Source organism: Dyadobacter bucti (assembly GCF_005869225.1).
GTDB lineage: Bacteria > Bacteroidota > Bacteroidia > Cytophagales > Spirosomataceae > Dyadobacter > Dyadobacter bucti.
The window spans coordinates 746,200-976,885 of sequence record NZ_SWFP01000002.1 but is presented as its reverse complement, the minus strand read 5'-3'; the positions used below and the strand labels follow the sequence as shown (position 1 = coordinate 976,885).

170 protein-coding genes and 2 riboswitches (2 of these 172 running past the window's edge) are annotated in these 230,686 nt (G+C 47.9%); of the genes, 105 read left to right on the top strand and 65 right to left on the bottom strand.

All coding sequences use genetic code 11. From position 1 onward, the window contains the following. Window positions 1-237, top strand: partial view of a DUF4199 domain-containing protein gene (locus tag FBF61_RS08955; protein ID WP_138476855.1) — the 3' end only. 297 nt of this gene lie to the left of the window's left edge; 237 of the gene's 534 nt are visible here — the last part of the coding sequence; its start codon lies beyond the left edge, outside the window; its stop codon occupies window positions 235-237. Here FBF61_RS08955 and FBF61_RS08950 read toward each other — a convergent pair. From FBF61_RS08950 to FBF61_RS08925, 6 genes are all read right to left on the bottom strand, one after another. Then, the gene (locus tag FBF61_RS08950) at window positions 227-2,680 is read right to left on the bottom strand and encodes a chitobiase/beta-hexosaminidase C-terminal domain-containing protein (protein WP_138476854.1); all 2,454 of its coding nucleotides are present in this window, start codon (window positions 2,678-2,680) and stop codon (window positions 227-229) included. The genes FBF61_RS08955 and FBF61_RS08950 overlap by 11 nt on opposite strands. 5 nt (window positions 2,681-2,685) lie before the next feature. Beyond that, on the bottom strand, window positions 2,686-5,253 hold the full coding sequence (locus tag FBF61_RS08945; RefSeq protein WP_138476853.1) for a T9SS type A sorting domain-containing protein: 2,568 nt from the start codon (window positions 5,251-5,253) through the stop codon (window positions 2,686-2,688). 21 nt (window positions 5,254-5,274) lie between these two features. Further along, window positions 5,275-7,035 (bottom strand): RagB/SusD family nutrient uptake outer membrane protein, encoded by a 1,761-nt coding sequence (locus tag FBF61_RS08940; protein WP_138476852.1) that lies wholly within the window; start codon window positions 7,033-7,035, stop codon window positions 5,275-5,277. 18 nt (window positions 7,036-7,053) lie between these two features. Beyond that, the gene (locus FBF61_RS08935) at window positions 7,054-10,491 is read right to left on the bottom strand and encodes a SusC/RagA family TonB-linked outer membrane protein (RefSeq protein ID WP_138476851.1); all 3,438 of its coding nucleotides are present in this window, start codon (window positions 10,489-10,491) and stop codon (window positions 7,054-7,056) included. A gap of 45 nt (window positions 10,492-10,536) precedes the next feature. Continuing rightward, window positions 10,537-11,547: a FecR family protein gene (locus tag FBF61_RS08930; protein ID WP_138476850.1), complete on the bottom strand. Its 1,011-nt coding sequence runs from the start codon at window positions 11,545-11,547 to the stop codon at window positions 10,537-10,539. 61 nt (window positions 11,548-11,608) lie between these two features. Then, complete coding sequence (locus FBF61_RS08925) at window positions 11,609-12,280, bottom strand: RNA polymerase sigma factor (protein WP_138476849.1); 672 nt, start codon at window positions 12,278-12,280, stop codon at window positions 11,609-11,611. A 259-nt stretch (window positions 12,281-12,539) separates the two neighbouring features. On the opposite strand from FBF61_RS08925, the gene FBF61_RS08920 reads away from it, so the two are divergent. The 6 genes from FBF61_RS08920 to FBF61_RS08895 all read left to right on the top strand — a co-directional run bounded on the left by FBF61_RS08920 (window position 12,540) and on the right by FBF61_RS08895 (window position 23,786). Next, entirely contained in the window at window positions 12,540-13,142 is a 603-nt protein-coding gene (locus FBF61_RS08920; RefSeq protein ID WP_138476848.1) for an RNA polymerase sigma factor, read from the top strand. 114 nt (window positions 13,143-13,256) lie between these two features. Further along, complete coding sequence (locus tag FBF61_RS08915) at window positions 13,257-14,288, top strand: FecR family protein (protein ID WP_138476847.1); 1,032 nt, start codon at window positions 13,257-13,259, stop codon at window positions 14,286-14,288. A 97-nt stretch (window positions 14,289-14,385) separates the two neighbouring features. After that, complete coding sequence (locus FBF61_RS08910; protein ID WP_138476846.1) at window positions 14,386-17,817, top strand: TonB-dependent receptor; 3,432 nt, start codon at window positions 14,386-14,388, stop codon at window positions 17,815-17,817. Between the two features lie 10 nt (window positions 17,818-17,827). Beyond that, window positions 17,828-19,300, top strand: coding sequence for a RagB/SusD family nutrient uptake outer membrane protein (locus FBF61_RS08905; RefSeq protein ID WP_138476845.1), 1,473 nt, complete (start codon window positions 17,828-17,830; stop codon window positions 19,298-19,300). Between the two features lie 168 nt (window positions 19,301-19,468). Next, window positions 19,469-22,681 (top strand): PAS domain-containing sensor histidine kinase, encoded by a 3,213-nt coding sequence (locus FBF61_RS08900; protein WP_138476844.1) that lies wholly within the window; start codon window positions 19,469-19,471, stop codon window positions 22,679-22,681. A 322-nt stretch (window positions 22,682-23,003) separates the two neighbouring features. After that, a complete protein-coding gene (locus tag FBF61_RS08895) occupies window positions 23,004-23,786 on the top strand; it encodes a phytanoyl-CoA dioxygenase family protein (protein ID WP_138476843.1) in 783 nt (260 codons plus the stop codon). Between the two features lie 17 nt (window positions 23,787-23,803). Here FBF61_RS08895 and FBF61_RS08890 read toward each other — a convergent pair whose 3' ends face one another. Further along, window positions 23,804-24,412 (bottom strand): DNA alkylation repair protein, encoded by a 609-nt coding sequence (locus FBF61_RS08890; RefSeq protein WP_138476842.1) that lies wholly within the window; start codon window positions 24,410-24,412, stop codon window positions 23,804-23,806. 246 nt (window positions 24,413-24,658) lie between these two features. Between FBF61_RS08890 and FBF61_RS08885 the strand changes: the two genes are divergently transcribed. After that, window positions 24,659-25,348 carry a porin family protein gene (locus FBF61_RS08885; protein ID WP_138476841.1) on the top strand — a complete coding sequence of 230 codons (690 nt, stop codon included), beginning with the start codon at window positions 24,659-24,661 and terminating at the stop codon, window positions 25,346-25,348. 24 nt (window positions 25,349-25,372) lie between these two features. Here FBF61_RS08885 and FBF61_RS08880 read toward each other — a convergent pair whose 3' ends face one another. Continuing rightward, window positions 25,373-25,807, bottom strand: coding sequence for a hypothetical protein (locus FBF61_RS08880; protein ID WP_138476840.1), 435 nt, complete (start codon window positions 25,805-25,807; stop codon window positions 25,373-25,375). A gap of 252 nt (window positions 25,808-26,059) precedes the next feature. Here FBF61_RS08880 and FBF61_RS08875 point away from each other — a divergent pair, with 252 nt between their 5' ends. The 3 genes from FBF61_RS08875 to FBF61_RS08865 all read left to right on the top strand — a co-directional run bounded on the left by FBF61_RS08875 (window position 26,060) and on the right by FBF61_RS08865 (window position 29,130). Beyond that, complete coding sequence (locus tag FBF61_RS08875; protein ID WP_138476839.1) at window positions 26,060-26,605, top strand: hypothetical protein; 546 nt, start codon at window positions 26,060-26,062, stop codon at window positions 26,603-26,605. A 106-nt stretch (window positions 26,606-26,711) separates the two neighbouring features. After that, window positions 26,712-28,232: an FAD/NAD(P)-binding protein gene (locus FBF61_RS08870; protein WP_138476838.1), complete on the top strand. Its 1,521-nt coding sequence runs from the start codon at window positions 26,712-26,714 to the stop codon at window positions 28,230-28,232. Then, the gene (locus FBF61_RS08865; RefSeq protein WP_138476837.1) at window positions 28,216-29,130 is read left to right on the top strand and encodes an AEC family transporter; all 915 of its coding nucleotides are present in this window, start codon (window positions 28,216-28,218) and stop codon (window positions 29,128-29,130) included. Before FBF61_RS08870 ends, FBF61_RS08865 begins: the two co-directional genes overlap by 17 nt. A 2-nt stretch (window positions 29,131-29,132) precedes the next feature. On the opposite strand, the gene FBF61_RS35500 is transcribed toward FBF61_RS08865, so the two are convergent. The 3 genes from FBF61_RS35500 to FBF61_RS08850 all read right to left on the bottom strand — a co-directional run bounded on the left by FBF61_RS35500 (window position 29,133) and on the right by FBF61_RS08850 (window position 30,603). Then, window positions 29,133-29,384: a type II toxin-antitoxin system YoeB family toxin gene (locus tag FBF61_RS35500; RefSeq protein WP_138476836.1), complete on the bottom strand. Its 252-nt coding sequence runs from the start codon at window positions 29,382-29,384 to the stop codon at window positions 29,133-29,135. Continuing rightward, on the bottom strand, window positions 29,353-29,613 hold the full coding sequence (locus FBF61_RS08855) for a hypothetical protein (RefSeq protein ID WP_138476835.1): 261 nt from the start codon (window positions 29,611-29,613) through the stop codon (window positions 29,353-29,355). The genes FBF61_RS35500 and FBF61_RS08855 overlap by 32 nt, the downstream gene beginning before the upstream one ends. A 78-nt stretch (window positions 29,614-29,691) precedes the next feature. Next, on the bottom strand, window positions 29,692-30,603 hold the full coding sequence (locus FBF61_RS08850; protein ID WP_166444473.1) for a GntR family transcriptional regulator: 912 nt from the start codon (window positions 30,601-30,603) through the stop codon (window positions 29,692-29,694). Between the two features lie 189 nt (window positions 30,604-30,792). Between FBF61_RS08850 and FBF61_RS08845 the strand changes: the two genes are divergently transcribed. The 7 genes from FBF61_RS08845 (at window position 30,793) to FBF61_RS08815 (ending at window position 37,408) form a co-directional block, all read left to right on the top strand. Next, entirely contained in the window at window positions 30,793-31,545 is a 753-nt protein-coding gene (locus FBF61_RS08845) for an SDR family NAD(P)-dependent oxidoreductase (protein WP_138476833.1), read from the top strand. Between the two features lie 957 nt (window positions 31,546-32,502). Continuing rightward, window positions 32,503-32,811 (top strand): DUF4974 domain-containing protein, encoded by a 309-nt coding sequence (locus FBF61_RS08840; RefSeq protein WP_138476832.1) that lies wholly within the window; start codon window positions 32,503-32,505, stop codon window positions 32,809-32,811. A 154-nt stretch (window positions 32,812-32,965) separates the two neighbouring features. Next, window positions 32,966-33,754, top strand: coding sequence for a 3-hydroxybutyrate dehydrogenase (locus FBF61_RS08835; RefSeq protein WP_138476831.1), 789 nt, complete (start codon window positions 32,966-32,968; stop codon window positions 33,752-33,754). Between the two features lie 38 nt (window positions 33,755-33,792). After that, entirely contained in the window at window positions 33,793-34,677 is an 885-nt protein-coding gene (gene bla, locus FBF61_RS08830) for a subclass B3 metallo-beta-lactamase (RefSeq protein WP_138476830.1), read from the top strand. A gap of 209 nt (window positions 34,678-34,886) precedes the next feature. Next, the gene (locus tag FBF61_RS08825) at window positions 34,887-35,756 is read left to right on the top strand and encodes a tetratricopeptide repeat protein (protein WP_138476829.1); all 870 of its coding nucleotides are present in this window, start codon (window positions 34,887-34,889) and stop codon (window positions 35,754-35,756) included. 77 nt (window positions 35,757-35,833) lie between these two features. Further along, window positions 35,834-36,208: a hypothetical protein gene (locus FBF61_RS08820; protein WP_138476828.1), complete on the top strand. Its 375-nt coding sequence runs from the start codon at window positions 35,834-35,836 to the stop codon at window positions 36,206-36,208. A 21-nt stretch (window positions 36,209-36,229) separates the two neighbouring features. Beyond that, window positions 36,230-37,408: an acyltransferase family protein gene (locus FBF61_RS08815; protein WP_138476827.1), complete on the top strand. Its 1,179-nt coding sequence runs from the start codon at window positions 36,230-36,232 to the stop codon at window positions 37,406-37,408. A 34-nt stretch (window positions 37,409-37,442) separates the two neighbouring features. Here FBF61_RS08815 and FBF61_RS08810 read toward each other — a convergent pair whose 3' ends face one another. Further along, a complete protein-coding gene (locus FBF61_RS08810; RefSeq protein WP_138476826.1) occupies window positions 37,443-38,444 on the bottom strand; it encodes a virulence RhuM family protein in 1,002 nt (333 codons plus the stop codon). Between the two features lie 163 nt (window positions 38,445-38,607). Between FBF61_RS08810 and FBF61_RS08805 the strand changes: the two genes are divergently transcribed. Continuing rightward, a complete protein-coding gene (locus FBF61_RS08805) occupies window positions 38,608-39,264 on the top strand; it encodes a DNA-3-methyladenine glycosylase family protein (RefSeq protein WP_138476825.1) in 657 nt (218 codons plus the stop codon). Here the strand turns inward: FBF61_RS08805 and FBF61_RS08800 are convergent. Further along, window positions 39,225-39,413 carry a hypothetical protein gene (locus FBF61_RS08800; RefSeq protein ID WP_138476824.1) on the bottom strand — a complete coding sequence of 63 codons (189 nt, stop codon included), beginning with the start codon at window positions 39,411-39,413 and terminating at the stop codon, window positions 39,225-39,227. The genes FBF61_RS08805 and FBF61_RS08800 overlap by 40 nt on opposite strands. Here FBF61_RS08800 and FBF61_RS08795 point away from each other — a divergent pair. Continuing rightward, window positions 39,403-40,068, top strand: coding sequence for an FAD-binding oxidoreductase (locus FBF61_RS08795; RefSeq protein ID WP_138476823.1), 666 nt, complete (start codon window positions 39,403-39,405; stop codon window positions 40,066-40,068). The two genes, FBF61_RS08800 and FBF61_RS08795, sit on opposite strands and share 11 nt — an antisense overlap. A gap of 3 nt (window positions 40,069-40,071) precedes the next feature. Here the strand turns inward: FBF61_RS08795 and FBF61_RS08790 are convergent, their stop codons facing one another. From FBF61_RS08790 to FBF61_RS08770, 5 genes are all read right to left on the bottom strand, one after another. Continuing rightward, window positions 40,072-40,971 carry an oxidoreductase gene (locus tag FBF61_RS08790; protein WP_138476822.1) on the bottom strand — a complete coding sequence of 300 codons (900 nt, stop codon included), beginning with the start codon at window positions 40,969-40,971 and terminating at the stop codon, window positions 40,072-40,074. Between the two features lie 81 nt (window positions 40,972-41,052). Continuing rightward, window positions 41,053-41,958 carry a helix-turn-helix domain-containing protein gene (locus FBF61_RS08785; RefSeq protein WP_138476821.1) on the bottom strand — a complete coding sequence of 302 codons (906 nt, stop codon included), beginning with the start codon at window positions 41,956-41,958 and terminating at the stop codon, window positions 41,053-41,055. Window positions 41,959-41,976: 18 nt separating this feature from the next. Further along, the gene (locus FBF61_RS08780; RefSeq protein WP_138476820.1) at window positions 41,977-42,327 is read right to left on the bottom strand and encodes a cysteine-rich CWC family protein; all 351 of its coding nucleotides are present in this window, start codon (window positions 42,325-42,327) and stop codon (window positions 41,977-41,979) included. Between the two features lie 29 nt (window positions 42,328-42,356). Next, window positions 42,357-44,573 carry a TonB-dependent receptor gene (locus tag FBF61_RS08775; protein ID WP_310590264.1) on the bottom strand — a complete coding sequence of 739 codons (2,217 nt, stop codon included), beginning with the start codon at window positions 44,571-44,573 and terminating at the stop codon, window positions 42,357-42,359. Window positions 44,574-44,607: 34 nt separating this feature from the next. Continuing rightward, window positions 44,608-45,243: a hypothetical protein gene (locus FBF61_RS08770; protein WP_138476819.1), complete on the bottom strand. Its 636-nt coding sequence runs from the start codon at window positions 45,241-45,243 to the stop codon at window positions 44,608-44,610. 134 nt (window positions 45,244-45,377) lie between these two features. Next, a riboswitch (cobalamin riboswitch) is annotated at window positions 45,378-45,660 on the bottom strand. An 84-nt stretch (window positions 45,661-45,744) separates the two neighbouring features. Between FBF61_RS08770 and FBF61_RS08765 the strand changes: the two genes are divergently transcribed. The 20 genes from FBF61_RS08765 to FBF61_RS08670 all read left to right on the top strand — a co-directional run bounded on the left by FBF61_RS08765 (window position 45,745) and on the right by FBF61_RS08670 (window position 71,636). Next, window positions 45,745-46,212 (top strand): Xre family toxin-antitoxin system antitoxin, encoded by a 468-nt coding sequence (locus FBF61_RS08765; RefSeq protein ID WP_138476818.1) that lies wholly within the window; start codon window positions 45,745-45,747, stop codon window positions 46,210-46,212. Window positions 46,213-46,217: 5 nt separating this feature from the next. Continuing rightward, entirely contained in the window at window positions 46,218-46,673 is a 456-nt protein-coding gene (locus FBF61_RS08760) for an RES family NAD+ phosphorylase (RefSeq protein ID WP_166444472.1), read from the top strand. 70 nt (window positions 46,674-46,743) lie between these two features. Then, a riboswitch (cobalamin riboswitch) is annotated at window positions 46,744-47,005 on the top strand. A gap of 172 nt (window positions 47,006-47,177) precedes the next feature. Further along, entirely contained in the window at window positions 47,178-49,574 is a 2,397-nt protein-coding gene (locus FBF61_RS08755; RefSeq protein ID WP_138476816.1) for a TonB-dependent receptor, read from the top strand. A 217-nt stretch (window positions 49,575-49,791) separates the two neighbouring features. Continuing rightward, the gene (locus FBF61_RS08750) at window positions 49,792-51,108 is read left to right on the top strand and encodes a cobyrinic acid a,c-diamide synthase CobB (RefSeq protein WP_229214970.1); all 1,317 of its coding nucleotides are present in this window, start codon (window positions 49,792-49,794) and stop codon (window positions 51,106-51,108) included. A 134-nt stretch (window positions 51,109-51,242) separates the two neighbouring features. Then, window positions 51,243-55,538, top strand: coding sequence for a cobaltochelatase subunit CobN (gene cobN, locus FBF61_RS08745; RefSeq protein ID WP_138476814.1), 4,296 nt, complete (start codon window positions 51,243-51,245; stop codon window positions 55,536-55,538). Window positions 55,539-56,172: 634 nt separating this feature from the next. Then, window positions 56,173-58,215 carry a magnesium chelatase subunit D family protein gene (locus tag FBF61_RS08740; RefSeq protein WP_229214969.1) on the top strand — a complete coding sequence of 681 codons (2,043 nt, stop codon included), beginning with the start codon at window positions 56,173-56,175 and terminating at the stop codon, window positions 58,213-58,215. A 78-nt stretch (window positions 58,216-58,293) separates the two neighbouring features. Beyond that, window positions 58,294-59,760: a cobyric acid synthase gene (locus FBF61_RS08735; protein WP_229214968.1), complete on the top strand. Its 1,467-nt coding sequence runs from the start codon at window positions 58,294-58,296 to the stop codon at window positions 59,758-59,760. A 9-nt stretch (window positions 59,761-59,769) separates the two neighbouring features. Next, window positions 59,770-60,792, top strand: coding sequence for a pyridoxal phosphate-dependent aminotransferase (locus tag FBF61_RS08730; protein ID WP_138476812.1), 1,023 nt, complete (start codon window positions 59,770-59,772; stop codon window positions 60,790-60,792). Beyond that, window positions 60,771-61,709, top strand: coding sequence for an adenosylcobinamide-phosphate synthase CbiB (gene cbiB / locus FBF61_RS08725; RefSeq protein ID WP_138476811.1), 939 nt, complete (start codon window positions 60,771-60,773; stop codon window positions 61,707-61,709). Before FBF61_RS08730 ends, cbiB begins: the two co-directional genes overlap by 22 nt. Then, on the top strand, window positions 61,710-62,240 hold the full coding sequence (locus FBF61_RS08720; protein WP_138476810.1) for an AAA family ATPase: 531 nt from the start codon (window positions 61,710-61,712) through the stop codon (window positions 62,238-62,240). Further along, window positions 62,237-63,424 (top strand): ABC transporter substrate-binding protein, encoded by a 1,188-nt coding sequence (locus FBF61_RS08715; protein ID WP_138476809.1) that lies wholly within the window; start codon window positions 62,237-62,239, stop codon window positions 63,422-63,424. The genes FBF61_RS08720 and FBF61_RS08715 overlap by 4 nt, the downstream gene beginning before the upstream one ends. 187 nt (window positions 63,425-63,611) lie before the next feature. After that, a complete protein-coding gene (locus tag FBF61_RS08710; RefSeq protein ID WP_138476808.1) occupies window positions 63,612-64,190 on the top strand; it encodes a cob(I)yrinic acid a,c-diamide adenosyltransferase in 579 nt (192 codons plus the stop codon). After that, the gene (locus FBF61_RS08705; protein ID WP_138476807.1) at window positions 64,191-64,694 is read left to right on the top strand and encodes a bifunctional adenosylcobinamide kinase/adenosylcobinamide-phosphate guanylyltransferase; all 504 of its coding nucleotides are present in this window, start codon (window positions 64,191-64,193) and stop codon (window positions 64,692-64,694) included. Window positions 64,695-64,721: 27 nt separating this feature from the next. Further along, window positions 64,722-65,741 (top strand): nicotinate-nucleotide--dimethylbenzimidazole phosphoribosyltransferase, encoded by a 1,020-nt coding sequence (gene cobT, locus FBF61_RS08700; RefSeq protein WP_138476806.1) that lies wholly within the window; start codon window positions 64,722-64,724, stop codon window positions 65,739-65,741. Next, window positions 65,738-66,529, top strand: coding sequence for an adenosylcobinamide-GDP ribazoletransferase (locus FBF61_RS08695; RefSeq protein ID WP_138476805.1), 792 nt, complete (start codon window positions 65,738-65,740; stop codon window positions 66,527-66,529). The genes cobT and FBF61_RS08695 overlap by 4 nt, the downstream gene beginning before the upstream one ends. Then, a complete protein-coding gene (gene cobC, locus FBF61_RS08690; RefSeq protein WP_138476804.1) occupies window positions 66,514-67,035 on the top strand; it encodes an alpha-ribazole phosphatase in 522 nt (173 codons plus the stop codon). The genes FBF61_RS08695 and cobC overlap by 16 nt, the downstream gene beginning before the upstream one ends. Before the next feature lie 87 nt (window positions 67,036-67,122). Beyond that, window positions 67,123-68,103: a metallophosphoesterase family protein gene (locus FBF61_RS08685; protein ID WP_138476803.1), complete on the top strand. Its 981-nt coding sequence runs from the start codon at window positions 67,123-67,125 to the stop codon at window positions 68,101-68,103. A gap of 11 nt (window positions 68,104-68,114) precedes the next feature. Continuing rightward, entirely contained in the window at window positions 68,115-69,344 is a 1,230-nt protein-coding gene (locus tag FBF61_RS08680; protein WP_138476802.1) for a Tm-1-like ATP-binding domain-containing protein, read from the top strand. 114 nt (window positions 69,345-69,458) lie between these two features. Continuing rightward, window positions 69,459-70,319 carry a phosphoenolpyruvate hydrolase family protein gene (locus tag FBF61_RS08675; protein ID WP_138476801.1) on the top strand — a complete coding sequence of 287 codons (861 nt, stop codon included), beginning with the start codon at window positions 69,459-69,461 and terminating at the stop codon, window positions 70,317-70,319. Window positions 70,320-70,397: 78 nt separating this feature from the next. Further along, window positions 70,398-71,636 carry an MFS transporter gene (locus tag FBF61_RS08670; protein ID WP_138476800.1) on the top strand — a complete coding sequence of 413 codons (1,239 nt, stop codon included), beginning with the start codon at window positions 70,398-70,400 and terminating at the stop codon, window positions 71,634-71,636. A 29-nt stretch (window positions 71,637-71,665) separates the two neighbouring features. On the opposite strand, the gene FBF61_RS08665 is transcribed toward FBF61_RS08670, so the two are convergent. After that, the gene (locus tag FBF61_RS08665) at window positions 71,666-72,055 is read right to left on the bottom strand and encodes a type II toxin-antitoxin system VapC family toxin (RefSeq protein WP_205748245.1); all 390 of its coding nucleotides are present in this window, start codon (window positions 72,053-72,055) and stop codon (window positions 71,666-71,668) included. Next, window positions 72,055-72,270 (bottom strand): type II toxin-antitoxin system VapB family antitoxin, encoded by a 216-nt coding sequence (gene vapB / locus FBF61_RS08660; protein WP_229214967.1) that lies wholly within the window; start codon window positions 72,268-72,270, stop codon window positions 72,055-72,057. The genes FBF61_RS08665 and vapB overlap by 1 nt, the downstream gene beginning before the upstream one ends. Before the next feature lie 271 nt (window positions 72,271-72,541). Here vapB and FBF61_RS08655 point away from each other — a divergent pair, with 271 nt between their 5' ends. Beyond that, complete coding sequence (locus FBF61_RS08655) at window positions 72,542-73,522, top strand: GlxA family transcriptional regulator (protein ID WP_138476798.1); 981 nt, start codon at window positions 72,542-72,544, stop codon at window positions 73,520-73,522. Window positions 73,523-73,526: 4 nt separating this feature from the next. Here the strand turns inward: FBF61_RS08655 and FBF61_RS08650 are convergent, their stop codons facing one another. Continuing rightward, window positions 73,527-75,371, bottom strand: coding sequence for a heparinase II/III domain-containing protein (locus FBF61_RS08650; RefSeq protein WP_138476797.1), 1,845 nt, complete (start codon window positions 75,369-75,371; stop codon window positions 73,527-73,529). Between the two features lie 178 nt (window positions 75,372-75,549). On the opposite strand from FBF61_RS08650, the gene FBF61_RS08645 reads away from it, so the two are divergent. The 10 genes from FBF61_RS08645 (at window position 75,550) to FBF61_RS08600 (ending at window position 101,275) form a co-directional block, all read left to right on the top strand. Further along, the gene (locus tag FBF61_RS08645) at window positions 75,550-79,746 is read left to right on the top strand and encodes a hybrid sensor histidine kinase/response regulator (protein ID WP_138476796.1); all 4,197 of its coding nucleotides are present in this window, start codon (window positions 75,550-75,552) and stop codon (window positions 79,744-79,746) included. Window positions 79,747-79,790: 44 nt separating this feature from the next. Then, the gene (locus FBF61_RS08640) at window positions 79,791-80,396 is read left to right on the top strand and encodes an RNA polymerase sigma factor (protein ID WP_229214966.1); all 606 of its coding nucleotides are present in this window, start codon (window positions 79,791-79,793) and stop codon (window positions 80,394-80,396) included. 76 nt (window positions 80,397-80,472) lie between these two features. After that, the gene (locus tag FBF61_RS08635) at window positions 80,473-81,639 is read left to right on the top strand and encodes a FecR family protein (RefSeq protein WP_138476795.1); all 1,167 of its coding nucleotides are present in this window, start codon (window positions 80,473-80,475) and stop codon (window positions 81,637-81,639) included. A gap of 210 nt (window positions 81,640-81,849) precedes the next feature. Next, complete coding sequence (locus tag FBF61_RS08630; protein ID WP_138476794.1) at window positions 81,850-85,386, top strand: TonB-dependent receptor; 3,537 nt, start codon at window positions 81,850-81,852, stop codon at window positions 85,384-85,386. 33 nt (window positions 85,387-85,419) lie between these two features. Next, entirely contained in the window at window positions 85,420-87,183 is a 1,764-nt protein-coding gene (locus tag FBF61_RS08625) for a RagB/SusD family nutrient uptake outer membrane protein (RefSeq protein WP_166444471.1), read from the top strand. Window positions 87,184-89,075: 1,892 nt separating this feature from the next. After that, window positions 89,076-90,149, top strand: a complete 1,074-nt coding sequence (locus tag FBF61_RS08620; protein WP_138476792.1) for an alpha-L-fucosidase — start codon at window positions 89,076-89,078, stop codon at window positions 90,147-90,149. Between the two features lie 47 nt (window positions 90,150-90,196). Beyond that, entirely contained in the window at window positions 90,197-92,821 is a 2,625-nt protein-coding gene (locus tag FBF61_RS08615; protein WP_138476791.1) for a glycoside hydrolase domain-containing protein, read from the top strand. Between the two features lie 76 nt (window positions 92,822-92,897). Then, the gene (locus FBF61_RS08610; protein WP_138476790.1) at window positions 92,898-95,387 is read left to right on the top strand and encodes a hypothetical protein; all 2,490 of its coding nucleotides are present in this window, start codon (window positions 92,898-92,900) and stop codon (window positions 95,385-95,387) included. Window positions 95,388-95,454: 67 nt separating this feature from the next. After that, on the top strand, window positions 95,455-98,295 hold the full coding sequence (locus FBF61_RS08605; RefSeq protein ID WP_138476789.1) for a hypothetical protein: 2,841 nt from the start codon (window positions 95,455-95,457) through the stop codon (window positions 98,293-98,295). Between the two features lie 19 nt (window positions 98,296-98,314). After that, window positions 98,315-101,275 (top strand): LamG-like jellyroll fold domain-containing protein, encoded by a 2,961-nt coding sequence (locus tag FBF61_RS08600; protein WP_138476788.1) that lies wholly within the window; start codon window positions 98,315-98,317, stop codon window positions 101,273-101,275. Between the two features lie 428 nt (window positions 101,276-101,703). Here the strand turns inward: FBF61_RS08600 and FBF61_RS08595 are convergent, their stop codons facing one another. Then, window positions 101,704-101,943 carry a hypothetical protein gene (locus FBF61_RS08595; protein ID WP_138476787.1) on the bottom strand — a complete coding sequence of 80 codons (240 nt, stop codon included), beginning with the start codon at window positions 101,941-101,943 and terminating at the stop codon, window positions 101,704-101,706. Between the two features lie 372 nt (window positions 101,944-102,315). Between FBF61_RS08595 and FBF61_RS08590 the strand changes: the two genes are divergently transcribed. Beyond that, window positions 102,316-103,761: an ATP-binding protein gene (locus FBF61_RS08590; RefSeq protein ID WP_138476786.1), complete on the top strand. Its 1,446-nt coding sequence runs from the start codon at window positions 102,316-102,318 to the stop codon at window positions 103,759-103,761. 105 nt (window positions 103,762-103,866) lie between these two features. Here the strand turns inward: FBF61_RS08590 and FBF61_RS08585 are convergent, their stop codons facing one another. The 11 genes from FBF61_RS08585 to FBF61_RS08535 form a co-directional block, all read right to left on the bottom strand. Continuing rightward, window positions 103,867-104,751: a DUF4595 domain-containing protein gene (locus FBF61_RS08585; RefSeq protein ID WP_138476785.1), complete on the bottom strand. Its 885-nt coding sequence runs from the start codon at window positions 104,749-104,751 to the stop codon at window positions 103,867-103,869. A gap of 164 nt (window positions 104,752-104,915) precedes the next feature. After that, window positions 104,916-105,416, bottom strand: a complete 501-nt coding sequence (locus FBF61_RS08580) for an SRPBCC family protein (protein ID WP_138476784.1) — start codon at window positions 105,414-105,416, stop codon at window positions 104,916-104,918. Further along, window positions 105,406-105,747, bottom strand: coding sequence for an ArsR/SmtB family transcription factor (locus tag FBF61_RS08575; protein WP_138476783.1), 342 nt, complete (start codon window positions 105,745-105,747; stop codon window positions 105,406-105,408). Before FBF61_RS08575 ends, FBF61_RS08580 begins: the two co-directional genes overlap by 11 nt. A 117-nt stretch (window positions 105,748-105,864) precedes the next feature. Further along, a complete protein-coding gene (locus FBF61_RS08570) occupies window positions 105,865-106,536 on the bottom strand; it encodes a hypothetical protein (RefSeq protein ID WP_229214965.1) in 672 nt (223 codons plus the stop codon). 217 nt (window positions 106,537-106,753) lie between these two features. Continuing rightward, on the bottom strand, window positions 106,754-107,584 hold the full coding sequence (locus FBF61_RS08565; RefSeq protein WP_138476782.1) for an SGBP N-terminal domain-containing protein: 831 nt from the start codon (window positions 107,582-107,584) through the stop codon (window positions 106,754-106,756). A gap of 102 nt (window positions 107,585-107,686) precedes the next feature. Further along, the gene (locus tag FBF61_RS08560; protein WP_138476781.1) at window positions 107,687-108,142 is read right to left on the bottom strand and encodes a hypothetical protein; all 456 of its coding nucleotides are present in this window, start codon (window positions 108,140-108,142) and stop codon (window positions 107,687-107,689) included. Window positions 108,143-108,198: 56 nt separating this feature from the next. Further along, a complete protein-coding gene (locus FBF61_RS08555) occupies window positions 108,199-108,597 on the bottom strand; it encodes a hypothetical protein (RefSeq protein ID WP_138476780.1) in 399 nt (132 codons plus the stop codon). Window positions 108,598-108,702: 105 nt separating this feature from the next. Next, window positions 108,703-111,285 (bottom strand): CHAT domain-containing protein, encoded by a 2,583-nt coding sequence (locus tag FBF61_RS08550; RefSeq protein WP_166444470.1) that lies wholly within the window; start codon window positions 111,283-111,285, stop codon window positions 108,703-108,705. Between the two features lie 207 nt (window positions 111,286-111,492). Beyond that, window positions 111,493-112,935, bottom strand: coding sequence for a S8 family serine peptidase (locus FBF61_RS08545; RefSeq protein WP_138476778.1), 1,443 nt, complete (start codon window positions 112,933-112,935; stop codon window positions 111,493-111,495). A 63-nt stretch (window positions 112,936-112,998) separates the two neighbouring features. After that, a complete protein-coding gene (locus FBF61_RS08540) occupies window positions 112,999-113,718 on the bottom strand; it encodes a tetratricopeptide repeat protein (protein ID WP_138476777.1) in 720 nt (239 codons plus the stop codon). Window positions 113,719-113,720: 2 nt separating this feature from the next. Beyond that, window positions 113,721-114,311 carry an RNA polymerase sigma factor gene (locus FBF61_RS08535; RefSeq protein WP_138476776.1) on the bottom strand — a complete coding sequence of 197 codons (591 nt, stop codon included), beginning with the start codon at window positions 114,309-114,311 and terminating at the stop codon, window positions 113,721-113,723. A 509-nt stretch (window positions 114,312-114,820) separates the two neighbouring features. On the opposite strand from FBF61_RS08535, the gene FBF61_RS08530 reads away from it, so the two are divergent. The 10 genes from FBF61_RS08530 (at window position 114,821) to FBF61_RS08485 (ending at window position 132,874) form a co-directional block, all read left to right on the top strand. After that, window positions 114,821-116,242 carry a malectin domain-containing carbohydrate-binding protein gene (locus FBF61_RS08530; RefSeq protein ID WP_166444469.1) on the top strand — a complete coding sequence of 474 codons (1,422 nt, stop codon included), beginning with the start codon at window positions 114,821-114,823 and terminating at the stop codon, window positions 116,240-116,242. 57 nt (window positions 116,243-116,299) lie between these two features. Next, entirely contained in the window at window positions 116,300-116,716 is a 417-nt protein-coding gene (locus FBF61_RS08525) for a hypothetical protein (RefSeq protein WP_138476774.1), read from the top strand. Window positions 116,717-116,828: 112 nt separating this feature from the next. Continuing rightward, the gene (locus FBF61_RS08520) at window positions 116,829-117,893 is read left to right on the top strand and encodes a cobalamin-independent methionine synthase II family protein (RefSeq protein WP_138476773.1); all 1,065 of its coding nucleotides are present in this window, start codon (window positions 116,829-116,831) and stop codon (window positions 117,891-117,893) included. Window positions 117,894-117,918: 25 nt separating this feature from the next. Next, the gene (locus FBF61_RS08515) at window positions 117,919-118,476 is read left to right on the top strand and encodes a carboxymuconolactone decarboxylase family protein (RefSeq protein WP_138476772.1); all 558 of its coding nucleotides are present in this window, start codon (window positions 117,919-117,921) and stop codon (window positions 118,474-118,476) included. Between the two features lie 221 nt (window positions 118,477-118,697). After that, window positions 118,698-122,897 carry a hybrid sensor histidine kinase/response regulator transcription factor gene (locus tag FBF61_RS08510; RefSeq protein ID WP_138476771.1) on the top strand — a complete coding sequence of 1,400 codons (4,200 nt, stop codon included), beginning with the start codon at window positions 118,698-118,700 and terminating at the stop codon, window positions 122,895-122,897. A 247-nt stretch (window positions 122,898-123,144) separates the two neighbouring features. After that, on the top strand, window positions 123,145-126,285 hold the full coding sequence (locus FBF61_RS08505; RefSeq protein ID WP_229214964.1) for a SusC/RagA family TonB-linked outer membrane protein: 3,141 nt from the start codon (window positions 123,145-123,147) through the stop codon (window positions 126,283-126,285). Between the two features lie 11 nt (window positions 126,286-126,296). Beyond that, entirely contained in the window at window positions 126,297-127,982 is a 1,686-nt protein-coding gene (locus FBF61_RS08500) for a RagB/SusD family nutrient uptake outer membrane protein (RefSeq protein WP_138476770.1), read from the top strand. 208 nt (window positions 127,983-128,190) lie between these two features. Next, entirely contained in the window at window positions 128,191-129,750 is a 1,560-nt protein-coding gene (locus tag FBF61_RS08495; RefSeq protein WP_229214963.1) for a glycoside hydrolase, read from the top strand. A gap of 515 nt (window positions 129,751-130,265) precedes the next feature. Then, a complete protein-coding gene (locus tag FBF61_RS08490; RefSeq protein WP_138476769.1) occupies window positions 130,266-130,823 on the top strand; it encodes a hypothetical protein in 558 nt (185 codons plus the stop codon). Then, a complete protein-coding gene (locus FBF61_RS08485; protein WP_138476768.1) occupies window positions 130,814-132,874 on the top strand; it encodes a hypothetical protein in 2,061 nt (686 codons plus the stop codon). The genes FBF61_RS08490 and FBF61_RS08485 overlap by 10 nt, the downstream gene beginning before the upstream one ends. A gap of 19 nt (window positions 132,875-132,893) precedes the next feature. Here FBF61_RS08485 and FBF61_RS08480 read toward each other — a convergent pair whose 3' ends face one another. From FBF61_RS08480 to nhaA, 5 genes are all read right to left on the bottom strand, one after another. After that, entirely contained in the window at window positions 132,894-133,799 is a 906-nt protein-coding gene (locus tag FBF61_RS08480) for an RpnC/YadD family protein (RefSeq protein WP_138476767.1), read from the bottom strand. Window positions 133,800-134,008: 209 nt separating this feature from the next. Continuing rightward, on the bottom strand, window positions 134,009-134,842 hold the full coding sequence (locus FBF61_RS08475; protein ID WP_138476766.1) for a universal stress protein: 834 nt from the start codon (window positions 134,840-134,842) through the stop codon (window positions 134,009-134,011). Between the two features lie 137 nt (window positions 134,843-134,979). Next, complete coding sequence (locus FBF61_RS08470) at window positions 134,980-135,795, bottom strand: universal stress protein (RefSeq protein ID WP_138476765.1); 816 nt, start codon at window positions 135,793-135,795, stop codon at window positions 134,980-134,982. Window positions 135,796-135,839: 44 nt separating this feature from the next. Then, window positions 135,840-136,688, bottom strand: coding sequence for a universal stress protein (locus FBF61_RS08465; RefSeq protein ID WP_138476764.1), 849 nt, complete (start codon window positions 136,686-136,688; stop codon window positions 135,840-135,842). Between the two features lie 108 nt (window positions 136,689-136,796). Continuing rightward, window positions 136,797-137,993, bottom strand: a complete 1,197-nt coding sequence (nhaA, locus tag FBF61_RS08460; protein WP_138476763.1) for a Na+/H+ antiporter NhaA — start codon at window positions 137,991-137,993, stop codon at window positions 136,797-136,799. 341 nt (window positions 137,994-138,334) lie between these two features. Here nhaA and FBF61_RS08450 point away from each other — a divergent pair, with 341 nt between their 5' ends. Continuing rightward, window positions 138,335-138,733, top strand: a complete 399-nt coding sequence (locus FBF61_RS08450) for a type II toxin-antitoxin system HicB family antitoxin (RefSeq protein ID WP_138476762.1) — start codon at window positions 138,335-138,337, stop codon at window positions 138,731-138,733. Between the two features lie 8 nt (window positions 138,734-138,741). Here the strand turns inward: FBF61_RS08450 and FBF61_RS08445 are convergent, their stop codons facing one another. From FBF61_RS08445 to FBF61_RS08425, 6 genes are all read right to left on the bottom strand, one after another. After that, window positions 138,742-140,268 (bottom strand): sulfatase family protein, encoded by a 1,527-nt coding sequence (locus tag FBF61_RS08445; RefSeq protein ID WP_138476761.1) that lies wholly within the window; start codon window positions 140,266-140,268, stop codon window positions 138,742-138,744. Further along, window positions 140,265-142,091: a sulfatase-like hydrolase/transferase gene (locus tag FBF61_RS08440; RefSeq protein WP_138476760.1), complete on the bottom strand. Its 1,827-nt coding sequence runs from the start codon at window positions 142,089-142,091 to the stop codon at window positions 140,265-140,267. The genes FBF61_RS08445 and FBF61_RS08440 overlap by 4 nt, the downstream gene beginning before the upstream one ends. A gap of 16 nt (window positions 142,092-142,107) precedes the next feature. Next, the gene (locus FBF61_RS08435; RefSeq protein WP_138476759.1) at window positions 142,108-143,553 is read right to left on the bottom strand and encodes a sulfatase family protein; all 1,446 of its coding nucleotides are present in this window, start codon (window positions 143,551-143,553) and stop codon (window positions 142,108-142,110) included. A gap of 72 nt (window positions 143,554-143,625) precedes the next feature. Further along, window positions 143,626-143,823, bottom strand: a complete 198-nt coding sequence (locus FBF61_RS35035) for a RagB/SusD family nutrient uptake outer membrane protein (RefSeq protein WP_229214962.1) — start codon at window positions 143,821-143,823, stop codon at window positions 143,626-143,628. 30 nt (window positions 143,824-143,853) lie between these two features. Beyond that, a complete protein-coding gene (locus FBF61_RS08430) occupies window positions 143,854-145,083 on the bottom strand; it encodes a RagB/SusD family nutrient uptake outer membrane protein (RefSeq protein WP_229214961.1) in 1,230 nt (409 codons plus the stop codon). Between the two features lie 18 nt (window positions 145,084-145,101). Next, a complete protein-coding gene (locus tag FBF61_RS08425) occupies window positions 145,102-148,221 on the bottom strand; it encodes a SusC/RagA family TonB-linked outer membrane protein (RefSeq protein ID WP_138476758.1) in 3,120 nt (1,039 codons plus the stop codon). A 211-nt stretch (window positions 148,222-148,432) separates the two neighbouring features. Here FBF61_RS08425 and FBF61_RS08420 point away from each other — a divergent pair, with 211 nt between their 5' ends. Then, entirely contained in the window at window positions 148,433-150,367 is a 1,935-nt protein-coding gene (locus FBF61_RS08420; protein ID WP_138476757.1) for a sulfatase-like hydrolase/transferase, read from the top strand. A 15-nt stretch (window positions 150,368-150,382) separates the two neighbouring features. Here FBF61_RS08420 and FBF61_RS08415 read toward each other — a convergent pair whose 3' ends face one another. Beyond that, entirely contained in the window at window positions 150,383-151,030 is a 648-nt protein-coding gene (locus FBF61_RS08415) for a cysteine hydrolase family protein (protein ID WP_138476756.1), read from the bottom strand. Between the two features lie 157 nt (window positions 151,031-151,187). Between FBF61_RS08415 and FBF61_RS08410 the strand changes: the two genes are divergently transcribed. Genes FBF61_RS08410 through FBF61_RS08400 form a run of 3 tightly spaced genes read left to right on the top strand, consistent with a single transcriptional unit; the run spans window position 151,188 to window position 155,080 of the window. Next, window positions 151,188-151,844 carry a (2Fe-2S)-binding protein gene (locus FBF61_RS08410; RefSeq protein WP_138476755.1) on the top strand — a complete coding sequence of 219 codons (657 nt, stop codon included), beginning with the start codon at window positions 151,188-151,190 and terminating at the stop codon, window positions 151,842-151,844. After that, window positions 151,841-152,839 (top strand): FAD binding domain-containing protein, encoded by a 999-nt coding sequence (locus FBF61_RS08405; RefSeq protein WP_138476754.1) that lies wholly within the window; start codon window positions 151,841-151,843, stop codon window positions 152,837-152,839. Before FBF61_RS08410 ends, FBF61_RS08405 begins: the two co-directional genes overlap by 4 nt. Window positions 152,840-152,845: 6 nt before the next feature. Further along, window positions 152,846-155,080 (top strand): xanthine dehydrogenase family protein molybdopterin-binding subunit, encoded by a 2,235-nt coding sequence (locus FBF61_RS08400; RefSeq protein ID WP_138476753.1) that lies wholly within the window; start codon window positions 152,846-152,848, stop codon window positions 155,078-155,080. A 16-nt stretch (window positions 155,081-155,096) separates the two neighbouring features. On the opposite strand, the gene FBF61_RS08395 is transcribed toward FBF61_RS08400, so the two are convergent. After that, window positions 155,097-156,017: a GNAT family N-acetyltransferase gene (locus FBF61_RS08395; protein ID WP_138476752.1), complete on the bottom strand. Its 921-nt coding sequence runs from the start codon at window positions 156,015-156,017 to the stop codon at window positions 155,097-155,099. 21 nt (window positions 156,018-156,038) lie between these two features. Further along, window positions 156,039-156,437 (bottom strand): type II toxin-antitoxin system HicB family antitoxin, encoded by a 399-nt coding sequence (locus FBF61_RS08390; protein WP_138476751.1) that lies wholly within the window; start codon window positions 156,435-156,437, stop codon window positions 156,039-156,041. Window positions 156,438-156,850: 413 nt separating this feature from the next. On the opposite strand from FBF61_RS08390, the gene FBF61_RS08380 reads away from it, so the two are divergent. The 3 genes from FBF61_RS08380 (at window position 156,851) to FBF61_RS08370 (ending at window position 160,330) form a co-directional block, all read left to right on the top strand. Continuing rightward, a complete protein-coding gene (locus tag FBF61_RS08380) occupies window positions 156,851-157,546 on the top strand; it encodes a DUF2461 domain-containing protein (protein WP_138476750.1) in 696 nt (231 codons plus the stop codon). A gap of 149 nt (window positions 157,547-157,695) precedes the next feature. Further along, window positions 157,696-158,106 carry a hypothetical protein gene (locus tag FBF61_RS08375; RefSeq protein ID WP_138476749.1) on the top strand — a complete coding sequence of 137 codons (411 nt, stop codon included), beginning with the start codon at window positions 157,696-157,698 and terminating at the stop codon, window positions 158,104-158,106. Window positions 158,107-158,209: 103 nt separating this feature from the next. After that, window positions 158,210-160,330, top strand: a complete 2,121-nt coding sequence (locus tag FBF61_RS08370) for a hypothetical protein (protein ID WP_138476748.1) — start codon at window positions 158,210-158,212, stop codon at window positions 160,328-160,330. Window positions 160,331-160,341: 11 nt separating this feature from the next. Here FBF61_RS08370 and FBF61_RS08365 read toward each other — a convergent pair whose 3' ends face one another. Genes FBF61_RS08365 through FBF61_RS08350 form a run of 4 tightly spaced genes read right to left on the bottom strand, consistent with a single transcriptional unit; the run spans window position 160,342 to window position 165,969 of the window. After that, window positions 160,342-163,131 carry a CHAT domain-containing protein gene (locus FBF61_RS08365; RefSeq protein WP_138476747.1) on the bottom strand — a complete coding sequence of 930 codons (2,790 nt, stop codon included), beginning with the start codon at window positions 163,129-163,131 and terminating at the stop codon, window positions 160,342-160,344. Window positions 163,132-163,152: 21 nt separating this feature from the next. After that, complete coding sequence (locus tag FBF61_RS08360) at window positions 163,153-164,574, bottom strand: S8 family serine peptidase (RefSeq protein ID WP_138476746.1); 1,422 nt, start codon at window positions 164,572-164,574, stop codon at window positions 163,153-163,155. Between the two features lie 38 nt (window positions 164,575-164,612). Next, on the bottom strand, window positions 164,613-165,392 hold the full coding sequence (locus FBF61_RS08355) for a tetratricopeptide repeat protein (RefSeq protein ID WP_138476745.1): 780 nt from the start codon (window positions 165,390-165,392) through the stop codon (window positions 164,613-164,615). 4 nt (window positions 165,393-165,396) lie between these two features. Next, window positions 165,397-165,969: an RNA polymerase sigma factor gene (locus tag FBF61_RS08350; RefSeq protein ID WP_138476744.1), complete on the bottom strand. Its 573-nt coding sequence runs from the start codon at window positions 165,967-165,969 to the stop codon at window positions 165,397-165,399. A 343-nt stretch (window positions 165,970-166,312) separates the two neighbouring features. Here FBF61_RS08350 and FBF61_RS08345 point away from each other — a divergent pair, with 343 nt between their 5' ends. The 13 genes from FBF61_RS08345 to FBF61_RS08305 all read left to right on the top strand — a co-directional run bounded on the left by FBF61_RS08345 (window position 166,313) and on the right by FBF61_RS08305 (window position 174,535). Further along, window positions 166,313-166,450 (top strand): class IIb bacteriocin, lactobin A/cerein 7B family, encoded by a 138-nt coding sequence (locus FBF61_RS08345; RefSeq protein ID WP_138476743.1) that lies wholly within the window; start codon window positions 166,313-166,315, stop codon window positions 166,448-166,450. 58 nt (window positions 166,451-166,508) lie between these two features. Continuing rightward, window positions 166,509-166,634, top strand: a complete 126-nt coding sequence (locus FBF61_RS35260) for a hypothetical protein (protein ID WP_262712796.1) — start codon at window positions 166,509-166,511, stop codon at window positions 166,632-166,634. 30 nt (window positions 166,635-166,664) lie between these two features. Beyond that, entirely contained in the window at window positions 166,665-166,817 is a 153-nt protein-coding gene (locus FBF61_RS34550; RefSeq protein ID WP_166444468.1) for a hypothetical protein, read from the top strand. 41 nt (window positions 166,818-166,858) lie between these two features. Further along, window positions 166,859-167,032 (top strand): hypothetical protein, encoded by a 174-nt coding sequence (locus FBF61_RS34545; RefSeq protein WP_166444467.1) that lies wholly within the window; start codon window positions 166,859-166,861, stop codon window positions 167,030-167,032. 129 nt (window positions 167,033-167,161) lie between these two features. Then, window positions 167,162-167,539, top strand: a complete 378-nt coding sequence (locus FBF61_RS08340; protein ID WP_229214960.1) for a helix-turn-helix domain-containing protein — start codon at window positions 167,162-167,164, stop codon at window positions 167,537-167,539. Between the two features lie 138 nt (window positions 167,540-167,677). After that, window positions 167,678-168,112, top strand: coding sequence for a hypothetical protein (locus FBF61_RS08335; RefSeq protein WP_138476742.1), 435 nt, complete (start codon window positions 167,678-167,680; stop codon window positions 168,110-168,112). Between the two features lie 230 nt (window positions 168,113-168,342). Then, window positions 168,343-168,573 (top strand): hypothetical protein, encoded by a 231-nt coding sequence (locus tag FBF61_RS08330; protein WP_138476741.1) that lies wholly within the window; start codon window positions 168,343-168,345, stop codon window positions 168,571-168,573. 200 nt (window positions 168,574-168,773) lie between these two features. Next, window positions 168,774-168,980, top strand: a complete 207-nt coding sequence (locus tag FBF61_RS08325; RefSeq protein WP_138476740.1) for a class IIb bacteriocin, lactobin A/cerein 7B family — start codon at window positions 168,774-168,776, stop codon at window positions 168,978-168,980. 46 nt (window positions 168,981-169,026) lie between these two features. Beyond that, window positions 169,027-169,179, top strand: a complete 153-nt coding sequence (locus FBF61_RS08320; protein WP_138476739.1) for a class IIb bacteriocin, lactobin A/cerein 7B family — start codon at window positions 169,027-169,029, stop codon at window positions 169,177-169,179. A gap of 171 nt (window positions 169,180-169,350) precedes the next feature. After that, window positions 169,351-169,515 carry a hypothetical protein gene (locus FBF61_RS34540; protein ID WP_166444466.1) on the top strand — a complete coding sequence of 55 codons (165 nt, stop codon included), beginning with the start codon at window positions 169,351-169,353 and terminating at the stop codon, window positions 169,513-169,515. 110 nt (window positions 169,516-169,625) lie between these two features. Next, window positions 169,626-170,792, top strand: coding sequence for an HlyD family secretion protein (locus tag FBF61_RS08315; protein ID WP_138476738.1), 1,167 nt, complete (start codon window positions 169,626-169,628; stop codon window positions 170,790-170,792). 42 nt (window positions 170,793-170,834) lie between these two features. Continuing rightward, the gene (locus FBF61_RS08310; RefSeq protein WP_138476737.1) at window positions 170,835-173,087 is read left to right on the top strand and encodes a peptidase domain-containing ABC transporter; all 2,253 of its coding nucleotides are present in this window, start codon (window positions 170,835-170,837) and stop codon (window positions 173,085-173,087) included. A gap of 29 nt (window positions 173,088-173,116) precedes the next feature. Continuing rightward, the gene (locus FBF61_RS08305; RefSeq protein ID WP_166444465.1) at window positions 173,117-174,535 is read left to right on the top strand and encodes a TolC family protein; all 1,419 of its coding nucleotides are present in this window, start codon (window positions 173,117-173,119) and stop codon (window positions 174,533-174,535) included. A gap of 336 nt (window positions 174,536-174,871) precedes the next feature. On the opposite strand, the gene FBF61_RS08300 is transcribed toward FBF61_RS08305, so the two are convergent. Beyond that, complete coding sequence (locus tag FBF61_RS08300; RefSeq protein ID WP_138476735.1) at window positions 174,872-176,425, bottom strand: SusD/RagB family nutrient-binding outer membrane lipoprotein; 1,554 nt, start codon at window positions 176,423-176,425, stop codon at window positions 174,872-174,874. Between the two features lie 30 nt (window positions 176,426-176,455). Continuing rightward, on the bottom strand, window positions 176,456-179,632 hold the full coding sequence (locus FBF61_RS08295; protein WP_138476734.1) for a SusC/RagA family TonB-linked outer membrane protein: 3,177 nt from the start codon (window positions 179,630-179,632) through the stop codon (window positions 176,456-176,458). Window positions 179,633-180,282: 650 nt separating this feature from the next. Here FBF61_RS08295 and FBF61_RS34535 point away from each other — a divergent pair. Continuing rightward, a complete protein-coding gene (locus FBF61_RS34535) occupies window positions 180,283-180,477 on the top strand; it encodes a hypothetical protein (protein WP_166444464.1) in 195 nt (64 codons plus the stop codon). On the opposite strand, the gene FBF61_RS08290 is transcribed toward FBF61_RS34535, so the two are convergent. From FBF61_RS08290 to FBF61_RS08280, 3 genes are read right to left on the bottom strand one after another with little or no spacing between them, the layout of a single operon-like run. Beyond that, complete coding sequence (locus FBF61_RS08290) at window positions 180,474-182,711, bottom strand: xanthine dehydrogenase family protein molybdopterin-binding subunit (protein ID WP_138476733.1); 2,238 nt, start codon at window positions 182,709-182,711, stop codon at window positions 180,474-180,476. The genes FBF61_RS34535 and FBF61_RS08290 overlap by 4 nt on opposite strands. 12 nt (window positions 182,712-182,723) lie before the next feature. After that, window positions 182,724-183,737: an FAD binding domain-containing protein gene (locus FBF61_RS08285; RefSeq protein ID WP_138476732.1), complete on the bottom strand. Its 1,014-nt coding sequence runs from the start codon at window positions 183,735-183,737 to the stop codon at window positions 182,724-182,726. After that, on the bottom strand, window positions 183,730-184,248 hold the full coding sequence (locus FBF61_RS08280) for a (2Fe-2S)-binding protein (protein WP_138477090.1): 519 nt from the start codon (window positions 184,246-184,248) through the stop codon (window positions 183,730-183,732). The genes FBF61_RS08285 and FBF61_RS08280 overlap by 8 nt, the downstream gene beginning before the upstream one ends. Window positions 184,249-184,401: 153 nt before the next feature. Here FBF61_RS08280 and FBF61_RS08275 point away from each other — a divergent pair, with 153 nt between their 5' ends. The 16 genes from FBF61_RS08275 (at window position 184,402) to FBF61_RS08200 (ending at window position 210,462) form a co-directional block, all read left to right on the top strand. Beyond that, window positions 184,402-185,811, top strand: a complete 1,410-nt coding sequence (locus tag FBF61_RS08275; RefSeq protein ID WP_138476731.1) for a mandelate racemase/muconate lactonizing enzyme family protein — start codon at window positions 184,402-184,404, stop codon at window positions 185,809-185,811. Between the two features lie 95 nt (window positions 185,812-185,906). Beyond that, complete coding sequence (locus tag FBF61_RS08270) at window positions 185,907-186,587, top strand: response regulator transcription factor (RefSeq protein ID WP_138476730.1); 681 nt, start codon at window positions 185,907-185,909, stop codon at window positions 186,585-186,587. Next, entirely contained in the window at window positions 186,584-187,936 is a 1,353-nt protein-coding gene (locus tag FBF61_RS08265; RefSeq protein WP_138476729.1) for a sensor histidine kinase, read from the top strand. Before FBF61_RS08270 ends, FBF61_RS08265 begins: the two co-directional genes overlap by 4 nt. A 110-nt stretch (window positions 187,937-188,046) precedes the next feature. After that, window positions 188,047-189,345, top strand: a complete 1,299-nt coding sequence (locus FBF61_RS08260; RefSeq protein WP_138476728.1) for a TolC family protein — start codon at window positions 188,047-188,049, stop codon at window positions 189,343-189,345. A 24-nt stretch (window positions 189,346-189,369) separates the two neighbouring features. Further along, entirely contained in the window at window positions 189,370-190,467 is a 1,098-nt protein-coding gene (locus tag FBF61_RS08255; RefSeq protein ID WP_138476727.1) for an efflux RND transporter periplasmic adaptor subunit, read from the top strand. Window positions 190,468-190,473: 6 nt separating this feature from the next. Continuing rightward, entirely contained in the window at window positions 190,474-193,572 is a 3,099-nt protein-coding gene (locus FBF61_RS08250; protein WP_138476726.1) for an efflux RND transporter permease subunit, read from the top strand. 158 nt (window positions 193,573-193,730) lie between these two features. Next, complete coding sequence (locus tag FBF61_RS08245; protein ID WP_166444463.1) at window positions 193,731-195,269, top strand: tectonin domain-containing protein; 1,539 nt, start codon at window positions 193,731-193,733, stop codon at window positions 195,267-195,269. A 159-nt stretch (window positions 195,270-195,428) separates the two neighbouring features. Next, window positions 195,429-197,333: a T9SS type B sorting domain-containing protein gene (locus FBF61_RS08240; RefSeq protein WP_138476724.1), complete on the top strand. Its 1,905-nt coding sequence runs from the start codon at window positions 195,429-195,431 to the stop codon at window positions 197,331-197,333. A 170-nt stretch (window positions 197,334-197,503) separates the two neighbouring features. Next, window positions 197,504-198,970, top strand: coding sequence for a Gfo/Idh/MocA family protein (locus FBF61_RS08235; protein WP_138476723.1), 1,467 nt, complete (start codon window positions 197,504-197,506; stop codon window positions 198,968-198,970). Between the two features lie 165 nt (window positions 198,971-199,135). Continuing rightward, window positions 199,136-199,735 (top strand): RNA polymerase sigma factor, encoded by a 600-nt coding sequence (locus FBF61_RS08230; RefSeq protein ID WP_138476722.1) that lies wholly within the window; start codon window positions 199,136-199,138, stop codon window positions 199,733-199,735. A gap of 82 nt (window positions 199,736-199,817) precedes the next feature. Further along, window positions 199,818-200,930: a FecR family protein gene (locus FBF61_RS08225; RefSeq protein ID WP_138476721.1), complete on the top strand. Its 1,113-nt coding sequence runs from the start codon at window positions 199,818-199,820 to the stop codon at window positions 200,928-200,930. A 250-nt stretch (window positions 200,931-201,180) separates the two neighbouring features. Then, entirely contained in the window at window positions 201,181-204,498 is a 3,318-nt protein-coding gene (locus tag FBF61_RS08220; RefSeq protein ID WP_166444462.1) for a TonB-dependent receptor, read from the top strand. An 18-nt stretch (window positions 204,499-204,516) separates the two neighbouring features. After that, entirely contained in the window at window positions 204,517-206,037 is a 1,521-nt protein-coding gene (locus FBF61_RS08215) for a RagB/SusD family nutrient uptake outer membrane protein (protein ID WP_166444461.1), read from the top strand. Window positions 206,038-206,082: 45 nt separating this feature from the next. Next, entirely contained in the window at window positions 206,083-208,026 is a 1,944-nt protein-coding gene (locus FBF61_RS08210; RefSeq protein ID WP_138476718.1) for an FG-GAP repeat domain-containing protein, read from the top strand. Then, the gene (locus FBF61_RS08205; protein WP_229214959.1) at window positions 208,023-209,198 is read left to right on the top strand and encodes a sialidase family protein; all 1,176 of its coding nucleotides are present in this window, start codon (window positions 208,023-208,025) and stop codon (window positions 209,196-209,198) included. The genes FBF61_RS08210 and FBF61_RS08205 overlap by 4 nt, the downstream gene beginning before the upstream one ends. Before the next feature lie 184 nt (window positions 209,199-209,382). Beyond that, complete coding sequence (locus tag FBF61_RS08200) at window positions 209,383-210,462, top strand: type I restriction endonuclease (protein WP_138476717.1); 1,080 nt, start codon at window positions 209,383-209,385, stop codon at window positions 210,460-210,462. A 50-nt stretch (window positions 210,463-210,512) separates the two neighbouring features. Here FBF61_RS08200 and FBF61_RS08195 read toward each other — a convergent pair whose 3' ends face one another. The 6 genes from FBF61_RS08195 to FBF61_RS08170 all read right to left on the bottom strand — a co-directional run bounded on the left by FBF61_RS08195 (window position 210,513) and on the right by FBF61_RS08170 (window position 219,670). Then, entirely contained in the window at window positions 210,513-212,228 is a 1,716-nt protein-coding gene (locus FBF61_RS08195) for a GMC oxidoreductase (protein WP_138476716.1), read from the bottom strand. 10 nt (window positions 212,229-212,238) lie between these two features. After that, window positions 212,239-212,847 (bottom strand): gluconate 2-dehydrogenase subunit 3 family protein, encoded by a 609-nt coding sequence (locus FBF61_RS08190; RefSeq protein WP_138476715.1) that lies wholly within the window; start codon window positions 212,845-212,847, stop codon window positions 212,239-212,241. A gap of 95 nt (window positions 212,848-212,942) precedes the next feature. After that, entirely contained in the window at window positions 212,943-214,391 is a 1,449-nt protein-coding gene (locus FBF61_RS08185; protein ID WP_138476714.1) for a RagB/SusD family nutrient uptake outer membrane protein, read from the bottom strand. An 18-nt stretch (window positions 214,392-214,409) separates the two neighbouring features. Next, window positions 214,410-217,748, bottom strand: a complete 3,339-nt coding sequence (locus FBF61_RS08180) for a TonB-dependent receptor (protein WP_138476713.1) — start codon at window positions 217,746-217,748, stop codon at window positions 214,410-214,412. 156 nt (window positions 217,749-217,904) lie between these two features. Next, window positions 217,905-218,996: a FecR family protein gene (locus FBF61_RS08175; protein WP_138476712.1), complete on the bottom strand. Its 1,092-nt coding sequence runs from the start codon at window positions 218,994-218,996 to the stop codon at window positions 217,905-217,907. Between the two features lie 80 nt (window positions 218,997-219,076). Next, the gene (locus FBF61_RS08170; protein WP_166444460.1) at window positions 219,077-219,670 is read right to left on the bottom strand and encodes an RNA polymerase sigma factor; all 594 of its coding nucleotides are present in this window, start codon (window positions 219,668-219,670) and stop codon (window positions 219,077-219,079) included. 219 nt (window positions 219,671-219,889) lie between these two features. Between FBF61_RS08170 and FBF61_RS08165 the strand changes: the two genes are divergently transcribed. The 5 genes from FBF61_RS08165 to FBF61_RS08145 all read left to right on the top strand — a co-directional run bounded on the left by FBF61_RS08165 (window position 219,890) and on the right by FBF61_RS08145 (window position 228,168). Next, complete coding sequence (locus FBF61_RS08165; protein ID WP_138476710.1) at window positions 219,890-220,453, top strand: RNA polymerase sigma-70 factor; 564 nt, start codon at window positions 219,890-219,892, stop codon at window positions 220,451-220,453. 146 nt (window positions 220,454-220,599) lie between these two features. Continuing rightward, a complete protein-coding gene (locus FBF61_RS08160) occupies window positions 220,600-221,787 on the top strand; it encodes a FecR family protein (protein ID WP_138476709.1) in 1,188 nt (395 codons plus the stop codon). A gap of 113 nt (window positions 221,788-221,900) precedes the next feature. Next, complete coding sequence (locus tag FBF61_RS08155) at window positions 221,901-225,221, top strand: TonB-dependent receptor (protein WP_229214958.1); 3,321 nt, start codon at window positions 221,901-221,903, stop codon at window positions 225,219-225,221. Between the two features lie 22 nt (window positions 225,222-225,243). Next, on the top strand, window positions 225,244-226,686 hold the full coding sequence (locus tag FBF61_RS08150) for a RagB/SusD family nutrient uptake outer membrane protein (protein WP_138476708.1): 1,443 nt from the start codon (window positions 225,244-225,246) through the stop codon (window positions 226,684-226,686). A gap of 27 nt (window positions 226,687-226,713) precedes the next feature. After that, window positions 226,714-228,168, top strand: a complete 1,455-nt coding sequence (locus FBF61_RS08145) for an FAD-dependent oxidoreductase (protein WP_138476707.1) — start codon at window positions 226,714-226,716, stop codon at window positions 228,166-228,168. A 116-nt stretch (window positions 228,169-228,284) separates the two neighbouring features. Here FBF61_RS08145 and FBF61_RS08140 read toward each other — a convergent pair whose 3' ends face one another. The 3 genes from FBF61_RS08140 to FBF61_RS08130 all read right to left on the bottom strand — a co-directional run. Further along, window positions 228,285-229,532: a Na+/H+ antiporter gene (locus FBF61_RS08140; RefSeq protein ID WP_138476706.1), complete on the bottom strand. Its 1,248-nt coding sequence runs from the start codon at window positions 229,530-229,532 to the stop codon at window positions 228,285-228,287. 82 nt (window positions 229,533-229,614) lie between these two features. Beyond that, a complete protein-coding gene (locus FBF61_RS08135; protein WP_138476705.1) occupies window positions 229,615-230,601 on the bottom strand; it encodes an alpha/beta hydrolase family protein in 987 nt (328 codons plus the stop codon). A gap of 25 nt (window positions 230,602-230,626) precedes the next feature. Beyond that, on the bottom strand, window positions 230,627-230,686 hold the end of the coding sequence (locus FBF61_RS08130; protein ID WP_138476704.1) for a PQQ-dependent sugar dehydrogenase. The gene runs 1,119 nt beyond the window's last position; 60 of the gene's 1,179 nt are visible here — the last part of the coding sequence; the start codon falls outside the window, past its right edge — the gene reads right to left on this strand; its stop codon occupies window positions 230,627-230,629.

Below are 230,686 nucleotides of genomic sequence, written 5' to 3'. Positions count from 1 at the left end.
CCAGATTTTATTGATCAATATTCGCTTCACGTTCTGAGAGAAGCTACGCGGGAAGGCGCCACGGCTGCTGAAATCGCGGATAAGACGAAAGAAATGGCGGATTTCAAAGAGATGTACAAGAACCCTTTATTCGTCGTGCTTATCACGTATGCAGAGGTACTTCCCGTCGGACTTATTGTAGCTTTGGTCAGTTCATTTATTCTGAAACGTAACTCGGGACTGGCGGTTAAAAACTGATACCGGGAGAAAAATAATCCGAAGCTCCGTAAAGATCGGAGTATCCTTCACTGAAAGATCTGGCACGGATAAAAACGGATTTGTCAAATTCCAGCGGGTTTTTGTAAATCTCGGAAGATGATGAAGGTTCGCTCCCGTCCGTAGTAAACCGCACTATAGCTCCCGGTGTATCGCAGCTCAGCGAGACAATGATTGTCGAAGATTGCCCCGAGCTTTTCGAAGCTATATTTGTGCCCAGCAATTTGTCGCCAATTACTTTCTTCCGCCATAAGAGCTGAATCCCGATTTTACGCATGTCAATTTCCCTGAATCCGGTTTTCACGGCGGGCGAGCTAGGCAGCAGGCTGAAATCGTGTTTTCGGATATTGAGGAATAACGGGTCCGAGATCAGGCTATGCCGGTCGAGGCCGGAGGCTTGCAGGGCTGAGATTTGCTTTTGTGCGTTTTTAGGGGATTTTCTGGAAAAATACAGATTGTTATCAATCAAGGCATCGGTCAGAGGCGAGTTTTTCCGGGCATAATAAAACCTGAAATCCGTACTGATGTCATCGTAAAAGATATTATTCTGAACCCTTGTGCCGGTATTGGGCCCCCTGCCGAAAATAACATAAGCCCATTCATCCCAGGATTCGCCGTTGCGGTTGAGTGGATAAATGTTGGCAAAAATGTTATTGATGTAACTGTTGTCGTGCTTGTGCTCAACTGCCCCGTAAACACATTTGTAAACGATGTTTTCCGAAAATAATGTTTGCTCCTGCAAATCGTCGGGACGCAGCGCCGTTTGCACGCCGGCACTGAAAATATCGTGGATAAAATTGCGTCTGATCACATTCCCCGTTCCTGCTCCCGACAAGTAAACAGCGTTTCCGTCGCCCATGGTTTCAACCACGCTGAAAATTTCATTGTCGCGGATCACATTGTTGCGGGCGTGCAGATATGGGTAAAATAAAGCCGTCAGTTCTGTTCCTTTGGCATAACCCGCCGCGATCTGTTCCTTATGGTTTTCACTGATTTCATTCCATCGCACAGCCCGGTAACCTTCCCCGTCCCGGGGCGAGCCATATTTGAAATCCCGGCTCCCGCTGACGGTCACGCCTATAAACGGAGTATGGTGGATCAGGTTGTTGGCAATGGTGTTTTCTCCGCTTTGCGCAATGTAAATCCCGAAACCAAACCAGTACTGCTGTCCGGTATGATGGATATTGTTGTTTTTGATCTCATTGAATTTGTTCACATCCTTTGTGCCCGGCCCATATCCGCATAACGCAATGCCGTGTTCGCCCACATAGCCGATGTTGTTTCCTTCGATGCGGTTGTTGCGGCAGTGCAAATCCAGCCGGATGCCTGCGGTTCCACCGTTTTTAAAATCACATCCTTCAACCACACAATTTTCGGCCCCGCGCACACGCACCATCGCATTCGCCTGGTCCACAGCCGACCAGTCGTGCTGAAAGCTCGGTTCGCTGTCGCGCCAGGTGTAACGGTCGTTGTTTTCAAAAACAAGATCTTTGAATATCAACCCTTTAACAGGATTGTCGGCAGACATTTCATCTGAAATAGTACCGGCTACGAGAAAGAGTTCTGTGCACAGCGGAGCTGATACGTTTTCCGGAGACTGGTCGTTTTCGGGCCAAATCCACAACCTTCCGGTCGAAGTGTCCAAAGCCCATTCACCGGGCGCATCAATGAAGCTCACGCTGTTTTCCAGCCAGCAGGTTTCGGTGATATGGTGCGCATCCAGCGACCATTTTGGCTGCGGGTCCAGGGGATAAGTCCCGCCGATGGTGGTTTTGACGGTGCGGGTACTGGTATCCACGCTTTCAACCGGCAATATGTTCATCGTCCAGGCAAAAGTGGGCCTGATCAGCACTTCGACGCCACCGTTTCCCGGCCAACAATACGTGGGAAAGCTTTCAGGTAAAATCAGTGTCTTGTTGCCGGAACCGGGTTTGTTCTGCACCGGCATAAATCCTTTCGAGCGGGCCCTGGGAAGTGCAATTCCATTTTGATATAACATTTTGAAATCCATACCTTTTCCTAATTCGGCATACCATAAATGGCCCGCAGCTTCTGCCGGTAAATGTTCCGGATCAGCAGAAGCTCTTTTCCAGCCGGTAATGGTTTTTGCTGCGGTTACCACGGGCTTTTCACCGGGATAAGAGGCATAGGTTATTTTGAAGCCGTTTTTGGCTCCGTCCTCCGGGCCGAATATGACTGTTTTACTCAAACGATATGTCCCAGCACGCAGGAACACGGTAATATCTTCCTGCTGACCGTTTGTGATTTCGCGGCGTACAGCCAGTTTTGCTTTTTCAATGGTAGCAAAAGGCTGCGATTTCGTGCCGGGGTGATTGTCGTTTCCGGAAGGTGAAACGTAAAATTCCGCGGCAGTCAGATCGAAGGTTATGGAAAGCAAAATCAACAGAATTGCAAAAACTCTCATCAGGGTTATTCTTTAATGAATTTATAAGTGGCAGTACCGGCGCCGTTTTTGTGCAACAGCATATAAATGCCGGGCTTCAAACCGGAAATGCCAAACTCGTAGGTATTTTGACCTTCCTTGTCGCTGACAGCCTTTTTTGAAACAGGTATGCCGTTTTTATTAAAAAGAATGATTTCGGCTGGATTGTTTTGGGTCGATTTGTATGCAAAATGAATGCTGCTCTTGGCCGGATTCGGATAAATGCTGGCTTCCCTGATGGTATGGAAACCTGCCGCGACAATATTTGTGAACGTTGTTTCACCCGCTTTGTCCACTCCCTTGATCCGGTAATAATTGTTGCCGCCCGGCGGATTTGAATCTGTAAAATCGTAAAAGGTCTCGTCCGCGGCGAAATCCTTGGCGTATACTTTTCCAATGGATTCAAGTTTTTTGGGATTGTTGCCGCGCATAACCTCAAAATAATCGTCGGTAGGCCCGGTAACTGTACCCCAGCTCAGTTTGGCATCTGTTTCTGATTTGCTGATTTTGAGCGGCAGAAATTTTACAGGCAGCGTAGCGGAGGAGGTCGTCAGTTCCAGTTTCACCAAAGCCCCGCCCCAGCCGTCTGTCGGAGAAGCGTCGCCAAACCTGATATAAATTTCATGGTTGTCATTCAGATAAGGTGTCAGGTCAAAGGTATGTGTGGCGAGGTTGGTACCGTCGTGCACGTCGGCGGGAGAGCGGGTTACCTCCGTCCAGTTGAAAGGGTCCTGCCCGGCCTGTACCAGGTAATTGTTATACATCGTCAGGTCCACGCTCACGCTTGTAACATTCGGGTCCAGGGAGAGTTTGTAGACAAAAAAGTTGTTCAGATCCGCAAACCTTGCGTGATTGGGAAAATCAAAAGATGAAAATCCATAGTCGTACAAATGCAGGGCCTCTCCCGCGGCGTCTTCGGTAGGCTCAATGGTGATCTCTGTAAAATCCTTGTATTGAATCCCTTCATCGTCTTTGTATTGTAAATAAAGATCGACCAGTTCCTCCGGCGTTACCACTTCAAAATGGGAAGGCAGGGTATTGAGCTGCGTAACAATGTCGTTGACGGCCATGCTTGACACGCTGACATTGAAAAATGCAGGTGTTGTACCTGAGTAATTTTTGATGTTGGAAAGCTCGGAAATATCATAGGTTTTCATAAAAGCTTTGCCGCAGGCGATCATATTGGCACTGGCATTATTGGCAACAGAAACATCGCCCACATTGTAACCCACAAGTATTCCCTTTGTATTTTTGAGATAACTATAAGGCAAAGCCTGCTTGAAATCCTGCCATAAAGTCCTCACTACCCGGCAGTCGGTATCGAGCATATACTGATCGCTTTGTTCCATGAAAGTTTGCCTGAATTCCTGGGGAAGCAGCGGAGCCGTGTAACCGACGCCGGAAACGGGTGTCACAAAATTGGAATTTTCAATATTATCGTAATAGTAGGCTGCTACGGTCGGGTTGAGCTCGTTGACCGTGCTCAGCATTTCCCAGCCCGTGGGATAGTCGGTACGCGAGGCATGATCGAAGTTTCCGGGGAATACCCTGTCGAGGAACGACATATTGTCTCCGTCCGTCCGGGTTATTGAAAGGTATACTTTCGCCGGGTCGAAAGTAAGGCTGCGGCGGGGCTGGACGGGAAGAGTTGCTAACGGCAAACCGGTACTCCAGCTCAGATTGAATGATTCATAAGTCACTGTCATGAATTTCCCGTTTTCCGTAATTTTCTGTACAAAACTTCCCTCATCCGATTGCAGATACCACACACCGATCACCGGTGAATTGGGCGGGGAGATGTCCAGAAAGGCCTGTTCCATCGCTTCGATAGCAGACGTTTTTGTACCACGGTAATTGTTATACGTAAATATTTTTTGTGAAATAATATAATCCAGCGTGCCCAGGCAAAAGTGAGAAAGATGATTGGTAATGTCGGTCCGCAGGTCGGGTGCCAGGTTGGTCATGGCCCAGGTATACAACCCCAGCCAGTCGGAGGCGAGGTTTCGGGAATCGGCAAGTATGGGCAAAGTAAGACCGTAATTGGTGATCAGTTCGTTTCGCTGGGCTTCGGTAAGGATCACGGCATTGTGCTTTGCGGCCAGCATGGTAGTAACATTGATCTTGGCCAGGTTATCATCGCTTACCTGAAAACCCGGCGGGTAAAATCCGCCAACAGGATATGTAAACACGGCAGGGTGATACAATACGCAGCCGCTGATATCCGCTGAGAAGTCGTCGATCAGACTGTAAATATTGATGTATTCGGTTTTGGTATAACCGGTCAGCTTATCTAGCCAGTATTGGGTAGAGGTGTAATTCACCGCCTCGACGATTCCGTTGCCAACCACGAAAATCCTCGGCTTGGTACGGTTCACATTTCCCTGCAACGACATTACCGTGAAAATTTCATGAAAGGTTTTTCCATTGATATTAATGTGGGAAATGGCGGAGTCCGGCGTGGCAGCTGCCCTGGGGAAAATAGTCTGGGCAGAGAGCTTCTGGTTGATCACGGCCAGCATTGCAGCCATGATCAACGATCGAAAAGGAAATTTCATGTTGGTATGTTTTAGGTGATATCAATACCCCGGGTTTTCCGGGCCGAGATTCGGGTTGTTGGCGATGCGGCCTGGGGTAATGGGCAGGTAGTAATGCTTGGCCTGGAAGCTGGACGGCGTGCCGGCCATGGCGTCAGGGTTTAGCTCAATTTTGAATTTGCCTGAGGTTACGTCATAAAAGGTGTAAATTCCTGTGAATTTGCGGGTTATAGCTTCTTCGGCAATTCTCCACCTGCGCAGGTCCCACCAGCGGTGGTTTTCAAAAGCCAGCTCGACTTTCCTTTCGTGGCGGATATTTTCGCGGGTGGCTGCGGCCAGGGCTTTAATTCCCGCCCGGCTGCGGAGCTGGTTGATCGCATCCAGGGCTTCGGCAGGTTTGTTCAGTTCGAAAGCCGCTTCCGCAAAATTCAGCAGGATTTCTCCGTAACGGAAAACGATGAAGTCAACCGATGTTTTGCCCTGGTCGACCGGTATCAGTTTGTCGTCCAGGTATTTTTTTACATTAAAACCTGTCATTTGCCCGCCTGCATATCCGCCTGCCGAAAACGACCTGCCCTGTGCGGAACGTCCTTCATAAAATCCGCTGGTGATTTTGGCTCCCGCCGGGGTAATGATGCCTCCCCAGTTTTCAATGGCTTCCCCTTTCCACATATCTCCTTCAAAGTAAATGGTCGCGAAAAAGCGCGGATCTTTTTTTGCAAAAAGTTCTGTGAGGTTCCAGGGTTTGCTGGTGGCCAGCGCTTTGTCCAATGTCCCCGGAGTACCGTCCACATTTTCAAAAGACTCCACCATTTCCAGATAAACAGAGGTATTGGAACCTCCCCAGCCCGGACAGAACTGGAATGGCGACATGAAAAGATCATAATTGCTACCGACATTCACGCCGGTGAGCTGTTTGGAAAAAATCACTTCACTATTGTTTTCATCCAAAAAAAGCTGGCGGAAGTTTTCAGATTTATTGTCGGGTAATTTATTGTAAAGAGAAAAAGCCTTCGATTCTATGATCTGTTTGGAAGCATCATAGGATGCCTGCCAGAAACGTTGCGCGTCTGCCGCTGGCACGCCTACCAGCCCGTCGATTTCCACTTTACCCCAGCTTGCAATACTGGCTGCAAACATGGCTGCACGGCTTTTCAGGGCCAGGGCCGCGTATTTGGTAGGATAACCGATTTCTGCGGCGGGGTAGGAGGCGGGGAGGTCTGCCACGATGCCATCCATTTCCGAAAGAATGAAGTCGTAGACTTCGGCTTCTTTGTTCCTTTTTACAAATAATTCTTCGTAACTGTCATCGATCTGCTGCGCCCGCGTGATCACGGGAATTCCTCCATACCTTTTTACCATATTAAAATAGATCAGTGCCCGTGCATAGCGGATCCTGGCAGAAAGCTGCTTTTTCGTCTGTTCCGGGACAGCGTTGGTACTGACGATCTTTTCCAGAAATTCATTGGTTTTGCGGATGGTTTCATAAGGCCAGAGTTCGAGCAGGCCGCCGTCTTTATCCAACAATCCGGCTTTCCATCTAAAAAACAGGGGATGCCAGTTTCTTCCCTGCCGGCCTTCATCCGCCAGGCCCGAAGTAGGGTCCACCTCTTCAAAACCCGATCCGTCGCGGACCAGAAAATCCATTTCCCCGTAAACCCGGTCGATGTATGCGTTAATGAGCACGGCGTCGTTCCAGACTTTATCTTCCGAAATGATATTGAGGGGGGCTTTGTCCAGGACCTGATCGCAGGATAATGCGAGGAAGGCTGCTGCAAGAATAAATACATGTCTGAACTTCATGATGTTGCGATTTTGAAATTACAATGTGAGGTTAATGCCAACGGAAACTGTTTTCTGGATCGGGTAGCTCCATCCTCTTGTCGCGTCCGGCGATTCGGGGTCGAGACCATATTTTTGCAATGGATTGATGGAGAATAAATTGGCGCCTGTCAACAATAGTCTGGCTTGTTCCACACCGATTTTTTTGATAAAACGCTGGTTCAAAGTATAGCCGAGCTGGACGTTTTTCAACCTTACATAAGACGCATTTTTATACCAGAAATCAGAGTTCCAGTTGTTGGTCACCTGACCCAGCGTCTGGCGCGGGATGATGGCGTTCCGGTCGTTGTTTTCCGGCGTCCATCTTTCTTCCCATATCACTTTATAAGGCGTTCTTACCCCGTCCAGGTTGATATTCCCGGCTTGCAGCTGCACATAATAATCAGCAGAACCCTGCGCCAGCGCGCTGAAATCGAAGTTTTTGTAACGCAAATTCAAATTGATCCCGTACATGATATGGGGCGTACCGCCGCTGCCAATGGTGGTTACATCACGCCAGTCGATGATGACGTCGTTGTTCAGGTCGCGGATCTTGATGTCGCCGGGGTGCAGGGTGGTATTGTCTTTTCCGTCCATATTGTAACCGAGGGAATTGATCTCTTCCGCTGACGTAAAAAGCCCGTCGGATTGGTAGGCATTGTACACGTCTGTCCATTGACCGGAGCGCTTTCTGAGCCTGATATCGTCGGGATCGGTATATTCCACCTCATCGAAATGCACCCAGCGTGAGCGGGAATAAGAGACATTTCCACTGATATCGTATTTGAACTCGCCGGCATTGCCTCTGTGTCCCAGCAGGATCTCGAACCCGCGTGCCCGCTGGCTGTTGATATTTTCACTCGGCAACGAAGCTCCGAAAGTATTTGGAAGTGAAGCTACACGCGTTCCCAGCATATTCTCACGCAGACGGCTGAAAAGGTCGATTTCTGTATAAATTTTTCCGTTAAATACAGATGCTTCCAGGCCGATATTGGAAAGCGTCATCGTTTCCCAGGTAATATTGGTATTGGCCAGTCCGGTGGTGGTGAGGCCGGGTACTTCCTTGCCACCTACTACATTAAATCCTGCAAACTGGAAGCCCGTAAGATATTGAAATGCACCGATATCGTCGAAGCCGGTCCGGCTCACGCCCCCGCGCAGTTTGAGGTTATCCATCCAGGTCACGTTATTCCTGAAAAATGCTTCTTCCGATATCCTCCATCCTGCCGATACACTCGGAAACAGGCCCCATCTTTTGCTTTTCGGAAAGTTGGGGGAGCCGTCGTAACGCATCGTTACTTCGGCCAGGTATTTGTCTTTGAAACCATAATTGAGCCTGCCCACAAAACTCGCCCTGCCGCTCACAGCCGCACTTCCGTTGGCCTGCTGGTTGAGGGTACCGCCCGCAAAAAGCTGATCGATGGAGCTGGTAATGTAGTTTTCCCGGTAGGCGGAGAAGTTTTTGGTATTGTAATCAATGGCTTCAAAAAGCAGTAAGCCGCTGAAAGTATGCGCATTCCGGAATGTACGTTCATAGTTCGCCGAAAGCTGGCCGGTAAAAATCTGATTAGTATAGTACGACTGGTTCAGTGAAGTCGGGGATGACTTTCCGTACAACGAATATTTGTCAGCAGTGTAATCATAGTCCCATATATCGTTTTGTTTTGTCCATCTTTTTTGTTCCTCCTGGATCTGGAAGTAATTCATTCTCAGTCTAAAACTTAGTCCCTGTACCGCTTTTACATCGTAGTTCAGCCTGGCCGAGCCATTGATAGTGGTTTTGAAAACCTTATGGTATCCGCCCAGATCTTCATGTGTATTGATGATCGCGTTGAACGGGCCCGGGCTGATATGCGGTACCTTGGTTGGATCAGGGAAAGAAGAGGGGGAAGTGGGGGTACTGTCGAAGAAATCCATCCAGAACCATTCCTCGGAAGCCGGGCGGTTGGATTGTCTGGTGTTTTCGCGTATGCCGGAAAGGTCAAGAGAAAGTGTGAGTTGCTTGGTAAGGTTTACATCCACATTGGAACGCACATTGAAGCGTTTGTACCCGGTATTGTCACCTTTGAACATTCCGTCCTGGTTCACAAAACCCAGAAAAGTATAGTATTTCACTTTTTCATTGCCGCCGCTGACGGTCATATTGTATTGTTGCTGGGGCGCCTGCTTGCGCATGATCTCGTTAAACCAATTGGTATTAGGGTACTGCGGATCGTTGCCTGCATAAAACTTGGCAATATCGGCCTCGGAGTACTTGGTTGCATTTTCCGGAATTCCCGAATTGAGCTGAATTTCCCGGTACAAGGTTGCATACTGGCCTGCGTTCACGGGCTCTGGAAAATTGGTATAGGATTGGTTGGTGAGCGTAGTGTTCAATGAAATCTTTGGTTTCCCGGTCGTCCCTCTTTTGGTGGTGACCAGGACTACGCCATTTCCTGCCCGGGCTCCGTAGATCGCTGCCGAAGCATCTTTGAGAATGGAAATCGATTCAACTTCATTGGGGTCGATATTATTGAAAGGCTGCTCGGTACCATCAACGATGATGAGTGCACGTCCAAAATTCCGGATATTGATATTGGCCTGGTCATAACCCGGCTGCCCGCTGGTTTGCTTGGACACGAGGCCTGGCAGACGGCCAGCCAGAGCATTGGCAAGGCTTGCGGCCGGCGATTTTACCAGATCCTGATTTTTAACCGTCGCAATCGACCCTGTGACGCTGGCTTTTTTCTGGCTTCCGTAGCCTACCACTACTACTTCTTCCAGCGCTTTGTTGTCGGCGAGCAATGTAATGTTCAGGACACTCTGGCTTTTCGGACCGATTTCCTGGTGCAGATAACCTACATAAGAGAATACAAGAATACTGTACTCATCTGGGATTTCCAGGCTGTATTTCCCTTCCGAATCGGTAATGGTACCGGTCTGGGTTCCCTTTACTACCACGCTTACTCCCGGCAGCGGTTCGTTTTTTTCATCGTTTACAGTTCCGGAAACGGTTTGCACGGCAGCTCCCTGTTTTGTTTCCCTTACAGGCAGTACCTTGCTTTCTTCATTCGAAGGCAAAGAGGTATTGTCTTTTTTAGAATCTTCTTTCGGCTTTGTCTCCGGTGTTTTATGCTCAGCGACAATTACATAAGACCCGCTTTTTTGCTGGGAAAATTGCAAACCGGCACCGGGCAGGATGCGGGTAAGGTTGGCTTCCAGCTTGTCGTCCCATTTAATCGCCGAGGCCGCAACCGTTCTGTTTTTTACGGCCCGGTCGGCAAACATGATATCTACTTTGTAATGGTCTTTGAACTTCCTGAGAACGTCGGAGAGTTTCATCACAGCCGACGGGTTCTCTTTTCTTACTTCGGGCACCGGTTGCATGGCCAGTGTCTGGGCGGGACAACCGGGCATAAAAAGGACGACCGATAAAAGTGTAAACAGAATTTTTTTCATTTGAAAGCAGGTTTAGGAATATGCTTGATGCGTTTATGGCGGGGGTTATTCGGGTTTTGTTTCTGCTGAAAAGATCACCTTTTTGCCTTTGATTTTGTACCGGATATCCAGTATCCGGCATATTGAATTGATAAGTTCATATTGGTCCTGGGCCTTGAAAGAGCCCGAAATGGTCAGTGCTGCTATTTCCGGGGAAGCGATTTCGACGCTGAGACTGTAGTTGTTTTCAAGCAGGCGGGCAATGTCGGTCAGTGAAGTTTCGTCAAAAACGAAGCGGGATTCTTTCCAGGCAGCATACTGGGCAGGCTCTTTCAAACGGTTATGTTCTACATGGCCTTTTTTACTGAGGGTAACCATATCACCCGGTGCCATGATGAGGTCCTCCCTTTTTAACCCGGTCTGATGCTGTACCTGCACTTTGCCTTTATTCAGGGAAATTTCCGTTTTATCAGGCCGGCTGTACACCGTAAACTGGGTCCCCAGCACGATCACATCTACATGGTCGCGTGTTTTCACAATGAAACTTTCACCATTGGTTTTGTGGGTTACCGAAAATTCAGCTTCTCCTGTCAGATATACCTCCCTCGCGGCATTGCTTCCAAACCCCCACCTCGGCACCGTCAGTTCAGAATTGGCATTCAGGCTAACGCTGCTTCCGTCTTCAAGCGTCCAGGTTTGGATCTCGCCGGGTCCGGTCGACAGGTTTTTGTACAGCAATTGATTTTGAAAAAACCATCCGAGAAAGCCCAAAACAGCAACAACCCAAGCCGCGGCGAGCCAGAGCTGCCGTTTGTTGTTTACAAATGCGCGGGTAACTAATACAGTTTCCGGGTTTCCGGTTTGTGCTTTTTTATCCCGTTCCCTGAACGCTTCGATGCCTTTCTGTAAATCGACATGATATTGCGGGCGGGACAATTCCCATTCCATCAGGTATTTGTAAAACAATTCTGCATTTTCCGGTTTTTTGACCCACTCATCAATGAGCCGTCGCTGTCGTGCCGACACGCTCCCGTTAAAGTGGTCAAACAATAGTTCTCTTGTGATATTGGTATTCATATATAAGTTGTTGGGAAAACAGACAAGTTTTTGGTGAAGACTTATGCTGTTAGTCAGTATTTTACAGGATCGTCAGAGCTATCAGAATTGAAATAAACCATTTGTTGCGGATCAGCGCCCGGACGGTATTGCGGGCACGGTACACCTGTACCTCTGCGGTACGGGCGGATATGGACAATTCGAGCGCGATTTCCTTTACCGATTTTCCTTCAAAATGAAAGAGCAGGTAAATACTCCTCTGCCTGAGCGGCAGCGTAGCGATCGCCTTTTCTACATCCTGGTACAGTTCTTCATATTGGGTAATGTTGTCCGGTTGCTGGGATTCGCTGCTCGTCAGGTCGAAACTGTCCTCCATCGGTATTTTCTTCGCCGATTCCCATTTGAGGTAATTGTATCCCTGGTTGCGGACGGTCCGGAAAAGGTAGGCGCGATAGGAAGTGGTTACGCGCTCGAATATCCGGCCGGAATAGAACCGGTAGAAAATATCGGAAACGATATCTTCCGCAATTTCCCGGGACCCGACGAACTTGATCGCGTGTGTGCACAATGCGGAGTAGTAGCGGCTGTACAACAACTCAACGCCAACCTTGGGATCGCTTCGAAGCGCAGACCGGATGAAAAACTCGTCATCCTGAAATTCTGCCATCCCGGAGCCCCCGCTATCCTCTACAGGTTCCATCGGACGGGACAAAATGGGGTCTTCTTGCCGGGAAGTAATCGCCTTTGAATTCATGCATCAAATAAGGACAATAATTTATTGGTATTGTTATTTAACAATCTTGCCAACAAGACAAGTGGGCAGGGGTATACTACTTACTCGCAAATTCAAATTTTTGAAATATTTCCCGAAAACTTTGCAATGAATGTTAATTGAGTGACTAGGTCTGCCGGACAAGGACGACTGAATACATTCCCGGAACTTCAGAAAATTGAATTTTGCTTGGCTATTTTTATATTTACAGAGAAATTTGAAAAACACACACTACTGTCTTATGAAAAGGAAGCTACTGCATGACAGCGTGCTGGCCGAGCATATCAGACTGAGCGATATGGCTTCTTTCACGGAGGTTTACAACTCCTGCCACACCTACCTTTATTATTTTTCGCTGCGTTTTCTGAAATCACCCGAACTGGCGGAGGAGGCAGTGCATGATGTATTTTTGAAATTGTGGGAGAACCGGGGCCAGCTCAATGTAGAATTGTCTCTGAAGGGGTATCTGATCAAAATCTGTAGAAATCACATCCTGAATATGCTCAGTCGTGCAACACGGGAAAGAGCTGTGATGGCGGAGATTTTCCGGGCTTCTTCGGCCGGGCACAATGAAACCGAAGATGCAATTCTATCGGCCGACTATGAGGCGCAGGCCGATGCGGTAATTTCCATGCTGGCTCCCCAGCGGCAGAAAATCTTCCGAATGTACCGGTTTAATGAAATGGACCTGGATGAGATTGCCCATGCACTGGGTATTTCCAAGGGTACTGTCAAAGACCATATTCTTAAAGCCAACCGTTTTATCCGAAAATACCTGCAGGCACACACTGGCATTCCTATGGATGTCTATCTCGTGCTGACGCTTTTCTCGATTGATATTTGAATTAAGGCTGATTTTTAGTCAAAAACTCTTCGTTCCGATTTCCTGTAAAAATATTTTCAGTGTGAGCATGCCTGTTCGCAGGTGTGTTTGTATTAGCAATATAATCCTGGAACGATGAATAACAACGAAGACTACATTCGCCAGCTGCTCTCGAAGTATATTTCGGGTCAATGCGTTGAAAATGAGCTGGAAACACTATTTGTACATCTGGCAGTACCGACTGGTAAAGTGGTTCTGGCCGATGTGCTCGAACATGAATCCGAGTCGGTATTTGAGACGGAGGGCGTACTTGATCCGGCTCAGTCTGACCGGATTTTGGCGAAAATACGTGAAAGTATAGAAGCAGGGGACAGATTTGAGACCAGAATTGTACCGTTGCTGAAAAGGGCATTTTTGTGGAAAGTGGCAGTGTCTGTGGTGTTATTTCTGTTTGCTGGATTCGGCTACAGGTATTTCAGGCAAAGCGAGCGGATTGTCGTTAAAACCGGCGAAAGCCAGAAAAGGAGCCTTTTCCTGCCGGACGGGTCAAGAGTAATCCTGAACTTTAATTCTACACTTACTTATGACAAAAGCTGGTCTGTCCGGGAGGACAGGGAGGTTACGCTCGAAGGAGAGGCATTTTTCGACGTCGTTCATGACAAAAATCATCCGTTTTATGTAAAGACAGGAAGGATGGAAATTAAAGTACTCGGAACTGCTTTCAATGTGAAGTCGGATAAAATGAACAACATTTTTGAGGCGACGCTCATCCGTGGCAAGGTTGCGATCAAGGACCTCGAAGCTCCCGGTGCCGCAGCCACGGTACTGACACCTAACGAACAGGCGGTTTTTAGCAAGGAGCACAAAAAAATACAAACCGCCAGCGTTGCGCCCGATGAAAGCAGCTACTGGAAAAAAGGGAAATTGGTATTTGAAGATGAGCCGGTTGGAGTTATCGTAAGGGAACTGGAAAAGTGGTACAGGGTAAAAATCGAGCTTGAAGAAGCCTCTGAGAATTGCCTTTTCAATCTTAATGTGGACCAAGAAACATTGCCCGAAGTACTGGCATTGTTTGAATCAGTTACAGGCGTAGCGTCTATAGTAACCGGGAAAAATGTGCTGATCAAAGGAAAATTATGCGATGAAATACACACTAAACTACCATAGCCTATCGAAAACAACCTCCATATCTACCAGCGTAAAGGGTGCGGGACCGCATACCGGAGCCAGTCAAAATTGTCGTATCATTTAACCTTCAGAAAGTATGCAAAGTGCTTTAACACTATTCAGTAGCATCTTTATATTGCTGCTCCACCTGATGCCTTTTCAGGCTCACGCTTCCGTTGACGAGATAAAGATTTCGCTGCATCTCAAAGAAAAGAACCTCAGGCAGGTGCTGCACGAAATCGAGCATCAGAGTAACCTCAGCTTTTTTTACAGTTCCAATCAGGTAGATACGCGCCGGAAAGTCAGCATAGACCTCAATGGCTCGCTGGACGATGCGCTCAATCAGCTTTTCAAGGGAACCAGTATTACGTGGCAGATTAATGGAAAACATATTCTGCTAAAAAAGAAGACCGAGTCAAAAATACAGACGTATAACACCGATCGTTTGTTTTCAGATATTGTCCTGGCCGGACAGGGATCTTTGGTATCCCAGGGAATAGCCCGCCGGGTGCTGGAAGTAAAAGGTCTCATCCGCGATACCGGCAATGAACCGCTGGCAGGTGTGAGCGTGATTGTCAAAGGCTCGCAAAGTGGTGTTATCTCTGATCAGGAAGGCAGGTTTTCCATCGAAGTGCCGGATGCCTCTGCTGTTTTGATTTTCTCTTTTGTTGGGTATGTGCCGCAGGAAATCCAAGTGGGTAATTTGAGCAGCATCAACGTTACGATGCAGGCCGACACCAGGATGCTCGGGGAGGTTATCGTGGTGGGTTATGGAACTGTTAAAAAAGAAAACCTGACGAGCTCGGTGTCTAAAATCGGTGCTGAATCCATTCAGGGAAGGCCTATCCCGACTTTAAGTGACGCATTCGCCGGGCAGCTTGCCGGGGTAAGGGCACAAAGCGTGTCGGGTATTCCGGGACAGGAACTTCAGATCAGAATAAGAGGTGTGAATACGATCAACGGAAACAGCAATCCATTGTATGTCATTGACGGTGTTCCGAGAGAAGATATGGGTGATATCAATCCTGCCGATGTAGCCTCGGTTCAGATCCTGAAAGATGCCTCCGCGACCGCGATTTATGGAGCCAGGGGAGCAAACGGCGTAGTACTCATTGAAACAAAGCAGGGAACGGGAAAGCCTGCTGTTACTTTCGACGCATTTTACGGCATCCAGGATCCGGAAAAGTTTGTAGGTATGATGAATAAGAATGAGTGGCTGGCATACAATATCTGGGACAGGAATGAAACCTGGCTGCGGCAAGGCGGGTCTATGAAAGACCCGATGTCCTCGCGTCCGGCCAATTTGCAGATCCCCGACGCCTGGCTCGATCCAAACATCAAAGGCACTGACTGGCAGCGCGCGATCATGGAAAAAGCCCCGATCCAGAGCTATCAGGTGTCTGTTTCGGCGAAGAACGATATCGGCAGTATCTATATGTCCGGTGGCTATTTTGATCAGGACGGGATTATTTTGAATACATATTACCGGCGAATGAACTACCGCTTCAACGGAACATTGAATGTGACCAACCGCTTCAAAATCGGTATGAACCTGTCGCCATCTTTTTCGGTGCAGGACGACCGGGATACGCAGGGTAAAGAAACGGTGATCCACCACGCATTGGCTCAGTCGCCGCTTGTAGGATTAAATCAGGCCACGCGTGACTGGGGTTACCCGGTAGGAATAGGGCAGGCATTTCCGAACCCGGTCGAACGTTTGAAACACACGACGGACAAAACCAATAAAGCCAAATTTACATCCGTGGTATATGGCCAATATGAGATCATTCCCGGTCTGACGTTCAAATCACAGTTTGGCTACAATTTCAACCAGAACCAGTACGAATATTTTCAGCCGGGTAATCTTGGCTTTAATAACGGCTACTTGCCGCTGGGAAACAGTTATTCGCAAACCACCAAAGATTGGTCGATACAGAACACATTATCCTATGATAAAACAGCCGGAGACCATTCTTTTAATTTGCTCGCCGGGCAGAGTGCGGAAAGCCGGGAGTATTTTCAGATCCAGGCCACAGCAAGCGGTTGGCCTAATGATATCATCGAAACGCTGAATGTTGCCACCACAGCTACGAAGGCCTCGACAGATAAAAATGCTTCGCGCATCGCTTCTATATTTGGCCGGGTTGGTTACAGTTTCCGCGACCGGTATCTGCTGAATGCCACCATTCGCCGCGATGGTTCTTCACGCTTCGGAAAAAATCATAAATGGGGCGTGTTCCCTGCTGTATCAGCGGGTTGGAAGGTTAATGAAGAAAGCTTCCTGAAAGGTGCCACCTGGCTTTCGTTGCTCAAAATCCGTGCGGCGTGGGGTGTTTCCGGTAACGACAGGATCGGTAATTATGATTACATAGCCAAAATGGGCATCAACAACACCAGTTGGGGTGATGCTGTCGTGCCGGGATTGGTACCTTCCAACATTCAGAATCCTGATCTGAGATGGGAGTCTACCACAACCAAAGATTTTGGGTTGGATTTTTCAGCGTTCAATAACCGCTTGCAGGTTAATCTTGACTACTATATCAATAAAACGGATAATCTGCTTTTCAGTCTCCCCATCCCCAATACGTCCGGTTTCGGAAGCAGGAGAAGTAACATTGGATCTATTCAGAACAAGGGCTGGGAGGTGGATCTGACGACGGTAAACACAGCCGGGGCCGTACGCTGGACGTCTTCCCTTAATTTATCCGCCAATAAAAATAAGGTACTCGACATGGGTAGCATCAAACAAACCATCAGCAGTAACTGGGATGCGCAGTTTATCACCAAGGTGGGCGGGCCGGTTTCGCAGTTCTACGCTTACCGGACCAATGGATTGCTCATGGCCGGCGATTTTGCCGACGGAAAGGCTACTGTGCCTACGCTGGCGGGCCAGGAGATCGGTAATGTTAAATATATAGATCAGAATGGGGATGGAAAGATCAACACCCAGGATCTTGTTCCGTACGGCAATAATCTTCCGGACCTTATTTATGGTATTACGAATCGTGTGAAATGGAAAAATTTTGAACTGAGCATATTGCTTCAGGGCCAGCTTGGCGGGGATGTACTTTTCCTCGGGCAGCGTTCACTTGACAACGGCGGTACCAATGTCAATGTATTTTCGAAATGGGTACACGCCTGGAAACCGAATTATGAGGAAAAATACGGCCCCGGTGAAAACCCGATTCCCGAATATCTGGGGGTGGACATGTCGTGGGACGGAACGACTCCGTACACGAAAGGGACCAAATCAGATGTAAACAGCGATTTCAGGATATTCGATGCAACATTTTTCCGTGTCCGGAATATTGCATTAGGTTATAGCCTGCCCGGCAAAGCCGGAGGACGCAGTTTGTTCAGAGGAGCGCGGCTTTATGTTTCAGTCGATAATCTCAAAACATTCGATAACTATCCCGGTGTGACACCGGAGACGAACAGTTTCGGGAATTCGAATACGCAGGTGGGCGTCGATTACAGCACTTATCCGCTGTCCAAAAAATACACTTTCGGGATCAATCTTACATTCTAAGCCATCAGATATGAAAAAGACCATATATACTTTGTTGCTGTTCGGAACTTTAATTCTGTCTGGCTGTGACCAATTCCTGGAGGTACAGCCCGACTCTGAATATAGTGTTGACGCAGCCTACAAAACACAAAATGATTTTAATCAGGCCATTGCAGGTACTTATGCTGTTCAGCAAGGCTTGTTTGCATCCAATACGAGCTGGTTTCGCGGAACGCTCGGGCGCGGCGATGAAGTGAGCCTCGGCAGCAACTATTTCGAAGGCCTGGACCAGTTCACCGATAACGCCTCCAATAGCTGGACGACCCAATCCTGGAACGATCATTTCAAGATCATCCATTACAGCAACCTGATCCTTGACAAGATCGATGCCGGAGAATTCTCAGACTCCAAAATGAGAGATAATATCAAAGGCGAAGCATACATGTTCCGCGCATACGCATACTGGACGCTTGGCTGGATCTTTGGCGGAGTGCCGATCCTGGAAAAACCGCTGAGTGTTGCCGAAGTGAAAAAGGTCAAACGCAGCAGCCAGGAGCAGACTTTTGCGTTTGCTGAAACCAACTACAAAGAAGCGATCAAACTGTTGCCGGCCGAGTGGACGGGCGCAAACAGAGGCCGGATTACGAAATATGCGGCGGAAGGTATGCTGGCCCGCCTGTACATGTTCCAGTCCAAGTTTTCAATGGCCAAACCTCTGTTGGCCGACATCATTGGTTCGGGAAAGTACAGTCTGGAAGATAGCTATAAGAAGGCTTTCGACGACGGTTTTGATAACGGAAAAGAGCGGGTGTGGGAGGTACAATTTGTCGGCGGCCAGACTGGCGAGGGCCAGAATTTTGCCACGGGGCTGCTTCCCGAAGGATTTAATGACAAAAGCGTCATGCCGTTTTCGGGTTATTCCAGTTTTCTGAAGGTAGCACCCGGCATGTATGATAGCTACGAAAAGGGCGATTTGCGTAAGGGAATGTCTACTTTGAAAGGCTGGGTAAGTGCCACAGGTGTGGTAGATACCGTTACGGTGTTCATCCGGAAATACAACCATTATACTTACGTGCCTAAAAGTCAGCAGGACTGGGCGAATAACATTCCGGTGCTGCGTTATGCTGATGTCAAAATGATGTATGCAGAAGTTTTGAATGAGGAAGGGTATGTTGCCGAGGGTGAGTCGTTAGCGATTTTGAACGAAATCAGAAGCCGCGCTGGGCTTCCAGCCAAAATGGCGAAGGATATCACCACTCAGCAGGCAATGCGCGAAGCTATCCGGAAGGAGCGGCGGGTAGAGTTCGCATTTGAAGGATTGCGCTGGCTGGATCTGCTCCGATGGAATATTGCTGAAGAAACAGTCAATAAATTCCTGGCTACGAAATTGGAAGGAGGGGGCATATATTCGATGAAAGCACATCAGAAAGTTTTTGCGGTGCCGTTCGAAGAAATATCAAGATATGCGGATGAGACGATGCTCTGGCAGAACCCCGGCTATTGAGACTGCATTTGTAACCGGCCGTTTCCCGGTATTTACATATAAAGTGTGAAAATGTACCCTGAAGAAGGGTACATTTCTTGTTTTACAGCTATCTGGTACAGTTTTAATAATTTATTTGCAAATATTTCTGGCCAGCCGTCGATCTGATTGCTCAAACCTTTTTATTAAATGACCGGTGTTTACCAACCCTTCAACCCAGATAGTGATAGTGAGATTAAAAGACTTCGGGCTGCGCTGTCTGCAGCGATGGTCGGGACTTGGGAGCTTGATCCTTCGGGAAACAGGTTTCTGAGCTGCGAGCGTTTCAATTCTATATTTGGACATCATTTCGAGCATATAACCCCTTTTGAAAAAATACTGGCGCAGATCAACCCGGATGACCGCGCGCGCGTGGACGAGGAGTTTACTTCCGCCATTAATGCCGACTCCGGCAAGTCGCTGGATGTAGTTTTCAGGACCGTCAACAGTGAAGGTTCTGCGGTTCGCTGGATTAATTTCAAAGGCCAGAACAGTGTTCATGAAGGCGAAAATATCAAAAGGCTTTCCGGGGTTGTGATGGATTTTACCAGCCATATCGAAAGCCAGAAAAGCCTCGCAGCCAGTGAGGAAAGGTTCCGTAGCCTTATCGAAGAGGCACCTGTGGCAACAGGTTTGTTTGTCGGGGAAGACATGAGAATTGAGGTGGCGAACGACGTGATGATTTCCTATTGGGGAAAAGACGGGGGAGTGATGGGCAAAACGTTGCTGGAGGCTATGCCTGAGCTCACAGGCCAGCCTTTTCTAAAGATACTGAAAGAGGTTTACACCCACGGCCGTCTTTATGAAGCGAAAGGTGTAGCGGCCCGGCTTGAAACCGGGGGGCAGCTGAACACATATTACTTTGATTTTACATATAAGCCCCTTTTTAATACAAAAGGCGAAGTATACGCTATTTTGAATACCGCCGTCGACGTTACTGCACAAGTTAACGCGATACAGAATCTGAAGGCGAGCGAAGCAAAGTTCCGCTCGCTGATCGAGGAGGCGCCGGTGGCAATCTGCCTTTTTACAGGTGAGGATATGATTGTCGAGATGGCCAACCAGCCGATGGTTACCTACTGGGGGAAAGATATGTCGGTAATCGGAAAACCGCTCAGGCTGGCCATGCCTGAACTGGACGGCCAACCGTTCCATGGGTTACTGGCTGATATTTATGCAACCGGCAAAACGCACGTCGCCCACAATGCCAGGGTTGATATTGAAGTAGATGGAGTATTGGGTATTTACTATTTTGATTTTACTTACAAGCCGCTGTTTGACAAGGACGGGAAGGTATATACGATTATTAATATCTCCATTGACGTAACGGCCAGAGTGCTGAGCCAGAAAGCACTGGAGGAAAGTGAAGGCAAACTGCGTTCGGTAATTGCCAACGCCCCGGCTGCAATAGGTGTTTTCACTGGCCGAGACTTGGTTGTGGAAATGCCTAACCAATCCTTTATCGACATAGTGGGTAAAGGCCCGGACATTGCCGGCAAGCCGCTCAGGGAAGTTATGCCGGAGCTGGAAAATCAGCCGTTTCTTCAGATTCTTGACAATGTGTACACGTCAGGCACTATGTACCAGGGATTTGGTACGCAGGTAGATATTGTAAAACAGGGAATAATGACCCGGAACTTTTATGATATCACTTATTCTCCGTTATTTAATGAGCAGGGCGAAGTATATGCTATTCTTGACATTGCTACTGATGTGACGGAGAAAGTTATGGAGCACAAGCGGATCGAGCAAAGCCAGATGGAGCTTCTTGCCCTGTTTGAGCAATCACCGGTCGCAATCGCCATGATTAGTGAAAAAGACCTCATTTTTACCATGGCCAATCCATTCTACGGAGATCTGGTAGGGCGTCCCGCAGACCAGATCATCGGGAAATCATTATTGGAGGCTTTGCCGGAACTGCAGGGACAAGGGTTTCAGGAGTTATTAAGGAGTGTAATTGAAACCGGCATTCCGTTCACAGCGAGCGAACGACCGGTGCAAATAATCCGTAACGATGAACTGGTCACCATTTACGTGGATATGACCTATCAGCCCAGAAAGGAAAGGAATGATACTGTATCAGGCGTTTTGGTAATCGCTACTGATGTTACGGGGCAGGTACGGGCAAGAAAAAACATTGAGCAGGCGGAAAGAAGGCTTCGTGATGCTGTGGAACTGGCAGGGTTGGGAACATGGCAGATTGATCTGCCGAGCGGTGCAATAGAGTTTTCAGGCCGTTTAAGAGATTGGTTTTCTATTACCGGGGATGACGCGGTGACTCTCGACAAAATATATGCTGCTGTAAAGCATCAGGACCTGCCTCTGATCCAGCGTGCTGCGGAAGAGGCACGTGCAAGTGGCGTGAGGGACACTTATGATCTGGAATTCACCCTGAATGCAACTGCTGACCATACCGAACGCATCCTGCATGCGGCGGGTACAGCGATCTATAACAATAACGGTGAGATCTCCGGCATCAATGGCAATATACAGGATGTGACTGTCGAGAGGGAATTGCAGCGAACGCTCGAAAAATTGGTAATGCTCCGAACAGAGGAGCTCGAAGCCGTGAATGAAGAGTTGGCCGCAATCAACGAAGAATACATGGCTACAAATGAAGAGCTGACTCACCTGAATGAGAAGCTCAGCCGATCCAACGACAACCTTCAGCATTTTGCATACGTCGCGTCTCACGATTTACAGGAACCGTTAAGGAAGATCCAGGCATTTGGTGGGCTTTTAAAAAGCAGGTTTGCAGCCGAGTTAGGTTCCGGTTCGGAATATCTCGACAGGATGCAGGCAGCAGCAAGCAGGATGTCGATGCTGATCGAAGATTTATTGACTTTTTCCCGCGTATCGCAAAAAGAGTCATTTGCAATAACATCGCTGAATGAAGTGGTTCAAACCGTACTTGCGGACGTGGATCTTACCATACATCAAAGTCATGCGGTCGTGAATGTCGGGGAGCTGCCCGTTGTGGTCGGTGACAGGCTGCAGTTGGGGCAGTTATTTTTGAACCTGATCAGCAACGCGCTGAAATTCCACGACGCGGGTGCTACCCCGGAAATTACAATTACGGCTACCAAAGTTGGAGGTTCGGAAATGGATGAAAATATAAAACCCGGCCATATTTCCAATGTCTACCACCGTATCGATGTTTCAGACAATGGGATAGGCTTTGACGAAAAATATACTGCCCGTATTTTTCAGATCTTCCAGCGGCTCCATGGCAAGGCAGAATATCCCGGTACGGGCATTGGGCTGGCTATCTGCGAGAGAGTGGTCGGCAACCATGGCGGGGCAATTTCTGCCAGAAGCAGGATCGGTCAAGGTTCTGTATTCAGCGTTTATTTGCCGGCCTAGGGAAAGTCCGCAGTCTCTGAAACCGCCCTATATGCCCTGCTCAAAGCGGATTTCATGGAGGGATTCGGATATCTGCCAAAAGATATTTAAAATTGAGTTGTAACGGTTTTTTGTCTGTTTGCATGAAAATTTTATTTTTGTAAACATGAGAATGACCGTGATGTTATAAAACCCCTTTTGCTCCTTACTCTCCGGGGCGAAGCACTGGCCATCAGTTCAGTGCCTGATATCTTTTTATACAAATCTTAAATTTTGCTACCAACTCAAAATTGCCGTGCGACACATTGCTGTTGTGCTGCCGTTTTGTCAAAATATAAACATCATGTCGGAAATATTGAGCGAAAAACAAATAGAGCAATTTATTAATGATGGTTTTATCCGGATCGATCATGCATTTGCTACCGATACAGCAGAAGCGGCCCTGGAAATCCTGTGGGGTGATCTTCCCTGTAAAAAATCTGACCCGGAGACCTGGACGGAGCCTGTCATCCGTTTGGGGATGTATTCGCAGCAGCCGTTCATAGATTCGGTCAACAGTTCCGGACTACACAGTATTTTTGATCAGTTAATCGGTGAAGGCAAATGGTTGCCGTGCATGAGCGTAGGGACGTTTCCTGTGAGGTTTCCTTCTGATAAAGACGCAAATGATACCGGCAAACACGTTGATGCCAGTTTTCCGGGAGAAGACCCGTCCAACTATATGGAATGGCGCATTAATGTAAAATCCAAAGGCAGGGCGCTACTCATGCTCGTACTCTATTCAGATGTGAGCGAACTGGACGCGCCGACCATCATCTATAAGGGTTCGCATCTGGATGTGGCAAGACTGCTCGAGGGAGAGGGAGAGCAGGGGCTTGCATTCATGGAGCTTGCAGGCAGGCTGGCGAGTTTGCCGCGGAGAGATGAAATGCTTGCGACGGGAAAAGCGGGATGCATTTATTTATGTCATCCATTCCTTGTCCACGCCGCCCAGGCCCACCATGGGCGTACCCCTAAGTTTATGGCGCAGCCACCCTTGCGTCTGCGCAGCGAGTTAACGATTTCGGGTTCGGGAACCGGGTATGCACCAGTCGAAAGCGCTATACGTCTGGCACTGGGCGAGTAATTCACCAGTCAGTTTTGTTATTTCTCAACCAACTTTCGCGTAAATGCCGATTTCTTGTCTGACACATCCCAGTGGCGGAGCTCGGAGGCGATGAGCTCTTTGTGCTGGCGGCTGATGTCGCGGAGCGCATTGCCCACAGATTTGCGGAGGTATTCGCTGTCATCACTTTTATGAACGCTGATCAGGGCAACGGCTTCTGTGGGATGCTCTTTGAAATAGGCCCGGCTGGTCCAGATCCGGAGTCCTTCCACCACGGCACGTTTGACATTGGCATTGCTGTCGCTGAGCCATTCCCTGATCAGCGGCAGCGATTTTTCATAGCCTTTTGCTGAGCAGCAATAATCAAAAGCCTTTGCCAGCATTTCCTGTACCCGCCAGTTTTCATCCGCAGCTACTGTCGTCCTGAGCACTTTTAATGCTTTGGGATTAGCGGGCGAAAGCTGCCCCAGTAAGTAAGTGCCGAGCATTCTCGACTGATAATGGCTATCTTCCAGCAGGTTCAGTGCATTGGTAAAATGATCGCCGCTACCCTCTTCTAAAAGTTCGTCACCAGCCTGCATAATGTGTTTGAAACCATGCTCGGTTGCCAGCAAAGCTTCTGTTACTTTTTTCAATTTCTCTGTCATCTGGTTTTGCGTTTAAGTTGAGAAGGGCGTGATAAATCGAGGGGACTCATTTAAAAGCCAAAACATTTACTGATATATCCGGCCGGGGGGGCATTTTCGAAAAATTTTAATGTTTTGCGATTACGGCTTATAGTTTACTTAGAATTTGATTTGAACTCTTCCTTAGAACTTTATCACGTCAGGAATATCAGGTAACCGTTAGTGTACGTTTCTGCATTAATCCGTTCCAACCAAATTTCTTAATTTATGAAAAAGTCTCCCTATCTGTGGTTGCCGCTAGCCGCCGTTTTTTTGTTTTCCTACCTGGATGCTCAGGCCCAGCTGAACGTCGGTATCCGCGGCGGTGTAAACTTTGCTAATTTTGGCCCCGAGAATGTAATTTCTTTTAAAGCCAGGACCCGCGCCAATTTTGCGGTCATGTTCAATGTTCCGGTAAGCCCGCTTTTAAGCATTCAAATCGAACCTGGTTTTTCCCAGCGGGGCGCCAAATACGATATTTCAAGTGTTTTGATGTCAACCGGAATATCCATGAAAAGTGAGTCTAATGGAAAAATATCCGCAAACTATATTGAGCTTCCGCTTTTATTTCAGTACAGACCTAAGATTGGTAAATTGGAAGGCATTCTGTCCCTGGGACCTGAATTGCGTTTCCGTGCTGGCGAAGCTACAGTGGACTTCGTTGACCGACAATATCAGGAAGGTGTGTTGATCGCTGAGAGATCCGAGAAACTGTCTTTGAGTGCTAACGACAATTTTCACGACTTCGACTATGGACTGGCTGGCGGGGCTGGAATTGCATATCCAATGCGGACCTTTAAGATATTCACCGAAGCCCGTTATCACCTGGGACTCAGAAAACTATATGTCGAAGGGGTCGACATGTACAACAGGGGCGCGTCCGTACACATTGGTGTGACAGTACCGGTTCGAAGATAAGCTTATAAGGCTTACTGCGGAATGTCAGCCTGACTTGATGAATTTCCGAACTCCCATGCAGATTACCAATATCCCTATTCCCGTAATCCATACGAGTAAGAAAGCCAGATGCCTGACACGTCCTGATCCGGGGAGAGCTGCTTCCCCGCGGGCCACATCGAGATGGGCTGCGATACTGTCTGCCGCCATCGTTTTACGGAAAAACTTTCTGCCACAGGTGAAATCGTATTTTTTGCCCTGGTGCTCCGCGTATATGTGGTCGGGAAATTTGAGTGTCCCCGCACCTCGTTCCCTGCCTGTAACCTTCATATATACCTGCGGATGATTTGCCGCGATTTCATCATCCCGGGCTGCGTCTATATAAATCATAAACATTACAAAAAACAACAACACTCCCAAGCCAAGCGATAGAAGAAGTGGAGGCCATTTGTTTTTCCTGATTCTTGTTGTCGGATTCATGATTTGTTTGTTTTGAACAAAACAGTAACCGATGCTGGCTAACAAGCTAAGCGTTGTAACCGGTGTTGAATAACAGAGAAGAAGCATTGAGCTGAAAACTAATCTTTAGTTGCCTGGTAATCTTGTTTCCTTCGGGCTTGCCAGCTCTTGTTTTAAAGTTTGGTAAGCCTGGCGCGGGAATAGTTTTTTTATACAAACCATTAAAAATAGACCGTCAATTCCGGCGTCTATTCCTCAAAAAAACTTTTATAAATGGAAAACACTGGTTTCACATCAAGATCCGTGGGAACTGTTTCCGGGGTGTTTTTTTCCAAGGAAGATGCCGACCGGGCTTATCACAACCTGCTCGAACGCGGCCATACGCCGGACGATATTTCGATATTGATGTCGGACGAAACGCTGAACAAATATCAGAATCCGGATCCGTCCACAGCCGAGGAAGCACCGGAATATGAGTCCGCGCTGAGCCGGGCCGCAAACGCTTTTTCAGGTGTGATTATCTCGATCACTTCCATGATATCCCTGCCTGAGCTCGGTATCGCTATTTCCAATACCCTGCAAAAAAGGCTTTCGGGGTACGCGTCAGGTTCATTGCCAGCGGCAAGCAGTGAAGCTATATCAAGCTCAGGCGTTCCTGAAACGCATGTGGATTCCTATGGCGGGCACATGAAAGAGGGCGGCATCATCATTAGTGTGGACCCGCGCAACAAAGCCGAAAAAAGAGCGATTATAAAAGATTTTCGGGATAATAACGGTCATGATATCCTCGGCGACGACGGTTACACTGAGTTCGACTGAGGAACAGGAAGCGAACTTAACCCTCATAACCGGATAGCACGATTGTTTTAACTGTAAACCGGCATCCGAAGTGAAAGCCCCGGAAATTTACACGAAAAACAATAGCATGAGTTCAGTTAATATTACAATCATTGGCGGAGGCGCCTGCGGAATATCTGCCTTCACCGAGCTTTTTCTACAGTTACGCATTGCCGGTCAGCACCATAAAGTCAGCATCACGATCATCGAGGAAAACGACGAGGTAGGGAAGGGACTTGCCTTTGGGACCAAACAGCCCGGACATATTCTCAATACTCAGGCGGACCTGATGGGCATACACCTGGCCGAACCTCAGCATTTCAGCGACTGGCTAATCACGCATGAAGCCAAAGTCGATGAGGAAGTGGTTGATAATCAAGGTAAGGACGAAGCTTTCACGACCCGCAGGCTGTATGGCGACTACCTGAAAGAACAGTTCGAACATTATTTTGCGCTGGCAAAACAGGAAGGAATGGAGGTGGAAGTGATCCGTGCCAGCGCGACGGATGTTACACTTCTGAAATCCGGATTTAAAGTGCATTTGTCCGGTGATGGGACACATTTTTGTCATTATCTGATCCTCGCGCCGGGAACCCCTGTCGCCAATAACTATCCCGATCTGGATGGTCAAAAAAACTATTTCGGTTCTCCCTGGCCATCTTCTGACATACTGGAAAACGTGCCCCGTGAAGCCGACGTGGGGATTCTGGGATCAAGCCTGAGTGCGATCGATGCGCTGATGACGCTGGCGGATAATGATCACAAAGGCAAAATCACATTTTACTCCCTCGACGGGCTTCTTCCACGGGTCCAGGTAGAAAAACCGGAGCCTTATTCCTGCCGGTACCTCACGATCAGAAATCTGCACCGCATTCAGCGAGAAATGCTCAGAAATCCGTCCATTACCGAAGTTTTCAGGTTGTTTATGCAGGAAGCGGAAAGTTATGCGGGCAGAAAGATTGACTGGGAAAAAACCAAAAGAGTAGGAAAACCGGCTGGGAAGCTGCTGAAAGAGGACATCGCAATTGCCAGAAACGGAGGCGACGCCCTGATGAATGTTCCATACGCACTCCGGTATGAGAGTTCTGAAATGTGGAAAATGCTGGATGAATCCGAAAAGATAAAGTTTAAAAAGTGGCTGGGCGGCTATTGGGCGGTAAACCGTCACGGTATGCCTCTGGTGAACGCGGAGCGGGTGATTAAGATGTTTGAAAGCGGTCAGTTAAGTGTTTTGTCTGACTTGAAAAAGGTGGTCTTTCAAAAAAATAAAAAACATTTTCTGCTCAGTTACGGCGATGAAAGCAAAACAGAAAAGTACCTGATCAACGCCACAGGCCCGGCTTCCGCGGTAAAGGACATGAAGTCCGGGCTCATCAAAAATCTTGCGAAAGGAGGATTAATTGAACCCGAACAGGCCGGTGGGATCAGCATTGACACTGAAAACATGCAGATCATGCTGAAAGGCAGGCCCGTTCCCCGGTTTTACGCGCTGGGGCACATTACCAACGGTCTGCTGCTGGATGTCAACGCGGTGTGGTTCAATGTGAAAACGATTGGCGGTCTGAGCCAGCACCTTATCAAACATTTTATCAGTGAAAATCCTTCTTAAACTATATTCGGAGTTGTTGCCGGTGATGGCATTCATACCCATCGGGTACTGGATCAAAAAGAAATTCAACATCAAAGCCGAATATGTCAGCGGGCCGCTGATCAAGGTGTTTCTGCCCCTGATCGTGTTCTTTAACATACTGGACGCCGAGGCGCAGAAGCTTTCTATTTTACCCGTTATGACCTTTATTCTCGCACTGGCCATGAATCCTGTCGCGATTTTTGCACACCGAAGGTTTTCGTCCGAGACCAATCCGTTATTGCTCCGAAGTTCTTTTTCTTTTTTTAACATCGCATTTTTCGGGATACCCACTATTACCGCACTGTTCGGAGAAAAAGAAGTGAGCACGTTGATCTGCATTTACCTTGGCTCAGCGTTGTATGGCGATACGATCGGGTATTATCAGGTTGCCAAAACCAAGCTCAGCAAGAGTGAAGCCATAAAGAAAGTATTGAGCATCCCGTTCCTGTATGTTTTTGTGGCGGCGGTGATCTGTAAAATTTCAGGAGTGGAGACGCCTGATTTCATGAAATCTGTTCTCAACGTCGTTGGTTTTGCGGTTTCGGCAGCCGGGATGATGATCGTGGGCTTTCAGCTGACAGATGTAAATTTTAAAGATCTCAAACCGGGCTATTATGCAAAGCTGGTCGGATTCAGAAGTTTGGCCGCTGCGGTGATTGTCGGATTGGTGATTCTGGCCGAATACCTGATTTTCCAAAAACTAGAAAAAACGGATTACCTCATGCTTGCGTTGGTGCCGCTTTTTCCGGTAGCTGCCAATGTAACTGTATTTGCATCGTTTCTGAAGTCGGAAGAAGAGCAGTCGTCCCTGCTGGTTTTCCTTTCCACTATTTTTTCTCTGGTACTGGTTTCGCTGGCCGTTTTATTTTTGTTTTAAAGTCAGTCATTTACATAATAAACCAGTCTGTGCTTATCTGTAATTTTTCTGGCATATAATCCTTCCAGGTCGTGCCGTTTTAGCATGGGTTTACCTCTGCCTGTTCTCGGGTGCTGCTCAATCTCTTTTAATAACAGAATTGCTTTTTTATAGACCTTTGGCTCTGATTTCAGGAGGCTGTATAAATCCTGCTCAGCCTTTTCGATAAAACAATTCTGTACATTACAGCGACTGAAAGTATTTATCCATTTCATCAACACTGTCGAAAGATATAGATTTACCTTCTTTAATCTCTTGCTGAGCCTCTTTAATCCGTTGAATCACTTCAGGGGTGAAATACAGGTCATCCTCAGATATAGGCGTAAGCACATACGTTTGTTTACTTCCTCGCCTGATCACCACTTTTTCCCCTTTGTCAGCTAACTCAAAGAAATCTTTTTGCCGCTCTCTAAATTGTCTGCTTGTTGTCTCTATGATTGCCATTGCGCACATTTTTTGGTACACCAATATACGTGTTCTATTTGATATGCTTCATTAAAAATTAGATGAGTAGCAGCGCCGTTACGCCGGCTGGGTCAGCAACTCGTTCACGCTTTTCATGCTATCTTTTGCATGATCGAGATGGAGCTTCATGTCTGTTCCGGCCTTATCGAAGTCCCTGGCGATCAGGGCGTCGAGAATACTGAGGTGATGCCGTAGTACCCGCTCAATCTTGACCCGGTCATAACCGATTTGCCAGAGGTGAAACACGATCAGCGTAAACACCGAATTGTAGGACGATTCAATAAACCTGTTGTGTGCGGCCTCGATGATCGTTGTATGAAAATCCTTCTCAATGCTCCGCATATCCTGAATGCTGATATCAGGCTGTTTTAACAGTTTCTGGTGCCTTTTTTTCAGAGAAAACAGTTTCTCCCAGACTGGGTCGCCATCAGGAAGTACGTGCATCGACTGGATCGCGTATCCCTCAAAAAGTATCCGTATCGCTGCAATTTCGTCGATCAGGGCGGGTGAAAATTCAATGACTTCCCATTTCTGGTGCGGATGCTTCTTGATGATTCCGCTTTGCGCGATTTTCAGTAAAGCCTCTCTCGTCACTACGGTATTGGTATTGAACTCCCTCGCCAGTTCCAGTTCCGAAAAACGGTCGCCCGGCCTCAGCTGGTAGGCAGAGAGTTTTTCAAGGATCAGTTTTTCCACCTGATCAGACTTCGATTTGCCGCGCTCTTCGGCTGAAAAATAATCGGCGTCAACAGGCCTGCGCAGTAAAATCTTGTTGGTTCCGTCTTGCCTGGCAATTCCTTTTTTGCAAAGGATCTCGAAAAGTTTCTGAGCAGTAGTGCGGCTTATATCCAGGGATTTGCATATCGTAGAAATGGACGGTAACCCACATGGAACTTCCGGCAAGCTGCCGAGCATATCAAGTAGTTTGTTGTTGGAGGCCAAAATGAGCTTGCTGTGTTCTTCTGACATTGGAATGGGCATGGTGTAATCCCTTTTTTTAAGTTACAAAGTTATTTTTATTTATAAAAAAGTGAAGGTCCGGCGTCCTCTGAGCTACATTGTTTTGTTTTTTTATAATTAATATCAATATAATGTATTTTTATTTATAAATAATCATTACAATTGTTGTATAAAAAATATTAGTGTAAAACAATCACAATGAAAAGATTTGAAGATCAGGTAGCCGTCATCACGGGCGGGGCGGACGGATTGGGCAAGGCAATTGCGAGCCGCATTGCATCAGAAGGCGGCCACGTCATTTTGTTTGATCGCAATGCAGCGTTACTGGAAAACACAGTCCGGGAATTTGAGAAAACCGGGCTGGCGGCAACAGGTTACGTAGTAAACGTATCCCGGGAGGAAGATATCAAAACAGCGATGCAGAAAGTCGAAGCAATGCACGGAAAGCTCGATATCATGGTCAACGCAGCGGGGATCGTAGGTCCTACCAGTACAAAAATCACCGACTATGCTGTGGAAGATTACGATCAGATATATGGAATAAACCTGCGCGGCACCTTTCTGATGACCAAATATGCTGTTCAGATTATGGAAAAGCACAATTACGGCCGGATCGTGCTGATCGCCTCCATTGCCGGAAAAGAAGGTAATCCCGGAATGGTGGGCTATTCGTCTACGAAAGCCGGTGTGATAGGTCTCGTGAAAGGGGTAGGTAAGGAGTATGCGCAAACCGGTATTACGGTAAACGGAGTGGCTCCGGCTGTGATCCGCACGGCAATGAACGAAAATACGGATCCTGCGCAGCTGGCTTACATGACCGCCAAAATACCAATGAACCGACTCGGAACGGTTGAGGAAGTAGCCTCTTTGACTTCCTGGATTGTATCAAAAGAAGCCAGCTTTACCACAGGCTTTATATTTGATCTTTCGGGAGGGCGGGCGACCTACTAGCATTTCCAGGTGCATGAATAGTAGTAAGTTGAGACTTTGAGGCTCACGCTAAATGCCCTTTCCTTTCTGCTGGTTTCGTCCCCGTTTGATGACATAGAGGGCTTTTTATGAAAAAAGCTATCGGAAATAGCCGATAGCTTTTACAATTTGATGATCAGGTTTGATCTTATTTTTCTGATTTCTTTATTGATAGTTCCAATTTCTTCTTCAATGTCTTTTTTCTCTTTAACGGAACAAGTTGATTCGCTTTGTCTTTGCCGGAGGTCAGATATATTCTCGTTTAATATCCATTTGGAATATCTAAACTTAAAGTAAGCGTAAACAAAGCTTCCTAAAACATTGATAGTAAGCCCCAAAACCGGACTCAACGTCAGCGTCCAATCTTTCAGGACTGGGTCTGGGATTTTATTAGCAAAGCCTGATATTACAATCGATACGCCTGTTACTTTAGTTGCTTTGCTCTTGAAGGGTGATAGTGTGTGGTTTGTATCTAAAGTGTCAATTAAGAACTTCGCTTAATTTTCGAATTTGATTTTTGTCGTATCTACGCGTTATCTGGGCTGATTTGCCGGTTTTCTTATTGGTAATTGTCACCGCTTTGTCAGTGGCAATATTGTACAGAAGCTTAATAATACTGACAACACAGACCATGCAGGCTATACCTATGATGAGGGATGAAAATTGATCTATTGCTTCCATTTAGAAACTGCTACAGTGTTCACCAATGTAATAATTGTTACACGAACTTATCAAATAGATCTCGGAGTTCCAAATCCAGAATCCATTTTTCAGTAGGTTTTCATCTGCAAATTAGCAAGAAGCCCTTACAGCGAGATTTGAGAAGCATTTGTCTTATGCGTAGTATAAATGTAATTTTTACATGTTGAAGTGAAAATTGGTTACCAAAAATTTTTTTTGAAATATTTTGTCCTTTTATGTTAATCCAATGAAAAGGGCGTGTTCGACCGTAAAAATGAAAGCCTGTTAAAACATCTTTCTGGCGAACCTATGCCACTGCTGGCGGAGGCCGGTGATGTGAAAAAGCTCTTTGAAGATGTTCTGGTTTCAGAGGTTTTTCAGGAACTGGAGACATTGTACGGTATCCGGATCATTTACAACAAGGAAATCTTGGCGAATTGCATTATCAGCACCAGGTTTGGGCATGACTCACTGAATGACAAGCTTGACGTGGTCTGCCAGACGATCGGCGCCACCCACAAGGAAATTGACGCACAGATTATTATTGAATCCGCCGGCTGTCAGTAGCAGCGGGTCCGGATCCTGGTGGAAATAGAAATCAAGGTGAAAAATGAGGCGGTATATCAGAAACCGGATTTGGAAGAATAACGGAAAAATCTGTCTTGCTTCACGTAAAAATGCATTGCCGGTCGCTTTTGTGATCGGTAAATAATTTGTAAAAATGGGAGAAGATAGCTTAAAAGGAAAAGTAGTCCTGATCACGGGGGCCGCCAGCGGTATCGGCTTTGAAATAGCCATGCAGTTTGCGGCCCTTGGGGCTTATGTGATGCTAACGGATCTGAACGACAATCAAGCCCGTGAAAAAGCAGCCGGTTTGGTGGCGAAGGGATACAAAGTAACGGGCGTCGGCTGTGATGTAACAAAAGAAGATGATCTGAAATCGGTCATTGATCTTACATTAAAAGAACATGGACGGCTGGACGTTCTGATCAACAATGCAGGCCTGCAATATGTGTCGCTCATTGAAGACTTCCCGACGGAGCGTTTTGAGCAAATGATCAGGATAATGCTGACAGCTCCTTTTATTGCCATCAAACATGTGATGCCAGTCATGAAAAAACAACTTTCCGGACGCATTATCAACATGGCTTCCATCAACGGGCTCATCGGCTTTGCCGGTAAAGTTGCATATAACAGCGCCAAGCACGGTCTGATCGGACTTACCAAAGTCGCTGCGCTGGAAGGAGCGGAATGGGGGATTACAGTCAATGCGATTTGCCCGGGATATGTGGATACTGCGCTGGTAAGAGGTCAATTTGCAGATTTGGCAAAGATCAGAAATACAACACCGGAGAAAATTATAGAAGAGGTGATATTCCCCCTCGTGCCTCAGAAAAGGCTTATCAGCACTGAAGAGATCGCCCAATGTGCCGTTTTTCTGACCAGCGATGCAGCCCGTGGAATTACCGGACAATCTATCATTATTGACGGCGGGTATACGGCTCAGTAATGACGTTTGATTTATCTTTGCGGCATACCATCATTTTTATGCCAACAATAGTACGAGCCCTCAAAATTTCCCTGATCGCGGGATGTTGTTTAACTCCCATGTTATCCACTGCACAGAAAAAAACGTGGAACCTGCCTCACAGCCAGGAAGCCTGGTCAAGGGATTATCAGCCGTTCCGGATTGCAGGGAATCTGTACTACGTCGGGACTTACGATCTGTCCTGTTATCTGATCACTACGCCTCAGGGGCACATCCTGATCAACACCGGGCTTGAAGCATCTGCGCCGATGATCCGGAAACACGTGGAAGCGCTTGGTTTTAAATTTTCGGATATCAAAATCCTGCTGGCCACCCATGCACATTATGATCACGTGGGAGGCATGGCCGCAGTGAAAAGGGCAACCGGTGCCAAGATGATGATCCAGCAGAAAGATGCAAAGGCCCTGGGCGACGGCGGTGCTTCTGATTACGTATTAGGCGGAGGCGGAAGCACATTTGAACCCGTAAAAGCAGACAAATTGCTGAATGATCAGGAGATTGTCAGCCTGGGAGGTATGCAGATCAGACTTTTGCACCATCCAGGGCATACGCCCGGCGCGTCCAGTTTTTCATTCACGGTTAAAGATGACAAACGCTCGTACAAAGTATTGATCGCGAACATGCCGAGTATTCTCGACGAAACAAAGCTCTCGGGGATGCCGGGTTATCCGGAAGTAGGGAAGGACTATGCGAAAACGCTGGTAGCGATGCAAAAGGAGACATTTGACATCTGGCTTTCTTCTCATGCGAGCCAGTTTGATCTGCATAAAAAACACAAGCCCGGAGATCCTTACCGTCCCGAAGCTTTCTTTGACAAAAAAGGGTACGACCAGGCAGTTATCGATCTGAAAAAGAATTATGACGAGAAGCTGAAACAGGGATAAGGGTGTTTACGATTTTCTGCCATTCAAAACTTACACATTTTGTAAGGCTGCTGAAACGGTTAACTACTTCAGCAGCATGCAAATCATTTCCTTTGCTATTGAGCCGGTGCCCGGACTTCGGCTGGTTTTTAATTTTAAATAACTTGGGGCTGTCGTACCTTCGCGGGTGTTTTAAAGCAACCTCCCACGGACCCAATTAAAATTCAGACATGCTGGAGTTACTTGTTGTAGTTACATTTTTTGGCTATATATTTTATTTACGCAATTATGCAGACCTCCGCTCGAAATCTGAAAAGGAAGAAGCTGCATTTTCGAAGGGGATCGAACTTTATAAAAATGGTCAGTTCGATGAGTCGTATGCCTATTTCGATTTAAAAATCAGCGAGAAACCCAAGTCAGGTGTTGCTTATCTTTACCGTGGATTGAGCCGGAAAGGCAAAGGCAAGCGGACCGAAGGATTTCAGGATGTGCAGACTGCGGCCAGTATCGATGATGATATTTTCCGTGCTCACATGGAACTGGGTAGGTTTTATCTCGAAGATCAGGATTATAATGCTGCGCTGCAATCGTTGAACAAGGCGGTAATCAAAGCGCAGGAAACTTCACCGGAACCTTATTACTGGAGAGCGCAGGTATATCTTCAGCTAGGGCAACGCACGGAGGCCGGAGCAGATTTTGCCAGCGAAAAACGGATCAATGAGCAAGGGAAAAATGAAAAACAGGCTCCCCGACTAAAAGCACCTTTTTTTAATAAAAAACTGGTCGCAAGCATGGTCATGGCTGCGTTTACCAGTACTATCGTGGTAATGTCGATTAAAAACGCGGAGACCGTCCATCTTCCGTATCTGATCACTGTGCTGGCTGCCATCGCGATTGGTTTTGTTGAACCCACCAAAGGCTGGGTGATTGCGTTGCTGCAATGTGTGCTGGTTTTTAGCGGGTACCTTTTGTTTACTACCCAACCTGAAACATCCGGGAGGCGTGAGCTGGAAAATTTTGGTCTCTACGGTTCGCTGGTTCTTACCATGGCCGCAAGTTTCCTGGGCGGTTTTATGAAACGGGCGTTGGTTATGAAATAAAACAATTCATAAGCTACTGCGAGATAATTCGTTCAAAGTACTGTATATTGCATGGTACCTTGTAAACATTAGTAGCTATGGAAAATTTATTCAAAACGAAAATTTGTTTGTTTCTGATCCTGGGCTTGTTTTTGTCCTGTTCCAGCGGAGAAGACCTTAAAATTTCTGTTACCGATTCTGATGATACGTTTGAGTTTTTTGCAAAATTCAATGAGCGTAAAACCAGGCAAATAAAGCGTTTTGTGCATACGCAGATAGCGCCTGCCGGATCTGTGACCGGCGACTATGTGCATATAGAGGAACTGATCCTGGACGATCATACGAAGATTGAACTGGAAGAATCGCCCGGCAAAATTCTGATCAGACTGGACAAGGAACAAAACTCCGAAGCTTCCTATCACCGCATAAAAAGTATGTGTGAAAAGTTGAAAAAAGTGATTGAAGGGAAATAGACTTTGGAAATTAACTGAAAAATGAAAAAAGAAGCCGGCAGGACTTTATGGGTCGATTATCTGCGTTCGTTTATTACAGTCCTTGTTGTAGCACATCATTCATCCCTGGCTTATACCACTTTCGCTAAATTTGACAGTACGGCTTATATCAATTCCACGCACCCGATTGTGGACTCCGAGCGGTCAGTCGGGCTGGATATTTTTGAAAATTTCAACGATGTGTTTTTTATGACGCTGATGTTTTTTATTGCCGGGCTGTTCCTGATCAGAAGCATTGAGAAGAAAAGCATAGCAGTTTTTGTCCAAGACCGGATTTACAGGTTGTTTATTCCCTTTATCATCGGGGGGACGCTGCTGAATCTGCTAGCGCATTTTCCGTCATTTTATATCGCCACGGGCAACACGGAAGTCTCAGCTCACATCCTGGATTTCTTTACAGTTGAGCGCTGGCCCGTCGGTCCGCCCTGGTTTATCTGGGTTTTGTTTTTGTTCAATATCCTGTTTGCTGTTACCTATCCTTCTATGAAAAGGGTATTTGGCAGGCTATCCGGCATGATTAACCGGATATCAAATAGCCCTTTTCGCTTTTTTGTGTTTTGGTTTTCGCTCACATTTCTCCTGTATGTTCCGGTCGTATTTCTCATCGGCGCCGGTACCTGGACAGGTTTCGGGCCCTTTGACTTTCAGCTCGACCGCATATTGCTGTATTTTGGCTATTTTATGTTCGGGGTGACGGTGGGTAATACCACTTTCAGTGAAGGTATTTTTTCTACCAGATCAATTGTCGTGAAATACTGGTGGCTATGGATGATTGTATGTGTGTCAGTTTACGCAATTCTCACAGTGATTTCCGGTTATCTTACCGATCTTGTTAAGGCAGGTACATTGTCCGGGTTTTACGGGTATCTTATTTATTTTTCAGTTTACGTAGCGTCCTGCACATGCAGCTGCATCGCATTCCTGACTACATTTCGCGCGCTCGTCAATTCGGAAAATAGCTGGTGGAACTCACTTTCCCGCAATGCGTATCTGATTTATCTTTTACATTATCCCTTTGTGATATGGTGCCAGTTTTTGTTAATGGATGCTGATTTTCATGCAGTTGTAAAATTCGCTATTGTATTTCTGGTGGCTCTTTCGGGAAGCTGGACTGCTAGTATTCTGATCAGAAAAAGCAAAATCGCGCGGAAGTACCTGTAGCTCTACTTGCGGACCGGCAACGCCTTGAAGATTTTTAGTCTTTCATCGACTTTAAAAGTTTATCAAAATCACTCTCAAAATTCCTGTCCTGTTCAATCCGAAACTTTTCATATTCTTTTTCTGCGAGCGAAAGAGCAATGTCATGGCTGACCTTTCCGCCGTCTTTCAGGATCTGATATTCGTTGAATTGCAGGAAAGCGTCTAATCTGGTAACCCAGTCTTCCATTTTCATGGGAATTTGCCTCGCCGCCTGATTTTCAGCATAATCCAGGTACATAGACACAATGCGTTCCAGTTCCTTGATTTCTTTTTCGATGAGATAATTTTTGGCAACACCGATGTCACTTTTTAGCACTTTGCCATGCGGCGCATTTTTGAATGTTTGTAAACCCATATTTGGCTTGCCGGCATCGGCCCGTTCAGCGATGATCGTAGCTGCTGTTTTACCGGAAATGGCATAGTGGAGCTTGTTTTGTACGGTTTTGAAAAATCTAACCGTGATATCTGCACCTTTCACATAGTCGATACTGCACTGCTCGTAGATGTCCGTGATTTTCAGATAAAACCTTCGCTCACTGGCGCGTATCTCGCGAATCCTTTCGAGTAATTCATCGAAATAATCTTTTCCGAAACGCTTTCCCTGTTTAATCCTTTCATCGTCCAATACAAATCCTTTGATGATAAATTCCCTCAAAGTTTTCGTCGCCCAGATACGGAATTGCGTAGCCTGAAAGCTGTTTACGCGGTAACCTACTGCAATAATGGCGTCGAGATTATAGAAATCAACATCTCTGGAAACATGCCTGTTTCCTTCTTTTTGAACTATTCGAATTTTTCGAATAGTTGCCTCTTCGGCCAGCTCGCCAGATTTATAAATTTCTTTTAAGTGATAGTTGATTGTGTTTACCTCAACACCAAACAATTCCGCTAACCTTTTCTGGTTCAGCCAGAATGTTTCATCATTAAAGATCACTTCGACTTTTACGTGGCCTGCGGGGGAGGTGTAAAAGATAATATCTGCCTGCTGATCGCTCATAAAAATAAGATATATAGTGTGTTTTTGTTAAGCAAATGTGCTACTGACTTTGTCCCAAGATAATATGTTTTTTTGAAAATCATCGAATCACTTATATCCGAAACAGTAACAGTGTGATTTCGGCTCCACCGTTTATATTTGTCCAAAACGATGAGCGAATTAAATGACAAAGCCAGCCAGCATTCCTAAGTTTGGTTTACACGATTTCCATCAACTCTGCGATGAACTGGCGGCTTCGGATCCTGATCTGGCGCGGGTGATTGAAACACATGGTTATCCTCCGATGTGGAACCGTCCCAACAGTTTTGAAACCCTCGTCCATATCATTCTCGAACAGCGAGTGTCGCTGGCTTCGGCATTGGCGGCGATCAACAAGCTGCGGGAAAAGGTGGGCAGCATTACCCCGGAAAATGTACTGCAGCTCACCGATGGGGAACTCCGCGATTGTTATTTCAGCCGGCAAAAAACAGCTTATGTAAGATACCTGGCGGAGGCAATATCCGCCCGCCAAATAGATCTTCCTGCCATGGAAAACCTCCCCGATGAAGTCATCCGTGCTAGACTTACCTCACTCAAAGGGATAGGAAACTGGACGACGGATATTTACCTGATCTTTGCCTTGCAGCATGCGGACATATTTCCCGTGGGCGATCTCGCCGCAGTGAACGCCCTGAAAAGGTTGAAGGGGTTACCCAAAGAAACCTCAAGGGAAGAGGTTTTGGAGTTTGCGGCAAGCTGGCAGCCGTACCGCACCGTTGCTACGATGCTGCTTTGGCATTATTACCTTTCATCTCCGGCAAGATCGGAACGGAAAAGGTAGCGAACGAGGGGTGAAGGACCGTCGCAGATCTGGCGGTTTGCGTTAAAACTTTGTACGATATCCTTGTAGGAAATATTGGTGATCACGATATTTTCGCGGAAATTGATATGCATATCATACCAATCAAAAAGTAGTAAAATGGAAACCATTGTAAAGGTCATTTCAACGGAATATGTTACCCACGATGTCAAACGGCTCAGGCTGGAAAAGCCTGAGGGTTATGTATTTGAGCCGGGCCAGGCTACCGAGCTTTCCGTAAACAAAGCAGGATGGGAAGATAAAAGAAGCCCGTTTACATTTACCAGCCTGACCGACGCGCCTTATCTGGAATTTACGATCAAGATTTATGCTGAACATCAGGGGGTTACCAATGAACTGGGTAAGCTGGTTGCGGGTGACGAGCTGGTTTTGCGGGAGTCCTGGGGAGCGATCGAATACAAAGGGCCGGGATATTTTATCGCGGGCGGCGCAGGCATCACGCCTTTTCTGGCCATTTTTCGCCAGCTCAGCAGGGAAGGCAAAATAGCCGAAAACAAGCTTTTCTACTCCAACAAAACGGATGAAGACATCATTCTGGCCGATGAGCTAAGAAGTATGCTGGGAGAAAATGCCCATTTCACGACCAGTCGCCAGAAAGACAGCCTGCACGACCAGCGCAGGATCGACGAAACGTTTTTGAAAGCAGAAGTCGATGATTTCAAAAAACACTTCTATATATGTGGCCCCGACCCAATGGTACTGGCTATTGCCGAAACACTGGAAAAGCTGGGTGCGCATGCTGACTCTCTGGTGTTTGAAAAATAATTATCATCCCGGAAACGAAATCCCGGTTGCTTTTTCAGCGTATGCCCACAGCTTTTTAGCTACGTCTTCGTCCAATCTGTGTGGCTGGATGGTGTCTTTGGCGGGGTACCCCGATATTCCCTGGTTGTCAGGACTGTAGAGCGCGGCTGCTTCGGCGTCCGGCGAGGTGGCTGCGTATAAAGAGGGTAGTGCGCCTTGCCAGGGTTCCATCAGCGTACCGAACCTTTCAAGCGCAGCTCTGTATGCTTCCTCAGACATGTGACGGGCAAGGTCGGTGTTGTTGGCGCCGGGCTGGGCTGCAATTGAAATCACTTTGTCTCCCTTTTTGGAAATGCGCCTTTGCAATTCCAGGGTCAGTAATATGTTCGCCAGTTTGCTCTGCGCATATTCCCGGACAGGATCATAGGATTGTTCGGATTTCAGGTTGTCGAAATTGATGCTTCCCCTGAGATAGGCCAGGCTGCTTACCGTCACGATCCGGGCGCCGGGTGTTTGTTTAAGGATTGGATAAAGTAAGCCCGTCAAGGCAAAATGGCCGATAAAATTCACACCAAACTGAAGTTCATAACCTTCTTCGGTTTTGGCGGAAGGCGGCATCATCACCCCTGCATTATTGATCAGAAGATCCAGTTTGCCGTGCTTTTCTGTAAATTTTTTTGAAAAAGAACGTACCGACCGAAGGCTTGCCAGATCCAGTAAGCCAATTTCCAGTGAGCCTTTTCCGCCCGAAACGGCTATTCGATTGAGTGCTTCTTCTGCCCTGGAATGGTCGCGGCACGCGATGATCACGTGTGCACCTGCTTTATAAAGTGCGAGCGCGGTTTCAAATCCTATGCCGGTGTTCGCTCCGGTCACGATGGCTGTTTTTCCCGACTGACCGGGCATGTTGTCTGTTGTCCACATAATTTAAAATATTTAACGGGACAAAATTCGGGCTTTACCGGCCTCGCCTACATACCTGATGCAATCAAAAAACTACGGAATTCAATCAATGGAGTTCAGTCTGAAATGCTTGGGCGTAACCTTTGATCTCGATTTGAAAAAAGCCGAAAAATGGTTTGCTTCCTCGAAACCCAGGCTCCACGCAATTTCATTGATAGTCCATTGCGTACTTTTCAAAAGCACTCTGGCTTCTTTGAGAATTCTTTCCTGGATAAGCTGGGAAGTAGTGTAGCCGGTTACTTCTTTCAGAGCTTTGTTGAGATGATTTACATGCACATTAAGCTGAATCGAAAAGTCTGTCGGCGTTTTTAGTTTGATGGTCTGGTTGCTCATTTCGATGGGAAACTGTCTGTCCAGCAATTCCATAAATAGAGAGGTGATGCGCTCGGAAGCGTTGGAGGCGGTGGTAGGTGTACCCAATGCGGGCTGCAACTTCTGGGCTTCGTGTACAATTTCCAGCAACCGGCCGCGCAGCAGGTCGTATTTGTAGGCATAATTACCAGCCAGCTCAGTATAGGCCTTTTCAAACAGCTGCTTGAAACGCGCGTAATGGTCTGCATTCAGCGGAACAATAGCAGCATCGGGACGCTGAAAGACAGGGTAACCCGCTATGTTTCCGAATTGGTTGAAAAAGTCCTCCGTGAAAATACAGACCAGGCCTTCCTGTTCCTGCCCGATGATTTCCCAATGGAAAGGGATCAGCGGATTGGTAAATACGAGGGCGTAGTCTGTAATTTCAAAAAACTGATCGGCGTAGTGGATATTGCTGCGGCCGCGGATAATGCTCACTTTGAAAAAGCTCCGCCTGCTGTACTTCACTGTCACATTCCGGTGGAGTAAAGTATCCTCCACACGGATGATGTTAAAATGCCGGATCTCGGCTTCGTCTGCCGGTGCGTCGGCGGAGAGACTTTTGTAAAATGTATTGAGCCTGACAATTTTATCCATACAGCAAATGTACGAAAATCAAATGTTTCCGCCGTAGGGACAATGCCGGCAGCCGCTTTTACAGCAATTTCCTCTCAGCATGTGGTATAACTCTGTAAATACGAAATAGCCTCCCTCTTTGTAATAATGCAGGCCTTCGATCAGCATTACTTTTTGCGTCGGGAACTGATGTTTTCTGGCCATCTGTACATGCTGTTCTGTTGTTTCAAGACAGTTTTTGCACAGACAGTTGAAATGTGTTTTGGTTAGAAAGGCCTTCGTTTCCTCGCTTAGCGGCACTGCGTAGCATTGGCAATTGGTAATGTCGCCAGCCTTGCAGGTGAATTTTGCATTGCATTTTGCACAATATGTCTCTTCATGTTTCTCCATTCCGGCTTATTTTGTCAGAGCGCTTTTTATTAGAAATTAATGCTGTAGCGTATAGAAACCGCCCTGCCCGGCATGTTGTAGCCGCGTTTTTCGTAGTAATTTTCGTCAGTAATATTGTTGATTTTCAACGCCAGTGCATGCGTCGAATTGATTTTAAAAGAGGCGATGAAATCAAAAACCATATATTGAGGATATTCAATTTCCGGGTTCAACGGGTCGGTATAGTCAATATCCTTTCTTGTACCGACAGACCTGCCCGACAATCGCACCCTGAGCCAGTCCAGGTTATCGTATTCCAGACCGTAATTGAAAGTATTCTTGGCAACATTCTGAATATCCCGGGTGGTAGCGGAAGCATCAGTCCCGATGATCAGCTCTCTTGCCCTAAAAATTGACGAACCGTTCCAGTAGGCTTTCAGCGAGTAACGGAAATTTTCCAGTGCGCCAAAATCATAGGAAATCTCCGTTTCCAGACCGCTGATATTTGCGTCGGCGGCATTTACAAAACTTGCCCTGGATACAATCACATCATTGTTAGCAAGTGGTTCATGCACAGTTCTGATGATTTTGGCTATACGGTTGTCCACTTTGGTCGAGAAATAAGTCGCCCCGAAAGATATTCCTGATTTTGGCTTATGATAAGTCAGGCCCAGGTCCCAGCTCAGGCTGCTCTCGTTTTTAAGATCAGGGTTACCGGCAGTAACTGCAATCCTGCCTTTGGAATCCCTGATTTCATTATAACCCGCCACACTGTATGCGTCGGTTGTTACAAATGCCCGGCCTGCTGCCACCTTCAGTTGTAAAAACGGGACCAGCTGATAAGTTATCCCCAGGCTGGGGCTGGTAAAGGGGTTTGTTTTCTTACCAGCTTTATAGGTTGGCAAAAGTGCGGTTTCGCGCACATCGAATGTGATATTATCGTAGCGAATACCCGGCTGGATCGTCAGACGGTTGAAATTGAGCAGTGCCTGGGCGTAAAAGGCGGACGAAATGATCGCATAAGCAGGTTGGGTAGGGCCGCGTTCGGTGGTATCATTGGTCCATCTTCTGCTGTTGGTGGAAGCGTTGAGGTAATCATATCCCAGTATCAATGCATGGTTGCGTATTTTCCAGACATCCTTGACCTGAATACCCTTCCAGGCATTGTGCAATTCTGCCGAGCGAAAAGGAATCACCGGTTTGCCGGACGTGTTGAGTGTGTAATTCTTGGTATTCTCCTCTGATCCAAACACTTTGATCCCCGGGCTGTGATTTCCGATCTTGCCTGTCAGCGAAAAATCCAGGGCGGCGCGGTCCACATCCTTGGTACTGGCTTCGGTGCTGCCCGAAGAGATTTCTCCGGGTGATTCCACATCTTTCGCCTGGAAACTTTCGCCGCCAATGTCCGCACGCCAGTTTTTGGTCAGCTGATAACCCACCCGCAGCCTTCCGGAATAATAGTGCAGCTTTGTAAAAGGCCTTCTCTCGCCGTCAGTCACAGTTTCATCTACGTTTTCAACGGGTAGGGTCGTATAGTTTTTTTGAGCCGATTCAAAACCGAAAGCATGACGAAGCCAGTTGTTTTTTCCGATCTTGTAGTCTTTGACTCTTTCGAAATAGTTGAATGAAAGATCATAATCCAGCTTTTTAGTCAGATTTCCGCCTGAATTGATCCCAGCCTGAACGGTTTGAAAGCTGCCGTATTCCACAAACCCATTTCCTTTCACATCTCCTTTTGAATGCGCCGTAATCACGTTGATCACCCCACCCATGGCCTGCGAACCATACAATGAAGATGCAGGCCCTTTCAATACCTCAATCCGTTCGACGCCGTTCAGGTTGATTTGCGACAGATTGGTAGCGCCGGCAGGCCTGCCATCGATCAGCAGCAGCGTACGCTGGTTAAGCCCCGAAAACTGAGGCCGGAAACCCCTGATCCCGATTCCTGACGATAAATTTGGATATTGAATCACGTCGACCGCAGCCGTTTTTCTTACGATGTCGGTCAGGTCCGTGGCCGGTGTCATCTGAATATCTTCTTTCGATATCAGTACCAGTTTCAGTGCAATAGTCTCTTTTTTTGTTTCAAAACGCGTGGCAGTCACGACCACGGGGTTCAGGAGGTTTTGGTGCGTAGAATCGGCCGTCTGGGCCGCGGAGGCATGACAAATAAATTGAAAAGCAAACAGGGCGATGACCGGGTGACAATAAAAAAAATCAAAAAACCGTCGCATCGCGACAAAATATGTGTAGAAGAAATGTTTCATTATGAATGTTTAAAAAAATAAATGTCGCACGGTTTTAAAATATCGATTGCATCCCATACAATGTAATCCCTCCGATTACAATGGAAAACACCCCGACGACATAGTTCACGATTTGCAGGAATTTTTCCCGTTTAGACACGAATTTGCCGATAGAAAAAGCGAAGAAATATCCGTATGCCGACATAGAGATGATGATCCCAAGGCTTTGGATCACAATGATCCAGACAGCCGTTTTGGCGTCGCTGGCTGCCAGGGTCAAAGCCACCGCGCACGCCCCGCCTGTACCTGCCAATCCATGTATCATGCCTACCCAAAACGACCTGCTGAACTTTTGAGGGGCATTTGAGACGGTAACAGACGGTGTTTTTCTGAAATTCCTGCGTATAGCCACGATGCCCAGCCAGATCATCAGCGGCCCCACGAGCAGCTCCACTTTGCCGGAGACCTCCAGCGAAAAGGTCGATTTGAGAAGGAGTACCAGTACCGCGAAAAGGATCAGTGTAAACGAATGTCCCAGTGCCCAGTGCGACGACCGCCAGATGAGTTTCCACCGCCGGGACGGATTTTGTTTTTCATCGGTCGCGAGTACGGAAACAGCGGCCATGTGATCGGGTTCAAAAGAATGTTGGACGCCTAGCAGCAGGGAATCAACGAGCAGATAATTGATCATAACAATCGAATAAAAGTTTCACCCGCCGAGCGGGATTAAGTGACTTTATCCGGATTGAAATAGGGAAAACAGGGGAGAAGGCAAAGCAAAAAGTTGCCCGCCAAATTCCTCTTTACCTTTCTTCCCGAAAGCAAAACGGATATTCTCAGCTGGCAGGTCTTCTGGCTCGTTCAGTCATTGACGCCTTCCCGGGGGTTTATTTTTGAATGATTGAATGATTGAATGATTGAATAAAAATTAAATATTCAGTCATTCAATCATTCGGTCATTCAAAATTGACCCATTCAAAATTGAATTCCCAGTGGCATTTATCAAGACCCTTGTATTTGAACTTACAGCAGCGGGTACTGCTCCGGATTTTCACCGGATTCCCTTTTAATCACGCCACAGGCGCGAACCAAATGAAGCTGCAAAGCTAGGTTATTTTGGGGTTTGGAAAAGAGAAAATATGAAGTAGACAAAAATTCTTATATTTAGATAAAATGTCCACTTTCGAAAATTATGTCCACTTTAAGCAAAGGAATTGATGTAAAAGGATCGGCAAATGAAATTGTATGGAAGATCCTGGGCGGTACGAAATTCATGGATAAGGAGCCTGTTTCTGGTCTGGATTTCCTGGTAGTCAGCGCAAAAGGCATTTCAAAGTCTTCGGTAGAAAACCTGGCCCATGTGATGGATATCCCCATGAAAGACATGGCCGCGCTGCTGAATTTATCATACAAAACCCTGGCGCGAAAAAAGAAGGCTGATGTTTTGAATACCCTTGTGTCGTCTTTATCCATTGAAATTGCCAATACAATGGCGAAAGGCGTTTCGGTTTTTGAAGATTTTGACAAATTGAACCGCTGGCTGCATAAAGAGAACAAGGCGCTCAATGGGCAAAAGCCTTTTGATCTGCTTAATACACCCACCGGAATTAAGCTCGTTAACCAGGTGCTTGGCCGGATCGAAGATGGCGTTTATTCCTGATGCACATGATATTATACAGAATTGCCAAACGTCAACAACGCGCGAATGATCTGAGCGGACAGGGAGCAGCGAACGAAGGTGGTCGCTGGAACAGTGAAGGCGTTTTCGCATTGTATACCAGCGAAAGCAGGGCGCTGGCGATGCTCGAACTCCTGGTTCATGTTGACGAAACGGAGCTGCCTCCCAACCTGTTCCTCATGACTATCGAGGTCGACGACAGTGCTTCGTTTTTTGAAATAATGGACGAAGAATTACGGGACGACTGGCGCCAGCCCGAGAATCTGGTATTAAAACTTAAAGGGGATAAAATTTTCCAGGAGCAAAATTTTATCGGATTAAAGGCAAGAAGTGCGGTTATGCCTCCCGAATACAACTATGTCCTCAATCCGCTGTTTCCCAGGTTTTACGATTTGGTAAAAGTGATCCATATCGAGGATTACGTACTGGACAACCGGTTATAAATTGAAAAATGCCTCCCCGTATTTTTAATTTATTCCTATACCTTTACGTCCAAAACAAGTTCTTTACTTTATTTTTCCAACAGGAAAGGGTTTTACTAACCAGTGAATTAATAGGGAATCGTGTGCAAATCACGAACTGTCGCGCAACTGTAAGTAACACCAGAAGTTTATATCGGAGTCATATCCACTAGGAGGCCAATGAGTGAATGAGAGAATGACTGAATAATAAAAAAATTAAACATTCGATCATTCAATCATTCAAAATTAAAACTCCCGGGAAGGATGATATAAATGTTACAAGTCAGGAGACCTGCCTTTTCTTTGTTGACAATGCTTTCGCGGAATGAAGCTAGTCTGGTCTGGATATTTTTGTTCAGGAGTTGATACACTCGTGGACCATCGTGACTTTTGTCGCGCAACCAATCCTTCTTTTTTTTATCCCTTCCGATTGCCTTGTAAAATGCAGCAAGGAGCTTTTAACTCATCTGAACATTTGTTAAAAGTATGCAAACGATTAAAAACTGCCGTCCGCGAACTGACAGCAGCAACATCACAAAACAGTCGAAATTTTACTTTTCAATTGCTTTTTTTCTCCAATTCATCCTCTATCCGGACCATGTTCTGGCCGATCAGTCCGGGCGGGTCAAGGGTGCCATTTTAAATGATGCCGGCGATCCGGTCGCAGGGATACACGTGCGGCTGGAAGGTACGGGCTATGCTGCGGTGACCGACGAAGAAGGCCGTTTTGAGATCAGAAATGTAGAAACCGGAAGCTACACATTTCTGGCGGGCGGCGTGGGTTATGAGGCTAAAAAAGAGAACATTCTGGTAAAAGCCGGTGAAGTCACTGTTTTGAATTACAAGCTTAACGGCATCACCAACGAGCTTTCGGAAGTGGTGATCAGCACGAGCAGGAGGCCTGCATTTTCGGCAGTCAATAAAATCAACGTTCCGCTGCGTGATATGCCTGTAACAACCTCAACGGTTTCGGTCAAAACCATTGAACAGCGTGGTGCAGATGATCTGGGAGAAGCCATGAAAAACACGACGGGTGTTCGTGCCAACAATACTTACGGTGGTTTTCAGCATTTTACGATCCGGGGATTTTCCAATTTTGTATTGCTAGTAGACGGTGTCCGCGACGAGCGGCATACTATTTCAACCAGTGCGCCAAACACCAATCTGGCGAACGTGGAAACCATTGAGGTACTGAAAGGGCCGGCATCGGTTTTATTCGGGCATTCGGCTTTGGGCGGAGTTATCAATATCGTCAGAAAGCGGCCTACTGCTGATTTTAAGGCAGATTTTTCAGCGGCTTACGGCAGTTTCAATACCAGGAGAATCCGTGCAGGAGCAGGTGGTTCGATCAGCGACCAGCTGCGTTACCGGGTGGATTTTGGTATGTCGGACACCGACGGATACCGTCATTCCGGCTCCAATACCAACAATGGTTACCTGGCTTTGGAATATACGCCGACCGACAAAGACCAGTTTTATCTCACCATCGGTGCCAATAAAGACATTTACGATACCGACGCAGGGATTCCAATGCTCGAAGGCAGCAAAGTAGCACCGGGCATGAACGTGAACACACGTTACAACGATCCGCAGGATTTCCTGAAACATACCCGCTACGATTTCCAGCTGAAATATGTTCATCAGTTTTCAAATCATTTACGTTTGTCCAACCAGCTTTCTTACTACGATGACAACATCAATTACTTTTCTACGGAGGAACTGAGTTTTAATCCTACGCTGGATTCGCTCACGCGCTCGTACCCATTTTATTTTAACCACCTTACCAAACCCTGGCAAAACCAGCTTGAACTAACCTATGAATTCAGCACAGGGAGCATCGGGCATAAACTGCTGGCGGGATATTCGGTAAGTATGCTGGACAGAAAAACCTACAACGGAGAAGTTTTCGGGCCGGGTCTGAATGCGACGATTCCGTTCAATAGTCCTGTTCTGAACCAGGGCTATCTTGGTATTGAAGATTATGATTACCGTGCCACCATGGAAAATGTCCATGGAATTTACGTGCAGGATTTTATACGTTTTTCTGACAAAGTGAAAGGTCTGGCCGGCTTGCGTTATGATATTTTTGACGGTACTTATTATACCAATAAAGTGGATGCGAGCCGGAACATCACGGAGCGCGGCGCAAAAAGCACCATATCTAAATCGGCGCTTACATACAGGCTGGGCATTGTTTATCAGCCTGTTGAACCTGTTTCCTTCTATGGTTCTTATTCAACTTATTTCAAACCATCCCGTCGCGTAGCGCCCAATGGTGAAACTTTCGATCCGGAAACCGGGTACCAGGGCGAAGTGGGCAGCCGGCTGGAAATTTCGCTCAGATGGGCGGGTAATGTCTCGCTGTATTATATGCGGAAAAACAATCAGGTCGAAGCTCTGCCGGGCGGGGTTTATCGCCGGATCGGTTCGGCGGAATCAAAAGGTTTTGAAATTGAGCTGAACGGAAACCCTGCTCCTGGTCTGGACATCAACGCGGGCTATACTTTTTCCAAAGCGAAATATCTGAAGCATGCGGGCGGTGAAATCAATCCGGTTGCCGGTAAAGTGGCTTCATTCTCTCCCGAAAACATGCTGAACGCCTGGGTTAACTACGAAATTCAGAACGGCGCGATCAAAGGGGTGAGCATCGGCGCCGGGGCCAATTACATGGATGAAACATTTACCAATAGTACCAATAGCTATGTGCTGCCGGCTTACACTTTGTTCGATGCAGCCATTGGTTACCGGGTCGGAAGGGTAGGGCTGCGGCTGAACACGAATAACATTTTTAACGAAAAGTACTTCGCCAACGCCATATTCGCCAACCAGTTTTCACCCGGCGCCACGAGAAATTTTCTGGTGAGTTTGAAGTATAATTTGTAAAAATTTAATAGCCACGGATTCACAAATGGACACGAATCCGCATTCGTGAAAATCCGTGAATCCGTGGCAAAATCAAAAATGAAGACATTCACCAAAATATTCCTGCTAATCCACCGCTATCTTGGTGGCCCGGAATCGCAAAATTGGTTTTGGAGATTTTAAGTCTTCCCATAATCAGAAATAGCAATGATTTTAACGACTAAAACAACGACTGATTTTGGCTAGTTCGCATTTCCTCATTTCCGCTCCGTCCAGCAACTCGGGTAAGACCACACTTACGCTGGGCTTGCTGCGTGCATTGAAAAAGCGGAATCTGACCGTGCAGCCCTTCAAATGCGGGCCGGATTATATTGATCCCATCCACCATACCCAGGCGGCTGGTCATCAAAGCATCAACCTGGATACATTTATGTCTTCGGATTCGCATGTGGAGGAAATATATGCAAAGTATTCCGGTATCGCCGATGCTGCCGTAACCGAAGGCGTGATGGGATTGTTTGACGGGGCGGACAAAATGCAGGGCAGTAGCGCGGCCATTGCCGAACTGCTGGGAATCCCGGTCATCCTGGTGGTGGATGCGCGATCAATGGCCTATTCGGCGGCGCCTTTGCTGTATGGTTTCAAGAATTTTTATCCGGGTATCAACGTTGCCGGCGTTATTTTCAACTTTGTGAATACAGCTTCGCACTACCGGTTTTTGCAGGGTGCCTGTGCTGATGTGGGCGTTGAAGCGTTAGGTTATTTGCCTAAAAACAATGATCTGGCGATACCGTCCCGCCATCTTGGATTACATATATCAGGCGAAACAAATTATGAAAAAGTCATTGAGAATGTAGCAGCGGCAGTTTCGCAGACAGTGGATCTGGACCGTTTACTTGCCATTACAAAACGCGATCAGCCGATATCAAGATTTCGATCAACATCGTCAAAAGCCATTCAGCAGCTTAAAATCGCAGTCGCGCATGATGAGGCATTTACATTTTTATACCAACAGAACATTGATGTTCTCGCTGAATTCGGGGAAATCACCCGATTCAGTCCCGTGCATGACCACCAATTACCGAAAACCGACTTTTTATACCTGCCTGGCGGCTATCCTGAATTGTTCGCGAAAGAACTGAGTGCCAATAAAACCATGCGCGAAAGCGTCGGCGAATACTGCCGGAACGGTGGATTGACTTACGCAGAATGCGGCGGCCTGATGTATCTGGGAAAAACCCTGACCAATAATCAAGGGAATACATTTGATATGGTCGGTGCTCTTGATTGCAATACCAGCATGCTGCATTCAAAAATGACGTTGGGTTATCGCGTCGGAAACTGGGACGGACTGGAATTCCGGGGTCACGAATTTCACTATTCGGGTTTTACAAACAACGAACTAGCAGAAGCAAAAGCAAAAATCACTAACGCCAAAGGCATTGAAACAGAAACCAAACTGTATCGAAAATACAACACTTTTGCCTCCTATATGCATGTGTACTGGGGGGACAACAGGGGGTTCCTGGAAAAACTGCTGGAACTCGTCACTTGATCGTCATTCTTGGTCATGGATTGTTACTGACAGAAAAAAATGCCACCTCAATAACTAACATTTGACTAGCAATGACTACAAATGACCATCTATGACCAAAAGTGACAATAAATGACCACCATTTAATATAAAAAATGAATAACCCTAAACGCCAACGAGTTACCCGATCAGACGGCAAATCGATCAACCTGGTGCAGCGCAGGGGGCATTTGTCCTACTGTTACAATGCTTGCTGCTGCGGCCGGGTGGACAGGGGCTACGCGGCCATTCCGGTTGAGCTTTACAAAAGCGAGTGGCTCAGGCGTAAGCTTCGTAATACCGTACACATGACCAAAGGCGGTTGCCTGGGCCCGTGCACGCTTGCTAATGTGGTTACTTTGTTGTTTGACGGGCATTCGGTCTGGTTTCATTCGATCAACAACGATTGGCAGATCATCGCAATTTTTGATTATATCGAAAGCATGGTCAAGGCCGACAGGTACCTGGTGCCGCCCGCCGATCTGGCCGAATATGTATTTCAATTTTATACCTGGAAAGGTTCAGAAAATGCCACGGTTTCGGGGCAAACTGCATTGCCGACAGAAGGCATCGTCTTCATGACCCACGCCGACACCGATCTGCTGGCGCTTAACAGGGCTATGGAAATATTGCCGGAGGATTTTCCAAAGACATTGGGCATGAGTCTGACGGGAATCAAAAGCGAGGAGCAGATGGCGCAATTGCTGGAACGGGAGATTGCGGAAGCCAAAATTGTCGTCGTGAGGATCCACGGCCGGCTAAGCAGTATACCCGGCTTTAATGAACTGGTGAATCTGGCAAAACAGCGGGGACAGCATCTTATTGTGGTAAGCGGTACCGGTGAGCTCAATCCTGAATTTGCCGCTGTTTCAACAGTACCTCCAAATATTTTACAGGAAACGCTGAACTATCTGCAGGCTGGGGGCTACAATAACCTGACATCTATGTTATTTTATTTGTCGGATCATTTGCTGATGACGGGATTTGGAGCGGAACCGGCCGTTGCACTTCCTGAGCACGGAATTTATCACCCGGATCTGCCCGAAAATGCAGAAGTTACCGACTGGCTGAAATACCATAACCCGCGCCGCCCAACTATTGGTATTACCTTCTATCGTGCCCACTGGATTAGCGGCAATACTGGTTTTGTAGACGCAATGATCCGCTCGCTGGAAGAACAGGAATTGAATGTGTTGCCTGTTTTTACATCCTCTCTCAAATCCGTCGACCCGGAAACCGGTAAGCCATTTTCCTTTCAGTTTTTTAAGGCTCCTGTGCGTGTGGATGTTTTGATCAATACCATTTCGTTTGCTATGACCGACTTACAGCCCACATATACAGCGGTCGGGTCAGTCAGCAAATCCGTGCAGTCGCTCACCGGTTTGGATGTTCCGATCTTGCAGGCGATCACCAGCGGTATGAGCCGAGGGCCGTGGGAATCGTCGGCGAGGGGGCTGAACCCGCTGGACACAGCAATGAATGTGGCTATCCCGGAGTTTGACGGAAGAATTATTACTGTTCCGATATCTTTTAAAGAAAAAGGCAGGGAAACAAAGGGTTATGAACCACTCGGAAACCGGATTGAAAGGGTAACCGGACTTGCGCTCCGTCTTGCGAGATTGAAGCACTTAACAAACTCAGAAAAGAAAATCGCGTTCATTTTTACCAATTCCAACACCAAAGCTTCTCAGGTAGGTAATGCGGTGGGACTTGACGCGCCTGCTTCGCTGATGAATATTCTTCATGCCATGCAGGCCGAAGGTTACCGGATCAAAAACCTTCCTGTGTCAGGCAATGAATTGATCCATAGTCTGATAGACAGATGTTCTTATGACGAGAATTATCTCACGCCCGCTCAGCTTGCCAATGCGGCGGGACGTGTATCGGCGGATCAGTACAAAAGCTGGTTTGAAGAATTGCCTCAGCAGATCCAGCACAAAATCACAAAACAATGGGGACCGCCACCGGGCGAAACTTATGTGCACGACGGGCATATCGCGCTGGCCGGTCTTGATCTGGGCAATGCATTTGTAGCCCTGCAACCGCCACGCGGCTACGGCATGGATCCGGACGCAATTTATCATCAGCCCGACTTGCCCCCGACGCACCATTATCACGCACTGTACCGCTGGCTGCGGGATGAATGGGCGGCAGACGCCATCGTACACGTTGGTAAGCACGGCACACTGGAATGGCTTCCCGGCAAAGGGGTTGGATTATCTGAAAATTGCTTTCCTGATGCATTGCTGGGCGATATGCCGCTGTTTTATCCTTTTATTATCAACGATCCGGGCGAGGGCTCTCAGGCGAAGCGGCGCGCGCATGCAGTGGTCGTCGATCACCTCACGCCACCCATGACTTCTGCGGATAGTTATGGCGAGCTGGCGCAACTCACCCAACTTGTAGACGAATACTACCAGGTTGAAAGTCTCGATCCCGCCAAGTTACCGCTATTGCAAAGGCAGATCTGGGAGCTGATTAAACAGACAAATCTCGACGCCGACCTGGCAGCCATGTTAAGCAGGGACCACGGTGACCATAAGCACGATTGGGACGATGACATGACACCCGAGGGCGTGCCGGTGAGTCTGACCGAAATGGACGGAAAAGATATTGCGCATTTGATCGAAGATATTGATGGTTATCTCTGCGAGTTAGGTGCGGCACAAATCAGGAATGGCTTGCATACCTTGGGCGAAATGCCGGTTGACCAGGCTTTGATTGATATGCTGCAATCGCTCACACGCCTTCCCAATGCCAATATTCCCGGTTTACAGTCCGAATTGGCTGAGGTTTTTGGGGTGGACATAGATATTGTTTTGGCAAGAAAAGGTGAAAAAATACAGAACGTATCATCGCGTTTTCAAAACCTGGCCGGCAGGCCTGTTATCACCGGTGCGGATGCCCTGGAAGTGATCGACGAGCTGAGCAATCATTTGTTCCGGCTTTTAGAAAAATATCATTTTGATATAAAATCAATTGACGCTGTCATTTTTGAAACGCTGGATATATCGCCGGATAACGCTGTTTTGAGCAGGGTTAAAAAGATCTTGGAATTCGTTTGCCGGGAACTGGTGCCAAATCTTGCGCGGACAGATGAAGAAATCACAAACTTGCTGCATGGACTTTCAGGCGGCTACGTTCCGGCTGGCCCCAGTGGCGCGCCTACGCGAGGGATGGCCCATATCTTGCCGACAGGGAGGAATTTTTACGCCGTCGATCCCCGCGTGCTGCCTTCCAAAGCGGCCTGGGAAGTAGGCCAGCAGCTTGCCCGCGAAGTATTGGACCGCCATTTCAAAGAAACAGGCCGGTATCCTGAAAGTGTAGGGATCAGTATATGGGGCACGAGTGCGATGCGTACACACGGGGATGATGTGGCCGAAGTACTGGCGCTGCTGGGCGTGCGTCCTTTGTGGCAGGTAGAAAGTCGCCGGATCACAGGTGTTGAGGTGATTGATTTGGTAGAATTGAACAGGCCGCGTATCGATGTCACGACGCGTATCAGCGGATTTTTCAGGGATGCTTTTCCACATTTGATCGATCTGATGGACGAAGCCGTGCAACTGGTAATTGCGCAGGACGAACCTGACGATCGGAATTTTATCCGTAAACATTATCTGAAGGATTTGTCCGACCTTCAAAAAAACAATGAGCTTTCGCCCGAAGAAGCCGAAGAACGGGCGGGTTACCGGATTTTTGGTGCCGCGCCGGGAAGTTACGGTGCAGGGATCTTGCCTTTGATAGATGAAAAAAACTGGCGTTCAGATGCTGATTTTGCGCAAGCCTATGTGAACTGGGGTGGATATGCCTATTCGAGAAATGCCCAGGGCATTGACGCACGGGATGAGTTCAAAAATCAGCTTGCCGGGGTTGAAATCGCCCTGCATAATCAGGATAACCGCGAACACGATATCTTTGACAGCGACGATTACCTGCAATTCCACGGTGGGATGATCGCTACGATCAGAAACCTCACCGGACATCAGCCAAAGCATTATTGTGGCGATTCTCAAAATCCTGCGCATCCGGTAGTACGCGATCTCAAGGAAGAAGCGCTCCGCGTTTTCCGTTCCCGGGTAATAAATCCGAAGTGGATCGAAAGCATTAAAAAGCACGGATATAAAGGCGGGCTTGAACTGACGGCCACAGTAGATTACCTGTTCGGCTATGATGCCACAGCCAGGGTCGTCGACGACTGGATGTACGAAAAAGTAGCAGATACTTACGCGTTGGACCCTGCTATGCAGCAGTTTTTTGAGGAAAGCAACCCCTGGGCGTTGCACGCCATTTCGGAAAGGCTGCTGGAAGCAATACAACGAGGCATGTGGGCCGAGCCATCGGCACAAATGCTGGAAGGGTTGAAAGAGTTGTATTTAAAAAGTGAGGAGTTGGTGGAAGGGAGAGGGGGGTGAGGGGGAAAGGGAAGAAGGAGGAAAGGGAAGAAGGAGAAAGTGTTGAAGGAGGAAAGGGAAGAAGGGGAAAGGAGCGAAGCGGAGGAAAAAGATACACCGTCAAAAAACCCAAAATGCCCGCAGGGCTAAATACAACAACAAAAGATGCCCCAGCGGGGCAAAATATCGGTAGCCCCGGAAGTGTTGAAGGAGGAAAGGGAAGAAGGAGGAAAGGAGCGAATCGGAGGAAAAAGATATACCGTCAAAAAACCCAAAATGCCCGCAGGGCTAAATACAACAACAAAAGATGCCCCAGCGGGGCAAAATATCGGTAGCCCCGGAAGTGTTGAAGGAGGAAAGGGAAGAAGGGGGAAAAGGGAAGAAGGAGGAAAGGAGCGAATCGGAGGAAAAAGATACACCGTCAAAAAACCCAAAATGCCCGCAGGGCTAAATACAACAACAAAAGATGCCCCAGCGGGGCAAAATATCGGTAGACCCGGAAGTGTTGAAGGAGGAAAGGGAAGAAGGGGGAAAAGGGAAGAAGGAGGAAAGGAGCGAAGCGGAGGAAAAAGATACACCGTCAAAAAACCCAAAATGCCCGCAGGGCTAAATACAACAACAAAAGATGCCCCAGCGGGGCAAAATATCGGTAAAAATGTATCCATTTACGGCAATTGTAGGACAGGAGCGGTTGAAGCAGGCGTTGTTATTGTGCGCGGTGAATCCGGGTATCGGCGGGGTTTTGATCAAAGGCGAGAAAGGGACGGCGAAAAGTACCGCGGCACGTGGTTTGTCGGAGGTAATGCCGGTTATTCAGCGGGTGAAGGATTCGGTTTTTAACATTTCAGGCGGAGAATTTCTGGTTAGTAATCCTGCTGAGATGGATTTTGAAACCGAAGAAATGGCCGTGCCGTTTGTTGACCTCCCCCTTGGCGCGTCCGAAGACCGGGTGCTGGGAAGTCTCGATCTGGAAGCGATTATTTCCGAAAAGAAGAAAAAATTGCAGCCCGGATTGCTTGCCGCAGCGCACAGGGGTATTTTGTACATCGATGAAGTAAACCTTTTGCCGGATCACTTGGTGGATATTTTGCTGGACGTATCGGCTTCCGGCATCAATACCGTGCAGCGCGAAGGTCTGTCTGTAAGTCATGCATCCAGGTTTGTGCTCATAGGGACTATGAACCCCGAAGAAGGAAATTTGCGGCCGCAGTTTCTGGATAGGTTTGGGTTGATGGTAGAAGTAGGCGCACAGCAAGATGTAAAGGAAAGAACCGAAGTGGTGCGCAGAAGAATGGCCTTTGAGGCCGATCCTGTGGGTTTTAATAACAAATGGAATGTTTCCCAGGAAGCATTGACAACCCAGATCCGCCGGGCGCAGCAATTGCTGCCGTCGGTTGAAATGCCGGATGGTCTGCTCACACTGATCAGCCAGGTATGCATCGAATGGTCGGTAGCGAGTTTGCGGGCAGATATCGTCATGTACAAAACAGCCATCACCCTCGCCGCGTGGTCCGGGAGAGCCAAAGTCAACGCCGAAGACATCAAACAAGCCGCAAGCCTGGTACTTCTTCACCGCAGAGGCAGACACCCCCAGCCCCCCAACCCCGGGATTCATCCCGGGGCCGAAGCGAGCGAAGGAAAGAAGCCTGAAACCGACGAAGGCAGCCACCCCAACCCCGGGATTCATCCCGGGGCCGAAGCGAGTGAAGGAAAGAAGCCTGAAACCGACGAAGGCAGCGACCCCAACCCCGGGATTTATCCCGGGGCCGAAGCGAGCGAAGGAAAGAAGCCTGAAACCGACGAAGGCAGCGACCCCAACCCCGGGATTCATCCCGGGGCCCAGGAGTACGGAGAAGAAGCGTGCACACCCGACACCAGCCCTTCAGTATTCGCAGCCGCGCCAGGACAGCAGCTACCCAATCTCCAATCAGAATCGCCTGTTTCAGCCTCCGAGTGGGCCAATGGCCGCCGGAGTAAAGCCGTCAACACACCCAAAGGCTTTCAAATCAGGGCCGAAAAGGACTCGTTAGCAAAAGATATAGCCATTACAGAGACATTAACCCATGCCATTTTTCGTAATCCTGATGATATCCTGATAAGAAAGGACGATTTGCATCAAAAAATAAGAAGTGGAAAAATCGGGCATCTGATCCTTTTTGTGGTGGACGCTTCCGGCTCGATGGCCGCCGGGAAAAGAATGGAAGCTGTGAAGGGAAGTGTGTTGAGTTTGTTGAAAGACGCTTATCAAAAGCGGGACATGGTCGGTGTGATTTCATTCCGGGGTGTGGAGGCTGAAATACTGCTGGAACCTACATCGAGCATTGACCTCGCGGAAAGCGCAATGGAAAACCTGCCGACAGGCGGCCGTACACCCCTCGCACATGCTATGCAACTGGCACAACGGATTTTGAAACAATATCCAAACCGTCAGCAGATCCAGCCGTGGTTGATTGTGCTCAGTGATGGAAAAGCTAATGTCCCGCTGGCGGGAGGCGGCGATCCATGGCAGCATACTTTAGAGCTGGCGTCGGCCATAGCCGGTTCTGGCATACAGTCGCTGGTATTGGATACCGAAAAGGGATATTTGCGCTTCGGACGCGCAGCAGAGCTGGCGGCAGCGCTGGGAGCCGAATGCCTGTCCCTGGAAGAATTTTCCGCCAGTAGCATCACCGACACCATCTGGTCAAAAATCAGTTAAATGGCAGAAACAAATCACCGCAAAAGCAAAAAAAAGCTACCAAAAAAGGCCCCATCCGGGCCAAATATCGGTAGCAAAATGTTACGTCCAATTATGTTCGTCGGCACCGGTTCGGATGTCGGGAAAAGTGTCATCACCGCCGGGTTTTGCCGGATTTTTAAACAGGATGGATATCATCCCGCGCCTTTCAAGGCGCAGAATATGTCGCTGAACAGCTATGTAACGGCCGACGGCTTGGAAATGGGTCGGGCGCAGGTCGTACAGGCGGAGGCAGCCGGTATTTCATGCCAGTCCGACATGAACCCCGTTCTGTTAAAACCAACCAGTGATAAATCGTCACAGGTGATTTTGAATGGAAAACCTGTTGGCAACCAGTCGGCTTACGAGTATTTTATGGCAAATGACCGCCGGGAATTGTTTGCCTCGGTGAAGGAAACATATGATCGGCTTGCGGCAAAATATTCGCCCATCGTGCTGGAAGGTGCGGGAAGTATTTCAGAGCTGAACCTGAAACACCGCGACATAACCAATTTGCGGATGGCAGCCCATGCCGGGGCTGCCACCTACCTGATCGGCGACATTGACAAAGGAGGGGTTTTTGGCAGCATTTACGGGACCATTGCCCTGCTCACCGAGGAAGAACGTGCCTGCATGAAAGGTATTATCATCAACAAATTCCGGGGCGACGGGCGATTATTTGAAGACGGCAAACGTATGCTGGAAGACTTGACGAAGCTGCCGGTGGTGGGGATTTTACCTTATTTTCGAGATATCCATATCGAGCAGGAAGACTCCGTTTCGCTCGATTCCAAATACCGGAAATCGGTAACAGGCAGGGTTAATGTAGCCGTGGTACTGCTCCGGCGCCTTTCCAATTTTACCGATTTTGACCGGCTCGAAAATGATCCGAGGGTCAATTTGTTTTACTCACACGACCCTTCTGAAATCGCGAAGGCCGACATTGTGATTGTTCCCGGTAGCAAAAATACGATTGAAGATATGCTCGCTATCAAAAATAACGGCGTCGCGAAAGCTATTACGGAAGCACATAAAGCTGGTAAAACGGTGATAGGGATTTGCGGAGGGTACCAGATTCTTGGTACCGGAATCGCTGATCCGTCTCAGGTAGAAGGAAGTATCGAAAGCATTCCAGGGCTTGGGATATTACCGGTAAGTACAGTACTGAAAAGAGAGAAGACAACGCTGCAATGTTCATTCTCTTTCCTCAAAAGTGATGTGGCGGGTAAAGGTTATGAGATACACATGGGCGATACCGAGGTTTCTGGTGCCGAATCCCCGGTGGCGCTGCTGGGCGACGGGAGAAAGGACGGTTATTACCTCAGTGACAAAACCTGGGGAACATACATCCATGGTATCCTGGACAACGACCATGTGATCGATCACCTGTTAGCCCCCTATACCTCGGAGGCGCCGGGACATCGGATGAGTTTTCAGGAATTTAAAGAACAACAATATAACAAGCTGGCCCACCTGATCCGTGCCAATGTGGATATGGATCAGATTTACAGCAGTTTACGTAATTGAATGATTGATATGTTACACGGACACGGGGATGACGGCTATATGCACGGAAAAGAAATCGCAGCGGACTTCAGTACCAATGTATGGCACGCGGGCGAGCCGGAAGGCTTGAAGGATTACGTTTGGAAAAAGTGGAACGCTGTCAACAAATATCCGGAAGTGGTGGCCGAGAGTCTATCAAAGAAGATAGCTGCGCACCATGGCGTCTCAGAAGGACAGATTCTGGTCAACAATGGTAGTACCGAAAGCATTTACCTCATCGCCCAGCTTTTCGCCGGCAGGAGAACGACTATCCTTACACCAAGTTTTTCGGAGTATGAAGATGCCTGCCATATTTTCGGGCATGAGCTCAGGTTTTTGCCATGGTCGGAAGCTATGGAATTGCCTCAGCTTCAAGCGGATCTGGTGTTTATTTGCAACCCCAATAACCCAACCGGAAAGGTTTTCGCTGATCTTGTATTCTGGGTCAAACGCAGCCCCGGTTGTCTGTTTGTGATCGATGAGGCATTTATTGATTTCACCATTGGCGTAGATTCTGCAATCCCGCTTTTGGAAAAATTTAAAAATGTAATCGTTTTGCGCTCACTAACAAAAGCTTACGCCATTCCCGGTCTACGGCTGGGTTATGTCGTTGCGCAGGAGGATCTGATACGGGAGCTCATGGCGATCAGGCAGCCCTGGACGGTCAATACCCTTGCGCAGGCGGCGGGGGAATTCATTTTTGATCAATATGAACAAATTCAACTGCCTGTTGCACAGATACTTTTGGATAAAAATGATCTTGTCAGACAGCTGCAATCCAATGATGCCATTGTTACCGAAGATAGCGCTACCCATTTTTTTCTATGTAAAACATTGGTCAGAAACGCCGGCCAACTGAAACAATTCCTGCTGGATAAGCACGGCATTCTGATCAGGGATGCGGGGAATTTCAGGAACCTTACCCGCCAGCATTTCCGCGTGGCAACACTTAATCCGGGAAAAAATAGCTTGTTAATCAATGCATTGGAAGAATGGAAAGAGCTGTATTACTGATCATTCCGCTGCTGGCAGGGTACTTATTGGATCTTTTGCTAGGAGATCCGGACAATTGGCCGCATCCGGTGCGGGTGTTTGGTAATATGATCGCAAAAGGTGAAAAGGTGCTGAATAAAGGATCCCACAGATTTCTGAAAGGAATGTTTCTGGCGATTGTGATGGTAGCAGCGGTTTATTTCTTTTTCCATTATCTGAATCGGATCATCCGGCCTTATCCCTGGCTTTATGTATTGATCAACAGTCTTTTTGTATGGTACGGACTTGCCAATAAAACGCTGATCCGGGAAGGAAAAGCAGTTTTTGATAAACTGAAAACAAACGGGCTGGAAGCGGGGAGGTTGCAGCTTTCCAGGATTGTGGGACGGGATACAAGTCGGCTTTCCGCCCAGCAGATCAGGATCGCAGTGCTGGAAACAATGTCCGAAAACCTGAGCGACGGGGTGGTTGCCCCATTGTTTTTTTACCTGATTGCCGGCGTGCCCGGTATGATGGCTTACAAGATGATCAATACGATGGATTCCATGCTCGGGTACAGAAATGAACGGTATGAATGTTTCGGAAAATTCGCCGCCCGGCTGGATGATGTCGCCAATCTGGTCCCGGCAAGGCTTACCGCGCTTTTGATGGTCCTGGTTACGGGCAGTGTGAGAGGGTTCAGGTTTGCTGTGAAATTTGGCAACAAACATAAAAGCCCGAACGCGGGCTACCCCGAGGCAGCTTTGGCGGGCATACTGAATTGCAGGTTCGGCGGGCCGAATGTCTACCACGGTATGTTGGTACAAAAGCCTTTTATAGGTGAAACAGAGCGGGAAATTGAGGATTTTGAAATAGAAAAAACGAGCCGGATCAATCACAGCGTCTGTTTTGTGATGGTATTGTTATGTGGTTTTTTGATACATCTAACAAAATTATAAATGCCTGGAATGATCATTACCGGTGGCCCCGGATCGGGCAAATCGACGTTGCTGGAAGCATTGAAACAAAAGGGTTTTGAGGTTGTGCCGGAAGTATCACGCGAACTGATCAGGGAACAGGTTGCATTGGAAAGCAATTGCTTACCATGGGTAGATCTGGCCGCGTTCGCGCGACTTTGCCTTGCAAAAATGGTAGCCAATTTCCGTTCGGCCGGCACACATGCAGTTACTTTTTTTGACCGGGGCATTCCCGATATTCTGGCTTATCTGAAAGCCGGTGGGCTGCAAATTGATCCATTGTTTTATCAGGCTTCGGAGCAGTGCAGGTATGCCTCCACAGTTTTTATCGCGCCGCCCTGGGAGGATATTTATGTCAACGATGACGAACGCTGGCAGACATTTGAAGAATCTTTTCGTCTGTATCAGTCTATTTATGAAGTGTATACGGGTGAAGGTTACCGGGTTATCGAGCTGCCCCGCGCTACGGTGGAGCAAAGAGTTGAGTTTATTACCAAAGCTGTTTGTCAATGAGTTTGAAACAAAATACTATTGCTGTACTTGTCATGCTGGGACTGTTGGCCGGGTGCAGCAGCTCTTCTTCCCTGTATGAAAAAAATGAAATCAGGCGGGGCGGTAACGATTCTTTTTCGGGGAAAATCAGGATAAACCACGCGAAAGGATTTACAATCGATTACCACAAAAACTTCAAAATCGTCAGAATACTAAGCCCTTTTGAAAAAAATACGGATACCATGACGTACCTGCTTGTGCAGCGGGGTACACCCAGGCCCAAGGGGTATCCGGCGAGTCAGGTGATCGAAATTCCGGTGCGTAGCCTGGTGGCGATGTCGTCCCTGCACATTGGTCTGGTTGGTTTTCTGGAAGCGGAGGACGTACTCACGGGTTTGGGAAATCTGATGTATGTTTCGTCACAAAGGGTGATCGACCGCATCAGATCGGGGAAAATTGTGGAGGTGGGTAAGGATCAGGGTTTAAATGAAGAGCTGCTGGTTACGATGAAGCCAGATCTGATCATGGCGACGGGTAGTCCGGTTTCCAAAATGAGCCGCTACGCTTCCCTGAACGCAGCCGGGATCCCGGTGCTGATCAATTCAGAATGGGTGGAAACCACGCCCCTTGCCCGGGCCGAGTGGGTGAAATTGCTTGGTGCGCTGCTCAACAAGGAGGCAGAGGTGAATGCGAAATTCGAAAAAGTGGAAAAGGAATATAACCGGCTGGCAGATATGGGCAGAAAAGCGACTGCAAAACCCCGCCTGATCACGGGTATGAATTCGCGGGATGCCTGGTTTGTGCCCAATGGCAACTCTTATGTGTGCCAGTTTTTAAAAGATGCAGGCGGCGCATACCATTGGGCAGATACCAAAGCCACGGGCAGTTTGCCGCTTAGTTTTGAAGCCGTTTATCCGGTTGCACTGGAGGCCGATTTCTGGATCAATGTGAGTATTGGAAATATTGAAACAAAGCAGGAAATCCTGGCAAGAGACGTGCGTTATGCCGATTTCAAAGCATTTAAAAATGGTCAGATTTACGGTTACAACAAACGTTTCAACACCCAGGGCGCAAACGATTACTGGGAATCCGGCGCTGTAAACCCGCAGGACGTACTGGCCGATCTGATCAAGATCCTGCACCCCGAGCTGCTGCCGAAGTGGGAGCTGGTTTATTACAAGAAGCTGTTGGCTGTTAGCTATTAGCTTTTGGTTTTTTGGATTTGTTCGATAACTATTCACTTTCGTAATATATCTATGAAAGCTAATAACCGAACACCCAAAATCTCCACAGCTAACACCAAACGACACGCAAAAAGCTAATACCCGATAATTAAATAAATAAAATTAAAAAAGCTGATAGCCAACAGCTAACAGCCAACAGCGTAAAAAAATGAAGATCTACACCAAAAAAGGAGACAAAGGAACAACGGGATTATTCGGCGGGAGCCGGGTTTCCAAAGATGATGTGCGGATCGAGTGTATCGGGACGCTGGACGAAGCGAATTCTACCATTGGTTTACTGCGCGTGAAGCTCGGTGCCGACCATGAATGGCAGCCGAATCTGCACAAAATCCAAAAGGATCTGATGGATATGATGTCGCATCTGGCCAGACCGTCGGATGCCAAAAAAGAAAACAAAAACCCGATGCCGGTGGACGGGGCGGAGTTTTGTGAAATATGGATCGATGCGCTGGAAGGAGCTATGACGTCTCCGTCGGACTATTTTTTACTGCCGGGCGGCAACGAAGTTTCTGCCCTTTGCCACGTGGCCCGGACACAAATGCGTCGCGGAGAAAGGCGATTGGTGTCGCTCATCAAAACGGATGAAGTGCACGAGGCAATTCCGGCCTATATCAACCGCCTTTCGGATCTGTTTTTCACCCTCGCGCGGGCAGAGATGGACAAGGCGGGCGTGGCTGAGGAAAAATGGCAGCTGTTTTTGTATAAACGTTTCAAAACGGCTGAATAAATGATCATATATATAAGCGGCGGTGCACGGAGCGGCAAGAGCAGGTATGCCCAGCAAATGGCATTGCAATTGAGCGAAAACCCGGTTTATGTGGCTACGGCCAGGATTTGGGATGAAAATTTTGCAAAACGCGTGGAGCTTCACAAAGCGGACCGCGGGCCGGAATGGTCGGTGCTGGAAAAGGAGCACAACATTCATTTGCTGCCGTTGGAAAACCGCATCGCTGTCATTGATTGTGTCACCCTCTGGCTCACCAACCTTTTTGTGCGTTTTGAGGAGGATACGGAGAAAACGCTGGATGCCTTCAAAGCCGAAATCGATGCAATTGATGGCCTGGCGGGTACTTTTATTATCATTTCAAATGAAATAGGAATGGGTGTGCACGCGGAAACCGAACTCGGACGGAAATTCACGGACCTGCAGGGCTGGGCTAATCAATATGTGGCTTCCAAAGCGGAGAAGGCCATATTTATGGTTTCCGGACTGCCGATGTCTTTAAAATAATGATCAGGTCACAAGCAAAAATATAGTATGCAAAAAGATTTCAAAAACCTGATTCAGGAGAAAATAGACACGAAGACCAAGCCTCTGGGCGCGCTGGGCATGCTGGAAAAACTGGCTTTCCAGATTGCCTCGGTTCAGAAAACGCTGACGCCGGAACTGGTTGCACCGCATATTATTGTTTTTGCAGGCAGCCACGGTATTGCTGCGCAAGGTGTAAGTGCTTATCCGTCAGAAGTTACGGCTCAAATGGTGTTGAATTTTCTGCATGGAGGTGCGGCGATCAATGTCTTTACCAAACAGCATGGAATTGCATTGAAGGTTGTAGACGCAGGCGTGGATTTTGAATTTGTAAACCATGAAAAACTGGTCAACGCAAAAGTAGGTTTTGGTACAAAAAACTTTCTGGAAAGTCCCGCCATGACGCAGGCAGAATTTGAGCAATGTCTCGAAAAGGGAGCGGAATTGGTAAGGCAGGTGCGGAAATCGGGCTGCAATGTGATTGGTTTCGGCGAAATGGGAATTGGCAACACGTCGGCTGCGGCGGTAATCATGAGCAAATTGCTCGGTTTGCCTATTGAAGCATGTGTCGGAAAAGGTACCGGCCTGGATGATGCGCAGCTCGACAAAAAAACTGCGTTACTGCAAGCGGCCATTGATTTTCATGAAAATGTAAATAACACACCCAAAGGAGTTTTACGAACATTCGGCGGGTTTGAGATCGCAATGATGTGCGGTGCCATGATGGAAGCAGGGGCGCAGGATATGCTTTTGCTGGTGGATGGTTTTATCGCCTCGGTAGCATATTTGTGTGCATTTCAGATGAAGCCGGAGTTGAAAAACAATGCTGTTTTTTGCCATCAGTCGGATGAAAAAGGACACCGGCTTTTACTCGAAAAACTGAATGCCGAACCTGTTTTGAGCCTTGGTATGCGGCTGGGCGAGGGGACGGGCTGTGCGGTCGCGTATCCAATTTTACAAAGTGCCGCAGCGTTTTTGAATGAAATGGCCAGTTTCGAAAGTGCCGGTGTAAGCAGTAAGTCAGTATGAAAAACCAGCTTGATCTCTTCTTTGCCGCCCTGCAGTTTTATACCCGCATTCCTATTCCTAAGTCGGTCGCTTTCAAGCCTGAAAACCTAAGTTCCGCTACCCGGTTTTTACCGCTGATAGGCTGGCTGGTCGGCCTCGTTTCTGCGGCGGTGTATTTGGCAGTTTCCTATCTGGCGAGTGATTCAATCGCAATAATATGTTCAGTGATCGCTTCGATATTAACTACCGGGGCTTTGCATGAAGATGGTTTCGCGGATGCCTGCGATGGTTTTGGCGGCGGCTGGACGAGAGAAAAAATCCTGCTGATCATGAAAGACAGCCGGATCGGGACCTACGGAGTGGTCGGTCTGGTCTGCATGCTGACTTTGAAATTCTATTTGTTACAAGCGCTTGTGGTTTTCGCTGAACATGCGCCAATTCAAATTGTTTTATTCATGATCTGTGCCCACGCACTCAGCCGGTTCATGCCCCCGATCGTGATTTACAGCCAGCCTTATGCGCGGGATACGGACGACAGCAAGTCAAAACCGGTGGCGCAAAACGTGACCGCCGGAACTTTGGCGATCGCAGCGATTTTTGCGATCATCCCGCTTATTTTATTTACAACAATCCTTAAAACACCCTTACTGCTACTGTCGACAGGTTTTCTTTTGCTGATTACCTGGCTGATGAACCGGTATTTTACCAAATGGATAGGCGGGTATACCGGCGACTGCCTGGGCGCGATCCAGCAGGTTTGCGAAATCGGGTTTTACTTTTTTCTGGTGGTATTATGGAAATTTATCTGATCCGCCATACCACGCCGGAACTCACGCCGGGCCTTATTTACGGTCGGCTGGACGTGCCGTTAACGTCGGAATTTAATGAAGAATTGGAACTGATTAAAACAAAACTGCCCGAAAATTTCGATGTTGTTTATTCAAGCCCGGCGACGCGTTGTACCATTTTAGCGAAAGAAATTGACGATAAATTTATCACAGATTCACGGCTTACCGAACTGCATTTCGGTGACTGGGAGGGCAAAACCTGGGATACGGTCGATCAGGGTGCATTGCAGATATGGATGGATGATTTTGTGAATGTCTGTGTGCCGGGAGGTGAAAGTATGCTGGACCTGAAAAAGCGGGTTGCGGAATTCTGGGAAGATCTGAGACAAAAAGATCATCAAAAAATCGCGGTTGTAACCCACGCGGGTGTGATCAGGATGTTGCTGACTTTGTATCGAAAATCACCTCTGGAAGATTTTTTCAGGATCGAGGTAAAATATGGGGATGTTAACAGGATCAGTTTATAGCCGGGTATCCTTTTTAAAGCTTAATGGTATATTCATATCAAAAAGTGTTTTTTAAGGTATGTTTGACATTTCCATATCGAAAAACAAATGAACAGAAGGGATTTTATTCAGACAACTGTAACCGGCACAGTAGCATTGGGTGCAGAAAACGGGACTGTTCCCGGAGGAATTCAGCGCAGCAGATTTTCACTCGATCAGAACAGGGTCAAAATTTATTCGCCTGATTTTACCAAACCTGTAAAAGTGCTGCTGGTTTCGGATACGCATTTGTGGATGGACGATCAGCGCGGCGTGCCATTTACGCAGTACAGCGGACGGATGGCGAAAGCTTATAACCAGACCAAACATTTCCAGACCGGCCAGCCGACCAACCCAAACGAGTCTTTTGAAAAAATGACGCGTCTGGCCCAGGATTCCAAGGTGGATTTGCTGGCATTGCCGGGCGATCTGTTCAGTTTTCCGTCTGAAGCTGCAATCGACTGGGTTACCCAAAAGCTTTCCGAAGCAGGGGTACCTTATCAATATGCAGCAGGAAATCACGACTGGCATTATGAAGGTATGGAGGGAAGTCTGGTCAATCTCCGCAGCCAGTGGGCGGACCAGCGACTGAAACCTTTGTACCAGGGCGGGCATCCGCTCATGACGGTGAAGGAGATCAGCGGGATCAGATTTGTGACGTTGGATAACTCCATTTACGAAATTTTGCCCGAGCAGCTCACTTTTTTCAGGGAGCAGGTGAAAACCGGCAAACCGCTGGTACTTTTCGTCCATATACCGCTTTATGCGCCGGGCCGGTCTGTTGGATTTGGATGCGGTCACCCGCAGTGGGGATGGGAAGCTGACCGGAACTTCGAACTTGAACGCAGGCCCCGATGGCCGAAAGCAGGTCATACCGAAACTACCATGACTTTTCACAACGAAGTATTTTCGGCGGCGAATGTCTTGGGTGTGTTTTCAGGACATACGCATAAACAATCGCTGGATGTGATCAATGGTATCCCTTTGTTTGTGACGGATGCAAACGCAACCGGCGCTTTTATGGATATTGAATTTTTACCTGAATCCTGAATGAATATCCTATGGTTTCCGACGGAAAAGCTATATTGATACTAGGTTGTTTTGATACAAAAAATGAAGCTTTTGCTTATCTGAGGCAATGTATTCTGGCGCAGGGTGAGCAGGTTATTACCATCAATACCGGTGTGCTGGGCACCACAGCCGATTTTCCGGTGGATTTCGAATCGGGCGAGGTTGCACGGGAAGCAGGGCATTCGATAGCGGAGCTGCGGGACAAAAAGGACCGCGGATACGCGATGGATGTGATGGGAGCGGGCGCAGCCGGGATCGCCCGCAAGCTGGTCGAAAGCGGGCGTATCAAAGGCGCGATCGGGATGGGCGGCGGGGGCGGTACTTACATTACCCTTTCAGCCATGCAGGAAATTCCGTTCGGGATTCCCAAACTCTGTCTTTCCACGCTGGCTACCAAAGACCTTACGAGGCAAATCGGACACAAGGATATTACTTTGATGCCGTCTGTGGTGGATGTAGCGGGGCTGAACAGCATTTTGAAAGTGCTTGTAAAACAGGCAGCTGTCGCTATCTGTGCCATGGCTGGCGCGGCAGAACTTTCGGGGCTTTCACCCCGGGGAAATATCGCGATCAGTATGTTCGGTAACACCACGCCCTGCGTCGACCGATGCACGGAACTGCTTAAAAAGCAGGGCTATGAGGTACTGGCGTTTCATGCCAATGGTGTGGGCGGAAAAGCGATGGAAGCGCTGATCTTAGAGGGCTGCTTTGAAGCGGTACTCGATATTACAACTACCGAACTGGCTGATAACCTCTGCGAGGGAATTTGCAGCGCCGGCCCGGCCCGCGTGACGGCTGCAACCGAAAAAGGCATTCCGCAGATCGTGGTGCCGGGCTGTCTGGATATGGTCAATTTCGGGCATCTGGATACTGTTCCTGTGCGGTATAAGGACAGAAAATTATACAGCTGGGCTCCTGATGTTACTTTGATGCGGACCAATGTAGAGGAAAATGAAGTATTGGGCGAAGAGCTCATGCAAAAATTGACTCATGCCCAATCGCCGGTGACGGTCATGTTGCCCAATCAGGGCATTTCCCAGATTGACAAAGCGGGAGATATATTTTATGATCAGGAAAGCGACCTGGCTTTATTTGATTCTATCAAAAAATATGCGGGCGAAAACATAAAGGTCATCGATTGCGACCTGCATATCAATGATCCTGCGTTTGCAGAACTGCTGGTCGGGAACCTGCTGGCGATGCTGCGCCAAAACCCATAATTCCTTTATAAAATTAGAGGATAATCAATACGTCATTAACTTTGAAGTTTTCTTGCAAACCGGATCACATCGATTTCGGGCGGCAATTTTTAGTATTTACAAATTTTCAAAACTATGCCAAATCCGTGGACCGGTAAGGGTAATCCTTACACCAAAGAAGAAGTACGCGCGCGGCTCCGTACAACAGTGGATCAGAAAAAAGCCATCATTGCGGCCGGTGCCGGCACTGGTATCAGCGCCAAATTCATAGAAAAAGGCGGGGCAGACCTGATCATCATTTATAACTCAGGCAGGTTCAGGATGTCGGGCCACGGGTCCACGGCCGGGTTGATGGCTTACGGTGACGCCAATGCGGTAGCGATGGAGATCGGAGAGTTTGAAGTGCTGCCGGTGGTAGAAGAAATCCCGGTGATCTGCGGGGTGCATGGATCCGATCCCCGGCGCAGAATGTGGCACCATTTGCTGAAAGTGAAAGAAATGGGCTTTTCCGGAGTAAATAATTTCCCGACACATTCTATTGTGGACGGGCATTTCAGACAGGTACTGGAGGAAACGGGCATGGGTTTCGCCAAAGAGGTGGAAATGATCCGGCTGGCTTCAAAAATGGATCTGTTTTCCATCGTATATGTGGCCACGCCCGAGGAAGCTCGTCAGATGGCCGATGTGGGTGCGGATGCGATCATCGCCCACGTGGGTACCACCGTCGGCGGGTCGGTCGGTGTGGTGAATGCGTCTGTGAGCATGGACTACGCGATTGAAACAACACAAAAAATCATGGACGCGGGAAAGGCCGTGAACCCGGATATTTTCTTCCTGGCCCACGGCGGTCCGGTGAATACGCCGGACGATGTCCGTATTATTTTGGAAAAAACGGATGTTCACGGTTTTGTGGGGGCATCTTCTCTCGAACGTATGGGGGTAGAGGAATCGCTAACCAATCTGACACGGGATTTCAAATCGCTTACCCTGAGATAACGGTCATGAGAAAACGCAGGAGTAATTAGGGATAATAATATCCTTTACCTTGGAAGTTAATTTCTCCCGTCAGTTTTCATGAAAAAACGTTACCAGGTACTTTTTGCGCTTTCTCTTCTTTCCGTAATTACTTTTCTCGACCGTGTTGCCATCAGTGTTGCCAGTCCCAGGATCATGACAGACTTGGGTTTGAGCAAGGAGCAGCTTGGGTGGATACTCGGCATATTCGCCCTCGCTTATGGCGGCTTCGAAATCCCGACCGGGCTGATGGGCGACCGGCTTGGCGCAAAAAAAGTGCTGATCCGTGTCGTACTCTGGTGGTCCGCTTTCACCGTCTTGACCGGTTTCGCAACCGGTTTCGGTATGCTGCTCATTACCCGTTTTTTGTTCGGTATGGGCGAGGCAGGGGCATATCCCAATTCTTCAATTGTACTGGCCAAATGGTTTCCTGCCATCGAACGCGCGCGCGGGCAGGCCTGGATATGGTCGGCCAGCAGGGTAGGAGGCGCATTGACGCCTTTTCTCGTGATCCCGATCCAGACGCATTTTGGCTGGCGGGCCACTTTTCTGTTTTTGGGCGCGCTGGGTATCATCTGGGTGATATTCTGGAAATACTGGTTTCGGGAGGAGCCTTCCGAAATGAAAGGCATTTCCCAGAGTGAGCTTACCGATATTCTGATGCGCAGAAACCTGCCCGAAGGTCATCAGAAGTTTTCGTGGAGGATTTTCAGGGATACCAATTTACTCCTGCTCATGGCAATGTATTTCTGCTATGCGTCCGGTGCATTTTTCTTCCAGGGCTGGCTGCCGACGTACCTGCAGAAAGGGCGAGGGCTGAACGATCAGGATATGTCTTTTATAACCTCATTCTCATTTGTTTTGGGAGCAATAGGCTGCCTGTCGGGTGGTTACGTCTGTGATTTTCTGGTCAGGAAGATTGGTCCGAGATGGGGCCGCGCGCTGGTTGCGCTGACAGGCCTCGGGCTTTCCGGCATATTTATGCTGATTTCCGTTTTTGTTGCCGACAATGCTTTTGCTACGATTCTGCTGTCTGCAGGGCTGGGGCTGATGGATTTTACAATTCCGGCCTGCTGGTCAACGGCGATGGATATTGGCGGCAAAAACTCCGGGGCTATTACCGGTGCAATGAATACGGCCGGTCTGATGGGCAGCACCATTAATACCGTCGGGTTTGGTTATCTGGTCACTGCATTTGGCAACAACTATCATGCGCCTGTGATCCTTTTAGCGATACTGCTCATCTTCGGGGCAACGCTCTGGCTGAGGATCGATTCTACCAAGCGGATTGTTTTTTGACGGACAGGTTGGGCGGCTATTTCAATCACCTACCATACCTGTTTGATATCATATGCTCTTAAATGTTCATCTCTGGATATTATTGTCAGGTTGTTTGCCATTGCCTGTGCTATGATAATCCTGTCAAACGGATCGCGGTGAAAAAGAGGAAGTGAAGAAATGATCAGGGTATCTTCAAAGGAGATGGGAAGTATCTGAAATCCGTTTTCGAAGATTTTTTCGCGGATCTGATGAAATGGAACTTTTATTTCCAATCTCCCGATATTTATTTTAATAGCTATTTCCCAGAGGCTGGCAATACTGACATAGTTTGTGATCTTCCTTCTTTCGATTGATTTTCGGGCAATATCGGATAAGTTTTCATCGCCTTCGATAAACCAGATTAATGTGTGCGTATCAAGTAAATGGTTTATCTTCATTACATATACTCTTTGAAATCTTCAAGAGGGGCATCAAAGTCGGGAGCCATTTTGAACGTGCCTTTCCCGCTTCCAAATTTTGGTTTGGGCTTGTCATCCTTTTCATTGCCGACAGTCTTTTTGATCAACAAATCTACAAAGTCCACTACCTCAGCTTTCATATGCTCAGGCAATGTCTCAAGTTTCGAATATAGCAGCAAGTTGTTCATCTCCATGTCATTAAAAAATAAATCGTTTCTTTAAGTCATCAATATATAATAAACAGAACGACAAAGCAAAAAATTGCCGGGTTGGTTATTTTCGTGAAGTTACCTGTGCCTGGAACCATATATATCAATACTGCACCCGGTGTTTGTTTCACGATCTGGAAATAAATTCAGCTTGCGTTGATGGTATTTCAAACAGCCCTCCGGTTTGAGGTGGAAATCATACATTCTAACGGGTTGATTTGGACAATGCAGGTTTTTATCTTTGTCTAAAAAAATAATGAAACATCTCACTATAATAGTCCCCGACGGAGAGAACAACCTGAGCAGTATAGTCGGTGCGTATAAGATTTTTACAAGGGCTAATGCATACTGGAAAGAAACCGGGAGAAATGAGTTGTTTACAATCCAGCTCGCCGGAATTTCAAAAGAAGTGGAATTCTACGACGGCCTGTTCTCAGTGAAGCCGCACACCCATATCTCGGGCATTGTCAAAACCAACCTCATCATTATTCCTTCGCTGAACCACAATTACCAAAAGGCCGTCGAGGACAATGAGCTGCTGATCGGCTGGATTGCCAAACAATACAGAAACGGGGCTGAAATAGCGAGTATCTGTACCGGCGCGTTTATGCTGGCATCGTCGGGATTGCTGGATGGCAAAACCTGCTCTACGCACTGGGCTGTGGCAGATAATTTCCGGAACATGTTCCCGAAAGTGAATCTGCAGACCGATAAGCTGATCACGGATGAAAACGGGATCTACACTAATGGGGGGGCATATTCTTTCCTGAATCTGGTACTTTACCTGATTGAAAAGTATTACGACCGGCAGGCAGCGGTTTTTTGTTCCAAAGTTTTTCAGATTGAAATGGACAGGCATAGCCAGTCGGCATTTACAATATTCAAAGGCCAGAAGCTGCACGGGGACGAAATGGTCAGGGAAGCCCAGGCATATATTGAAAGCAAGCCGTACGAAAAAATATCAGTGGAACATCTGTCTTCCCGATTCTCGGTCGGCAGGAGAAATTTTGACAGGAGATTTATCAAAGCAACCGGAAACACGCCTGTTGAATATGCACAAAGAGTAAAAATTGAATCTGCCAAAAAAGCCTTCGAAACCAGTCGCAAAACAATCAATGAAGTGATGTATGAAGTGGGTTATTCGGATGTGAAAGCATTCCGGGAAGTATTCCGGAAAATTACCGGCATGTCGCCATTGGAGTACCGTGGGAAATACAACAAGGAGGCGCTGGCATAAATACTTACTTTGATTTCAGCTGCCATTTAGACAGTGGCTTCGGGGCAGGAATAGCCGGCGAGGTTGTGAAATAAGCGTTAAAGCTCTGTTCGGAATCCGCCGGGATGATCGTTTCAAAACCTATAAAACGCGTATCGGGGTTAGGGGCATCGTAGTCGTGGGGTGGGTCGGTGGGCCAGGTTTTGATTTCTATCTTAGCTTTTGTGTCAAAAACCAGCAGTATTTTTTTGCCGTTTTGAGATAGTTCCACGGTCTTACCATCCAAAATCCTTACCTCCGCCTGGGTTAGCAAATTCCATCGCATGGTCGCAGCTGTTCCCGATGTTTTTACTTCGTCGCGTATCACCACATATTTTTCATCCACAATGGCGATACCTCTTTTTACAGCGGTAACCTGCCCCTCGTACATTTCAGACAGATCAGTCACTGCGGCAAGCTGTGCGGGATCATCAGACCACGCGTCAATTTTGGAATAACCTTTTACATTGACCAGCTGGTTATTGAATGTTAAAGTGTTATGCGCCATATTGTTAAGTCGGAAAACGTTCCAACGCTGAGAATTCTGCGAACGGTTCCAGAGATCCACGCCTTTTGCTTCCAGTGAATTATAATTCTGCATACCAAAATCCATCGCCCATCTTTCGCCCACGGCATCCAGCACAAAGGAACCCGCATCCATGTGCGCGTGATTAACAGAAGGTGAACCTGCCTTTACGCCTACGAAAATAGCAGCCGGGTCGGTCCAGGAGGTCCGCATAAGCGCGACCGGCGAAGTGCCCTGGCCCATCCAGAATTTCTTAGCAGGTGGTTTGATCGCGTCCAAATCGGTATTGGCACCCCATATCAGCAAAGCGGGTAATATCCGGTTCCGGACCACCTCGTCGCCATGATTTTCGAGCAGCTTTTTTTGAGCCCAAAGCAAGGAAGGGGTCTTTGTTTTTTCCGCAAACCAGAACAGTGCCGGGTTCAAATCCTCCCGGAGACCGCTGTCACCCCAGTTATGTGCCAAACCGGTAGGACCGACGAGATTTGCGACAAAACCTCCGGTTTGCAGAAAACCCGGAGATTTCGATAAACCAAAATCTGAACCCAGCGCTTTTTCAAGGGCGCTGACAAAGAGTACATTGAAACTGGTTCCGTAATCCCAATAACCGAATCCCTCGGGGTAAGCGCCGTCGGGCTGATAGGCGGGCAGTGATTTCCAGATACTCGATACCGCCCTCAACATCATCTGGTTAGATAATTCCGGCTCGTCTTCTGCAATGGCCAGCGCGCCAAAGGAAATCCCGGCGTTGCAGACCTGGTTCCAGTTGTTTTCGGCGTTGAGAAAAGCATTGTATTTTTTGTCAAGAGAAGGCTCGATGCCTTTTCGGATAATTGCTTCACGGATAGTCTTTCTGCTGTCATGAGAGAGTTGGTCGAAAAGCCAGTCGTAACCTATGGCAACTGCCATGGTCATTTCGGCCACATCCAGAAAATGGGTAGGGTTCCAGTCTTCAAATGCGGCTACCGCCAGTAACTCCTTTTCAGCTCTGTTCAGATATTTCTTTTTTTGGGTAGTCCGGTACGCGTACGACAGCATAAAGACACGCCTGAGACATTCACGGGATTTGTCCAGCAAACGCCTGCCGATCTTGATCCTTTCCACAGGAGGCAAAACAATAATTTTATCACATTCCCCCAATATTTCCGAGTGGATACCTGCCCATTCTTTGTGTTTTTTCACTTGCGCCAATAGTGCCTGCTCTTCTCCTTTTAGCAAAAGTAAACGAGGATGTGCTTTCTGCGCCAGTTGTGCGGATGCTGAAAAAGCAACAAAGCACGCCAGCAGGATCAGGATATTTTTCATTTCAAGAAAATGGATTTGACATTAAAAGCACAGTCTCACAAAATCCTATTCATTGTTTAAGGTAAGCCTATGATGCAACTGGTGTATACTAGAAGTATATTTACGAAATATTTGATTTCATGTAGACTTTTTTCTATATCAGAACATTTTGCTAAATTTTGTGCACACATCCATAAAAATGAACTTCATCCCTGCATTTAGGCCCGCAAGTCTTTTCATTCTGCTCCTTTTTTCTTCCGCTGTATTCGGGCAGAACCAGTTCTTCAGAGCATTAACTACGAACCAAGGGCTTTCTCAAAATCATATCGGATCCATTTTGATGGATAAAAAAGGATTTATGTGGTTCGGCAGCGATGACGGGCTCAACCGATATGACGGTTACATTTTCAAACATTACAAACACGAGCAAACCGACCCTAACACCATAGACGACAGTTATATTCTGGACATTCTTGAAGACAGAGAGGGGAACTTGTGGGTAGGTACCGCAACCGGCCTGAACCGGTTTAATAGGGACGAGGATCGTTTCGAACGTTATTTTGACCAGTCTGCAAACCACAGTGTCAATGATATTTTTCAGGACAGCAAGGGCCGCATCTGGCTGGGGACCAACCACGGGTTGCTGCTGTTCGATCCAAAGAAGGGGTCTTGCAAAATATTTGTTCGTGCCGACCAAAAAAATAAACACAAGGCTCCCGCCAATATTTCCCGGGTAATTGAGGGTAAAGACGGTTTTTTGTGGGTAGGGACAGAATCTGGGCTGTACCGTTTTAACCCCGAAACTGCCAGATATGCCGGGTACTTCCGCGGCGACGGCCCGGGAAGCCTGAAATCGGACTGGATCAAGGCCTTGTATAAAGATTCAAAAGGACATATCTGGATTGGTACGCACGGGGGCGGCTTGTCGCTTTACCAGCCCGAAACTGATTCCTTCCGTACTTTTCAATACAATGCCGACGACAGCCAGAGCCTCGCGCACAATGATGTTTTGTCCATTGCCGAGAACCGCGACGGAAGGCTTTGGATCGGTACTGAAAACGGAGGGATCAGCATCTACAATCAGTCGACCGATGTGTTTTCGACCATACGGCAGGTAGAAGACGATTATACTTCCATCAACGACAATTCCATTTACTGTATTTACCGCGACCCGACGGATAATCTCTGGATCGGCACTTTTGCAGGCGGGGTGAATTTTCAGTCGCGCTTCGGGCGGAAGTTCAAGTCGTACCGCAAAACTGCGGGCAATGACAACAGCCTGAGCAATAACCTGGTACTTTCGATTTGCGGGGATAGCGACAGCAACAAGATATGGATCGGTACCGACGGTGGCGGATTGAATCTTTTTGACAGAAAAACCAAGAAGTTTACCCATTTCCGGCACGACAAGTCCAATGTCAACTCGCTGAGCAATGACTATGTGATCTCGGTCGTACAAATTTCCGACGATATCCTCGGGCTGGCCTATCACATGGGTGGTTTCGACCTTTTTAATGTCAAAACCGGGAAATTTGAACACCACAAGCCTGATCCCGACGACCCTTCGAGCCTGTCGGTAGCCGACGTGAACAATATTTTCAAAGACCGTGACGGAAATATCTGGCTGGGGACATGGAAAGGAGGACTGGATTTTTTTGACATAAAAACCCGCAAAATCACGCATTACCGCTATGATCCGATTGACAGCACGAGCATCAGCGGCGATGTCGTCACAAAAGTTTTCCAGGACGGCGCGGGGAGAATTTGGGTAGGGACTTTTAATGGCCTCAATCTTTTCGATCCGGTGAAAAAGCAATTTACACGGTATCAAAACCAGAGCAAGGATAAAAACTCGATTTCCAGTAACAAAATACAGACTATCCAGGAAGCTGATAACGGCGATTTATGGATCGGGACTTTGGGTGGTGGTTTGAATTATTTTGATAGGAAACGGCAGATTTTTATCACCTATACCGAGAAAGACGGGCTGGCCAGCAATGTGATCCACGCGATCGTCAAAGATAAAAAGGGTAATCTGTGGTTAAGTACTAACAATGGGGTTTCGCAGTTTAACCCCAAAAATAAGATTTTTCGGAATTTCGGGCTGAGAAACGGATTGCAAGGCAGTGAGTTTAAGAGTAATTCTTTTTACCAGACGGCAGATGGCGAGGTGTTTTTTGGCGGGGTACGGGGGTTCAGCACCTTTTATCCCGACAAACTTGTTGACAATTCCTACGTGCCGCCTGTATACATCACGGGCTTTCAGATTTTCAATAAGCCCGCCAAAATCGGAAAGGAAAATGCGCCTCTCTCCAAACATATTCTTGAAGCAAAAGAAATCCATCTGAGTTATTACCAGTCCGTTATCTCTTTTGAGTTCGCTGCGCTGAACTACACCATGCCTGAAAAGAACCAGTATGCTTATCAGCTCAAAGGTTTTGACGAAGACTGGATTTACAGCAACACCAATCGCAAGGCTACCTACACCAATCTGGATCCCGGCGACTATGTGTTTCAGGTGAAAGGCGCCAACAACGATGGCCGGTGGAATGAAGCAGGTACCAGCCTGATCATCCATATTTCACCTCCGTTCTGGCAGACCTTCTGGTTCAGGGCGCTGGGTACATTGCTGGTGCTGGGTTTGATATACAGCCTTTACAGGCTGCGCATCAAGGTGATCGGCGAGCAGAAAAGATTGCTGGTCAGGCAGGTACGGGAGCGTACCGAGGAGATCATCCGCCAAAAACAGGAGCTTCAGAACCTGAATGAAAAGCTGCATATCCAGAACGAACAGGAGCAACTGGCCAGGGAGGAAGCGGAAAAAGCAAATATGGCCAAAAGCGTTTTTCTGGCTACCATGAGCCACGAAATCCGGACACCGATGAACGGGGTGATCGGGATGGCGATGCTGCTTTCACAAACGGAAATGACCGGGGAGCAAAAAGAGTACACGGAAACGATCATCAATAGTGGCGACAGCCTGCTGGCGGTGATCAACGATATTCTTGATTTCTCGAAAATAGAGTCGGGGAACATCGATCTGGAAATGATCAGTTTCGACCTCAGAGATTGTATTGAAGCTGTTCTGGACCTTTTTTCCTCCAAGGCCGCTGCGATCGGCCTCGATCTGGTATATGAAATAGAACCTATGGTGCCGAACCAGATCATCGGGGACAGCCAGCGGTTGAGGCAGATACTGATCAACCTCGTAGGCAACGCGATCAAGTTCACACATCAGGGGGAGATTTTTATCAATGTACATTTTTCAAAGGCGATAGATGCAGAACACATCGAGCTGCGTTTTGCGATCCGCGACACGGGCATCGGTATCCCGGCCGACAAGCTCGACAGGCTTTTTGTGGCCTTTTCTCAGGTGGATTCCTCTCATACAAGGAAATACGGAGGCTCCGGGCTTGGCCTGGTGATCAGTCAGCGACTGGTGATGCTTATGGGCGGGGAAATTGGTGTGGAAAGCAAAGTGGGCGAGGGGACCTGTTTCAGGTTTACAATTGTGGCCGGGCTCAGTAACCAGCCTACGCGTCAATATGTGCATTTCAATACCGTAGGAAATGAAGGGAAATCGGTGCTGATTGTGGATGACAATGAAACCAATCTGCATATTTTACAGGTGCAGATGGAGCAGTGGAAACTGGTCCCGACGCTGGCGTCCTCGGCAAAACAGGCACTTCAGATCCTGGAAGGGCGTTCCAGTTTTGATCTTGTCATTACAGATCAGCACATGCCGGGAATGGACGGCATCGGCCTGGCTTCCGTTGTGAAAAGAAAATATCCGTCGCTGCCCATATTCCTTCTGAGCTCAGTCGGCGATGATACGGGGCGAAATCAAAAAGAATTGTTTTCAGCTGTTTTAACCAAGCCGGTACGATACAACCAGCTTGGCAAACTTATCCAGATGGAACTGAAACAGGTACGTGAAACGGATGACACCGTCCGCGAACCAGCATCGTCGAATCTTTCTGTTGCGTTTTCTGCAAGCAACCCACTTCACATTCTGATGGCCGAGGACAATCAGATCAACGAGAAGCTTTTTATCAATATTCTCAAAAAACTCGGCTACAGTCCCGTTGTGACCAGGAACGGTCTCGAAGCAGTCGAAGCTGCCATTGAAGACAATTTCGACGTGGTTTTTATGGATGTACAAATGCCTGAGCTGGACGGTCTGGAAGCTACGCGCCGGATCCGTGCGCAAGAAATGGAGCAGCCTTTTATTGTGGCCATGACGGCCAATGCCATGAAGGAAGATCAAGAAGAATGCATCAGGGCCGGCATGGACTACTACATATCCAAACCGCTCAGACTGGAAGAAATCAAAATTTCACTTGAAAAAGCCTATGTCAACAAGAAGGGCCTGACCGAACAACAGACTGGGCAATGAACTGACGATTGTTTTTTACAGTAGTAATTTGCTGTGTTATATTTATGTTATATTTGGTTTTTTATGACATGGATTCTTATCAGCAAAGTAGCGATTTTGAATTGGCTGCACTGGTAGCGCAAGACGATGATCAGGCATTTGCCGAAATCTATCAACGCTACAAAGGTGTGCTCTTTCTGCATGCCTACCGCATGCTGGGCGACCAGGAAGAGGCCAAGGATATTTTACAGGAACTGTTCACGGCACTCTGGGTCAACCGAAAGTCCGTAAAGCTGACCACGTCGTTTTCTTCCTATTTGTATAAAGCTGTCAGAAACAGGATCTTAGATGTGATCGCGCACCGGAAAGTGGAGCAGAAATATATCAACTCCCTGGCCGATTTTATTGAGAACGGTGAATGTGTGACCGATCAACAGGTGAGGGAAAAAGAACTGACGGTGCTGATTGAAAAAGAGGTTTCCCTCCTGCCGCCCAAAATGAGAGCGGTTTTTGAACTCAGCAGAAATACAGACCTTTCGTACAAAGAAATCGCAGAAGAACTTCACATCTCTGACAAAACCGTCAAAAAACAAGTCAGCAACGCCCTGACCATTCTCCGTCAGAAACTCGATATCGCGTTCACACTGGCTTTTATTCTGAAAAACTTATAAAAAGAAAAATTTTCTTGGGTCGTCTACTACTTCTGTGGTACTAAGCCGTCTTATATACATCAATCAGCGAATATGTATGATGAGGGATCAACAGGCTAAAGAACTTTTAAAAAAATATAAGGACGGCACACTTACCGAAGACGAAATGGCGCTCCTGGAAAGCTGGTATCTCAGTCAGGGCAGATCAGGGGATAATACCCTGGACTCAGATGAACTGGAAAAGCAGCTGGACGTCGTTTGGGCGGCACTGCCAGTGAACCGGCCCGCGGTACAGGGCAAAACCAGACCCCTGCTGGTGTGGATCGCAGCAGCGGCCTGTATTGTGATAGCCAGCACGCTGGCAGTAAATGTATTTTACAAAAAACCGGTGGCGCCGCAGGTGCCTGATACGGCGATGGCCGTGGATGCTCTGCCGGGAGAAAGCCGGGCGAAACTTACACTGGCCAACGGGCAGAGTATTATGCTGCATGAGGCCGGTAACGGAAAACTGGCACAGGAAGGTCAATTTGCGGTGATCAAGACGAAGCAGGGAGAGCTTGTGTATCAATTCGAAAAACAGGGCGCAGCAGAAAACATGGGCTATAATACCATCACGACGCCGAAAGCCGGTCAGTATCAGGTAAAACTGCCAGACGGTACCCGGGTGTGGCTCAATGCAGCATCTTCTATCCGTTTTCCTACTGTATTTCAGGCGAAAGAGCGGGTGGTGGAGATTGTGGGTGAGGCTTATTTTGAGGTAGTGAAAGTTTCAAAAAAGGACAAAAAAGTACCTTTCAAAGTGAAAGCGGGTAATCAGCTGGTGGAGGTACTGGGTACCAGGTTCAATGTGAACAGCTATGCTGACGAAAGCACTATCAAAACGACTTTACTGGAAGGCAGCATCAAGCTGGAGGCGAAAGGAAATGACCGGGGCGTATTACTGAAACCTGGCCAGCAGGCGGAATTTGCGGAAGGTTCAGAAAAAAAATCGAAAGGTGTTTTTGATATAAAAAATGTTGATACCGAGCATGTTATAGCATGGAAAGAAGGATATTTCCGGTTTGACAACATCGGTTTGCCCGAACTGATGCGGCAGCTTTCACGCTGGTATGACATGGAAGTGGTTTATGAAGGTAAGTCTAAGGAGTATGAGTTTGTAGGGCAGATCGAGCGTAATACCAGGTTATCAAAAGTACTGCAGATACTCGAACTCGGCGACGTGCATTTCCGGATTGAAAACAAAAAAATAATAGTGACCGATTGATACCCGATGCTAATTCTAAACCTGCGACTATGAGAAAATAAAGACGAAAGAAACCACGATACGGTTCCCGGATCATAAAAAAACCGTTTCAGATCTGACCTGAAACGGCTGAAGATCGGGATAGCCTCCTGTCCGCAAAAAGCGGAACGGGAAAGAACTGCCTTTCTTAACGGAAAAAAACATTCTTACCATCCAAACCCGAACAAAAGTATGCAAATTATTTTACACAGGAAAGAAGCGTATATAACCCAGCGTTATTTCTTTAAATTGATTTTGATAATGAAACTGATGGCTTTTTTGATAGCGATCGCATGTGTTCATGTATCAGCCGAAAGCGTCTCTCAGAAAATAATCCTTTCTGTTAAAGACGCTCCGCTTTCCAATGTATTTGCCCGGATCGAAAAACAAAGCGGTTACAAGTTTTTTTACGACAATAAAATTGTAAAAAATGCCTCGAAAGTGACGCTGAACGTGCAGAGCGGCTCTGTTAAAGAAGCTATGGACGAGGTATTGAAAGGCCAGCCGCTCACTTACAGCATCGTGGATAAAACGATCGTGATCAAGAAAAGGAGCGAGAAGGTACCTGGCCCGCAATCGGAACTGATACAGGAAATGTCGGAGCCCAAAGAAAATACGTATGCAGGGACGCAGGAGGAAGTTGAAAAGCGTATGAAAGGTGTGCTGGTCGAGAAGCTCAACAGGGCTGAACAAAAGGATATTACCGTACGGGGCACGGTGGTCAATAATCTTGGGGAGGGGCTCCCGGGGGTGAGTATTCTGCTGAAAGGCACGCAGCTGGGAACAGCCACGGACGTCAATGGTAAATTTCAGCTGGACGTACCCGATCAATATGCCCGGCTGGTGTTCAGCTACGTGGGTTATATCGGCCAGGAAGTCATTGTGGGTTCGCTTACTGTATTGGATATTAAACTTATAGAAGACGACAAGGCATTGGAAGAGGTTGTGGTGGTTGGTTATGGAACACAGAAAAAAACCTCCGTCACCGGCGCCATCACCACCATGAAATCCGATGATGTCAAGAATAACCCGGTACCCAACCTGTCGAGTGCGCTGGCGGGAAGACTGAGCGGGGTGTATGTCAACCAGGCCTCCGGAGCGCCGGGGTATGCGCCCGCGATCAGGATACGTTCCGTCAATACCTGGAAAGACACCGGTAACGATCCGCTCTATGTCATAGACGGGGTGATCACGGACAAACGAATGTTTGATGCACTGGACTACTCCGAGGTGGACAATGTAACCGTCCTTAAAGACGCGGCATCCGGTGCGATTTACGGGGCGCGGGCAGCCAATGGGGTCGTTTTGATCACTACCAAAAAAGGAGCTTCCGGCAAGTTTCAGCTGAATTACAACTATTCTTACAGCTTCGACAATCCGTCCAAGATCCCGGATTATGTGGGGGCCAAGGATATGGTGCGGCTCAACAATTATGCGCGGACAAACCGGGGAATTGCACCGATGTACGACGAAGAGGAAGTGGCTTATTTCAATGATCACGACCCAGCAAAAGCTTGGTATACACTTGCTTACAAAAATCCGGTCCTGCAAAGACATTCCCTTTCTGCCTCGGGAGGGACCGATGCCGTGAAATATTTCATTGGTGGTTCCTATTTTGACCAGACAGCCTTTATTAAAAATGCAGATTTCAAAAAATATAATTTCCGCTCTAATATTGACGTAAATATTACAAAAAACCTCACCGGCGTTTTCAACGTCTCTTACAATCAGGGAACAAAAAAGCGGTTTGCCATGCAGGAAGACCTTTCCGGCGATGACGGTTTCGACATAAATCCTGCTTTCGGGAACCTCTGGGGAAGGCTGCTTTATTACCTGCCAAACGTCCCGCCTAAAACTTCTGATGGAAAATTCATTAACCCGGGCTGGATCGGTAACCCGCTCGCATTTGTGGAAGAAGGTGGCAGCAACACCCGCATCGAACGCAATATCCAGATGATCCTCGGCCTGACCTACAAGCTTCCTTTCCTGCCGGGATTGTCGGTTTCAGGTAAATTCAGCCCGAATTATGAAGCCACAACCATGAAGTTGCACGAGCTGAAAACCACTTTGTACGATGTTGTCAGAAAAGGTACCAGCGGATTCATTTATACGGACGAAATTATCGGCAGCATCAAATCGGCGTATCCCAACAAAGAACGCCTCGCCAAAATCCAGGAGGCAACCAGCAATTACCAGCTGAACTTCAGTGCGAATTATGCCCGGCAGTTTGGTAAACACAATGTGGACGCGGTGCTGATTTACGAACAAAGTGAAGGCAAATACGATTATTTCTACGGCGTGCGTGAAGGTTTTCCTTTGGTACAAAACGACCAGTTCTGGGCAACATCCTCTTCACGGACAGACTCTTATGTGAATGGCAAGGAAAGGGAGTTTGGCCGGGCTTCCTACATTGGCCGGGTTTTGTACAGCTACGATGACAAATATTTTATCAATGCAACGGCCCGTCGAGACGGTTCGATGCTTTTCGGGCCTGACTATCGCTGGGGGGTATTTCCTTCGGTGTCGGGAGGATGGGTATTATCAAAAGAGAATTTTTTCAATATTAAAAAGATCGATTTCCTGAAACTGCGCGGTTCCTTTGGTCTTGCGGGTAATGATGCCGTCGGTGGCTGGAAATGGGCCGAATCCTATTCTGTAAATGGTGATTACTTGTTCGGAAATACACCTCAGCCGCGTGTGCGTTACAATGGTATCGTGAATGAAAAATTAACCTGGGAAAAAACAAGCGAGCTTAATTTGGGGCTGGACGCGCAATTTTTAGGCGGGTTCCTGTTCTCGGCGGAGTATTTCAAAAGACATAATTATGACATTCTCGATTCCCGGATTGCATCCCTGCCGGTGTCATTCGGAGGCAGCATGCCGCCAGAAAACTACGGGATTGTCAATGCACAGGGTTACGAGTTCGAGTTGGGATACAATGGCAATGCCGGCGATGTTTCCTATGGTATCAAAGGTAACTTCTCCTATGCCGCCAATAAAGTAAAACTGCGTGATGTGGCCCAGAACGTTCAGGATGTGGATAATCCGAACGGTCGTCCTACCGATTATATCAAAATGCTGGTTGCCACGGATATCATCCGCACCAACGAACAACTGGCTGCTTTGCCTGCGGGGTATACCATTTACGGACGTCCGGCCGCATTGGGAGCGATTAACTTTCAGGATGTCAATGGTCAGAATGGCGCACCCGACGGCAAGATCGATGATTACGACCGCCAGGTACTGAAAGGCAAACATTCGCTGAACCCATATACATTCGGATTGAACTTGCGGGCGAGCTGGAAAGGTATAGGCGTGGATGTGTTCGTTCAGGGCGTTACCGGCGGCTCCAAATTGTACGACGACGGATATGGCAGACGCTTTTTCGACGGAGCACGCCCGCCATCGTTCTGGCTGGATTCATGGTCTCCCGAAAACGTAAATGCGGAATACCCGCAGCCGGTGACCTGGGATTACACCAACGATCACCTTGCTTCTACGTTCTGGTTGAAAAACGGAAGCTTTTTGCGCTTTCAAAATGTAAATCTGAATTACATGGTACCCAAAAGCATCGTAAAGAAGGTTTCTATGTCGGCGATTAACTTTTTCGTGTCGGGAACCAACCTGTTTACACTCTCGAAATACAAATACCACGATCCGAGTGTGGCAGGTATGAATGCATACCCGACCATGAAAACCTTCACCATGGGCGCAAACATCACGTTTTAATCAATTTGTCATTTTTCCCTAATGCATAACAACATGAAATCAGTATATATATTCTTGTCAAATCTGTTGTTCTTTCTGCTCTTCGCAGGATGTGACCCGCTCGACAAGTCGAATCTGGAAGCACTTGGAAGCGAGGACGTTCTCACCAATCCAAAGGTAGCGGAGGCTTATGTGAACGACATGTACGCTAATTTTATGCCGAGCAATTTTACCGTAGGCCGCCGCACCGACGAAACCATGGTTGTAAACAGCGAGTACGCCGAGGCGCTCAGCGAATATCTGAATGGTACGCTTACCGCAGATTCATACAACGATATCGGCAATACCGACAGTCCTCCCTACGATCATATCAGGAAGATCAACATTTTCCTGGCCCTGGTCGACAAAGCTACTTTTGCCGATGATATCAAAGCCTCGCTGAAAGGCCAGGCGTATTTCTGGCGGGCATGGGCTTATTTCCGGTTGGTGAAGGCCTACGGAGGTGTTGAACTGATATTAAAACCCGAAGCCCCCGGAGACGATGCCGCGATTTTTGTGCCAAGAAGCAAAACTTCGGAATGTATTGCGCAGATTGTGAAGGATCTGGACGAAGCCATTTCCCTGGTGGAGCCGCTTTCCACAGTTGGCCGGATCGATAAATGTGTGGCCATGTCTTTCAAAGGCCGCGTGCTTTTGTACTGGGCGAGCCCACAGTTCAACCGAGCCAATGATATCGCACGCTGGACAACGGCTTACAATGCAAACAAAGAAGCACTGGCATTTCTGGATTCGCAGGGTAAAGGTTTGTATGCCAATTACAAGGACCTCTGGACAGACGAAATGAACAAGGAAGTGATTATGGTCAAGAGATTCCAGTACCCAGGTTTTGCCAATGGTTACTCCCAGGCTTGTATGCGTCCGCTGCTGTATGCGCGGGGTTGTGTAGGCGGGAATATCCCTTCTCTCGAACTGGTTAATGCCTATCCGATGAAAGACGGGTCGAAATATGATCCTGCCAAAATGGATTACAAGACATTGTTTAAAGACCGGGATAAACGTTTTTATGCATCCATCGCCTACAACGGCGCCGAGCCTTTCCTGGCCGAAATGTTTGGTAAAGAAAATATGTGGACTTACTACTATGATTCGGACGGAAACCCGGCGACGGGCATCAATGGCAAGGAAGCAAGAGCCGACAATAGCGAAAACCTCTATTCGCATTCAGGTTTTTATCCTGCCAAAATGCTCGACAGGAACATTACCCGCACCACCGTTGAAGACGGACAGGTGGACTGGATCGAGATCCGTTATGCCGAAGTCCTCATGAATATGGCCGAGGCAGCCAATGAAATCAATAAGACTGCCGAGGCATTGGCGGCAATGTTCAAAATCCGCGAGCGGGCGGGCATTGAGCCGGGTGCAAAAGCAAACTATGGCATCACGGCCACGACCATTGCGGATGTAAGAAAAGCTATGATGGACGAGCGTTTGGTAGAATTTGCATTCGAAGGACAGCGTTTCTGGGATTTGCGGAGATGGCGGATCTATGCTTCGACTTTCAACAGCTTCAAGGACAAATATTTCCACGGATTAAGATTCGAATGGAATGGTACTGCAGCCAACCGGCCCAAGGGTTTGGAAGACATCAACGCCATCGCGAACCAGTTCACCATTTCGGAAGTGCGTGACTACCGGCCGATCGTAATGCTGGAGGAAGACAAATATTCGTTCTTCGGCATTCCTAAATCAGTTCTGGATCGTAACAGTAAAATCGAGCAGAATAAAGGCTGGGGCGGGACATTTGATCCTTTGGAGTAGCCTTCTTTGGCCGCCCGGCATGCCGCAGCGATAATCCCGAAGGGATGAAATTTTTATAGAAACGAAAAGAAAAACCGAAATCAAAACCCCGGAGGGGTGGCATTAGCATTCATAATATCACCCCTGCCGGGGTTCAATCGGATGGTTAATATTTATTTCTATAAAAATATCAGCCCGTTGGGCTTTGCTGAGGTCGGAGCGACGGGACGGGGTCGCCATCGAAAATTTTGTTTTGACGCCGTAGCAACAATCCCGAAGCGATGTAATAATTATAGAAACTATAAAAATATCAGCTCTTTGGGCTTTGCTGCGGTCGGAGCGAAGGCACAGGGTCGCCATCGGAATTCTGTCTAGATGCCGCAGCGACAATCCCGAAGGGATGAAATTTTTATAGAAACGAAAAGAAAACCGAAATCAAAACCCCGGAGGGGTGGCATTAGCATTCATAATATCACCCCTGCCGGGGTTCAATCGGATGGTTAATATTTATTTCTATAAAAATGTCAGCCCGTTGGGCTTTGCTGAGGTCGGAGCGAGGCACAGGGTCGCCATCGGAATTCTGTATAGATGCCACAGCGACAATCCCGAAGGGATGAAATTTTTATAGAAACGAACAGAAAAACCGAAATCAAAACCCCGGAGGGGTGACATTAAAGATCCGGAATAATATCACCCCTGCCGGGGTTCAATCGGATGGTTAATATTTATTTTTATAAAAATGTCAGCCCGTTGGGCTTTGCTGAGGTCGGAGCGACGGGACGGGGTCGCCATCGAAAATTTTGTTTTGATGCCGTAGCGAAAATCCCCGGAGGTGTGACATTAAAGATCCGGAATAATATCACCCCTGCCGGGGTTCAATCGGATGGTTAATATTTATTTCTATAAAAATGTCAGCCCGTTGGGCTTTGCTGAGGTCGGAGCGAAGGGACGGGGTCGCCATTGAAAATTCTGTTTCGATGCCGTAGCAACAATCCCGAAGGGATGAAATTTTTATAGAAATGAAAAGAAAAACCGAAATCAAAACCCCGGAGGGGTGACATTAGCATTCATAATATCACCCCTGCCGGGGTTCAATCGGATGGTTAATATTTATTTCTATAAAAATGTCAGCCCGTTGGGCTTTGCTGAGGTCGGAGCGACGGGACGGGTCGCCATCGGAATTCTGTATAGATGCCGCAGCGACAATCCCGAAGGGATGAAATTTTTATAGAAACGAAAAGAAAAACCGAAATCAAAACCCCGGAGGGGTGACACTAAAGATCCGGAATAATATCACCCCTGCCGGGGTTCAATCGGATGGTTAATATTTATTCTATAAAAATGTCAGCTCTTTGGGCTTTGCTGAGGTCGGAGCGACGGGACGGGGTCGCCATCGAAAATTCTGTTTTGATACCGTAGCGAAAATCCGCAAGGGGTGGCATTAGCATTCATAATATCACCCCTGCCGGGGTTCAATCGGATGGTTAATATTTATTTCTATAAAAATGTCAGCCCGTTGGGCTTTGCTGAGGTCGGAGCGACGGGACGGGGTCGCCATCGAAAATTTAGTTTCGATGCCGTAGCAACAATCCCGAAGCGATGTAATAATTATAGAAACTATAAAAATATCAGCTCTTTGGGCTTTGCTGCGGTCGGAGCCAAGGCACAGGGTCGCCATCGGAATTCTGTATAGATGCCGCAGCGATAATCCCGAAGGGATGAAATTTTTATAGAAACGAAAAGAAAAACCGAAATCAAAACCCCGGAGGGGTGACATTAAAGATCCGGAATAATATCACCCCTGCCGGGGTTCATTCGGATGGTTAATATTTATTCTATCAAAATGTCAGCCCGTTGGGCTTTGCTGAGGTCGGAGCGCGGGAGCGTTCCGCCATTTAAAAACAAAAAACCCCATGAACAACTTTACATTCCTGACCCTCCTTTTTACACTAATTATTTCCCTTAACCCGGGAAACAATCATTTCAACTATCCTGAACCCTTGAAGAAACCGGGGCGCGCATTGGTGCGCCCCGACACCCTAACGATCGACACTTTAAGCAGGATTTCGCCTGAAAGAGCGGGCAATACCGATTGGTTTAAGGCAGCGGGCTGGGGCGTTTTTGTGCATTATTTATACGATGTACAATGTGCGGGAGACCATATTACCACCATGGACGGTGTTTCCGATTGGGACAAATGCGTGGGTGAGTTCAATACCGAGAAATTTGCGGAACAGATCAAGTCGACTGGAGCAGCATATGTGATCTTCACCATGATGCAGCGGACCCGTTACCTGATAGCCCCCAATAAAACTTACGACAAGCTCACTGGCTTTAAGCCCGGAGAGGCCTGTTCGAAGCGTGACCTCGTTGAGGATTTGTATAAATCGCTGAACAAAAGAGGCGTCAAACTCATGCTTTACTGGACCGGCGACGGGCCGCGGCAGGATGACAAAGCCGCCAAAGCGATGGGCTATACCGAAAAAGTTTCGGAGGAATATGTACAAAAGTGGGCCGATGTCGCGGCGGAGTATGGGGAACGATACAAAGACAAAGTAGCAGGCTGGTGGGTCGACGGATGTTACGATTATTTTGGATACAATGAAAAAAAATGGTCGATACTCGCGAAAGGCCTGCGGGCGGGGAATCCGAAAAGGATCATCGCTTTGAATAATCCCAAAATGACAAGCTCCAATTCTTCAACGTCCGAAGATGACTATACGACCGGTGAGCAACATGTGTTTGGTGAAATACCCACTTCCCGCTGGCGCGACGGGGTACAGTGGCACATCCTGTCTCATTTGGGAAATGAATGGTGTGCACCCGGACTGCGTTTCAAGCCGGGCTTCATGGGCGATTATATCCGAAAATGCAACAAGGCCGGCGGAGTAGTCAGCATTGATGTGTGCCTTTTCAGAGACGGGACCATCGAGACATCGCATCTGGAGTGCCTGCGGGGAATTTCGCGCAGACTAAAAGCAAATTGAAAAAGCCGGTCTGGTTTGCCTCAGGCCAACATCAAAATCCTATCTCAATGAAGTACATTTTTTTAAGTATGCTGCTGTGCTTTGCATCGCGCGTAATCGGGCAGGGTGGAGGGGAGAAATACGTCTCTCCGGAAGTTGCGAAAAAGGACCACGGGCAGTTTCTGAAAGGCTCATTTTATATGTTTGGCGAAACCAGGGAAAACCCGCTCCGGTGGAACGATTCGCTGAAAGTGTCCTGGTTAGACAAGGATTTTACCAAAAAAGCATTTGAATTGCATGCCTGCCCTGGCGAGTATTTTGTTTATCAGATAGGAGTTTGGGCGGTAAAAAAAGACCTTCAGAATGTAACGATCAAATTCTCCGACCTGAAAAGCAAGGACGGGAAAAACATTTCTTCCAAACAGATAAGCTGCTTCAACGCAGGAGGGACCGACTATCTTGGCAAACCTTTTACCAAAAAAATAAATATTCAGAACGGAAAAGTGCAGGCACTTTGGATCGGTGTGGATCTGGCTGGTGTGGCTACCGGAATTTACGATGGTACTGCCGAGATTTTGGTCAATGATAAAAAAGAGACACTTAAAATCAGGCTTGGGGTTGAAGGTAAGGAAGTAGAAAACCACGGCTACGACGAAGGAAAAGGTTTATCCCGCATGAACTGGCTGAACAGTACAGTGGGTATTGATGATGAAATTACAAAAGGATATCAACCTATAAGTCGCAAGGACAAAACCCTGCACATCCTCGGAAGAACATTTGTGATCGGTAACGATGGTCTGCCTTCCGAAATCACCAGTTTTTTTAGCAGTTCCAATCAAAATATCTCTGAAAAAGGCGAACCGATCACAGGTGGGCCATTTCGTTTTGTGATAGAGAAAGAGAATGGCGATATCATCAAGCTGGTGCCAGGGCTGGTGAAGTTTGTCACTGAAAAGCAAGGGAATATCACCTGGCAGGTCAAAAGCAGTTCGCCTGAATGCCAGCTTACCTGCACGGGTAGCCTGGAATATGACGGGTTTGCGGGTTATCAAATGGAATTGAAGGCATTGAAGCCATTGAGAATCAAAGATATCCGTCTGGAAGTGCCGGTAGCCAAAGAAAAATCAACTTATATGATGGGGCTGAACCGGGAAGGCGGCCTGCGCCCCGAATCCTGGAAATGGCAGTGGGATACGACCAAAAACCAGGATGCTGTTTGGCTGGGCGCTGTGAACGGCGGTCTGCGGCTGAAACTGAAATCGGAAAACTACAAACTGCCGCTGGTCAATATTTATTACAAATTTGAGCCCCTGCGGCTTCCTCCGTCCTGGGGAAATGAAAACAAAGGAGGTGTAAACATGGATGAAAAGGGCAATGCCGTCGTAGTGAACGCCTATTCCGGCAGCCGGGAAATGTCCACCGGCAGCGTACTGAACTACGATTTTGAACTTCTGATCACACCATTCAAGTCTGTTAGCAATGAAAAAAAATATGGCGACCGGTATTTTCACGGGGGAGGTACCAATGCATTGAGCAAGATCGGCAAAGCTGAAAAAGCCGGCGCCAATATCATCAATATCCATCATGCGGAGGACATTTATCCTTTTATCAATTATCCCTATCTCGACGAAAATACAGCCGAGCTCAAAACGCTGGTGGACAAGGCGCACGGGCAGAACAAGCGCCTGAAACTATATTACACCACACGCGAGCTGACCAGGAACATTCCTGAATTCCAGCCATTTTACAGCCTGGACGGGGAAGTGCTTTTTCCGGGACCCGGCAATGCCAGCCGGACAGAAGCCCTGCATCCCAAAGGCCCGAATGAATGGCTGGTCAAAAATCTGAGGGAAAAGTATGTTCCGGCCTGGTATAACCCGGTCAGCGAGGGCAAGTTCAAAGGTTCGTTCGATTTGTCGGTGATCACAACGCCGAACAGCAGGCTCAATAATTTTTACATCGCCGGCCTGGATTGGATGGTAAAAAATCTGAAAATCGACGGTATATACATCGACGACGCCGCACTCGACCGCTTCACTTTACAAAGAGCCCGGAAAGTCATCGACCGGAACCGCCCCGAAGGCCGCATCGACCTGCATAGCTGGAACCATTACAACGCCTGGGCAGGATTTGCCAGCTGCCTCAATCTCTACATGGACCTCATGCCCTACCTCGACCTGGTATGGATAGGCGAAGCCAGGGATTACAACCGCGCACCCGACCATTGGCTTGTGGAAGTTTCGGGCCTGCCGTTTGGTTTGCCTGGACAAATGCTGGAAGGCGGCGGTAACCCGTGGCGGGGAATGGTTTATGGCATTACCAACCGCGCCGGCTGGGCAGGCAATACGCCGGACGAGCTATGGGAGTTTTGGGATGAATACGGTTTCAAAGAAAAAGACCTGATCGGATATTGGGACAAAACCTGCCCGGTAACCACCAACAATCAATATATTAAAGCCTCGGTTTTCAAAGGCAAAACTGAGAGTATTGTTGCGATCGCGAACTGGGACAAAGAAGCGCAGAGTACCTCCGTTGTTATCGACTGGGCCGCGCTCGGCTATAATGCTTCCAAATGCACGATTTCGATGCCGTTTGTCAAGGATTTTCAGGATGAGCAGCCGCTCCAATCGCTGAGCTCGGTGAATGTGCCGGGAGGTAAGGGGTATATGATCGTAGTAAAAGAAAATAAATAATGTACATGGTTCATTTCGGGCTGTTAGTGCTGAAAAAGGCAATTTAAACCTAAGTATCTGATAAAAAATAATTGAAATGAGTTTAAAAAACAGAAAGTTTCTTTTTCGTTCTCAGCTGTTCCTGCTGGCGGCTGTGTTGTTTTTTTCGTGTGGGGAAAAAGTAGAATTCAGTCTGGAAACGGATTATCTCACGCTGGGGCTGAACAACCGCGGTAATATTGTGAGCATGCAGGAAAAGGTCTCAGGCAAGGAATATTTTCCGAAAGGACAAAGCTCGCCTATGCTGAGCTTGTACAAAGATTCGGTATACACCGCGCCAGAAAAAGCTGTTTATGATCCTCAAAAACAATCGATTACACTCCAATACGAAGGCGGCATCACCGCTACAATCGGTGTGCAGAACAAGAAACAATACCTGCGGTTTGAATTGCTTTCGTTAAGCCCGCGGAATGGTACACAGGCGGTGGTTTGGGGACCTTATCCGACCACCATCGGCGAACTGATCGGCGAAACGGTGGGCGTGGTGCGGGATACTGCATTTGCAATTGGTTTGCAGGCGCTCAATATCAACACCATCGAAGGGATTCCCGACGATGGCGACAATGCTGGCGGTGGCTCGTTTATAGATCCGCTGCCCGGCCAGACGCTGCCGGATTCCCTGAAAGATAAGATCGGACAGCCCGTTTCCACGGACGTGAACCGCGACGGCGATATGCCCGAATATGTGCGGATGTACCGGGGAAGCCTGGCTGTCAAAAAGGAATTTGGCAGCGAGCTCCGTATGTTCGCCCGCGACAGGCGGATTGCCCGCACACTCGGCAGCGGCGACAGGATCCAATATGTACCGCCGGTGGAAAGTGATTTTGCAGGCAGTGCAATCGCTTTTTTCGGATGTCCGGCGGCGGAAACGTTGAACGTAATTGAAAAAATAGAACTGGGCGAAGGCCTGCCGCACCCGATGATCGATGGTGTCTGGATCAAACGTGCCCCGCGTACGAGCGAAGCCTATATGATGTATGAGGGGAATAATATGGAAAACTGCCTTAAATATGCTAAAATGGCCGATTTCAGGCTGGTACATATTGGTGATGTTTTTGAAAGCTGGGGCCATTTCGGGTTAAAAACTGCACGTTTTCCGAATGGAGCGGCAGATATTAAAAGGCTGACTGCCAAGGCAAAAGCAGCTGGTATTTCCCTGGGTGTGCATACGCTTACCACTTTTACAGGTACCGGCGACAAATACGTTTCGCCAATACCCAGCGACAGTTTATGCAAAACCGGAAGCTCAATACTCGCCAAAGATATTACTGCGGATGATCAGACGATTAATGTAAAAGACCCAACTTTTTTCAGGAATACGGGCGCTACGCATACCATCAAGATCGGGAAAGAACTGATCTCCTATCAGGCTGTTTCCGAAGATAAACCATGGCGATTGCTGAATTGTGTGAGAGGACAATTTAATACCGGAAAAGCAGTCCATACTGCCGGAGTTGTGGTTGATAAACTAGCCAATAACAGTTACAGCGGCTTTTTGCCGGATATTTATTTGCAGGACCAGTACGCCAGACGGCTGGCCGAAGTATGCAGGGAAACCGGTATCGACCTCATGGATTTTGACGGTTTTGAAGGATTGGAAGCGACCGGTCATGGTACTTACGGGGAAAATAAGTTTATAGATCTTTGGAATAAAAACCTGGACCGGAGCAGGCTGGTTTGCGGGTCCAATACCGGTCATTATTTCTGGCATATATACTCATATATGAACTGGGGCGAACCCTGGTACAGCGGCCTGCGACAGAGCCAGATCAATTACCGTATTGAAAATCAAAGGTATTTTGAACGTAATTACATGCCGGGTATGCTGGGCTGGTTCAAGCTCGAAGGCGAATACAGGCCCGAGGAAATTGAATGGATACAGGCCAGAAGCGCAGCTTTTAATGCAGGTTACCTGCTCCGTGTGGATGAAACTGTCGAGAAAAGCGGCTTTAAAGCAGACTTTTTTGAAGCCATCAGAGAGTGGCAGAAAGCCCGGAACACGAAGGCTTTTACCAGTGCACAGATCGCCGCATTTAAAGACCCCAAAAAGGAATTTCACCTGAAAAAACGAACAGACACTTCCTGGGAATTGTATCCGGTGAGTCTGCAGTCGGGCTTTGTGCATCAATTCAGAAGTGTACAGACGGGTGAGCCGGTTGCGTCGAATTTTAAAATCAACAATCCTTATGCCGAACAGCCTCTGCAATTGTATATTACCACAACGGCTGTGGACGGCAATAAAACTGACGCGGTGTCGAAACTGCGGCTGGAAATCAATAAATATCAGGTATTGGAGATCAATGAGCCGATAAAGGCAGGCTCCAAATTTATTATTGACGGAAAATCCGTATTTCTTTGTGATGCAACATGGAATAAACTAAAAGAGATCAAAGTCAGCGCATTGCCAAGGTGGTCGAAAGGCGGCAACGAGATCGTGGTGAAAAGTGAATTTTCCGGCGAGCAGGCCCCGGTACTGAATTTTGATTTCAAAAGTGTCGGCCAGGCTGAAATCGTCAAAGGAAAGTGACAATGGATTTCATGTCTTTTCATATCTTAAACCCGGGTTAATCCTGCAATCAAAAGAAATCAGTAAAGTGAAAAAAACGCTCCTCAAAGTGACCGCGCTGACGCTGGCAATGTGCCTTGCTATGGCAGTTCACACACATGCGCAAACGATCAATATCGGCAATCTGCCGGTTTACAATAAGGAAACATTGCGTGCCAAAAGCGACTGGCTCGTCACCGGCGATGCGCAGAAATCGGCCATTTACAAAACCCCGGAAGGTCACATGGTTCTGAGCAACGGACTGGTTTCCAGGACGTTCACGCTCAATCCAAATGGTGCAACGATTGGTCTGGATAACCTCATTACCAATGAAGCGCTGGTGCGGGCGGTGTCGCCGGAAGCGGTGATCTGGGTCAACGGGAACGAGATCAATGTGGGCGGGCTTACCGGTCAGCCTATCGGAAATTACCTGCTGCCCGAGTGGATTCCGGGCATGAAGGCCGATCCGTATAGTCTCAAACTGGTTTCCTATACCTCTTCGCCTATCAAAGAACGTTTCGAGTGGAACCGCCGGACGGAATGGTCGTCGCAGCTGCTGCCCTGGCCGCCGAAAGGGAAAGAAGTAGCATTTACCTACAAAGCCGACGAGTCCGTGATCAGGAATTTCAAAAACCTGAAAGCGCAGGATTCGCAACGCGAAGTTTTGTTGAAAGACGATTTTATCAAATTATCTCCGCAGTGGAACATCGTTTCTTCGCACGCGCTGGCCAATGCATTTAACAACGAAGCAAAAGCCGGGGAGCTGCTGGTACCTGCCAACGCGGTCGTATATGGGGAACAGGCTTTGCCGCAACAGACGAAGGTGATCATTTGCAAGCTGAATTCAGGAACGGACGAAAGTGGTGGATATGGACCGGGTATTGCCCTGCAATTTGCGGGGGACAAATCTTCCAAATTCCACCTTTCACCGGCCAACAAACGTTTTCGTATATTCCATGACGGCCAGAGCCAGGATTTCGAAGGTTTTGATACCGGTAAATCCTATTTCTTGAAAATACTTTTAGGCTCGGGCAAAATGATCTGCAGTGTTTCTGAGGATGGGAAAACCTATAAGGTATTGTCGGAATTGCCGGTCGCCAGCACTCCGACACATATAAGATTGGGGAAAACAGACCCGCGCGGAGGTAAAACCAAAAGCACCGGCCCGGACGGAAATGTGGGCAGAAGTAAGATTGAGCAACTTTGGATTTTGGGTGAAAACAAAGGTTCGGATTCGGATTTCGATTTTCTGAGCAGCCTTAATGTGAAGGTACATTATGAATTGTACGACGGCCTGCCGATGATCAGTAAGTGGGTGAGCGTGGAGAATAAAGGCAAAGCGGAATTTATTGTCAATAATATCAAAAGTGAACACCTGGCGGTAACCGAGGCGGAAAGTGCCGTGGAGCACAAGCAGCGCTGGGAAATGCCTCCGATTTTTGCGGAAAGTGATTTTGCTTTTGGATCGATGTCGCCCAACGCTGCACAAAATGCATGTGTGGAATGGAAAGTCGACTCGACTTATACAACCCAGGTCAATTATCTCCTGCAAACGCCTTCGCTGCTGGTGTGCATGCCCAAAACAGGGATGGGCCAGGAACTTGCCGGCGGCGCCTCTTTTGAAAGCATGCGGCTCTGGGAGCTGGTTTACGATAGTTACGACCGCGAAAGAAGGGGCCTCAGCGAAAGGAAAATGTACCGTACCATAGCACCCTGGGTAACCGAAAACCCGGTGATCATGCACGTCAGCAGTGCCAAAGACCAGCCCGTGAAAGCGGCAATTGACCAATGTGCCGAAGTAGGTTTTGAGATGGTGATCATGACATTCGGCAGCGGGTTTAATCTGGAAGACACTTCGCCGGAAAACCTGCAGCGCATGAAAGAACTGAAGGATTATGCCAAATCAAAGGGTGTTGCGATTGGCGGCTATTCGCTGCTGGCGAGCCGGGCGATCGACAAGGAAAACGATGTGGTGATGCCTCCGGGAAAGAAGCCTGCATTCGGAAATTCACCCTGCCTGGAAAGCGTGTGGGGGAAAGATTATTTTAAAAAGCTCTATAACTTTTATGAAAAAACCGGTCAGGATTTGCTGGAACACGACGGTTCATACCCCGGTGATATATGTGCATCTCCAGACCACCCCGGCCATCGTGGGCTGGAAGATTCTCGCTGGAAACAGTTTCGCGAAATACAGGAATTTTACCGCTGGTGCCGCAGCAAAGGCATTTATCTGAACATTCCCGACTGGTATTTTTTAAACGGCAGTAACAAAATTGCCATGGGCTACCGGGAAACCAACTGGTCGTTGCCGCGTGAACTGCAGGAAATCATAGAACGCCAGAATATATACGACGGTACCTGGGAAAAGACGCCTTCCATGGGCTGGATGTTTGTTCCGCTCGTGCAATACCACGGCGGAGGCGCAGCCGCGACGATCGAACCACTCAAAGAACACCTTCCGCATTATGAGCAGCGGCTGGCCAATTTGTTCGGGGCGGGTGTGCAGGCATGTTACCGCGGGCCGCAATTGTACGATGCGCCCGAAACCAAGATTCTGGTAAAAAAATGGGTTGATTTTTACAAAAAACACAGAACAATCCTGGATTCCGACATCGTGCATCTCCGCAGGTCCGACGGCCGGGATTATGACGCAATCCTGCACGTTGACCCGCTCGGAAAGGAAAAAGGTTTGCTGATGGTATATAATCCACTCAATCAGGCCATTGTCCGGGAAATCGATGTGGACCTTTATTATACCGGCTTGCAAATGCAGGCGAGCATCTCCGAAAATGACGGCCCGGCGAAGAAAATAGCATTGAACGGAAGCAAAATGACCTTGAAACTATCCATCCCGGCCAAAAGCCAGAAATGGTTTTTGATAACACCTTGAAGCACTTTCATAAAAAATAATGAATCTGAAATTTCTATTCGTTCCTGTCATGGTTTTGCTGGCAGGCATACAGGCTGTTGCCCAGACCAAAACGATCGCTTTTTACCAATTGGGCAAAAGTTCCGCGGTTACCTATGTGGCCGGCCCCGATATTCTGACGGGCGCTACTTCCAGGGAGCCTGTTTTGACCAAATCGGGCAATCCGCTTTTCTTTGCGAGTGCGCCAGAGCTGCCTGGAAACAAAGTAAAAGGATCGCTTTTGTTCAGGGAACCGGCGGATCAATACGCAGCGACCCAAGCCATTGGAAGTGCCAGCGACGATTTTGTGCTTGAAACATGGGCAAATCCCAGCTTGGCCGATGACAAGGATTTTCATATTGTAGTGGCTAATGGAAATGGTGCGAATGGCTACGCCATTGCCCAACAGGGTGCCAAGTGGGTGGCGATTGGGGACGGGCAAGCTGTTCCCCTGGCCATAAAAATGAATGTGGAGTGGACCCACCTGGCCATCGTGGCGATAGGGAGGGAAGTGAAACTGTACCTCAATGGAAAACTCGTGAACCGCGCAAGCCGCAGCGAAAAATTAGACCCTTTTTTCACCGTCGGGAACAGCAAAGACGGTAAGCAGCCTTTTCACGGAATGGTCTATTCGGTTCGTTACAGCCTCATTCAAAATGGGAAATTTGACGAGCAAAAGGACTTTTTATTGAATTATAAAGAACAGAAAATCGTCCGGGAAAAGGAAAATAAGGAAAGGCAGGATTTGATCAAAAACATCAGTAGGGAAGGTTTTGGGATAAAAATAGTTTCAGAATTCCCGGAAGAAGAAAAGCCGGAAGACTGGCTCATTAAACCTGCGAAAACAAATGCTGCCATGCTGGTAAAGGTTGACAATAAGACCCATACAGCCCGGCTCCGGCTTTCAAACGGGCTGGTTCGAAGGGATTTTTACGTGGGTGAAAATCTGGCTTGTTATAGCTTTAAGAACATCAGTAATGATGCGGAATACCTTCGGGCAGTAAAACCGGAAGTGAGGATACGGCTTGATACGAGCTGGTTTGATATCGGCGGGCTGAGTGGTCAGCCTGAAAAATCGTACCTGATCGAAAGCTGGCTGGAAAATATGCTGGGCGACCCGGGCGCGTTCCGTTTTACGGGTATTACTTCCGAGCCGCCCAAAGCCCGGTACCCCTGGCAGCAGCGTTACAATGCTGTGCACACCGACTGGCCACCCAAAGGATTGCATATCATCATGCATTATGCCGCGCCGGAAATTGTGGCCGAGGCATATAAAAACACAAAAGTCCAGGTGCATTACGAAATTTATGATGGTATACCGGTGATCGCTAAGTGGGTTACATTGCAAAACAGGAATACTGCACCTGTGACCGTCGACCAGATCGAAACAGAAGTGCTGGCCGTTGCGCAGGACCAGGTGACCCGCCTGCATACCGAAAGCGATTTTTCCTTCGCCTTTGCCAATGCCGACCCGCAGGGCAGCGCGCTGATACATTATGCCGGGGAACTGAAACCATATCACGCCGGAAAAAGCACCACTTCCTGGCGCGTCGATGAAGCATACAACACCTGGGCGTCGCACAACCAGGCCGAGGATAACTTCCTGCATTTTCCGCACCATAACCTGCTGGTAAGCAGCCTGCCGATGGGGCCTTTCCAGTTGGTGGAAAAAGATAGTTCGTTTCAGTCTTACGTGACTTTTGAATTGCTTCACGATAGCGATGATAAAGAGCGTCAGGCACTTGCCCACCGGAAATTTTACCGCAAGCTCGCGCCTCAGGTTTCGGAAAGTCTGCTGGCGGGGGCAATTACTTCGCAGGATCCGGCGCAAATCAAAGGGTTTATTGATCAGATGGGTGAGCTGGGTTTTGAAAGACTTGACATTCATCCCTGGCCCGGTATTTCGCACGATAACCTCGACCCGGATTATGTTTCCAAGTGGGGCGACATTGCAGGATATGCCAAGAAGAAAGGCATTGTAATGGGCGGGTACGAGCTCAATATTGCCTCACGCGGGAGAGGTGCGGAGGTGGATGTGATCGATCCGGTTACGCTCAAACCGGGAAGTATTTTTGGGCAAAGTGTTTGTATTGCAAGTAAATGGGCGGACGACTATTTCGGAAAACTGGGGCAATTTTATAACAAAACGGGCTTTCTAACCTACAACATGGATGGACCTTATCATGGAGATCCCTGTGCTTCTACGGTCCACGCGCACCATCGTGCGTTGAAGGATTCGCAGTGGGCGCAGTGGAAAAGGCAGGTGAGCGTGATCCATGGCCTGCTCGGCAAAAATATTTACGTACCGATCCCCGACTGGTATTTTCTCAACGGCCAGAGCGCGACAGGTATGGGCTACCGCGAAGCCAGCGCCAATCTCACGCCTGAGCAGCAGATGTTGCTCGGACGGCAATACATATACGACGGTACTTTTCACAAAGCCCCGACCATGGGCTGGATGACCGTGCAGCTCACGGGTTTTTATTCCAACGATCCTAAAATCGGGCTGGAACCTTTAAAAGACAATATCAGCCGCTATGAACGGACGCTTTTTCAGCACCTCGCCAGCGGATGCCAGCTGACAGTGCGCGGAAACCGGCTCTACGATACTCCTGAAACCAAACAAATGGTGCAGAAATGGACAGAATGGTTTAAAAAATACCGCGGCATCCTTACCTCCGACATCATCCATCTTGGCCGCCCCACCGGCCGCGACCTGGATTGCATGCTGCACGTAAACCCGGAACTTAGCAACAAAGGAATGGCGATCATTTTCAATCCGACCGATCAGACGATCAAAAAGAAGTTCCGTTTACCGCTTTATTATACCGGCTTGTCGGGAACGGCGCGGATCAGGGAGCAGGAAGGGGAGGGGAAAACTTATGATCTTAGCCGCGATTCCGAAGCCGCAGTGGATGTTGAAATTGCTGCGGGCGGGTTTACCTGGTTGGTTATTGAGTGATTTAATAACGACATCGACATCTCGTTTAATTGAACCTGAAAACGGAGTGGCATTTATAGTGGAAAAGCCCGAAGGGCTGAAATTGTTGTAGCAAAAATAACGCGGGCGAGAGTCTGGAACCCCTATGGGGGGCATCGCTGTGTCTCGTCCTAAAAAGTTTACAATTCCCGTGAACAATGTCACCCTTTCAGGGTTCATGCATTCCGGACATGCTTACATCTGCTATAATAATTACATCCCGTTGGGATTGTCATTCCTGCGAAGTGGTGTAGACTGGGCTTCAAATCATTTTAACAAAGAATTAAAGGCGATGAGGTGTCCGGACGCTAGCTTTATAGCATTTGTTAAGGTAGGTGATAGTTATATCCCTTCTAAACGAGAAAGTTGTGCGACTTTTGAGTCGCACAACTTTTCTAAACAACTAAAATCTACTTGATCTTTTCAAGCTTCTGAAAGAAAAACACGAGCTCTTTAAAAGTCGTGAAAGTTTCACTCAGGCGCGGGTTGTAGCCCACTTCTTTCTGGTAAATACTGTAACCAGTGTAAATCGACCAGAGGTCGTCGATCCATTCTTCCGTTCCGCATTGCGAAAGCAAATCCTGGACAAGCAGGCCGTAATTGGCCAACTGTTGCGAGTCCGTAGACTCGCCGTTTGTCGGTGTGTACATAAACTTCGTTTTTAAAAGGATGAATGGGGCGCCCTGTTTGCAGGTGTCCTTACGCAAACAAAGTGTGCGTCCGGGGGCCTTTCGGCACACCCGCACCATAACAGGGCGGTACTTTTGAGATTTTTCATAGACTTCGTTTTTAAAAGGAATGCGAATATTCGGAAGTTTTTGGAGGAATGCAAATGTGGGTTCTTACCAGAGTCGGTTCTCAGGTATTTGCTTTTTGTCAAAAACAAATAGTCTTCTTACCGGCTTCAACACGGTAAAACCTTTAAATAATCCGCGCGTTGCCGTTTGATCATTTAGCATAAGCAACAATTTTTTTGAGCATAGGTTGAAATTATTTCAACAACGAACCAAAAAAATGATCAGATGACGGAACAACAGCTTATAGAATTGCTGAATGATCTGGTGAAGCAGCCTCACGAAAGCGAATGGGTCGAATTTAAACTCAATTTTCATTCTCCGGAAGAGATCGGAACGCGGATTTCTTCGCTTTCCAATGGCGCCTGCATCCATAACAAAGCTACGGGTTATCTGGTGTTTGGCGTGGAAGATCAGAGCCACATTATCAGAGGAACTTCCTTTAAAGCAAAATCGCAAAAAAAGGGAGGCGAAGACCTGGAACATTGGCTGACCTCAAGATTGACTCCAAAGATCGATTTCACGGTATATGAATTTGATTATGATACAACACGTCATATATCTCTTTATGTAATACCGGCAGCAAAGAACCAGCCCGTTGAATTTTTGCACCAGTCGTATATTCGAATCGGTAGCATTACTAAAAAGCTGAACGAATATCCTGAAAAGCAGGCCAAGATCTGGAAAAAGGATGCTATCCCATTTGAAAAGGAAATAGCAATGGACAATTTGTCCGCTGCGGATATTACAAAATATTTAAGAACAGAAGCATACTTTGATCTGATGAAAATTCCTTATCCCTCAACGCAGGAAGGCGTTATTGATAAGTTTATCGAGGATAGTTTAGTTGTTAAAAACCACGGATATGCCATTACTAAATTGGGTGCATTGTTGTTCGCCAAGCAGCTAAAGGATTTTGAAAGTGTAGCGCGAAAATCCATAAGAGTAGTTGTTTACAAAGGGAAAAATAAGGTAGAAACCGAAAGGGAACAAATCGGGGGAAGTGGTTACGCAATTGATTTTGAGAATTTTTTGGTCTGGATAAATAGTCAGCTCCCCGCTAACGAAGAAATCGGCAAAGCATTGAGAAAAGAATCGAGGATGTACCCCGAAATCGCCGTTCGTGAGTTGGTCGCCAATGCGCTGGTTCATCAGGATTTGAACGAAAAGGGCTTTCCGATGATCGAAATTTTCAGCGATCGAATAGAGATTTCTAATCCCGGAAAACCGCTGGTAACCCCTGAGCGTTTCATAGATGCCTATGTATCAAGAAATGAAAAGCTTGCAGATATCATGCGACGAATGGGTTTGTGTGAAGAGAAAGGAAGCGGACTCGACAAGGTGATTTTCAACATTGAGTTGTATCAGCTGCCGCCTTTGAATGTCATTGTTGCTGAAAGCCGAACAAGGGTGACAATGTACAGTTACAAAGTTTTGCTTGATTTGGATAAGAAGGAAAAGATAAGGGCTTGTTACCAGCATGCCTGTTTGAAATATGTCTCGAATGAAAAAATGACAAATCAGTCTCTTCGGGACCGTTTTAAAATTGCAGACCAAAATGCCGCCACTGCATCCAGAATTATCAGGGACGCTCTTACGGAAGGAGATATCAAAGAAGACGATCCGGAAAGCAAGTCAAGGAAGTATGCAAGTTACATTCCGTTTTGGGCATAGATTCTTATTTGACGGTCATTTGATAAAAGCGGCCTTGGTAGAACTTAACTAATTGATATTCAGCAAATTTTTATTTGATGGCTATTTGATAAAATGGCTTTTACTTCAATACTCCTCATACCTATATTCCAGCATTTCCAATACAAATACCGGACTGGTGGGAGTCGCCTTTTGCGAAGTTGTGCGGCTTTCGGGGAGGCCCTGGGTATTGTAAGTATAGGTGTAAGTGATTTGGGAGAGGGCGTCGGTTGTGGCTGAGCGCAGATTGTTCTTGCTCAGGTGCAGCAGATTGTCGACACCTCCGTAATAGGTGTAATAATTAAAGCTGCCCATCGATGGTGTGGCGATCCTGGATGGAGCGGGGATAACCGGTGCGTCCAGAAATGGATTGGGGTGATCGTCATAGACGAATTCCGTATTGAAAGTGCCGCTCGATGGCACGGTGCGGACCACCGTAGTTGTAGTCGTTACTTTGCTCAGATTTCCGGAAGTGAAGACGTATGCATTGTCCTGCAGGTAAGAAATTGTATTTGAAAAGTTAAAAGATCTTTTGCTGGCCGAAAGCTGGCTGGAAGGATCGTAAGTGAATAGGAGGTCGTAATAATCATTGGTTCCGCCGGTGTATTTGATCTTGTCCACCTTACCCGCCTGGTTGTAGGTGTACACATACCGCTCGGCCCCTGCCTTGCTTAAAATCCTGTCCATTTGGGTTAACCTATTCTGAGAATCGTACTGGTAGGTACTTGTTTCGGTGGGAGAGGTGGCGCTGTCCGGGGTTTGGTAAGTATAAATAGAAGCCAGCCGACCGCCGGCATCGTATGTAAATGAACTGATATATTCAACGTTCGGCTCATCCGGGCTTGTTTTCGAAAGACTCTTTATGCGAAATTGTTCCGGTCGGGGTTCCGGATTTTCATTGTCGCCGCAGGATAGGGAGACCAGGATAAGGGCGAGGCAAAGTGCTGATAGAAGAAAAGAGGCTGTTTTCATGCTGTCTTGGTGGTTTGTGTATGTTGCAGCATGTAGGGGCACACGAGCGGCATGCTTTCGGGTATAATTTCATCAATTTTAAGTACTTTTTCAATACCTATTATTTAGCGGCAAGCCCTACAATCAGTTGATTTTTTCATTCCTCGTTCATAGCTTGATATGGGTTATTTTCGGACTTTGCCAAGATACGTCGCCAGCTTATCAAACGTCGCCCCGAATCCTTCATGCATACTTGCGTTAATTGATCTGAACCCTTCCTCTTCTTCGGCGCTGCCATTTACCGGTCGCCCGGTCAGCGTAACAATGGTTGAGTCGTTGTTGGCGATAAAGGTGAGGCGGTAGGAAATTTCCAGAGGCAGTTTCACATCAAACGGTGCCGGTACCGGATTGGCATGTTCGTCTGCGAAAGCGTTGGTGAATTCCAGCAGGCTGTGGGGTTCGATCCGGATAAATAAAAACCGGCCGTAGCTGATGTTTCCCTCGTAGTCCATTTGGAAATGAAAAATGCCGCCAGGTCTGAAATCCAGACTGATGACGCTGTTTTTGGTTTCAACCGGTCCCCACCATTCGTTTAAAGCACCGGCATCCGCAAATGCATTGAAGACTTCGGTTTGAGGTGCGTCAAATTCCCTGATGATCGTGAGGACATTCTCGTCATGCTTCATGATTTGTATTGGTTTTTTTGTTTTTTAAAAATTTATCCAGTGCATCAAACTGTTTGTTCCAGAACTTGCTGTATTGTTCAACCCAGTCGGATACCTCGCTGAGTTTGTCGAGCTTCGCCTCGCAAAACCTTTCCCTGCCTTCCTGCCGTATTACCACCAGCCCGCATTCCGTCAGTATTTTGACATGCTGGGAAATTGCCGGCCTGCTCATATTGAAATTTTCCGTCAGGGCGTTCAGGTTCATGGCCTTATGTGCGATGAGATTGATGATCTGGCGCCGAGTGGGGTCAGATATGGCCTGGAAAACATCTCTTCTTGCTTCAATAGACATAATAATGCGTAAGCGTTTACTTACACAAATATATATGTAAGTAAATGCTTACGCAAATTTCGGGTGAATTATTTTTTCCACCCGGCATATCCTGAGGGATAGGTGAGTCGTGTGTTGCTAATTCAGATTTTCAAGAATGTACCCCAGGTAACTGTCAACCGTCAGCTTGTAGTTCAATCGCATTCTCTGACCGGCGACATTGACCTTATATACGCCCGCTGCCAGGTTGGACAGATCAAACCAGCGGCTGTAGTCCGACTTACTGACGCCTTCATAGTGAATAGTTCTGAGATGATCGTCAACAATTGATACATCGAAATGCTCCTGATATGGGTTTTTAAGTATGATCCGCAACCTTCCGACCGCCCGCACAACATACACGTTGCTTTCGCTCGTCTGGTGTGCGTTGGTGGGTTCAGCAAAGATTGCCTCGGGCCGGAACACATCCCGGGGCGTAGTCCGGCTGTCCGCGACGAGATCGTAGGTTTTTACAGATGTATTCAAAACATTGCCCGCAGTGAGTTTGGTCAGCAGGTTATCAAACCGTCTGATATTGCGTTTGGTCAGTTTTACATATTTTCGGGAGAGCGTTTCTTTATATACAAGCTGCTGGGCGGCATTGAAAAACTGAATGGCGGTATTGCCAGTTCTGTAGTCCGTGTACACCTGCCAGTAACCCTTGTCCGGTTCGTCTTTGGCGTAATGGCCTTGTGCCGAAAGAGGGAGATTAACAGCTTGCAGCAGCGTAAGTGCAAGTGTCAGGATGAAAATGAAAACTGTTTTTTTCATGGCTTTTGTTAAATAGGGTGATTGTGCGACCCGGACAATACAATCTCTTGCGGAAACAGGAGTTTTCGCCCGGGAAATACTATTAACGTGCTGGCCATCAGTTACCCTAAAGAGTACGGTTTGTACTTCGATGTTGCAGGAGGGTGGTTATTTTTTTTCTTTTTCAAAACACCACCCCGGTGAAAAGCTACGCGCTCGCCGGGGTGGTGGCAAAAAGTTATTGAACTTCCACCGGTACATTCATGAAATTGCCGGATGTGAGATAATAGGGAAATGCAGCTCCCCGCATGTACTTGATGTTTGTAAATTCACCACTGACCAATTTCTTTGCTTCATCATAGGAAGTGATTTTAATAGAGCCACTTCCGGGGCGCCAGTATGAGTTGGTAGTGGACGCTGATCTGCTCACTATAAGCAGCGCCTCGGTGACATTACTCTGGGTTTCCCAGGAGTATGTGTGGAGATAACTGTTAAAGGCCTTCGTTACGAGCAGTACGTTGCTGAAATAGCGTGTGTCCCGGTTTGGATAGCGGGAAGCGTCGGTAACTCCCAGCGAAATCTCCAGCTTTCGCTCCCACTGATCGGTAGCAACATCCCTGGCTTTCAATAGTTTGTAATAAAAATTATCAGAAAAACTTACCCCGTAAACATATTGCGATTCTACATCAGCCAGTCCCGCTTTGGCTGAGGCGACGACCACGGTATAGGTTTTGGTCGAACCATCTTCTGCGGTAACGGTATAGTCCACCGGTTTACTGAAATTCTGGGTTACTGAATTTTCCGGAGAAATGGAGGCACCATTATGACGGATAGTGGGTTTCAGGTTCCAGGAACTTTGCCAGGGAACGTAAACCATCACCTTTGATTGGCCCTCGTTTACTTCATAAACTTCGCCTGTAAACTGGTCGAACGACACTTCCAGTATTGCTTTGTCTGCCGATTTTACCACGGGTTCGGGTTCTGGGGTATCGTTTTTATCGCAGGCTCCGAGCAGCATGCCACCGAAAATGGATGCCGCTACCCAATGTATATATTTGAATAGTCTCATTTTAGTAAAATTAAAAATTGAAATCCGCACGGCGGGATATGTTAGCTATTTGAACTGGCGACGAGCTTTCTACGCAAATCGACAGGAATTCCGGCATTGATTCTAGGGTCCGGCGATGGTTTTCAGGTACTTATGCTCCGGAATGGAATCACAGTCAACCCGCCGTCCGCTCCATTCCATACGGGTATGAACTGTTCCGCGGGGCGTACCACCATTCCACGTGCCGTCGAAACGGTCACCTGTTGCGGAGAGCGTAAGCCATATTTTGCCCTGGTATGAGGGCGAACTGAATAACGGAGCGGCCCATTCACCGGTGAGTTCATACCCATTGTTGGAGAGCGTGCCACGCAACTGTCCCGAATTCCCTTCAACGCCCCAGGCGCCTGTTACCTGGCTGCCCAGTACCTTGATATACATCGGGGAGCTAACCGGATTGTACGCGCCGGTGCTGTCTTTCCAGCGGGTGATATAGCAGCCCTCAAAACTGGGGCGGGGGCAGCATGAATAGCCGAGAACGGCGATCAGCGCCAAAATGAACGGTTTTGTAATTGTTTTCATGGCATTAACTGTTTTTCAAAGTTTTGAGTTGGTCTTTTGAACGCGGAAAATTTCCGTTACCGGACCCGCTTTAATTCCGTATCGGGTAATTGGGGAGTGTTCATACTAAGCGTATTGTCGTCCTTTCTGGACATGGTGCTTTTGCGGTATTCCACGGTTACGCCGTCAGCGCTGCGCACAATTTGGTCGTACTCCCATTCGTCGGTCCCGGTTGAAACTACATTTTTCCAGTAGGCCTCGCCGATCACAAATCCATATATATTGTTGGTTGGAGGCTTTGTGCCGGCAGCACTTTTTGTTTCCGGGACAAACACACATTCTGCGCCATTTTCGTAAGCCCATTTTCCTTCAAGGAAAGCGTAGGGGTCGTGTTCAGGCACAGGGTCAGCATCTTTTTTGCAAGAAGCCAGCATACAGAGCATCACGCTCGATAAAAGCAATGTTTTGATTTTCATGTTTCGTTTAAGTTTAAATTGAAATCAAAAACTTAGTCGAGATCCATGAAGGCGGGGGAAACAGGAAATTGAAAAAAATGTTTTGGAAGGGAGGAAGGGGAGGGGTTATTGATTGCCTGTCTGGCGTTTGCGGAAATGGTAAATGAGAAATACGGCCAGTACAATGGATGCGATGAGCAATACAAATCCTTCTGACCGCGATATGCCTGGACTGACGTATTCAGTACTTCCCACCAGAACCATCCCGGCCCATGCATAAGGCAGCCGGTCTGCGGAGGTGGCTTTGTTTAACCACTGGTTTTGTGTGCGCTGCAGGGCAATATCAAGCGGCAACTCGTTGGCAAGTTCCTGGTAGAAGAAAGATGTAAGACCGTAGATTGCTTCATTTTCAACGTCCCAAAGCGTAGTGACAGTCGATGGTATCCCCAAACCGGCAAACCCGCGTGCCAGGCTAAACACACCTTCGCCCCGTTGGTTCTTGCCAGTTCCCGTGCGACAGGCCGACAGTACCAACAGCGCTGTGGACGATGTACGATCAGTCAATAGCTCGTTAACTTTTAGGGTCGAATCGGCAAAGTACAGGGTAGGGGTGCGCCCGGAACTGTCTGCGGTAGCGTGTGTAAACAGCTGGACGATCCGGTAATCGGGGGCATTCTTTGCAAATGCATTCCGGGAAGCTTCCGCGCCGATCAGGGTTTCAGATAGAAAGAAATGCCGGTTGATTGTTTTCAGTGCCTGATCTGAACCAGCGAGATCTGCCTGGGCAAGGCTGGGTGCAAACTGTACCGGGGCAATACCCAGGAACGACTTGCTGAGGATTCCCGATTTTCTGTTTTTACGGCTTTTGGCAAGAAAACCTGCCGAGTAGGTGTAGCTGAACGCATACCGCGAAACCAGGTAGTCGGCCCGGTCGCGGGAAGCGCTGAATGCTCCGAAAGGGAGAAAGTCGCCATCCGGTGAAACTACGATGCGTGTGCCGGGTGGAATGGCAAAGGGTTTTAGCAAAAGATCATATAACTGAAAAGACAAAGTCAGATAATCCTTGAATCGCCTGTTTTGCGCTTCACGGTCGCCAATGATCTTTTGGAATTCAGGGATCAGTTGGGCGTATTTTTTAAGATCGATTTTTTGGAAATCGGTTTTTTCAGCGCCTGTCGACAGACCATATACGGCACTGTCGCCAACGAAATAGGAAACCAGCGTTTGTTTATCCTTTAATATTTCATTTTTCAATTCTGCGAGTGTCCGAACTGCATTGTCATACTTGTAAGCGTAGTATTGCGCATTGCTGGTTTCGAGTTTTTTGATAAAATTTTCCTGTTCCTGCTGCGCAAGGAAAAGTCGGGAACGGATATCCGCAACTGCTTTTTCATCTGCTCCGGTTTCCGCCAGTTCGTTCTGCATATCGGACACTTTCCTGCTCAGCACAGATTCTTTTTTCTGATCCTCCTCAGACAATAACTGTTTCGCACCGAGTTCATTAAGCTGGTCATTCAGCATTACTGCGCGGCTTTTTTCAAAGAAATGAAATGCTTTTGTGTGATCATTGAGCAGGTAACAGGTTTCAATCGCATGTTCGTACATACTTTTCGTTTGCTCGCGCCAGAAAAGTTTGGTGACATTCCCGCTATGCTCCCATCGCATGTAGTCGATCATCGTATCGGCCAGCATGTAAGTCCGGAGTGCATTTCTGAGCTTGTTTTTGTCGTTGCCTGTATGTTTGGCGTAGGCGAGCCAGGTGTCGGCTTTGTGGCGAATGAGTATCAGTAAGTCCGGCTTATTGACGACAAGTCGCATAAGCCCGGGAAAAGTTGCGTCGTTTTTTTCCATTTTCGGAAATTGTGAAACGGCCATTGCAAGCGCCTTTTCATTGAAATCGATTGCTTTTAAATAGTCCTTTTCACTTGCATAAACCTTGCTAATGTTGTTTAAAATTAACGACTTACCTGAAACGATGCCAATAAATTCCAGGGCACGATGGTAATTTTCCAACGCCTTTTTAGGATTAAAAAAATGGTATTGGTAATAATCAGCAAGATTATTGGCAACCTGGGCGATGCCATAATTAAAGCTGTCTTTACGAAATGCCTGAGAAGATTTGTTGTAGTATGCGATGACGGCCGCTGGTTGATTTTGTTTCTTCTTTAAATCCGCAAGCATCGAGAATATGGCCCCTTTCAGAGCCTCATCCTCATAGTTTGAAGCGTATTTCAGCGACAGGTTAAGGATCTTTTCAGTTTCGGAAAGTCTGTTCAGCGCGATTAATCCCTGGGATTTTTCCATCAGACTCCTGGCTTTTAAATCATCCCTATTGATTTTCTCTCCATAATTGAACGCCAGATCAGCATAGATGATGGTTTTGTCATAATCGCCGATAGACGTGTAAATACTCGCCATTGTACTGTAAGAGTCTGCCAGGGAGGCCATTTTAGAAGGAAACTGGCGGCCGATGCGAATCGCATTATTCAATTGCTGGAGTGACTTCTTAATATCTCCCAAATCATTGTAAATGCAGCCAAGATTAAAATAGCTGTGACACAAATTGGCTTTGTTAGCAAACTTGTTGGCAGCAGAATTGATTTCAATGGCCTTTTTTGTAAAAATGATCGCGGAATCCAGTTTGCCGTCATACCAAAAAGTACGTCCCAAAATATGATTTGCCAGGGCATAAACGGAATCTTTATCCATTGCGCATTCGTCGCTTGCATGGATAATCTTTTTCAGCTCAATAATTAAATCCTTGTCATTTAGCGTCTGGGCTGCCAGATTTATCTGCTGATAAAAAATTTCTGCTCCCGGACACCGAGCGTGAGCGGAAGCAGAAATTAATAGCAATAGTAGAAGGCCTAAGTTTCTTTTTATCATTTAGCGCCTTGGACGAAATAGGGCTCTGCTTTAAGGATTAATAAATTTACCTAAAAGGATATATCTTTCCAATGGTTTTGATATGGAGGCACCTTCAAGTATTTGATCTTTCCCAACAAATAACTTGGACTTGGTTCCGATCCATCCAGCAACAACCGGGGCAGCAAAAGATGTTCCGCTCCGCGGTTCCCAAATGCCATTAATTTCCAAAAAAGTGCCAACTGCAAAAAGACAATTTGTTGCCTTTACCCCTATATTCAGGCTTTTACGATCGTAGTTTTGTCCGTCACAAACACTGAGAAGATCATCCTTGACTGTCGTTACGGATATTACATTTTTGATGTCCTTGCTAAAATAAGCGGGATAGAATTTCGAGTTTCGAAGGTCAAGATCCCTGCTAATATCAGCGGTTATATTTGCGCGTTCATCGTTGGAATCAACATGCTGCTCAAATTGTTCCATAGCGTTTCCCGCCGCGCTCACAATCCAAATAGGTCTTTCATACTTACTTTGATATCCACGCGGGAGTTTCATATCGTTGATATACTTTCTGAAAATAAGATCTTCCGGGCCATAGTATCCGAGGCTGAAATTCATGATCTCGGCTCCAAGCAATTTAGCATGATACATGGCACACATAATTCCGTAACCATCCCCTTTGTTGTATTTGTTAAGAACTTTCATGATCAGAAGCTGTACTCCTTTTGTCTGACTTTTTTTGAATTGCTCAGCTATTAAAAAAGCAACCCGCGTACCATGCTTTGTGCTTCCGTGATCGGTAATATTAAAAACATTGTATTTATCACCAGTCTCATCCTTTGGCGCAAAATTCAAACCAATGATTCGTCTCGAATCCGCTGGTTTTTGCTGACCGAAAGGGTCACGACCTTTATCAAATGTATCTAGCTGTGGCAAACAACTTGCAACGACTGATGTTACCCCTATGTAGTCCAGTTTGGTCAATTCTTTATCTATTCCGCTGTCAAAAATTGCAAGTTTGACCTTCTTTGTCTTTTTGAAGTTAGGATTGAATGACGCCTTCAGCATGGAGTCAACCACTGTTTCATTTTTCATTGAGATAGGATTCACGCCGGCATCCGTAGAGAACTCGGAGTTCTTTTCGGCCATTAATCCTTTTACATTCAGATCTATTTCTATATCATCTCCTTGTCCATTCCTTGTTTTTACCTGAACCCGGTCATGCCCGTTGAATTCTAAACCAGGATAGTCTATATTAATCAAAGCAGTGTCGCAGGGACATTGGCGAACGTGCTTTGAGATATCTATAAATAGTTTTGTTCTGATTAGATCAATTAACTGTTTTGAACCGAACCCTTTCGGAAGCAATAAATTGTATCCATGATAGATATAGGGCTCTTTTTCACTTGGCTGTGCATTTGCATCGCTTTGGGATAGGAAGAAAATTAGCGTGAAAGTTAAGCCCGATTTTAAAATAAGGGGAAAGGTTTTCATAGTGTTTGAAGTTTGTTTTATGCCTGAATATGTAAATGCAATGATACAAGCCTGGCCTTCCTTTCACTCCATCCACTTCTCCGCCTCTTTCTTTCCTTCCAGGTTTTTTTCAATTACTTCCTCCAATAAACGTTCCGCTCTTTCCTTATCCCCGGCCGCTCCCCGTTTCAGCAATGCAATGGACTCGTAAAATTTGCCGGGATTGGCATACAGCTCTTTTTGCTCTCCGAGCCTGTGGAAGTAATCAATTGCTTTGTCGTATTCCAGTCGCCGAAGGGAAACAATACCAGCGATTTTTTTTGCTTCTGCATTTCCTGGGTCGCGTTTCAGTACTTCCACACATATCTTTTCGGCAGTTGCGTATTGTCCGCGATTATAATTGTTGGCCGCTGCCTGTACACTATCGCCGCTGCTGCCCATTTGCACCGGCAGGGTGGTAAAGTGCTCCATGGCATATCCGTTTGCCAGCTGCTGCAGATCTTTCTGGCTTTTCCCGAGCCAAAGCCAGGATAATCCGAACGCTACGATCGCAACCGCTGCCGCGATTGCGTACCAGGTGCGTAATTCGACAAAACGGGCATTGTTTTTCGCCAGTGACTGCCATTCCGCATGTCGCTTGGCGAGGTTTTCATTGGCTGATACGGAGTAGGCTGCTTTTTTTGACGCAAGATAGAATGCTACATCCTCAGCAAGTTGGTGATCCGATTTCAGGTCGGCCTCAAACTGTGCTTTTTCCGCAGCCGAAAGCTTCTTTTCGAAATAATCTGCTATTCGTTCAGTCATTTTTATTTCCCTTTTCCGTATAACTCACGCAACTTTTCAAGACATCTCAGACGGGTTGTTTTGACCACGGCTGCTGAAAGGTAATCCATATCGGAGGCAATTTCATGGTCCATATATCCCTCGCTCCATGCTTCAATGATCCGGCGGCACTTGTCTCCCAGATCAAAAAGCCGCTTTCTTAACAGGTCCATGTCGTACCGGGCTATCAGCATTTCGATGACACCCCTTGAATCGTCGGGTAAAATATTGAGATAATCGTCCAGCGTGTCACCTTGCAGCACCTGTTGTTTATTAGTCGAATTCTTTCGCAACAGGTCAACACATTTGTTGCTGAATATCTGATAAAGATAGGTTTTGATAGATGATCCGCCTTTGAAACGTTCGTTTTGAATGTGATCTATAACCGTCAGGACAGAGTCGGAATAGACCATTGAACATTCATCCCTGGAAAGTTTATGCTTCCACGTTCCTTCCTGGATCAGGTAAGAATATTTTTCATATAAGGTATTCTCAAAAAATCTTTTTTCCGCAGGCGCGCCCCGGATGCCCTCGACGACTTCTGTATCCGAATGCGTTTTTCTGAAAAAGGCCATTTCAAATCGTTGTGATGCAGAAATATACAAAAACCGCATGATTTTCAGCAAATCATGCGGGCATTTTCCGATTGGATACAACTCCATCGGCTGAAAGCCACCGTAAAAAATCTGGCAACGAAATGTGTTTCACAACGCGCGCGAGAAGTTACCCGGGCCGGGGAGTAGTTCATTCAGAAGAGATCAGATTTTATTTGACGATACGGATCAGGATTTAAGTCATTGAACTGAAAATACAGCTTCCGTAACTGCGATTAATCCTATCTGTAAAACTTATAATTAAATCTATAAAAAATTGTAAAATGATCAGTAGCATTTGCCGTATATGGCTTTTTTATCATTGCTGGTTACAGCTCTACTCATCTCAACAACTATTTATTTTTCAACGACTTATGAAGACAATTTTCTCGCAAAACAGCCATTTTCTGAAAAGGCGCACGGCATTCCGATTGTCGCCCGAAAACGTGCCTGCAGATCATCACGATCGTACAGGCTTTAACGCCCTTTTTTTGACAATTTTAGTAATTTTCATTTGCTGGATATTGCCATCGGTGGACCTCTCGGCGATGCAGTCAACCTCCAAGGTGCTATCGATCTCACCGGGCTCGCTGACGTTTACGCATATCGTCGGAGAGCGCCCGCCCAGGCAGACTGCTACTTTGACGGCCAGTACGGGAAATCCGGCAGTGTCGCTGAGCCAATCGGCAGGAAGCGAGTGGCTGGTGATACCTTCTCCGGCGCTTGGGGTGCTGGGTTTCGGGGTAAGTGCCGATGGTATGGCCGTGGGGACTTATCAGGCAACGGTCACAGCCAGGGCGTCGGGTTACACAAGTGCAACGCTTAAGGTAACGCTCGTTGTAAAGGAGCCCGATCCAACACTGGTGTTGGCTGATATTGGCAACAGGATCACCATTGTTGGTCAGGAAGTAGCTTTTACGGCGACAGCTCAGGCGAACAGAAACCAGGTCAAGACTTTTTCGCTGGTCAATGCGCCTGCGGGTGCGACCATCGGCGGATCCAGTGGGGCATTTAAATGGATACCCGGAAAAACGGGAAGTTTTACTTTTACGGTCAAGGTCAGTACCCATCTGCTGACTGATCAGGAACAGATCACGATCAAGGTATTGCCGTTGAATGCCAATGATAAATTGCGGATCAACGCCGGGGGGCCGGCTTACCTGGCTTCGGGCAATAAACAGTTTACCGCCGATCAGTATTTTAGCGGCATTGACCGTACCAGCGGCATTGCCAGCGGAAATATCCTTAATACGACAGATGATGTGTTGTACCGGACGGGCCGCTGCTCCGAACGTTTTGATTACAACATACCGGTTAGAAACGGTAAACATCACGTGGTGCTGCACTTTGCGGAAACCTGGTTTGGTGTGCCGGGCAGAGGACCAGGCGGGGCAGGCAGCAGGAAGTTCGGGGTAGCGATCGAAGATGAGCTAAAACTGAGCGAATATGATATTTATGCCAAAGCGGGCGGTGCGTTGAGAGCGGTTAAGGAAACGATACAGGTAACGGTGACGGACGGGATTTTAAGTATTGAGTTTATGAGCGGGTCCAAGGATATCCCCAGGGTTTCGGCCATTGAAGTGCTGTTTGCTGGTCCTGCGGATGGCAGCCGGATGAGCGGGGAGATTTTAGCGGAGGATTTTGGCCAGCAGGAGGCACAGTCAATTGTTTACCCTAATCCGGTGCGGGACAGGTTTACACTGGAAATTGGCGGGCAGCATGACCGGAATATTTCGCTGGACCTGGTTCATCAGAATGGCAGAAGTTACAAAGTGGGCGTAGCAGGTCAATGCAAACCCGGATTGAAGGCCGAAATTGATATCTCTGATCTTTCGTTAAGTACGGGGATTTATTTGCTTAAAATACGATCAACTTCTGAAACAGAGCGGATTAAAATACTGGTGACAGACTGATTTTCTCTTGCAAATCCAATCATATCTGCTAGTTTAGAGAACTTCTTTTCACTGTTTATGAAAGCCATCGCCAGTACATTCATGCTTGCGCTTTTGCTCTACCACATGCTCGGGCTGTCGGTGGCTTTGCTGGATTTTGAGAAAGCTGAAAAAGTGCTTGCCGGGAAACAGGTTGGTGCTATTGAAGTGTGGAATACGGCTGGGTCAGCGGGATCGGCATCCTGGCAGCAGTTTTCAGAATTATCGGAAATGATACAGGAGATCAATGCCAGCCAGCAGGCCCCGCATCCTGCAAGCCAGTGGATTAAATTGCTGAATGACCTGATCAAAATGTATCTGCCCGTTAATTCGGTGATTTGGAATTACGCAAATGAAACCGGGGGTTTTTCTGTCCGAAGATCTTTCGCAGATCGGAAGTATTTGCTGATTTCGCAGATTTCAGAATTGCATTCCCCTCCTCCCGAGGCTGTTTAAGCTTATATGTAAAACTTTCCGGTAGCCAGATCTGTTCCGGGCTGCCTTCCTGTTGATCATGATTTTCATTTTCAGCTGGAATAATTTCTATATATATCTTAACCACAGCAACATGACTTTTATAGCTACCGAACCCATAGGAAGCATTCCCCGTCCCGCTTATCTGCAGGAAGCCATGCAGGCTTTTCAGAAAAATGAAATCTCCGCCACCGCTTTGTCCGAGCTTTTTGGGCAGGCAACCAGGGAAACGATTGTTCAGCTCGAAGCAACCGGCTCTCCGGTCATTTCAGACGGTGAGCAATCCAAACCCAGTTTTGCTACTTACGCGGTGCAAGGCTCGCCTAATCTGGCCGCCGGAGGGGTGGTAATTCCTTTTGCCGACGGACATACGCGCCAACTTCCGAAGCTGACGGCGGGTCCTTTCCGTTATCAGCATTTTGCAGCCGATTATCTCAAATCGGCCCGGAAACTGACAAGCCTGCCAGTCAAACAAGCTGTCATTGCTGCCTCCGCGATGAGCCTTTTGTATCCAGCCGAAGGTATCGAAGGATATTCGCAGCAGCAGTTTATTGCCGATTTGCTTGACCAGGCCGAGTCTGACATCCGTCAATGCCTCACTGCGGGCGCCTACAATGTGCAGATCGATTTTACAGAGGCGCGCCTTGCCTTGAAACTGGATCCAAGCAAAGGATTGCTGAGCCAGTTTATAGATCTGAACAATCAAGTGCTCGACCGTTTCACCGACTCCGAGCGGAGCAGGATCGGGGTGCATACTTGTCCCGGTGGTGACCACGATTCGACCCATAGCGCTGATGTCCCGTATCCAGAGCTGCTACCCTTGTTTTTTAAACTGCATGCAGGTAATTTTTATCTTGAATATGCGGGCGAAAAAGATAAAAAGACAGTTCTTGAATCCATCAGGGAAAATCTCGGGACCAATCAGAAAGTATTCCTCGGGGTGACGGATGTGCTGAATCCCAGAGTGGAAACTCCGGAAGAAGTGTGCGACTTGCTGGTGCAGGCAGCTGAATACATTCCGGTAACGCAGCTGGGCTCCACCGACGATTGTGGATTCTCGCCGTTTGCAGACGATGTTTCCACAGCCCGGGAAGTTGCATTTGCCAAAATAAAAGCAAGGGTACAGGGTACTAAACTGGCCGAAGCGAAAATCAAATAATCTAATTTTAAAAACCTGAACAACCATGCCGCATATTAAACTGGAAGAAGGAGTGCCCGGCATCCTGGGCCCCATGCTGTTCAGCCCACATACGGCCGGGCCGATGAACCTGCTCGCAAACGCGCTGATGCAGTCGGACGAAGGCCTGAGCCGGGGAGAGCGCGAACTCATAGGTACATACGTCTCGTCACTGAATGATTGTTATTTCTGCCAGACGATCCATGGCGCGATTGCGAGCGCTTATCTGGAAGACGATGACTGGTCGTTTGTCAAAAATGTAAAAAGCAACTATGCTGAAACGACGCTTTCCGAAAAAATGAAATCCCTGCTCTCCATTGCCGGCAGCGTGCAGAGGGGCGGGAAAAATGTAACTACCGAACAAATCGAAACTGCCAGAAAAAACGGTGCCGACGATCGGGATATTCATGATACGGTACTGATCGCTGCCGCGTTTTGTATGTTCAACCGGTATGTGGACGGGCTCGCCACGACAGCGCCGACGGATCCGGACATTTACAGAAACCGGGCGAAGAAAGTGATAGCAAACGGCTATTCCGCGACGATTTCGAACGGTACCTATTAAGTGCCGCTGCCTTGCTAAAAAGCCTTATAAAGTGTTGTCGGCAGGCAATATGATTGTAGGGCTCTTTAGTTTTTTGGCATTCCTGCTGAAAGAAATAGTCTGTAATTAAGCAGACCACTCTGAATTATTGACGGCGCCTGCGATTGTTCTGGCTCGAAATATGATAACTTTGATATTTTAAAGTAGCATGCAGGGGTAGGAATATGGTGATAGACCGGCGTATGAAAAATGCATATTTCAGAGATTTCTTTTGGCTGGTTGTTTCCTGCCTCTTTTCATTTCCATCAGTTGCCGCGGAGCAAGGAAGAGTGCTCCGGTATGCGTTAAAGGAAGGACTTTCATTTGGGATTGTCAACAGCATTGTCCAGGATAAGGACGGACTGGTATGGTTTGCTACCGGCGATGGCCTCAACCGATTCAACGGAACCACTTTTAAAGTTTTCAAGAACAATCCGGACGATCCGCACAGTATTTCAGGCAACTATGTCAAAACAGTTTTCCGGGATAAAGAGGGCACGATATGGACCAGCTCCCGGAGCGGCCTGAACGAGTATATCGCGGAAAAAGATCATTTCAAAAGGCACACGCCGCTACCGGATAAAAATGGCTCAGGAAATGATGTAAGCGACATTTCTCAGGCCCGGGATGGTAATCTCTGGGTTTCGCTGAATGGTTCAGGGTTTGCTTCATTCTCCAAAAGGACAGGAAAGTTTACCTATTTCAACGAGGATAACTTACCCGGATTAGGTACTAATTCCATCCTGAATGAATTGGAGGATTCGCAGGGTATGCTTTGGTTGGGGACGCGGGAGTCGGGGATCGAGGTTTTTAAAATCGGCCGGAACAGAAAACCGGTCAAAGCAGATTTGAATCTTCGGGATATACCATTAACGCGTATCAATAGCATATTTGAGGATCATTTTCACAACATCTGGATCGCTTCCGCAAAAGGACTGATATTCTACAAAAGGGACGAATCGAAGTTTTATATCTTGCATCTGGCCGGAAATTACAAGAGCGATATTTACCTGTCCCTGCAGGAAAACCGTCGTGGCCAGTTGCTGATTGGGGTGCAGGACGGCGGGGTCGTCAGCCTGGATCTGAGCCAGATCAAAAGCCGCAGCCCGGAAGCATTTTCGTTTGAAAAGGTGAACGATTCTCAAAACGAAGGTATTACCCGGCGGTCCGTACAATCGATCTATATGGACCGTGACGATAATATCTGGCTGGGTACTTACGGCGAAGGGGTTTATCTGATCAGCAGCATTCCCGAAAAATTCAGAAATTTTGAAAAGAAGATACAGGATTCCCGGGCGGAAAGTTACCTGCGCTACTACGGAATGTGTATCGACAAGGACGGTTATCTGTGGCTTGGTACGGACGGGGACGGGATTTATAAGACCAAAAGCTCAGGTGAAATTGTAAGACATTATGCCGCGGGCAGTCGCACAGCTTCGGGCAGTTTGACGGATGGAGCGATCATCGCCGCGCATCGCGGGCGGGACGATCAGCTCTGGTTCGGCACATATTCCAAAGGACTTTTTCTGTACAATCCTGCGAAGGATTCTTTTAAACAATATGCAAATATTCCGGGTGACCCGACAAGCCTGGCCAAGAATGACGTCCGCGTTATTTTCGAAGACCGTAAAGGGAATATATGGGTCGGGACCAACGGAGGGGGGCTGGCACGGCTGGACAAAAAAACAGGGAAGTTCGCGAATTTTGTAACCACCAACAGCAGCATTAATTCCAATGATGTTCGGGCTATTGCGGAAGATCAGACAGGAAATTTGTGGATCGGGACTTATGGCGGCGGGCTCAATTATCTGGATGTTGATGCCATGCAGTTCAAGTCATTTTTCAATGATCCGAAAAAGGCTGTTTACCTTTCCAATAAGATTATTTTATCCCTGCATTTTGATGTCCTGCAAAGGCTATGGGTTGGCTCTGAGGGAAACGGACTTTTGATTTACGATACAAAAAACCAGACTACCCGGCACTTTACCGAAAAGAACGGGCTGGCCAATAATGTGATTTACGCCATTCAGCCTGAGAGCATTGATAAAATGTGGTTCAGTACCAACAAGGGACTCTCGCGGATGACGCTGTCTACCAGGAGTATCGATCATTACGATCAGAGCAATGGTCTCCAGAAAGGGCAGTTTAATCCCAATTCTGCATTGTACAATGCGCGTGAGCAATCGATGGTTTTCGGCGGCACGGAGGGTTGGAACTTGTTTTATCCCAAAGACATAGGCCCTTCGGGTTACAAACCCAAGGTCATGATCACAGGTCTGCAGCTTTTCGGACAGAATGTGGAGGTAGGGGCGAAGAAGGACGGAAGGATTATTCTCAGCCGGCAGATAGGCGACCAGCACGACATTGTCCTGCAACCCAATCAATCGGTATTTTCGATCCAGTACACTGCATTAAATTACGCTTACCCCGACCGGAACAGCTTTGCTTACAAGCTGGAAGGATTGGATAGAGACTGGAACTTTGTGCAGAACGAGCGCTCGGCAACTTACCGATACCTTCCCGCCGGAACCTATATTTTCAGGGTCAAAACGGCCAATCAGGATGGGGTGTGGTTTGAGGACTCGGCGGCTTTGCAGATACATGTGCTGCCGCCCTGGTATCAGACCTGGTGGGCTTATCTGCTGTATGTGGCGCTCATCGGAACGGTGATTTACTATTACCAGCAATACAAGATCAGGCAGGCAAAACTGAAATACGAAGTACGGCTGGCGCATTTTGAAACACAAAAAGAGAAGGAGCTGAACGAAAAGAAACTGGCCTTTTTTACCCATATCTCCCACGAGTTCAGGACCCCGCTGACATTGATCATTAATCCGGTCAAAGAGCTTTTGCTGAAAATGGATAACCGTGACCAGGAGCACAACAGCCTCAATATTGTGTACCGGAATGCCAAACGTTTGCTCAGTATGGTGGATCAGCTGCTGCTTTTCCGGAAAGCCGACCTGCAGGCTGACAAACTGAAACCGGCAGTCCAGAATATTACCAAGCTGGCACTGGAAGTATTTCAGTGTTTTACGCATCAGGCCGACCAAAAAAACATCAGTTATCAGTTCGTGGGTGCGGATGAAAATCTGGAAATCGTCGCGGACCGGGAAAAAATTGAGATTGCTCTGTTCAACCTGGTTTCCAATGCGCTCAAATACACACCCAGAAACGGGACGGTAGTACTGGATATTACAGAGCTGGAAGAGCAGGTGCTGATCACAGTCAGCGATTCGGGGCAGGGGATCCCGAAGGAAGCAGGGGATCAGATTTTTTCTGTTTTCCACCAGTTTCAGGATAGCCGGTTTCCTTCGAAGGGCGGTTTTGGCATCGGGCTGTACCTCACCAAAACTTTTGTGGAGAGCCATTTCGGAACCATATCTTACGAATCAAACGTCGGAAAAGGGACGGTTTTTAAAGTGTTGTTATGGAAAAACCATCCGGAACTGGTTCTGGAAAATGAAAGTCCGGAAATTGTTGATCGTAGCTCCGTTCTGCTGGGAGAGCTGTCGGAAGACGATATTCTGCTGGCTTCGTCCGCCATATCAAAACATCAGCTGGTGGTCGATGAGCTGAGTACGGATGTCAAATCGATGCTGATCGTGGAAGACGACGCAGACATCAGGCAGTATATTGGTCAGGCTTTTTCTGGAAAATTCAAGCTTTTACAGGCCGAAAACGGTGAAGACGGTTTAGCGCTTGTACGCAAAAATCTGCCTGATATTGTGATCAGCGATGTGATGATGGGTGGCATGAGCGGCATTGAAATGTGCTCGCAGATCAAGTCAGATATGGCTTTGAGCCACATTCCGGTGGTTTTGCTCACGGCCAGTACTTCCCAGGAAGTAAAGCTGAAAGGTATAGAGGGAGGCGCCGACGATTACATCGGCAAACCTTTCGATAAAGCTATGCTGGTGGCCCGCGTGGATGCGATCCTGAAAAGCCGTAATGATCTGCAAAGGTATTTTTACAATGAAATCACCTTGCAGGCCAATGATTTCAAGATATCATCCGAGTATAAGGAATTTTTGAAAGAATGTATCCGGGTGGTTGAAAACCATTTGACTGATCCGGAGTTCTCGATCAAAGTGCTGGCGGCTGAAATAGGAATGAGCCATTCCACATTATACAACAGGATCAAGTCGATTTCCGGGCAGTCGACCAATAGTTTTATCCGGTTTATCCGTCTGCGCCGCGCGGCACAGATCCTGATAACCACCGACATCACGATTTCCGAAGTGGCCTATCAGGTCGGTATCAACGATATCAAGTATTTCCGGGAGCAGTTCCACAAACTGTTCGGCATGAAACCTTCTGAGTACATCAAGAAATTCCGAAACCCGTTTCATGAAAACTTCCAGATCAATAAGGGGATTTTTCAGAATCGTCTGGACGGGTAATCTACTGTGTTCCGAAACGGAGCCGAAGGACGACAACCGCCTCATGAATTGAACAATTAATCGACTTTATTGAAAAATCCTGGCAAAAAAAGCCCGATTTCCTTTGAATCGGGCTTTTTTTATTGATATACCCCCTTTTTAATGTGAGAATGTCCCCCGTTGCTCAAATACAAATAATCATACTTTTGATTGGTCAAATGATATAAAAAATGACGGCCAATTATCTCAATTATTTAACCATTGATGTATGAAGAAATCTATTCCAAAAAACGAGGCTTGGCCCGGTGTGTTCAGAATGTGCTGCGGAGTGAGGAAGCTGATGGTGTTGGCGGGGCTTTTGCTGATGACCTCATTTTGTAGTTTTGCCCAAAATGCTTTTACTGTAAAAGGGGTTGTCACTTCCGAAGACGGTGAGGCGCTTCCCGGTGCCAGCGTGATTTTAAAGGGTACTTCTATCGGGACAACTACCGACGCGGATGGTAAATACACTATCAGTATCTCGGACGGAAACGGTACGCTGGTTTTTACCTATATCGGTTATATCAACCAGGAAATTGCGGTCACCAACCGCAGTCAGGTCGATGTAAAGCTGGCTACCAATGATAAGACGCTGGAAGAGATCGTAGTGGTAGGTTATGGTACGCAGAAAAAGGCGACGCTTACGGGGTCGGTCTCCGAAGTAAAGGGTTCCGATATTGTGAAAAGTCCGCAGCCTAACCTTTCAAATTCTCTTGCCGGCCGGTTTTCGGGGTTTGTGGCCAACAACCGTGGAGGCGAACCTGGCTATGACGGTTCCAGCTACACGATACGCGGATTTGCGTCTACCGGAAATAGTGACGTACTGATCGTCGTGGACGGTATTCCCGGTCAGGTGGGTGGTCTGGAGCGTCTGGACCCCAATGATATTGAGAGTATTTCTATCCTGAAAGACGCATCGGCGGCGGTTTATGGAAGCCGCGCTGCAAATGGCGTGATCCTGGTTACAACCAAGAAAGGCACAACCGGAAAGCCTGTTATCTCTTACAGTTTCAACCAGGGATTTTCTTCACCGACCCGGTTGCCGAACCTGGCCGATGCACCTACTTATGCAACGATTTTAAACGAAATAGACTATTACAACAACCCGGCAGGCGGCATGAACCAGTTTTATTCGGCAGAAGAGATCGAGAAGTTCAGAAATGGTTCTGATCCGCTCAACTACCCGAATACGAACTGGCAGAAAGAAACTTTGAAAAATTTTGCATTGCAGAATCAGCATAATCTGGGTATCAACGGAGGTACCGAAAATGTGAGATATTATGTTTCTCTCGGTACAATTTATCAGGATGGTTTGTATAAAAACGGTGCTACGAAATACAAACAATACAATTTCAGGTCGAATATCGATGCCAATATCACCAGGGATTTTACTGTAAGTCTTGGGCTATCAGGGCGCCAGGAAAACAGGGCATTCCCGGTATCTTCGGCAGGAAATACTTTCCGTTCAATTTACAGGGCATATCCTACGGTGATCGCTCGCTATCCCAACGGAAATTATTCTACAGGGGTGGAAAACAGCAATCCGGTAGTACTGGGAACGGATATGGGCGGTACCACCAGCAACCCGACATCGGTTTTCAACGGGATTTTGCGCGCGAGCTATCAGATGCCGTTCCTCGAAGGATTGTCAGTGGATGGTTTCTACTCGGCGGATAAATCTTTTAATTTCAGCAAGACTTTCAGTGTACCTTACACGCTTTACAGCTACGACAAGGCCACCAGCGCTTACAATCCGGTGGTGACCGGCGGCTCAGCAGGTGCTGCCTCCCTGACCCAGTCGCAGGTTAACATCACAAATATAACCCAGAACTTGCGTATAGCCTTTCAGCGTCAGCTGGGCGGGCACAATGTGAACGCATTCGTGGCATACGAGCAAAACAAGCGTAATGAAAATACTTTCGGCGCTTCGCGGATCAACTTCCCGACAGCGTCTACACCTGAGCTGTCTCAGGGCGGGGCGGCAGCCACCGACAAAAACAACTCGGGTAAAAGCTACAACTTCACCCGTAAAAGTGTGATCGGTCGTTTTGCCTATAATTTCAATGAAAAGTACCTGGCAGAAGTGCAGGCGAGGCTCGATGGCTCGTCGGTTTTTCCGAAAGGAAAGCAGTATGGGTTCTTTCCATCGATATCGGCGGGTTACCGGATTTCGGAAGAAGATTGGTTTAAAAATACCGTCGGTTTTATCAGTGACCTGAAACTGCGGGCTTCTTATGGTTCGCTTGGAAATGATAATGTCGGGCAGTTTCAATATTATAACAATTACTCGTTCAATAACCAGTATGTGCTGGGTTCCAATGTTATTACACCCGGAATTGACCTCACCAAACTGGCCAACCCGAACATTACCTGGGAGGTTGCCAAGAAAATGGATTTGGGTATCAACACAGTTTTCCTGAAAAATTTTAGTCTGGAATTTATCTATTTTCAGCAGAAAAGATCGGATATCCTTGCTGCACGCAACGCGTCCATCCCCAACACCTCCGGTATCGTGAATCCATATAAAACCAATGATAACACGCCATTGGTCCCTGACCAGAACATCGGAAAGGTAAACAGCAACGGGATAGAAGCTACCCTTGGTTACAATCACTCAGGTGCTTTCCGCTACTCGATTTCGGGAAATGTTACCTATGCGAAAAGCAAGATTGTATTCATCGACGAAGCTCCGGGCCTGCTCGACTACCAGCGCCAGACCGGCGGAGCTCTGTACCGCGACCTTTATTACCGTACGCTGGGTATTTTCCGCAGCCAGGCCGACCTTGATCAATATCCGAAATTACCGGGTACGCGTCTCGGCGACCTGATCCTCGAAGACTACAACCAAGACGGTGAAATCACAGCCGACGACCAGGTACGGTCGGATTATGGAAATGTGCCTTTGCTGACGTACGGACTTGTTTTCAATGGAGGTTACAAAGCATTTGATGCCTCTGTTGTATTTGCCGGGCAGGGCATGGTGAGTCAATATGTATTACCGGAATCAGGGCAGGTGGGTAACTTTTACAGCAGCTGGGCTGATAACCGGTGGAGTCCTTCCAATCCGGAGGGAACCTATCCGCGGGTTGACACGAGGGCGTCGTCATCGATCAATGGTGGTCTTTACAAAAATGATTTCTGGCTTAACAATGCGTCTTTTTTAAGGCTTAAAAATGTCGAGATCGGCTACACACTGCCAAAAGCAGCTTTGTCCAAAATCAAAATCTCGTCCCTCAGGATTTACGCAAGTGCCTTTAACCTGCTTACCATCACCGGTGTGAAGGATTTTGATCCCGAAGGTGACAACGCCAGCGGTCAGTTTTACCCGCAGCAGAGGATCATGAACCTGGGTTTAAATATTAAGTTTTAATTGAAATTGATATGATAAAGCAAATAAGAAATAGTTCAATAGCAACCGTTTTCGCCGCGATGGCGTTGATCGTGTCAGCCTGTCAGGAGAATTTCCTGGATGTGGTGCCAACAGACCGGGTTTCAGATGCGTCTATTTTATCCGATTCGGTACTTTTTGAAGCCTACGTGGTGAACAGGTACCTGGGTACCAGGCTGACGGATAAAGAAGCTGAGGGGACTTTGCCGGGATTTGGCCGTGGCTTCGAATATGCAATGTGGTCTTCGCTGACAGACGAATCGATCTATAACAATGATGATAACACCTGGCTGGTTCAGCGTGGGCAGATCGCACCGGAAAATACAGGTATTGCAGGCACTTTGTGGGGGAGAAGTTACAGGAGCATCCGCGAGATCAACTACGCATTGGCCAATATCGACCAGGTGCCGATGAGTGATGGCAAGAAAAACAGGCTGAAAGGTGAGCTGCGCTTTCTGCGTGCGTTTCGCTACCAGGACCTGATCCGCAACTACGGGAAGGTGGTTTTGCTGGGAGATAAAGTGTACGAACTGAGTGATGATCTATCCAGCCAGGATCTTTTCAATCGCTCGGACATCAAAGCCGGCATCGACTACACGGTTGCAGAGCTTGATGAAGCCGCGACGCTTTTGCCACTGGATAATGATAATAACTCATGGAAACTCGGCCGCGCAACAAAAGGTGCAGCCATGGCGCTGAAAGCCCGTTTGCTTTTGTATGGCGCTAGTCCGTTGTATAACTCGGCTACCTGGGCACAGGCCGCAGCCGCCGCCAAAGCAGTGATGGATTTGAATAAATACAGCTTATATACAGGTGGTTACGGAAAAATATTCACAACCAAGGATCATTCCGAGATCATATTGGGCAGGTTGTATGCCGTTGGGGCGCGTCACGTTTGTCTTGAGATTTCAAACGGGCCAAACAGCTATAACGCCTGGGGAGGGAATGTGCCGGTGCAAAATCTGGTCAACGACTATGAAATGATAGACGGTACCAAAATCACCGATGCAGGAACAAGCTACAATCCGCAGGATCCTTATAAGGGCCGTGATCCAAGATTTTATGAAACTATCCTGTACAATGGAGCGCCCTACCGGAACAGCACCGTGCAGACTTTCACCCCGGGAGGTAAGGACAGCAAGGATGGACCGTCCAACTGGAACACCTCCAAAACGGGCTATTATCTTAAAAAATTCATGGATGATGCACTGCCCATCGACAATCCATGGGACGTGGCGGGCACGCAAACCTGGATCTATTTCCGGTATGCCGAAATATTGCTCAATTATGCGGAAGCGCAAAACGAAGCTGTGGGGCCTGATGCTTCGGTATATGCAGCAATCAATGCGGTCAGGCAGCGGCCGGGTGTGATGATGCCGGTAATACCTGCCGGACTGACACAGGCACAGATGCGTGCCCGTATCCGGAACGAGCGCAGGATCGAACTTGCGTTTGAGGAGCACCGTTACTACGATGTACGTCGTTGGAAGATTGCCCCTGAAACAGAGAATGTTCCTGCGTATGGAATCGAGATCGGAAAGAATGGAAATGCCTTTACCTATACCCGCAAAGAGGCCCTGACCGGCAAAACATTTGCAGAAAAACAGTACTGGCTACCGATTCCACGTTCAGAAATCCAGGCATCCAACAACAAGCTGGAACAGAATCCGGGGTACTGATCCATAAACATCCCAGCCATTTGGCGGTTAGCCGCATTATGACGTCCAGAATGATCATATAATTGTCTTTATTTAGTACATTAAATAATAAAAACGTCGATAGTTGCGCATTCGAAGGCGGGTGCGCAACATCTCGACGGCGGCATACGACTCGAAACCTAACATTGGTCCTCCCGAGCGCAGCCGAGGGGCCTAAACCAAATTTATTTTGAAACCATACCCAAAACTCTTTTCAGCAATAGCCCTTATTTGTTCTTTCGCATCCTGTGCCGGGGGCGAGCCGGAGGACAAAAAACAGTCCGGAGAAACAAGCGGGATAACCGTTTCGGTCAATCCGGCGAAAACCTTTCAGACAATCGATCATTTCGGAGCTTCCGATGCGTGGTCATGCCAGTTTGTCGGCAACTGGCCCGACGCTAAAAGAAACGGAATTGCTGACCTGCTTTTCAGCAGCGACACCCTCGCCAGCGGTCAGCCAAAAGGTATCGGATTGTCTTTATGGCGATTCAACATCGGTGCCGGCACTGCCGAGCAGGGTGACGCCAGCGGAATAAAAGATGAATGGAGGCGAGCCGAGTCCTTTCTCAATAACGACGGAACTTACAACTGGAACAAGCAGGCAGGGCAGGTCTGGTTTCTCAATGCCGCCAAGGAGCGTGGGGTCAATGAATTCCTGGCGTTTCCGAACAGCCCGCCAGTGCAGTTTACAATTAACAAAAAGGGGTATGCAAACAACGGAAAACCGAACCTGATCGCTGAGAATTTTGGCAAATTTACCGATTTTATAGCCGATGTTGTTGCAGGAGTAAAGGTCAAAACCGGTATTACTTTCAACCACATCAGTCCTGTCAACGAGCCGCAGTGGGACTGGAGCGACGGCGGGCAGGAAGGAACACCGTTTTACAATAATGAAATAGCAGGAATCGTGAGATCATTGAGCGCATCATTGCTCAAAAAAAATCTGCCGACCCACATCGATGTGGCAGAGGCCGGCCAGATCGATTACTTGTATTCGGACTTCAACAAGCAGGGGCGGGGCAGCCAGATCGCCGCATTCTTTACTAAAAGTTCTGCGGACTATGTTGGTAACCTTCCCAACGTAACCCAGGCTATTTCCGGTCACAGCTATTTTACGACGTCACCGTATCAAAGCGCCGCGGCCAAAAGGAGGGAGGTAGCATCTGCTCTGCATGCTGCACCAGGCCTGAAATACTGGATGTCTGAATATTGTATCCTGGGAGATAATGAAGGTGAAATCAAAGGAGGGGGCAAGGACCTGGGGATTAATCCTGCCCTTTATATCGCGAAAGTAATCCACAATGATCTCGCTAATGCAAATGCGTCTGCCTGGCACTGGTGGATCGCCATTTCGCCTTATGATTACAAGGACGGGCTGATTTACATTGATAAAAACAAAACAGACGGTGATTACAGGGCCTCGAAAATGCTTTGGGCGTTGGGCAATTACAGCCGGTTTATCCGCCCGGGCGCGATAAGAATGGATGCCGAGGTTTCAACCGGTGGCACAGATCTGCTGGTCTCGTCATACAAAAACAAGGATAATAAACTGGTCACTGTCATGATCAATCAGCAGGAAAAGCCGGTGGAGGTGAATTTAAAAATGGCAGGCCAGAACCTGTCAAATCTGAAAATTTACAAAACGTCCTCAACGGACGACTTACAACGGGTCCCGGATGTGAAAGGCACGTCGACAATCACAGTTGATGAAAAAAGCATACTGACTGTCGTTGCTGACATACTGGATTAAGTTACATTTTAAGGTTGTTAAATAACCAGGGCCGGGTCGCACTTGCAACTCCGGCCCTGGTTATTTCTGTAAAGCGGCAGGAATTTTCCGGGTTGGTCCAGCGTCCACACTTTGGATAAAAGTTCACCATGATGGCTCGGAGCGACGTGGATGCTGTGTGCTAATCCTGATTATTCGCTCACATTGCGTATATCTTGTTCCGGTATCTTCTTTCGGCCGAGAATGCCATTTTGCTACGGCATTCCGGATTATGAATCAAACTACTTTATGCTCATTGTTAGTATAAATTAATTGCTGTTTGAAACTAGTTTTAGATAGTAATTCTACCCGGAAAATACAACTTTAAAGACGGATATTCTGGTATGATATTTGGGTAACATTTTGTTAGCTATATTGTCTTTTGATCAATCTATTCTTTGTTGAAAACCGTAAATATGTTTATTGGGTAAAATCAAAATGTTTCATAATTGCGGATTGAAAACATTCGGATTTCTACCGTTAATAATCCTATCAATATGATTTACAAATACAAATTCCTTAGCTTTTCATTGGTTTGTCTGCTAGCATTGGCATTTATTGTGTGGCGGATCAGCAGGCCGTCTGCAATTAAAATAGCAAATGAAAAACTGGCGCAGTCAAAATCGTACGGAGAGATAAAATGGGTTTGGCAGGAATATGAAAATGAACTTGCTGAAAACGAAGAGTGGAGATCCACAATTGGTCAAAAACTATCCAGAATTAATTTGACCAATCAACAAAAATTAGATTTACAAAAATGGTATGTATTTGAAAAAGAAACAGATCCCAATTTCGTTTCGCAGACCGTAAATACCGGAAAAAAACAGCAGACGGATTCCGTGCGTGTTCCTGATACTGACGATAACATAGCATCTTTAAGCGAGTCAAATAAAAATCTCTCGATCGATCAACTTGCACGATTATACAATCAACAGGGAGACGAAAAATGCGAGGCTTTCAAAGCTGCGAATGCACCTCATTTATTTCACATTGCTAACGAATATTACCGGTACGCAGCGACCTTAACCAACACGAATCCGAAAGTATGCGAATAATTATAGGTCTGATCTGTGCGGCAATATGGTCTAATACATGTATAGCGCAATTGCCTGATAAGAAGTCGGGCGAATTGTGGGCAGTTTGGGAGGAAGCTGGTAAAAAACTGGAAGCAGGGCGGTTTGATGAGGCTATCACACTTTACCGCGCCTACCAGCCCAATTTCAATGTTCGGCTGAAACAGGCTCACGCGCTCAAACGTCTTTACAGCGAAGGCCAGAAGTTACAGAGAGCGGGGAGTTATGCAGAAGCCGTCAATGTTTATAAAAAACACCGCGGCCTTGACGGAGTGGGCAGCCTTACGGTTTTTGACCTGCGAATAGAGGAATGCATCACACAGATGTCCGGTGCCGGTGCATTCCGCACCAGGGAGCCCGATCGCCGCATCCTGGCTGCCGAACTTGCTTACCAAGGACAGAAAAAACTCAGAGAACTGGATACGCTGGGCGCGCAAAAAGATTATGCACTGGCTAAAAAATACGCAGCCGATTTTCCCGGCCCGTTAAAAGAGCAGTACGAGGAAGGACTACAGATTACAAAAGAACTTCGGGAGTGGGGGAAACTATACCTCCAATCGAAAATGGGCCGGCTGCGGCCTGAGCAGGAAAAACAATTGCTGGAAAATTACCGGAAGATCAAAGGTGTACCGGTCATTGATTTTGTCGAAGTAAAGGTAAGACAGGTAACAGCTGAAATTGAGGGTAAAAATTCTTTGATAAGCTATGCAAATAATTGCGAAACCGACCTGCTTCTCAATTACGTCAATCAAAACAAATCGCAGCTTTCTTTTTCTGAGCCATTAATTGCGACTCTAAATCAATATAAAAGCATTCAATATAAGATCGGTGTTTTAAAATCGAGCAATGAAAATTCCGAAACAGTAAGGAGTGCGTATTTCAGTGTAGATAGTATGGTACGGGCCGTCAGGCAATTACCGGATGATATCAGGCAAAGTTTGTTAACTTGTATCAGCCGCGACAGGACGAAGACATTTGTAGGATATGCAGACCAGGCTAGAAAATCAGGGAATAATTCCGCTGCACGGAAGTTTGAGAGCATTGCACTGGGTGCCGGAAATGACAGGGGAGTAGGAGGCTCTCCCTGTGCGGGAATTGATTTTTTCAAAAGCGGAATTATTTCAATTGAACAAAAAATAAAAGCTTGCGAAATAGCGGAGGCGAGAAAAATATGGAACGATATTTCGCTTGAATTAACTGACTGTGGTCAAAAGTCAGAAATACTCAGATTGAATCAGGGTGTGCTCAATGCCATTGAAAAAATGGAGGTCGGAGAACGTAATTTTATTGCCGGGCTTGCCGAGGCCAAGGCGCTTTTGGACGAGGGCAAACTGGATGATGCAAGAGTCAAATATCAGCAACTTTCAAAAATTGATGCCTGTTATACAATTGGTAAGGAACAGGAAATTAAGAAGGGGCTGGAAGAAGTGAGTTCACGGAGGATCAAGCCCATTTACAGGTTCGGGCTGACTGCCGGAGTTGCTGTCAATCAACCTTCGTACAAGATTGCCAGCCAGCGTATGAAGATGGACTACGGACCGCTGGCTACGGGCGGGATTAATTTCTCTTTCATCGACCATCATAACCCGATTGACATCTCCGCCGGGTTAAAATATGTATATACGAGTTACCGTACGATCAATGCAGATGACTATGCTGATGGCGTTTATCGTCTGGGCGGTGTCGGATTGTCACTGCAAATCAAAATACATCCTTCTAATACCAATCCGGACAAGATCCGTCCGTATTTTTCAGTAGGCCGGGAAGAAATTATTCCGTTGATGTACGAGTATGAAAATTACTCTACCCAGGAAGTTGTGCAGGGGCGGCGGAAGTTGAAGAATCTGATTTCATCCCTGCAGGGTGGGGTCGGGCTGGAAATGCAGAAAAAACATTTCGGTTTTTTTGTGGAAGCCAGCGGAAGCTATGGAATGGGTGGTCTGTACAGCGGCCGTAATCTGGAACCTGGCGCAACAAAAATCGATGGAAGGTTCAGACGGCTAGGCCTGGATTTCGGCGTGCGTTTCCGGTGAAAAGGTTGATATCGAAATCTTAATTTCTGATTTCGGCCTGTACGGCTTTCACGAAAGCCTCATCGGTATCTGCAAGCGCCGCGATTTTGGCTATGCCGAAGTCGGTGTTCAGAAGAAGGTTTTTAACAAAAGTGGTTTTCCCTTGTTCAAGTCCTTTCTCGATCCCTTCTTCAAGTGTCAGCATCTGAATAGTTTCAATAATCCCCATTGTGTTTACATTGTTAGTTAATAGTGCGATTTGTTGATCAAATTTACTATTTAATTCAGCATTATCAATGTAGATAAATGTCTTTAGAAAGTACAGAAAGCGCCTGATCCTGTCACGATTGTATTTTTTACTATTGATCATAATCCTTGCCAGCATGAGTCGCTGTTCTGCCAGTTCGACTTCCGGTATTTTGTCAGCTGCAAGAACTTTTTGAGCCGCCAAGACGATCAGGCTGAAAGGGTTGTCCATGGCGAGCAACTCCTGTTCGCTATAATCCAAAATATGGAAGGCCTTGTATTTATATTGTAAACAGGTATCCAGAAAATGGTAATCAAATACTGAACATTTATTTGTCGGCTTTCCCCCGGTGAAAATTGCGAGTGCCGTTACCGGAATGTCGTAGCGATCGTAGATACGATAAAAGTACTGGAACATCCGTTTGCCAAAATACGGATCGCTTTGTGCCTGTATTTCAATATGCAGCAGGACGTATTTTTCGTTGCCGGTGATTGAAAACACTTTTACCAGCATATCCACAAAACGGCTTCCCCCGTTTCTTTGCAATTCGGGGAACATTTCATTCAGCTCTTTATCCAGAAATTCGAATTCTCTGGAAAAATCGAAGATCGAATCCGCTTCCGGGAAGAAGAAGCGTAAGAGTTCTGCAAATGCTTCTTCGAATGCACTTTTAAGTAGTATATCGTTCTTTTTTCGCATCTGGTAAAAATAGAACGATAACCGGTCTGAGAAGGTACTAGTTTTCCTCAGGAAGGATTGAGTGAGCGAACGGTGATTTAATAGCATTATTAACCAGCTTTCTGCGCTATCTCTCCAAATTCACAAAAGGGTTATCAGAATAATCAAAAGCGTCAGAAAGGTCCGAATACGTTTGGTGTTCCTCGCCAGCCAGTTGGGTAGATATATGCTCAATCTTCGCGCAGGTGATATACCAGAAGCGGCAGGTGCGTGCGCACCACCAGCTTTTTAGTCAGGCTGGGATTGATCAGGTACTCTTCCAGAAAGCTCCGGTGCCGGGAGGAAACGATCAGCAGGTCGGCTTGTACTTCGTCGCAATAGTCTTCGATTCCGCTTAAAATGCCGTTGCTGTTGCGTATCACTATATCCGATGTTGGAATGTCCAGTTCGGCGGTGATCTCGCTGATGTATTGTTCGTCGGATTGGATGTCAGGCTGAGTTCTGGAGTTGACTTTCAGGAATGTTATGCGGGCACCCAATCTTTTTCCGAAACCGATAGCCTGTAAAATCAGGTCATTTTCTTCATACTCGAGCTGCGTAGCATATATTATTTTTTTAAATTTTTGGATGGAGCTCTGAGGCGGTACGATCAGAACAGGACATGGCGCATCCAGAGCCACGCCGGTGGCAGAACTTCCAATGAGTTTGTCCAGAAACCCACCTTTTCCGGTGCGGCCCATTACGATCAGGTCGGCCTTGCTTTCTTTGGCCTGACTGATAATTGCAGCATGAATGCCATCGGACTTCCAGGCACTGTCTGCATTGAAACCCTCAGCGATCGCGTCAGCCACATATTTGTCCAATTGCTTTCGGTACGAGTCTTCAAGCTGTTGGTAAATGGGCAGAGAGCTGATGGGTTCAGTGATAGCAATGTCTGTAACATAGGGTTGGTATACATACATCAGGAGCAATTTCGAACCGGTTTCGGCGGCAATAATTTTTGCGGCAGCAATCGCTTTTTCAGCATTTTCGGAAAAGTCAACGGGAATAAGGATGGTTTTCATGATCTCAATATTATCGGTTTACACATTGAGCTTTGTGGCGATGTGGGGCTCAATGACGATGCTAAGTTTCCGCTAAAATGCTGTTTTAAATATGACCGCAGTCAGGATTTTCATTGACTTCAATCTGCCGGTTCTGATCAGGCCTTGCTGCCGGTACTGCATGTCCACGTCAGGATACTGCTATGGTTGACCACGTCGGCTGAGATGCTTTCGACATACATTTTATTCAGATCGCGGTTTCCGTGGGTCGCCATCGCGATCATATCTGCATTTATTTCTCTCGAAAACTGAATGATACCATCTTTTTCATTTTCGTGGCTTCGCACATGCAGCGTGTAGTTCGTGAGCTGGTGATGCAGTGCGTAAGCTGCCAGCTGGTCGTAAATAGCTGCGTTTTCGTCTTCCTTTCCGAGGTTTACGCGCAGGATGTGAAGACGGGCATTAAACAATTTTTGCAGGTCCTTAATTTTGGACACCAGCCTTAACTGATTGTTTTTCAGGTTGCAGGGGAAAACGATATTTCTGATCGCATGGGGCGAAACAGGGTTTTTAACAGCAAATACCGGTACCGGGGAAGTACGTACCACCTTTTCAATATTGGAGCCCATGAAAAACTGGTCCCAGCCCCGTGAGCCTTTCGTGCCCATGACGACCAGGTTTATTTTTTCGCGGGTTATACAGCTCAGTATCGTCGGCAATCTCTTGCCTCTTCTGATCTGATGCCGTACGCGTTTCAGGTCAGGGAAGTTTTTCATCATTTGACCGAATTTTTCCGTTGCTTCTGCGGATGCATCGGCCGCTGCTTTTTCATCCGGTAGGCCGGTTTTCTCTACTTCACTAACCACCGTCAACAGGATTATTTCGGCTCCGCTACGGCCTGCAATTTCAGCCGCAAAACGGATCGCATTTTCACAGCAGGCTGAAAAATTGCACGGTACAAGAATCCTGTTCATCCTTTAAAATAATACTTTCACAACCAATTTTAACCTCGCGACAGCTACTCGCTGGTTCTGGCGGAATACGTCCAGACAGGCTCGTGAGCATGATTGACAACATCCTCTGCGATACTGCCGACCATATAGTGGGTCAGCCCGGTATGACCACTGGTAGCCATTGCCACAATGGAATTTCCTGTTCTGGCTGAAAATTTGAGAATTCCGGCCTGTTCATTGGCTTCGTGGCTGATATGGACGGAAAAATTCTCCAAGCCATAAAACTGCGCATAGTTTTCAAGGCTGACTTTCATTTCCCTATCCGTCGTCCGCTCTGAAGGCGTTTTGACATATAATATGCGGAGCGTTGCCTTAAAAAAGGACTGCAGGCCTTTTATTTTCTGGATCAGCGTACTTTGGGTCAGATCCAGATTGGTAGGGAATACAATATTTTTGATCCTGGCTACCTGCGTCGCCCGGTGGATCGCAAAAACCGGCACTGGTGCGACCCTGACAATCTTTTCCGTATTGGAGCCTACCAGCAATTCCCTCAGACCGCTTGCGCCTCTGGTCCCCATCACTACAATGTCTGCGCTTTGCTTGTGTATTTCTTTCAGGATGGTCTGGCTGACTGTGCCTTGTGAAACGACGAATTTCACGGGGACATTTTTAGTATCAATGGTTCCGTTCAACTTTTCGAAATCCCTTTTTGCCTCAGCCTTCAACTCCGCCACAACCGATCCGGACCCGGTATAAAAAGGGCTTGCATCCAGGTTTTCGATGTATCTCGGGATCAGGTCAATGATTTTTAGAACAACAATTTCGCCTTCATTTTGAGAGGCAATGTCGAGGGCAAATTTATAGGCTTGTTTGGCCGTGTCTGAGAAATCACATGGAACTAGGATCTTTTTCATGGTCAGGGTAATGGATTTATAACCGTTGCGTAATTTTTTAATTATCGCAAATTACTTCATCCGGACACAAAAAATGGTGACATTTTACCCTGTAAAAAATGACCTTGGTCATACTTTTGGCGCAGTGGGTTTCTGTGTTCTTTTTTGCACCTGGGCCAGCCACAGATAGCCAATCAGGCCGGAGATCACGGAGGCCGTAAGGATGGCAAACTTTGCCTCAGCCAGGATCAGGTTATTGCCGCTGAACGACAGAAGCGCAATGAAAATCGACATTGTAAAGCCGATGCCACCCAGCATGCCGGTACCCATGATATGTTTCCAATTGGCATTTTTCGGCATTTTTCCAAAACCAAGCATGACGGCGATCCACGAAAAAAGTGTGATCCCGAGTGGTTTCCCGACCACGAGCCCCACAATTATCCCAAGACCAAGAGAGGTCGTCAGTCCTGTGATCATTGCCGGTTCGAAGGTGATATTGGTATTGGCAAGTGCAAAAATGGGCATAATGATAAAATTAACCGGGTTCACCAGCAGGTGTTCCAGCTTTTCCAGCGATGACTCGGTTGCGTCAGGCGTGGTAGGTATCGCAAATGCGGTGAGGACACCTGCGATGGTGGCATGCACACCCGAATGGTGGATAAAATACCAGATAAAAAGACCAGGAATGAGGTAAGCAGCAAGATTTTTAACGCCCAGTTTGTTGAGCAGCAGCAGGAAAAGGAAAATTCCGCCTGCGTACAAAAGGAACATATAATGGATATCGGAAGAGTAAAATACAGCGATCACCAGTATAGCCATCAAATCGTCCACAATCGCCAGAGCGGAGAGGAAGATCTTCAGGGAGGAAGGGACTCTTTTGCCGAGCATGGAAATGATCGCGATGGCGAAAGCTATGTCGGTAGCCATCGGTATTCCCCAGCCGGGAGCCGTTTCCGTGCCTGCATTGAATCCAAAATAAATGGCAGCAGGCGCCAGTACCCCGCCCAGAGCGGCAAAGATCGGGAGAGACGCTTTTTTGAAGGAAGATAGTTCTCCTTCTATCAGTTCCCTCTTGATTTCCAGCCCAACCAGCAGAAAAAATATGGCCATTAGGCCATCGTTGATCCACAGAATCACCGGGTAGCGTAAATGGATACCTGCGATTTCCGCACCTAGTTCAACAGCAAGCAATTTTTCAAAAACCGGCCCCGCCGGACTATTCGCAACTGCAAGCGAAATGAATACACAGACAATCAGAATCATCCCGCCGACGGAGCTGGACCTGAAGAACTCTTTAAAAGAATTAAGGTTGAAAGATTTTGGCATAATGGTAAAACTAGGGAAAAAAGTGATGCAGCCATCATTTTGGAATACTTGAATTACTGAAATAGTATTAGTTTCAATACCTTTGTTGACATACACATGCTATATCTTTCATGAGTCGAGTGAGTTTCACAGAATAGTCAGGAGAAATGGTTGGATTCATATCCGGACAAGGGAGCCATTTATCTTTATGAGAAGGATGGACGTGTTTATCCGGTTCCTTTTCATGGACCGGATGCAGTTTTTGAGCCGTTGAGAAAACGGATGATTAAGGAAATGAGACTTAAACGAAAATAAACGGACGAATTTTTAGTTGCCGGTATTTGGATATAATATAACAAGCAATGAAAACAATCAGGGTTGTAATCGGCAGAAGTACAGATAATTACGGCGCTTATGCAGAAGATGTGCCGGGAATATGGGGCGGTGGCAATTCTGTTGCCGAAGCGAGACAATCCATTTTGGACGCGATACAGCTTATAAAGGAATACAATAAGGATGAAAATATTCCGGCGGTCTTAAAGGAGGAGTATCAGATTGTCTGGAAGATGGATGTAGAAAGCCTGATCGCATATTATAAAGGAATCTTCACGAGTGCAGCGCTGGAACGTATCACAGGCATTAACCAGCGGCAGTTGAGTCACTATGCCACTGGTCTGAAAAAGCCGCGTCCCAATCAGCGTAAAAAAATAGAGGAAGCCCTGCACTCGCTTGGGAGTGAATTACTGGCTTTGGAGTTATAAAGATAACCTCACTCCACCGCCGGAAAACTCCTCACTTCTCCATTCAATCTCGGAAAAGATTCCAGGTAATCGCCATTCCCGGTTTCGCGGGGATCTTTGGTGGCGAGCTGGTAGGTTTTGAGCTCAGACCTGAGTTGAGTGATTTGCAAGGCGTAGCTTTTGTCGGCGATCAGGTTTTTCAGGCAGCCGGGATCTTTGATGATGTCGTAAAATTCCTCTGCCGGGCGCTTGTCCGTAGCCAGATGAAAGTAGGGCGCGATTTTCGGGTCCTGCCATTCGCGGATCACAATGTTGCCGGCCGACTCGTCGATGTCATGAAATGCAGTATTGGGCGCTTCCAGTTTTCCGTTCGCATCATATTTTTGCGGGTCTCCGGCTGGCCACCTTTCGGGTTTGTAATTTTTGATATACAAATACTGGGCAGTACGGATGCAGCGTTGCGGGTAACCCAAATTGTTATACCGTGAAGATGAATGCCGCTCACGGGAAGAAAAAACGGCGTTCCTGTTACTTTTTCCCGATTTTAATAGTGGCAGCAGACTTTTGCTCTCGGTTTTGTATTCCGGAAAACTTGCTTTCCCCACTTCCAGAAAGGTCGCATACACGTCGATCAGGCTGACGAGATCCTGGGCCTTTACGCCTTTCCTGATCTCATCGCCCCAGCGGACGGCCAGCGGAACATGGATACCATATTCATACACATTCGCCTTGGCCCTGGGGAAAGACATGCCGTTATCAGCCGTTACCACAATCAGCGTATTGTCCAGTTCGCCGGACTGTTCAAGCTGAGCAATTACTTTTCCGAGCTGTGTATCAAACCATTGGATTTCGTAGAGGTAGTCGAGAATGTCGCTTCTCACTTCCGGAACATCGGGCAGGAACGGCGGGACTTGTGCTTTTTTGATTTCAAATCCGTTCGCGGCGCCTATGCCTTTCTGGTAGGTACGGTGCGGCTCGTGGGTGCCCAGCCAGAAAAAGAAAGGTTTGCCTTTTTCTTTTTTGGTATAAAAATCCTGAAAATTTGCTGCATAGTCTACGTTGGAAATTCCTTTCGGAGCATCCAGCTTTTTGTCCAGAAATGCATCACCGGCCGGGTTTCTGGTTCTTCCGGAAGCCTTAAAATCCCCGGGCCCCCAGCCTTTGCCGGTGTGGCCCACAGTGTAACCTGCTTTTTCCAGTAAATCGGGGAATACCTGGAATTCCGCCGGAAAGCTGCTGGCGTGTGTTCCGGCTTCCTTGATCTGCCAGCAATTAAGGCCTGTCAGCAGCGCCGCGCGCGACGGACTACACCCGGGAGAAGCGGCAAAAGCATTGGTAAACAATACCCCCTCCCTGGCAATACGGTCAAAATTCGGTGTTTTCGCCGCCGGGTCGCCGTAAGCTCCGGTATAAGGATACGATTGGTCGTCGGCAATGACGAAAAGGATATTCGGTCTCTTGTCCGCTATTTTCCCTTCCTGTTTTTTTGCAGAAATGAGTGCGACAGCGACTAAAATCAGCCCGAGCAGATATTTGTATTTTGATGTCGTTTTCATTTTTCAGCTTCGTCCAGTATCTTTTTTGCGGCCCGCACATCATAGTCCGAATCCTTCGGGTTGCCTTTCAGGAGGTTGCGGACATTCTGAAAGGAAGGTTTGGCTTTTGTACCGATGGTTTCCAGCACATTCAGCGCCTGGACCCGCGCCATCTGGTTTTCACTTTTCAGGGCTTCGCTCAATGTCTGCACCGGTTTCTCGGTTTCACCCAGGTTGAGCAAGGATTCTGATGCTGCAATGCGCACGCTGATCTCCGGGTCGTTCAGCAGTTCATTCAATCTGGATTTGGCAGAAACCGCTTCATTTTTCAGGACAATGGTACCGATCACCGCCCAGTACCGGACTACGGGATCATTGTCGCTTAGTCGTTTTATTATTTCGGGGAGTTTCGATTTTTCCCGGGATGAAGCGATTTCGGCTGTTTCTATCACTTTTTTTAAGTCATATCGCCCGCTTCTCGCATAATCGTACAAGGGCGTGGTTTCTGAAATTTTGCTTAACAAGGCTTCGGGAATAAATCCGACGTCCTGAGATTCGATAACCCAGTCGTGGTTGGCCTTGCGGAGTTTGAGCAGTACATCTTTGTATTTCGGGTCACCAGCCAGGTTATGGATATTGTGCGGATCTTTTTCAATATCAAACAGTTGCTCCGAAGGTTTTTCCAGCCAGAATTGTTTTTGAACATCATTTAACCTGCCGGCTTTAAACTCAGCCTCCCAGGAAGGCATCGAGGGCGCTTTCCAGAGATATTCAAGGTATTGGGCCGAAATTTTATGCGGGAGGTAATTACGGATATACCTGTATTTCTTATCGCGGACTGTCCTGGATAAATCAGTGCGCTCGTCCATTCTGCCCCGGAAACCGTAGGCATATGCTCTTTCTTTTACCTGTTGTTTGCCAAGAAACGCTTTTCCCTGGATATAGGAAGGAATTGTAATCCCTGCGAGGCTCAAAACCGTGGGCGCGAAATCATTGAAAGTAACGATCCTGTCCGTGGCTGTGCCTGGCTTTCCGGGAGCAAGTGATGAAAACTGCTCGGGAAAACGGATGATCAGCGGTATTTTTAAGCCGGATTCGTAAACAAAACGTTTGCTGCGCCCCAGTATGCCCCCGTTGTCGGCATAGTAAAAAACAATGGTGTTTTCCGCCAGCCCTTCTTTTTCCAGCTCCCTCAGAAGTTCTCCCGCCTGCCGGTCCATTTCTTCCAGTTTGTCATAGTATTGTGCCCAGTCGTGTTTCATTTCCGGTGTTTTGGGGTGATAGGGAGGCAGCGGTACTTTTTCCGGATCGTGTTTCAGCTTCTCGGTAGGCACGGAAACGTGTATGCCGCTTTCATGCGAAACATTGAGATTGAAAACCGCAAAAAAAGGCTGGCCTGGTTTCCGGTTTTTATAAGTAGCCTTGTTGCTCGACTCGTCCCAGGCTTCGGTCTGGTCGATGGTATTGTAGTCTTTCTTGGCATTATTCGAGGTATAATAGCCGTTTTCTCTGAAATAACGCGGGAAAAATTTGACAAAATCGGGCACCGGATAAGTGCTGCGCATGTGCTCGGTACCCATAGAAGGCGGGTACATCCCGGTGATGAGCGTGGACCGGGAAGGCGCACACACCGGTGCGGTCGCAAATGCATTTTTATAAAGGATGCCTTGTTTGGCAAAATTGTCAAGGTTGGGCGTCGTTGCGAAAGTATCGCCGTAGCATCCCAGAAAAGGGCTGTTGTCCTCGCTCACGATCCAGAGGATGTTAGGCCTGTCCTGCTTCTGTCCGTAGGTTTTGACGAATGCCAGCAATAAGGCGAAAAGTACTAAAAATTGTTTTTTCATGATAAGGTTTTGTGGATCAGAAAGGTCCTTTTGCATTGATATGGTCTGCTTTTTTCGCACTTCCGGGCATTTCTCCTCTCTTGTCTTTTTCTGGTAAAGCCTTTCCTGTTTCCCGGTCGTACCAATCTGGGGTAAGGTTTTCAGGCACAGTGTCGCCGGTTTCCTCCTGCCATTTTTTTAACACCTTTTGCAGTTCCGACAAGGGTGCGGCGTATGTTTTGTTCTGTATTTCATTCTGTGATTGCAGCGGGTCTTTGAAGTTGTCAAAAAATTCTTGGGCGGGGCGCGGCGTCAGGAAAACGTCTTTCTGGAGTGCCGTAAGTTTTCCGCTTGCTTTTGCCGCTTTCAATGCCTTTGCAGAAGGGCTCTGGTTCGCGTCGATAGGCCCGCCGTTATCGAAATCAGTCCTTTTATTGATCACATACAAAAAATCCTTACTGCGCACCGAGCGTTCGTAGGCGGCATAATCATGCCAGTTGTGCTCGGCGAAAACGTATTTTCTGAATTCTTTATCAGGTGTTTTAAAAAGGCTCACAAAGCTCTTCCCCTGAACTGTTTCTGGTGTTTTTGTCCCGCTGAGTTCCAGCAAAGTAGGAGCGATATCGATGCTGCTGACCAGGCTTTGGCAGGTTTGTCCGGCTTTGATCCCTTTTGGCCATTTTACAATGAACGGAGTTTTTACACCCGCATCATAAAGCCGGGTCTTGCTTCCCGGAAAAGGTCTGCCGTTGTCAGCTGTGAAAATAATGAGGGTGTTATCGGCAATGCCTTGCCTTTCCAGTTCTTTTTGCAGCAGTCCCACATAGTGATCCAGGTTTGAGATCTCATTGTAATAAGCCGCCAGGTCCAGCCTGGTTTCTTTGGTATCTGCCAATGTTGGCGGCACAATGATCTCCGTATCAGGATTATGCACATGCCCCGCCGTTTTCTTCGACCACGGTCTGTGTGCATCCAGCGGTGCCAGCCAGAAGAAAAAGGGTTTGTTTTTTGGTCTCGATTTCAGCAGGTTCACCCATTGTTCCTCCGCGCCCTCGCCATTGGCGGCGCGGTCTACGAGCAAGGTATCATAGGCTCTTTTCGTCGCCGGGCCTTCGTGCCATTTTCCCACCAGGGCCGAAAAATACCCATTTTGTTTCAGCAGTTCAGGGAAAAATTTCAGGTGCGCAGGCAGAGGCGTATGCAGCTCGGCGGCACCCGTATTGTGTGGGTACCTGCCGGTGAGTATGCTGGTACGGCTCGGACTGCATGAGCTCGCCGTCAGGTACATATTCGTAAACTTGATGCCGTCTTTCGCAAGTTTGTCCAGGTTCGGCGTTTTGATTTTGGTGTTCCCGTACGTACCGATATCGTCCCAGCTAACATCATCCGCGATAATGAAGATGATATTCGGTGTACTTTGAGCCGATATTTTTGCAAAGCCTGTCATCACCATGACCAGCATTACTGCCACATATTTTGCCATAGATATGGTTTGCCGCGCTGCGGCTGTTTAGAAAACGCTGTTCAATTTTTAAAGCTACTCGCAGTGGCTTTTCTAATAGGTATTCTGCGTAAGTTTTGGATTAACATCGATTGCGCTCTGCGGGATCGGGAAATGCAGTTTGCTCTCGGTGATGTTAAAACCTTTTGCTTTCAGTACTTCAACAGCCCGGCCGGTGCGCACCAAATCAAAAAACCTGTGAAATTCAAAACTGAGCTCAGTTCGTCGCTCGTGCTCGATGGCCAGTGCCAATGTGCTGTATTGGGCAGGATAACCTTTCTTTCAGAATCCCGGCAGCCCCACGCGCTCACGCACCTGGTTCAGATAGGCCGGGTCGCCGGTTACTTCTGAATAAGACAGAAGAACGTCCGCATAGCGGATCAGCTCGAAGTTCTGACCGGGGTAGCGCCAGATGGGGTCATAAAATTTTTGGGTAAATGGATATTCCACGAATGTGCCCGTCTCCAGATTGAGATAACCCGGATAAACCGATATGTTTTTCCGTACGCTGTCCGCCGCTTCAAATTCATTGACCAGATCCTTCGTAGGCGTATTAAGACCGGTCCCGCGGAAAGTTTCTGTGCTTCCCGGCAGGTGAAAAGCCCAGTGATAGGGTGTGTAAGTTTGCTGATAGTTGCTGTTCACAGCGTTCTGTCCGGCCAGAAATTGCAGTTCGAGAATGGATTCAGGGGAGTTTTTGGTGCCTGGCTGAAAGTTGAATGCATAGTCGGCACTGTTGATTTTTCCATCCTTGTTCGCATCCAGGGAATAAACTTTGCTGTCGATGATCTCTTTCAGTTCAGTCCCCGCGCTCGTTTTATCACCGATAGTCAGGTATACTTCCGCGAGCACTGCCGCAGCCGCATATTTGGTGAGCCTGCCCACATCCGCGACTGAGTAACTCACAGGCAATGCCGCTTTACTGCTTTTCAGATCGGTGATGATCTGCTGATAAACAATCTCTTTTTTCTCGCGTAAATAGGTATAGCTTTCATCGGCACTGACGACTTTCAGCGGCAAAGGAATTTCTCCCCAAACCCGCGCCATATTGAAAAATATCAGTGAACGCACAAAAACCGCTTCCGCTTTCAGCCGCTCTTTCAGCGCAGGGTTACTGAATTGAACTGTTGTTTTTTCAAGCTGTTCGATAGCATTGTTACAGATGTAGATCGAATTGTAAGCGTTGTTCCAGGCAGTCTGGATCAGGCCGTTGTTAGGCTGTATTCTGAAAGCCTTAATGTCGTCCTCAAATGTGGTAGCTCCCCCCGAAAATTCGATGTAGGTATTGTCCGAGTACAATTCCCCGTACAAATCCACCAGTCCGCTGGCCGCATAAGTCCGGTTCAGCTGGCGGTACACGTCGTTGACAGCCTGAATGATCTGGGCTTCGGTAGTATAGAAATTCCCTTCCGTCAGTTTGGTTTCAGGGTATTGGTCAAGCTCGGTTTCGCTGCATGAAAATGCTGAAACAGCAAGGAAAGTGCCGATGATATATTGTTTGAAATGCTTCATGTTCTTGAAAGTATATTTTTAAAATCCAATGTTGACACCGAAAGTATAGACCTTCGCCGAGGGATAAGGGGAGTGGGTAACACCGCGTGCGGTGGCGCTGGTGGCACTTCCGTTGAAGTTTTCCGGATCGAAAATCGGGGCGTTTTTATGGGTAAAAAGATTTTGCCCGTTCACATAGATCCGCAGCGATTCAAGGTTCAATCTTGACAGTATCGCCGATGGAAAAGTGTACCCGGCTGTAAGGCTCTTGACCCGGAAATAAGAACCGTCCACGATCCAGTAGCTGGAAGCCGTTTTCTCATACCCGTCCAGGTCAACCGTCAGCTTGTAGTGATGGCCGTCGCCAGGTTCCTGCTCGGACCGCCACCGGTTGGTCATTTCTTTGTAATAATTCCGTCCTTCATGGTAAAGCATGGAGCGGTGAATGTTATTGTCATACACATCGCTGCCCTGCACGCCCTGGATCAGAACACTCACGTCGAAGCCTCTATAAGTCAGGTTGTTGGTGAAACCCCAGATAAAATCGGGCGTGTAATTGCCGATAATGGTGCGGTCATTTGCATTGAGCACGCCGTCGTTATTTATGTCCACATACCGTCCGTCGCCCGGTTTGGCGGATTTATATCGGGATGGATCCGCATCGACCTCAGACTGGTTCATGTAAACGCCGTCATATTTGTAACCATAAAAACTGAATATCGGGTCGCCCACTTTATTGATCGACTCCATTCCGAACCCGGGCTGGTAGATCATCGGCGCATTGTCTTTTCCGAGTGCCAGTACTTTGTTCCTGTTCCGGGAAAAATTCAGCTGGGAGGTCCAGCCCAGCGCACCTTTGAGGTTATGGGTGGTAAGGTTTAGTTCAAAACCTTTGTTCTGCAGTTTCCCGATATTTCTGAATACACTTGTAAAGCCCGAAACCACCGGGACCGGCACATCCAGCAGCAAACCGTCGGATTTGGAAATATAATAATCCGCCTCAAAAACGATCCGGTTGCTCAGCAGACCAAGATCCAGGCCTGCATTGAACTGCTGTGTACGTTCCCATTCCAGGTCCGGATTGGTGATGCTTCCCGGATAATAGGTGGTGCCCAGACCGTTCCCGAAAGCTACCCTGCCCTGTGACATGGAACCGATCCATTTGTAATCCGCAAAGCGGTCACTCCCTGTAAAACCGTAGCTGGCGCGGAGTTTCAGGTTGTTCAATACCTTATTGGTATTCAGGAAAGCTTCGTCGGACACGATCCAGCCGCCCGAAAGCGAAGGGAAAACACCCCATTTGTTGTTGGGGCCAAAGCGGGACGAACCGTCGCGGCGGATACTGGCCGAAAGCAGATATCTTCCTTTGAAAGAATAATTGAGCCGTGAAAAATAGGAGATCAGAATGCTTTTTGTTTTATCATCCTCAGCCTGAAAAACCGTTTTTCCCGCGCTGAGCGACTTCAAAAGATCATTATCGTAGCCGCGACGCTCCTGGTTGGTGTAATAATATTCGTTGTTGTTGTATTCCAGGCCCAGCAGTGCCGAGAACGAATGGTCTTTGAAAGTTTTGTCGTAGGTCAGCAGGTTTTGCGAAGTGTAATTCAATGTCCGCGACTGGTTTACAGTCATGATGCCTTCTGTGTAGTACGTTGGTCCCAGCTGGTGATCCACTGCCTGGTAATTGTTGTTGTCGATCCGGTTGTAAAAGAAATTCAGCGAAGACCTGAACTTCAGACCAGGGATAAAATCGATCTGGGCAAATACATTTCCGAGGTTATTAAACTGCCTGTGCTGGATATCGTCGGTGATCTGGTACAGGGGGTGGCCGTTTTTGGGGCGGAAAAGGATTGCATCATATTTTTCAAAACCAGGCGTATTGGCCGGGGCGCCGAGGTAGCCGTTGTTTCCATATACCGGATAAATTGTCGGGTACTGGACCGCCCATTCCACGGTGCGGTTAAAAGGCTCATTTTCATGATCGGTGCTGACATTGAGCATCCCGCCGATCTGCAGCCAGTTCTTGATCTGCGAATTGGCCTTGATGTTGAAAGTATACTTTTTATAATCCGACGTGATCACAATTCCCTGCTGTTTCACATATCCTGCCGATACCATAAAATTGGTTTTGGTATTGCCGCCGCTGGCATTCAGCTCGATTCTCTGCATGGGCGCCGTTCTGAAAATCTGATCCTGCCAGTTGGTATTTTCAAGACTGGGAGGATTGTCAAAAACAGTAGGCCAGGTGTATTTGTATTGTTTCCGGGCTTCAAAAGTATTCGGCGCATTGGGGTCGCCGCCGCTTTCGATCCATCCGTTTTGTGCCGCGTCGATGGAAGCCTGCGCATATTCGGCGGAATTCATGACCTTGATCTTGTCGATCACTTTCTGGAAGCCGTAAGAGTAGTTGACATTGAATTTTGTTTTTCCCTCTTTGCCGCTTTTGGTGGTGATCAGGATCACCCCGTTTGCGCCGCGCGAACCGTATATGGCTGCTGAAGAGGCATCTTTGAGTACTTCCATGGATTCGATGTCGCCCGCGCTCAGCAGGTTGAGGTCGTAATTGGGTATCGGCATACCGTCGATCACGATCAACGGAGAGCTGCTTGCCGACACCGAATTGATTCCCCGGATCTGGATCGTGGAGGATGTTCCCGGCCGGCCGTTGCTGGTTAAAACCTGTACGCCAGGAATTTTGCCGTACAAAGCCTGCCCGAGCTCTACGATGGGACGACTGGTAATTTCACGGTCCATTTTAACCGAACCGACCGCGCCCGTAACATCACTTTTTTTCTGTGTACCATAGCCGACCACGACCACTTCGCTCAGCTGTTTGGTATCAATCGAAAGTACTACATTGATTGTGCTCTGATTGTTGATCTGGATTTCGCGGGACTGATAGCCGATACCTGAAAAAACGAGCGTTCCATTCTCAGGAGCCTGTATTTCGTAGAAACCGTCGGCATTTGTGGTGGTGCCGTTCGTAGTATTTTTCAGGATCACATTGATACCCGGAGAAGCGCTCTGATCCGCCGAGGAAGTGACCCTTCCTTTGATCGTAAGCGACTGGGCATGAGATCGCAATGTGAAAATCATTGCCAGGATAATAACCGGCCAGGCGAACCTGCCATAAAACAGCGGTCGTAATTTTTGAATCATGTTAAGGTGAGTTATAAGAGTAGTATTCTATAAAGTATATAGACAAAGTAAATTTAATGAATCTGAAGTTACAAGCTTACCGGCTCAATTTTTTTCTTGTCGCAGAACGGTTTTATTGCAAATACTTCATTAATACATTACTTTGCCTATCAAAATAATAGACTATATACTTTACGGACTTGTCCAGATCGTCATTCCCGTACTACTTTTCATGAAAATATCATTTCAGTTTTTGCTTGTTGCAGCACTTTTCGTTTGCTCCCAACGTATCGCATTTTGCCAAAATACAGGTACAAACAAACCCAACATTGTCTGGATCACGATTGAAGACACTTCTCCGCACTTCATAGGATGTTACGGAAATACAAGTGTTAAAACCCCGAATATCGACCAGTTGGCGAAAGAGGGTGTGCGGTTCACCAATGCTTATTCTACCAATACGGTCTGCGCGCCTTCCCGGTTTACGATCCTGACGGGCGTGAGATCCTCTGCCGCTGGGACAGGAAATCACCGTACCCATTATAACATCCCCGCAGAAATAACCGGTTTTCCGCATTTACTGAAAGCTTCTGGGTATTATACGACCAACAACGTTAAAACCGATTACAACCTGGCAAGGGAAAAGCAGATGATCGCCCGGAACTGGAATGAAAGCAGCAACAAGGCAGATTACCGAGGCCGGGCCGCCGGACAGCCTTTTTTCAGTGTTTTTAATTTCAATGAATCGCACCAGTCGCGCAGCATGACCAACCCGCAGGAGTGGTATGTTCAGAATGTTTTGGAAAAAATACCGGTTTCGGAACGTGCCAAATCTGAGGAAGTGATAGTGCCGCCGTTTTATCGGGATTCGCCCGAAATGCGGGCGCAAATGGTCAGGCTGTACAACAGTTTGCATTTCATGGATATAAAAGTAGGGGAGCTGATCGCCAGGCTGAAAGCGGAAGGCGAGTGGGAAAACACGATCATTTTCTTTTTCGGGGACCATGGGCAGGGTATGCCGGGTTTCAAAACGCATGCGTCTTCGCTGGGGCATAAAGTACCTTTTATCATAAGAATTCCTGAAAAATACAGACATCTGGCACCGGGCATTCCGGGGAGCACTTGCGATGGTCTTGTAAACTTTGAAGACCTCGCCCCGACCATGCTGAGCCTCACCGGAAACAAGGTGCCCGGTTATATGAAAGGGACCGTTTTTTTAGGTCCTGAAAAGAAAACACCGCAGAAATATTTCTGGGGAGCGAGGGATAATACCGACGAGGTTATTGATCTCGGCCGTACGATCATCCGGGATTCTCTGGCTTATATCCGTATTTATTATCCGCATGTGCCTACCGTTCAGCGGCACAAGTATATGGACGTTTCGGACATCATGCAGCAGATCAGGAAAGATCAGAAAGAAGGGAAACTGAATGCTTTGCAATCGTCGGTCGTGAGCGGTCAACGCGCGGCTGAATATCTTTTTAACATAAAAAATGACCCCTGGGAAACCATCAATCTGGCTGGTGTACCAGCATACAAAAAGCAGCTGGAAGAGTTGCACAGTGCTAACCGGGATGCTATTTTGAAAAACCGCGATGTGATGTTTGCGCCGGAATATGTGCTTTCGCAAGTGGATCTGACGGATACGCTCTACCAGTTCAGACAGAATGATGGAAAATATCCGTTAAACAAAATACTCGATGCGGCGGAATTGGTTGGGAAAGGAAAAAGCGATATCAAAACGCAGAAAAAGTTACTCACTGACGTCAACAGCCTCGTGAGATATTGGGCGGTCATTGGGCTGCATAATCAGGATAAGAAAGCCTTAAACGAGAAAGAGTTGCTGGCTTTTTTACAAAACGAAAAGGAAGATTTTGTAAAAATAGAGCTGGCGGCATTGTTGGCGGACCATTTTCACACAGCGGCTGCAACTGACCTTTTGGTAAGTTATCTCAAAAATGAAAACGCTACCCTGGTGCGACAGGCTTTGAGAGGGATAGTCAACTTTGTTCCGTCGGATAAAAGCCTGACAGACAGTGTTATTGTCCTCCGTGAAAAAAGCGCAGCAAAACCTTTCAAGACTTTAAATTACGAAATCAATTCCTGCATAGATCTCATTCTGGATTCGGCAGGAACTGAAAAACTGGCGATCGGGAAAATTAACTAACGTCACGATTTGTAGTCACTTATCTTTCAAAACACCGGCAACATTCTCGGTATTGATCAGGCTTACGCCGATGTTTTTTAATTCGGTCACACCTTTTTCATAAAGTCCCGATATCGCATCCCGGACCAAAACTACCTTAAAATCCCTTTCGCTGGCTTCATATATGGATGTCCTGGGACAATTGGGGAAATTACAGCCGGAAAAAATCAGTGTATTGATACCCATGGAACGTAAAAATTCTTCCAGCCGCGTCTGGTAAAACGCGCCCCACCTGGGTTTGTACATAATCCATTCATGGGTAGTAAGTTGCTGAACGTCCCCATCCAGAAGAAGATTGGTATCGAGGGCATGTTCTCCTGCAAACAGCGGGTCGGCAAGCTCTGCACCTGCTGAGCCTGGGATAAAAAAGGAACTGCCCTGCTCAACCTGCAGTTTACGGCACAGGTCTACGTTGCTGCCGTCATTTTTGTACAGCCTGATCAAATGAATGATCGGTTTCTTATTTATTCTGAACTGGTCCAGTAACTCTCTGACATTGGGGAGTACGGCAGAAGTTCCGGGTACTTCCAGCGTTTGCCCGTCGAGGGTATCATTCTGTAAGTCGATGGTAATGAGGCAAGAATTGGCCCAGTCGGGCTGCGTGTAAGGGTTGGTCTGGATCATGGACTATGTTTTACTTTTTAAGCGATACAAAAAGTGTCTTTCAGTGGTTACATCGAATAATCTAATATATGAAGAGTTAATTCCAATTCCCTACTCGAATTATTCAGGTGAAGTCAGTATTTTTAGTGAACCTATATTATCCTAACCTTTTTATTTGATGCAAGAAAAACCTCAAGGCGCGGGTGATCCTGACGACGAGTCACTTAAATCGGACCAGCGTCTTGCAGACAGGCGCCTCTTTTTACAGCAATCGATAGCAATTGCAGGGCTTAGCTTTGCACCGGGCAATTTCTTTGGCGGTTCAGAAGCTTTCGCTGAAGAATTACCTCTCGGAGATGCCGAAAAAGTAAAGCTGGCCTTGTCGGTCAATGGTAAAAAACACAGACTTTCCATCGATCCCCGGGTTACCCTTTTGAATCTGCTGCGCGAGCAACTTGGCCTAACCGGCACCAAAAAAGGCTGCGATTTCGGTCAGTGCGGCGCTTGTACAGTTCATGTGGACGGTCAGCGCGTGTTATCGTGCCTGAGTTTTGCGGTTATGCAGCATGGCAGGAAAATCACAACCATAGAGGGGCTTGCCGACGGAAACCAGCTGCATCCCATGCAGGAAGCTTTTATCAAGCACGATGGTTTTCAGTGCGGCTACTGCACGCCCGGGCAACTGATGTCAGCGGTAGCTTGTGTACGGGAAGGCCAGGCGGGTTCTGAGGATGAAATCCGGGAATATATGAGCGGGAACCTGTGCCGGTGCGGGGCATATCCTAATATTGTAAATGCCATTATGGAGGTTAAAAATAATGGTCAAAAGGTATGAAGCCGTTCCTGTATTATCGTCCGAAAACAGTGAAAGACGCCATAGCCGCCGTAGCATCGCACCCCGACGCAAGGTTTATTGCAGGAGGTACCAATCTCATCGATCTGATGAAAAGAGGTATTGTCTCTCCCGAAAAACTGGTGGATATCAACCATCTGCCGCTGAAAAAAATAGAGCAAAAAGGTGGCTTTCTTCGTATTGGGGCTCTCGCGCTGAATAGTGAGGTGGCCAATCATAAAACGGTATTGCAGAAACATCCGCTGCTCGCCCAGGCATTGCATGCAGGGGCGTCGGGACAATTGCGGAACATGGCGACGGTTGGCGGAAATATATTGCAGCGTACGCGCTGTAACTATTTTTATGATACCGCTTTTCCTTGCAACAAGCGTACTCCCGGAAGCGGCTGCGGCGCCTGGGAAGGTATCAACCGCATGCATGCTATTTTTGGTACTAATGAAAAAAGTGGCCAAGACTCCTGCATAGCGGTGCACCCCAGTGATATGTGTGTTGCACTGCTGGCGTTGGATGCGGTTGTGCTCGTAACTGGGCAGCAGGGAGAAAGGCGCATACCTTTTGGCGATTTTCACCGACTGCCCGGTGATAACCCCGAGCTGGATTCTAATTTGCTGAATAACGAGCTGATCCTGGCTGTGGAAATACCGGATGCGCCCCTGACCAGACATGTACATTATTTAAAAGTGCGCGACAGGGCATCCTATGCTTTTGCCCTGGTGTCAGTGGCTGTGGCTCTTGAAATTGATCAAAACAATATTAAAACGGCGCGTCTGACGATGGGAGGGGTTGCACATAAACCGTGGAGATTTCCGGAAGCTGAGAAAATTATGACCGGTCAGCCAGTTTCTGAAAGTGTTTTTCAGCAAGCCGCAGAGGCTGCAATGCAGGGTGGACGAGCATTGGAACACAATGCGTACAAATTGAAATTAGGAGCAAACGCAATTGTTCAGGCATTGAAGACAGCTGTCGGTAAAGCATAAAATCCTATGGTACAAAAAGATCTGCAAACCGAACCGGAATCTCTTGACCGCGTAGATGGTCGGCCAAAAGTTACCGGGACGGCGACTTATTCAGCGGAATATGCGGTTGGGAATCTGGCACATTCGGTATTGATCACAAGCACGATAGCCAAGGGGCGAATCAAAAATATCAATGCAAAAGCCGCAGAGGAATCACCCGGCGTTCTGGCCGTGATCAGTCATTTGAATTCGCCCGGTGTACCCGGTTATCCTCCCGCAAAACAGCCGGCGGAACCAGCGCCGGTGGGTACTGCGTTCAGGGTATTTTATGATGAACTGATCTATTTCAATGGTCAACCGGTGGCCATGGTAGTGGCCGAAACACTGGAACAAGCCAATCATGCTGCTTCGCTGATCACGATAGGTTATGAGATTGCTACGCACCAAACCGATTTTGAGGCAAACCTTTCAAAATCTGCCGTCGCGCTGAGTGTGCAGCGAAGCAAAAATTCTCCTTTTCAGGACTACGGCCGTGGGAATCCGGAAGCTTTCGATGCGGCAGAAGTAAAAATTGAGGCTACTTACACAATTCCCACCCAACATCATCAGCCGATGGAACCACATGCGATCATCGCGGTGTGGGAAGGGGAAGACAAGCTGACGGTTTATGATAAAAATCAGGGGGTGAAGTCTGCACAGGGAAATCTGGCGCAAGCTTTTAAGCTAGCAAGGGAAAATGTGAAGGTGAATGCACAATTTATCGGCGGCGCGTTCGGATCGGGTATCCGGGTTTGGCCGCATACGGTTGCCGCGGTTCTGGCAGCAAAAAAATTGAAACGTCCTGTCAAACTGGTTTTGGGACGGGAACTGATGTTTACTTCGGTGGGGTACCGACCTTATACAGTTCAGAAAATAGCTATTGGTGCTTCAAAAAATGGCATACTTACCGCAATGAACCACGAAGGTACCGGCCAGACTTCCGCTTATGAAGAACATCTCGAACGTACAATTCTGGCAACCCGGGCGATGTATGCCTGCCCGAACGTTTTTACAAAATACCGGCTGCTTAACCTCGACGTAAATACACCGACGTGGATGCGGGGCCCGGGAGATGCTACCGGTATGTTTGCCCTGGAATCGGCCCTGGATGAAATGGCTTTTGCCTTACATATTGATCCGCTGGAATTTCGTTTGCAAAACCACGCGGACACGGATCCGGAGCGAAATCTGCCATGGTCAGCCAAATCACTGAAAGAATGTTATGAGCTTGGCGCGGAGAAATTTGGCTGGAAAAACCGTCTGCCGGCACCGCGCTCCATGCAAAAGGACGGTATGCTGGTAGGGTATGGCATGGCGTCGAGCCTGTACGGCTTTCACCGTCACCCTTCCAAAGCCAGGGCGGTTTTCTCTCGAAAAGGCTCGGTTGTGGTGCAGAGTGCGACCATGGATATAGGTCCGGGAACGGGTACCGCTATGACGCGCATCGCTTCAAAAATACTGGGTGTAAGCCCCGGGAAAATCCGTTTTGATCTGGGCGATTCCAGCCTGCCCGATGCGCCGGGACAGAACGGTTCCTCCACGATACCGAGCGTAGGCTCGGCAGTACACGTGGCTTGCGAGGCTTTGAAAACCAAATTACTTAAACTGGCATCTGAAATCCCGGGCTTGAATTTACAGCCCGATCAGATGACAATTAAAAATGGTAGGATTTTCAATCTGACCGATGCATCGGGCGGAATTTCCCTTTCGGATGTTTTAAAATACCATAACCTCGAACAGGTGGAAGTAACGGAAGAATCGAAATCGGGAGCAGAGCGTGACCAGTATTCGATGTATTCGTTCGGATGTCATTTTATAGAGGTACATGTAAGCCCGCTGACCGGGGAGGTACGGGTGAAAAGAGTGGTAACCTGCGCGGATGTCGGAAAAATTATCAATTACAAAACTGCCAGAAGCCAGTCGATCGGAGGTATTGCAGGCGGCATCGGCATGGCGCTGATGGAGGCTTCCGTCATGGATCATCGGTTTGGACGGTACATTACCAATGATTTTGTTAGTTATCATATTCCGGTCTACGCCGATGTTCCGCAGATCGATGTGATTTATGTCGATAAGCCCGATGTCCACGTGAACCCCATCGGCTCAAAAGGACTTGGCGAAATCGCCATAGTAGGAGTTGCCGCCGCCATCGCCAATGCAGTGTTTCACGCAACGGGCAAAAGAGTACGGGATTTGCCTATAACAGTGGAAAAGCTGATTTGAGATACACCTGTCAACATCAGCCCTTCTCAGGCCCCGAACTTGCCCAGATCAGTTCTGGTGAATCGTGGATTTTAAATCCGCGGTACATTCGGACAAACCGGCGTTGTTCGGTGAAAGCGTTTGCCGCCGCCCAGTGAAGTGCGGCGGTATTATTTGAAGGGATATCAATAAACATTGGTTTCTCGGGAAATTGAGATGCGATTTGATCAAGCAGCCGATAACCCGATTCGGGTACAGACGTGGCTAATGGTCCTATCTGAATGGCGATGATTCCCTCCCGGCAACCTGCATATCCGGTCACTGCTCCGTCGGTTATGCTACAATAGAAGGGGATATTATTTGTTTTTGCGAAGCTGTTGATAAAGGATCGCCGGAATGTGGCGGTAGCTTCTTCGTCCAGCCTGACAATTTCATCCATCATGACATCTCCTTTGAAAATTCGGCGGATGTTTCCGATTTCAAGTGTACCGGGCGTCGGATCGTCGGCCGCCGGATCGCCGGATCGCCGGCCGCCGGATCGCCGGCCGCCGGTAAAACGTATTACTTCATATTCTTCCCTGAAACCCAGTTTTTTATAAAGTCCCTGCCCCAGTGACGTTGCGTCCAGCCGGATCGTTTCAATACCTTTTGCATCAAGATATGCGATTGCGTGCTCCACAATGAGCTTTCCGATTCCCCGGCCTCTCACTTTTTTGTCGACCAGCACCATGGCGATCCAGGCGATGTTTTCGAAGCAGCAGACAGTCGTAGTAGCAACAGGTTGCTGGTTTGCCTCGGCGACAAAACAACCGGTCGGTTCCAGATCCATTGCGCGCAACCAGTCGGCATCCGTCTGGTTCCAGCCCGCTTCTTTCACCAGATGTCTGCAAAAAGGAAGATCATCCGGGGTCATTTGCCGGATTGTTATTGAAGAGGAATCAGGGTGTGTTTCTTCCATGTTTTTGGATACATCCACTAACTACGCTCCAAGGGCATAATTGTATTCACCGGACCTGTTATCGAATAAACCAGAAGTAATTTCTTCATGATCCATTGCATATAACAAAACGGATTTTACAAAATCATTGAGGGTAACATCGTGCTGAGAAGCAAATGTGGCAACCTTTTTGTGGAGGCCTGACGGTACGCGAACGTTAAAAACGCCTTTGTAGGTCTTGTCCGGAGACTTGCCTATCTGCTTGCAAGTTTCCAGATAATCATCTACCGCTTCTTTCAAACCTGCTTTAAGCTCGGCCACAGAAGTTCCTTCGAAAACGACAAGATCATTTACGCCGATTACTTTTCCAAAGAACACTTCGTCCTCCGAATTGTATGCGATCGTTGCGGTATAGCCGTTGTATGTTAGGGAATTAATCATTTTTAATTTTATGTTTTTCTGTTAAAGTGATTATAACCTGCTCAATTACATAAGATTTCACAATGGGTCTCGGGTGAGGCTTATGCAAACTGATCACGTCTGACAGTCATCAACAAACTTTCTTCGTGAGCCTCCTGTTTTTCCCGGAGGGATTTCAACAAAGCCGTAGTAACTTAAAACAAGCGCCAGTTCATCCCAGGTGAGATCCTTTGGCTTGTTTAGAAATCGAGTAACTAGTTTTTTTAATCTGGCTCAATTTAGCGTGTGTTTGTAACTGAATATTAGTTACAAATGTAATTTCTTTTTCGGATTTGAAAAAACGTTCTCAGTTTTTTCAAAAAAATAGCCAGCATGAAGAAGCTTTGTTTCGCTCAATTTGAATGAATACATTGCTAATCAATTATTAAAATAAAATGTCGTATCCAAAACAAAATGCCATCCCAAAATCAAGTCTGGAATTCCTATCCAAGTTGAGGGAAAATAATAACAGGGAATGGTTCAATGCTAACAAGGAAGTGTATCAGGTGCAAGTGGCTTTTATCGAATCATTTGCAGATTTATTGCTGGCACAGTTGCAGATCCATGACCTGATCGAAACACCTTCCGGTAAAAAAAGCTTGCAGCGGATTTACAGGGATACACGTTTTTCAACCAATAAAACTCCTTATAAAACCAATTGGAGCGGTCGTTTCACACGGGCAACCGCCCAGCGAAGAGGCGGATATTACTATCATATCGAGCCGGGCAACAGCTTTATCGCGGGAGGGTTCTGGTCGCCCGACGCGCAGGATATCCGGCGGATCAGGGACGATGTCAGCTTTGACCCCGCTCCGTTGAGAAAAATCCTGGCCAGCGAATCTTTCGTGAATACTTTCGGGATGCTCCGCGGAGAGCTCCTCAAAACTACGCCCAAAGGTTTTGATACCAGCGATGAAGCAATTGATCTGCTGCGTTACAAACAGTATCTGCTGATCAGAAGGTTTAGAGACGACGAGGTCCTGGCTTCTGATTTTTTAGAAGAAGCCAGCCTTACATTCAGAAATATGCGCCCGTTTTTTGATTACACGAGTGAAGTGCTTACAACAGATCATGACGGACTGGCAATTTGACAGGATTCATCTGCCATTGGGTGAAAAAAGCTGATAATATTTGCAAAAACATGCTTTATGCAGAATGATTCCGCTTTTTCCGTTGAAATTCCAGTGTCAGGTTAATATATTTGTTTTTGACATTACTTATTAAACGGCTTTGAAATAAAATGGAGTTACTCAACGATCTACGTCAATTTATAAAATCGTACTTTCCTGAATCGTCGGAGCTTCAACTTTCCAGCGCCTTCGCCGGGCACAGGCGATTTAACTTTTATTTTAAAATCATAGATGACTGTCCTTATCTGCTTTACCTGAACTGGGATGGCGACTACGACAGATTTACATTGAAATGTCTGGAATTCAGCAGTAACGAGGTATTGAAAAAATTGATAAGTGCCTACACTGACATAGGATCAAAGGCATTTAATGTGGGCCAGCCACGATCAAGGGTTTCATTCAGTTATCCCGGAAATGACAGGCTGATAAAGCTCAATTTTGACGGCATTGTCCACGATTACGGGCATTATCAGGAAATGAGCGGAGAGCAGCTGATGCATTGTATTGATCCTTTCAGGTAGTTTACGGGTACGATATCCCGGTTTGTTGTAGCCTGTTTCTTGCCGGAACAAGTATTTATCCTGATGGTCACCGAATTTGGTACCGGACATAAATATTTGTTGCATGAGGTTTTTCTTATACTCCCTATTACTTATTTCGTTTCAATTGCCTGCCCAGAAAGCCGGTGATCAAAAATTTATCCAGGAAGTTGTCAAAATACATACTTCCAGGGAAGGGTTGCCCGATGGCAGTATCGACAGGATCAGCATTTTGAATGGTGTTCCGGTTGCAGAGACTTCCGTACAAAGTTTACAGTTTAAATCCGGTTCATGGACCGGGATCACGAGGGGGAAATCCGAACCGGCCCCCGAATTACCGGCTATTCCCGGAGCAAAAATGCTTTCTGTTGTGCCCTATAAAGGTGGTCTAGCCATTGGCTGTACACAGGGCCTTTATTTTTACAGTGATGCCAAAAAACTGGAAAGGGTTTTTCCTCAAAATGAAAAATATAGCTGGCTGTTAAGAAATGTAAACGCACTGACTACAGATTCCAGAGGAAGACTGTGGTTTGGGGCAACCGAAGGTGTAGGTTACCTGGATGGCGACACGTGGAAATTATTTACGGGGAAGGAAGGACTACCTTATAACAAGTTTACCAGCGCTGCCGCCGGGCCGGATGGTATTGTCTGGTTTGGTACTGAAAAAGGCGCTATTGAGGTGGAAAATGATTATTTCAAATACCGATTCAGCCGTCGCTGGCTTCCAGGCGATCACGTGAATGGCATTGCTGTGGGTACAGACGGTACTGCCTGGATAGCTACCGATAAAGGCGTCAGCCAGATTTCAAGGGTGTCGATGTCTTTGGAAGATAAGGCGAAAGTTTTTACCAAACAGGTAGAAGAGCGACATAACCGAATGGGTTTTGTTGCGCACAGCCATCTGAAAGAACAATTTAACCCGGCATCTTCTGAACTTGCGATCTCTGACAATGATGGAATGTATACCTCCATGTATGGTGCGGCGAATGCCTTTCGCTACGCAGCAACCGGTGATCCGGAGGCAAAAGCGCTCGCTGACAGAAGTTTTAAGGCTTGTAAATGGCTGGTGGATATTTCTCATGAAAAAGGCTTTCCCGCAAGAGTGATCATTCCGGTAGACTGGCCTGAGAAAGTAAATGAAACCCACAGCCGCGCCGATAACCTTGAAAACCAGAAAAGGGATCCGATGTGGAAAGACATTTACCCGCGGTTTCCAAAAAGCAAAGACGGTAAATATTACTGGAAGTGCGATACCAGTTCTGATGAGCTCGCCGGACATTTCTTTTTTTACGGGGTTTATTATGATCTGGTAGCGAAGGCCGAGGAAGAAAAACAGGCGGTGCGCGAGGTTGTGGGGGATATCATGGACCATTTGATCCGGCACGGTTACAAGCTGGTAGACCATGACGGAAAAGTGACGCGCTGGGGCGATTTTTCTCCAGAGTATTTCAGTTCCGTTTATGGATATGATCAGCGGGGATTGAATTCGATGAACATGCTGTCATTTCTCAATGTGGCAAAGCATGTGACGGGAAATCCGAAGTATGATCAGGAAGCCAGAATTCTTCGTGATAAGTACCAGTACCATATTTATGCGATGCACCCCAAAGAGTTTTTTCCGCCGGAAAATGTTGTGCCTTGGGATAACAATATTTGCTTGATGGGTATGTACGGGCTGATCAACTATGAGACCGACCCTGCGCTCCTGCTGATGTACCGGCAGTCGCTGGAAACAGCCTGGCAGCATATCAGCAAGCAAAAAAATGCCTTTTGGGATGCTATTTACGCTTCTTTGGCAAACCGTTTTACCAAGCTGGCGGACCAGAAGTATTTTGAAAATAAAGGCCTGTTCCCGGAAAACAGACTGTATGCACCGAAAGTGGTAAGCAACCTCTATAAGGGAAATCATAACCCGGATTTTATCCTCGAAAACCTGCAAAAGATCCCGCTGGACCTGATCGGCTACACCATGGACAATACGCACCGCCTGGACGTAATTATTGATTCTTCACCCATGCAAAGCGAGCATGTAGGCTGGCGTACAGACGGATATGCACTGCCCATTGACGAGCGGGGACATGTCCGCCAGGACCGCGACGGTTTCGCATTGCTGGCATCTGAGGGTGACGGGCACGATGAGCATGAGGGTACATTTTATTTGCTGCCGTATTACATGGCGCACTATCATGGGCTGCTGGGAAAATAAGGCGGGCCGTATTAAAAAGAAGGTTTTTTGCTGGAGGAAGTTTTTGCTTTTTTCCTGTAAATCACAACCGTAAACACAACTAGTGCGACCAACCCGAGGCCAATGATCCAGCCGGTGTTCGGGCTGTTGAGCTCCACAGGGTCAGCGTTGCCGATCAGGATCATATTTGCCCAGTAGTAGGGCAGGCTTTTTTCAAGACTATTGCAGGCAATAAAGTCCAGTTTCGCTTTTTGAAGGGCTTCATCTTTGGGCAAACCCTGGGCAAGATATTTGTGAAAAATGATCGAAATGTCATAAATGGCCTGCTCATCCGCTTTCCATAACGTAGCTGCGATGGAGGGGATCCCGGCAGATGTAAAACCTCTGGCAAGACTGTAAATACCTTCTCCGGTTGCATTTTTGCCGACATTGGTTTCGCATGCGCTCAGTACCACCAGCCGTGTTGCCAGGTTCCGGGATAACTGCAGTTCGGAAAGCCGGATCACTGAATCCTGCATAAACAAAAGCGGCTCACTATTGCTTGCCTCTGCACTGGCGTGAGAAAATACATTGACAATGCTGTACCCGGTAATGTAATTGACAAAGTTATTTTTGGTTGACTCGTCTCCGGTAAAAACTTTGCTGCTGCTGTAAAATGCTGCGGCTTCCTGCAATGAGCTGCCGGCTTTTTTCAAATCCGCCACTTGTAAGTAAGGCTGGAAATGCACCGGGGCAAAGCCGATAAAATTTCCTTCCGAGGGAGCAGCGGCTAAATTCTTTAAGAGATAACCGGCAGAATATACATAATCGAAAATGTGGTCACCAAGAAGCGGTTGCCTGCCCTGAGGATCTTTGGAAAGTGCCTCAAACGGCACAAGAAAACCGTCGGAGCAAATGATTACTTTCCCTCTCGGCAGTTGCAAAGGCTGAAACAATGTCTTTTGCAGATCATAGGACAGTGTGGCAAATGAACCATAATTGTTGATCAAAGCCTGTTTTTCAGAGCAAATCCGTACAAAGTCGCCGAGTTTTGCAGGGTCAAATTGTTTTTTGGAAAGTTTCGTCAGCCGTGCATTTTCGGGGGTAATGCCAAGTATATAGGTCACCGAATCGTTGATAAAATAATGAACAAAACTTGCTTTCCTCTCCGACAGGTAAGTTTGAAGATCTTTCAGTGAAGGAACATCGGCGGTATACTTATATTGATAGTAGGCAGGGTACTTCTTTTCCAGTGACCTGATGTAGTTTTCAAATTCAGCCTTCGCCTGAAGAAGTTTTGCCTGGTTTTTGTCACTTTCATTTTTATCCAGGGTGGAAGCAGCCCATTTCTGCTGGGCGGTGATCACCTTAACCCTGTATTCCTGATCTTTCTGTATTTCGGCAGGGGGCAGTTTGGCAGAAGCTCCGAGTTCATTCAGGTTGTCGTTGAGCAGTACGGCCCGGCTTTTTTCCATAAAGAAAAATGCAAGGTTGACATCATTGGCCAGGTAGCATGCTTCAATTGCATTTTCATACATTTTCTTCGTTTTCCCACGCCAGAAAAGCTTGGACTGCTCGCCATATTGTTTCCAGCGCATAAGGTCCACGGCTTTATCGGCCAGCTGGTATGTACTCAATGCAGCATGGAGCAGATCCTTGTTCTTTTTGATTTTGTAAAGATCCAGAAATGCTTCCGCCTTGTTTGCCAGCAGGGTAGACACAAAATAATCGTTGGATACCAGCATGAGCATGGTTACCGTGGGGTTATTTTTTATGGATTGATCTGCAAAATGGATTGGTAATGCGTTGAGTGCTTTCTGATAGTACTGCAAAGCCTGTTCGTAATCCTTCTGCCGCCAGAAAAGTACGCCCATATTGATGTAAAGCCCCGACCGCTGGTAATCGTCATTGGATTTGTCCACCATAGTAAGGCCTTTTTTATAGCAAAGCAGAGCATTGGAAGTATCATGCAAATGGTAGTCGTACAGGTACCCCAGGTTCAGCATGTCGCGGGAACATTGCACCCAGTTTGCACTGGTTTCATTGAGGGCAAAAGATTTTTTATAGTAAATAATTGCTGATCTGAAATCTCTCCGGGTAGTAAGTAATTGAGCATAAACCGAGTAGCTGGTCGCCAGTCTGTCGGTATAGTAAGCGTCCCCGGAGAAAATCGTAATGGTTTTTTTGATATTCTCTTCCGCTTTCTGCAGATCATCCAGTTCCACCTGTGCCTGCGCTTTCTGCGAAAGGAGGGATGCCTCGGCGATAGGGTCACCGATTGCTTTTGCAAACAGGATTCCGGCATCGGCTGTTTCTATGCTTTTCTGATAATCGCCTGTCTGGAAAAAAGCGTAGGATTTTTGCTCAAATGCCATCGTTGTCAGAAAATATTTCGCCGGGAACTGCCGGCTTATGGCGATACATTCGTCAAGCGCCTTATGCGAATCCTCGTAAAGATAAAGCTGGCTGTAAAATGTGCTGAGATTGAAATAACTATTAGCCAGAAACGATCTGTCGGTTCCTTTGGTACCCCTTAGGTTCACGGACACTGCCTCTTTCGTGAATTGGATGGCCGTCTCAGTTTCCCCGGTTTTACTGTAAATGCCGCCGATCCGGTGCACGATCCGGGCATAAATACTGTCGGAAGGCGGGTAACATTTCAGATAGGCCTGATGCAGTTTTTTGAGTTGCTTGAGATTTTCTGCATCGGGGGCGATAGTGTTTTCTTCTATTTTTTTCAATGAATCCCATATTTCCTGCCTGGGGCTACATTGCGAAAATACCTGCCGGTTACAAACCAGCAGGTACAAAATCATAATCAATATCCGCGATTGATTCAACATGCACTTAATCAAAAGGTTATCCTAATGCGTTTTCCTGGTGCTGACACCTCTCCTGATATGTTTCCGGGAAAGGGGAGGCACATCGAAAACGACCTGGTAGGACGTCCCGGTCGAGCCGGGATCTGACAGTACTTTGAAAATATCCGCTTTATTGGGATTGTTTGGCGTAAAAATCCGCTTGCTGCTGAACGCCCCGATCACCCCGGTAGCGATGGCGGTAGCGAAAGAAGAGCCGCCGATCATCTCCCGCGATCCGTCAAAAGGAACTTTGAACTTCATGTCCTTATCCGCCTCCACGCCGATGTCCGCATATACTTTGGAGTAATTCTGCGTCGGGCTGGTGGTGTTGGCGCCGTCCGTGGTAGTAGCAGTGATGACATTGTTTTTAAGCGCGCTCAGATCGCCGGGGTAAAAATGGTGGATCGCCAGGTTGCGAAGCTGGTCATCCGTGAGGTTCACGCCATATTCTGACTGGTAAATCTGCCGGGCAATTGCGTCCTCACCAGGAAACTGGTTACCTGCTGCTGCAACAAAAAGAATGCCTTTTTTTCTGAGCGTTTTGTTGATCAGCTCGTTCAGATAAGGGAATTGGTTTTGGTAATAATAATAAAAACCCCAGCTCGCATTGATGATATTGGCACCTTTCGCGATGGCAAAATGAAGTGCGCATACAATTCCAAAGAAATCGCCGAGACCTGCCTTATCATGCGTTTTCAGCGACATGATCTCGACGGCGTTCATCTTGGAGTTCAGAAATTCATTGATGATGTACTTGGTCACAACGGTTCCATGCCTGCCGGGATGATCGTCAGTAAAATCCGGGCCGCCGTTTCCGCCCGTGCTCAGGTCAGAAAAATTCCACCCTGATTCGGCTTTGGCATAACAGTCCGATTTGAAGTCATTGTTCTTCCAAAGATAAGCGGGGTCCACAAGTTTCGGATCGAAACCCGTATCGAGCACAGCGACGACGATTTTATCCTTTTTCTTGTCTTCCGAAGAAGGCCTCGGCTCCAGTTTGAACTTAGCAAAAGGATCGCCCTCCGACTTGTCAAATGGCGATCTGTTGAAGAAATTAAGGGAATACTCGCCTACCACCGGTGGTCTTGGGCGAGAACCTACCTTCACGCCCTCGGTGTTGATCACGGTATGGAAATCGCTGCCGATAAAGAGTACCACCGGACAGATACAGTTGTCGCACTTGATGACCTCTACTTTGTCCGGAACATTTCCTTTCAGTTCTTTTACAGAAGCGATCAGATCCTCCTGTACTTCTTTGATTTCTTTTTCTCCCGGTATTTTTTTAAAGAATACGATTACCTGATTGTGCCGGTACGTTTCACTCAGCATCTTGGCATATTCCTTTTCGTATCTGCCGGGTTCCTTTTTGTCGGCCCGGTTGATCCACAATGGCATTCCACTCCTTTTTGGCGTTAGATCATCCATTTCAGCTAAGGTTAAGTAGTTAATTATTCGGTTTTAGTCTAAAATCCCTTTAACCATTCTTCCGCTTCCCTGCTTCCTTCGGCTCTTTCTTTCACCACTTGCTCCAATAATTGTCTGGCCTTGTCCCTATCCCCGTCCCGGTTACGCAGCATCAGGGTTACCGCTTTCAGGAAATTACCGGGGTTGGCATACATGTTCTTCATAGCGGACAGTTCTTCAAAACTCATGAGGGCTTTGTCGTAGTTCCCGGTGGCGAGATATGTTATGCCCGCATTTTTCAAAGCCTCGCTGTTATCAGGTTGCCGGCTGTAAATACTTTCGAAGTACGATAATGCTTTGGAGAAATCTTTGTCATTATAAGCTGCAATACCCAGCTGAAGGCTGTCACGGGTGGCATCCATAGTCTGGCTCAGCTGCGCCAAGTTTTCATTGTAGTAGGCAGTCGCGAGCTGCCGGCTGTCGTGGTCCTGCCGGAAAAACGCAATGTAGGAAACTACGCCGATCGTGAGCACAGCTGCCACAGCTACCGCCCACCGGTATACTTTACTGGTATAAAATGGTATGATCCGGGCCGTTTTTTCCTCCGGTCCGGCGTTGAAATAGCGGGAATTCAGTGTTTGCAGTGACCCGCGCAGCTCGGTTTCTTTTACGGAATTTTGTTCCTTTCCACGCATCTCCGTTTCGATCGTGCGATATACTTCAAACGTGGTGTGCAGCTCCTCATCGGCCGACAGCTCCGCTTCGAAAAGTGCCTTTTCTTCGCTGCTCATCGTCCCGCTGAGGTAAAATTCAAATTGTTCAAATCTGTCCGTATTCATGACATTACCATTTTAGGGAATTAAATTGGGAGGACGTTTTAACCAGTGAGACCAGTTTCGCCATACATTCCGATTTTTTCTTTCTCGCATAACCATACGTTACACCTGTGGCTTCCGCCACCTCTTCCATGGATTTGCCGCCCCAGCTCAGCCGGAGTAGTTTTTTACAAATATCGCCAAGCTCTTCCAGCTTGTCCGAGATCAGTTTCAGCCGTTCCTCCTGGAATATATGGTCCTCTGCAAGCTTAAAACTATCCTCGCTGATTATATATCCGTCATCGTCCGAAAATGTTACGTCCGAAAACCTCCCTTTGTTTAACTCATTGATCCATTTGTTTTTACAGACCAGGTACAAATATGCATCCAGCGGGCATGTGAGCACAAAATCCCTTGTTTTTGCCTTGTGAAAAATAGATATTAAAGCTTCCTGAAAAATGTCCGCGGCTTCTGCTTCCGTTCCGTGGTTTTGTAAAACCATCCATTTGATTTTGCCCGAAAAATTACGGTACAATTCATCCAGTAATACCCTGTCATTATTTAATAAAGCCTCTATGTACTTTTGGTCGGGATGCTGCATTGAATGTAATTTAATATTTCAACTACCGGATTATACCAGATCCAAAAAAATGCTGTCGATGATTTCAGGTCAGTGTACCTAAAGTGCATTTTATAATGCCTGAACTATCTGTTAAAGCCGAACAGTGAGGATATCTCCTTCGATTTGAGGCATTTTTCAGTGTCTGGCCAGGCGCTGATATACTGCCAGATCTTGTTCCTGCAAAAATGAAGGGCCGAAATACCGTTTACTCAAGTCTTGTAAATTTTTATTTCGACAGAGGTAACATTTTTTTTCACCGGCGGATATAACTCCGAACGTGAAAAATTAAATCAATTTTCAACCAATCATTAACTTTTACATTATGAAAAATTTAGAAGAGTACGATCTCGTAGCGCTCGATCAGAGTGAATTGCAAGAAGTAGAAGGCGGCATTTTATTTGTCGTAGGTTTTGCGGTCGGCCTAGCTGCCGGTATTGCCATCGGCAGAATGCTCAAATAGCTATTTCGGCGATTAGGTGCCGGCAAATTAATTTTTAATCACTTCAACAAAGAAAGCAATGAAAAATTTCGAACAATTGAACATGACCGAGCTGAATGCGCTGGAATTGAAAGACTTGCAAGGTGGGTTTTTCTGGGTGTTGCCACTTGTCATTGTTCCGCTTATTATCAAAAGTTGTAAATAGTAATTTAAAAAAAACCAAACGATGCTTACCATGAAAAATTCAAATCAAGGCGATTTGCAGCCAATGAATGCTGCTGAAATGCGGGAAACTACGGGTGGACTTTTTCCCTCCTGGCTGCTTCCGGTAGCTGTGAAAATTGCGCAGGAGATTGTCAAAAGCTTGCCCAAAGGCCCCATTTATTGATCAGTATATTTACGAACTAATTCAAATTAAAAAAATCAGCCATGAAAAATTTTGAACAGTTGAATTTGATAAATATTGAAGGAGCTGAGCTTGGAAAAATAGAAGGAGGCGTAGTGATCGGCGGCTGCATTCCGCCGCTGCGGCCTTTCCCGAAGTTGCCGTTTCCATGTCCGTTTCCATTTCCAATTCCTTCTTTGCCCCCAGTTATCTGGTAATATTTATCATCGATAAATTGGTGCCGTAATAAAAACAATAGCCTGGGTTTATGGGATAAGAATTGCCCGACAATGATACTGCCATTTGCCCGGGCCGTTGTTTTTGACAGCACCTTTTAAACCGAATTTTTGGAGGTAACTGCCGTAACGCACGCACGTCAGGCTGGTTTCCCGGCCATCGGTAATGTTAATAATAATTTCAATTCTACTATTATGAACACGATAAGCTTGATTGAATCCCCGAACCCATTTGCAATGCAGATCATGGGTACCAAAGTCCGCAAGCTGCGGGAACTGTTTGGCTATTCGCAGGAATACGTGGCCTTTCACATGAATATCAGCCAGGCTGCCTACAGTAAAAAGGAGGCAGGGCGCACTGAACTTTCATTATCCTGTCTGACTAAAATAGCGGCCATCTATCACGTGACGATCATAGACCTGATTACTGTCAGCACCAAGGATTTGCTCCTGAAAGTAATACAAGCCACTTCTGAAACGCACGCCTGATACCTGGATTGGTGGGTTATAATCTATTACAAAAAGGAATAAAGTATCGCTTTTCATTATTGCAAAGCACTTTTTCTGCCCGCAACTTTGAAATGTGATCAGAAACCGGAGTGGGGAAACATACAGACAGGATCTATTATGGAAAAGAAACAAGAATCACTGCAATGCCCGAGCTATATAGCCAAACCAGGCGCCGACCTGTTTGGGATCCTGGGCAAGGACGGCAAGGTGGAGTACCTCGAAGAGCCGATCCGGATTGATAAGACATTTGTGGAGGCAGCCAAAGTGCACGAGGAAAAAACGGGCAGATCGGCGGAAGAACGGTTCAGGTTTTCGGGTAAGTGCATCGAAGGGGGATGCAGCCAGTGGAGCCATGAAAATTCCCATTGCAGCCTCGTAGGCCGTGTAATAGAAGCGATGAATAAAAAGGTGGAAGCAGAGAACTCCTTGATGCCCTGCTCCATCAGGCATAGTTGCCGCTGGTACGCGCAGCAAGGTGCGCTGGCCTGTGCCAATTGCAATGAGATCGTCCGTGTGGTAGAGCAGGATCGCCTCAATTCCCTGGCAGCCTGACACGGTATAGCTTATAACCAAATGTTAATAATTACAATTTCAGGTTTTTGCCAGGGTGCGTATTTAGCCTGAAATTTACCAAGTGTAAATAAAAGCCGCCTTCCTCCCGGCGTGGCGTATACCGGCTACCGTTCAAGCGTATAGTGGCGATAGTTAGGGTATCTGAAAAGGGATAATGATGCGTATTTCAATTTTTTCTATTCATAATCAATTCTAAACAACAATTCAAAATGAAAGCAAACAATGAATCGGCTGTAGCAAGCCTGAAGGCTTCTGCTACGTCAAATGAAGACTTCATGAGCAAATTGGCTCAATTGGAGACAGGTGAAATTTCTCAGGAATCAATGGAAAACATCGAAGGTGGTGCGTTCTTGTCAACTACTTCGTTCCTGAGACCTCCTTTTATCCTGGGAATCCTCATTGACAAGACCATTTTTACTCAGAAGCAAATCGGCTACTGATTGGTTTAGGCCAGAAAAGTGATCGAAGCGGCGCATTCGGGAACGTCGGCGCTTTGGTCACTTTCAGTAAAAACAAATTTGAATACTCAAAATCTGATGGGACTCGCCATTAGGTGCGATTCCCGGCCATGAAAAATCGGGTATTGAGAAATAATGACAGTGCAAATTATTATTCTTCAAACATCAAAATCATTTCAAACATGAACAATTTCGCAACTCAGGAGGTGTCTCTTGAATCTTTTGACGGTCTATTCAATGATATCGAAGGTGCTGACATTCAATCGCTGACCTATAATGAAATCAGTGATCTACAGGGTGGGGTTTTCCCGATAGTGCCTGTGGTGGTAGGAGTAGCTTTCGCAGCAGGTGCTGTATTAGGCTACCTTTCAACGCGCTACGGAAGGTAATTCTACCATTTACAATATTTTTTTATCACATTTTAAATCAAAAAATATGGAACGCTTCGAAGATATCGACTTGCACGAATTATCATTCCAGGACATGGAAGATATAGAAGGAGGTATGATCCCTCTGATCGCCTTGGGTTTTGCTGCTTTTATGGCTGGCGCTAAGCTCGGGGAGATGGTTGGCAAGCTTGCAAAATAAGCCGCCTAAACCGGATTATGGAGTCCAGGAAATGCACACAAAGTGCGTTTCCTGGACTTTTTTTTGCCCTAAGAATATATTCTTTTTGAAGGGGGTAACAAATTCTCGTCTCTCCTGATATAAAACAGAAGTATTTAAAAAAACAGTTTCAACATTTAAACATTAACCAATATGAAAAATCTTAACGCATTGATTATCACGGAATTAAACGCTTCGGAAGCGTGCTCAACGGAAGGCGGAGTGAAAATCGGCGGATGCATTCCACCCCGCAACCCTTTCGCAGATACCGGATTTATTCCGTTTGGCCCGCCATGGCCAGTAATTATCCGCAAATAAATAGAAGGCCCGTGCACGCTCCGGGCGCGGGCTGCTCTTCGAAAATCAAAAAAAGATCCCTCTCAAATACATCGCAACACCTGCTTTTCACACTTAACACAGTATGCGCCATGCAGAACCAGCTATTCCCGGCCGAGGTAATCGAACATACTACCGAAGCTTATCTTCCACAGGTTTCCGTCCATGGACAGGTCATCTACATTTCGGTGGTGCTGGCAGCACTGGCGGCACTTATTTCACTTCCATTTATCCGCACCGAAGTATCGGTACAAAGCACGGGCATAGTCCGCGCCAAAGCCGAGCGCAACGAACTCCGCCCGCTTGCAGGCGGCACGATTGCAGAAGTGCTGGTGCATGAAAACCAGCCGGTGCAAGCCGGGCAACCCGTTTTCAGGCTGCAAACAGATATACCCGACAGCAAACTGCGGCTGATACATTCGCAGCTGAACGAAAAGAGCGTTTACATTCACGACCTCTCGCTGCTGGTTTCAGCGCGCAGCGGGAGCCGTACGGTCTCGGGTCTGCAATCGTCCCTATACCGTCAGCAATATGAACAATATGTTTTTCAGCAGGCGGAACTTGCTGAAACAGAGCGTAAAAGGAAAAGAGAGCTGGATGTAAGCCAGACGCTTTTCGCCGAGAAGGTCATTGCAAGGCAAGAACTGGAAGACAAGGAGTTTGCTTATCATACAGCCCAGGGACAATCCAGGTCCTTTACGGAACGGCAGATCAGCGACTGGCAAACCGCACTTTCGCAGCTGAATATGGCCGTCGACGAACTCCGGGCGCAGGAGCAGCAAGTTCTGAAAGAGAAAGAACTTTGTACCATTAAAGCGCCGGTAGCAGGCAGTATCGGCCAGCTGGCGGGAAAATATGCGGGCAGCTATGTACAGCCTGGCGAAGTATTGGGCGTGATTTCACCCGATTCCAACCTGCTTGTGGAATGTTACATTTCCCCCAAAGACATTGGTCTGCTGCGAAACGGCATGAAGGCCAGGATGCAGGTGGACGCCTACAATTACAATCAATGGGGTATGGCGGAAGGTACTATTGCGAGCATTTCCAATGACATCATTATTACCGAACAGCAGCAGACTTTTTTCAAGGTTAAATGTATCCTCAACCGCAACCATCTCACATTGAAACAAGGCGTGAAGGGTTATCTCAAAAAAGGGATGACGCTCCGGGCGCATTTTGTAGTGACCGAACGCAGTCTTTTCGATCTGCTTTACGACCAGGCCGATGACTGGCTTAACCCCAAAAACATGTCGAAATAAATTCTACCTACCATTTTTTAATCATCCTGTTATCCATTAGCCATGATTAACAAAAAGAAAATCTGCGTCAGGCAACACGATATTACCGATTGCGGCGCGGCCTGCCTGGCATCGATCTCGGCACATTACAAATTGATGATGCCCATTGCACGGATCCGTCAGTATGCATCCACCGATAAAAAAGGGACCAATGTGCTTGGTATGATCGAGGCCGCCCAGAAGCTGGGGTTTCAGGCCAAAGGTGTGCGGGGCAATTTTGACAGTCTGCCTAAAATCCCGAAACCTGCCATTGCCCATGTGATCGTGAAAGAAGGCCTGCACCATTTTGTGGTCATTTATGACGTGACCGAAACCCATATTACCATCATGGACCCGGGAGTCGGGAAGCTGGAAAAACAGACACTCGAAGAATTCAAAGCGATATGGACTGGCGTGCTGATCCTGCTGCTGCCGGGTGAAAAGTTTGAAGCCGGAAACAACAAGCAGTCGATCATGAGCCGGTTCTGGACGCTCATCAAACCGCACCGTTCGGTGATGACGCAGGCGCTTTTCGGGGCGATCATGTACACGATCCTGGGACTTTCCACTTCTATTTATGTACAGAAAATAGTAGATAACGTGCTCGTGGAAGGCAATCGTAATTTGCTGAACCTGCTGAGCACCGGCATGATCCTGATCCTCGCGTTGCAGCTTTTTATCGGTTCTATGAAAAGTATTTTTGCGCTGAAAACCGGCCAGCAGATCGATGCAAGGCTGATTTTGGGTTACTATAAACATCTGCTCAAATTACCCCAGCAGTTTTTCGATACCATGCGCGTCGGCGAGATTATTTCACGTGTCAACGATGCCGTCAAAATCCGTGCTTTTATCAACGATACCGCACTTTCGCTGGTCGTGAACATTTTTATCGTCCTGTTTTCTTTTGGGATGATGTTTTCCTACGATTGGAAACTGGCGCTGATCATGATGGCCGTGATCCCTTTTTATGCGGTGATTTATTTCATCGTCAACAGCATTAACAAGAAAGGCCAGCGTAAACTGATGGAAAACTCTGCCGACCTGGAATCGCAGCTCGTGGAATCGCTGAATTCGATGGGTACTATCAAACGTTTCGGCCTCGAATCTTTTGCCAATGTAAAAACCGAAGTCCGGTTTATGAAGTTGCTGAAAAGCATTTTTACATCCGCCTCGGTTTCCATCTGGGCTGGAAATGCATCCGAACTGATGTCCAGGCTGTTCACGATCATCTTACTCTGGGTCGGTTCCGGATTTGTACTCGACAATACGCTTACCCCGGGGGAATTGTTATCTTTTTATGCACTAATTGGTTATTTCACAGGCCCGGCCAGCAGCCTGATCGGGGCGAACACGGTCATCCAGGATGCTTTGATCGCCGCCGACAGGCTTTTTGAGATCATGGATCTGGAAAGGGAATCTACCGAAAACAAGATAGAACTGACACCCGAAATGGTGGGGGATGTTACTTTCAGGCAGATGTCCTTCCGGTATGGTTCCAGGGTTCAGGTGTTTGATAATCTGACGCTTACGATCCCGAAGGGCAAAGTGACCGCGGTCGTGGGCGAAAGTGGGTCGGGCAAGTCGACTCTGTTATCACTTCTTCAAAATATGTATCCCCTGCAAAGCGGGTCGATCCATATCGGCGATTATGATATCAAACATGTCAGCAACGACAGCCTGCGCCAGATCGTGAGCGTGGTGCCCCAGCAGGTCGACCTTTTTACCGGAAATGTGATCGATAACATCGGGGTAGGGGAGTATCAGCCTGATATGCAGCGAATCATCGGGATTTGTCAGATCCTTGGCATAGATGAATTTATCGAAAAACTTCCCAATGGTTTCCATACCTATCTGGGCGAGAATGGTGCGAGCCTGTCGGGCGGGCAAAAACAACGGATCGCGATAGCCCGCGCCCTGTACCGTAACCCCGAGATCATCATTCTCGACGAAGCCACATCTTCGCTCGATTCCATTTCCGAGCGCGCTGTGCACAATACCATTGAGAAGCTTAGGGAAGCCGGAAAAACAATCATCATCATTGCGCACCGCCTGAGTACCATTATGGGCGCCGATAAGATCATGGTCATAGAAGAAGGAAAGCTCGTAGAAGAAGGCAACCACTTTCAGCTGCTGGCCAACAACAATGCGTACTACCGGCTGTGGGCGTCGCAATACCTGGTCAGTCCGCAGCTCAATCCCCTGGATCCGGAAAGCCTGATGAATATCTGTGCCAACGGTACCAGTGCATTGGAGTCATCTATCAATCCCAAACCCTGAAAGCCATGTTTATTTTTAATACAAAAAAAATGACTGTGCTGATACTTTGCGCAGTGCTCGCAGGCCCGGCCATAGCGCAGGAAAAGCTGTCTTTGTCTGAATGCATTGACATGGCGATTGCACAAAATCTTAAAATCAAAGAATCGGAACTCGGGCTTCAATCGACGATCAATACGCATCAGCAAACCAAACGCGACAGATTGCCGGCGGTGGAGGGGATTTTCAATCCGGGATATTCGCTCGGGCGGAGCATTGACCCTTATACCAATTCGATCACCAACAACCAGATCGGTACCAATAGCGCCTGGATCAAGGCGGACTGGCTGGTCTACAATGGTTACCAGCGGAAAAATACGCAGGATCAGGCTGCTATGAACCTGTCTGCCAGCCAGCTCGATGTGCAGTCATCCAAAAATGCGATTGTCCTCAGTGTATTGCAGGCTTATATGCAGATACTGATGTCGAAAGAACTGCTGAATGTAGCTTTCAAACAGGCAGAATCCACACAATCGCAGCTAGACAGGACCACCAAACAGGTGAAATTGGAAGTGCTGCCTGAATCGACCTTGTACAGTCTGCAGGCGCAGCTCGCGAACGACCAGATCCAGATCACCAATGCCCGCAACGATTTGCGCATTGCACATCTGACGCTCGGCCAGCTTCTCAACCGTCCCGCCGTCGAAAATGAATTCGAGCTGGATCCTGTTGAAGACAGCGTTGTTCCCCTAGCTAACGGAACCTGGAAAGACATTTATGAGCAGTCGCTCACTGTATTGCCGGAGGTAAAGGCCATGGGCATCCGGATACAGTCTGCCGAAAAAAGTATCGCGATTGCCAAAGGCCTGAAACATCCGACCCTGTCGCTGACCAGTTCGTTCGGTACCGCCTTTTCTTCGATGGCCAGGAGGTCGGTTGTTGTCGGCGAAAATTATGTGGAGACGCCTATCAATGCGTTCGTTAATGTGGACGGTAAAACCTATCAGGCGAATACGTTCACTCAGTCGGTGGAGCAGCAGCGTATTGGTTATTTCAATCAGTTGGGGCTTAACCGGGCGTTTTCCATCGGCCTGACGCTACGGGTTCCGATTTTCAATGCAACCCAATCGTCTTACAGGACACAGGAGGCGAAGATTCAGAAAATGATCGTGAAGAATCAGGATATGCAGGTCCGCCAGCAACTGAGGCAGCAGGTGGAGCAGGCATTTATCACGCTGCAAAATGCCACGGAACGTTACCAGACCTTGCAGATTCAGGTATCAGTTCTCGAAAAAGCATTACGCGCCTCGGAGATCAGGCTCACCAACGGTGTTACCAACCCATTGGAATACACCATGGCCAAAACCAACCTCGACCGCGCCAAAGCAAGCTTTGTTCAGGCGAAATATGAGGTGACTGTAAGGAAGAAGGTGCTGGACTTTTATGGGAGCGGGGAGGTGGGGGATGAGTGAATTTTGAATGAGTGAATTTTGAAATTTGAATTAGTGAATGAGTGAATGAGTGAATGAGTGAATTAATTTTGAATGACCGAATGAGCCGCCGTGGAACGGGGGGATTTTGAATGATTGAATGAAGAATGATAATGCTGGTTTGGACAATTGCCATTATCGGTTTTCTGTCTCGGTGCGTTGCACCTGCTACCCATATTTCGTTGCGCTGCACCGGAGCTGGCAGCGAAAGTAGATTCGAAATTCAATTATTCAATTATTCAATCATTCGGTCATTCAATTATTCACACATTCCCCGTTCCACGGCGGCTCATTCACTCATTCACTCATTCAAAATTATCACCTGTTCCACCAAAGCACTGTCGTAATATCATCATTACCCTGCGCCTGGACGGCTTTTTGGTAGTTGGTGAGGTTTACGCTTTGTTCTTTTGGAGGGTAATATAAGCGTTGCGGCACCCCTTCGCCGAATAGTGGCTGGAATTTGTAATCGGTAATTTCCGTACCCACCTGACGTCTCCAGACTACGTCGCCGGGCTTAACCAGGAATGATGGCGAGCCGGTGCGGCGGATTTCGCTCCATGCTTCGTCGCCCTGGGTGAAAAGTGCGAGGTATTTCTGAGACAATACATTTTCCTTGCTGGCCGCGGGCAGTGCCGCAATATAGGTCGCGATCTGTGCTTCGGGGATGCCCCATTTTTGCAGAGAGGCCGTAACACCGGCCACATAAGATTGTTGTTCCCAGTTGTCGTGCTCCGAAATCAGGAATGCTACCTCAGCATATTCCTGTAACACCTCGCCGTAATTGGCGGCATTTACCGCAGTTCCCGGCAAGCTAACATCCGTGGCTGTCAGCAAACCGGCAGCTGCAACGGGTAATCCGTAGGGCTGCCCCACGTAATTGCCCGCGGCATTTTTCAGTGCGTATACCTGCAAGCGTGGATCCTGGACCTTCACCGGACCAAGCTCGCCTTTCAATACATTGATAAGCACGTGCGAAACAGCGAAATCCTTTCGGTTTGCGGTTACCGTAGCCCGGTAAAGGGGAGCCTCATTGGGAGCAAGTGTCTGGTATTTGAATACCGCGTTATCCGCATTGGATGTGAAAACACCGTTTTTTAATGCGTCTGCAAAGTGCGATTCCGACTGTTCGGGGAGTTGTTTTCTTACCCGTGTTGCGATCCGGAGCCTCAGCGAATTTGCGAATTTGGCCCAAAGCTCATTTTTACCTTTGTAAATCACATCGTAATTGCCAAACGTCACGGCGGTCTTGTACTTGTTCAGCGTATCGGCCGAAGCTTTGAGTTCATTGAGAATATCGGCGTAGATCTTTTGCTGGCTTGCATAGCCGGGGCTCAGGTTTTCGGGAGACTGCTGCAATGCCTGAAATTCAGGATCATTGTTCCCGTAAGACTGATAGGGAATGTTGCCGAAAACATCGGTTAACCCCTGAAAAGCATAGGCTTTAAGGATCCTCGCGATGGCGATCTGGTTTTGGTTCGCACCTGCGACGCCTGCGGAAGCCACTTCTTTCGTAGCCGAATTGGTGTTCAGAATGATAATCTCATTCAGGTTGTTGAGCGTTTTGTAGGCATTGCTCCAATAGGTATCCGAGTAAGACCGAGGAATATCGTACCGCGACTGGTCGCTGTAAATGTTCTGGCTGTAGTATTGGGAAAACAGCTGGGAGCCGCGCAGGGAAATATTCTCATTCCGTATGTTGTCGATCAGCGTTTTTTCAGCAGCCAGCAGAATGGTGGTCGTGGTAGCATTTTCAGGACGGTTCGGGTCCTTGTTTATTTCCTCAAAATGGCTGTCGCTGCATGAAGACAGCAATGCAAGCGTGCCGACGGCCAGGGAAAAAATGCGGTTTTTATATATGAACTTTTGCATGATTTTCGATTTTGATCTTGGGGTATCGGTTTAAAATTTAACGTTGACGTTCAGTCCGTAAGTGGCTGGTACAGGGATATTTCCGCCCTCGATGCCCTGGATATTTCCGCCGCTGCTGGTGACCTCCGGATCGATGTATTTGCTGGCTGTATACACATTGAAAAGGTTACGTCCGTACACTCCGAAGTAAACCGACTTCACAGCCTTGGCCGTCAGCGGGAGACTGTACCCGAAAGTTACCTCGCGCAGCTTCACAAACGTGGCGTCGAAAATCGTTTGTGGAGTCGGGCCGCTGTATTCACCCCGTGCCCAGGCTTGCGCGGTGATGCGTGTATCGTTTTTGGCAGTATTGGTCACCGAGTAAGTTCCGTCGCTGTTGTAGGTCACGGTACCCTTTACGCCGTCGAGCACCACGCCGGTTTCCCTTATGTTGTTGTCGGCTGTTTTGTCAAGAATACCCGCGTACATCGCTACCTTGTAGGTTTGCGAGAAAAATTTTCCACCCACACGTCCGTCGATCAGAAAGCCGAGATTAAAGTTTTTATAGGTCAGATTATTCTGGAAACCGAACAGGTATTTTGGCAGAACACTTCCCAGCGGCGTCAGCTGTTGGCCTCTGTCATAAGTTCCGTCTGCTTTGATCACCTTCTGGCCATCGGCTGCATATATAAAATCGTTGCCAAGTATCTGTCCGTAAGGCTGACCTTCGCGGGCAACCAGCGTGACCAGGCTGTTTGCAAGCTGGAAAGTATTGACGCCCGGCGCGAGCGCGATCACCTTATTGCGGTTCCGCGACCAGTTGATGCTGCTATTCCACTCAAAACCATTCTGACGGACAGGCGTTCCTGTCAAAGTCACCTCAACACCTTTGTTGTTGATCTTTCCAGCATTGATCACCTTGGAATCGTACCCAAAAGCGGAAGAAACCGGAATATTAATGATCTGGTTGCGGCTCACATTGTCATAATAGGTAATGTCCAGCCCGATCCTGTTTTTCAAAGCCTGCAGGCTTAGCCCGGTTTCCCATGAACTGGTGATCTCTGGTTTAAGGGACTGATTGTTAAGGCGTTCAGGGAGTTTGTATCCTGCCATTCCGTCGAATGACTGGGTCGCCTCATAAGCCCGCTGCAACTGGTAGGGGTCGGTATCATTACCTACCTGCGCCCAGCCGAGGCGGACTTTGGCAAAATCAAGCCATGCAATGTCTTTTATACCGTCCAGTTCGCTTAAAATCAAGCTGGTAGTCAAAGAAGGATATGTGAAAGAGTTTTTTCCGATCGGCAGGGTCGACGACCAGTCATTACGGATCGTTCCGTCTACAAAAAGCAGGCTTTTCCAGCCCAGCGAGAAGCTTCCGAAAATAGAGTTGATCTGTTTCTGATATGCATTGGAATTGATCAGTACCGAACTCGCGTTTTTAAGATTGTAATATTCGGGAATGATAAGCCCGCCCTGGGTTACTGCGTCGCTGATCCGGCGTCTTTGCTTCATAATATTACCTCCGGCGTTCACATTCAGCGAAATATCCCCCCAGCTTTTGTTGGCAGAAGCCAGCAACTCATAGTTGAACTCGCTGAAATTGTTGTTGTACTCCTGGTACTGCGACTGCGTACGCGAGTAAACTGCGATCCTGTCCTGGTACTGGTACTGGTACACATCCGCGTTCACTTTTCCGCTCAGTTTCAGCCAGCTGTTTACATCGTACACCAGCCCCACGTTTCCATAAAAACGGTCGCGGTTTTCTTCAAGGTAACTTTCGTAAGCCGACCAGTACGGGTTATCGATAAACTTCGCTGCTTCTCCTGCCGGTGTATTCTGGTACCCGCTGCGGTTCCAGAGTATCTGTGTGCCGTCAGCTCTTTTGTAGTTTTTCAGCTTGTCATAATCCACCTGCACTGCACCCCACTGGAAGGCCTCCAGGATAATGTTCCGGTTGGTAGCACCGGTCCACGGGCGGCCGGTCGATTGGTTTTTGATGTAATTGAAATTGTTAAAAACTTTCAGCTTGCCCAATTGGGATGACCCGGAAAAGTTGATAGAGTTACGTTTCAGGGAAGAATTCGGTACCGTTCCTTTTACATTCTTATTGGTGTAGGAAAGACGGTAAGTAGCGTTGGCGTTACCACCGCTCAGAGAGAGGCTGTTTGTATTGGCAACACCCGTTTCGAAGAAAGTATGCACATCGTTTTTAGGATATGCCCAGGGCTGCGGTTTCAGGTATTCGGCTGTGTTTTCCGGATCGAGGTTGTACCAGTGCAATACCGGCGTACCATCCAGTTTTGGCCCCCAGCTTTCGTCCACGGCATATTCCACAATATTGTATTCGTTGCCATTGATGGTCGCTTTCTGGAAAGTGGGAGAGAAGCCGCCTCCGTATAATTGCTGTCTTTTGGGCAAACGAACGATGTTTTCGAATTCAACGCCTGTGTTCAAAGTCAGGTTTACTTTGCTGTTTTCCTTGCCTTTTTTGGTCGTGATCAGGATCACACCGTTGGCAGCGCGGGTTCCGTAGAGTGCAGCGGCTGACGGTCCTTTCAATACCGAAATGTTCTCAATATCGTCCGGGTTAATGTCCTGGATCATGTTACCAACATCTTTTCCGCCGCTTCCGGCGCTGGTAGCCGCACTGTTCAGGTCGGCGTTGTCGATGGGTGTGCCGTCGATCACATAAAGCGGCTGGTTGTTACCGGAAATGGAGTTGATCCCGCGTAAGAGCACCCGCGAAGAGCCCCCCATGTTGCCACCAGAAGTAACCACCTGTAAGCCTGCTACTTTCCCTGAAAGCGCGCTCAGTGCATTCGTAGGGCGCGTCTGAAGTGCTTCCCCTTTGATCTCCTGCACCGCATAGCCCAATGCCCGTTTTTCGCGGGAAATGCCAAGTGCAGTAACCACCACCTCATTCAGCAATTTGGTATCCGAATTTAATGCGACGTCTATTTTGTCCCGGCTGCCCACCGGTACATCCTGGGCAATATATCCTATAAAGGAAACGACCAGAACCGAGGCGTCGGCCGGAACATTCAGGCTGTAAGCACCGCTGGCGTCCGAAAGCGTGCCCGAGGAAGTTCCCTTTATCGCCACAGACGCACCCGGTAGCGGACTTCCGTCGCCCGAGTCGGTGATAATTCCGGTGATCACCCTGTCCTGGGCGCTCGCGTAGCCGGCTCCGAAAAGTAAAAGCAAAAGCAGATAGAATTGGCTTTTCATAATTGTACTATTGAAAGATAGGTAAATTTTAGTTTAGCAAGATGCCTGTTTTGAAAATTTCGGAACAAGATTAAAATTCTATTAAATGTTCCACACTATTCAAAATATTATTTGGTATAGCGCGCTCAATCATATCGATATCCTGCTATTTTTTATTTATTAATGCGTAAAGCTAATTAAAAAATTTTAAAATTTAATTCCTATCGATTTTATAGAGTAATATTTTTTGATTTATCTTATTTCAATATTTGAGAGTTTGTTTCAACAGCTTCGGAATGATGCTGTTGAGAAGAGACTGATACCCGGAATCCCGGGGATATACAGCCGGACTAACCCCTTCCGGAAAATGCAGAAAGATTTTTCGAACCCTGCCAAAGCCCCATCGGGGCTTCCCATTCCTAAATGCAGCGGAGCTCTACAAGGTCCACCAAGAAAGCCCCAGCCGGGCTAACCATTCCCGGGAAACTTCGAATAATTTTGGAAACCCCTTCCGAAAAAAATGCAGAAGGATTTTTCGAACCCTGCCAAAGCCCCATCGGGGCTTCCCATTCCTAAATGCAGCGGAGCTCTACAAGGTCCACCAAGAAAGCCCCAGCCGGGCTAACCATTCCCGGGAAACTTCGAATAATTTTGGAAACCCCTTCCAAAAAATGCAGAAAGATTTTTCGAACCCTGCCAAAGCCCCATCGGGGCTTCCCATTCCTAAATATGGTGTAGGAGATTTCAAAGCTCCTTCGGAGCGTTTTTTTCGCAGTTATATCGTTTTGTATGAACACGAGGCCCTCCGGGCTCTTTACCCGCCCCGTTCCTGCCCTATCAAACCGAACCCCTCAATTCGCGGCTAAAGAAGGGATTCCAAATGGACAGGCAGTTGGTTGACGCGTTTTCCAGTTGCGTTAAAAATTGCGTTGGCAATCGCAGGCGGCATTCCGACGATCCCGATTTCTCCGACGCCCTTGGTGCCAAGCTCGTTGATGATCGTGTCATTTTCTTCCACAAAAATCACATCCAGGTCGTGAATATCGGCGTGCACCGGAATATGGTATTCGGCCAGGTTCCGGTTCATGTATTTGCCCAGGTGGTGATCGCTGATCGTTTCTTCCCGTAATGCCTTGCTGATTCCCCAGATCATCCCGCCCAGGATCTGGCTGCGGGCAGTTTTGGGATTGATGATTTTTCCGGCGGCTACCGCTGTAACGGCCCTTGTCACATTGATAATTCCAAGGTCTTCGTCTACTTCCACTTCCACGAAAACGGCGCTGTGGGCGGCCCGTGAGTATTTTCTCAATGTTAAAAAATCGGGAATGGAAAATTTACCAGCGCGGATCGCCTTGCCCTTATTCGCTATGATGATCTCCCTGAATGATAACGATAATGAATGGTCGCTTTTCAAAAGAATACGCCCGCCTTCGAAATCAACATCTCCGATCTTATAACCCTTGAATATTGAATTGTCCATTTTCAAAGCCGCTTTGAACAGCTTTTCACGCAATGCCTTGACAGATGCCTTAACAGCTGACCCCACGGAAGAAACCGTAAAAGAACCGCCCTGGATCGGAGCAAAGGGCATTTTGCTATCACCGTAAGAAAAAGTAACGGCTTCAACTGGCAGCCCGAGTTCGTCCGCTGCGATCTGGGTCATGACCGTTAACGTGCCTGTACCGATGTCGGTCACCGCACTGCTGACCTCCAGTTTTCCCTCCGGCGTAACGATCGCCACTGCGCGGGCAGGGATTTGAAATGCCTCCCAGATACCCGCCGCCATGCCATAACCCACCAGCTTGTTGCCGCGCCGCATGCTGCGCGGTCGCATATGACGGCCCGACCAGCCGAATTTTTCAGCACCCTGCCGGAAACATTCCTTTAATTCCTTGCTGCTGTACGGCCGGTCAGCGCTATCGTCTGTTTCCGCATAATTGATCAGACGGAATTCCAGGGGATCTATGTTCAGTTTACAAGCCAGTTGGTCGATGGTACATTCAATGGCATGCATACCGGTGAGTCCGCCGGGCGCCCGCATGTCGAGCGGGCTGAACACGTCCACGTCCACGAGCTTATATTCCATAAGCGTATTCTGGGCTGGATAAAGCATGTTCGACCAGTTTACAACCACTTCGGTATAGTCTTCGAACCGGGATGTTTCCGCTATCGCCAAGTGGTTCAATGCGGTGATTTTCCCATTCTGCCCGGCCCCGAAGCGGGTATGCTGGATAGTCGGCGGACGGTGCCCGAAAGTAAACATCTGGGTCCTGTCGAGCGTTACGCGGACGGATCTTTTGAGTTCCAGGGCCGCCATTACGGAAAGGAAAAGCTGGTATTGCGGCCGTAACCCCGAACCGAAAGCACCCCCCACATACGGGGCAATGACCCGGATATCTTTGTAATGCAGACCGAAAATGTTACCCACATAGAGCTGGCTGTTGATCGTCCCCTGCGTTTTATCATAAATCGTCAGCTTGCCGTCACCCTCATAAATGGTCGTGGTTGTGAAGAGTTCCAGAGGGTTGTGATGCTCAGTCCCGTGTTCAAACTCGCCTGAGGCCCGGGCGAAAGAATCGGAGTAAGCCTTTTCAAAGTCACCTTTCGGATGGGGCGGCAAAGGTTTCAGAAAGTTAGCCAGCCCGGTTTTGGGCGGACGTGCTTTGAGTAGGTTTTCTTTAAGCCCGGTATCAAAATTCTCCCGGGCGTATTCCACCTTTACAAGGGTAGCGGCATATCTGGCCATTTCAAAATTGTCCGCTACCACCAGTGCGATAGGCTGGCCGTTGTACAGTATATCTGCATTGTGCAAAGGCCGGAAGGGCGAACCCTGGGGAGCGTCCATATCGCTATACTGTTGTGCGAACCAGGCCAGGGACGGCCGGTTTTCATGTGTAAAAATTGCAATCACGCCCGGCAGCGCTTTTGCCTTTTCTACATCAAAACGGATGATTTTCCCTTTTGTAATGGTGCTGTTAATGACATAGCCATACAGCAGACCGGGCACGTTGTATTCTCCGGCATATCTGGCGCTGCCGGTTACTTTCTGATATCCTTCCAGACGGCTGACCGGCTGCCCGACAGATGGTGATGCTGACATATTCATAAGAAGTTAAGCCGAAGGTTGTGCGCCGGGCAGTTGTGTTTCAGGATGCAGGGCCATGGTACAGTTGCGGATAATGGCACGTCTGGCCAGTTTTATTTTAAAGTTATTATGCTCAAAGCCCGCAGCCCCGCGCAGAATAATGTCTGCGGCTTCGGAAAAATACATATCGGTGGCCGGTTTGCCTTTTAAAAAGTCTTCTGCTTCCAATACCCGCCACGGCATGTGCGCCACACCTCCGAGTGCAATCCTGGCTTCCCTGATGATCCCCGATTCCAGCTCGAAACCCGTTGCAACCGATACAAGGGCAAAAGCATAAGAATTGCGGTCGCGTATTTTCAGGTATGAATAATTTTTGGGAAAACCCTTTTCAGGAATATCAATACTGGTAATGATCTCACCTGGTCTCAGGTTGTTATCAATGTGCGGGGTATCGCCCGGTAACCTGTGAAAATCTGCAAATGCCAGGCAGCGGTCGCCATCGGGTGCCGAGACATTAACAACCGCATCCAGCGCCGCCAAAGCCACGCACATATCAGACGGAAAAACAGCTATGCAGCTCAGGCTGGCTCCTAAAACCGCCATGATACGGTTGTATCCCCCGATGGCAGAGCACCCCGAACCGGGCTCTCTCTTATTGCACGGAGTATCAGGGTCGTAGAAATAATAGCAGCGTGTGCGTTGCAAAAGATTTCCCCCGTTCGTTGCCATATTCCTGATCTGGGCAGAGGCTCCGGCCAGAATGGCTTTGGATAACAACGGGTAACGCTCCTCTACCAACGGATGATAGGCAGTGGCGGCGTTGGTCACCAGTGCCCCGATCCGGATGCCGCCGCCGGGCAGTAGTTCTATTTTCCGAAGGCTGTCAATAGGATTGATATCCACCAGCAACCCCGCCTTTTCAATATTGTATTTCATCAGGTCGAGCAGGTTTGTGCCGCCGGCGATGAATTTTGTATTGTTGCCAATTGTCTGGATGGCTTCATCCAGACTATGTGCCCTGGTATAGCTGAAATTATTCATGGCCGTTCTGGTTTTGCACATCCATAATTGCGTCGATAATATGGGTATTGACCCCGCAACGGCAGAGATTTCCGCTCATCAGTTCTTTTACCTCCGTCCTGGTCCGGGCTTTTCCTTCTTTCATCATACCTATTGCACTGCAGATTTGTCCCGGCGTGCAGTAGCCGCATTGAAATGCATCATGGTCAATAAACGCCTTTTGCAGCGGGTGCAGCTGCCCTTGTTCTGCTATGCCTTCGATGGTGGTGATTTCAGAACCGTCTTTCATGACAGCCAGTGTCAGGCAGCTGAGGATTCGGTCACCGTCGCAGAGTACCGTACAGGCGCCGCACTGTCCGTGATCGCATCCTTTTTTCGTGCCCGTGAGCCCGATATATTCCCGGAGCGCGTCGAGGAGGCTTACCCAGGGAAGTAAATCCATGGAATGCTGCTGACCATTGACCAAAAAATTAATTTTTTCAGGCTTGAAAACATTACCTGACGTATCTGGCACTGAAACGGGAGAAGGCATATGGGATCGGGAAATGTAAGTTTCGATTGCGGATGCTTCTATAAGAACTATGCCAATATACATCCGATCTATTTTTTCAGAAAATCCAGGGTAGTAAACCCCGGCAAAGTCTTTTTAAAACAAGAACAACCTGACCTTAACCCTTGAATTTTTATGTTTGAGAAAGACCACGAACACATTTCCCGCAGGGATTTTATGAACAGGGCAGGCGTTCTGGCTGCAGCCGGGATGATAGGCTCCGGCGAAATAAATCCCAGACCTCACCATTCCCAGCCTGTGAAAAAGATCACGATCAAAAACGTTAGTTCCAATTTTGAAAGGGAACCCCTCAATCCTTATCGTTTCAAAGGCAGTGCCATTACCGACAGCTGGCAGGCAGTAGCAATGCTGGAATCCGACTCGGGAATAAAAAAGGTCGGGATTGGTACGCAGGGCGTTTTGTGGTCCGATTCAAAGGTTTTTGCGGCACATTCTGAAAGCGCGGGCAACGCACTGATGTACGCCATGAGCGAGCGGGCACTGCAAATCATGAAAGGTATTTCTTTCACCGATCCTGTACAGCTGCTCGACGACCTGTTGCCGGAAGTACTGGACTACGGGAAAAAGATCACCCGAAACCCGGATCTGCGTAAAACATTTGCGCTCAATGCATTGGTATGTGTCGACAATGCCGCCTGGCTGTTGTACGCTCAGGAAAACGGTATCACCCAGTTTGACAGGATGATCCCGGCCGCCTACCAGCCGGGACTTTCTTACCGTCACGAAAAAGTGGCAAGTATCCCGTCATTCGCTGTGGGCACATCGGCTGAGCGTATCAAACAGGCAGCGGATGAAGGTTATTTTATCCTGAAATTAAAAACAGGCTCAGCCGGTACACAGCAGGAAATGATCGAAAAGGATATTGCATTCCTCACCGCCGTGCACAAGGCCATCGGGCACTATGAAACGCCCTATACCAAAAACGGCAAGATCCCTTACTATTTTGACGCCAACGGCAGGTATGAGAAAAAAGAGACCCTTATGCGGTTTCTGGACCATGCCAAAAAAATAGGTGCTTTTGACCAGATCGCGGTCATTGAAGAGCCATTTGAAGAAAGTAACGAAACTTACGTGGGTGATCTGGGCGTGCGCGTTGCCGCTGACGAAAGCGCGCATACCGTAGAGGACGCCGCTCACCGGATCGAGCTGGGGTACTCGGCCATAGCCGTGAAGGCAATTGCGAAAACGCTGACCATGACCATGAAGATCACTCAGCTTGCCTACGAAAAGAAAATCCCGTGTTTCTGTGCCGATCTGACCGTAAGCCCTATACTGGTTGACTGGAACAAAAATGTGGCCGCGCGCCTCCAGCCTTTTCCCGGTATGACGGTGGGTTTGCAGGAAACAAACGGGCACCAGTATTACAAAAACTGGGAAAAGCTCATGAGCTTTCATCCCAAAGCCAACAGCTCCTGGACCCGCACGCAAAAGGGGGTTTACATTACCGACGCTTCGTTTTATGCAGAGAGCGGAGGGATACTTGCACCTTCCGAGCATTACCAGCAAATGTTTAAAACCACCTGAATATTTTGGCAAAAAGCATCACGCATCCTTACCTTCGCACGACCGGCACCGGAAAAAAGCTATTGTGAAACGATGAGGTACGGAATTAAAACAGAATGAAAATACTGGTAGTTGAAGACGATTCGAGGATCAGCAGCTTTCTCCAGAAAGGGCTGGAAGAAGCCGGATATAATGTCCGGCTGGCACATGACGGCTACGAGGCACGTGACCTGATACAGTCGGAATCCTGGGATCTTTTTATCCTGGATGTGATGCTGCCGGACATAGACGGGCTACAGCTTGCTCAAATTATCCGTTATAAAAAAATCGATACGCCCGTGCTGATGCTCAGTGCATTGGGCGAGGCTGAGGACAAGATCAAAGCGCTGGATATAGGCGCGGACGATTATCTGGTGAAGCCTTTTCATTTTCCCGAGCTGCTTTCCAGGATCAAGGCGCTGCGCCGACGGTACGAACTGCATTATTCCAAAGAGCAGGTCATACAAATTGCGGACCTCACGGTGAACATTGATAAAAATACCATTGAAAGGGGCGGGCAGGAGGTTTTTCTTTCTGCCAAGGAATTCCGGCTGCTGGTTTTTTTATTGGAAAACAAAAACAGGATCGTAACCCGCACGCAGATCCTGGACACGGTCTGGAACACCAATATGGACACTTATACCAATGTGGTGGACGTTTACATTTCGTATCTCCGCAATAAAATTGACAGTCAGTTTGCACAAAAGCTCATCAAAACCGTGAAAGGCCGCGGCTATATGATCACCGCTGATGCATGAAAATACAACACAAGCTTACGCTGAATTCTTCGCTTGTTTTCGGACTGGTTTTTACCATTTCCTCAGTCCTGATCTACCTCACTTTCATCCGGTCGGCGGAGCGGATTTTTTTTGAGGAACTGTCGCGGACGGCGTCGCTCACTGCCATGTTTTACCTTGAAGAAGACGAGCTGAGCACCCGCGATTACAGCAAGATCGAGAAGAAATTCCTGACGGCGAGCGCGAACCAGGAAATCAGGCTGTACGATAAAACGGGCAAGATCCACTACGGCGAGGCCGACCCAGATTCCAATATTACCGACAAGATCCTCAAAACCGTCAGGGCCAATGGCAAGTACAGTTTCAAGGTCGGTAATGCATTTTATTACGCGATTTACTACCGCGACAATCAAGGTTCTTTCAGCATCATTATCAAAGCCAATAACCCTACCCTGGAAGCCCAGGAAACAGAGCTGATCAGGATATTGCTGACGGCTTTGCTGATCGGTATGATCGTGATCGTGGTACTGAGTTATTCATTGTCCAAAGAGGCTTACCGGCCTGTGCGGCAGATCATCGAGCAGGTGAAAAACATGGATATGACCAGCGGGAAACATACACTTTCCTTTGCAGGTACCAAAGATGAGCTGGAAGATCTTTTCAAGGAATTTAATTCCATGATGGAAAAAACATATCAGAACATACAGATACAGAAAAACTTCATCAGCCATGCTTCCCACGAACTCAAAAGCCCGCTGGCGTCTATTGTCGGAAATCTGGAAGTCCTGCTGCAAAAAGACAGGGAAATTCTGGAATACAAGCATGCAAATCAGCATGTTCTGAAAGATGCCGAACGTCTGGAAAAAATACTCCAGAACCTGCTGGTGCTGGCCGGGCTCGACCAGCATAACCACGAAAAAACCAGCGAAGAGAGGCTTGACGAGATTCTCTGGGAAGTGCTCGACCAGCTCGCCGGCGAGTATAAAACGACGAGGATCAATGTACTCTGGAACCTGCCGGAAAACAATACAGCACTGCTTTTATACAAATGCGTACCAACTCAGATTTACATCGCCCTGTACAATCTCATCGAAAATGCGGCCAAGTTTTCCAATCTTGAGCCTGTTGAAATTGTATTGACCGATACAGCCGGCCGGTTATCCATTGAAATACAGGACAAGGGGACCGGCATTTCCGAAGAAGATCTCGCGCATATCAGCGAGCCTTTTTACAGGGGGCAAAATGCCTTTAAAACCAAAGGAAATGGTCTTGGAATGGCCATAGCAACTAAAATTTTTGATAACCACGGCATCAAAATCTCCATCAGTTCCGTCGTCGGCGAGGGCACGTGTATCCGTCTTTTTTTCTAAGGAATTTTCTCATCTACTTTTAATGCAGGGCTCACGCAGTTTTAATTTACCTCGAAGAATGCTCTAATGTGTGCGGGATAATTTTGTGCCTTCATTAAACAAAGAATTTTGTGAAGGTACATTTCGCAGCAGTTTTGCTGCTGTTTTTTATCAATGGTTTTTCATGTGCTCAGCCGGTTTCCGGCGATACCCTTTACCTTACCCGCAAAGAAGCAGAAGCGCTTTTTCTCAACAATAACCTCAACCTGATCGCGCAGAAACTGAGCATTCAGCAGGCTGAGGCACAGATCATCCAGGCAAAGCTCTGGCCCAATCCGGAGTTCAGTATCGGCGAGCTCAACCTGTGGGCGACAAAAAGACAGCTCTCGTCGGGGGAGTCGCTGCCGCCTTTGGCGGGTAATTTTGGTAACAACAGGCAGATCTCGGCCGAGCTGGAACAACTCATCGAAACGGGCGGAAAACGTAAAAAACGGATCGCGCTGGAATCCGTTTCCCGGGATATGGCGCAGCAGCATTTTGCCGAGCTGGTCAGGGAAATGAAGACCGGGCTCAGAAAAAACCTCTACGGACTTTCCTATCATCAGTCGTTTTTGCTGGTATTAAAGACCCAGCATGATGCGCTGGGGCAGCTTTTGATTGGATTTGAAAATCAGTATAGCCAGGGAAATCTCAACAAAACAGAACTTTTCAGGCTCAAAGCACTGCGCCTGGAACTCGGGCAGCAGATCGTGGAAGCGCAGAAAGAGATACATCAGCTACAGAAGGAGCTGACAGTCCTGCTGAACATTCCTGCCGGGAGTTATCTGGTAGCCGATATGCCGGACCCTGCCAGTGCCGAAAATCCGAGAAGGTGGTCTCTCAGTGAACTGGTGGCGATGGCCCATGAAAACCGCCCGGATGCGAGGATCAGCGTCATGGAAAATACCTGGGCGCAGAAAAAATATGAGCTGGAATATGCGGAGCGCAAGCCGGACCTGACGCTTGGGGCCAACTACGACCGGGGCGGTAATTTTTTGAGGAATTTCATCGGTTTTGGCTTGAAAATGGACGTGCCTGTTTTCAACCGGAACCAGGGGGCGATCCTGGACAGCAGGCTCGGGATTGAAAGGTCCAGGGTAGGAGCGGAGCAAAAGACAAAACAGATAGAAGCCGAAGTTACTCTCACATTTCAGGATCTTCAGAAAAGCCTGGAAGCGTACCAAAGCCTGGATTCAGCTTGCGTGTCCGATCTCGACCAGGTGTTCCGCGTTTATACCCAATATTTTGTTCAAAGGCAGATCAGTATGCTGCAATACCTCGATTTTTTCGAGGCATACCTTTCCAACAAGCGGACGATTTTTCTGACGATCAGGCAATTGCGCGACAATCGTGAGGAGCTCAGCTATGTCACCGGGACAGAAATCAACTAACATACCATCAATAAAATCCATACCATGCCAACATCCACCCGCCTCCTATTGGCAGCCTTGTCTTTTACAGTTTTCCTGGCAGGCTGCTTTGAAAAAAAAGAAGAATCTGTTGCCAAAAAAATAACGACCGGCGCCCTTCTGCCCTACGAGATCACCACTTACCCGGCGGTGATCGAGCCGGTCACACAATCGATCAGGCTCAACGGCCAGATCGAATATAATCCCAATCAGGTTGTGCATTATACCAGCCTGATCAACGGGATTGTAACCAAAACCTATTTTTCGCTGGGCGACAAAGTCACCAAAGGGCAGGTACTGGCCGAGTTGCAAAGCAGCGAGCTCACAGACCTCACGTCACAAGGCAAGACATTGGAATCGCAGCTGGTGGTTGCGAAGAGAAAGCTGGCCGTGGCCGAATCGATGTTCGGTGACCGAATAGCCTCCGAAAAGGAGCTTTTCGAGGCGAAAAGCGAAGTGGATATCCTGAAAAACGAAATTGAAAAAGTCAACGCCAATCTGTCGCTGTACAATGCGAGCCCGGAAAAAGGTGTGTTTCAGATCAAAGCCCCGGTGAGCGGCTATGTGGTCGAAAATAAAATGTCTGCCGGCACCCGCATCCAAACTGACAACGCTGATCTTTTTACAATTTCCGATCTCTCCGACGTCTGGATCACCACCAATGTGTATGCCGTCGACCTGCCTTTTGTGGAAAAGGGAATGAAGGCCGAGATCAGGTCAAAAGCCTATCCGGGTGAAACTTTCGACGGTGAGATTTGCGACATTTCCCAGGTTTTTGATCCCCAGGAACGTGTGCTGAAAGCGCGTATCCGGATGCCTAACAAGGATCTGAAACTGAAACCCGGGCTGGCGATCGAGGCAATTATCAAAAAGAACCTGAAAGACCTCGCCATTGGCGCACCCGACCGCGCATTGATATTCCACAACAACGAAAACTACCTCCTGATCCAGAAACCGGACAACTCCCTCGAACCCCGCAAAGTTACCGTGGATATGAAGGATAACGACCGGGTCTTTTTCAAAAGCGGTGTTGCCGCTGGTGAGAAAATAGTCGTCAAGAATCAACTTCTTCTATTCTCCGAAGCACTGAATTCGGACAAATAATATTTTATGCAAAAATTAACGCAGAGCATAGTAGCATTCTCTTTAAAGAATACCATGCTTATTTTCTTCATGACGGCAGTTTTGGCCGTTGTGGGGGTCGTAAGCTATATCAATACGCCCATAGAGGCATTTCCGGACGTTACCAATACCCGCGCCAGGATTATTACCCAGTGGCCCGGAAGAAGCGCCGAGGAAATTGAAAAGTTCATTACCCTGCCGGTCATGAAGGAAATGAATACGATCCCGAAAAAATCGGAGGTCCGTTCCATTTCACTTTTCGGCCTGTCGGTCGTTACGGTATTGTTTGAGGACAAAGTAGAAGACTTTTATGCGCAGCAATATGCTTCCACCAGGCTGCGCAATATTGATCTGCCCAAAGGTGCGGAAGCCGAAATAGAGCCTCCCTATGGCGCTACCGGCGAGATTTTCAGGTATATCCTGAAAAGCGACCGGCCGGTCAAGGAACTTACGGCGTTGCAGGAATGGGTGATCGAGCGTGAGCTGGTGGCGGTGCCCGGGGTTGCTACTGTGGCGAGTTTTGGCGGGGAGAAAAAAATCTATGAGGTGCGCGTGAATCCTGCGCTGCTCGCCCAGTACAGCCTTACGCCCCTGGATGTGTTCGAGGCGGTGGAAAAAAGCAACATCAATGTCGGCGGAGATGTGATCCAGAAAGGAGACCAGGCTTATGTGGTGCGGGGAGTGGGTTTGCTGGAAAGTACAAGGGATATTGAAAATATTCTGGTCAAAGTCAACGGCTCCACACCGGTACATGTGAAGCAGGTCGCGGAGGTAAGTATCACAGCTAAGCCGAGGCTCGGGCAGGTGGGGTTAGGGGAGGACAAAGACCTCGTCGAGGGGATCGTGGTCATGCTGAGAGGCGAAAACCCGAGCGACGTGATCGTGAAACTGCGCAAGACGATCGACGAGCTCAATACGCGGATCCTGCCTTCGGGCGTACAGATCGTTCCTGTTATTGACCGTACCGAGCTAGTGGATGCGACTGTGAGTACAGTTACACACAACCTTGCGGAAGGTATTGTACTCGTATCGGTCATCGTTTTTGTATTTCTGTTCAACTGGCGCACTACCGTCACCGTAGCGCTTGTAATCCCGCTTTCTTTTCTGTTTGCTATTACTATGCTGCGCATTCAGGGGCTGCCTGCCAATCTGATTTCCCTGGGTGCGATTGACTTCGGGCTGTTGCTGGAAGGGACCATGGTGATCGTGGAAAAGATCTATGTGGATCTTGAAAAAAGCTCGCTCAGGCTCGGCGTGGCGCGGTTTAATAAGATGTCCAAGCTGGGCCTGATGAAACGGAGCGTGAAAAATGTGGCTTCCCATATTTTCTTCGCCCAGATCATTTTGATAGTAGCCTTGCTTCCCATTTTTTCATTCCAAAAAGTAGAAGGTAAAATGTTCACCCCGCTGGCATTTACATTGGGTTATGCGCTGGTGGGATCGCTTATTCTCAGCCTGACGTTCGTACCTGCCATGTGCAAGGTGTTGTTGAAAAAGGATGTGAAGGAAACGAATAATCCGGTTGTCAATTTTTTCAGGAATGTGATATTTAGGCTTTACCAGTGGAGCGACCGGAACAAGCGGTTCGTAATGATCGGTTTTGTCGGTTTGTTTTTGGTTTGCGTAGGTAAATTCCTGACTTACGGAACCGAGTTTATCCCCAAACTGAACGAAGGAGCCATTTATGTGCGGGCTACTTTGCCCAATAGCATCAATCTGGAACAATCCGTGAAAACCGGGAATGCCCTGCGCGATACGCTGCGGTCTTTCGAAGAAGTGAAATTTGTGATGAGCCAGACAGGCCGTCCCAACGACGGTACCGATCCCACCGGTTTTTTTAACAATGAATTCCATATTCAATTAAAACCAGAGAAAGACTGGAAAAGGCATGTCAGCAAGGAACAATTGATGAAGGAAATGAAGGGCGCACTTGCCGCTTTTCCGGGAATTTCGCTTGGGTTCAGTCAGCCGATACAGGACAATGTGGAAGAGTATGTCGCAGGCGTGAAGAGCTCACTGGTCGTGAAGATTTTCGGGGAGGACCTGTATGATATGGAAAACCTGGCCGACCAGGTAGCAGCAAACCTGAATAAGGTTCGGGGCGTGGCAGATGTGCTTGTGTACCGGAACATCGGCCTGCCCGAACTCGCTATCAAGCTGGACGAAGCCAGAATGGCACGGCACGGTGTTTCCATGGCCGACGCCCAGGCGGTTATCGAAATGACGATCGGCGGAAAGGCAGCGTCTGTTTTTTACGAAAACGACAGGATGTTCGATATCACGATCCGCTACCAGGAAGCATACCGGAACACGGAGGAGGAAATTGGCAATATACTGATCCCGTCGCTCGATGACCACCAGGTTCCATTGAAAGAGATCGCCACCATCGGTACCAAAACCGGCCCTGCATTTATTTACCGGGAAGGCAGCAGCAGGTATATAGGTATCGGTTTCAGTATCGAAGGGCGCGACCTGGGAAGCACCATTGCCGAGGCGCAGCAGGTGGTGAAGGAAAATGTAAATTTCCCCAAGACAACCAAAGTATTATGGGCAGGGGAATTTGAAAGCAAAGAGCGGGCCACCAAACAATTGTCATTGATCATTCCGGCCGCCCTGGTACTGATTATTTTCCTTTTGTATATGGATTTTGGCAATGTAAAAGATACGCTGATCTCGCTGATTACGATTCCGTTTGCTTTCATAGGAGGCTTCCTTTCCCTCTGGATTACCGGTACGGTGTTTGGCATATCGGCGGGGATCGGCTTCATTATCCTGTTCGGGGTTTGTACGATCGACGGCATTATCCTTGTGCATGTGATGAAAGAAAACCTCATCCACAGGCTCCCGCTGAGGCAGGCTATTTCCGATGGCATCTACGGCCGGATCCGTCCCGTGATCATGATCGCCCTGATGGGTTCGCTCGGGCTGCTTCCGGCGGCACTTTCCAATGGTATGGGATCGGAAATCCAGAAACCACTCGCTATCATGATCGTAGGAGGTTTGATTATCTGTATGTTACTCTCTTTCATGGTTTTGCCGCAGGTTTTTTACTGGGCTTATAGGAAAGAGGGGAAATCCATTGATTAAACGGTTCGGAACAAAAGTGAACACACTTCAGAGGGTTCTCGGCCCTCTTGGTCGAGAAATAATTGATTCGCCCTGCGCCTCACGGCAATTTTGCAATCGAAATCATTTATCCATCAAAACCAATGTTCACTTTTAAAAACACAATCAAGTTTCAAGCCATGAGAACAATGTTCAACTACCGGATTGCTGCGGCCTGCCTTCGCAACATCAATGCACCCGTATTTTTATTCATAATCCTTACAATTTTCCAGGCCTGTAAAGAGCCGGATCAGACAGAGATGCCCAAGCCGGACTCTGCCGGTAACCAGGGAACTACCACCGCAGAACTGACCAGTTTTCTGGCAGAAGTGACTGGTGCCCTGCCCGCCAGAATCGCCTATAACGAGGCCGAAAAAACGTTTGTGATCGACGGTGATATGGAGGTATCACGTGAAAATGCCGAAAAGCAATATGTGGACGAAAAGACATCAAGAGTGACCCAGCGCCGTGGGCAGTGGCTGCTGACCGGTTCTTCGGTAAAAGATGTGAAAGTATACATCCTGCCAACCGTACCCGACACCTGGAAAACAGCCGTTCAGGCAGCGATACCTGAGTGGAACAAGGTGACAGACACACAGGCCAGGTTCCGGGAGGTGCCGGCCGTAGTGATGGCCGATGTGATCGTAAAACCGGAATATGACAAGCCAGATGAAGATGAGGAGAAACACTGGGTGGCTCGTCAGGCGCTGCCCAACTACCTGGGGCAGGTAGGCGGAGGAATGACCGTCAATACATATTATTCCTCCCAAAGCATGTTATCTGTATCTGAGAAAAAATTTGCGGCTATCCACGAGCTCGGCCACTCAATCGGTCTGATGCACACCGACAAACATACCGACGGTTTTGTAGATTTCCAGGTTTGCGGTACCCCGTCGATGGATTCAAAATCTGTGATGAATTCAGTTGTCGATATTTGGGGAGGATTTAGTACTTACGATTTACTGGCTGTCCGTATATTGTACCCTGCCCATACATGGCAGCAACTTCCGGGATCGGCCAGGGACGTAGCTGCCGGCTCCAACACAAAAACACTTTGGATTGTTGGAAATACCCCGGTTCCGGGCGGATACTCGATCCATAAGTATGATTACAATGCGAAGAAATTTGTTCAGTATCCGGGCGGCGCTACCCGCATCGCAATCGGAAAGGACGGTGAGCCATGGATCATCAATAACATTGGACTGGTTTACAGACGTTTGAGCAGTTCCATCTGGCAGGAACAGACTGTCGTGGCCAGTGATATAGCCGTGGGCGGCAACGGACAGGTGTATGTCGTCAGCAAAAAGGCCCGTGCCGGCGGCTACGCAGTAAGTTACCTGAAAAACGGTCAGTGGCAGGACGTGCCTGGGCGGGGAGCGACGAAGATAGCTGTCACGCCTCAGGGTATCCCCTGGGCAGTCGACAATGCCGGAAAAGTGTTGAGGCTTGCCGCCGGTGGCTTCGAAGAAGTGACAGGTTCAGGACGTGATATTGCGGTAGGTAACGATGGTATGATCTACGTCATCAGCAATGTAGCGGTGTCGGGGGGGTATTCGATCCGGAAATGGATGGGTAGCTGCTGGGTACAGGTATCGGGTGGCGGTGTAGCTATTTCATCCAATGGTGCTAATGGTGGCCCCGTAGTGATCAATGATCAGGGCAAGATATTTCAATACTGATTCATCTGGAAGTTTTTAGCCGCAGCAAACGGGCCTGCTCCTGAATACCGGGGCGGGCCATTTTGTTGTTTTAACAAAAAAATAACATGTATCCGAAGAGCTATTTCACACCATTATGCTTTAATTTTAAAAGAAGTAAGGAATTGATTAAATGACGGGATGCGGACAAACTTTTACGCGGGTATGGCTGGTATGGTGAGGCGTTCAGTGGCGGCGTTATTTGTGGTTGCGGCGGGCGTTTTGCATACTTTCTCCGCTGCAGGGCAGGATTTATCGGGTGTATGGCAGGGCGTGAATTATGCGCCAACCTCCAATATCACGGATTACTGGCCTATTTTACTCACCATTAGCCAGGATGGAAACAAGCTGACGGGGCAGTGCCTGGAAGCGGCCGGGGATCAGGAGGAGTTTTTTGTTTTATGGGATGTTACCAATGGAACCGCGCAAAACAACGCCGGATCGTTCGACCTGACCGACATACTGGACGAGAATAAACCTGACGGAACAACCTGGTGCACAGGCACTTTCAAATTTACATTTTCCCCTGGCGAAGAAAAGATACAAGGTACTATTGCATACACAAACGGCGTTTGTGCCGGTTCAGAGGGTGTGTTCGAGTTGTACCGGATTACATTAAAATCACCTTCAAAATACTGCCGGGAAGCAACTCCCGAATTGCTCGTTACCGGAAAAGATGTAAAATGGTATGCAGACGAAAGGAAACAGCAGCAGCTGGCAACCGGAAATACCTATACGCCTCCTGCGCTGCAAGCCACCACCACTTTTTACGTAACCCAGACATACTACGGTACCGAAACCCCTGCCGTGCCTTTCACTGTTGAGGTTAGCGATGCGGCTATATCCGATATTGAAATAACCCCTGCAAACTGCAGCCAGGACAATGGTACAATCAGGATCACAGCCGCCGGGATGGGGGATATCGGCTATAAGCTGGACGAGGGTGCGTTTCAGGCGTCCCAGGATTTTACAGGTCTTAAAGCCGGAGTTCATGAGGTTACCATACGCGATTCGCTCGGTTGCCAAGTAACACAGTCCATCACCGTCACACTCGCTGACCAGCCCGTGATCGACAATGTTGAGCCTGTTAACCCACAATGCAGCAAGGAAAACGGGCAGATTGTTGTTACGGCCAGCGGTGGAAGCGGGCAGCTGACCTATTCGCTGAACGGGACCGATTTTCAGAATGACGGCTTTTTTGAAAAGCTTGGGGCCGGCAGTTATGTAATGACAATAAAGGACGAGACGGGTTGCCGGGTTGAATATCCCGTGATTTTATCGAATGAAGCAGGAATTGTGTTTGATGCGATCAATATAGAGGATTCGCGTTGCGACCAGGCGGACGGGTCTATTTCAGTTGCGGCCAGCGGAGGTTCGGGTTTACTTACCTTTTCCATTGACGGCCTAGTTTTTAATGCTTCCGGTATATTCAACAATCTTGGTGCGGGCAGGTATTCCGTCTCCGTCAAAGATCAGAACGAATGCATCGTTACTGCCGATACCGTGGTGGCTGAAACCGGTGCTCCTCAAATAAAAAGCGTGCAAAAACAAAATACGTCCTGTAACGCCGGCGACGGCGGCATTACTGTTGTGGCTGAGGGGAATTCCGCTTTGACCTATTCCCTGGGTAACGCATTATTTGTGGCCAATCCGGATTTCCGGAACCTGGCCATCGGCACTTATGAGATCACCGTGCAGGACGAAGCGCTTTGTACCGCCAAACAGTCCGTCACCATCGAAACGGACTGCAGGAACACCGTATTCATCCCTGCCGCGTTTTCACCTGATGGAAATTCCAAAAATGACGCACTGACCATCCGGTTCCCTTTCAGCGAGCTGAGGGTGACTTCATTTTCATTGTTTGACAGGTGGGGGACTGTCATCAAAAATATGGGTTCACAATCCGTTGAAAGCGGATACGAGCTCTGGGACGGCACTTACCAAGGACGGTTGGTACCGGCAGGCGCCTATCCTTATGTACTTACCGTTGAATTTGCGGACGGGAAAACGCAGCAGATACGCGACACGATATTTCTGGTAAAATAACCGGTAAAAATTTAAAAAAAACGGAGTTTTTTCATTCCGCCGAAGGGTCCTTTTGGCACATTTCCGAGTAAATAAGGAAGGCGATACGCTTAACAAAATAATGACCTGTCCGTGGTTTGCGGGTTACAGCCCAAAAATCCTCAACCTTTAAATTAAACAAAAACAACAATATGGAAGAAAGGAATACGGATAATGAAAAATCCGCTTTTTCAAGAAGAAGTTTCGTAAAAGCATCCGCGGCCGCAGCAGCTGGATTTATGATCGTTCCGCGCCATGTGTTGGGCGGTAAAGGTTTTGTCCCGCCAAGCGACAAGCTGGTGATCGCAGGTGTAGGTGTGGGTGGTAAAGGAACGTCCGACATCGCCAATTTTTTCAAGAGCGGTAAAGCGGATATCGGCTACCTCTGCGACGTTGACGACAGAAGATCGGTAACGAGCAGGACCAATTTCCCCAATGCCAAATATTACAAGGACTGGAGGGAAATGTTCGAAAAAGAGTCGAAAAATTTTGATGCTGTTTCCGTTTCAACCCCCGACCATACGCACGCAGTAGTAGCGATGGCAGCCATGCAGCTTGGAAAACACGTGTATGTTCAAAAGCCGATGACCCATGATATCTGGGAAGCAAGAAAACTGACAGAAGCCGCTGCGAAATATAAAGTAGTGACGCAGATGGGTAACCAGGGTTCATCCGGTGACGGTGTGCGCCAGTTGCACGAATGGTACGATGCAGGCGTGATCGGCGATGTGGATACCGTTTATATCTGGACTAACCGCCCTATCTGGCCGCAGGGTATTCCCTGGCCGACCGACAAGCCACCGGTTCCGAAAGAACTCGACTGGGATCTCTGGCTGGGTACCGCTCCTTACAAAGATTATGTAGATAAACTGATTCCCGGAAGCTGGAGGGGTTGGTGGGATTATGGTACAGGTGCACTCGGTGACCTTGGCTGCCACCTGATGGAAGCTCCATTCCGCGTTTTAGGATTGAAATATGCACTGGATATGCAAGCCAGCGTGAGCAGTGTTTTCACAGATTTTGGTAAAAGAGGGATCTTCCCGGATAGCTGCCCGCCATCGAGCCACGCTACCCTGACTTTCCCTAAAACTGCGAAAACGAAAGGCCAGGTAACCATGCACTGGATGGACGGTGGTATCAAGCCCGAACGTCCGGAAGAACTGGGAGCCAATGAATTGTTCGGTGACGGCAACAGCGGTATTCTGTTTGTAGGTTCCAAAGGTAAAATGATGGCGAGTGAATATGCTGCCAATCCGCGTTTGCTGCCACTTTCCCGCATGGAGGAAGTGAAGGTGAAGCAAAAATTTGCCCGCGTGCCAGGCAGCGCCGAAGGTCACTATGCACAATGGGTGGAAGGATGTATTGCCGGTTACGGAAAAATGGAGCTGAGTTCACCGTTTGATCTCGCCGGCCCGCTGACGGAGGCGATCCTGATGGCGAACCTTGCGATCAGAGGCGCAGACATGCCCAAACCAAGAGAGAACGGAAAAGGATACGACTACCCCGGCGCAAACATGAAAATGCTGTGGGATTATAAAAACATGAAAGTGACCAACTTCGACGAGGTGAACCAGTATGTAAAACGTACTTACCGCGAAGGCTGGAACCTGGGCGTTTAAGAAAAAGAGTATAAATAAGACTGGCTGTATCAAAGGATTTCGCTTTGGTGCAGCCAGTCTGTTTTTGTTATTGCCAAAGTGAGGGAAGCCAAACTCTCACCAAGTAAATCAACCCCTGTTCCGGCTTATAAGAAAACAGTGTTAAAGTTGCATAAAAAGTGGGGCATGAGCGGATACCGTTACAATAACGAGAAAATCAATGACGACCGGATCCTTTGGGCGGAGCTGATTGGTGGCGATAAGGCTGCTCTGGGGCAACTGTTTGATCTCTATGTCAGCGAACTCCTTTCTTATGGCTACCGGATCTGCAGGGACACTGAGCTTGCCAAAGATGCGATCCAGGACGTCTTCATCGATCTTTGGATGTACCGTTCCAATCTCAGCAAAGACGTTCAGGTGAAGTACTATTTGTACAGATGTCTGCGCAATGCACTTTTGAAACAAATTGATAATGCACAGGTATCTGCCTTTGGAATACAGGAAGCCGATAGCCTGGAAGACCCGGATGCTTCACCCGAAAGCCAGTGGCTAGCCACCGAATCAGATACCCGCCGGCACAGCCAGATTGCCCGGGTACTTGAAAATTTGTCGGACAGGGAAAAAGAGGTGATTTCCCTCAAATATTACTCCGACATGAAAATACGTCAGATCGCCTCCCTCCTTAACCTGAAAGAACAGACCGTCGCCAACACACTTCAGAATGCGCTCGTAAAACTCCGCAAGCATCTTGTGTACCTGCTGGTGATGTTGTTATCTTCTTATTGAAAAATAATTCAAATACTTTTGGTAGTAAAACAGCCAAATCCTCTCTGTATTTTAAAGGAAATAATTTCTTGATAAAATACCAATGCAGGATTATACAAACTACACGCCGGAAGATTTTGCCCAGGATGACGACTTTATTCAATGGGTGAAGTCCCCGGAGATAGAGCGCGAAACATTTTGGCAGAACTGGCAAGAAACCTATCCTTTTAAGCGAAATGATATAGAACTTGCCCGTCAGCTGGTGTTGCTCACAAGGCATTTGCCGGAGCCTAATGTTTCCGGTGAGGAGATCAGGGCAATGAAATCGGAAGTTTTCAGGAAAATAGAAGAACTGGACACACCGGAGGAAACAGGATTCCGTCAGCTCCCGGTATGGCGCTGGGCATCCGCCGCCGCAGTGACAGGAGTGCTGCTGCTGGCGGGCTGGTATATGTTTCTTTACCAGTCAGGTACCAGTCCGGTTTACCAGGAAATGGTCTCCAAGGCTTCTGAGGAATACAAGCTCATAGAAATTGAAAACTCCGATCATAGCCCCAAACTCATCAACCTGCCTGACGGAAGCTCGGTGTTACTGAAAAAAGGCAGCAGGCTTTCCTATCCCAATCATTTCAAGAAAGAGCTGCGGGAAATTTATCTTACCGGCGAAGGTTTTTTTGAAGTCGCCAAAGATCCGGAACGACCATTTTATGTTTTTGCCAATGAGATGGTGACCAAAGTACTTGGCACCAGCTTTACCGTAAAGGCCTATTCGGAGGATAAGCAGGTGTTTGTTAAGGTTAAAACGGGAAAAGTATCCGTTTTTCAGTCGGGAACTGTGGAGGGGAAAGAGAATTTCAATACGAAGGAACTGCGGGGGCTGGTACTGAACCCGAACCAGGAGGCTACTTTCGAAGAAGGCAAGGTCGTTGCAGGCAAACAGCAGGATAAAAAACAGGACACTGCGACCGACCCTCAGATCCAGGATATGATGTTCGAATATGAGGAAGTGACAGTCGGAGAGATATTCGCCCAGCTCGAAAAAGCTTACCGGATCAGGATCGTATATGATAAGACCGTTATGGAAAAATGTCCGGTAACTGCTTCGCTCACAGACGAGCCTTTGTCTTCAAAACTCTCGCTGATATGTAAGGCAGTACGTTCCGATTACGAGATCAGCAACGGAGAAGTGATCATCCGCGGAAGGGGTTGTGATTAACAAAAAGCCACAAATTGCAAAGAATCAATGAACCAGCCCATACAGTCTTTAACTTAAAATATTCGCCTATGCCCCGACTTTAACCAGCAACTACCTTCATAAAAAAGGTCGCTGAAGTGTGCGCTTCACCGACCCCGATAATCCGGATCATCTTGGCGGATGACAGGATTTCTATTGTCAAAACTGCGAAATTTTAACATTCGAAATTATGAAACAAAAACAAAGATTCCTAAATCTGTTTTGGGGTATTATGAGACTTACGTTGTACCAGTTATTACTTTTCGGGTTGTGCTGCAGCCTGGCTTCAGCGACAGTTTCGAACGGTCAGGATCTCCTGAACCAGAAAATTACAGTGCAGATCAGCGGCCAGAAAGTGAGAGAGGCGCTCAAAGTGATCGAGAAGAATTCCAACGTGAAATTTGTATACAGTTCCAGGCTGATCGACGCCAACCGTAAAGTGGACCTTAATGCCTCCAATGCGCCGCTGGCAGATGTTTTGGAAAAACTGCTGCGTCCGCTCCGTCTGAAATACGAGATATCAGGAAGACAGATTGTCCTGGATAAAACCGAGCAGGCCGATGAACCCGGAGAACAAATGCAGTCCCGCCCCAAATCCATTCTGAAAGGAAAAGTGAAAGACGACAGGGGAGAAGGGCTGCCAGGTGTGAGTATTCTGATCAAAGGCACGCAGCAGGGAACGACGACCAATGAAAAAGGAGAGTTTGAGCTGGACAATATCGGCGAAAATGCTGTTCTGGTTTTCTCATTTGTAGGTTATCTGCCACAGGAAGTAGTTGCAGGCAATAAAACCACCCTCGAAATAACGCTTGTCGTTGACAACAAGGCACTGGAAGAAATTGTGGTGGTGGGTTATGGCGCCCAGAAAAAAGTTAACCTTACAGGTGCAGTAGGTGTGATCAGCGGAAAAGAATTTGAGTCGCGGCCGGTCGCCAACGTGATGCAGTCTCTGCAGGGCCAGGTACCCGGGCTTCTTGTGAACCAGTCGGGAGGACAGCCGGGCAATGAGAATTTTACGATGAAAATAAGGGGTACCAGCAGCTTTACGGCCAACGACCCGCTGGTGATCGTGGACGGGATCGCTATGTCGATGGCTAATCTGAATCCCCAGGACATTGAAAGTATATCTGTGCTGAAAGACGCGGCTTCTACTGCCATATATGGTGCCAGGGCCTCGGGCGGGGTGATTTTGGTTACAACAAAAAAAGGCAAGGACGGAAAGATGAAAATATCCTACGACGGCTATGTCGGCCGCGAAACGCCTACTATGCTTCCGAAAATGGTGAATGCATACGACCACGTGAAGCTGTGGCGGGAGGCGGAATTTAACGATAACCCTGCGACGACCGTGTTTAAATACACGCTGGATGATCTCGAAAAGTACCGCACGGGAGCACTGCCATCGGAAGACCGGCTCGCCTACCTTTTTCGTCCTGCTACCCAAACCCAGCACAATCTTTCCCTCTCGGGCGGGACGGGACGAAACAACTATTACATTTCCCTAGGTTATATCAACCAGGGCGGGATGATGGTCAATACTTCCTCGGAGCGTTACAATATCAGGGTGAACAATACTTTCAAAGTAAATGACCGGCTGGATATCAACATCAACGCCCAGCTTTCCCCTCAGAAAAGGCACGGGCCTTCGGAGGCTACCTACCCGAGCGGCCCGACAAGGACAGTAAACGACATCATTTACGATGCTTACCGCCGGGGTTCCGACGATGTGACTTTCACGAGCGACGGACGCTGGGCTTCCATCACCGGCTGGGCCAACCGGTTCGGGCTTGCGTCTGAGGAGGGTGGTTTTCAGGATAGGAAATTCAACCGGCTTACAGGTGCTTTGACGGTTAATTACAAAATCACAAAAGACATTTCTATCAATGGAATGTACGGCTCGAAGGCCGACCTTATGCGCCAGGTCGACTACAGCAAAAGGATGCAGTTTATCAATCCGGACGATCTGAAAACGGTTGATTTTAATTACAATACCAATTCGTTGCTGATTTCGCATCAGGATAATTACCAGCATAATGCGCAGCTTCTGATCAATTACAACAGGATTTTCAAACAAAACCACGATGTTAAGCTGCTCTTCGGTGCCTCGCAGGAATGGAACCAGGATACCCAGGAGAGTGCGGGAAGGCGGAATTTTATCAATGATGATATCTATGTACTGAGCGCCGGAAGCAGTGATCCTTCCACCTGGACTACCACCGGCACGGCGTCGGAGTGGGCGCTGCGTTCCTTTTTCGGACGGGGCAATTATGTTTTTAAAGAAAAATACCTGCTGGAAGGTAACGTGCGCTACGACGGTTCCTCCCGGTTCAGCAATCAGAACCGCTGGGGTGTGTTTCCTTCTTTTTCCGCCGGGTGGAGAATAAGCGAAGAGCCTTTTATGGCGGCTTTCAGAAACAAGGGTAACCTGAAAATCCGGGCTTCATGGGGCCAGGTTGGTAACCAGAATATCGACTTGTATCAGCATTATTCGCTGGTTTCGAGCGCAGCGTACTATTTCAACGGCACCGCACAAACTGCGACATACTACTCGGGTAGCCCCAATGCCAACCTGCGCTGGGAAACCAAAACGACAACGAACATCGGCTTGGACATGGATCTGTTCAATGGCAAGTTCAATGTCGTGCTGGATGTTTTCAAAGACCGGACATCGGGTATTCTGACCCGTCCGGCAGTGCCCAGCACGTTCGGCCTTGCATCCCCGGTACAAAATGTAGCTGATGTCGACAACATGGGCTGGGAGTCGCAGATCTCTTATCAGGACCGAAAGGGCGCGTTGTCGTACAAGGTGTCCTTCCAGCTTTCCGACTTCAAGAACAAGGTCAGATCGATGATCGCCAGCCCGCAGATCGCCAGCAATAAGATCACGCAGACTGGTTATGAGATGAATGAGTGGTTCGGTTACAAATCGATCGGGATCTTTGCGAGTCAGGAAGAAGTGGACTCTTATGCAAAGCTGAACCCTAAAACAGGCATAGGCGATCTCAAAATTGAGGACATAAATGGTGACGGACAAATTACCGCGGCCGACCGTCAGCGACTGGGCAGCTCCTACACCCGTCTTCCTTATGGAATGCACCTCGAACTGGGCTATAAGAATTTTGACTTTACCACATTTTTCCAGGGTGTTGCCTACCGAAAAGCTTATATGAATGCCGTAGCGCTGCCGCTGAACGGTACGCTTGAAACTGCGCAGGAGCAGCACCTCGACCGCTGGCATCTGGACGAGAGCAACAACTGGATCCCGGGTGAATTTCCGAAGATGCGGATCGGGAGTTTTAACAATGCCTTTTCATCATACTGGCTGCAGAATGCCGCCTATGTTCGCTTAAAGCATATCCAGCTTGGCTACTCTTTGCCGGCGGCTGTGCTGAGCCGGTTGAAAGTGGACAGGATCAGAGTGTATGCGAGCGGTGAAAACCTGGTAACGCTGACTAAGATAAAAGGTTATGATCCTGAGGCACCCGACGGCTCCGGAAATTTTTATCCGCTTGCAAGGGTGGTCAACATTGGTCTAAACCTGACTTTTTAACCCGAAACCATGATGAATATGAAAAAGACATTGAGATATAAAATTGCGATACTGCTGCTGACGGTATGCTCCTTCTCCTGCGACGACCAGTTTTTGAATACACTGCCGCTCACGGCACCTTCCGACGCCACTTTCTGGACTTCCGAGGCCAATGCTGTGACCTGGGTCAACAATGCATACCTGTCGCTGCCCAGCGCGAACGATTTCCAGTTCGATTCCATGAGCGACGATTGTGTAGGGGCGGGGGACCTGGTTGCGCAGGGACTGCATGTTCCGACCAGCGGCATCATTGCCACGAAATGGAATTACACACCGATCCGTCACTGCCTGCAGTTGCTGAACAAGCTCGACGAAATCCCCGGTATTTCCGAAACAGGCAAAAAGCAGCTGGCAGGGCAGGCCAGGTTTATCATGGCGTTCAAGTATTTTGAGATGATAACCCTGTACCGAGACGTGCCGCTGGTGGATCAGCTGCTTGCGCTTTCGGAGTCCGACATACCCAAATCCGACAAAGCTGCTGTGCTTACGTACATCCTTTCCCAGCTCGACCTTGCCCTGGACGAATTGCCGCTGAACTGGCCGGCGACCGAGACAGGCAGGGCTACCAAGGGTGCTGCGCTGGCATTAAAGGCACGTGTGCTATTGTACAACAGCCGCTGGGCCGAGGCAGCGGAAACGGCCAGAGCGCTCATGGAACTGGGCCAGTATGAACTGCATAACAACTATGCGGAGGTTTTTACAACTGCTTTCAACAATAAGACCAAAGAGGTGATCCTGGCGCATCAGTATGCCAAAGATCTTTACACGCATACCCTTTGTTTCGCTTACGGTTACTATACGATCGGAGGAACAAGTTCCAGTCTGCCGCTGCCTGCCCTGGTGAATGCGTATGAAGCCAAAGATGGTCTGCCGATCAGCGAGTCGCCTTTGTATGATCCCAAAAATCCCTGGGACAACCGTGATCCGCGCTTTCACATGAATTTCGTGTTACCTTTTGAATCCATAGGCGGGCAGAAATATGATCCGGTAAATAACCAGAATGATAAAAATGCCGCAAAAACCTACGTGTATTTCAGGAAGTACATATCTGATATGGCGTCGCAACAGCGGACGATGTGGGTCAACTGGAATATTTTCAGATATGCCGAAGTGCTGCTGACGTATGCGGAAGCCCGGAATGAGGCCAACGGGCCTGATGTGTCCGTTTATGAGGCCATTGACAAAATCCGGACACGCGCGGGAATGCCGGCCATTGACCGGACACGTTACAATACTAAAGAAAAACTCAGGGAGGCGATCCGGAACGAAAGACGTGTGGAGCTGGCGGGCGAGGGATTGCGGTATTTTGATATTTTAAGATGGAAAACGGCGGAGCAGGTTTTGAACAAGGAGGTAGTCAGTTTTGAAATTCCGGGCGTACTACCTTTACGGATCATCCACACACGGAAGTTTACCGCGCCGAGGCATTACGTATGGCCGGTTCCGCAGGCTGCCATTGACAATGCCAAAAACCTGAAACAACATGCAGAATGGGAATGATTTCCTGATTTTGTATTCAATCAATTTCGACCTAACCCTTTTATTATGAAGTTATTTTTGGGAAGTACGCTGCTTTTTGTTTCCATCTTTTTTCAGACAGGTTTCGTCCGGGAGGAGTCCCCGGCAGCACCCGGGCCGCAGTCGGCGCTGCCAGATCTTGTGCGGCTTCAGTATCAGGACAAAAACCTTATCACGGATCTCGGTACCGGGCTCTGGGCATGGCCGCTGCCTATGGATTATGACGGCGATGGCGACCTGGACCTGCTGGTATCCTGCCCTGATGTACCGTTCAACGGGCTTTATTTTTTTGAAAATAAATCGGGAAAAGAGATGCCGGTTTTTGAGGCGCCTGTCAGGATCGGAAATGGCCTGAAACATCCGCAGGTTTCTTATGTAAACGGAAAACCGAGGGTTCTGGACCAGGGAGCTGAACTGGTGGATTTTATACAAAATAAAGGAACTCAAAAAGTGCCTGTTTACCCTGTCGATTCCCTGCACAGCGATTTCAAAAAAAAGCCACGGTTCACAGAATGGAAGCTGGTGGATTATGATCATGACGGCGATGAGGATCTTGTGGCCGGCATCGACGACTGGCTCGACTACGGCTGGGACAATGCCTATAACGCCGAGGGAAAATGGACCAACGGCCCGATCCACGGTTATGTGTACCTCATCGAAAACCGCACAGGCACTTATGTCAATCAGGGAAGATTAAAAGCCGGAGGTGGTGTACTGGATGTGTATGGTCCGCCATCACCTAATTTCGCTGATTTTGACGGCGACGGCGACCTCGACCTGATCTGCGGTGAATTTGTAGATAAATTCACCTGGTTTGAAAATACCGGTACCCGTGAAAAACCCGAGTATGCTGCCGGTAAAATCCTTACGAATGCAAACGGGACCATTAAAATGGATCTGGAAATGATCATCCCGGTGGCGATCGACTGGAATAAGGACGGGTATGCGGACCTGGTCGTTGGTGACGAAGACGGACGGGTTGCTTTTGTCAAAAACACGGGAAAGAAGAAAAACGGGATGCCGGTGTTCGAATCGCCGGTGTACTTTCAGCAAAAGGCCGGAAATGTAAAATCCGGTGCGCTGGCGACGCCTGTAAGTGTGGATTGGGACAATGATGGTGACGAGGATATCGTAACGGGCAACTCGGCAGGATACATTACTTTCATCGAGAACAAGGGCGGAGGCGCAAGTCCGGTGTGGGCGGCACCGAAATTTCTGAAGTCCGATGGGAAGGTCATCAGAGTACAGGCGGGGCCAAACGGTTCGATACAAGGGCCTTGTGAAACCAAATGGGGCTACACCACGCTTTCGGTCGCCGACTGGGACGGGGATGGTCTGAAAGATCTGATCGTCAATTCGATATGGGGTAAAGTGGAATGGTACCCCAACAAAGGCACGGCAAAATCGCCAAACCTTGGCAAATCACAACCTTTGAAAGTAGCCTGGGAAGGCAATGTGCCCAAACCAAAATGGACCTGGTGGAACCCGCAGCCGACGGAGCTGGCACCTCAGTGGCGCACCACGCCGTTTGCAGTGGATTGGAACAAGGACGGCTTCATGGACCTTGTTATGCTGGATCACGAAGGGTATCTTTCTTTTTTTGAGCGTTTCCGGAAAAACAATGAGCTGCTCCTGAAACCGGGCAAAAGGATGTTTTACAAAGAAGACGGTATTGAGCTGCTGCAATTGAATGCAAAACAAAACGGCGGCAGCGGAAGAAGAAAATTTACCCTCGCGGATTGGGACGGCGACGGTGATCTGGACCTGCTGATCGATAGCAAGAATGTTGATTTTTACGAGAATACCGGGGAGAAGAACGGTAGAGTGACTTTCAAAAACCAGGGTAACATTACAGACCGTAAACTGGCCGGACATGATACCAGTCCCACCACTGTGGATTGGGACAAAAACGGCGTTCCCGACTTGCTGGTGGGAGCGGAAGACGGACATTTTTACTACCTCAAAAGATGACATTAAAAAACGCGATGATAACGATTTGCCTGGTTTTTCTGATTGGAAATGGACAGGCACAGGATTTCCCGGGCGTGCCGGGGAATATAGTTACACATAGTCCGGCATCGTCGGGAACGTATATCGGTTCGCCGAGCATCGCCATTTTACCCAACGGCGATTATGTGGCTTCCCACGATCTTTTTGGCCCCAAATCCACGGAGCATGTCAGTGCGGTTTCGAGGATTTTCAGTTCTTCGGACAAGGGTAAAACCTGGAAACAGATTTCGGAGATTAATGGTCAGTTCTGGTCGAAGCTGCTGGTGCATCAGGGTAATCTTTATCTTTTTGGTACGAACCGCCACCATGGTAACACGATCATCCGGAAGTCTGTGGACGGGGGGGTGAGCTGGACGAGCCCGACGGATGCACAAAACGGTTTGCTCAAAGAAGGAGAATACCATTGTGCGCCTATGCCGTTTGTGGAGCATGACGGCAGGCTCTGGCGGGCCATGGAAGATGCCGCCGGACCTCCGAAGCAGTGGGGCAAACGGTACAGTGCATTCATGATGTCGATACCTTTGCAGGCAGATCCGATGGTGGCGTCCAACTGGACTTCATCCAATATTATGCGGTATGATTCGACTTACCTGAATGGGCATTTTACGGGCTGGCTGGAAGGAAATGCGGTGATTGCGCCGGACGGTTCGGTTTTGGACATACTGCGGGTTGACGACCGGACTACTATGGAAGAAAAGGCTGCAATTGTGCGGATCAGCGCGGACGGGAAAATGGCGACGTTCGATCCTGCAACTGGTTTTATCGCATTGCCGGGGGGCAGTAAAAAGTTTACGATCAAATATGACGCCAAGTCGGGATTATACTGGACCCTGACCAATCTGGTGCCCGATGCCGTGAAAGCTGCCAACGCCGGCAAGTCCCCAAGTGGTATACGCAATACGTTGGGATTGTTCAGCTCGAAGGATTTAAAAACCTGGAAATTCCATCAAACATTGCTGGAACACCCGGACGTGGTGAAGCATGGGTTTCAGTATGTCGACTGGCTTTTTGACGGCAAAGACATCATTTTCTTGTCCCGCACGGCTTATGATGACGGGCTGGGCGGCGCGCGGAATAATCATGATGCTAATTTTCTGACGTTTCACCGGGTTAGGAAGTTTCGGAGACATTGAGTTTTTTATTGCCACGGATGCACGGATTTGCACGGATGTTAGCATGTAACAGAACACCAGAGAGAGTGCCCCGTTACCGTTTAATAAATAGTGCGATTTCTTCGCGACTGCGGCGAAGTAGTTCATTCCGAGAGTTTTCTTATAATGAAATTATTATATTTTTTCATTACATCCTCTCATTATTATGGACTTCAAAGATCAGATAAAACAATTTAGCGACCGGGTTTCCAAGTTAAAGGATAACATTCACACGGAGGAGGCGACAAAGAATGCTTTTATCATGCCATTTCTTCAGGTTTTGGGCTACGATGTTTTCAATCCGCTGGAGGTTGTACCGGAATTTATCTGCGATATCGGGATAAAAAAAGGAGAAAAAATTGATTATGCTATTTTTCGGGATGGTAGTCCTATCATATTAGTTGAATGTAAGCACTGGAAACAGAAGTTAGATATTCATGATGGTCAGCTTTTAAGATATTTTCATGTGTCAAAAGCTAAATTTTCCATTCTAACCAACGGTCTCATTTTTCGATTTTATACTGACCTGGTGGAACAGAATAAAATGGATGAAAAACCATTTCTGGAATTTAACATTGAGGAAATAAAGGATGGACAGATCGAACAACTAAAGGAGTTTCACAAAGCATATTTTGACGTTGAAAACATTTATCAGTCTGCCAGCGAATTGAAGTATATTAATGAAATCCGGCACCTGATCAATCAGGAATTTATAGAACCAAATGACGAATTTGTCAAATACTTTGCGAAGCAAGTTTATCCTTCCGTCATGACCGCGAAAGTGACCGAGGCATTCAGGTCACTTGTTAAGCGTACTATCACAAATATTATCAATGATACGATTAATGATCGCTTGAAATCAGCGATTTCTAAAAATGATTCTCCAATTCAGGAAGAACCGGCGCCAGGAACGCTGACCGTTGCTAATTCTCAGGATAAGGAAATTATCACAACCCAGGAGGAGATAGAGGGTTTTTATATCGTAAGATCTATGTTGAGGCCAAAGGTACCTTCTACGAGAATCACGCACCGTGATGCACTATCTTATTTTGCTATTTTTCTTGATGACAATAACCGAAAACCCCTATGTCGGCTTTATCTGAACAGTCCGACCAAAAAATATATTGGCGTTTTCGATGGTGAAAAGAAGGAAACCAAAATTGAAATTAAGTCAATAGATGAAATCTATAATTTTGGTAAGCATTTGGATAAGACTATTGAGATTTACCTTGATTCAGGTAAATAATCGATTAACTAGATTATGGGATTTGCACGGATGTTTTTAACCCGGATGAATTATAAATTCTTCCGGGTTAGTTCTTTTACGGCGTGGTCGGCGGCGCGGGCGGTCATGGCCATGTAGGTGATCGACGGGTTGACGCAGGAAGATGATACCATGGCGGCCCCGTCGGTGACGAATACATTTTTGGAGGCATGTACCTGATTGTATTTATTGAGCACCGAAGTTTTTGGGTCTTTTCCCATGCGGGCAGTACCCATATCATGGATTCCCAGACCGAGGTGTGTATCCTGCCGGTTGAAGCCCGATACGTTTTTAAACCCGGCCGCTTCCAGCATTTCAACCGCGGATTGCATCATATCCTTCCGCATCGCGATCTCGTTTTCACCAAAAGCCGCATCGAAAACGATAAGGGGAACGCCCCACTGATCTTTCTTTTCTTTGTCCAGGTACATACGGTTTTCCGGATTGGGCAATACTTCCCCGAACCCGCCGAAGCCGATATTCCAGCTTCCCGGTCTGGTCATATCTTCCTTGAAAGTCGCTCCGAAGCCGTCCTGCGTGATTCCGCGTTTCCAGTCGTTGCGATTGGCGCCGCCCTGGTAGCCGTACCCGCGCAGGAAATTCTGCTTATCGGTGCCCCAGTTTCGGAACCTGGGAATGTAAAGGGCGTTGGGCCGCTGTCCGAAAACATAATCTTCCGTAAATCCTTCCACCGTTGCATTGGCACCCACGCCGAGATGGTGGTCCATGATATTGCGGCCTACCTGGTCGCTATCGTTGCCGAAGCCGGTCGGAAAACGGTCAGATATGGAATTCAGCATCAGACCGGCGGTATTCATCGAGCCGGCGTTGAGAAATATGATTTTGGCAAAAAACTCTTCCACAGCCATGGTATGCTGGTTGATCACCCGCACACCCTTTGCTTTCTGTGTTTTTTCATCGTACAATATTTCAGTGGCGATGGTATCGTGCAAGACGGTCAGTTTCTGCGTTTTTCTCGCGGCGGGTATGGAGCCGGAAAGTGAGGAGTAATAGGCACCATACGGACAGCCGCGGCTGCATTTGCTGCGGTACTGGCAGGATGCGCGGCCGAGGTCGGTATGCCAGGGCTGAGGTTTGGTCAGATTGGCAATACGTCCGATGGTCACCGGGCGGTTGAGTTTTTTGAGCATCGCCTCCCTGAAATGACGCTCCGGTGCATGCATAGGCATGGCCGGCAAAAAATGGCCGTCGGGCAAAACTTCCAGGCATTCTTTCTGACCGCTGATGCCGACAAATTTCTCGACATGTGTATACCAGGGTTCCAGATCCTCATAGCGGATCGGCCAGTCGATCGCGATGCCGTCTTTGGCATTGGCTTCAAAATCCTTGCGGTTCATCCGGTACGACTGCCGTCCCCAGTGCATGGATTTTCCGCCGGTATGATAGGCCCTGATCCAGTCGAACGGACGTTTTTCTATGTACGGGTTTTTCTTGTCGTCGGTAAAAAAGCCGCCGGTTTCTTCATTGGCGAGCGTACCGAAGCGGCTGTTTGCCCAGTATTCTTCGGCAGAATGGATCGAAACTTTACCGCGGTGCTCAAATTCCCACGGGCCTTTCATGGCGGTATCATAGTCCTCAATATGTTTCACCTCCCGCCCGCGCTCGATCATGAGTACCTGTAATCCCCGCTCGGTCAGTTCCTTGGCAGCCATGCCGCCGGTCATACCGGAACCTACCACAATGGCATCAAAACTGTGGGTTTTGGCAACGTTCAAATTTAAGTTCATGGTGATGGTATCAATATGCGTAAGCTTTCTGGCCGGGTTTCAGTTTGATCAGTTCCAGTTTTCCGGGGATCGGTACGTAGTCGAAGGATGCTTTCAGTCCTGCTTCCGAGGTGAAATAACCAAGTAGCGTGAGTTCTTTCATCAACCGCCAGTAAGGTAAACCTTTCGCGAGTTCGTTCATTTGCTCCCGGTCTTCATTATCGCCCATTTTGGTTTGCTGAACATTGTATTCCTTCATGAGCTGGACGGTTTCGGCTTCTACCTGCCGCAATGTTTCCGTTTTTTGTAAATCATTTTGCGAGAGAAAATTTCTTTTTTCCAGATCCTGCAAACCCGCCAGGAAGCTGTTATGCTCGGGTTTGCGGTAACAATCCTGCAACATCATGACGATAAAAGCAGGCACCCCCGCATCTTTTGCCCCGGGCGTGGAGGTTCTCGGGATAATCATTTCAGCTACTTCGGCGATGATCTGCTGCTGGTCGCTTGTCAAAACCAGATCAGGAAACGCAGGTTTTGCGAATGTCCGTTTTTCGCGCAGGTCAAGGGCCAGGAGGGTAGGCGCCGAAAACGCGCCCCCTAACATCAGCGCCACACTTTTAAGCAGATCTCGTCGGTTCATTATTTTAGCAGGAAGTAGTGAAAAACAGCATATCCGTAAATTCTGACGATCCTGACCTCGTTTGGAACCTCAGGTCAGGATCGTCAAAATGCGAACTACAAGTTAGGATTTATATTGCTTTCACGGTAGGGTACCGGGTAGTATAAATGTTTTTCAATGGAAAAAGATGGGGCTGAAAGCGGATTGGCCTTCATTGCTTTTTCAAATTCTTCCCAGCGGATGAGGTTATAGCGTCTTTTACCTTCGTGAATGGTTTCATAAGTCCATTCTTTTTTGATCGCCTCCCGGAACTGGTCTTTGGTTAAACCCGCCAGATTATGCGTTGCGTTACCATAAGCGCGCTCCCGCAGTTTGTTCACAGAAGCATAAGCATTGGCCGGGCCTGAAACTTCGTTAGTGGCTTCGGCGTGGATCAGGTACATTTCGGCCAGACGGAAAATCGGGAAGTTCATGTCTGTGCGGCGGTTTCTTTCCAGAAAATTGCTGCGGTTGGAATCGTAGTATTTTTTCATGTGCGGCGTATTTTTCCACCAGCCTGCATCTTTGTAGGTGATTTTTCCGGTTGGCAGCGTTACTTCCGTAAGGAACGAAGCAGCTTTGCGAGCGTCGGCATCGTCGAACAATGCCATGGTGCGCTTGGTCGTGTAGTAAGTTCCCCAGCCCGACTCCGAGCCCAGTCCTTCCCGTGGGCGCGCCTGAACGGACAGCATCGAGCGACTTGCATCACCTGCATTATTCTGCACCGAGAAAATATGCTCACTGCTGTTTTTGTTTTTGATCAGCCAAAGGTCCGATACGACCGGCAGGAGCGAATAGCCATATCCGTCGATCACTTCCTTTGCTTTTGTGGCTGCCAGCGCCCATTTTGTCTGGTCTTTCAGCGGAAAACCTGCCATGGTAATGTACACTTTGGCAAGAAGCGCTTTCGCAGCTCCGCCGGTCGGGCGGCCCACAGGATCCCATTTTGCGGGAAGTTTTTCGGCTTCTGCCAGATCCGAAAGAATCAGGTTATATACGTCCGGAATACTGCTTTTCGGCATTTTGATCGCTTCGTTGAAGTTCTCAACCGGCTTGTCGATCAACGGTATTTCGCCAAACAAACGTACGAGATGAAAGTAACCCAATGCGCGCAGGAACTTGGCAGCCTGGATATATTGCGTCTGCACAGCGGGCGCAATTGAAGAACCGGGCAATTTGTCGATCATGACATTGGCCGAATTGACCATACTGTACAAGTTAGCCCAGGCATCCGAAATAGTGACGCTTTCATTGGTATAGGTATAGTTGGCGATCGACAGCCAGTCCATCGACTCGTTATGGATCGAATCATGGTCGGTGCTGATCTCGGTCAGGAAGAACAAAGGACGGTCGTACATATTGGCGAGGTACCTTTGGGTTCCCAGCAGCATCATGTCCGCGTCTTTTTCTGATTTGGGTAAAATGTCAGGGGACAGAATTGACTCCGGCGTTTCTTCCAGGAAATCTTTGCAACCCGTGGCAAACAGCAAAACGGCGAGCAGGGTAGTTATGATCTTGGTTTTCATTTCTTGAATATTTTCAGATTAGAAATTAAGGTTCAGTCCAACAGTATAAGCCTTTACGGAAGGGTAAGCGCCATAATCGATACCGATTGTCCAGTTATCCGTTCTTGAATTTACCTCCGGGTCAAATCCTGAATAATCGGTGATGGTCAGCAGGTTCTGCGCACTTACATAGATCTTGAAATTGCTGATCCCCAGCTTTTGTGACCAGGCTGATGGAAGGTCGTAGGCAAGCATCACGTTTTTCAGTCTCAGGTATGAACCGTCTTCGATGAAGCGGGTCGACATAGCGCCGGGTGCCTCGCCCAAGGCTTGCATGGTATTGGAAGTACCGTCTCCGCGCCAGTAACCCAGGGTGGAACGGAGCGTATTGTCGTCACGTCCAGGCCATTCCAGCAGGTAACGGTTGATATTGAAAACTTTGTTTCCGGTTGTTCCCTGGATCAACGTGCTCAGGCTGAAACTTTTGTAGGAAAAATTATTGGTAAGGCCAAAGATGAATTTCGGCTGAGGATTACCGATGATCGTCCGGTCTTTGGTCGTGATCACACCGTCATTGTCCAGGTCTTTGAACTTAACCGCACCCGGTTTCGCCCCGGCGGCCGGCAATGCATCCACCTGGCCCTGGTTTTGGTAAATACCGTCGAAAATATATCCATAGAACAATCCCGCAGGCTGTCCGACGCGCATGATACCGGTAGTCGAGAAATCAGCGATCGTTCCGCCGGAAGCATTTACAGTATATTCATAATCTCCGCCCAGGTCTACTATCTTGTTTTTCAGGATAGAAAAATTGGCGGTAGTGGACCATTTAAGGCCCTTTGTAGTGTTCACAGATGTTGCGCTGAATTCCCAGCCCTGGTTCCGCATCGTACCTACATTCTGGATCTGGGTCGAATAGCCGGTGTAGAACGGTACGTTTTTAGGATACAGCAGGTCGCGGGTCGATTTGTTAAAATAATCGACTACCAGTGATAACCTGTTGTTCAGCAACCCTACGTCAAGACCTACGTTGGTCTGATATGTGGTTTCCCATTTCAGGTCGGGGTTGGCCACCGAGCCCAGGTTCAGGCCGACCAGTTCGCTGGTTCCCAGGGAATAAGTCGTAATGTTCATTGTCGCCAGTGACTGGTAACTTCTGATCGCTTCGCTGCCCGTAGCACCATAGCTTGCGCGCAGTTTCAGGTTGCTGACCCAGTCGGTGGTGCGCAGGAATTCTTCTTCGCTGATGCGCCATCCGGCGGCTGCGGAAGGGAAAAATCCCCATTTATGATTTTTGGAAAATTTGGAAGAACCATCCGCCCGGCCGCTGACTGTGAACAGGTATTTGTTATCAAAAGAATAATTGATACGCCCCAGAAAAGAAGCAATATTGGAACTCACGGCATTGGATTCCACGCGCATCTGGTTGATCTGCGAAATCGAAAGGTTATTGTAGATCAATGACTCCGTTGAAAAACCTTTACCGGTCGCGCCTGCGGAAAAATTATCCGCGCCTTGCGCTGTGAAACCGGCTACTGCATTGATCTTGTGACGGTTAAAGCTTTTGTCGTAGGTAAGAATGTTCTCGCTCAGCCAGAAAGTATTTTCCGCACTGGTGATTTTTCCGGCACCCATACCCGCGGCTTCAAGCAAGTTGCTGGATGCCCAGTATTTACGCGTGCTTTGGTTCAGGGTGTAGGCAATGCTGGAACGGAAAGAAAGATCTTTCGTGATTTTCCAGTCGGCATATAACAACGACTGCAGATTGTTGGTGATCAGCTTGTCGGTGCGGTCGTTGACGATCGCCATCGGATTGTTGATCTGGGAACCTACGAGCAATGGTTTGGAATAATTCCCGTTTGCATCGTACACCGGTACCAGGGGCGAAAAACGAAAAGCTGCCTGAGTAACACCGCCACCATCCGAACCTGCACCCGCATTGATAATGGTATTGTCCTGAGCGGATCGTAAAGCGTTGAAATTAAGACCTATTTTCAGTTTGTCAGAAACGGAATGGTCGAGGTTGAAACGTAGGGTACCTCTTTTGAAACCGGTATTTTTGATGATACCATCCTGGTCAAAGTAGTTGGCTGAGATCCTGAACTGCGTTTTTTCTGAACCTCCCGAAAGTGCCAGCTGGTGTTCCATCGTCGGGGCGGTCCTGAAAACTTCTTTTTGCCAATCGGTGCCGGGGGCATTGGGATCGTAGTTGGCGATTACCGAACTATACGTGCCGATTTCCTGGAGGAGCTGGTAATGTTCCCGGGCATTAAGCAGATCCATTTTTTTGGATACCTGAGAGAACGTGAAAAAGTTGGAGTAGGAAACCTGTGTTTTGCCCGATTTTCCGCGTTTTGTTGTGATGATAATAACCCCGTTGGAGCCGCGTGAACCATAAATGGCCGTAGCGGAAGCATCCTTCAGAATGTCCATCGATTCTATATCGTTCGGGTTCACGGAGTTGAAATCCACACCCAGAATACCATCTACCACAATCAGCGGATCATTGCTGCCGTTGATCGAGTTTCCGCCGCGGATACGGATATTCACCTGGCCGCCCGGCTGTGAACCAAAATTCGAAACCACTACACCGGCCGCCTGCCCCTGCAATGCCTGGTCGGCGCGCGGGAACGGTACTTTTGACAATTCGGTCGCTTTGACGGATGACATCGACCCGGTGATGTCGGATTTTTCCATGGAGCCGTAACCCACCACCACTATTTCTTCCAGGGCCTTTGTGTCGGAATGTAACGTTACATCCACCGTGGTTTTATTGGCAAGATTCACCTCCTGCGATATATAGCCCACAAAGGAAAAGATCAGCGTACCGTCTCCTTCGGGTACTTCGAGGGTGTAAGAGCCGGCTTCGTTGGTGGAAGTTCCACGCTGCGTACCTTTCAGTACGATGCTGACACCAGGCAGTGCTTCACCTTTTTCATCGATGATCTTACCGGAGATGCTCCTATCGGCGATCTTTGTCGACATGTCCGTTTCTTCATCTGCCCTGCCTTGTGAGCGCGGCAGGTATGAAGGGCGAAGGAGTATTTGTCCGTCGACAATAATGTGGTTGATCGATAGCGGTTTGAGCAGGCGGTCGAGTACCTCCGCCAGCCTGACATCGTTGAAGTTGATATCCACTTTTCGTTCGGCCTGGATCGCCTTGGAATTGTAGGTGAAATTAACATCCAGGGTTTTGCTGATCTGGTTCAGAACCGATTTCAACTCTACCTGGTTGCCTTTCATAGTGATTTTGCGGTCCATCAGTTCCTGCCAACCGGCAGGTCCTGCGGATACCGCTTCATGGATAATAAATGTCAGCAGCAGAGAAATTTTAAGCGCGCTGGAAAGCCAGAGCTTGAATCGTCGGCGTTTTTTCATGTAATTGATGTTATTAAAGGGTTAGAATTTTGGCCAAAAAAAGCCTCCCCTGCCTTTTCGGGCAGGTCGCGACTACGGCCATTTTGGGTGAATTGGATCTTAAGAGTTGGTACTTAGGTTTTAATAAAAAAAGTCAGGGTTCAGGAATAATTATCTTTAATAGCAACCGGTCAATCCTTTGACGGTGACTCGGTTACCATTCATTTCGTATTTTACGTTGTCGCCCAGCGCGCGGCAGATGATTTTAAGTTTTCCCTGAAGCGGAAGGTCGTTCAGAGAGGTTGTCAGTACGCAGTTTCTGAGGCTCCGGACGTCGTATTTTATATTCAGCCCGTAGGTACTGCCAATGGAATCCAGCAGACGTGGCACCGGTTCGTCGGTAAAATCAAAGGAGGCGTGCTGCATGGCCAGCATATCATTGACCGGATCAGCAATGCCGGTCGTGATCTTTACCTGGGTTTTGTCAAAAATCCCGTGCTGCTCAGGTAACAACGTGACGGCATCCGTATTGACCTTTTTGTAGTCGGCATGATCGGAGTACACAGTTACATGTCCTGTTTTGACAACCACTTCAATGTTCTTTTCTTTTTCAAAAGCCCTTACACTGAAACTGGTGCCGGTTACTTTGGTCATTAATCCATTGGTCAGCACCAGAAAAGGATGCTGTTTTCTTTTTGCAATTTCGAAAAATGCAGCCCCGTTGAGGTTCACCTCACGCATATCCGCCTCAAAAGCAACAGGATAGGAGAGGGTACTTCCGGGCAACAGCAAAACCGAACTACTGTCAGGCAAAATCACAAGTTGCGGTTTTGTCCCTTCATTGGTGTTCCTGATCCAGGAAGATGGTATTGTCCGTGACGCAGCAATGGGTTTTTTTTCAAAAACGGGCAGGGTTTCCTTACCTGAAAACCACACAATGATGCATATTGCAATGGATGCTGCCACGGCCGCCGCCCCGGCTGCTATCCGCCGGAAAGGAGTCAGTTTGCGGACTTTATCTCTTTCCGCGATCCGTTCCCAGGTTCCTGCAACAATCTCATCTATTTCGCTATCCTCCAAAGTTTCGTTCAGATGGGAAGCGCGGAGAATATCTGCGGCCTGCCGCACCAGATGTTTTTGTCCGGGATTTTCTTTGAGCCAGCCCGCCCAGTATGATCCGTCGTTTACCCGGCACCCGGCATGTACCCATTGCCGGAACGTGACGTCGGACAGCAACTCTTCAATAGTCAGCGGAGGATGATCTGGCATGGATTTCTGGTGTTTCTGTGTAGAGAGAGCAGCATGAAATGGTCATGTACTCACTTTGCGGTAAAAATTTTTACAAAAAATCAGTGGATAAGACAAAAAGTCAAAAGCAGCGTGAATTCTTCCCGCCAGTTTTTCCGGAGATGGGCCAGGGCACGCTGGATCAGGTTGGAAACCGACTGATATTGCATATCGAGCAGTTCCGCGATCTCGTAATGGCTCAGGTTCTGGTAAAATTTGAGATACAGAACCTCTTTTTGCCGGGCAGGAAGGGCATTGATGACGTGGTTCAGCTGTTGTAGTTGCAGCTGTTCGGTCTCGGTTTCAAGCCACTGTTCCTGGACGGAAAACGTTACCATAAACGGATAACTATCGGCCTCGGATTCGTTGAGCAGGATATGGCCGGACTGGGAGGCGCGCAGGATTTTCCTCCTCAATGAAACCAGCAGGTATGTGTGGGTGGAGGTAACACGGGAGAGACTTTTCCGGTACAGCCAGATGTCGGCGAACAGGTCCTGGATACAATCTTTTACCAGCTCGTGGTCGGCGGTAAACTTTCGGCCGTAATTGATCAGGAAGCGGGAGTAGGTTTTGATCAAACCCGAAAAGGCATCGGCGTCATCTTCTCGCAGGGCTTCCCACAACTCACTATCCGATAATTCCGACTTAAACGACATATTTAAAAAGAGGACGCTACTACAAAGAAACTCAAAGGCTGGAATCTTTATTGAACATATTTGATAATTTTTATTCTCCATCGGGGGCTGAATTCGGGATGCCACGGATGCACGGATTTACACGAATGCGCGGGGGAAATGTTTAATTGTTATTATTTTTATAAAAATTGATACTTTTATAAAGAAATTATTTTGATTTGCATAGCGTTACCATGCAACATGAACCTATCTGACAAGCCGGACAATTCGGAGCGTGATACTCCTTCCGAAGTTTCTTTCGAAACTTTGTTCAGCAGAAGTTATGCCGGACTTGTATACTTTTCCTTTCAAATCACAGGTGACAAGCAGGAGGCCGAAGACATTGTGCAAGACGCTTTTGTTTCCTATTGGAACCGAAGGGACGAAGTAGCAACGGACCTGCCGGCCATAAAGGGTTTTTTGTATGCGACTGTCCGTAATGCCTGCCTTAACCTGCACAAACACCAAAAAGTGATCCGAAAATTTCAGGACCAGCTCCCGGCAGATCCAGTTGAGGACAGGATTATGGAAAATGAAATCATACGCGCAGAAGTTTTATCCGAAATCCACAATGCCATTGAATCGCTGCCGCCCGGCTGCCGGCAAATATCCAGAATGAGCTACCTCGATGGTAAGAAAAACAATGAAATAGCCGAAGAGCTTGGTGTTTCCGTCAATACGGTAAAAACCCAGAAACAGCGGGCCATGCAATTGCTGAGGCAGAAGCTGACGGCGGAAAGCTTCATTTTTTTGATGTTGTTGTAGGCTACCGGCTATCGGCCGATGGCTTTCAACTATCCGTGACCCCATTCCGACGGCTGACTGCCGAAAGCGAAAGCTATTTTTTTTACTTCCCCTTCACCCCAAACGTTTTCCAGGTTGTCTTACAATTATCAGGAATAATCATAACTATGGAAGACGGGGCATTCAGGAAGGCAGAGCTGATTTCGAAATACCTGAGCGGTGATCTTTCTCCGGGCGAACAGGAGGAGTTCAGACAATGGCTGGACGCGGATGCAGCAAACGGAAAGCTGCTGGCGAAGCTGGAAAACGAAAAACAGCTTGATAGGGATCTCCGGTTTTTATCGGACGTGAATAGCAAGGCAGCCTGGGAAAATGTCGGTGCGAGAATAAACAATCCTGTTCCGGAACCAAGACTGCCCGTTTACCTGGGATACTGGAAATATGCGGCGGCGGTTTTGATATTCGGATTGCTGTCATATGCGGTTTTTGATGCTGCGTATAAACCTAAGGGTTCAGTGGTTTTTACAGAGGCGAAGCAGACTGTCGGAAACGACGTACTGCCGGGCGGGGACAAAGCTACCCTTACACTTGCGGACGGCAGTATTGTAAGCCTCGAAGATATGGAAAACGGTACTGTTCGTGAGGAGAATGGTATCCGGGTCAGCAAAAAGGATGGGCAGATCGTGTATGAGCTGGTGAAACAGGGAAACAACACTGCTGTCACGTACAATACCATTACGACGCCTGTCGGCGGCCAGTACAGCATTGTTTTGCCGGACGGAAGCCGGGTCTGGCTTAATTCGGCATCGTCCCTGCATTTTCCCACGGCTTTTATAGGGCAAAACAGGGATGTTGAACTGACGGGCGAAGGGTATTTTGAAGTAGCAAAAAATGAAAAGATGCCTTTCATAGTACAAGCCGGCAAAACGAATGTGAGCGTGCTCGGGACGCATTTTAACCTCATGGCTTATGCAAACGAAGGTGTCACCAAAACCACATTGCTCGAAGGTTCGGTGAAAGTGGGTAACGGGAGTTCAAGCAGAACAATAGTTCCCGGCGAACAGGCACTTACAGGCGAAAATGTGCAGGTCAGAACGGTTGATACAGAGGAAGCCGTGGCATGGAAAAATGGTTATTTCCAGTTTGAGAACGAAGATCTTCGCACGATCATGCGTCAGCTGAAAAGGTGGTACAATGTGGATGTGGACAATGAACAACAAATACCCGACAAACACTTTACCGCAGTGATTTCCCGCAATACCAATCTGGCACAGGTGCTCAGAATGCTGGAAATGTCGGGCGAACTGGAATTTAAAATAGAAGGAAACAGAATTACCATTCAGGAAAACAAATAGTAAAATCCGAAAAAAACCGATAGCGCAGCAACGCTACCGGTAGGATCGGGGCTTGCTAAATAGCGTACAGTTGCGAACCATAGACCTTTTTTAAACCCAAACATTGTAAAATTATGAAAATAAAGCTACGCTCCAAAGATGGCGGAAGGCCTCGCCTTATTCCATTCAAAATACCGATCCTCATGAAAATAAGTGTATTGTTTCTGACCCTGGCCTGCGTACAGGTAAGTGCATCGGCCCTTTCGCAGAAAATATCCCTTTCCGTCGAAAACGCGCCTATGGAGCAGGTGATCAAGGTCATCAAAAAGCGGAGCGGGTACCTATTTATTTACAATAACGAACTTTTGAAAAAGGCGAAACCCGTCACGATAAAAATTTCGGAGGGCACCATTGAGCAGGTGTTGGAACAATGTTTCGACAAGCAGCCGCTCACTTACGAGCTCCTGGAAAAGACGATTGTCGTAAAACCCAAAATCCAGGAAGCCATCAAGGAACAGCCGCCGATGATCATCCCGAAAACGGAGGTGAGAGGAAAAGTAAGCGATGAAAGTGGAGGCGGACTGCCGGGTGTGAGCATAGTCCTGAAAGGTACTCAGCGCGGCACGACGACCAGTACAGACGGTACATTTACGCTGGAAATCGAGGAGAAAGATGCGGTGCTGATTTTCAGTTTTGTCGGTTATCTGTCCAAAGAAGTGACGGTCGGCGCATTGACCACGCTGGACGTGACATTATCGGTCGATAATAAGGCTCTGGAAGAAATTGTGGTGGTAGGCTATGGCACGGTGAAAAAGAGCGACCTTACCGGTTCGGTTTCCCAGGTGAAGGCAAAAGAACTGAATTCCTATCCAAGTACGAATGTGCTTCAGGCGCTCTCGGGGCGCTCGGCCGGTGTGCAGGTGGTGCAGAATACCGGCGCACCGGGCGCACCCGTAAGTGTGCGGGTAAGGGGTACCAATTCGATCCAGGGTAGTAATGAGCCTCTTTATGTAGTCGATGGCTTTCCATTGTCGGGCAGCAATCCTACGGTACTGAACAACGCCGATATCGAAAACATTGAAATCCTGAAAGATGCTTCGGCTACGGCTATCTACGGTTCTCGGGGAGCGAACGGGGTAGTTTTGATCACCACAAAAAGGGGCAAGGCAGGCAAAACAAGTGTTGATTTTGAAACGAGTTACAGCACACAGTCGCTCCGCAAACGGCTGGATATGATGAATGCTACGGAGTACGCGACATTTTACAATGAGCAGGCTGCCAATGATAAAATGAAACCTTATTTCACCCAGCAGCAGGTCGACGGGTTCGGCCCGGGTTTCGACTGGCAGGATTTTGTGTTCAGGAAAGCGCCGATGAAAACCACATCGCTGAATGTGAGCGGAGGTTCGGAGAAAACGCAGTTTTCATTGTCCGGGAGCACTTTTAACCAGGACGGTATCATCCGGGGCAGTGACTACAACCGGTATTCGCTGCGGGCCAACGTCAGCCATGCGATCAGCAGCAAGCTGAGTGTCAATTTTGCTGGAACGCTCACGAGGGTAAAATCCAACGCGCAAAACAGCCAGGGCGGCAACCGCGGAGGTTCGCTGATTGCGGGCGCCATTTCTGCCCCGCCGATCCTGACGCCATACAATGAAGACGGAACTTACCGGGTTTTCGGGACGGCTTATTCGTTTATCAACGCACAGCTGATCAATCCGATCAATTTCCTGAACGAGCAGCGGAGCCAGACCAGGGGAAACCGGGTGCTGACCAACGCTGCGCTGATCTACACGCCCGTTCCCGGCCTGACGGTCAAGTTTTCGGGGGGTATTGAAAATTCCGACGACCGTACGGATTCGTATACGACCAATAATTTCGTGAATTCGCAAGGCAGCGCGAGCGTCAGTACGAGCCAGTTTACAAGCTTGCTGAGCGAAAATACCATCAGTTATAACAAAACATTTTTGCAAAAACACAGCGTTTCAGCCGTTGCCGGTTTTACGTATCAGGATTTTGTCAATACCGGACTGAGTGGCAGCGGCGTGGGTTTTCTGAGCAACACCAGCCAGACTTACGACCTGGCAGCAGCCAATACGCCGGGCATACCCAGTTCATTTTATACCAAATCGTCCTTGCTGTCCTACCTCGGCCGGGTGAACTATGCTTTTGACAGCAAGTATCTCGCAACGGCGAGTTTCCGGGTCGACGGCTCTTCCAAATACAGCGAAGGGAACAAGTGGGGTTATTTCCCCTCGGCGGCTCTGGCGTGGCGGATCTCCAACGAAGCGTTTCTGAAAAACAATACCTTTATTTCTGACCTGAAACTCCGCCTCAGCTGGGGGCTTACCGGCAGCCAGGCGATCAATGCGTATGCGACGCTCAACCAGCTGATTTCGGGAAAAACGGTTTTTGATGATGCACTTTTTACTACTTATGCCCCCGGAACTGTTCTGCCCGGAAACCTGAAATGGGAAACTACGGAGCAAAAGGACATTGGTATTGACTTCGGGATCATCAGGAACAGGCTTGTGCTGACGGCCGATTATTATATCAAAAATACCCGTGACCTGCTGAATACGGTTCAACTGCCTTCATCTCTGGGTTTTATCAATACCATTCAGAACATCGGAGAGGTGCGGAATAAGGGTTTTGAGCTGGGTGTCAATGCGGTAGTGACCAATGGAGCGTTTAAATGGGATATCAATACGAATATCTCCCTGAACAGGAATAAGGTCATTAAACTTTACGGCGGACAGGATATCCTGGGCGGTTTTGTGGATATCAATACCATTACCGACACCCGCAACATTCTCCGGGAAGGGCAACCGATGGGCCGTTTCTGGGGATATGTGGAAGAGGGCTATGACGAGAACGGCAAAATCAGATATGTGGACCAGAACAATGACGGTACCATTACCGTGCTGGATAAAACCTACATCGGCGACCCCAATCCGAACTTCATTTACGGGTTTAATTCCAATATGTCTTATAAGAACTTTGAGCTGACGGTTTTCCTTCAGGGTACGCAGGGAAATGATATTTTCAATACCAGCTCGATCAATAATACCGTCGATTACGCCAACGGCCTCAATATGCCCCGGGAGGTTTTTCTGAACCACTGGACACCTTCCAACACGGATGCCAAATATCCGGCATTAAGTACCACAACCCGGATCAACGTTTCCGATCGCTTTGTAGAAAATGGGTCATATATGCGCCTGAAAAATATCCAGCTGGCTTACAATTTCCCGACACAGAAATGGGGGGTAAGCTGGGTGCAGGGTATTCAGCTTTACGCCAGCGGTCAGAATTTACTCACTCTTACAAAATATTCATGGTGGGACCCGGAGGTCAATTCCAATGGCGGTGCCAACTCTACTGCCCAGGGTTTCGACCAGTTCAGTTATCCGACATCCAAGGTTGTAACATTCGGCGTCCGTGCCAGATTCTAAATTGACAGAAAAACCAGACATTATGAAAAAGATATTATTCCTGCTGCCCGTCCTCTTCTGCCTGAGCTCCTGCGAGGACATCCTGAAAGAAGAAACCAAGTCGCTCGCGGTAGAGACATTTTACAACACACCCGCAGAAGTAGATGCCGCGGTCAACGCAATTTATACGCCGCTCAGGAGCAATAACACCAGCGGAATGGGTGTATACATTGCGGTATTGGAAGCGCATATCGATTATGCCTATGGCCGAGGCAGTTACACAGTTCTCAATAATTTTCAAGGCCTCGATAATGTGAACGTCAGCCGGACAGCCGGGGCCTGGGAGGGGTTTTACCTGAGTATCCGTAATGCCAATCTGGTGATCAAAAATGCACCCAATGGGAAGGCGATCAGTCAGGCGGATATTACGCGTTTTGTAGCTGAGGCAAAGTTCCTGCGGGCATTTAATTACTTCCATCTTGTCAGAAACTGGGGCGCTGTACCGATCCGTACCGAACTGAATATGACGGAGATCGACGCACGTCGCAATACCCGGGAGGAAGTTTACGCGCTGATCCTGGCCGACCTGAAAGAAGCGGAAGCCAACTTGCCCGACAATGTAACACAGTCGGGTCGACCTTCGAAACTGACGGCAAAAACAGTTCTGGCTGATGTGTACCTGGAACTGGGGCAATTTGCAGAGGCGCGCGACAAATCTGACGAGGTGATCAAAACAAAAAAATATGCATTGGTACCTGTCAGTTCTACGGAGGATTTTCAGAAAATTTTTGGCCCGGCGGTGATCACTACCCCGGAAGAAATATTTTATCTCAAATATTCTCACCAGACCGGGCAGGGAAACCTTTGGCCGTGGCTTACCAACCATCCGGGGACAAAGCTGCACGGGGGCGGTGGGGTATATGGTCACCACAGCGACACAGCTAACCCGGTTTACGCCAGCTGGGACGATAAGGATTTGCGCAAGGGGCAATGGTATTTGTGGAATATCGGGATAGGCGCGACATCACTTTTGAACAAAAAATTCATTGATCCCGACGCGATCGGAGGCCCCGGCGCGGCCAATGATGCTCCTTTTTACCGGTACGCCGACTTGCTCCTGATCTACGCAGAAGCGGCCAGCCAGGCAGGAAACGGTCCGACAGCCGAGGCCATTGAAGCTTTGAACCAGGTGCACCGCCGGGCGTATGGTCTTGATCCGAATGCAGTTTCTGCCGTTGATTTCAAACTGGCCGACTACACCAAAGCCTCCTTTCTGGATCTGGTCATCAAAGAGCGGGGATATGAATTTCAGTACGAAGGCAAACGCTGGCTTGAACTGAAAAGAACCGGAAAAGCGCAGCAGATCATACAGGCGACCAAAGGGAAGACGATTGCCGAAAAGGCGTTTTTGTGGCCGATCGCGGTTTCTGAATTAGGATATAACAAAGCCATTGACCCGGTAAAAGACCAGAACCCGGGCTATTGATCATCATTTTTTATCTCAAAAGACATTATGGATCCAAAAGAAAATCAAAACGGACTTTCGGCTATGTTCAATCTGAACCGCCGTAAATTTATTCAGTCGGCCATCGCAAGTACGGGAGCGGCCGCGTTACCTGCGCTGGCGTTGGGCGCCGAGGCCGCAAAACCAGGCGAATTCAAGGAGCCTGCACAGAATATCCCCGTAAAGGATGAAGTAGATGTAATTGTATGCGGTGCCGGGCCTGCCGGTGTTTCTGCCGCGATAGCTGCCGCCAGGGCAGGAGCGAGGACGCAACTTCTGGAAATCCACGGCTGCCTTGGCGGAGTGTGGACGGCCGGTCTGCTGACTTACATTTTTGATTTCAACAAACCCGGGCTCACGAAGGAAATAAAGGCAAAGCTCGACGGACGCGGTGCCCGACGCAATCAAATCGCCGACCAGTTTGTGTACCATCCCGATGAAATGAAATTGCTGCTGGAAGAGATGTGCGCCGAAGCAGGGGTAAAATTCCGGCTGCATACGCGTGTAGCTGCCGCATACAAGGATAAAAACCAGCTCACTACGGTGATTACCGAATCCAAATCGGGCAGGGAGGCCTGGAAAGCAAAAGTGTTTATTGATGCAACCGGCGACGGCGACCTCGGCGCTCAGGCGGGCAACAGCTGGGAAATCGGGCAGGGTGGGGATACATGCCCTTGCCAGCCACTGACACTGAACACCCTGGCAGTGGTACGCGATCCGGCTGCGCTGAAACAATATATTTCATTTTATACCAATGAAGGTGACAAGAAAAACTGGCATGTTCCGGCTGTCAATGCTTTTTCCAAAGAAATAGAGCGGGCCGGTATCAAACCGTCCTACGGTATGCCGACGCTTTTTCTGATACGCGATAACCTTGTGATGATCATGGTGAACCATGAATACAATATCAAAGCATTTGACGCCGATGAGATCACGGAAGCTACGGTGCGGGCAAGGGCGGAGGTATATAATATCGTGCGCGGGCTCAACAGCCTCGGCGGCCCCTGGGAAGGGATGCAGATTGTAGCCACTCCGGAGCAGATCGGTATTCGCGACGGCCGGCGCATTCATGGCCGTTATATGGTGAAAAAAGAGGATCTGGTTGTCGGGGCGCGGCATTTCGATGCGGTTGTACGCCCTACTTTCGGGGTGGATATCCATGCCGCTGACCGCAAAACGAACGAAATAGAAACGATTTCACGGGGAGGCATCAAAATGATCCCGTATGATATTCCGTTGCGTGCGCTCATTGCCAAGGAGGTGGATGGCCTGATGATGGCTGGACGCTGTATCAGCGGGGATTTTACCTCACATGCAAGTTACCGGGTTACAGGTAACGCTGTCGCGATGGGCGAGGCAGCAGGCGTAGTGGCTGCCATCGCTTCGAAAAGTGCCCGGCTTCCGCACGAAGTGGAATGGAAAGAGGCTGAACAGTTGCTGGTCAAACTTGGGATGCGCAGCTGATACATCCCGGGTGCGGAGAATACGGGAGCTGGGAGCGAAGCTGTGGATTTTGGATTGTCCGACCAGCCTGCCGCCGGAGCAGGTGGATGGGATCCTGCTCCATGAACCGGCGCGTATCAACCCTTCGACCGTAGTTTTCTGACGACCCAGGGCAGTGTCAGTCCCTGGCCCAGGAGCGTGAAAAGTACCACCACAACCGAGATAAACACGATGGTGCTGCGCTCAGGAAAAGGGCCGCCGTTTTCCAGGGTGACCGGCAAACCGATTGCGATAGCCAGTGACACAATCCCGCGCATCCCCGACCAGCTGATAATGATACTGTCCTGAAAACTAAGCAAGGCTTCTTCGGATATCCTTGCTTTTTTGCTTTGAAAAGCACGCTGCAGATTGACCTGCTGCAACAATACTCTGACCAGCCGGAGAAAAAATGCGACGACGGTAATAATAAAAGCGTAGCCTACAAAAGGCCAGATGCGGTTGCTGTCGATGCTTTTGACGACATACGGAAATTCAAGGCCGATCAGAATGAAGATCAGGCCGTTGAGCAGGAACATGATCACGTCCCATATTGTTCTCGACTGTCTTTTTAGCTGTTCGGGAAATATCTTTCTGCTGAAACGGGAAATCGCAAGGCCAAGCATTACTACAGCAATTACGCCTGAAACATGCAGTTCCTCCGCTACCAGATAGGTGACGAAGGGCATGAGCAGCATAAAACTGATGGTAACCATTGTATTTTCCTGAACGCGGGTAAGGATAAACCCGAGCATTTTTCCCATCGTGAGACCCACCAGCAGCCCTCCGCCGAAAAGCAGCAGAAATTCGAGCGATCCTTTCCAAAATACAAAGGCAGTGCCGGAAACAGCCGCCACAGCAAAACGGTAGGCAACCAGGGCAGAGGCATCATTGACAAGGCTTTCACCTTCCAGGATCGTGGTGGTATTGTGTGACAATCCAAGGCCTTTTGTGATACTGATCGCTGCCACTGCATCGGTAGCGGCCAGTATAGAGCCGAGTACGAACGACAAAGGCCAGGTCATGCCCGGTATCATATAATGTGCGATTACCGCAATGCCTGTGGCAGTAATGAAAACCAGACCCACCGCCAGCGTACCGATGGTATTGATATTGGTCATGAAGGTTTTGAAGGAAATATTAAATGCGGCATCGTACAGCAGCGGTGGCAGGAATATCAGGAAAATCACCTCCGGGTTCAGCTTAATATGCGGCATAGAGGGGATAAAACCGATGGCGATTCCTGCCACGATCAGCAGGATCGGGTAGGAGAGCTTTATTTTGTCCGCCAATGCCGACAGCCCGATCATGATGGCGAGAATAAAAATAACGATACTGTAATCCTCCATGTACTTGTATTTGAATTTTTACCGCCGACATAAAATACCCTTTCAAGAATTTCCTGTCAGTGGCTTATTGATAGTAAGATTTTTATTTTATGGCTGGGATATGCGCGAGTACTTCGCCGGGAGGCATTTCATGACCGCCTTCAAAAACCGTAATACTTACCTTGTCCTGATAATGGTTTTTGTAAATAATTTTTCGTCCCAAAATCGTTCCCTGGTCACCGCCGCCCCGCAAAGTCCGTTCGCGGAGCATGGACTGGATGTATTCCTGCGGGACCATCGAAAACGGTGCTTCCGGGCTAAAATCAGCCACCAGTTTGTTATACATCAGCAAAGAGTGGCTGATCGGAACAGACCCGGTGTAACCGTCGTGGATTCCGCAATAGATCGACAATGTGCTTTTGCTGCGGTCGGTTACCGGTTTTTGCATAAAAAACGGGGATCGCTTTTTGGCCTCGTCCACATTGAGCTCGTTGCGGTTTCCGGAAGTTGACGCCGCAATATCCCCTGCATATTTTGCTTTTCTTCCCACCGATTCATAGTACCAGTCGACGAGATTGTAAATACCGGCATAGGCTGAAAAACTGCGGATTTTATGCCTGGATTTCATGTAGGTAAGTACTGTAGCGTAGCCGCCGCCGCTTACGCCGATGACGTGGATATTTTCGGGGTCCGTATTGGTGTTGGCCAGAGCCCATGTGATCGCGTCGTCTATGTCGCTGATCACGAGTTCGCTCCCACATGCCTGGGGCTTGTTGTTGGGCCCCCGGAAGTCAGGATGTATGTAATTGAAACCTTTGTCAATGCAGAGATTTGCCACGGTGTCTTTCTGCTGAAAATTGCCGCTCCACGTGTGGAGGCTTACGATCAGCGGCCTCGGCCCCGCGGCGGGAGACGCATAAAAATAGGCGCCTTGTTCGCTGCCGTCGGCCGAGGAGCGGATGCTCACTTTTTTTGCCTGGGCAGGCCAGTCTCTGGAATTGGTGTCGTCCCACTTCGGATTGTTCTGAGCGGATGCAACAATGCCGGAACAGCATATCAAAAGGATAATAGAAAAAAAACGGAAACACATAGAACTGAAAATCGAGGAAAAAATATCAGGGGACAATTTTATATACTGCGCCGGTACCTTTTTCAAGCAGCTGGGTCAGGATGTA

What these genes read in the sequence shown, in the direction of transcription:
- FBF61_RS08575 (WP_138476783.1), bottom strand. Translation starts at nt 105,747, where the DNA reads ATGTCTATTGAAGCAAGAAGAGATGTTTTCCAGGCCATATCTGACCCC.
- FBF61_RS08360 (WP_138476746.1), bottom strand. Translation starts at nt 164,574, where the DNA reads ATGGATGATCTAACGCCAAAAAGGAGTGGAATGCCATTGTGGATCAAC.
- FBF61_RS08375 (WP_138476749.1), top strand. Translation starts at nt 157,696, where the DNA reads ATGGAGTTACTCAACGATCTACGTCAATTTATAAAATCGTACTTTCCT.
- FBF61_RS08875 (WP_138476839.1), top strand. Translation starts at nt 26,060, where the DNA reads ATGGAAAACACTGGTTTCACATCAAGATCCGTGGGAACTGTTTCCGGG.
- FBF61_RS08500 (WP_138476770.1), top strand. Translation starts at nt 126,297, where the DNA reads ATGATAAAGCAAATAAGAAATAGTTCAATAGCAACCGTTTTCGCCGCG.
- FBF61_RS08405 (WP_138476754.1), top strand. Translation starts at nt 151,841, where the DNA reads ATGAAGCCGTTCCTGTATTATCGTCCGAAAACAGTGAAAGACGCCATA.
- FBF61_RS08210 (WP_138476718.1), top strand. Translation starts at nt 206,083, where the DNA reads ATGAAGTTATTTTTGGGAAGTACGCTGCTTTTTGTTTCCATCTTTTTT.
- FBF61_RS08800 (WP_138476824.1), bottom strand. Translation starts at nt 39,413, where the DNA reads ATGGTTTCCATTTTACTACTTTTTGATTGGTATGATATGCATATCAAT.
- FBF61_RS08925 (WP_138476849.1), bottom strand. Translation starts at nt 12,280, where the DNA reads ATGAATTCAAAGGCGATTACTTCCCGGCAAGAAGACCCCATTTTGTCC.
- FBF61_RS08425 (WP_138476758.1), bottom strand. Translation starts at nt 148,221, where the DNA reads ATGATTCAAAAATTACGACCGCTGTTTTATGGCAGGTTCGCCTGGCCG.
- FBF61_RS08870 (WP_138476838.1), top strand. Translation starts at nt 26,712, where the DNA reads ATGAGTTCAGTTAATATTACAATCATTGGCGGAGGCGCCTGCGGAATA.
- FBF61_RS08565 (WP_138476782.1), bottom strand. Translation starts at nt 107,584, where the DNA reads ATGAGACTATTCAAATATATACATTGGGTAGCGGCATCCATTTTCGGT.
- FBF61_RS08785 (WP_138476821.1), bottom strand. Translation starts at nt 41,958, where the DNA reads ATGGATAAAATTGTCAGGCTCAATACATTTTACAAAAGTCTCTCCGCC.
- FBF61_RS08545 (WP_138476778.1), bottom strand. Translation starts at nt 112,935, where the DNA reads ATGAAAACCTTTCCCCTTATTTTAAAATCGGGCTTAACTTTCACGCTA.
- FBF61_RS08635 (WP_138476795.1), top strand. Translation starts at nt 80,473, where the DNA reads ATGATGAGGGATCAACAGGCTAAAGAACTTTTAAAAAAATATAAGGAC.
- FBF61_RS08445 (WP_138476761.1), bottom strand. Translation starts at nt 140,268, where the DNA reads ATGAAAACGACATCAAAATACAAATATCTGCTCGGGCTGATTTTAGTC.
- FBF61_RS08250 (WP_138476726.1), top strand. Translation starts at nt 190,474, where the DNA reads ATGCAAAAATTAACGCAGAGCATAGTAGCATTCTCTTTAAAGAATACC.
- FBF61_RS08715 (WP_138476809.1), top strand. Translation starts at nt 62,237, where the DNA reads ATGAGTTTGAAACAAAATACTATTGCTGTACTTGTCATGCTGGGACTG.
- FBF61_RS08655 (WP_138476798.1), top strand. Translation starts at nt 72,542, where the DNA reads ATGAAACATCTCACTATAATAGTCCCCGACGGAGAGAACAACCTGAGC.
- cobN (WP_138476814.1), top strand. Translation starts at nt 51,243, where the DNA reads ATGAATAACCCTAAACGCCAACGAGTTACCCGATCAGACGGCAAATCG.
- FBF61_RS08255 (WP_138476727.1), top strand. Translation starts at nt 189,370, where the DNA reads ATGCCAACATCCACCCGCCTCCTATTGGCAGCCTTGTCTTTTACAGTT.
- FBF61_RS08200 (WP_138476717.1), top strand. Translation starts at nt 209,383, where the DNA reads ATGGACTTCAAAGATCAGATAAAACAATTTAGCGACCGGGTTTCCAAG.
- FBF61_RS08915 (WP_138476847.1), top strand. Translation starts at nt 13,257, where the DNA reads ATGAATAACAACGAAGACTACATTCGCCAGCTGCTCTCGAAGTATATT.
- FBF61_RS08890 (WP_138476842.1), bottom strand. Translation starts at nt 24,412, where the DNA reads ATGACAGAGAAATTGAAAAAAGTAACAGAAGCTTTGCTGGCAACCGAG.
- FBF61_RS08420 (WP_138476757.1), top strand. Translation starts at nt 148,433, where the DNA reads ATGAAAATATCATTTCAGTTTTTGCTTGTTGCAGCACTTTTCGTTTGC.
- FBF61_RS08770 (WP_138476819.1), bottom strand. Translation starts at nt 45,243, where the DNA reads ATGATCAATTATCTGCTCGTTGATTCCCTGCTGCTAGGCGTCCAACAT.
- FBF61_RS08135 (WP_138476705.1), bottom strand. Translation starts at nt 230,601, where the DNA reads ATGTGTTTCCGTTTTTTTTCTATTATCCTTTTGATATGCTGTTCCGGC.
- FBF61_RS08170 (WP_166444460.1), bottom strand. Translation starts at nt 219,670, where the DNA reads ATGTCGTTTAAGTCGGAATTATCGGATAGTGAGTTGTGGGAAGCCCTG.
- FBF61_RS08760 (WP_166444472.1), top strand. Translation starts at nt 46,218, where the DNA reads ATGATATTATACAGAATTGCCAAACGTCAACAACGCGCGAATGATCTG.
- vapB (WP_229214967.1), bottom strand. Translation starts at nt 72,270, where the DNA reads ATGGAGATGAACAACTTGCTGCTATATTCGAAACTTGAGACATTGCCT.
- FBF61_RS08820 (WP_138476828.1), top strand. Translation starts at nt 35,834, where the DNA reads ATGGAAAATTTATTCAAAACGAAAATTTGTTTGTTTCTGATCCTGGGC.
- FBF61_RS08510 (WP_138476771.1), top strand. Translation starts at nt 118,698, where the DNA reads ATGAAAAATGCATATTTCAGAGATTTCTTTTGGCTGGTTGTTTCCTGC.
- FBF61_RS08560 (WP_138476781.1), bottom strand. Translation starts at nt 108,142, where the DNA reads ATGAAAACAATTACAAAACCGTTCATTTTGGCGCTGATCGCCGTTCTC.
- FBF61_RS08235 (WP_138476723.1), top strand. Translation starts at nt 197,504, where the DNA reads ATGGAAGAAAGGAATACGGATAATGAAAAATCCGCTTTTTCAAGAAGA.
- FBF61_RS08950 (WP_138476854.1), bottom strand. Translation starts at nt 2,680, where the DNA reads ATGAGAGTTTTTGCAATTCTGTTGATTTTGCTTTCCATAACCTTCGAT.
- FBF61_RS08140 (WP_138476706.1), bottom strand. Translation starts at nt 229,532, where the DNA reads ATGGAGGATTACAGTATCGTTATTTTTATTCTCGCCATCATGATCGGG.
- FBF61_RS08515 (WP_138476772.1), top strand. Translation starts at nt 117,919, where the DNA reads ATGCCGCATATTAAACTGGAAGAAGGAGTGCCCGGCATCCTGGGCCCC.
- FBF61_RS08225 (WP_138476721.1), top strand. Translation starts at nt 199,818, where the DNA reads ATGCAGGATTATACAAACTACACGCCGGAAGATTTTGCCCAGGATGAC.
- FBF61_RS08180 (WP_138476713.1), bottom strand. Translation starts at nt 217,748, where the DNA reads ATGAAAAAACGCCGACGATTCAAGCTCTGGCTTTCCAGCGCGCTTAAA.
- FBF61_RS08215 (WP_166444461.1), top strand. Translation starts at nt 204,517, where the DNA reads ATGAAAAAGACATTGAGATATAAAATTGCGATACTGCTGCTGACGGTA.
- FBF61_RS08365 (WP_138476747.1), bottom strand. Translation starts at nt 163,131, where the DNA reads ATGTTGAATCAATCGCGGATATTGATTATGATTTTGTACCTGCTGGTT.
- FBF61_RS08595 (WP_138476787.1), bottom strand. Translation starts at nt 101,943, where the DNA reads ATGTACACACCGACAAACGGCGAGTCTACGGACTCGCAACAGTTGGCC.
- FBF61_RS08345 (WP_138476743.1), top strand. Translation starts at nt 166,313, where the DNA reads ATGAAAAATTTAGAAGAGTACGATCTCGTAGCGCTCGATCAGAGTGAA.
- FBF61_RS08415 (WP_138476756.1), bottom strand. Translation starts at nt 151,030, where the DNA reads ATGATCCAGACCAACCCTTACACGCAGCCCGACTGGGCCAATTCTTGC.
- FBF61_RS08290 (WP_138476733.1), bottom strand. Translation starts at nt 182,711, where the DNA reads ATGTCAGCATCACCATCTGTCGGGCAGCCGGTCAGCCGTCTGGAAGGA.
- FBF61_RS08410 (WP_138476755.1), top strand. Translation starts at nt 151,188, where the DNA reads ATGCAAGAAAAACCTCAAGGCGCGGGTGATCCTGACGACGAGTCACTT.
- FBF61_RS08610 (WP_138476790.1), top strand. Translation starts at nt 92,898, where the DNA reads ATGAGTTTAAAAAACAGAAAGTTTCTTTTTCGTTCTCAGCTGTTCCTG.
- FBF61_RS08585 (WP_138476785.1), bottom strand. Translation starts at nt 104,751, where the DNA reads ATGAAAACAGCCTCTTTTCTTCTATCAGCACTTTGCCTCGCCCTTATC.
- FBF61_RS08520 (WP_138476773.1), top strand. Translation starts at nt 116,829, where the DNA reads ATGACTTTTATAGCTACCGAACCCATAGGAAGCATTCCCCGTCCCGCT.
- FBF61_RS08330 (WP_138476741.1), top strand. Translation starts at nt 168,343, where the DNA reads ATGAAAGCAAACAATGAATCGGCTGTAGCAAGCCTGAAGGCTTCTGCT.
- FBF61_RS08150 (WP_138476708.1), top strand. Translation starts at nt 225,244, where the DNA reads ATGAAAAAGATATTATTCCTGCTGCCCGTCCTCTTCTGCCTGAGCTCC.
- FBF61_RS08490 (WP_138476769.1), top strand. Translation starts at nt 130,266, where the DNA reads ATGATTTACAAATACAAATTCCTTAGCTTTTCATTGGTTTGTCTGCTA.
- FBF61_RS34550 (WP_166444468.1), top strand. Translation starts at nt 166,665, where the DNA reads ATGAAAAATTCAAATCAAGGCGATTTGCAGCCAATGAATGCTGCTGAA.
- FBF61_RS08640 (WP_229214966.1), top strand. Translation starts at nt 79,791, where the DNA reads ATGTTATATTTGGTTTTTTATGACATGGATTCTTATCAGCAAAGTAGC.
- FBF61_RS08930 (WP_138476850.1), bottom strand. Translation starts at nt 11,547, where the DNA reads ATGAATACCAATATCACAAGAGAACTATTGTTTGACCACTTTAACGGG.
- FBF61_RS08480 (WP_138476767.1), bottom strand. Translation starts at nt 133,799, where the DNA reads ATGCGAAAAAAGAACGATATACTACTTAAAAGTGCATTCGAAGAAGCA.
- FBF61_RS08845 (WP_138476833.1), top strand. Translation starts at nt 30,793, where the DNA reads ATGAAAAGATTTGAAGATCAGGTAGCCGTCATCACGGGCGGGGCGGAC.
- FBF61_RS08790 (WP_138476822.1), bottom strand. Translation starts at nt 40,971, where the DNA reads ATGTGGACAACAGACAACATGCCCGGTCAGTCGGGAAAAACAGCCATC.
- FBF61_RS08755 (WP_138476816.1), top strand. Translation starts at nt 47,178, where the DNA reads ATGCAAACGATTAAAAACTGCCGTCCGCGAACTGACAGCAGCAACATC.
- FBF61_RS08855 (WP_138476835.1), bottom strand. Translation starts at nt 29,613, where the DNA reads ATGGCAATCATAGAGACAACAAGCAGACAATTTAGAGAGCGGCAAAAA.
- FBF61_RS08185 (WP_138476714.1), bottom strand. Translation starts at nt 214,391, where the DNA reads ATGAAAACCAAGATCATAACTACCCTGCTCGCCGTTTTGCTGTTTGCC.
- FBF61_RS08350 (WP_138476744.1), bottom strand. Translation starts at nt 165,969, where the DNA reads ATGCAGCATCCCGACCAAAAGTACATAGAGGCTTTATTAAATAATGAC.
- FBF61_RS08160 (WP_138476709.1), top strand. Translation starts at nt 220,600, where the DNA reads ATGGAAGACGGGGCATTCAGGAAGGCAGAGCTGATTTCGAAATACCTG.
- cbiB (WP_138476811.1), top strand. Translation starts at nt 60,771, where the DNA reads ATGGAAAGAGCTGTATTACTGATCATTCCGCTGCTGGCAGGGTACTTA.
- FBF61_RS08275 (WP_138476731.1), top strand. Translation starts at nt 184,402, where the DNA reads ATGTTTGAGAAAGACCACGAACACATTTCCCGCAGGGATTTTATGAAC.
- FBF61_RS08165 (WP_138476710.1), top strand. Translation starts at nt 219,890, where the DNA reads ATGAACCTATCTGACAAGCCGGACAATTCGGAGCGTGATACTCCTTCC.
- FBF61_RS08880 (WP_138476840.1), bottom strand. Translation starts at nt 25,807, where the DNA reads ATGAATCCGACAACAAGAATCAGGAAAAACAAATGGCCTCCACTTCTT.
- FBF61_RS08945 (WP_138476853.1), bottom strand. Translation starts at nt 5,253, where the DNA reads ATGAAATTTCCTTTTCGATCGTTGATCATGGCTGCAATGCTGGCCGTG.
- FBF61_RS08680 (WP_138476802.1), top strand. Translation starts at nt 68,115, where the DNA reads ATGGTTTCCGACGGAAAAGCTATATTGATACTAGGTTGTTTTGATACA.
- FBF61_RS08245 (WP_166444463.1), top strand. Translation starts at nt 193,731, where the DNA reads ATGAGAACAATGTTCAACTACCGGATTGCTGCGGCCTGCCTTCGCAAC.
- FBF61_RS08370 (WP_138476748.1), top strand. Translation starts at nt 158,210, where the DNA reads ATGAGGTTTTTCTTATACTCCCTATTACTTATTTCGTTTCAATTGCCT.
- FBF61_RS08195 (WP_138476716.1), bottom strand. Translation starts at nt 212,228, where the DNA reads ATGAACTTAAATTTGAACGTTGCCAAAACCCACAGTTTTGATGCCATT.
- FBF61_RS34545 (WP_166444467.1), top strand. Translation starts at nt 166,859, where the DNA reads ATGAAAAATTTTGAACAGTTGAATTTGATAAATATTGAAGGAGCTGAG.
- FBF61_RS08325 (WP_138476740.1), top strand. Translation starts at nt 168,774, where the DNA reads ATGAACAATTTCGCAACTCAGGAGGTGTCTCTTGAATCTTTTGACGGT.
- nhaA (WP_138476763.1), bottom strand. Translation starts at nt 137,993, where the DNA reads ATGCCAAAATCTTTCAACCTTAATTCTTTTAAAGAGTTCTTCAGGTCC.
- FBF61_RS08540 (WP_138476777.1), bottom strand. Translation starts at nt 113,718, where the DNA reads ATGACTGAACGAATAGCAGATTATTTCGAAAAGAAGCTTTCGGCTGCG.
- FBF61_RS08525 (WP_138476774.1), top strand. Translation starts at nt 116,300, where the DNA reads ATGAAAGCCATCGCCAGTACATTCATGCTTGCGCTTTTGCTCTACCAC.
- FBF61_RS08765 (WP_138476818.1), top strand. Translation starts at nt 45,745, where the DNA reads ATGTCCACTTTAAGCAAAGGAATTGATGTAAAAGGATCGGCAAATGAA.
- FBF61_RS08825 (WP_138476829.1), top strand. Translation starts at nt 34,887, where the DNA reads ATGCTGGAGTTACTTGTTGTAGTTACATTTTTTGGCTATATATTTTAT.
- FBF61_RS08625 (WP_166444471.1), top strand. Translation starts at nt 85,420, where the DNA reads ATGAAATCAGTATATATATTCTTGTCAAATCTGTTGTTCTTTCTGCTC.
- FBF61_RS34540 (WP_166444466.1), top strand. Translation starts at nt 169,351, where the DNA reads ATGAAAAATCTTAACGCATTGATTATCACGGAATTAAACGCTTCGGAA.
- FBF61_RS08650 (WP_138476797.1), bottom strand. Translation starts at nt 75,371, where the DNA reads ATGAAAAATATCCTGATCCTGCTGGCGTGCTTTGTTGCTTTTTCAGCA.
- FBF61_RS08940 (WP_138476852.1), bottom strand. Translation starts at nt 7,035, where the DNA reads ATGAAGTTCAGACATGTATTTATTCTTGCAGCAGCCTTCCTCGCATTA.
- FBF61_RS08645 (WP_138476796.1), top strand. Translation starts at nt 75,550, where the DNA reads ATGAACTTCATCCCTGCATTTAGGCCCGCAAGTCTTTTCATTCTGCTC.
- FBF61_RS08780 (WP_138476820.1), bottom strand. Translation starts at nt 42,327, where the DNA reads ATGGAGAAACATGAAGAGACATATTGTGCAAAATGCAATGCAAAATTC.
- FBF61_RS08675 (WP_138476801.1), top strand. Translation starts at nt 69,459, where the DNA reads ATGCCAAATCCGTGGACCGGTAAGGGTAATCCTTACACCAAAGAAGAA.
- FBF61_RS08805 (WP_138476825.1), top strand. Translation starts at nt 38,608, where the DNA reads ATGACAAAGCCAGCCAGCATTCCTAAGTTTGGTTTACACGATTTCCAT.
- FBF61_RS08815 (WP_138476827.1), top strand. Translation starts at nt 36,230, where the DNA reads ATGAAAAAAGAAGCCGGCAGGACTTTATGGGTCGATTATCTGCGTTCG.
- FBF61_RS08615 (WP_138476791.1), top strand. Translation starts at nt 90,197, where the DNA reads ATGAAGTACATTTTTTTAAGTATGCTGCTGTGCTTTGCATCGCGCGTA.
- FBF61_RS08710 (WP_138476808.1), top strand. Translation starts at nt 63,612, where the DNA reads ATGAAGATCTACACCAAAAAAGGAGACAAAGGAACAACGGGATTATTC.
- FBF61_RS08220 (WP_166444462.1), top strand. Translation starts at nt 201,181, where the DNA reads ATGAGACTTACGTTGTACCAGTTATTACTTTTCGGGTTGTGCTGCAGC.
- FBF61_RS08740 (WP_229214969.1), top strand. Translation starts at nt 56,173, where the DNA reads ATGTATCCATTTACGGCAATTGTAGGACAGGAGCGGTTGAAGCAGGCG.
- FBF61_RS08190 (WP_138476715.1), bottom strand. Translation starts at nt 212,847, where the DNA reads ATGAACCGACGAGATCTGCTTAAAAGTGTGGCGCTGATGTTAGGGGGC.
- cobT (WP_138476806.1), top strand. Translation starts at nt 64,722, where the DNA reads ATGCAAAAAGATTTCAAAAACCTGATTCAGGAGAAAATAGACACGAAG.
- FBF61_RS08795 (WP_138476823.1), top strand. Translation starts at nt 39,403, where the DNA reads ATGGAAACCATTGTAAAGGTCATTTCAACGGAATATGTTACCCACGAT.
- FBF61_RS08695 (WP_138476805.1), top strand. Translation starts at nt 65,738, where the DNA reads ATGAAAAACCAGCTTGATCTCTTCTTTGCCGCCCTGCAGTTTTATACC.
- FBF61_RS08300 (WP_138476735.1), bottom strand. Translation starts at nt 176,425, where the DNA reads ATGCAAAAGTTCATATATAAAAACCGCATTTTTTCCCTGGCCGTCGGC.
- FBF61_RS34535 (WP_166444464.1), top strand. Translation starts at nt 180,283, where the DNA reads ATGCAGAAAGATTTTTCGAACCCTGCCAAAGCCCCATCGGGGCTTCCC.
- FBF61_RS08380 (WP_138476750.1), top strand. Translation starts at nt 156,851, where the DNA reads ATGTCGTATCCAAAACAAAATGCCATCCCAAAATCAAGTCTGGAATTC.
- FBF61_RS08335 (WP_138476742.1), top strand. Translation starts at nt 167,678, where the DNA reads ATGGAAAAGAAACAAGAATCACTGCAATGCCCGAGCTATATAGCCAAA.
- FBF61_RS08730 (WP_138476812.1), top strand. Translation starts at nt 59,770, where the DNA reads ATGTTACACGGACACGGGGATGACGGCTATATGCACGGAAAAGAAATC.
- FBF61_RS08600 (WP_138476788.1), top strand. Translation starts at nt 98,315, where the DNA reads ATGAATCTGAAATTTCTATTCGTTCCTGTCATGGTTTTGCTGGCAGGC.
- FBF61_RS08630 (WP_138476794.1), top strand. Translation starts at nt 81,850, where the DNA reads ATGCAAATTATTTTACACAGGAAAGAAGCGTATATAACCCAGCGTTAT.
- FBF61_RS08685 (WP_138476803.1), top strand. Translation starts at nt 67,123, where the DNA reads ATGAACAGAAGGGATTTTATTCAGACAACTGTAACCGGCACAGTAGCA.
- FBF61_RS08670 (WP_138476800.1), top strand. Translation starts at nt 70,398, where the DNA reads ATGAAAAAACGTTACCAGGTACTTTTTGCGCTTTCTCTTCTTTCCGTA.
- FBF61_RS08485 (WP_138476768.1), top strand. Translation starts at nt 130,814, where the DNA reads ATGCGAATAATTATAGGTCTGATCTGTGCGGCAATATGGTCTAATACA.
- FBF61_RS08905 (WP_138476845.1), top strand. Translation starts at nt 17,828, where the DNA reads ATGAAAAAGACCATATATACTTTGTTGCTGTTCGGAACTTTAATTCTG.
- FBF61_RS35260 (WP_262712796.1), top strand. Translation starts at nt 166,509, where the DNA reads ATGAAAAATTTCGAACAATTGAACATGACCGAGCTGAATGCGCTGGAA.
- FBF61_RS08705 (WP_138476807.1), top strand. Translation starts at nt 64,191, where the DNA reads ATGATCATATATATAAGCGGCGGTGCACGGAGCGGCAAGAGCAGGTAT.
- FBF61_RS08285 (WP_138476732.1), bottom strand. Translation starts at nt 183,737, where the DNA reads ATGAATAATTTCAGCTATACCAGGGCACATAGTCTGGATGAAGCCATC.
- FBF61_RS08465 (WP_138476764.1), bottom strand. Translation starts at nt 136,688, where the DNA reads ATGAAAAAGATCCTAGTTCCATGTGATTTCTCAGACACGGCCAAACAA.
- FBF61_RS08450 (WP_138476762.1), top strand. Translation starts at nt 138,335, where the DNA reads ATGAAAACAATCAGGGTTGTAATCGGCAGAAGTACAGATAATTACGGC.
- FBF61_RS08935 (WP_138476851.1), bottom strand. Translation starts at nt 10,491, where the DNA reads ATGAAAAAAATTCTGTTTACACTTTTATCGGTCGTCCTTTTTATGCCC.
- FBF61_RS08620 (WP_138476792.1), top strand. Translation starts at nt 89,076, where the DNA reads ATGAACAACTTTACATTCCTGACCCTCCTTTTTACACTAATTATTTCC.
- FBF61_RS08270 (WP_138476730.1), top strand. Translation starts at nt 185,907, where the DNA reads ATGAAAATACTGGTAGTTGAAGACGATTCGAGGATCAGCAGCTTTCTC.
- FBF61_RS08475 (WP_138476766.1), bottom strand. Translation starts at nt 134,842, where the DNA reads ATGAAAACCATCCTTATTCCCGTTGACTTTTCCGAAAATGCTGAAAAA.
- FBF61_RS08735 (WP_229214968.1), top strand. Translation starts at nt 58,294, where the DNA reads ATGTTACGTCCAATTATGTTCGTCGGCACCGGTTCGGATGTCGGGAAA.
- FBF61_RS08175 (WP_138476712.1), bottom strand. Translation starts at nt 218,996, where the DNA reads ATGCCAGATCATCCTCCGCTGACTATTGAAGAGTTGCTGTCCGACGTC.
- FBF61_RS08590 (WP_138476786.1), top strand. Translation starts at nt 102,316, where the DNA reads ATGACGGAACAACAGCTTATAGAATTGCTGAATGATCTGGTGAAGCAG.
- FBF61_RS08310 (WP_138476737.1), top strand. Translation starts at nt 170,835, where the DNA reads ATGATTAACAAAAAGAAAATCTGCGTCAGGCAACACGATATTACCGAT.
- FBF61_RS08145 (WP_138476707.1), top strand. Translation starts at nt 226,714, where the DNA reads ATGGATCCAAAAGAAAATCAAAACGGACTTTCGGCTATGTTCAATCTG.
- FBF61_RS08155 (WP_229214958.1), top strand. Translation starts at nt 221,901, where the DNA reads ATGAAAATAAAGCTACGCTCCAAAGATGGCGGAAGGCCTCGCCTTATT.
- FBF61_RS08810 (WP_138476826.1), bottom strand. Translation starts at nt 38,444, where the DNA reads ATGAGCGATCAGCAGGCAGATATTATCTTTTACACCTCCCCCGCAGGC.
- FBF61_RS08470 (WP_138476765.1), bottom strand. Translation starts at nt 135,795, where the DNA reads ATGAACAGGATTCTTGTACCGTGCAATTTTTCAGCCTGCTGTGAAAAT.
- FBF61_RS08895 (WP_138476843.1), top strand. Translation starts at nt 23,004, where the DNA reads ATGTCGGAAATATTGAGCGAAAAACAAATAGAGCAATTTATTAATGAT.
- FBF61_RS08775 (WP_310590264.1), bottom strand. Translation starts at nt 44,573, where the DNA reads ATGAAACATTTCTTCTACACATATTTTGTCGCGATGCGACGGTTTTTT.
- FBF61_RS08900 (WP_138476844.1), top strand. Translation starts at nt 19,469, where the DNA reads ATGACCGGTGTTTACCAACCCTTCAACCCAGATAGTGATAGTGAGATT.
- FBF61_RS08720 (WP_138476810.1), top strand. Translation starts at nt 61,710, where the DNA reads ATGCCTGGAATGATCATTACCGGTGGCCCCGGATCGGGCAAATCGACG.
- FBF61_RS08440 (WP_138476760.1), bottom strand. Translation starts at nt 142,091, where the DNA reads ATGAAAAAACAATTTTTAGTACTTTTCGCCTTATTGCTGGCATTCGTC.
- FBF61_RS08505 (WP_229214964.1), top strand. Translation starts at nt 123,145, where the DNA reads ATGAAGAAATCTATTCCAAAAAACGAGGCTTGGCCCGGTGTGTTCAGA.
- FBF61_RS08230 (WP_138476722.1), top strand. Translation starts at nt 199,136, where the DNA reads ATGAGCGGATACCGTTACAATAACGAGAAAATCAATGACGACCGGATC.
- FBF61_RS08580 (WP_138476784.1), bottom strand. Translation starts at nt 105,416, where the DNA reads ATGAAGCATGACGAGAATGTCCTCACGATCATCAGGGAATTTGACGCA.
- FBF61_RS08550 (WP_166444470.1), bottom strand. Translation starts at nt 111,285, where the DNA reads ATGGATAAAGATTCCGTTTATGCCCTGGCAAATCATATTTTGGGACGT.
- FBF61_RS08205 (WP_229214959.1), top strand. Translation starts at nt 208,023, where the DNA reads ATGACATTAAAAAACGCGATGATAACGATTTGCCTGGTTTTTCTGATT.
- FBF61_RS08570 (WP_229214965.1), bottom strand. Translation starts at nt 106,536, where the DNA reads ATGAAAAAAACAGTTTTCATTTTCATCCTGACACTTGCACTTACGCTG.
- FBF61_RS08390 (WP_138476751.1), bottom strand. Translation starts at nt 156,437, where the DNA reads ATGATTAATTCCCTAACATACAACGGCTATACCGCAACGATCGCATAC.
- FBF61_RS08665 (WP_205748245.1), bottom strand. Translation starts at nt 72,055, where the DNA reads ATGAAGATAAACCATTTACTTGATACGCACACATTAATCTGGTTTATC.
- FBF61_RS08295 (WP_138476734.1), bottom strand. Translation starts at nt 179,632, where the DNA reads ATGAAAAGCCAATTCTATCTGCTTTTGCTTTTACTTTTCGGAGCCGGC.
- FBF61_RS08315 (WP_138476738.1), top strand. Translation starts at nt 169,626, where the DNA reads ATGCAGAACCAGCTATTCCCGGCCGAGGTAATCGAACATACTACCGAA.
- FBF61_RS08555 (WP_138476780.1), bottom strand. Translation starts at nt 108,597, where the DNA reads ATGAAAATCAAAACATTGCTTTTATCGAGCGTGATGCTCTGTATGCTG.
- FBF61_RS08885 (WP_138476841.1), top strand. Translation starts at nt 24,659, where the DNA reads ATGAAAAAGTCTCCCTATCTGTGGTTGCCGCTAGCCGCCGTTTTTTTG.
- FBF61_RS08355 (WP_138476745.1), bottom strand. Translation starts at nt 165,392, where the DNA reads ATGAATACGGACAGATTTGAACAATTTGAATTTTACCTCAGCGGGACG.
- bla (WP_138476830.1), top strand. Translation starts at nt 33,793, where the DNA reads ATGCCAACAATAGTACGAGCCCTCAAAATTTCCCTGATCGCGGGATGT.
- FBF61_RS08265 (WP_138476729.1), top strand. Translation starts at nt 186,584, where the DNA reads ATGAAAATACAACACAAGCTTACGCTGAATTCTTCGCTTGTTTTCGGA.
- FBF61_RS08535 (WP_138476776.1), bottom strand. Translation starts at nt 114,311, where the DNA reads ATGGCCTTTTTCAGAAAAACGCATTCGGATACAGAAGTCGTCGAGGGC.
- FBF61_RS08435 (WP_138476759.1), bottom strand. Translation starts at nt 143,553, where the DNA reads ATGGCAAAATATGTGGCAGTAATGCTGGTCATGGTGATGACAGGCTTT.
- FBF61_RS08395 (WP_138476752.1), bottom strand. Translation starts at nt 156,017, where the DNA reads ATGGAAGAAACACACCCTGATTCCTCTTCAATAACAATCCGGCAAATG.
- FBF61_RS08320 (WP_138476739.1), top strand. Translation starts at nt 169,027, where the DNA reads ATGGAACGCTTCGAAGATATCGACTTGCACGAATTATCATTCCAGGAC.
- cobC (WP_138476804.1), top strand. Translation starts at nt 66,514, where the DNA reads ATGGAAATTTATCTGATCCGCCATACCACGCCGGAACTCACGCCGGGC.
- FBF61_RS08910 (WP_138476846.1), top strand. Translation starts at nt 14,386, where the DNA reads ATGCAAAGTGCTTTAACACTATTCAGTAGCATCTTTATATTGCTGCTC.
- FBF61_RS08430 (WP_229214961.1), bottom strand. Translation starts at nt 145,083, where the DNA reads ATGAAGCATTTCAAACAATATATCATCGGCACTTTCCTTGCTGTTTCA.
- FBF61_RS35500 (WP_138476836.1), bottom strand. Translation starts at nt 29,384, where the DNA reads ATGAAATGGATAAATACTTTCAGTCGCTGTAATGTACAGAATTGTTTT.
- FBF61_RS08400 (WP_138476753.1), top strand. Translation starts at nt 152,846, where the DNA reads ATGGTACAAAAAGATCTGCAAACCGAACCGGAATCTCTTGACCGCGTA.
- FBF61_RS08280 (WP_138477090.1), bottom strand. Translation starts at nt 184,248, where the DNA reads ATGCCTTCTCCCGTTTCAGTGCCAGATACGTCAGGTAATGTTTTCAAG.
- FBF61_RS08240 (WP_138476724.1), top strand. Translation starts at nt 195,429, where the DNA reads ATGCGGACAAACTTTTACGCGGGTATGGCTGGTATGGTGAGGCGTTCA.
- FBF61_RS08305 (WP_166444465.1), top strand. Translation starts at nt 173,117, where the DNA reads ATGACTGTGCTGATACTTTGCGCAGTGCTCGCAGGCCCGGCCATAGCG.
- FBF61_RS08920 (WP_138476848.1), top strand. Translation starts at nt 12,540, where the DNA reads ATGAAAAGGAAGCTACTGCATGACAGCGTGCTGGCCGAGCATATCAGA.
- FBF61_RS08850 (WP_166444473.1), bottom strand. Translation starts at nt 30,603, where the DNA reads ATGTCAGAAGAACACAGCAAGCTCATTTTGGCCTCCAACAACAAACTA.
- FBF61_RS08835 (WP_138476831.1), top strand. Translation starts at nt 32,966, where the DNA reads ATGGGAGAAGATAGCTTAAAAGGAAAAGTAGTCCTGATCACGGGGGCC.